This is a genomic window from Candidatus Pelagibacter sp. HIMB1509, assembly GCF_052047855.1.
GTDB lineage: Bacteria > Pseudomonadota > Alphaproteobacteria > Pelagibacterales > Pelagibacteraceae > Pelagibacter.
Window position 1 is genome coordinate 1145161 of record NZ_JBNAIU010000001.1, and the last position, 230686, is coordinate 1375846.

General features: G+C 30.9%; 234 protein-coding genes and 1 other RNA gene (1 of these 235 cut by a window edge). 80 read left to right on the plus strand and 155 right to left on the minus strand.

Annotation, left to right across the window (positions count from 1 at the left end):
* The first annotated feature begins 55 nt into the window (after window positions 1-55).
* A complete protein-coding gene (locus ACTTBO_RS06215) occupies window positions 56-1012 on the plus strand; it encodes a MarR family transcriptional regulator (RefSeq protein ID WP_440656852.1) in 957 nt (318 codons plus the stop codon).
* Here ACTTBO_RS06215 and ACTTBO_RS06220 read toward each other — a convergent pair.
* Complete coding sequence (locus ACTTBO_RS06220) at window positions 1005-1853, minus strand: bile acid:sodium symporter family protein (protein ID WP_440656853.1); 849 nt, start codon at window positions 1851-1853, stop codon at window positions 1005-1007. The two genes, ACTTBO_RS06215 and ACTTBO_RS06220, sit on opposite strands and share 8 nt — an antisense overlap.
* Before the next feature lie 81 nt (window positions 1854-1934).
* On the opposite strand from ACTTBO_RS06220, the gene ACTTBO_RS06225 reads away from it, so the two are divergent.
* From ACTTBO_RS06225 to ACTTBO_RS06235, 3 genes are all read left to right on the plus strand, one after another.
* Window positions 1935-2846 carry a bifunctional enoyl-CoA hydratase/phosphate acetyltransferase gene (locus ACTTBO_RS06225; RefSeq protein ID WP_440634450.1) on the plus strand — a complete coding sequence of 304 codons (912 nt, stop codon included), beginning with the start codon at window positions 1935-1937 and terminating at the stop codon, window positions 2844-2846.
* 61 nt (window positions 2847-2907) lie between these two features.
* Window positions 2908-4188, plus strand: coding sequence for a histidinol dehydrogenase (gene hisD, locus ACTTBO_RS06230; RefSeq protein ID WP_440614200.1), 1281 nt, complete (start codon window positions 2908-2910; stop codon window positions 4186-4188).
* A 24-nt stretch (window positions 4189-4212) separates the two neighbouring features.
* Window positions 4213-4578 carry a rhodanese-like domain-containing protein gene (locus tag ACTTBO_RS06235; protein ID WP_440656854.1) on the plus strand — a complete coding sequence of 122 codons (366 nt, stop codon included), beginning with the start codon at window positions 4213-4215 and terminating at the stop codon, window positions 4576-4578.
* Here the strand turns inward: ACTTBO_RS06235 and ACTTBO_RS06240 are convergent.
* Complete coding sequence (locus tag ACTTBO_RS06240) at window positions 4575-5660, minus strand: ester cyclase (RefSeq protein ID WP_440656855.1); 1086 nt, start codon at window positions 5658-5660, stop codon at window positions 4575-4577. The two genes, ACTTBO_RS06235 and ACTTBO_RS06240, sit on opposite strands and share 4 nt — an antisense overlap.
* A 49-nt stretch (window positions 5661-5709) precedes the next feature.
* Here ACTTBO_RS06240 and ACTTBO_RS06245 point away from each other — a divergent pair, with 49 nt between their 5' ends.
* The 6 genes from ACTTBO_RS06245 (at window position 5710) to ACTTBO_RS06270 (ending at window position 12015) form a co-directional block, all read left to right on the plus strand.
* Complete coding sequence (locus tag ACTTBO_RS06245; protein WP_440656856.1) at window positions 5710-6654, plus strand: cupin domain-containing protein; 945 nt, start codon at window positions 5710-5712, stop codon at window positions 6652-6654.
* A complete protein-coding gene (locus ACTTBO_RS06250) occupies window positions 6624-7616 on the plus strand; it encodes an ester cyclase (protein WP_440656857.1) in 993 nt (330 codons plus the stop codon). The genes ACTTBO_RS06245 and ACTTBO_RS06250 overlap by 31 nt, the downstream gene beginning before the upstream one ends.
* A 3-nt stretch (window positions 7617-7619) precedes the next feature.
* Window positions 7620-8747, plus strand: coding sequence for a cobalamin-independent methionine synthase II family protein (locus ACTTBO_RS06255; protein ID WP_440656858.1), 1128 nt, complete (start codon window positions 7620-7622; stop codon window positions 8745-8747).
* A gap of 85 nt (window positions 8748-8832) precedes the next feature.
* A complete protein-coding gene (locus ACTTBO_RS06260) occupies window positions 8833-10053 on the plus strand; it encodes an ABC transporter substrate-binding protein (RefSeq protein WP_440656859.1) in 1221 nt (406 codons plus the stop codon).
* 49 nt (window positions 10054-10102) lie between these two features.
* Window positions 10103-11131 (plus strand): carbohydrate ABC transporter permease, encoded by a 1029-nt coding sequence (locus tag ACTTBO_RS06265; RefSeq protein WP_075505888.1) that lies wholly within the window; start codon window positions 10103-10105, stop codon window positions 11129-11131.
* A 2-nt stretch (window positions 11132-11133) separates the two neighbouring features.
* On the plus strand, window positions 11134-12015 hold the full coding sequence (locus tag ACTTBO_RS06270) for a carbohydrate ABC transporter permease (protein ID WP_440618252.1): 882 nt from the start codon (window positions 11134-11136) through the stop codon (window positions 12013-12015).
* On the opposite strand, the gene ACTTBO_RS06275 is transcribed toward ACTTBO_RS06270, so the two are convergent.
* From ACTTBO_RS06275 to ACTTBO_RS06300, 6 genes are all read right to left on the minus strand, one after another.
* The gene (locus ACTTBO_RS06275; RefSeq protein WP_440656860.1) at window positions 12012-12764 is read right to left on the minus strand and encodes an alpha/beta fold hydrolase; all 753 of its coding nucleotides are present in this window, start codon (window positions 12762-12764) and stop codon (window positions 12012-12014) included. The genes ACTTBO_RS06270 and ACTTBO_RS06275 overlap by 4 nt on opposite strands.
* Entirely contained in the window at window positions 12761-13378 is a 618-nt protein-coding gene (locus ACTTBO_RS06280; protein WP_440656861.1) for a LysE/ArgO family amino acid transporter, read from the minus strand. Before ACTTBO_RS06280 ends, ACTTBO_RS06275 begins: the two co-directional genes overlap by 4 nt.
* Window positions 13379-13387: 9 nt before the next feature.
* Entirely contained in the window at window positions 13388-14893 is a 1506-nt protein-coding gene (locus tag ACTTBO_RS06285) for an ABC transporter permease (RefSeq protein ID WP_440656862.1), read from the minus strand.
* On the minus strand, window positions 14883-15944 hold the full coding sequence (locus tag ACTTBO_RS06290; protein WP_440656863.1) for a quaternary amine ABC transporter ATP-binding protein: 1062 nt from the start codon (window positions 15942-15944) through the stop codon (window positions 14883-14885). The genes ACTTBO_RS06285 and ACTTBO_RS06290 overlap by 11 nt, the downstream gene beginning before the upstream one ends.
* Window positions 15945-16012: 68 nt before the next feature.
* Complete coding sequence (locus ACTTBO_RS06295) at window positions 16013-16975, minus strand: ABC transporter substrate-binding protein (protein ID WP_075505881.1); 963 nt, start codon at window positions 16973-16975, stop codon at window positions 16013-16015.
* Window positions 16976-17067: 92 nt separating this feature from the next.
* Window positions 17068-17478 (minus strand): VOC family protein, encoded by a 411-nt coding sequence (locus ACTTBO_RS06300; protein WP_145595791.1) that lies wholly within the window; start codon window positions 17476-17478, stop codon window positions 17068-17070.
* A gap of 73 nt (window positions 17479-17551) precedes the next feature.
* On the opposite strand from ACTTBO_RS06300, the gene epsC reads away from it, so the two are divergent.
* Window positions 17552-18136, plus strand: a complete 585-nt coding sequence (gene epsC / locus ACTTBO_RS06305) for a serine O-acetyltransferase EpsC (RefSeq protein ID WP_440656864.1) — start codon at window positions 17552-17554, stop codon at window positions 18134-18136.
* Window positions 18129-19130 carry a cysteine synthase A gene (locus tag ACTTBO_RS06310; RefSeq protein ID WP_440656865.1) on the plus strand — a complete coding sequence of 334 codons (1002 nt, stop codon included), beginning with the start codon at window positions 18129-18131 and terminating at the stop codon, window positions 19128-19130. Before epsC ends, ACTTBO_RS06310 begins: the two co-directional genes overlap by 8 nt.
* Here the strand turns inward: ACTTBO_RS06310 and ACTTBO_RS06315 are convergent.
* Window positions 19127-19543 carry a hypothetical protein gene (locus ACTTBO_RS06315; RefSeq protein WP_440656866.1) on the minus strand — a complete coding sequence of 139 codons (417 nt, stop codon included), beginning with the start codon at window positions 19541-19543 and terminating at the stop codon, window positions 19127-19129. The genes ACTTBO_RS06310 and ACTTBO_RS06315 overlap by 4 nt on opposite strands.
* Window positions 19544-19706: 163 nt before the next feature.
* Between ACTTBO_RS06315 and ACTTBO_RS06320 the strand changes: the two genes are divergently transcribed.
* The 7 genes from ACTTBO_RS06320 (at window position 19707) to ACTTBO_RS06350 (ending at window position 22220) form a co-directional block, all read left to right on the plus strand.
* Window positions 19707-20135, plus strand: coding sequence for a hypothetical protein (locus ACTTBO_RS06320; RefSeq protein WP_075505876.1), 429 nt, complete (start codon window positions 19707-19709; stop codon window positions 20133-20135).
* A gap of 73 nt (window positions 20136-20208) precedes the next feature.
* Window positions 20209-20523 (plus strand): hypothetical protein, encoded by a 315-nt coding sequence (locus ACTTBO_RS06325; protein WP_440656867.1) that lies wholly within the window; start codon window positions 20209-20211, stop codon window positions 20521-20523.
* A gap of 14 nt (window positions 20524-20537) precedes the next feature.
* Complete coding sequence (locus ACTTBO_RS06330; protein WP_262590490.1) at window positions 20538-20828, plus strand: hypothetical protein; 291 nt, start codon at window positions 20538-20540, stop codon at window positions 20826-20828.
* 26 nt (window positions 20829-20854) lie between these two features.
* A complete protein-coding gene (locus tag ACTTBO_RS06335) occupies window positions 20855-21178 on the plus strand; it encodes a GYD domain-containing protein (RefSeq protein WP_075505873.1) in 324 nt (107 codons plus the stop codon).
* A gap of 13 nt (window positions 21179-21191) precedes the next feature.
* Window positions 21192-21512, plus strand: a complete 321-nt coding sequence (locus ACTTBO_RS06340; protein ID WP_023854077.1) for a nuclear transport factor 2 family protein — start codon at window positions 21192-21194, stop codon at window positions 21510-21512.
* A 38-nt stretch (window positions 21513-21550) separates the two neighbouring features.
* On the plus strand, window positions 21551-21883 hold the full coding sequence (locus ACTTBO_RS06345) for a DMT family transporter (protein WP_440656868.1): 333 nt from the start codon (window positions 21551-21553) through the stop codon (window positions 21881-21883).
* A 1-nt stretch (window position 21884) separates the two neighbouring features.
* On the plus strand, window positions 21885-22220 hold the full coding sequence (locus tag ACTTBO_RS06350; protein WP_440656869.1) for a DMT family transporter: 336 nt from the start codon (window positions 21885-21887) through the stop codon (window positions 22218-22220).
* Here ACTTBO_RS06350 and ACTTBO_RS06355 read toward each other — a convergent pair.
* The 3 genes from ACTTBO_RS06355 to ACTTBO_RS06365 are packed head-to-tail and all read right to left on the minus strand — an operon-like array spanning window position 22199 to window position 23938.
* Window positions 22199-22570 carry a DUF952 domain-containing protein gene (locus tag ACTTBO_RS06355; RefSeq protein WP_440656870.1) on the minus strand — a complete coding sequence of 124 codons (372 nt, stop codon included), beginning with the start codon at window positions 22568-22570 and terminating at the stop codon, window positions 22199-22201. The genes ACTTBO_RS06350 and ACTTBO_RS06355 overlap by 22 nt on opposite strands.
* Before the next feature lies 1 nt (window position 22571).
* The gene (locus tag ACTTBO_RS06360; protein WP_440656871.1) at window positions 22572-23135 is read right to left on the minus strand and encodes a DUF924 family protein; all 564 of its coding nucleotides are present in this window, start codon (window positions 23133-23135) and stop codon (window positions 22572-22574) included.
* Window positions 23135-23938 carry an inositol monophosphatase family protein gene (locus tag ACTTBO_RS06365; RefSeq protein WP_440656872.1) on the minus strand — a complete coding sequence of 268 codons (804 nt, stop codon included), beginning with the start codon at window positions 23936-23938 and terminating at the stop codon, window positions 23135-23137. Before ACTTBO_RS06365 ends, ACTTBO_RS06360 begins: the two co-directional genes overlap by 1 nt.
* 67 nt (window positions 23939-24005) lie before the next feature.
* Here ACTTBO_RS06365 and ACTTBO_RS06370 point away from each other — a divergent pair, with 67 nt between their 5' ends.
* The gene (locus tag ACTTBO_RS06370) at window positions 24006-25109 is read left to right on the plus strand and encodes a TauD/TfdA family dioxygenase (RefSeq protein ID WP_440656873.1); all 1104 of its coding nucleotides are present in this window, start codon (window positions 24006-24008) and stop codon (window positions 25107-25109) included.
* Here the strand turns inward: ACTTBO_RS06370 and ACTTBO_RS06375 are convergent.
* From ACTTBO_RS06375 to ACTTBO_RS06435, 13 genes are all read right to left on the minus strand, one after another.
* Complete coding sequence (locus ACTTBO_RS06375; protein ID WP_262590481.1) at window positions 25099-25686, minus strand: FMN-dependent NADH-azoreductase; 588 nt, start codon at window positions 25684-25686, stop codon at window positions 25099-25101. The two genes, ACTTBO_RS06370 and ACTTBO_RS06375, sit on opposite strands and share 11 nt — an antisense overlap.
* Window positions 25687-25694: 8 nt before the next feature.
* Window positions 25695-26402, minus strand: a complete 708-nt coding sequence (locus ACTTBO_RS06380; RefSeq protein WP_440656874.1) for a cytochrome c biogenesis CcdA family protein — start codon at window positions 26400-26402, stop codon at window positions 25695-25697.
* A complete protein-coding gene (gene ppc, locus ACTTBO_RS06385; RefSeq protein WP_440656875.1) occupies window positions 26403-29093 on the minus strand; it encodes a phosphoenolpyruvate carboxylase in 2691 nt (896 codons plus the stop codon).
* Window positions 29068-29979 carry an SMP-30/gluconolactonase/LRE family protein gene (locus ACTTBO_RS06390; RefSeq protein ID WP_440656876.1) on the minus strand — a complete coding sequence of 304 codons (912 nt, stop codon included), beginning with the start codon at window positions 29977-29979 and terminating at the stop codon, window positions 29068-29070. Before ACTTBO_RS06390 ends, ppc begins: the two co-directional genes overlap by 26 nt.
* Window positions 29972-31144, minus strand: coding sequence for a mandelate racemase/muconate lactonizing enzyme family protein (locus ACTTBO_RS06395; RefSeq protein ID WP_440656877.1), 1173 nt, complete (start codon window positions 31142-31144; stop codon window positions 29972-29974). The genes ACTTBO_RS06390 and ACTTBO_RS06395 overlap by 8 nt, the downstream gene beginning before the upstream one ends.
* A gap of 6 nt (window positions 31145-31150) precedes the next feature.
* Complete coding sequence (locus tag ACTTBO_RS06400; RefSeq protein WP_440656878.1) at window positions 31151-31993, minus strand: fumarylacetoacetate hydrolase family protein; 843 nt, start codon at window positions 31991-31993, stop codon at window positions 31151-31153.
* Window positions 31994-32014: 21 nt separating this feature from the next.
* The gene (locus ACTTBO_RS06405; RefSeq protein WP_440656879.1) at window positions 32015-32758 is read right to left on the minus strand and encodes an SDR family oxidoreductase; all 744 of its coding nucleotides are present in this window, start codon (window positions 32756-32758) and stop codon (window positions 32015-32017) included.
* Window positions 32755-33624, minus strand: a complete 870-nt coding sequence (locus ACTTBO_RS06410) for an NAD(P)-dependent oxidoreductase (protein ID WP_440656880.1) — start codon at window positions 33622-33624, stop codon at window positions 32755-32757. Before ACTTBO_RS06410 ends, ACTTBO_RS06405 begins: the two co-directional genes overlap by 4 nt.
* Window positions 33621-34937 carry a TRAP transporter large permease gene (locus tag ACTTBO_RS06415; protein WP_023854093.1) on the minus strand — a complete coding sequence of 439 codons (1317 nt, stop codon included), beginning with the start codon at window positions 34935-34937 and terminating at the stop codon, window positions 33621-33623. The genes ACTTBO_RS06410 and ACTTBO_RS06415 overlap by 4 nt, the downstream gene beginning before the upstream one ends.
* 1 nt (window position 34938) lies before the next feature.
* On the minus strand, window positions 34939-35508 hold the full coding sequence (locus ACTTBO_RS06420) for a TRAP transporter small permease subunit (RefSeq protein ID WP_440656881.1): 570 nt from the start codon (window positions 35506-35508) through the stop codon (window positions 34939-34941).
* Window positions 35509-35567: 59 nt separating this feature from the next.
* A complete protein-coding gene (dctP, locus tag ACTTBO_RS06425) occupies window positions 35568-36584 on the minus strand; it encodes a TRAP transporter substrate-binding protein DctP (protein WP_440656882.1) in 1017 nt (338 codons plus the stop codon).
* A 124-nt stretch (window positions 36585-36708) separates the two neighbouring features.
* Complete coding sequence (locus tag ACTTBO_RS06430) at window positions 36709-37677, minus strand: 2-hydroxyacid dehydrogenase (protein WP_440656883.1); 969 nt, start codon at window positions 37675-37677, stop codon at window positions 36709-36711.
* Complete coding sequence (locus tag ACTTBO_RS06435) at window positions 37678-39462, minus strand: IlvD/Edd family dehydratase (protein ID WP_440656884.1); 1785 nt, start codon at window positions 39460-39462, stop codon at window positions 37678-37680. It lies immediately after the preceding gene.
* Window positions 39463-39509: 47 nt separating this feature from the next.
* Here ACTTBO_RS06435 and ACTTBO_RS06440 point away from each other — a divergent pair, with 47 nt between their 5' ends.
* From ACTTBO_RS06440 to ACTTBO_RS06450, 3 genes are read left to right on the plus strand one after another with little or no spacing between them, the layout of a single operon-like run.
* Window positions 39510-41015 carry a UxaA family hydrolase gene (locus tag ACTTBO_RS06440; protein ID WP_440656885.1) on the plus strand — a complete coding sequence of 502 codons (1506 nt, stop codon included), beginning with the start codon at window positions 39510-39512 and terminating at the stop codon, window positions 41013-41015.
* Between the two features lie 13 nt (window positions 41016-41028).
* Window positions 41029-41898: a DMT family transporter gene (locus ACTTBO_RS06445; protein ID WP_440656886.1), complete on the plus strand. Its 870-nt coding sequence runs from the start codon at window positions 41029-41031 to the stop codon at window positions 41896-41898.
* 10 nt (window positions 41899-41908) lie between these two features.
* The gene (locus ACTTBO_RS06450) at window positions 41909-42766 is read left to right on the plus strand and encodes an NAD(P)-dependent oxidoreductase (RefSeq protein ID WP_440656887.1); all 858 of its coding nucleotides are present in this window, start codon (window positions 41909-41911) and stop codon (window positions 42764-42766) included.
* A gap of 283 nt (window positions 42767-43049) precedes the next feature.
* On the opposite strand, the gene ACTTBO_RS06455 is transcribed toward ACTTBO_RS06450, so the two are convergent.
* The 3 genes from ACTTBO_RS06455 to ACTTBO_RS06465 form a co-directional block, all read right to left on the minus strand.
* Window positions 43050-43571, minus strand: a complete 522-nt coding sequence (locus ACTTBO_RS06455; RefSeq protein ID WP_440656888.1) for a hypothetical protein — start codon at window positions 43569-43571, stop codon at window positions 43050-43052.
* Between the two features lie 8 nt (window positions 43572-43579).
* Window positions 43580-46009, minus strand: a complete 2430-nt coding sequence (locus ACTTBO_RS06460) for an FAD-dependent oxidoreductase (protein WP_440656889.1) — start codon at window positions 46007-46009, stop codon at window positions 43580-43582.
* A gap of 77 nt (window positions 46010-46086) precedes the next feature.
* Entirely contained in the window at window positions 46087-46554 is a 468-nt protein-coding gene (locus tag ACTTBO_RS06465; RefSeq protein ID WP_440656890.1) for a c-type cytochrome, read from the minus strand.
* Here ACTTBO_RS06465 and ACTTBO_RS06470 point away from each other — a divergent pair.
* Window positions 46549-47076, plus strand: coding sequence for a cytochrome b (locus ACTTBO_RS06470; RefSeq protein ID WP_440656891.1), 528 nt, complete (start codon window positions 46549-46551; stop codon window positions 47074-47076). The genes ACTTBO_RS06465 and ACTTBO_RS06470 overlap by 6 nt on opposite strands.
* 16 nt (window positions 47077-47092) lie before the next feature.
* Entirely contained in the window at window positions 47093-48409 is a 1317-nt protein-coding gene (locus ACTTBO_RS06475; protein ID WP_440656892.1) for an MATE family efflux transporter, read from the plus strand.
* On the opposite strand, the gene ACTTBO_RS06480 is transcribed toward ACTTBO_RS06475, so the two are convergent.
* The 11 genes from ACTTBO_RS06480 to folE form a co-directional block, all read right to left on the minus strand.
* Window positions 48396-48836 (minus strand): DUF4396 domain-containing protein, encoded by a 441-nt coding sequence (locus ACTTBO_RS06480; protein WP_440656893.1) that lies wholly within the window; start codon window positions 48834-48836, stop codon window positions 48396-48398. The two genes, ACTTBO_RS06475 and ACTTBO_RS06480, sit on opposite strands and share 14 nt — an antisense overlap.
* Complete coding sequence (locus ACTTBO_RS06485; RefSeq protein ID WP_440656894.1) at window positions 48833-49261, minus strand: c-type cytochrome; 429 nt, start codon at window positions 49259-49261, stop codon at window positions 48833-48835. Before ACTTBO_RS06485 ends, ACTTBO_RS06480 begins: the two co-directional genes overlap by 4 nt.
* Before the next feature lie 19 nt (window positions 49262-49280).
* Entirely contained in the window at window positions 49281-50297 is a 1017-nt protein-coding gene (locus tag ACTTBO_RS06490; RefSeq protein ID WP_440656895.1) for an MBL fold metallo-hydrolase, read from the minus strand.
* A 1-nt stretch (window position 50298) separates the two neighbouring features.
* Entirely contained in the window at window positions 50299-50607 is a 309-nt protein-coding gene (locus tag ACTTBO_RS06495) for an AzlD domain-containing protein (protein ID WP_440656896.1), read from the minus strand.
* Window position 50608: 1 nt separating this feature from the next.
* Entirely contained in the window at window positions 50609-51295 is a 687-nt protein-coding gene (locus ACTTBO_RS06500) for an AzlC family ABC transporter permease (RefSeq protein ID WP_440656897.1), read from the minus strand.
* A 14-nt stretch (window positions 51296-51309) separates the two neighbouring features.
* Window positions 51310-52368, minus strand: coding sequence for an ABC transporter ATP-binding protein (locus tag ACTTBO_RS06505; RefSeq protein WP_428079810.1), 1059 nt, complete (start codon window positions 52366-52368; stop codon window positions 51310-51312).
* 2 nt (window positions 52369-52370) lie between these two features.
* Window positions 52371-53981, minus strand: a complete 1611-nt coding sequence (locus tag ACTTBO_RS06510; protein ID WP_440656898.1) for an ABC transporter permease — start codon at window positions 53979-53981, stop codon at window positions 52371-52373.
* Entirely contained in the window at window positions 53982-55004 is a 1023-nt protein-coding gene (locus ACTTBO_RS06515) for an extracellular solute-binding protein (RefSeq protein WP_440656899.1), read from the minus strand. It abuts the gene before it with no gap.
* Window positions 55005-55107: 103 nt separating this feature from the next.
* Window positions 55108-55995 carry a LysR family transcriptional regulator gene (locus ACTTBO_RS06520; protein ID WP_440656900.1) on the minus strand — a complete coding sequence of 296 codons (888 nt, stop codon included), beginning with the start codon at window positions 55993-55995 and terminating at the stop codon, window positions 55108-55110.
* On the minus strand, window positions 55995-56996 hold the full coding sequence (locus ACTTBO_RS06525; protein WP_440656901.1) for an MDR family oxidoreductase: 1002 nt from the start codon (window positions 56994-56996) through the stop codon (window positions 55995-55997). The genes ACTTBO_RS06520 and ACTTBO_RS06525 overlap by 1 nt, the downstream gene beginning before the upstream one ends.
* A 1-nt stretch (window position 56997) precedes the next feature.
* Window positions 56998-57618, minus strand: a complete 621-nt coding sequence (folE, locus tag ACTTBO_RS06530; RefSeq protein ID WP_440614151.1) for a GTP cyclohydrolase I FolE — start codon at window positions 57616-57618, stop codon at window positions 56998-57000.
* Between the two features lie 76 nt (window positions 57619-57694).
* Here folE and hisI point away from each other — a divergent pair, with 76 nt between their 5' ends.
* Both hisI and ACTTBO_RS06540 read left to right on the plus strand, forming a co-directional pair.
* Window positions 57695-58162 (plus strand): phosphoribosyl-AMP cyclohydrolase, encoded by a 468-nt coding sequence (gene hisI, locus ACTTBO_RS06535; RefSeq protein WP_075506137.1) that lies wholly within the window; start codon window positions 57695-57697, stop codon window positions 58160-58162.
* Entirely contained in the window at window positions 58162-58536 is a 375-nt protein-coding gene (locus tag ACTTBO_RS06540) for a DUF2237 family protein (protein ID WP_440656902.1), read from the plus strand. The genes hisI and ACTTBO_RS06540 overlap by 1 nt, the downstream gene beginning before the upstream one ends.
* A gap of 1 nt (window position 58537) precedes the next feature.
* On the opposite strand, the gene ACTTBO_RS06545 is transcribed toward ACTTBO_RS06540, so the two are convergent.
* Genes ACTTBO_RS06545 through ACTTBO_RS06640 form a run of 20 tightly spaced genes read right to left on the minus strand, consistent with a single transcriptional unit; the run spans window position 58538 to window position 77503 of the window.
* Window positions 58538-60157, minus strand: coding sequence for an electron transfer flavoprotein-ubiquinone oxidoreductase (locus tag ACTTBO_RS06545; protein WP_440656903.1), 1620 nt, complete (start codon window positions 60155-60157; stop codon window positions 58538-58540).
* Window positions 60158-60180: 23 nt separating this feature from the next.
* Window positions 60181-61134 carry an electron transfer flavoprotein subunit alpha/FixB family protein gene (locus ACTTBO_RS06550; protein WP_440656904.1) on the minus strand — a complete coding sequence of 318 codons (954 nt, stop codon included), beginning with the start codon at window positions 61132-61134 and terminating at the stop codon, window positions 60181-60183.
* The gene (locus ACTTBO_RS06555) at window positions 61134-61883 is read right to left on the minus strand and encodes an electron transfer flavoprotein subunit beta/FixA family protein (RefSeq protein WP_440656905.1); all 750 of its coding nucleotides are present in this window, start codon (window positions 61881-61883) and stop codon (window positions 61134-61136) included. The genes ACTTBO_RS06550 and ACTTBO_RS06555 overlap by 1 nt, the downstream gene beginning before the upstream one ends.
* Window positions 61883-64315, minus strand: coding sequence for a GcvT family protein (locus tag ACTTBO_RS06560; RefSeq protein ID WP_440656906.1), 2433 nt, complete (start codon window positions 64313-64315; stop codon window positions 61883-61885). Before ACTTBO_RS06560 ends, ACTTBO_RS06555 begins: the two co-directional genes overlap by 1 nt.
* 57 nt (window positions 64316-64372) lie before the next feature.
* Entirely contained in the window at window positions 64373-64846 is a 474-nt protein-coding gene (locus tag ACTTBO_RS06565) for a hypothetical protein (protein WP_440656907.1), read from the minus strand.
* On the minus strand, window positions 64818-65387 hold the full coding sequence (locus tag ACTTBO_RS06570; RefSeq protein WP_440656908.1) for an NAD(P)H-dependent oxidoreductase: 570 nt from the start codon (window positions 65385-65387) through the stop codon (window positions 64818-64820). The genes ACTTBO_RS06565 and ACTTBO_RS06570 overlap by 29 nt, the downstream gene beginning before the upstream one ends.
* A 46-nt stretch (window positions 65388-65433) precedes the next feature.
* Window positions 65434-67044 (minus strand): hypothetical protein, encoded by a 1611-nt coding sequence (locus ACTTBO_RS06575; protein WP_440656909.1) that lies wholly within the window; start codon window positions 67042-67044, stop codon window positions 65434-65436.
* Window positions 67045-67090: 46 nt separating this feature from the next.
* Window positions 67091-67510 (minus strand): DUF6691 family protein, encoded by a 420-nt coding sequence (locus tag ACTTBO_RS06580; protein WP_440656910.1) that lies wholly within the window; start codon window positions 67508-67510, stop codon window positions 67091-67093.
* Window positions 67507-67926, minus strand: a complete 420-nt coding sequence (locus ACTTBO_RS06585) for a YeeE/YedE family protein (RefSeq protein WP_440656911.1) — start codon at window positions 67924-67926, stop codon at window positions 67507-67509. The genes ACTTBO_RS06580 and ACTTBO_RS06585 overlap by 4 nt, the downstream gene beginning before the upstream one ends.
* A 4-nt stretch (window positions 67927-67930) precedes the next feature.
* Window positions 67931-68365, minus strand: coding sequence for a CoA-binding protein (locus ACTTBO_RS06590; protein WP_440651635.1), 435 nt, complete (start codon window positions 68363-68365; stop codon window positions 67931-67933).
* Between the two features lie 4 nt (window positions 68366-68369).
* Window positions 68370-68570 (minus strand): hypothetical protein, encoded by a 201-nt coding sequence (locus ACTTBO_RS06595; protein WP_440618199.1) that lies wholly within the window; start codon window positions 68568-68570, stop codon window positions 68370-68372.
* Between the two features lie 2 nt (window positions 68571-68572).
* Entirely contained in the window at window positions 68573-69352 is a 780-nt protein-coding gene (locus ACTTBO_RS06600; protein WP_440656912.1) for an enoyl-CoA hydratase, read from the minus strand.
* Window positions 69353-70204, minus strand: coding sequence for a HalD/BesD family halogenase (locus tag ACTTBO_RS06605; protein WP_440656913.1), 852 nt, complete (start codon window positions 70202-70204; stop codon window positions 69353-69355).
* A gap of 6 nt (window positions 70205-70210) precedes the next feature.
* Entirely contained in the window at window positions 70211-70585 is a 375-nt protein-coding gene (locus tag ACTTBO_RS06610) for a cytidyltransferase (RefSeq protein WP_440656914.1), read from the minus strand.
* Complete coding sequence (locus ACTTBO_RS06615; protein WP_440634391.1) at window positions 70582-70992, minus strand: AAA family ATPase; 411 nt, start codon at window positions 70990-70992, stop codon at window positions 70582-70584. The genes ACTTBO_RS06610 and ACTTBO_RS06615 overlap by 4 nt, the downstream gene beginning before the upstream one ends.
* The gene (locus ACTTBO_RS06620) at window positions 70992-72227 is read right to left on the minus strand and encodes a M24 family metallopeptidase (RefSeq protein WP_440656915.1); all 1236 of its coding nucleotides are present in this window, start codon (window positions 72225-72227) and stop codon (window positions 70992-70994) included. The genes ACTTBO_RS06615 and ACTTBO_RS06620 overlap by 1 nt, the downstream gene beginning before the upstream one ends.
* Window positions 72224-72859 (minus strand): class I SAM-dependent DNA methyltransferase, encoded by a 636-nt coding sequence (locus ACTTBO_RS06625; RefSeq protein ID WP_440614132.1) that lies wholly within the window; start codon window positions 72857-72859, stop codon window positions 72224-72226. Before ACTTBO_RS06625 ends, ACTTBO_RS06620 begins: the two co-directional genes overlap by 4 nt.
* Window positions 72859-75264 carry a GcvT family protein gene (locus ACTTBO_RS06630; protein WP_440656916.1) on the minus strand — a complete coding sequence of 802 codons (2406 nt, stop codon included), beginning with the start codon at window positions 75262-75264 and terminating at the stop codon, window positions 72859-72861. The genes ACTTBO_RS06625 and ACTTBO_RS06630 overlap by 1 nt, the downstream gene beginning before the upstream one ends.
* On the minus strand, window positions 75264-76304 hold the full coding sequence (locus tag ACTTBO_RS06635) for a homocysteine S-methyltransferase family protein (protein ID WP_440634387.1): 1041 nt from the start codon (window positions 76302-76304) through the stop codon (window positions 75264-75266). The genes ACTTBO_RS06630 and ACTTBO_RS06635 overlap by 1 nt, the downstream gene beginning before the upstream one ends.
* Window positions 76305-76315: 11 nt before the next feature.
* A complete protein-coding gene (locus tag ACTTBO_RS06640) occupies window positions 76316-77503 on the minus strand; it encodes an aromatic ring-hydroxylating oxygenase subunit alpha (protein ID WP_440656917.1) in 1188 nt (395 codons plus the stop codon).
* Window positions 77504-77771: 268 nt separating this feature from the next.
* Between ACTTBO_RS06640 and ACTTBO_RS06645 the strand changes: the two genes are divergently transcribed.
* The 5 genes from ACTTBO_RS06645 to ACTTBO_RS06665 all read left to right on the plus strand — a co-directional run bounded on the left by ACTTBO_RS06645 (window position 77772) and on the right by ACTTBO_RS06665 (window position 82557).
* A complete protein-coding gene (locus ACTTBO_RS06645; RefSeq protein WP_440656918.1) occupies window positions 77772-78782 on the plus strand; it encodes a glycine betaine ABC transporter substrate-binding protein in 1011 nt (336 codons plus the stop codon).
* 54 nt (window positions 78783-78836) lie between these two features.
* Window positions 78837-79724, plus strand: coding sequence for an ABC transporter permease (locus ACTTBO_RS06650; protein ID WP_440614127.1), 888 nt, complete (start codon window positions 78837-78839; stop codon window positions 79722-79724).
* A 57-nt stretch (window positions 79725-79781) separates the two neighbouring features.
* Window positions 79782-80510 carry a methylenetetrahydrofolate reductase gene (locus tag ACTTBO_RS06655; RefSeq protein ID WP_440656919.1) on the plus strand — a complete coding sequence of 243 codons (729 nt, stop codon included), beginning with the start codon at window positions 79782-79784 and terminating at the stop codon, window positions 80508-80510.
* A complete protein-coding gene (locus tag ACTTBO_RS06660) occupies window positions 80503-81861 on the plus strand; it encodes an aminomethyl transferase family protein (protein ID WP_440656920.1) in 1359 nt (452 codons plus the stop codon). Before ACTTBO_RS06655 ends, ACTTBO_RS06660 begins: the two co-directional genes overlap by 8 nt.
* 150 nt (window positions 81862-82011) lie before the next feature.
* The gene (locus ACTTBO_RS06665; protein ID WP_440614125.1) at window positions 82012-82557 is read left to right on the plus strand and encodes a hypothetical protein; all 546 of its coding nucleotides are present in this window, start codon (window positions 82012-82014) and stop codon (window positions 82555-82557) included.
* On the opposite strand, the gene ACTTBO_RS06670 is transcribed toward ACTTBO_RS06665, so the two are convergent.
* Genes ACTTBO_RS06670 through ACTTBO_RS06685 form a run of 4 tightly spaced genes read right to left on the minus strand, consistent with a single transcriptional unit; the run spans window position 82554 to window position 85957 of the window.
* Window positions 82554-82721: a hypothetical protein gene (locus ACTTBO_RS06670; RefSeq protein ID WP_440656921.1), complete on the minus strand. Its 168-nt coding sequence runs from the start codon at window positions 82719-82721 to the stop codon at window positions 82554-82556. The genes ACTTBO_RS06665 and ACTTBO_RS06670 overlap by 4 nt on opposite strands.
* Window positions 82714-83325 carry a DUF3726 domain-containing protein gene (locus ACTTBO_RS06675; RefSeq protein ID WP_440656922.1) on the minus strand — a complete coding sequence of 204 codons (612 nt, stop codon included), beginning with the start codon at window positions 83323-83325 and terminating at the stop codon, window positions 82714-82716. Before ACTTBO_RS06675 ends, ACTTBO_RS06670 begins: the two co-directional genes overlap by 8 nt.
* A gap of 1 nt (window position 83326) precedes the next feature.
* Window positions 83327-84988 (minus strand): hypothetical protein, encoded by a 1662-nt coding sequence (locus ACTTBO_RS06680; RefSeq protein ID WP_440656923.1) that lies wholly within the window; start codon window positions 84986-84988, stop codon window positions 83327-83329.
* Between the two features lie 3 nt (window positions 84989-84991).
* Window positions 84992-85957 (minus strand): membrane dipeptidase, encoded by a 966-nt coding sequence (locus tag ACTTBO_RS06685; RefSeq protein WP_440656924.1) that lies wholly within the window; start codon window positions 85955-85957, stop codon window positions 84992-84994.
* A gap of 91 nt (window positions 85958-86048) precedes the next feature.
* On the opposite strand from ACTTBO_RS06685, the gene purE reads away from it, so the two are divergent.
* The 7 genes from purE to ACTTBO_RS06720 all read left to right on the plus strand — a co-directional run bounded on the left by purE (window position 86049) and on the right by ACTTBO_RS06720 (window position 90587).
* Window positions 86049-86540 carry a 5-(carboxyamino)imidazole ribonucleotide mutase gene (gene purE, locus ACTTBO_RS06690; protein ID WP_440656925.1) on the plus strand — a complete coding sequence of 164 codons (492 nt, stop codon included), beginning with the start codon at window positions 86049-86051 and terminating at the stop codon, window positions 86538-86540.
* A 2-nt stretch (window positions 86541-86542) separates the two neighbouring features.
* Window positions 86543-87589 carry a 5-(carboxyamino)imidazole ribonucleotide synthase gene (locus tag ACTTBO_RS06695; RefSeq protein WP_440656926.1) on the plus strand — a complete coding sequence of 349 codons (1047 nt, stop codon included), beginning with the start codon at window positions 86543-86545 and terminating at the stop codon, window positions 87587-87589.
* 1 nt (window position 87590) lies between these two features.
* Complete coding sequence (locus ACTTBO_RS06700; RefSeq protein WP_440656927.1) at window positions 87591-88058, plus strand: GNAT family N-acetyltransferase; 468 nt, start codon at window positions 87591-87593, stop codon at window positions 88056-88058.
* A gap of 123 nt (window positions 88059-88181) precedes the next feature.
* Complete coding sequence (locus tag ACTTBO_RS06705) at window positions 88182-88388, plus strand: cold-shock protein (protein ID WP_075506166.1); 207 nt, start codon at window positions 88182-88184, stop codon at window positions 88386-88388.
* 136 nt (window positions 88389-88524) lie between these two features.
* Window positions 88525-89271 (plus strand): aspartate/glutamate racemase family protein, encoded by a 747-nt coding sequence (locus tag ACTTBO_RS06710; protein WP_075506167.1) that lies wholly within the window; start codon window positions 88525-88527, stop codon window positions 89269-89271.
* A 3-nt stretch (window positions 89272-89274) separates the two neighbouring features.
* A complete protein-coding gene (locus tag ACTTBO_RS06715) occupies window positions 89275-89715 on the plus strand; it encodes a hypothetical protein (RefSeq protein ID WP_440656928.1) in 441 nt (146 codons plus the stop codon).
* Window positions 89716-89735: 20 nt separating this feature from the next.
* Window positions 89736-90587, plus strand: a complete 852-nt coding sequence (locus ACTTBO_RS06720) for a DMT family transporter (protein WP_440656929.1) — start codon at window positions 89736-89738, stop codon at window positions 90585-90587.
* Here the strand turns inward: ACTTBO_RS06720 and ACTTBO_RS06725 are convergent, their stop codons facing one another.
* Genes ACTTBO_RS06725 through ACTTBO_RS06740 form a run of 4 tightly spaced genes read right to left on the minus strand, consistent with a single transcriptional unit; the run spans window position 90588 to window position 95694 of the window.
* The gene (locus tag ACTTBO_RS06725; RefSeq protein ID WP_440656930.1) at window positions 90588-91175 is read right to left on the minus strand and encodes a sarcosine oxidase; all 588 of its coding nucleotides are present in this window, start codon (window positions 91173-91175) and stop codon (window positions 90588-90590) included.
* On the minus strand, window positions 91172-94168 hold the full coding sequence (locus tag ACTTBO_RS06730; protein WP_440656931.1) for a sarcosine oxidase subunit alpha family protein: 2997 nt from the start codon (window positions 94166-94168) through the stop codon (window positions 91172-91174). Before ACTTBO_RS06730 ends, ACTTBO_RS06725 begins: the two co-directional genes overlap by 4 nt.
* Window positions 94168-94437, minus strand: a complete 270-nt coding sequence (locus ACTTBO_RS06735) for a sarcosine oxidase subunit delta (protein ID WP_075506172.1) — start codon at window positions 94435-94437, stop codon at window positions 94168-94170. Before ACTTBO_RS06735 ends, ACTTBO_RS06730 begins: the two co-directional genes overlap by 1 nt.
* The gene (locus ACTTBO_RS06740; protein ID WP_440614112.1) at window positions 94438-95694 is read right to left on the minus strand and encodes a sarcosine oxidase subunit beta family protein; all 1257 of its coding nucleotides are present in this window, start codon (window positions 95692-95694) and stop codon (window positions 94438-94440) included.
* 124 nt (window positions 95695-95818) lie between these two features.
* On the opposite strand from ACTTBO_RS06740, the gene ACTTBO_RS06745 reads away from it, so the two are divergent.
* The gene (locus ACTTBO_RS06745; RefSeq protein ID WP_440656932.1) at window positions 95819-97504 is read left to right on the plus strand and encodes a formate--tetrahydrofolate ligase; all 1686 of its coding nucleotides are present in this window, start codon (window positions 95819-95821) and stop codon (window positions 97502-97504) included.
* On the opposite strand, the gene ACTTBO_RS06750 is transcribed toward ACTTBO_RS06745, so the two are convergent.
* The 7 genes from ACTTBO_RS06750 to ACTTBO_RS06780 all read right to left on the minus strand — a co-directional run bounded on the left by ACTTBO_RS06750 (window position 97496) and on the right by ACTTBO_RS06780 (window position 105750).
* Entirely contained in the window at window positions 97496-98284 is a 789-nt protein-coding gene (locus ACTTBO_RS06750) for a type 1 glutamine amidotransferase (RefSeq protein ID WP_440656933.1), read from the minus strand. The two genes, ACTTBO_RS06745 and ACTTBO_RS06750, sit on opposite strands and share 9 nt — an antisense overlap.
* Entirely contained in the window at window positions 98284-99444 is a 1161-nt protein-coding gene (locus ACTTBO_RS06755) for an iron-containing alcohol dehydrogenase (RefSeq protein ID WP_440657130.1), read from the minus strand. Before ACTTBO_RS06755 ends, ACTTBO_RS06750 begins: the two co-directional genes overlap by 1 nt.
* A gap of 38 nt (window positions 99445-99482) precedes the next feature.
* Window positions 99483-100739 (minus strand): MGH1-like glycoside hydrolase domain-containing protein, encoded by a 1257-nt coding sequence (locus ACTTBO_RS06760; RefSeq protein WP_440656934.1) that lies wholly within the window; start codon window positions 100737-100739, stop codon window positions 99483-99485.
* The gene (locus ACTTBO_RS06765; RefSeq protein WP_440656935.1) at window positions 100739-101932 is read right to left on the minus strand and encodes a carbohydrate ABC transporter permease; all 1194 of its coding nucleotides are present in this window, start codon (window positions 101930-101932) and stop codon (window positions 100739-100741) included. The genes ACTTBO_RS06760 and ACTTBO_RS06765 overlap by 1 nt, the downstream gene beginning before the upstream one ends.
* A complete protein-coding gene (locus ACTTBO_RS06770) occupies window positions 101922-103181 on the minus strand; it encodes a carbohydrate ABC transporter permease (RefSeq protein ID WP_440656936.1) in 1260 nt (419 codons plus the stop codon). The genes ACTTBO_RS06765 and ACTTBO_RS06770 overlap by 11 nt, the downstream gene beginning before the upstream one ends.
* Window positions 103182-103228: 47 nt before the next feature.
* The gene (locus ACTTBO_RS06775) at window positions 103229-104560 is read right to left on the minus strand and encodes an ABC transporter substrate-binding protein (RefSeq protein ID WP_262590406.1); all 1332 of its coding nucleotides are present in this window, start codon (window positions 104558-104560) and stop codon (window positions 103229-103231) included.
* 113 nt (window positions 104561-104673) lie between these two features.
* Window positions 104674-105750 (minus strand): ABC transporter ATP-binding protein, encoded by a 1077-nt coding sequence (locus ACTTBO_RS06780; RefSeq protein ID WP_440656937.1) that lies wholly within the window; start codon window positions 105748-105750, stop codon window positions 104674-104676.
* Between the two features lie 81 nt (window positions 105751-105831).
* Here ACTTBO_RS06780 and ACTTBO_RS06785 point away from each other — a divergent pair, with 81 nt between their 5' ends.
* Window positions 105832-107163 carry an NAD(P)-binding domain-containing protein gene (locus ACTTBO_RS06785; RefSeq protein ID WP_440656938.1) on the plus strand — a complete coding sequence of 444 codons (1332 nt, stop codon included), beginning with the start codon at window positions 105832-105834 and terminating at the stop codon, window positions 107161-107163.
* On the opposite strand, the gene ACTTBO_RS06790 is transcribed toward ACTTBO_RS06785, so the two are convergent.
* From ACTTBO_RS06790 to ACTTBO_RS06820, 7 genes are all read right to left on the minus strand, one after another.
* Complete coding sequence (locus tag ACTTBO_RS06790) at window positions 107164-108126, minus strand: 2-dehydropantoate 2-reductase N-terminal domain-containing protein (RefSeq protein ID WP_440656940.1); 963 nt, start codon at window positions 108124-108126, stop codon at window positions 107164-107166.
* 8 nt (window positions 108127-108134) lie between these two features.
* Entirely contained in the window at window positions 108135-109613 is a 1479-nt protein-coding gene (gene glpK, locus ACTTBO_RS06795; RefSeq protein ID WP_440656941.1) for a glycerol kinase GlpK, read from the minus strand.
* Window positions 109614-109617: 4 nt separating this feature from the next.
* Entirely contained in the window at window positions 109618-111771 is a 2154-nt protein-coding gene (locus tag ACTTBO_RS06800; protein ID WP_440656943.1) for an ABC transporter permease, read from the minus strand.
* A gap of 3 nt (window positions 111772-111774) precedes the next feature.
* Window positions 111775-112806, minus strand: a complete 1032-nt coding sequence (locus ACTTBO_RS06805; protein ID WP_440656944.1) for a quaternary amine ABC transporter ATP-binding protein — start codon at window positions 112804-112806, stop codon at window positions 111775-111777.
* Window positions 112807-112871: 65 nt separating this feature from the next.
* Window positions 112872-113423 (minus strand): hypothetical protein, encoded by a 552-nt coding sequence (locus tag ACTTBO_RS06810; protein ID WP_440656945.1) that lies wholly within the window; start codon window positions 113421-113423, stop codon window positions 112872-112874.
* Entirely contained in the window at window positions 113423-113800 is a 378-nt protein-coding gene (locus ACTTBO_RS06815; protein WP_440656946.1) for a hypothetical protein, read from the minus strand. Before ACTTBO_RS06815 ends, ACTTBO_RS06810 begins: the two co-directional genes overlap by 1 nt.
* Window positions 113801-113885: 85 nt before the next feature.
* A complete protein-coding gene (locus ACTTBO_RS06820; protein ID WP_440656948.1) occupies window positions 113886-114833 on the minus strand; it encodes an ABC transporter substrate-binding protein in 948 nt (315 codons plus the stop codon).
* Between the two features lie 99 nt (window positions 114834-114932).
* Between ACTTBO_RS06820 and gcvT the strand changes: the two genes are divergently transcribed.
* The 17 genes from gcvT (at window position 114933) to ACTTBO_RS06905 (ending at window position 133036) form a co-directional block, all read left to right on the plus strand.
* Window positions 114933-117272 (plus strand): glycine cleavage system aminomethyltransferase GcvT, encoded by a 2340-nt coding sequence (gene gcvT, locus ACTTBO_RS06825; protein ID WP_440656949.1) that lies wholly within the window; start codon window positions 114933-114935, stop codon window positions 117270-117272.
* Between the two features lie 4 nt (window positions 117273-117276).
* Complete coding sequence (locus ACTTBO_RS06830; protein ID WP_440656951.1) at window positions 117277-117627, plus strand: hypothetical protein; 351 nt, start codon at window positions 117277-117279, stop codon at window positions 117625-117627.
* Between the two features lie 102 nt (window positions 117628-117729).
* Window positions 117730-119058: an NAD(P)/FAD-dependent oxidoreductase gene (locus ACTTBO_RS06835; RefSeq protein ID WP_440652229.1), complete on the plus strand. Its 1329-nt coding sequence runs from the start codon at window positions 117730-117732 to the stop codon at window positions 119056-119058.
* Between the two features lie 70 nt (window positions 119059-119128).
* Complete coding sequence (locus ACTTBO_RS06840) at window positions 119129-120598, plus strand: glutamine synthetase family protein (RefSeq protein ID WP_440656953.1); 1470 nt, start codon at window positions 119129-119131, stop codon at window positions 120596-120598.
* 38 nt (window positions 120599-120636) lie between these two features.
* Window positions 120637-121581, plus strand: a complete 945-nt coding sequence (locus ACTTBO_RS06845; RefSeq protein ID WP_440656954.1) for a glutamine amidotransferase — start codon at window positions 120637-120639, stop codon at window positions 121579-121581.
* The gene (locus tag ACTTBO_RS06850; protein WP_428079748.1) at window positions 121569-122423 is read left to right on the plus strand and encodes a GXGXG motif-containing protein; all 855 of its coding nucleotides are present in this window, start codon (window positions 121569-121571) and stop codon (window positions 122421-122423) included. Before ACTTBO_RS06845 ends, ACTTBO_RS06850 begins: the two co-directional genes overlap by 13 nt.
* On the plus strand, window positions 122423-123826 hold the full coding sequence (locus tag ACTTBO_RS06855) for an FMN-binding glutamate synthase family protein (protein ID WP_440656956.1): 1404 nt from the start codon (window positions 122423-122425) through the stop codon (window positions 123824-123826). The genes ACTTBO_RS06850 and ACTTBO_RS06855 overlap by 1 nt, the downstream gene beginning before the upstream one ends.
* A 9-nt stretch (window positions 123827-123835) precedes the next feature.
* Window positions 123836-124249, plus strand: a complete 414-nt coding sequence (locus ACTTBO_RS06860) for a hypothetical protein (protein WP_440618158.1) — start codon at window positions 123836-123838, stop codon at window positions 124247-124249.
* 128 nt (window positions 124250-124377) lie between these two features.
* Window positions 124378-125778 (plus strand): ammonium transporter, encoded by a 1401-nt coding sequence (locus ACTTBO_RS06865; protein WP_440634357.1) that lies wholly within the window; start codon window positions 124378-124380, stop codon window positions 125776-125778.
* A gap of 11 nt (window positions 125779-125789) precedes the next feature.
* Window positions 125790-126020, plus strand: coding sequence for a hypothetical protein (locus tag ACTTBO_RS06870; protein ID WP_440656957.1), 231 nt, complete (start codon window positions 125790-125792; stop codon window positions 126018-126020).
* Window positions 126021-126077: 57 nt separating this feature from the next.
* Entirely contained in the window at window positions 126078-126230 is a 153-nt protein-coding gene (locus ACTTBO_RS06875) for a hypothetical protein (protein ID WP_440653861.1), read from the plus strand.
* 13 nt (window positions 126231-126243) lie between these two features.
* On the plus strand, window positions 126244-127122 hold the full coding sequence (locus ACTTBO_RS06880) for a class II glutamine amidotransferase (RefSeq protein ID WP_440656959.1): 879 nt from the start codon (window positions 126244-126246) through the stop codon (window positions 127120-127122).
* 3 nt (window positions 127123-127125) lie between these two features.
* Window positions 127126-127806: a protein glxC gene (locus tag ACTTBO_RS06885; RefSeq protein WP_440656961.1), complete on the plus strand. Its 681-nt coding sequence runs from the start codon at window positions 127126-127128 to the stop codon at window positions 127804-127806.
* Window positions 127807-129114, plus strand: a complete 1308-nt coding sequence (locus tag ACTTBO_RS06890; RefSeq protein ID WP_440618152.1) for an FMN-binding glutamate synthase family protein — start codon at window positions 127807-127809, stop codon at window positions 129112-129114.
* Window positions 129115-129148: 34 nt separating this feature from the next.
* Complete coding sequence (glnT, locus tag ACTTBO_RS06895) at window positions 129149-130474, plus strand: type III glutamate--ammonia ligase (protein ID WP_440656962.1); 1326 nt, start codon at window positions 129149-129151, stop codon at window positions 130472-130474.
* A 4-nt stretch (window positions 130475-130478) separates the two neighbouring features.
* On the plus strand, window positions 130479-131609 hold the full coding sequence (locus ACTTBO_RS06900; RefSeq protein WP_440656964.1) for a diaminopropionate ammonia-lyase: 1131 nt from the start codon (window positions 130479-130481) through the stop codon (window positions 131607-131609).
* A 5-nt stretch (window positions 131610-131614) separates the two neighbouring features.
* Window positions 131615-133036: a cryptochrome/photolyase family protein gene (locus ACTTBO_RS06905; RefSeq protein WP_440656965.1), complete on the plus strand. Its 1422-nt coding sequence runs from the start codon at window positions 131615-131617 to the stop codon at window positions 133034-133036.
* 1 nt (window position 133037) lies between these two features.
* Here the strand turns inward: ACTTBO_RS06905 and ACTTBO_RS06910 are convergent, their stop codons facing one another.
* The 8 genes from ACTTBO_RS06910 to ACTTBO_RS06945 are packed head-to-tail and all read right to left on the minus strand — an operon-like array spanning window position 133038 to window position 140489.
* A complete protein-coding gene (locus ACTTBO_RS06910) occupies window positions 133038-133457 on the minus strand; it encodes a secondary thiamine-phosphate synthase enzyme YjbQ (RefSeq protein WP_440656967.1) in 420 nt (139 codons plus the stop codon).
* A complete protein-coding gene (zapE, locus tag ACTTBO_RS06915) occupies window positions 133438-134508 on the minus strand; it encodes a cell division protein ZapE (protein WP_440656969.1) in 1071 nt (356 codons plus the stop codon). The genes ACTTBO_RS06910 and zapE overlap by 20 nt, the downstream gene beginning before the upstream one ends.
* The gene (locus ACTTBO_RS06920; RefSeq protein WP_440656972.1) at window positions 134508-134939 is read right to left on the minus strand and encodes a hypothetical protein; all 432 of its coding nucleotides are present in this window, start codon (window positions 134937-134939) and stop codon (window positions 134508-134510) included. The genes zapE and ACTTBO_RS06920 overlap by 1 nt, the downstream gene beginning before the upstream one ends.
* A gap of 2 nt (window positions 134940-134941) precedes the next feature.
* Entirely contained in the window at window positions 134942-136240 is a 1299-nt protein-coding gene (locus tag ACTTBO_RS06925; RefSeq protein WP_440656973.1) for an outer membrane protein assembly factor BamB family protein, read from the minus strand.
* Window positions 136233-136877: a tetratricopeptide repeat protein gene (locus tag ACTTBO_RS06930; protein ID WP_440656975.1), complete on the minus strand. Its 645-nt coding sequence runs from the start codon at window positions 136875-136877 to the stop codon at window positions 136233-136235. The genes ACTTBO_RS06925 and ACTTBO_RS06930 overlap by 8 nt, the downstream gene beginning before the upstream one ends.
* A 1-nt stretch (window position 136878) precedes the next feature.
* The gene (gene acnA, locus ACTTBO_RS06935) at window positions 136879-139548 is read right to left on the minus strand and encodes an aconitate hydratase AcnA (RefSeq protein ID WP_440656977.1); all 2670 of its coding nucleotides are present in this window, start codon (window positions 139546-139548) and stop codon (window positions 136879-136881) included.
* Between the two features lie 3 nt (window positions 139549-139551).
* Window positions 139552-140145 carry a LysE family translocator gene (locus ACTTBO_RS06940; RefSeq protein ID WP_262590378.1) on the minus strand — a complete coding sequence of 198 codons (594 nt, stop codon included), beginning with the start codon at window positions 140143-140145 and terminating at the stop codon, window positions 139552-139554.
* Window positions 140146-140147: 2 nt separating this feature from the next.
* Complete coding sequence (locus ACTTBO_RS06945; protein WP_440652760.1) at window positions 140148-140489, minus strand: tRNA-binding protein; 342 nt, start codon at window positions 140487-140489, stop codon at window positions 140148-140150.
* A gap of 27 nt (window positions 140490-140516) precedes the next feature.
* Between ACTTBO_RS06945 and argE the strand changes: the two genes are divergently transcribed.
* A complete protein-coding gene (gene argE, locus ACTTBO_RS06950; RefSeq protein WP_440656978.1) occupies window positions 140517-141695 on the plus strand; it encodes an acetylornithine deacetylase in 1179 nt (392 codons plus the stop codon).
* On the opposite strand, the gene ACTTBO_RS06955 is transcribed toward argE, so the two are convergent.
* Both ACTTBO_RS06955 and speB read right to left on the minus strand, forming a co-directional pair.
* A complete protein-coding gene (locus tag ACTTBO_RS06955; protein ID WP_440656980.1) occupies window positions 141692-143125 on the minus strand; it encodes an aldehyde dehydrogenase family protein in 1434 nt (477 codons plus the stop codon). The two genes, argE and ACTTBO_RS06955, sit on opposite strands and share 4 nt — an antisense overlap.
* A gap of 20 nt (window positions 143126-143145) precedes the next feature.
* Window positions 143146-144105 carry an agmatinase gene (gene speB, locus ACTTBO_RS06960; protein ID WP_440614075.1) on the minus strand — a complete coding sequence of 320 codons (960 nt, stop codon included), beginning with the start codon at window positions 144103-144105 and terminating at the stop codon, window positions 143146-143148.
* 53 nt (window positions 144106-144158) lie between these two features.
* Between speB and ACTTBO_RS06965 the strand changes: the two genes are divergently transcribed.
* Window positions 144159-144887 (plus strand): putative zinc-binding metallopeptidase, encoded by a 729-nt coding sequence (locus ACTTBO_RS06965; protein WP_440656982.1) that lies wholly within the window; start codon window positions 144159-144161, stop codon window positions 144885-144887.
* Window positions 144884-145534 (plus strand): peptidylprolyl isomerase, encoded by a 651-nt coding sequence (locus ACTTBO_RS06970; protein WP_440656983.1) that lies wholly within the window; start codon window positions 144884-144886, stop codon window positions 145532-145534. The genes ACTTBO_RS06965 and ACTTBO_RS06970 overlap by 4 nt, the downstream gene beginning before the upstream one ends.
* Here the strand turns inward: ACTTBO_RS06970 and ACTTBO_RS06975 are convergent.
* Window positions 145527-147749, minus strand: coding sequence for a 3-hydroxyacyl-CoA dehydrogenase NAD-binding domain-containing protein (locus ACTTBO_RS06975; protein ID WP_440656985.1), 2223 nt, complete (start codon window positions 147747-147749; stop codon window positions 145527-145529). The two genes, ACTTBO_RS06970 and ACTTBO_RS06975, sit on opposite strands and share 8 nt — an antisense overlap.
* A 105-nt stretch (window positions 147750-147854) precedes the next feature.
* Between ACTTBO_RS06975 and ACTTBO_RS06980 the strand changes: the two genes are divergently transcribed.
* The gene (locus ACTTBO_RS06980) at window positions 147855-148982 is read left to right on the plus strand and encodes a thiolase family protein (RefSeq protein WP_440656987.1); all 1128 of its coding nucleotides are present in this window, start codon (window positions 147855-147857) and stop codon (window positions 148980-148982) included.
* On the opposite strand, the gene ACTTBO_RS06985 is transcribed toward ACTTBO_RS06980, so the two are convergent.
* The 6 genes from ACTTBO_RS06985 to ACTTBO_RS07010 all read right to left on the minus strand — a co-directional run bounded on the left by ACTTBO_RS06985 (window position 148983) and on the right by ACTTBO_RS07010 (window position 155454).
* Window positions 148983-149837, minus strand: coding sequence for an ABC transporter permease (locus ACTTBO_RS06985; protein ID WP_440656988.1), 855 nt, complete (start codon window positions 149835-149837; stop codon window positions 148983-148985).
* A 2-nt stretch (window positions 149838-149839) separates the two neighbouring features.
* The gene (locus ACTTBO_RS06990) at window positions 149840-151102 is read right to left on the minus strand and encodes an ABC transporter permease (protein ID WP_440656991.1); all 1263 of its coding nucleotides are present in this window, start codon (window positions 151100-151102) and stop codon (window positions 149840-149842) included.
* 69 nt (window positions 151103-151171) lie between these two features.
* Window positions 151172-152290: an extracellular solute-binding protein gene (locus ACTTBO_RS06995; RefSeq protein WP_440656992.1), complete on the minus strand. Its 1119-nt coding sequence runs from the start codon at window positions 152288-152290 to the stop codon at window positions 151172-151174.
* Window positions 152291-152407: 117 nt separating this feature from the next.
* Window positions 152408-153493 (minus strand): ABC transporter ATP-binding protein, encoded by a 1086-nt coding sequence (locus ACTTBO_RS07000; protein WP_440656994.1) that lies wholly within the window; start codon window positions 153491-153493, stop codon window positions 152408-152410.
* Window positions 153494-153538: 45 nt separating this feature from the next.
* Window positions 153539-154708: a M24 family metallopeptidase gene (locus tag ACTTBO_RS07005; protein ID WP_440656996.1), complete on the minus strand. Its 1170-nt coding sequence runs from the start codon at window positions 154706-154708 to the stop codon at window positions 153539-153541.
* A complete protein-coding gene (locus tag ACTTBO_RS07010) occupies window positions 154708-155454 on the minus strand; it encodes a maleate cis-trans isomerase family protein (protein ID WP_440634335.1) in 747 nt (248 codons plus the stop codon). The genes ACTTBO_RS07005 and ACTTBO_RS07010 overlap by 1 nt, the downstream gene beginning before the upstream one ends.
* A gap of 59 nt (window positions 155455-155513) precedes the next feature.
* On the opposite strand from ACTTBO_RS07010, the gene ACTTBO_RS07015 reads away from it, so the two are divergent.
* The 3 genes from ACTTBO_RS07015 to ACTTBO_RS07025 are packed head-to-tail and all read left to right on the plus strand — an operon-like array spanning window position 155514 to window position 158776.
* Complete coding sequence (locus ACTTBO_RS07015) at window positions 155514-156383, plus strand: DMT family transporter (RefSeq protein WP_440656998.1); 870 nt, start codon at window positions 155514-155516, stop codon at window positions 156381-156383.
* The gene (locus ACTTBO_RS07020) at window positions 156383-157324 is read left to right on the plus strand and encodes an NAD(P)-dependent oxidoreductase (RefSeq protein WP_440657000.1); all 942 of its coding nucleotides are present in this window, start codon (window positions 156383-156385) and stop codon (window positions 157322-157324) included. The genes ACTTBO_RS07015 and ACTTBO_RS07020 overlap by 1 nt, the downstream gene beginning before the upstream one ends.
* 21 nt (window positions 157325-157345) lie before the next feature.
* Window positions 157346-158776 (plus strand): aldehyde dehydrogenase family protein, encoded by a 1431-nt coding sequence (locus tag ACTTBO_RS07025; RefSeq protein WP_440657002.1) that lies wholly within the window; start codon window positions 157346-157348, stop codon window positions 158774-158776.
* 3 nt (window positions 158777-158779) lie between these two features.
* Here ACTTBO_RS07025 and ACTTBO_RS07030 read toward each other — a convergent pair whose 3' ends face one another.
* The 7 genes from ACTTBO_RS07030 to ACTTBO_RS07060 form a co-directional block, all read right to left on the minus strand.
* Window positions 158780-159700, minus strand: a complete 921-nt coding sequence (locus ACTTBO_RS07030) for a glycerophosphodiester phosphodiesterase family protein (protein WP_440657004.1) — start codon at window positions 159698-159700, stop codon at window positions 158780-158782.
* Between the two features lies 1 nt (window position 159701).
* On the minus strand, window positions 159702-160754 hold the full coding sequence (locus tag ACTTBO_RS07035; RefSeq protein WP_440657006.1) for an ABC transporter ATP-binding protein: 1053 nt from the start codon (window positions 160752-160754) through the stop codon (window positions 159702-159704).
* Window positions 160755-160759: 5 nt separating this feature from the next.
* Window positions 160760-161614 carry a sn-glycerol-3-phosphate ABC transporter permease UgpE gene (gene ugpE, locus ACTTBO_RS07040; RefSeq protein WP_440657008.1) on the minus strand — a complete coding sequence of 285 codons (855 nt, stop codon included), beginning with the start codon at window positions 161612-161614 and terminating at the stop codon, window positions 160760-160762.
* On the minus strand, window positions 161614-162495 hold the full coding sequence (ugpA, locus tag ACTTBO_RS07045; protein ID WP_440657010.1) for a sn-glycerol-3-phosphate ABC transporter permease UgpA: 882 nt from the start codon (window positions 162493-162495) through the stop codon (window positions 161614-161616). Before ugpA ends, ugpE begins: the two co-directional genes overlap by 1 nt.
* Before the next feature lie 44 nt (window positions 162496-162539).
* Window positions 162540-163850, minus strand: a complete 1311-nt coding sequence (ugpB, locus tag ACTTBO_RS07050; protein WP_440657011.1) for a sn-glycerol-3-phosphate ABC transporter substrate-binding protein UgpB — start codon at window positions 163848-163850, stop codon at window positions 162540-162542.
* A gap of 115 nt (window positions 163851-163965) precedes the next feature.
* Window positions 163966-165102: a TauD/TfdA family dioxygenase gene (locus ACTTBO_RS07055; RefSeq protein ID WP_440657013.1), complete on the minus strand. Its 1137-nt coding sequence runs from the start codon at window positions 165100-165102 to the stop codon at window positions 163966-163968.
* A complete protein-coding gene (locus tag ACTTBO_RS07060) occupies window positions 165102-165833 on the minus strand; it encodes a class II aldolase/adducin family protein (RefSeq protein WP_440657015.1) in 732 nt (243 codons plus the stop codon). The genes ACTTBO_RS07055 and ACTTBO_RS07060 overlap by 1 nt, the downstream gene beginning before the upstream one ends.
* 120 nt (window positions 165834-165953) lie before the next feature.
* Here ACTTBO_RS07060 and ACTTBO_RS07065 point away from each other — a divergent pair, with 120 nt between their 5' ends.
* The gene (locus tag ACTTBO_RS07065) at window positions 165954-166979 is read left to right on the plus strand and encodes a quaternary amine ABC transporter ATP-binding protein (protein WP_440633659.1); all 1026 of its coding nucleotides are present in this window, start codon (window positions 165954-165956) and stop codon (window positions 166977-166979) included.
* Window positions 166980-166986: 7 nt separating this feature from the next.
* On the opposite strand, the gene ACTTBO_RS07070 is transcribed toward ACTTBO_RS07065, so the two are convergent.
* A complete protein-coding gene (locus ACTTBO_RS07070; RefSeq protein ID WP_440618122.1) occupies window positions 166987-167385 on the minus strand; it encodes a GFA family protein in 399 nt (132 codons plus the stop codon).
* A 43-nt stretch (window positions 167386-167428) separates the two neighbouring features.
* Here ACTTBO_RS07070 and ACTTBO_RS07075 point away from each other — a divergent pair, with 43 nt between their 5' ends.
* The 9 genes from ACTTBO_RS07075 to ACTTBO_RS07115 all read left to right on the plus strand — a co-directional run bounded on the left by ACTTBO_RS07075 (window position 167429) and on the right by ACTTBO_RS07115 (window position 176485).
* A complete protein-coding gene (locus tag ACTTBO_RS07075; protein ID WP_440657017.1) occupies window positions 167429-167896 on the plus strand; it encodes a thioesterase family protein in 468 nt (155 codons plus the stop codon).
* Between the two features lie 40 nt (window positions 167897-167936).
* Entirely contained in the window at window positions 167937-168890 is a 954-nt protein-coding gene (locus ACTTBO_RS07080) for a DMT family transporter (protein ID WP_440657019.1), read from the plus strand.
* Complete coding sequence (locus tag ACTTBO_RS07085; protein WP_440657021.1) at window positions 168887-169855, plus strand: 2OG-Fe(II) oxygenase family protein; 969 nt, start codon at window positions 168887-168889, stop codon at window positions 169853-169855. The genes ACTTBO_RS07080 and ACTTBO_RS07085 overlap by 4 nt, the downstream gene beginning before the upstream one ends.
* Window positions 169856-169909: 54 nt before the next feature.
* Window positions 169910-171061 (plus strand): glycerol-3-phosphate dehydrogenase, encoded by a 1152-nt coding sequence (glpD, locus tag ACTTBO_RS07090; RefSeq protein ID WP_440633663.1) that lies wholly within the window; start codon window positions 169910-169912, stop codon window positions 171059-171061.
* 123 nt (window positions 171062-171184) lie between these two features.
* Window positions 171185-172351 (plus strand): LLM class flavin-dependent oxidoreductase, encoded by a 1167-nt coding sequence (locus ACTTBO_RS07095; RefSeq protein ID WP_262590344.1) that lies wholly within the window; start codon window positions 171185-171187, stop codon window positions 172349-172351.
* 3 nt (window positions 172352-172354) lie between these two features.
* The gene (locus ACTTBO_RS07100; protein WP_440657024.1) at window positions 172355-172939 is read left to right on the plus strand and encodes an amino acid synthesis family protein; all 585 of its coding nucleotides are present in this window, start codon (window positions 172355-172357) and stop codon (window positions 172937-172939) included.
* 3 nt (window positions 172940-172942) lie between these two features.
* Window positions 172943-173728 (plus strand): alpha/beta fold hydrolase, encoded by a 786-nt coding sequence (locus tag ACTTBO_RS07105; protein ID WP_440657026.1) that lies wholly within the window; start codon window positions 172943-172945, stop codon window positions 173726-173728.
* The gene (locus ACTTBO_RS07110) at window positions 173721-175202 is read left to right on the plus strand and encodes an aldehyde dehydrogenase (protein WP_440657028.1); all 1482 of its coding nucleotides are present in this window, start codon (window positions 173721-173723) and stop codon (window positions 175200-175202) included. The genes ACTTBO_RS07105 and ACTTBO_RS07110 overlap by 8 nt, the downstream gene beginning before the upstream one ends.
* 92 nt (window positions 175203-175294) lie before the next feature.
* Window positions 175295-176485: an ABC transporter substrate-binding protein gene (locus tag ACTTBO_RS07115; protein ID WP_075506235.1), complete on the plus strand. Its 1191-nt coding sequence runs from the start codon at window positions 175295-175297 to the stop codon at window positions 176483-176485.
* A gap of 50 nt (window positions 176486-176535) precedes the next feature.
* Here the strand turns inward: ACTTBO_RS07115 and ACTTBO_RS07120 are convergent, their stop codons facing one another.
* From ACTTBO_RS07120 to ACTTBO_RS07200, 17 genes are all read right to left on the minus strand, one after another.
* Window positions 176536-177297, minus strand: coding sequence for a sulfite exporter TauE/SafE family protein (locus ACTTBO_RS07120; RefSeq protein WP_440657030.1), 762 nt, complete (start codon window positions 177295-177297; stop codon window positions 176536-176538).
* Window positions 177297-178466 (minus strand): MFS transporter, encoded by a 1170-nt coding sequence (locus ACTTBO_RS07125; protein WP_440657032.1) that lies wholly within the window; start codon window positions 178464-178466, stop codon window positions 177297-177299. Before ACTTBO_RS07125 ends, ACTTBO_RS07120 begins: the two co-directional genes overlap by 1 nt.
* A gap of 74 nt (window positions 178467-178540) precedes the next feature.
* Entirely contained in the window at window positions 178541-179872 is a 1332-nt protein-coding gene (locus tag ACTTBO_RS07130) for a branched-chain amino acid ABC transporter permease (protein WP_440657131.1), read from the minus strand.
* Window positions 179873-179907: 35 nt separating this feature from the next.
* Window positions 179908-180918, minus strand: coding sequence for a branched-chain amino acid ABC transporter permease (locus ACTTBO_RS07135; protein ID WP_440657034.1), 1011 nt, complete (start codon window positions 180916-180918; stop codon window positions 179908-179910).
* A gap of 1 nt (window position 180919) precedes the next feature.
* Window positions 180920-181627 (minus strand): ABC transporter ATP-binding protein, encoded by a 708-nt coding sequence (locus tag ACTTBO_RS07140; RefSeq protein ID WP_262590337.1) that lies wholly within the window; start codon window positions 181625-181627, stop codon window positions 180920-180922.
* The gene (locus ACTTBO_RS07145) at window positions 181627-182415 is read right to left on the minus strand and encodes an ABC transporter ATP-binding protein (RefSeq protein WP_262590336.1); all 789 of its coding nucleotides are present in this window, start codon (window positions 182413-182415) and stop codon (window positions 181627-181629) included. Before ACTTBO_RS07145 ends, ACTTBO_RS07140 begins: the two co-directional genes overlap by 1 nt.
* Window positions 182416-183183, minus strand: a complete 768-nt coding sequence (locus tag ACTTBO_RS07150) for a pyrroline-5-carboxylate reductase (RefSeq protein WP_440657035.1) — start codon at window positions 183181-183183, stop codon at window positions 182416-182418.
* A gap of 34 nt (window positions 183184-183217) precedes the next feature.
* Entirely contained in the window at window positions 183218-184129 is a 912-nt protein-coding gene (glaH, locus tag ACTTBO_RS07155) for a glutarate dioxygenase GlaH (RefSeq protein WP_440657036.1), read from the minus strand.
* 40 nt (window positions 184130-184169) lie between these two features.
* Window positions 184170-184493 (minus strand): AzlD domain-containing protein, encoded by a 324-nt coding sequence (locus tag ACTTBO_RS07160; protein WP_440657037.1) that lies wholly within the window; start codon window positions 184491-184493, stop codon window positions 184170-184172.
* The gene (locus tag ACTTBO_RS07165; RefSeq protein WP_440657038.1) at window positions 184483-185187 is read right to left on the minus strand and encodes an AzlC family ABC transporter permease; all 705 of its coding nucleotides are present in this window, start codon (window positions 185185-185187) and stop codon (window positions 184483-184485) included. The genes ACTTBO_RS07160 and ACTTBO_RS07165 overlap by 11 nt, the downstream gene beginning before the upstream one ends.
* Window positions 185187-185972 carry an ABC transporter ATP-binding protein gene (locus ACTTBO_RS07170; protein ID WP_440657039.1) on the minus strand — a complete coding sequence of 262 codons (786 nt, stop codon included), beginning with the start codon at window positions 185970-185972 and terminating at the stop codon, window positions 185187-185189. The genes ACTTBO_RS07165 and ACTTBO_RS07170 overlap by 1 nt, the downstream gene beginning before the upstream one ends.
* Entirely contained in the window at window positions 185972-186712 is a 741-nt protein-coding gene (locus ACTTBO_RS07175) for an ABC transporter ATP-binding protein (RefSeq protein ID WP_440657040.1), read from the minus strand. Before ACTTBO_RS07175 ends, ACTTBO_RS07170 begins: the two co-directional genes overlap by 1 nt.
* Entirely contained in the window at window positions 186709-187761 is a 1053-nt protein-coding gene (locus ACTTBO_RS07180) for a branched-chain amino acid ABC transporter permease (RefSeq protein ID WP_440657041.1), read from the minus strand. The genes ACTTBO_RS07175 and ACTTBO_RS07180 overlap by 4 nt, the downstream gene beginning before the upstream one ends.
* Window positions 187748-187930 carry a hypothetical protein gene (locus ACTTBO_RS07185; RefSeq protein WP_262590330.1) on the minus strand — a complete coding sequence of 61 codons (183 nt, stop codon included), beginning with the start codon at window positions 187928-187930 and terminating at the stop codon, window positions 187748-187750. Before ACTTBO_RS07185 ends, ACTTBO_RS07180 begins: the two co-directional genes overlap by 14 nt.
* Complete coding sequence (locus ACTTBO_RS07190) at window positions 187927-188820, minus strand: branched-chain amino acid ABC transporter permease (protein ID WP_440657042.1); 894 nt, start codon at window positions 188818-188820, stop codon at window positions 187927-187929. The genes ACTTBO_RS07185 and ACTTBO_RS07190 overlap by 4 nt, the downstream gene beginning before the upstream one ends.
* A gap of 64 nt (window positions 188821-188884) precedes the next feature.
* Complete coding sequence (locus tag ACTTBO_RS07195) at window positions 188885-190123, minus strand: amino acid ABC transporter substrate-binding protein (RefSeq protein WP_440657043.1); 1239 nt, start codon at window positions 190121-190123, stop codon at window positions 188885-188887.
* 84 nt (window positions 190124-190207) lie between these two features.
* Entirely contained in the window at window positions 190208-190822 is a 615-nt protein-coding gene (locus tag ACTTBO_RS07200) for a LysE family translocator (protein WP_440634279.1), read from the minus strand.
* Window positions 190823-190946: 124 nt separating this feature from the next.
* Here ACTTBO_RS07200 and ACTTBO_RS07205 point away from each other — a divergent pair, with 124 nt between their 5' ends.
* Both ACTTBO_RS07205 and grxC read left to right on the plus strand, forming a co-directional pair.
* Complete coding sequence (locus tag ACTTBO_RS07205) at window positions 190947-191243, plus strand: TIGR03643 family protein (protein ID WP_440657044.1); 297 nt, start codon at window positions 190947-190949, stop codon at window positions 191241-191243.
* A 3-nt stretch (window positions 191244-191246) separates the two neighbouring features.
* Window positions 191247-191504 carry a glutaredoxin 3 gene (grxC, locus tag ACTTBO_RS07210; RefSeq protein ID WP_440653768.1) on the plus strand — a complete coding sequence of 86 codons (258 nt, stop codon included), beginning with the start codon at window positions 191247-191249 and terminating at the stop codon, window positions 191502-191504.
* A gap of 8 nt (window positions 191505-191512) precedes the next feature.
* Here the strand turns inward: grxC and msrB are convergent, their stop codons facing one another.
* The 23 genes from msrB to hflK form a co-directional block, all read right to left on the minus strand.
* Window positions 191513-191887: a peptide-methionine (R)-S-oxide reductase MsrB gene (msrB, locus tag ACTTBO_RS07215; RefSeq protein WP_440657045.1), complete on the minus strand. Its 375-nt coding sequence runs from the start codon at window positions 191885-191887 to the stop codon at window positions 191513-191515.
* Window positions 191888-192781, minus strand: a complete 894-nt coding sequence (locus tag ACTTBO_RS07220; RefSeq protein WP_440657046.1) for a histone deacetylase family protein — start codon at window positions 192779-192781, stop codon at window positions 191888-191890.
* Between the two features lie 2 nt (window positions 192782-192783).
* Entirely contained in the window at window positions 192784-193734 is a 951-nt protein-coding gene (locus ACTTBO_RS07225; protein ID WP_440618103.1) for a D-2-hydroxyacid dehydrogenase family protein, read from the minus strand.
* Window positions 193727-194623, minus strand: a complete 897-nt coding sequence (locus tag ACTTBO_RS07230) for a DMT family transporter (RefSeq protein WP_440657047.1) — start codon at window positions 194621-194623, stop codon at window positions 193727-193729. The genes ACTTBO_RS07225 and ACTTBO_RS07230 overlap by 8 nt, the downstream gene beginning before the upstream one ends.
* Entirely contained in the window at window positions 194624-195865 is a 1242-nt protein-coding gene (locus ACTTBO_RS07235; RefSeq protein WP_440657048.1) for an NAD(P)/FAD-dependent oxidoreductase, read from the minus strand. It abuts the gene before it with no gap.
* 68 nt (window positions 195866-195933) lie between these two features.
* Window positions 195934-197058, minus strand: coding sequence for a rod shape-determining protein RodA (rodA, locus tag ACTTBO_RS07240; protein ID WP_440657049.1), 1125 nt, complete (start codon window positions 197056-197058; stop codon window positions 195934-195936).
* Entirely contained in the window at window positions 197058-198962 is a 1905-nt protein-coding gene (gene mrdA / locus ACTTBO_RS07245; protein WP_440657050.1) for a penicillin-binding protein 2, read from the minus strand. The genes rodA and mrdA overlap by 1 nt, the downstream gene beginning before the upstream one ends.
* The gene (mreD, locus tag ACTTBO_RS07250; protein WP_440657051.1) at window positions 198955-199473 is read right to left on the minus strand and encodes a rod shape-determining protein MreD; all 519 of its coding nucleotides are present in this window, start codon (window positions 199471-199473) and stop codon (window positions 198955-198957) included. The genes mrdA and mreD overlap by 8 nt, the downstream gene beginning before the upstream one ends.
* Window positions 199473-200318, minus strand: a complete 846-nt coding sequence (gene mreC, locus ACTTBO_RS07255; protein WP_440657052.1) for a rod shape-determining protein MreC — start codon at window positions 200316-200318, stop codon at window positions 199473-199475. The genes mreD and mreC overlap by 1 nt, the downstream gene beginning before the upstream one ends.
* A 3-nt stretch (window positions 200319-200321) precedes the next feature.
* Window positions 200322-201356 carry a rod shape-determining protein gene (locus ACTTBO_RS07260; RefSeq protein ID WP_440657053.1) on the minus strand — a complete coding sequence of 345 codons (1035 nt, stop codon included), beginning with the start codon at window positions 201354-201356 and terminating at the stop codon, window positions 200322-200324.
* Window positions 201356-202927, minus strand: a complete 1572-nt coding sequence (locus tag ACTTBO_RS07265) for a 2-isopropylmalate synthase (RefSeq protein ID WP_440657054.1) — start codon at window positions 202925-202927, stop codon at window positions 201356-201358. The genes ACTTBO_RS07260 and ACTTBO_RS07265 overlap by 1 nt, the downstream gene beginning before the upstream one ends.
* Before the next feature lie 103 nt (window positions 202928-203030).
* On the minus strand, window positions 203031-204710 hold the full coding sequence (locus ACTTBO_RS07270) for a dipeptide ABC transporter ATP-binding protein (RefSeq protein ID WP_440657055.1): 1680 nt from the start codon (window positions 204708-204710) through the stop codon (window positions 203031-203033).
* Entirely contained in the window at window positions 204707-205639 is a 933-nt protein-coding gene (locus ACTTBO_RS07275; RefSeq protein ID WP_440657056.1) for an ABC transporter permease, read from the minus strand. Before ACTTBO_RS07275 ends, ACTTBO_RS07270 begins: the two co-directional genes overlap by 4 nt.
* Window positions 205632-206615 (minus strand): ABC transporter permease, encoded by a 984-nt coding sequence (locus ACTTBO_RS07280; protein WP_440652176.1) that lies wholly within the window; start codon window positions 206613-206615, stop codon window positions 205632-205634. Before ACTTBO_RS07280 ends, ACTTBO_RS07275 begins: the two co-directional genes overlap by 8 nt.
* Before the next feature lie 62 nt (window positions 206616-206677).
* Window positions 206678-208240 carry an ABC transporter substrate-binding protein gene (locus ACTTBO_RS07285; RefSeq protein WP_440657057.1) on the minus strand — a complete coding sequence of 521 codons (1563 nt, stop codon included), beginning with the start codon at window positions 208238-208240 and terminating at the stop codon, window positions 206678-206680.
* 80 nt (window positions 208241-208320) lie between these two features.
* Entirely contained in the window at window positions 208321-209343 is a 1023-nt protein-coding gene (gene ilvC / locus ACTTBO_RS07290; RefSeq protein WP_075506263.1) for a ketol-acid reductoisomerase, read from the minus strand.
* A gap of 17 nt (window positions 209344-209360) precedes the next feature.
* Window positions 209361-209909, minus strand: coding sequence for an acetolactate synthase small subunit (gene ilvN / locus ACTTBO_RS07295; protein ID WP_440657058.1), 549 nt, complete (start codon window positions 209907-209909; stop codon window positions 209361-209363).
* 5 nt (window positions 209910-209914) lie between these two features.
* Complete coding sequence (locus tag ACTTBO_RS07300; protein ID WP_440657059.1) at window positions 209915-211681, minus strand: acetolactate synthase 3 large subunit; 1767 nt, start codon at window positions 211679-211681, stop codon at window positions 209915-209917.
* Window positions 211682-211733: 52 nt separating this feature from the next.
* A complete protein-coding gene (miaA, locus tag ACTTBO_RS07305) occupies window positions 211734-212642 on the minus strand; it encodes a tRNA (adenosine(37)-N6)-dimethylallyltransferase MiaA (protein ID WP_440657060.1) in 909 nt (302 codons plus the stop codon).
* A 2-nt stretch (window positions 212643-212644) separates the two neighbouring features.
* Window positions 212645-214060, minus strand: coding sequence for a Do family serine endopeptidase (locus ACTTBO_RS07310; RefSeq protein WP_440657061.1), 1416 nt, complete (start codon window positions 214058-214060; stop codon window positions 212645-212647).
* 1 nt (window position 214061) lies between these two features.
* Window positions 214062-214247: a DUF2065 domain-containing protein gene (locus ACTTBO_RS07315; protein WP_440657062.1), complete on the minus strand. Its 186-nt coding sequence runs from the start codon at window positions 214245-214247 to the stop codon at window positions 214062-214064.
* A gap of 7 nt (window positions 214248-214254) precedes the next feature.
* On the minus strand, window positions 214255-215127 hold the full coding sequence (gene hflC, locus ACTTBO_RS07320; RefSeq protein ID WP_440657063.1) for a protease modulator HflC: 873 nt from the start codon (window positions 215125-215127) through the stop codon (window positions 214255-214257).
* The gene (hflK, locus tag ACTTBO_RS07325; RefSeq protein WP_440657064.1) at window positions 215128-216234 is read right to left on the minus strand and encodes an FtsH protease activity modulator HflK; all 1107 of its coding nucleotides are present in this window, start codon (window positions 216232-216234) and stop codon (window positions 215128-215130) included.
* Between the two features lie 51 nt (window positions 216235-216285).
* Here hflK and ACTTBO_RS07330 point away from each other — a divergent pair, with 51 nt between their 5' ends.
* Complete coding sequence (locus tag ACTTBO_RS07330; protein WP_440657065.1) at window positions 216286-217110, plus strand: Mrp/NBP35 family ATP-binding protein; 825 nt, start codon at window positions 216286-216288, stop codon at window positions 217108-217110.
* Here the strand turns inward: ACTTBO_RS07330 and thyX are convergent.
* On the minus strand, window positions 217091-218038 hold the full coding sequence (thyX, locus tag ACTTBO_RS07335) for an FAD-dependent thymidylate synthase (protein WP_440657066.1): 948 nt from the start codon (window positions 218036-218038) through the stop codon (window positions 217091-217093). The genes ACTTBO_RS07330 and thyX overlap by 20 nt on opposite strands.
* Window positions 218039-218042: 4 nt before the next feature.
* On the opposite strand from thyX, the gene ssrA reads away from it, so the two are divergent.
* Window positions 218043-218342: a transfer-messenger RNA gene (gene ssrA, locus ACTTBO_RS07340) on the plus strand.
* Window positions 218343-218481: 139 nt separating this feature from the next.
* Here the strand turns inward: ssrA and ACTTBO_RS07345 are convergent.
* From ACTTBO_RS07345 to ACTTBO_RS07355, 3 genes are all read right to left on the minus strand, one after another.
* Window positions 218482-219108, minus strand: coding sequence for a hypothetical protein (locus ACTTBO_RS07345; RefSeq protein WP_440657067.1), 627 nt, complete (start codon window positions 219106-219108; stop codon window positions 218482-218484).
* Window positions 219109-219110: 2 nt separating this feature from the next.
* Complete coding sequence (locus ACTTBO_RS07350) at window positions 219111-221159, minus strand: acyltransferase family protein (RefSeq protein WP_440657068.1); 2049 nt, start codon at window positions 221157-221159, stop codon at window positions 219111-219113.
* A 360-nt stretch (window positions 221160-221519) separates the two neighbouring features.
* Window positions 221520-221735: a hypothetical protein gene (locus tag ACTTBO_RS07355; protein ID WP_440657069.1), complete on the minus strand. Its 216-nt coding sequence runs from the start codon at window positions 221733-221735 to the stop codon at window positions 221520-221522.
* Window positions 221736-222108: 373 nt separating this feature from the next.
* Here ACTTBO_RS07355 and ACTTBO_RS07360 point away from each other — a divergent pair, with 373 nt between their 5' ends.
* Window positions 222109-223419, plus strand: a complete 1311-nt coding sequence (locus ACTTBO_RS07360; protein ID WP_440657070.1) for a hypothetical protein — start codon at window positions 222109-222111, stop codon at window positions 223417-223419.
* Here the strand turns inward: ACTTBO_RS07360 and ACTTBO_RS07365 are convergent.
* The 5 genes from ACTTBO_RS07365 to ACTTBO_RS07385 form a co-directional block, all read right to left on the minus strand.
* Window positions 223416-224411, minus strand: coding sequence for an NAD-dependent epimerase/dehydratase family protein (locus ACTTBO_RS07365; protein ID WP_440657071.1), 996 nt, complete (start codon window positions 224409-224411; stop codon window positions 223416-223418). The genes ACTTBO_RS07360 and ACTTBO_RS07365 overlap by 4 nt on opposite strands.
* Entirely contained in the window at window positions 224408-225106 is a 699-nt protein-coding gene (locus ACTTBO_RS07370) for a glycosyltransferase family 2 protein (RefSeq protein ID WP_440657072.1), read from the minus strand. The genes ACTTBO_RS07365 and ACTTBO_RS07370 overlap by 4 nt, the downstream gene beginning before the upstream one ends.
* Window positions 225107-225172: 66 nt before the next feature.
* Window positions 225173-227845: a pyruvate, phosphate dikinase gene (gene ppdK, locus ACTTBO_RS07375; RefSeq protein WP_440657073.1), complete on the minus strand. Its 2673-nt coding sequence runs from the start codon at window positions 227843-227845 to the stop codon at window positions 225173-225175.
* Window positions 227845-229911 (minus strand): glycine--tRNA ligase subunit beta, encoded by a 2067-nt coding sequence (glyS, locus tag ACTTBO_RS07380; RefSeq protein WP_440657074.1) that lies wholly within the window; start codon window positions 229909-229911, stop codon window positions 227845-227847. The genes ppdK and glyS overlap by 1 nt, the downstream gene beginning before the upstream one ends.
* Window positions 229911-230686, minus strand: the 3' portion of a protein-coding gene (locus tag ACTTBO_RS07385; RefSeq protein WP_440657075.1) for a glycine--tRNA ligase subunit alpha. 121 nt of this gene lie beyond the right edge of the window; the window shows 776 of its 897 coding nt (coding positions 122-897); its start codon lies off the right edge, out of view; it ends in the stop codon at window positions 229911-229913. The genes glyS and ACTTBO_RS07385 overlap by 1 nt, the downstream gene beginning before the upstream one ends.

Below are 230686 nucleotides of genomic sequence, written 5' to 3' on the forward strand. Positions count from 1 at the left end.
CAAAATGGGTTGACACTAATTGTTGTGTTGTCCATATTGGGTTTTTTAAAATATCATGAGCATATTACCAAGCATATCTGACGCACTTGATGAAAAGAGAGTAACATCGGTAATTAATAAAAAATTTAATAATTTCGTTCCTGCTTTTTATAAATTTGTATCTGAATGGATAATCAATGCCTATTCAAATTTTAAAGACATAGAAATGTATATGATCTTGATCTATTTGGTTAATAACGATTTTAAATTTTATAGAAAAAATGGAATTCATGTCGATTACAATACTTTTTATAAAGATAATACTTTAGAAATCGAAGAAATTAAAATTATTGAAATTTCTAGAGATCTTCATATCCCTAAAGAAAGTGTAAGAAGAAAGATTATTTATCTAGAAAAAAAAGGCGTAATTAAACGATCAAGAAAAAAAATTTTTATTGATAGATCTGCTTATGAAACAGTACAGCCAAAAAGTGCATTAAAAAATTTATCGTATTTAACTTCTATTTCCTCAAAAATTTTGAAACAAGAAAATGAAATTACAAATTCTCTTTCTTCAACTGAAATATTAGATGTTATTAAGCAACATTTTTCTTTTTGTTGGTACGAATTTTATAAATTTATTTTTTCTTACTATTTCAGATGGAGGAAAGAATTAGGTGATTTAGAAACATTGTGTATAGCCTTACTTTTAATATCTAATGCATCATCAAATAAAGATTTAATTTTACATGATATAGATATTGTAAAGTGGAGAAAAAGAATATCTTTTGCAGACAAAGTTGGTTTGAATTCTATGTCTATATCAGACATTACAGGTATCCCAAGACCAACTGTTGTTAGAAAAGTAAATTCTTTAATTAAAAAAGGTTATGCTAAAATGGATCAAAAAAAATTAATTTCGGTTAGCATTGAAAAAAAAGTTTTTTCAAAAACCCAAAAAATGCAAGAACAAACAGTTAAAGAGATTTCAGAACTTATTTATAAAATTTTAAATAAAACTACAATTAACTAGATCTTCTTAAGATATAAATAAAAATAAATCCTGTAATATACATGACTAAAGCATAAGCGGCTGTTGGTATCATGTAAGCAACATCATTAAAAATTTGGGTTGCAACAAATACTGCTAAAGTTCCATTTTGAAGGCCGCACTCTAAAGAAATACATTTTCTCTGAGCAACTCCAGTTGCAAAAGCTTTAGCTATATAAAAAGCTAAAATCATCATCACTATATTTAAAATTAAAACCGCTATTCCAGCTTGAGCTAAATAATTAAAAATATTTTCTCTTTCCTCAATCCATATTGCGGCAAATACAATAACAAATAATAAACTAGTAGTTCTATTGACGATGTTAATATTTGAAGAAATAAAATTTTCTGCAAATCCTCTTATAACCATTCCTATAATTACCGGAACTGTTACAACTAAAGCCATTTTTAATGCAATCCCGGTCATAGTAATCTCTGTAGACATTTCGGTAACCCCTAGCATTCCAGCTGATGTAAAAACTATAAATGGAACTGAAATAATACTAATTAAACTTCCAACAGCTGTTAAAGAAATTGATAAAGCTACATCCCCATCTGCAAACTTAGTAAGAACATTTGATGTAACACCTCCTGGTGCTGCAGCTATAATCATTAAACCTAAAGCGATTTCAATTGGTAATCTTAAAATTAAAACCAATATGTATGCAACAATTGGTAACAGAATTAATTGGCAAGTTATTCCAATTAAAAAATCTTTTGGATTTCTAATTACTCTTGTAAAATCTTTAACTGACAAACCAAGTCCTAAGCCAAGCATTATCAATGCTAAAGCCAATGGTGCTATTTTAGTTACTATTTCCATAATTTAAAAAATGAAATAAACTATAACTTTTTAGTAAATAATTTCTATATACATATTGAAATTATAATATATTTGTAAAAAATGCTCTCAAACAAAGAAATTGTCTGTCCAAATAAACTACTAGATATAGCTCATAGTAAAAAAGGAGTTAAGGTTGCAGTAGTAAATGCTGGTAAACCCTTACCCATGTTATCTGTTCAAGACGCTGTAAATGAAAATCTAATTGAACCAGTTTTTATCGGTCATGAAGTTGAAATACAAAAATGTGCTGAGGATCTTGGTTGGGATATATCAAAATACGAACTTATTCATGAGCCAGTTGAAAATAATACTGCAAAAATTGCAGCTAAACTTGCAAGTGAAGATAAAGTTAAAATAATTGTTAAAGGACATATTCATACTGATGTTCTAATGAAAGAAGTTTTAAAGAGAGAGTACAACTTATTAGGCAAAACTAGATTAAGTCATATCTGGCATATGACAGTTGAAAAAGAGGATAAGCCATTAATAATTACAGACGGTGCTTTAAATGTTTTGCCAAATGTAAAAACTAAAATGCATATTCTGAAAAATGTAATAAATTTTTCAAACCGTATTGGAATTGAAAGACCAAAAGTTTCTGTATTATCTGCAACTGAAGAAGTTTTAGAGAGTGTACCAAGTTCAATTGAAGCTGCTGAAATAACAAAACTTGCAAAAGAAGAAAATTTGAACGCAGATGTGTTTGGACCCTTAGCTTTTGATAATAGTATTTCTAAAAAATCTGCTGGTATTAAAGGTATAAAAAATTTAGTTGCTGGAGAAGCTGATGTACTATTAGTACCAAGTGTTGAAACCGGAAATGCCCTAGTTAAAATGATGATTTATTTTATGGGTGCCTGTGCTGCAGGAGTTGTGGTGGGAGGAAAAGTCCCGGTTGTAATAACTAGTAGATCAGATGAAGCGCAAGCAAGATTAGCATCAATAGCTGCGGCAGTAGTAGCTTTGGACTAAATGATTAATTGAATTTTATTAGAAATTAACCTAAAAAACTTTAAATTTTAAAAGGAGAGAAATGGCAATTACATACTTAAAAAAATCACCGAAAACTTCATCAACTGACGATACAAAAACAAGAGAAATTGTTGAAAATATTCTTAAAGATATTGAGACAAGTAAAGAAGAAGGTTGCAAAGAACTTTCTAAAAAATTTGATAAGTATGAAGGTGAAGTAGTTATCTCTAAAGAAAAAATTGAAGATATTAAAAAAAATTTAGATCAAAAAACTAAAGATGATGTTCAGTTCGCTCATGAAAGAGTGAGAAAATTTGCGGAAGCTCAATTAAAAAATTATGGTCAAGATTTTGAAGTTGAATTGTCTGAAGGTTTATATGCAGGTCAAAGATTAATTCCTGTTAATACAGCTGGATGTTATGTACCTGCTGGAAGATATGCTCACATCGCATCTGCGGTAATGAGTGTAACAACTGCAAAAGTTGCTGGGGTTAAAAATATTTTAGTATGTAGCTCTCCAAAACCTGGTGTTGGGGTTCATCCGACTATTGTTTACACAGCTGATCTTTGTGGTGCAGATGTAATTATGAATTTAGGTGGTGTTCAAGCAATTGCTGCAATGACAAATGGTTTATTTGGAAATGCTCCAGCTGATATATTGGTAGGTCCAGGTAACCAATTTGTTGCTGAAGCTAAAAGAATTTTATTTGGTAAAGTTGGTATTGATTTATTTGCAGGTCCAACAGAAATTGGAATTATTGCTGATGAAAACGCAGATCCAGAAATCGTTGCAGTAGATTTAGTGGGTCAAGCAGAGCACGGATATAATTCACCAGCTTGGCTTTGGACAACAAGTAAAGAATTAGCAGAAAAGGTAATTAAAAGGGTACCCGAACTTATTGCTGATCTTCCTGAGTTACCAAGAACTAATGCAGAAGCTGCTTGGAGAGATTACGGAGAAGTTGTTCTTTGTGATACAGACGAGGAAATGGCTACAATTAGTGATGAGTACGCACCAGAACACTTGGAAGTTCAAACTAAAAACTTAGAGTGGTTCCACAAAAGATTAAAAAATTACGGTTCTTTATTTATCGGTGAAGAAACAACTGTTGCTTATGGTGATAAATGTTCAGGAACAAACCATATTCTTCCAACTAAAGGTGCTGGAAGATATACGGGTGGTTTGTTTGTTGGTAAATTTATCAAAACTTTAAGTTTCCAAAGAATGACTAAAGAATCTACTGAACTTGTTGGAGCAGCTGCTGCTAGACTTTCACGATATGAAGGGATGGAAGCTCATGCAAGAACTGGTGATGTTAGATTGAAAAAATACGGTTACTAAACAATTTATTAAATAGGATTTAACATGAAAAAATTTGAAGAAGTAATGAGCGTCAGCAATGAAATTGAAAACATCACTGCTGAAGAAGCTAAAAAGAAATTAAATGATCCTAATGTTCAATTTATTGATGTTAGAGATAAAGAAAGCTTTTCTAAAGGGACTATTGGAAATGCAATGCATTTAGATAGAGGTTTGCTAGAATTTTATTTAGCTGAAGGTAGTCCTATTGAAAATGATACTTTTAAAAATAATCCTGACAAAGAATATGTTGTATTTTGTGGACTTGGTGGTCAAGGAACTCTTGCTACAAAAACAATGAAAGAAATGGGAATTAAGAACGTTAAAAATATTACAGGCGATATGTCTGAGTGGGATAAGTTAAAAGATTAGTCCTTAATTAAATCTAAAACATCAACACCTATTTGCTTAAGTATATGTATTAAATCTATAGGTACCCAGTTTTCTCTAATTTTACCTTCATGGTGATGGTAAAAATCCATCACTCTCATAGTTACGTTTTGATTATTAGATTTGTATCCTAACCAATCATCTGACCCGTAAACTGCTTGTATGCTATGCCAACCAGCAGTCATTGAAAAGTTTCCATCGCCAAGTTCACAGTAATGTCCTAGCTTCCAGTAATTTCTTTCTTTAAAAGTTTTTCTAAATGGTAACTGATGGTTATCAACAAATCCCTCTAAGTTTCTTCCAGTACCTATTCCACTTGGTCCATACCATATCATTTTATCATGCCAGAATTCACTTTGTGGATGATTAATTAATTTATCTTTTAATTCTTCGTCTGAATTAGTTTCCAACTCTGGCTTTATGTTCAAGCTTCTTTGCATCGTTAAAGATTGGTCTAAACTTTCTTCAGAAACCTTCATATCTTTTTCAAAATAATTTACACCATCAGTATTAATTGGATTTAGCCAATTTCCCTCTGAACCTCTTGAAGGTTTGATTGGATTTTTACCTGTTTGAAATATCAAATCTAATAAATCAATTAAGATATAACTTTCTACAATTTTATCATTTTTCAATTCATGGACTTCACAGCATTTAAGATTTACCATTTTATTAATTGGCTTTATTCCAAAAATAGGTTTTTTGAATGTGCCTGAAAGCATAGATACTGATCCAACTTGAACTTTATCTCTAAATGTACCTCCAATAACTATCTGTTCTCTCCTCTCAATGTCTGGGAAAGCTTCAAATAGAGGTAGCCAAAATTTTTCTTTAAATGTATTTGCTCCCTCAAATTCATTAACAGGGTGAAAACAATTAACTTTTACATCTTTATCAAAATAATTTTCTATATTTTGATCTAAGTTAGATATTCCACCTTCTATAATTGTTTTTAAGTAGCCTCTTACTTTTGTTTTATTATTGAAATTTTCTTCAGGTGTAATTTCTAATTTTTTTACACCCTGCTGTTCTTTTAAACCTGTATCAAATTGTTGTATTGGCATTTATTTTAATTTAAGTAGGGTTAATATCATAATTCAATTAGAAAAACATATGGAAAATAGATTAGCAAAATTTAATGAACTAGTTCCAAGCACCCTGCCCTTTGTAGAAGGAAAACTTGAAGGTCACAAAGAAAGAAAAAATTATTCTATAGTTGGACCTGGTGTAGCTGAAGATAGCAAACAATTTATAAAAATTGCTATGCCTCATAGTTTTAATTTAGGCGCTGTGTCAGCACTTCCACAAAATGGTTCGGGCCTACATAGTCACACAACTGCAGAAGTATTTGTTATTTATTCTGGTAGATGGAGATTTTATTGGGGAGCAGAAGGTAAAGATGAAACAATTTTGAATGCTGGCGACATTATTTCAATGCCAACTAATATGTTTAGAGCATTTGAAAATGCAGGTGACGAAGAAGGATTAATTTTTGTTGTTTTAGGTGGAGATGATCCTGGAATAATAACTTGGGTTCCAAGTGTTTTAGAAAAAGCAAAAAAAACTGGTATGGCACTATTAAATGATAATTCATTAATTGATTTATCTGTTAATCAAATTCCAGACGGAAAAACAATTCTCGAGCCTATTTCTCAAGAGGAAATAAAAAAATTTGATAACTATAAATTGGATCAACTAGAAAAGTTTATATATAAAAGTAATGAAAATTCAAAACATGAAAACAAACTCAATGAGAATGTTAATTTAATTCAAATTCTTGGAAACAAATTTGAAAAAAAAGAGTTCTCTCCAGTAATAAACCAAGATACAGGATTTAATCTTTCAATTTTAAAATCCAGCAAAGGTCATATAACTAATTTAAAATTTGAAAAACCTACAATAATGTTCTCAAGAACTGGAAAATGGGAAATAATGATTGATGATTTTCAATGTGTTTTAAATGCCAAAGATACAATTTCTATTCCAATTAATTCAAAAGTTAATATTAAAATAGATGAAAATGAGGAATGTTACTTAAATTGTGTAACACAAATCTAATGAAAGGTTTTGATCCAAAATATAAAAACTTTCCTGATTACATACTAAAAATAACTAAACAAATTTGGGAAAATAAAGATGTTGAGTCTATTGGTCAATTTTATAGCGACAATATTCCAGTTAGATCACCCTTTGGTGTCACGTATGGAAATAAACCTGTAATTGATGCTACTTATGCAACCTTGAAAGAATTTCCTAACAGACAATTGCTTGGAGAAGATGTGATTTGGAATGGAAATGATGATATCGGTTATCATTCATCACATAGAATTTTAAGTAAAGGAACACATCTTGGTGATGGTTCATACGGCAAACCAACTGGTAAAGATATTTATTACAGAGTAATTGCTGATTGTGCATGCAAAAATAATCAAGTCTATGATGAATGGATTGTTCGTGATCAAGGTGCAATGGTAAGACAAATAGGATTTACACCAAAAGATTTTGCTCAAATGCTTCTAGATAAAGAAGGCGGCGTTGAAAAAGCAAAACAATTATTTAATTCAAATTCTGAGATGAATTCAGATTACAAGCAAGGCGTTGTACCTAATGATTCTGCTGGAGGCAAATACTCCAAAATATTAAAAAATATCTTCAAAGATGATTATGATTTTTCCGATTATGCAAGAGCTGCAACTATTTATTGGCCCGGAAACAAAATCGGACATGGGAGAGAGGATATAATTAAATTTTGGAATGCTTTAAAAAATACTTTGAGTGATATGAAGTTTTCTGTTGAGCACATTGGTTATTTAGAAGAAGCAGATAAAAATCCTAGAGCATCAATAAGATGGTTTCTTGAAGGTAAACATTCTAAAGACACTGAAGAATTTGGAGAAAAAACAAATAAAAATATTTTTATAATGGGTATAAACCATGCAGAAATAATTGATGGAAATGTTATAAGAGAATGGGTTTTGTTTGATGAGGTTGCAATTTGGAAACAAATTTTAATGAATTAAATTATGAGTAAAATTAAAACAACACATGTAGGAAGTTTACCAAGATCAAATGAATTATCTGATCTTTTATTTAAGAAAGATCAAAAAGAAAAAATAGATTTAAATCAATTTGATGAAATTGTTCAAAGAGATGTAGATAATATTGTTAAAAAACAATTAGAAGTTGGAATTGACTATATTAGTGACGGTGAAATGTCTAAGATTAGTTATGCAACTTATGTTAAAGATAGAATTGATGGCTTTTCAGGAGAGAGTGAAAGGAAAGCACCAAAAGATTTAGATGACTTTCCATCTTTTAAAGAAAGAATTGCAAGAACAGGTGGTACTCCTACTTACACAAGACCTTGCTGTACAAGTGAATTAAAAATTAAAGACAAAACTTCTCTAACAAAAGATATAAATAATTTTAAACAAGCTTTAGATAAAAATAATCATAAAGATGCATTTATGAATGCTGCTTCTCCAGGAGTTATTTCAGCATTCTTACCAAATAAATTTTATAAAAATGATGATGAATATTTAGAAAATTTATCTAACCTGATGAAAGATGAATATGAAGAAATTACATCAAATGGATTAAAACTTCAGTTAGATTGTCCAGATTTAGCTCTTGCAAGACACATGACTTTTAAAGATTTATCAGAAGAAGAATTTTTAATCAGAGCAGAAAAACAAATAGAATGTTTAAATAACGCTATTAGTAATATAGATAGCTCCAAAATAAGAATGCACATTTGCTGGGGTAATTATGAAGGACCCCATTTACATGACATTGCGCTAGAAAAAATTATGCCTATAGCTTTAAAGGCTAATATACAAACATACTTAATTGAGTCGTCAAATCCAAGACATTCTCATGAATGGCAAATTTTTGAAAATTTAAAAATCCCAAATGATAAAATAATTGCTCCTGGAGTAATCGACTCAACCACAAACTTTGTCGAACATCCCGAGGTTGTAAAAAACAGAATTGTAACTTATTCAAAAGTTATTGAGAAAGATCAACTGGTTGCTGGAACAGATTGTGGTTTTAGTACTTTTGCCGGCTTTGGAAATGTTGATGAAAATATTGTTTATAAGAAGTTAGAGACTTTGGTGCATGGTACAGAACTTGCGTCAAAAGTGATTTAATTTCCTCTTTAATTTAAACTTCGTAATAGATATAGTTTTTGTACTTAAATTATAATTTAACAATAAATATAAAGAGAGAAAACATATGAGAAAAATACTAGTTACTTTATTGTTTTTGCTTTTTGGAACTTCTGCTTATGCAGATTGTAACATTAAAAGTGGTTCAATAAATATTTTGGCTAATGATTTTCCTGCATTAAGAACTTTCGTTGAAACTTCTAAACAATGTAAAGGAAGTGCAGATTTTAAAGTGACTCATTCATCTGAGCACAATAAAATCGCAGTGCCAGCTCTTACTGCAAATCCATCTGAATTTTCAGCTAGAATTGCAGCAAACAGTTCAATCGTTCCTTTAATGAACCAAGACTTAATAAGACCTTTAGATGATCTTGTTAAAAAATATGGAAAAGGAATTCAAGACTCTCAATTGATCACAATTGATGGAAAAGTAATGGCTGTAGCATTTATGGCTAACACTCAACACTTATACTACAGAGAAGATGTTTTAAAAGATCTTGGTATAGCTGTCCCGAAAACATATGAAGAGGTGGTTGCTGCTTCTGAAAAAATTAGAGCTTCAGGAAAAATGCAATATCCATATGCCGCTGCTTACAAAGCAGGTTGGAACTTAGCAGAAGAGTTTGTGAACATGTACATTGGTCATGGTGGTGAATTCTTTAAGTCTGGAAGTGCAGAACCAAATGTAAATAATGCAAAAGGTGTTGCTACTTTAAACATGCTTAAAAAATTATCTGAATTAAGTAACCCAGATTATTTAACACATGATAGTGAAGCTATTAAAGTTGAATGGGAAGCAGGAAATGTTGCATTAATGACATTATGGGCTTCTAGATCAGGTACACTTTTAGATGATGAAGGTGATGCTAATATAACTAAAGCTACAAAACTAACAGGTCCAGCTACTGTTGCTGGTGGAAATATCCCAGCTGCAACTTTATGGTGGGATGGTTTCACACTTGCAAAAAATAGATCTGATGCTGATGCTGAAGCAACATTTAGAGCTTTAGCGCACGCTGCATCTAACAAGAAAATGGTTGCTGATGCTGCTGACCAAGCCGTTTGGTTAGTAGAAGGATTTGTTCCAGGACCAAAATCTATTGGTGTAATTGAAGCTGTAAAAATGGGTGCAAAACCTTATCCAATGTTACCACAAATGGGTTTAATGCATGGAGCATTAGGAAGTGAGATTGTTGAGTTTTTACAAGGTAAAGAGTCAGCTGAACAAGCATTGAAAGATGTTGAAGCTGCTTACACTAGTAAAGCTAAAGAACAAGGCTTTCTATAAAATCTAATATTTAAGTGGGGACTTGATCCCCACTTAACAAAAATTTTCAATGCCTAATAAAACTTTTTTTTGGTTTTTTTTACCAACAGGATTAGCAATGATCCTTTTTATTGGGCTTCCTATCATTTCTACTGGAGTTCAATCTTTTTACGCCCAGCATGATCAAGTAGTTAAAGAGGTAAAAAAATGTGATCCATTTGGCTGCACTGTTTCAATTGTAGTCGATAATGAAGCAACTACTAAAATAAGAGAAGCAAAACCTCTTGGAAAATTTAATGGTTTTGGGACGTATATAGATAGAAACCATTTAGCTACAGAAGAAATAAAAAAATTTTGGAATGAAACAGAAACTTTTGGTGAATTTGTTGATCAAGTAACTAATCTACCATTTTATAAAGCGCTAATATTCACATTAACTTATTGTATATTTGTGACCCCAAATGTTTTGTTATTGGGTTTTATTATTGCTTTGAGTTTAAACGCAATCTCAAGAAAAATTAGAGGTCCTTTAATCTTTGGTACTATTTTGCCAATGATTGTAACTCCATTAGTTGGGTCTTTAGTATTATTCTGGATGATAGACTCTCAAGGAATAATAGGAGCCAACATTCAAAATTTAATGAATGATCCATATTTATCTTTGAAATCCTCTAAAACTCTCACATGGATAACAATTATAATTTATGGAATTTGGCATCACTCCCCTTTTGCATTTGTAGTTTTTTATGCTGCACTTCAAACTGTACCTCAAGAACCTATTGAGGCTGCAATAATTGATGGTGCTTCAAGATTTCAAAGAATAAAACATATTGTGCTGCCTCATATCTACCCGGTAGTAACATTTGTTGCATTAATATCATTGATGGATAATTTTAGAGTTTTTGAACCAATTATAGGTTTTAGTGCTGAAGGTAGTGCGCAATCTCTTTCATGGTTAATTTACGATAACCTAGTAAATGAAGAAGTGATTTTGTTTGGTTCTGCTGCAGCGACATCAATGATGACGATCATCGGCATAGCAATTTTGCTTGCCCCTGTATTAGTTAGAACATGGAAAGAATTTAAAACTGCGAGATAAATATGGATTACGGTTTAGATAAAAAATCAAATACTTTGAAAACATTTAATACCATATTTATTATTTCTTGGTTGTTAGTTGCATGTTTTCCATTCATCTGGACTTTTTGGGGATCATTTAAAGTAAGAGCAGATTTTTTCTCAAGATCAGATTGGTGGTATGCAATTTCAGCTTTCAATACATTAATTGAAACTGGTGAAAAGTTTACAACAAATGCTTATCATGAAGCTTGGTTTGAGGGTGAATTTTGGAAAGCGTCCAAAAATACGATTATTGTTACTGTGTTTGTTGTTAGTATTTCATTGTTTTTGGGAACTTTAGGAGCTTACGCTCTTTCAAGATCAACTGAGAAATATGCATTTTGGATTTTAATGGCAGCTTTAATCTTTAGAGCTATGCCACATATAACTCTAGTCTCTGGTTATCTATTTCCATTTTTTGAATTACAAATATGGGGAATACTGCCAACAACTATTGTTGTTTTAGTTGCTATTAATCAACCATTTACTTTATGGTTACTCTATTCATTCTTTAAAACAATTCCAAAAGAGCTTGATGAAAGTGCGTTGATAGATGGATGTTCATATTTTCAAGCATTTAGACATATTATAATGCCAGTGATGTGGCCTGGAGTTATTACCGCTGGATTATTTAGTTTAATGCTTGCTTATAATGACTTTACGGTAACAGCTTTACTACTTAATCAAGAAAATCATACAATGGTTCCAAAGATACAAAGTTATTTAGGAACTAACCAACATGAGGGTAATCTTATGTGGGCAGTTTCAGCAGTAGTTTCTGCAACGGCACCTTTGTTTATGTTGGTAATGTTTTTCCAAAGACAGGTTATAAGTGGATTAACTACTGGAGCAGTAAAAGGTTAATTTAAAAAATTACTTACTAAAATATTAAATTCGTCAGGCTTTTCTAAATGAACGTTGTGGCTGCAATTTTTAAATATTTCTAAACGACTATTCTTTATGTTTTTATTTAACGTATCAACTTGATCAAAATTATATGAAACATCTTTATCTCCCCATACAATTAAAGTTTCATTTTTAATATTTTTTAAATTTTCTATACCTCTCCAATTTTTCATAGCTAGTAGTGCATTATCAGCTGTTTCTAATGAAACATTTTTTACAGCATTTGCACATAAATAATAGTTTTTGTCCTTATTGCCTTTTACAAACCATTTAGGAGGAACTCTAGAAAATGAAGCCTCAGCACCTTCTTTCTTAAGTTTCTCTCTTGTTTCATCCATAGATTCAAATCTACCCGGAATATCTCCAATAGATCCTGTTGCAAAACAGATTAATTTATTAACTCTATCACCAATTAATTTTGTTATTTCTTGAACAATCATTCCACCCATTGAATGTCCAATTAAATTAAATTTTTCGATTTTTTTTTCATCTAGTATTTCAATTATTTTTTTTGCCATCGCATTAATAGAATTTAATGATTGTGCATTATGACTTTCACCAAAACCAGGGAGCGCTGGTGCAATAACTCTAAAATTTTTTGAAAAGTAATCTTTTTGAAAGCACCACATCTCTGAGGAGCCTAAATATCCATGTACTAAAACAAATGGAAAACCTTCACCTTTATCATCTACAAAAAGATTACTCATAAAAGCTTAATTATCATTTCCTTTAAAATAAACAAAACTAAAAAACTCATAAAAACTATGATGAATATATTTATTACCTGCCATATTTTTTTGTCATTAGCATACTTAGAAAGGTAATTTGATAAATATCCTAGAATAAAAAAAAATAAAAAAGAAGCTAAAGATGCGCCTATCGCAAATGAAAATTTTTGATTTAATAAGTAGTTCTTAGAGAAATTTCCAAGAATAAAAACCGTATCAGAGTAAACATGTGGATTTAAATATGTGAACCCCAATGTTTTTAAGAAAATATTTAACCTTGATACTGCACTAACATTACTTTGAAAATTAACTTTTTTGTAATGAGTTTTAATTTTTGAATAGATAAAATGAATTAAAAAAACCACTAAAAGAAGGTTAAAAATAAATTCTACAATTGGGTTAAAATATTGATTAAAGAAATGAAATAAAAAAATTCCAAAAAAAATTAATATTAAATCAGAAACTGAGCAAATAAAACAAACTAGAAATACATGCTGTTTTTTTAAACCTTGTTCAATTACAAAAATGTTTTGAGCACCAATTGCTAAAATTAAACTTAGGCCAGTAAAAAAACCTAACAGTGCGTATTCCATTGATTTTTCTTAAACTCGTTTTCTACCCTGAACAACTCTATCAAGAATAAGAGCTACAAATAATATGGCAACACCAGCTAAAATACCTTGTCCTACGTTTGCGTATTGAAGTGCTTCTAATACATCTTGACCTAAACCTTTGGCACCAATTAATGATGCTACAACTACCATTGCTAGACTTAACATTACTGTTTGATTAACACCTGCTAATATAGATGGGGTTGCTAATGGCAGATCTACTTTTCTAAGCAAATACCATTTAGATGCACCATAAGCGATTGCAGCTTCTCTAATTGTTTCAGGTACTCCTCTTAAGCCAAGAACTGTTAGTCTAACTACAGGTGTTCCACCAAATATCATTGTAATAATAACTGCTGCGACTTTTCCAGTTCCAAAAAATGCTATTACGGGAATCATGAATACGAAAGCGGGCATTGTTTGCATGAAATCCATAATCGGTCTTATCATTGAATAAAATCTTTGTCGCCTTGCACAAAAAATTCCAAGAGGAATACCAATTACAATACTTAATACTGCTGCTGTTCCTAAAAGAGCTAATGTTGTCATAGCTTTAACCCAAAAACCTAAAAATCCCATGTAACATAAAAATCCTGCTGAATAAATTGCAGCTCTAGGTCCTGCCGCTAATCCAGTTAAAGTTACAATGGTTGTAATAATTACTATCCAAGGAGTTTTTACAAATAGTAACTCTAAGAAATCTAGTACTGATCTAATACCTATGGTAATTGCTGTAAATAACGCATCTCCTTTCAATACTGCATAATCAAAGATTGTTTCTACCCATTTTATTGATGTTAACCTGATATCTGGATGAGTTGGGAAATCATCCATTAATGCAATGACACCTGGAAAACTATAATGCACTACAGAAAAAAACATAATAACTGCAGCAAACATTGTACTCGAGACAAAATTCTTAACTTGCATCCCAGGTCTTAGAGTTTTGTCTGATAACCATTCTGAATATCTTTTTTCTAATATCGAGTTAGCTAGTATTCCTTGAACAACTTTAACGGTAATTAATAATCCAATACCAAAAATTGTAATCCAAATAGCTGATGCCTCAATCCTTGCTACTTCATCTATGTAGCCTTGCATTGCATCCTCTAGTGATTTGATATTTCTTTTATAAACCTCAACTTTGTCTGGATTATTTGTAATAGCTGCTTCTAACTGTTTGTTTCTAAAAGCTATAGTTGACTCAACTTGTTTAATTTTTTCTACAGCTTCTTTGGTAATATTACCGAACAAACCTCTTATTATTTGAACAACAGAAAAGGTTTCAATAATTAGAAAGGCTAAAGCCCAATTCCAAATATTTCTCATTCCAAACCAAATAGGTCCTAGAACTCCAGCATACAAATTAAATGAAAATGAAAAAGAAGGCTTGCTTCCAATTTTTTGAAATTCTTTAATATAATATTCAGGATTAGATTTTACAAAATCTGTAATTAATTCTGATCTGGTTGGATTATGAATTTGTTTATTCTCCATCTCCACCCTCTATAACCGCTTTTAAAAGATCTGATTGTGTTAACACACCAACATTATTTTGATTATTATCTTTAACTACCAATGGTCCTTCGCTAGATTTTGATAACTCTATGAGCTTACTTAATAATTCATTTTCTCCAACACTTTTGCTGCTTTCATTTAATTTTTCATTAGCACTTTCGTAACTCTCAATAGATTGCATAATTGTTTTTGCTTGAACAACTTTAAGTCTTGAAATTCCTTTTACAAAGTCAGCAACATATTCGTCTGCAGGACTTACAACTATTTCTTCAGGTGTACCTATTTGGATTACTTTTCCATCTCTCATAATTGCAATTCTGTGTCCTACTCTTACTGCTTCATCTAAATCATGAGTAATAAATACTGTGGTTTTTTTCATTTGTTTAGAAAGTTTGATGAACTCAGCTTGAAGCTGTCTTCTTATCAGTGGATCTAATGCGCTAAAAGGCTCGTCCATCAAAAGAAACTCTGGATCAGCTGCAAGTGCTCTTGCAAGACCTACTCTTTGTTGCATTCCTCCAGATAGCTCGTGAGCAAACTTATTGCCCCAACCTTGTAGCTCTACAATTTCTAAAATTTTATTTGCAGCATCTAATCTATCATTTTTACTCACACCTCTTATTTCAAGCGGCATTGCAATATTATCTACAACTGATCTATGAGGCATAAGTGCAAAGTTTTGAAAAACCATCCCTATTTTTTTATTTCTTAATTCTTGAAGGTTTTCTCTATTTAAGGCCATTACATCCTGACCATTAATTAAAATTTTTCCTGATGTTGGTTCTAAAAGTCTATTAATATGCCTTACTAATGTAGACTTTCCACTCCCTGAAAGCCCCATAACACAGAATATTTCACCTTGTTTAACATCAAATGAAACATCTGAAACTCCAATAACTGAGTTGTAATTTTCTAAAGCTTCTGTTTTTGAAATTTTTTTATTTTGGATTGCATCTAATGCTTCTTTAGAAGTATTACCAAATACTTTCCAAACATTTTGAATTTGTATTGCTGAACTCGATGGATCCATTTTTGTCTTTTATTATAGGAAAATATACTCGGCAATCTTAAATTGCCGAGTATAGATTTTGATTTAGATTATAGTCCTAACCAACCGTCTACAGTTGATTTATTTGCTTCCATCCAAGCTCTTGCTACATCAGCTGGATCTTTTTTCTCAACTGAAACTGCATAAGCCATTGCAGAAACATCATCAGCTGTTAATTGAAAATTCTTAAAGAATTCTACAATTGCTGGTGACTGACTCTCTAAAGAAGTAGCCCAACCGATTTGGATTTGCTTAAGAGCATCTTTTGATGCAACATAAGATTTCTTGTACCAGTCAGCATCTGCTTTAGGTTGAATCATTTTATATTTTGCAGGATCATATTTTGGTTCTGTTAACATTACTACGTCAGCCATTCCCCAAATTGCATGAGGCTTGTAACAATAGAATGCATAACCCTCACCTTTTTTGATTGAGTCTAGTACTCTTGCATTTTTAACTGCTTCAGCAGCTCTAACTGCTTCGATACCAGCATCATATAAACCATAGTCTCTTAATTTAACTTGGTTAACATTAGCAGAAGCCCAACCATCAGCACCAATCCAAAACTCACCTTTACCATTTCCGTCGCTGTCCATTGCTTTAACAACTTCTGGTCTAGCTAAGTCTTCAATTGCTGTAATATTCATTTTTTTAGCAAACTGTTGAGAAACACAGTAACCTTGGTTTCCTTCATATGGTTTGCTACTTAATTTTAAAGTTCCTTTTGGAACTAAATCATTAGTGTAAGCTTCTTGGTTTGGTAACCAAATATCAGGGTGAACATCGATTTCACCTTTTCCTCTATCAATTGCTGCATATATTGCAGTATTGTTTCCAGGAACTAATTCTGCTTCACCACCCATTTTGTCTATAACTACTGCAGCAAGTAAATTTGCAATTGCAGTTGCACCTGTCCAGCCTGGATCTCCAATTTTAACTTTTTCTGCGTTTGCAGAGAAAATTGATAAAACTGAAATTAATCCAGCTACAAGTGTAGATTTGATTATTTTCATTATCTCTCCTTAATTATTTATAAATAAAGTCTAACGCGGATTGAGAGAAGGTGTCAAAGAAAATAAATATCTAAAAATTAGATGTATTTTTACTATTCTGGGTTAGATGTAAGAGTTTTAATCTCCAGTATATTTTCGTTAGGGTCTTTTACAAAGAATGTTTCTTGTTCATACTTAGTGCCTTTAAATCTTAAGTATGGTTCGTCATAATATTTTGTACCACTATCTTTTAATCTTTGTTTAAGTGCATCAAAATCTTTTCTCGATAAATGAACACCAAAATGGGGTACTGACACATTCCCCATATCCACATCATGTCTTTCATTATCTAATTTATGATCACTTTTATGAAGTGTTAATTCATTACCCCAAAAGTCAACATCAGCCCACTCTTGCGCAGAATTATCTAATCTACATCCTAAAGTCTCGCTGTAAAATTTTTTTGCGACCTCTAGATCACCACATGGTATAGCTAAATGAAAACAATTAGTGTTTTTGTACATAATTAATCTTTAATAACAGAATATAATGACTATATAAGCCACTTATTAAAATTTCAAGTGAGCATAAAATACAATGAATGATTATTTACAATCGATAATTGATAGAGATCCTGCGGCAAAATCAAAGCTAAGTTTGATTTTAACCTATCCCGGTGTCAAAGCAGTCTTCTTTCATAGAATAGCGAACTTTTTTAGTACTGCTAAATTTTATCTCGTTGCGAGAATCATTTCTCAATTTTCAAGATTCTTAACTGGAATTGAAATTCATCCTAATGCAAAAATTGGAAAAAATTTATTTATCGATCATGGTATGGGAGTTGTGATTGGTGAAACTTCAGAAATTGGTGATAATGTTACTATCTACCATATGGTTACATTGGGTGGAATTGCACCAAGTATAAATTCAAATGATCAAAGAAATATGAAAAGACATCCAACAATTAAAGATGAAGTGGTTATTGGATCAGGAGCACAGGTGTTAGGTCCAGTAACTGTTGGACGATGTGCAAAAATTGGAGCGAATGCTGTAATTACAAAAGATGTTCCTGAAAATGCAGTGATGGTTGGAATTCCTGCTAAGAATGTTGGAATAGCTGATAGCGAATTTAAACCTTACGGAATTACCCCTGATAGTGATAAAAAATCAGAAAATGAATAATACGCAAAACGATTTTATTTCTGGAATTGGAAATACTCCTCTCATTAAACTTAGAGCTGCATCAGAGATTACTGGTTGCAATATTTATGGTAAGGCAGAATTTTTAAATCCAGGTGGATCAGTAAAAGATAGAGCTGCACTAGCACTAATTAAAGACGCACAGGAAAAAAAATTAATCTCCAAAGGAGGAACTGTTGTTGAGGGAACTGCTGGTAACACTGGAATTGGTTTGGGTCTTTTAGGAAATTCTTTAGGTTACAAAACGATTATTGTAATGAACGACAATCAAACTCAGGAAAAAAAAGATTTACTTAGAAACCTTGGTGCTGAGTTAAGATTAGTTAAACCAAAGCCTTATAAAGATGACAATAACTTTGTAAAAGTTGCTGCAAGACTTGCAGATGAATTAAGACCTTCAAATAATAACGGAGTTATTTGGGCAAACCAATTTGATAATACTGCAAATGCAAAAGGTCATTATGAGGGAACAGGTCAAGAGATCTGGGAACAGACAGATGGTAAAGTAGATGGTTTTGTGTGTTCATCTGGAACTGGGGGCACCATTTCGGGTGTAAGTAACGCGTTAAAAGAAAAAAATAAAGATATCAAAATTTACCTTTCAGATCCTAAAGGTTCTGCTCTTTATAATTATATAAAGAATGGAGAGTTAAAATCTGAAGGAGGATCTATAACAGAAGGAATTGGCTCAAGCAGAGTTACAGCCAACTTTGGTGAGGCTAAAATTGATGACGCCTACTCTATTGATGATCATGAGGCTCTACCTATTCTTTATGATTTAATTCAAAATGAGGGTTTAAGTTTAGGGACTAGTTGTGGAATAAATATTGCTGGAGCTATTAGAATGGGAAAAGAATTAGGACCTGGTAAAACTATAGTAACCATTCTTTGTGACAGAAGCGATAAATATGCAACTAAAATGTTTAATAAAAAATTCTTAGAAGAAAAAGGTCTACCAATACCTAGTTGGTTTTAGATATAAATCTTATCTGCTAATCCGTAACAAAGTATTGCACTTAACAAAGTTAGAATACCTGGTTCAATAATTCCTTCGTTAGATGTTTGTGGTGTATGACCGAGCTTATTGATTTTAATATTATATATACCAACAATAAAAGCTGAAAGGTTTTGTAAAAACACTAAATTAAAAAATGCCCATGTTCCTTGAAGACCATCAGGTCTAATAAAGCCAACCCATATTGCCATCGCAACAGCACCTATAAACAAAGAACCAAAAAATCTGGTCATTCCAGCACCAGTATCATCAATACCGAACTTATCTAAAAATTTCTTTGTAGCGAAAACGGTTTGATATGCATAAACAGCAAAAACAATAAAATGCACTAAAAATACAATTAAATAAAAAATTCCATTAAATTTTTCGATCATATTAAAACCCTATCAAATTTTATCATCAGATAAAACAACATAATCAGCAATTTTTGTGCTCCTTAAATGCATAACTGACGCGCGTTATAAACACGAGAGACTTTGTCATGAATATGTAACAGTCTTCGATTACTTATAATTAATAATTAAAAAGAAAGATAAAATGAAAAAAATAATAATAGTTTTGGTGCTTAGTTTATTTACTACAATTGCTAACGCTGACGGCCATGCAAAAGCAAATGCGTTTGCTATTACTTTGAAAGTTCCAGCTAGTGATGTTGCTAAAGTTGAAGAAATGTTAAAAACACACCATAAATGGATGAAAGAAACTCATCCAATGACAGGTGAGAAAAAATTAAATTCATATTCAGTTATCAAAGGACCTGAATGGAATAATCCTGCAGATCCTTCACAAGGTATGACTGGAAATATGTATTTTATTTTAACTGAGTATTATGAAAATCCTGCTGGTTTTCAAAATCACCAAGAGCTTGGAAGCAAATGGCCAATGATACAAGAATTTCAACAAATGCTATTCAGTTATGTTGTGGGATATACATTTCCTGGAACAACTGTTGTCACGATAGAATAGAAAGGAGAAAATTTTGAGAAAAATAATAATAACTTTATTCAGTGTTTTATTTCTAACTTCTGTACACGCCGATATGTCTGATAGTGACAAGAGTAAAGCTTGGGAATGTAGTGGCATTTATATGGCTAACTATTTCTTGCCAATTGGCGAAACGTTTGAATATAGTATGAAAGAAAAATCTATGGCATCAGTTAAAGTTTTAAAAGCTTATGCTTTAGAAGTTGGAATCCCTGAAAAGCAATGGGATGAAGGAGTAAACAAAGCTGTTGATAAGTTTTATGGATCTAAATTTGATGAGGATAAAACTAATGCCTGTCATGAATTTGTAAACTCAACGGTGCCTAATGGAGAAGATAGAGTTAAGAAAGTAGTTCAAACTCTATATTAGAAAGGAATAAAAATATGATAGTAAAAATAGAAGGACCAATAGAAACTTTTGCTAAATGGAAAGCAATGGTTCACAATAATTCAGAGAAGGTAAAAAAATATGGAATGACCTTTTTATATGCTGGAACTGAAAAGAGTGATGATACTAAATTCATAACTATTGTAAAATTTGACACGATGGAAGGTATGCAAGGTTTCAAAAATGATGAGGAATTGCATAAAGAAAGAGCAGCAGCTGGTGTTGATTTAGAAAAAAATGTAACAACTCCAATGAGTGATGACTTTCTTGAACAGTATAAAGGTTAAATTAAACTATTAGGAAAGGAGAAAATATGTCTAAATTTTATATTATTGGAAAGATCAGTCGTGATCTTGCTTTAAGAATGCAGAGCGATCCAAATGCAGATAGAGGAGCAGCTATCAAAGCTATTTGTGATACTGTTGGAGTAAAGTTTCATAGTTATGAGTGGGTTCGAGGAAGATTTGATGTGATCAATGTTATTGAAGGAGATTACGAAAGTGTTCTTGGAATGAAAGTTGCAATTATGAATGCAGGTTTAATGGAAGATATTATGATTCATGAAGTATTTGATTATAATAAAACTTTCAATAAAGCTGCAGATGCTGGAAAAAACTTTAAAAAACCAGGCGAATAAAAGAAGGGAATAAATGTCTATCTTAGAAAAATATAGTGCTGCATTAAAAAATAAAGACGAAGCAGCTATGAATGAGCTTTTGCATGATGATTTTAAATTTACGATGCATAAATCAGGAAATGTTTTAACAAAAAGTGATGTTATCAAATGGGCAATGAGTGGTGACATCAATCAAGATAAAGTTAGAATTGTTTACGAGAATGATGAAGTTGGAATTCATCATGCTTTTGTTACATTTAACGATGGAAATGTTGAGGCTGTAATGGCGGTTTATAAATATGACAATGGAAAAATTGTTAGTTTAGAAACTGGTGCTACTCCAATGCCTAAATAATTATATATATTTAGCGGGATTTCATTTAATATTATTAAATGAGTCTCGCTACTTCATACTTATTCCTAGGTATTGCTGTATTCTTAGGAGTTACTTCAAATAGTTTTGCTAAAAGTGCTGAAGGATTTACTCTTCTCCTCCCGAGTATAGTTACTGCAATTACAATTGTATTGTGCATGTATGCACTTTCCTTAGTGATGAAAAATATACCAATGGGTATCACTTACGCTTCATTTGCAGGATTAACAATTATTGCAACGGTTATAGTAGGTGTAATTAAATATAATCAAGTTCCAAATCTTTACTCCATGATCGGACTAGCATTTATAATTATTGGAGTTTTAATGGTTAATTTGTTAGGTAGTAAATAATATGAAGCCTCTTATAGGATATTTGTTTTTAGCTAATGGTATAATTTTTGGAATAGCTTCAAATAGTTTTGCTAAAATCTCTGAAGGTTTTACAAAGCTAACTCCTTCAATTTTATGTATCCTTTTTATGTGTATTACAATGTTTTCAATTGCAAAAGCTATGCATGCAATACCTGTTGGGTTTGCTTATTCAATTTATAGTGGTTTGACAGTAACAGGAGTTGTCCTTTTTGCTGTATTAAAATTTAATCAAGTTCCTAATGCTTATGGAATAATTGGAATTGCTTTTATAATTATTGGCGTTGTGATGGTGAATTACTTAGGTCGATTAAATTGATATTTTTTTAAAATGTCTGGAAGTTGATAACTTCCATCTTCATTTAAAGATAATTCATATTCATTAACAACAGCACTTATATCTAATGGAGAATATAAATGTGGGTACATATCACCATTTGATGCTTGTTCCCAAAGTAAGTGTTCAAGTTTAAAAGCATTTACTCTCAACAAAACAAGGTTTTCTTTATTTGGAAAATATTTTTTTAAGGTTTCCTCGACCTGATCTTCCTCTGAGAAATGAATATAGCCATCTTTAATATCTTTTTCAGATCCACCATAAGTTCCTGATTGCTTAGCTTTTTGCCATTCTTCTTTATCTATGACTTTAAAAATAAATTCTAAATTCATTTTACCAAGAAGAGTTTGGTCCTTTTAAAAATTCTAGTTCTTCTTCAGTAGACTCTCTTCCTAAAATTTCATTTCTATGTGGATATCTATGAAACTGTCTAATTGCTTTGGTGTGGTCTTGCCAAAATTTTTTAATCTTATTGTATCCTTCATGTTCTCTTAAATATTTATTTAATAAGTAATAAGCCATTTCATGATCACTAATTTCTTCACTATGAATTAAAGGTAAAAGCATAAAAAATCTTTGATCAACATTCATAGCTTCTAAATATCCAGAATACACTGCATCATTTACTATCAATCTAGTTTTTTGATCTTGAGCAAATGCTTTTTTATCATCTCTAAACATATTTCTTGAAAATTGATCAAACAAAATTACCAAAGCTAAACAGCTCATGGGATTATCCTGCCAATCATCATATTCATTTTGACAAGCAAGTTCATAATCTTTTAAAAAATTATCCTTTATTTTTCGATCAAATTTATCATCCTTCTTAAATCTCATCTCAAAAGGAGTTTCTTTAAACCAAAAATCTAGGATTACTTGAGCTCTTTCTGGTATCATTAAATAGCTGGCTTTAACAATTTTAAAACTTTTTGATGGTTTATTTTATTGTTGGAAACAATAATATTTCCTCCTATTACAGGATTTTTATTTTCCCAAGTTGTAACAATTGCACCTGCTGCTCTCATAATTGGAATTAAGGGATGAATATCCCAAATTTTATTTGCACATTGAAAAACTATTTCGATCCTACCTTCTGCTAACTGACAATATGTAAGTGCATCAAAGCAAGGAAATTGCATACGGTCTATAAATTTTTTTATTTTCATCTGTTTTTTTAAAGGCAATTGATTATGGAAAGCTGCAGCTAATTTCGAATTTGCAAAATTTAATTTAGAATTAACTTTTAGTTTTCTTTTTTTATTATTTTCAAAAACGTATGCGGTGTTTTTATTTACATTTAAGTAATATTTTTTCATTTTAGGGAAATTTGCTAATCCTAAAATTGGCTCTCCATTATAATTTAATGAAATCAAATTACTCCAACTAGGATTACCAACAACATACGATCTAGTTCCATCAATTGGGTCTATTACCCATGAAAATTCACTTTTAGTATTTTTGTGACCGTACTCCTCACCTATAATTTGATGATCTGGAAATCTTTTAGAAATTTTAGACCTTATAAACTTTTCAAAAGCTTTGTCGGATGTAGTTACTGGATCGTAACCTTTACCTTTCATCTTATTGGTTATCTTGAATGGCTTATCCAACTTAGCATAATAAAATTTTGTTAGATCTTTTGCTAACTGGTTTAAAAATCTTGAAAATACTGGATATTTTTTTGTATCAAAATTATTCACAAAGAACTCATACTATTTAATTTATATTGATTAAAGTTAAATTTTAAATAATGCTCAAGTATTATTTATGAAAATTGAGCTTCACGAAAATAAAGTTTACTTCAATAATGGTACTGAAAAAAAAGAAATACATCCTTTTTGGTTAAGAGAAAGAGTGGATGGTGAAGAATTTGTTGATAAAGGAACTCAACAAAGACTTTTTGACCCAACTAGTTTGAGTAATGATATAATCATTAATAAAGCCTCTATTCATGAGGAATTTTTAGAAGTTAACTTTAATGATGGAATTAGCTCTAAACTTAATCTTAGTAAAATTGCTTTAGAATTCTCAAAAGAAGATACAGTTATAAAATCTATAGAAAAAACTAAATGGGATTCCAGTTTAAGCAATATCAAAAATTTTGAATACCAAGATAATTTTTATGAAAGTAAAGAAATGCATGACTTACTCGTTTCTTTCTATAAGTTTGGATTTGTTGTAATTAAAAATATACCAACAACTAAAAATTATATTGTTGAGTTTGCAAACTCAATAGGCAGTGTTAGACGAACAAACTTTGGAGAATATTTTGATGTTAAATCAAAACCTGACCCTAATGATCTTGCATATACTTCTTTAGCTCTTGCACCGCACACAGATAATCCATATCGAAACCCTGTCCCATGCATCCAACTTTTACATTGTATAGAGAGTAAAGTTTCAGGAGGATATTCTACATTGGTTGATGGATATACTGTCACTGAAGATTTAAAGAAAAGTTATCCTGATTATTATAAAATCTTAACAGAAGTAAAAGTAAGATTTAAATTTATTGATAAAGAAGTAATTTTAGAATCTTTATGTCCTTTAATTGAATTAGATGAGTATAAAAATTTTAAACAAGTAAGATTTAGTCCAAGATTAGATTTTGTTCCAATCTTAGATAAAGAAGAATTAGATTTATACTATCAAGCAAGAAAAAAACTGTCTGAAATGTACAATTCAGATAAATATAGAATAGAATTTAAACTTGCTCCAAAAGATTTAATGATGATGGATAATCATAGGTTACTTCATGGACGGACAGTTTATGATGCTAATGAAGGCGAAAGGTTTCTACAAGGTTGCTATATAGACTACGATAGTACCGAAGGAAAATTAAGACACTTAAAAAGAAAGTTTAATCTATAGAAATATTTTCTATTTGAGCTTCTGCATCCCTAATAGATTTTTCATAATCTAAAGCCATTTGATCAGCGCTTATAACTTCAACTTTTTCAATTCCAAAAAAATTTAAAATAAATTTTAACCAAGGCGTTAAAAAATCTTCTGAGCTATTTAGTTTTGTTCCACCAGAAGTAATTACAAGATATGCTTTTTTATTTTTTAATAACCCTTCTCTTCTACCATTAGGTTTAAATTTAAAGGTTTCCCCTATTCTTGCGGCTAAATCTGACCAAGCTTTAAGAGTTGCGGGTGGTCCGTAATTATATATTGGAGCTGAAATTATAATAATATCACTCTCTTTTAATTCTTTTACAAGCTTGTCAGAAAGTTCAAACATTTTCTTATGTTCTGCAGTTTGATCCTTCTCATCAATTTTCATTCCAGATTCTGTTAAGCCACTTACAAAAAGCATTTCATCATCTAAATCTCTATAAATTACTTCATCCTCTGGTTTTTTGATTTTTTCCAAAAGTTTTTTTGCTAATGCTCTTGATGTTGAGCCTTTTTTTCTAGCGCTTGAATCTATTTGATAAATTTTCATTAATTACTTTAACCAAAGTTTTGCATAAAAGGAAAGATCTCAATTAAATAAAACCCAATTGCTTGCAATTTATTTGTAATAATTAATATTCCAGTTACTAAAAGAATTGCACCACCTACTTTTGAGATAATATTTATATACTGACGCATATTTTTTGAAAAAATTAAAAACTTTTGAATTAAATATCCTGATAAAACAAAAGGTATAGCCAAACCTAAAGAGTAAAAACTTAATAAAATTATTGCTCTTGATAAAGTATCTTCAATTGAAGCTAAAGCTAAAATTGATCCTAGTATTGGACCGATACAAGGTGTCCATCCAAATCCAAAAGCAGCACCAATTATCACAGGAAAGAAAAAACTATCAATTTTTTTAAAATCAAATCTTCTATCAATGTTTAAAAATCCAAAATTAAAAACACCTAATAATTGTAGTGAAAAAAATATAACAATCAGTCCTGCAATTAATCTTAAGGATTGAGAATTCTCTAACAATACTTGTCCCAAAAAAGATGCTGAAGCTCCAAAAATTATAAATACTAATGAAAAACCAAAACAAAATTTAATCAAAGGAATAATATTAAAATTTTGTTTCTCTGTTATTTCTTTGAGAGATTGGCCTGATACAAAAGATATATATCCAGGTATCAAAGGTAAAACACAAGGAGATAAAAAACTTATTAACCCTGCCCCAAAAGCAATTAAATATTCAATCATCTATCCAGTGTTTTTCATTGCTGCAGAAATTCCTGCGATAGATGTCATTAAAGCATCGTCTAAATATTTCTTGTCTAAATTTTTGTATTTTTTATTTGTTAATTTATTCATTATATTTGCCTGAAGAATATTTAGCATCTCAGTGTAGTTGTTTCTGATAAATAAAGCTTTTCTAAACTCTTTCCTCTCTTTTATAACTTCTTTTGGAGTAATTTTATTGTGCAATTTGACCAATGCATCAAATTGAAACCTTAATCTTTTTCCAATTCTTATCAAAGATTTATCAGCTAAATTATTTTCATAAATCACTGATATTTCAGGATCAACCTTTGAAATCACCATATCCAAAATATCCATTGTTGATACAAAATAAGGCCAGTTCCTCTCCATATCTGTCATGGTTTTTTTAAATTTTTTAATTGATCCATATCTCAAAGCCTCAGTTGTACCAAGCCATGCAGGTAGCATTAATCTAATTTGTGTCCATGCAAATACCCAGGGAATTGCTCTTAAACTTTGAATATTATCAACATTTTTTCTTTTGGTAGGTCTTGAACCAATTGCAAGTTTTCCAAGAGATTTGTGCGGAGTAACAGTTTTAAAATATCTAATAAAATCTTCACTTTGATTTAAATACTTTCGGTAAGCAGACGTAGAAATCTCAGACATTTTTTGAATTAGCTCTCGCCAATTTGGTTTAGATCTAGGAGGTGGATTTAAAGTAGCCTCCATTACTGCACCGATATAACTACATAGGTTGTATTCAGCTAAAGGCTTATATCCATATTTTTGCTGTATCACCTCTCCTTGATCGGTAATTCTAATTTTTCCATTTACTGTTCCAGATGGTTGAGATTTAAGAGTTGCTTGAATAGGTCCTCCTCCTCTTCCCGGAGATCCACCTCTTCCATGAAAAAATACAAGATCTATTTTATATTTTTTAGCTAAATTTCTAAGTTCTTCTTGAAGCTTATATTGATGCCAACTTGCAGATAGTTTTCCGGCATCTTTACTAGAGTCTGAATATCCAATCATTACTTCTTGTTTTGAATTAATCATTTTTCTGTACCATGGAAGTTTAAATAAATTTTGCATAACACCTTTTGCATTCTTTAAATCATCTAAAGTTTCAAAAAGTGGTACTACTCTTAACAAATTCTTTGTTTCAGCCTGTAATTGCAATAAATAAACAGATAAAATATCAGATGCTTTTGAAGTCATTGAAATTACATAAGCACCCATACATTGCTCTGGCTCTTTAGATATTTGTTTAAATGTTTTCCAAACCTCTAAATTCTCTTTGTCTCTTAAATTAATTTTATTAACAAAAGATTTTTTTTGTTTTATTGATTTATTAAGTAATTCAATTTTCTTTTCTTCAGGTAATTGTGAATAATTTATTTTATTTTTCTTTTTAAATATTTCATTTAAAAGTTTTTCATGTCTATCAGACTCCTGTCTGATGTCTAATCTTGCTAAATTTATTCCAAAACATCTAACTCTTCTTATCAAATCCAACAAATCTGCATTTGCAATATGTTGACCTTTGTTCATGTTTAAGGATGTTCTAACTTCTCTTAATGGATTTATAATTTCATACTTATCTTTTAGTAATTTATTTTCATCTAATGGTTTATTATAATTTATATGTGCTTCAATTAACTGATGTGTTCTTCTTACTTTGTCTCTTAAAGGTCTTAAATAAACTCTATAAGGTTCAAAACTATTTCCAGTAACTTTTTTAATTTTATTAGAACATTCTTCCATTGATAAATCTTGAATTAATTTTGTAAGTTCTCTTTCATATAACTTTGCAGCTTGCCATCTTGAAAATAAAATTACTTTTTTTGTTACTTCAGATGTAACATTTGGATTTCCATCTCTATCTCCACCCATCCATGAACCAAATTGAATTGGATTAAAGTTTCTAGGAAGATCTTTATTTAAATTTTTTCTGAAAATATCATTCAATCTTTTATAAACTCTTGGAATTGTGTCCCATAAACTATCCTCTATTACAGCCAAGCCCCATCTAGCTTCATCTAGTGGTGATGGTTTGGTTCTTTTTAATTCATCAGTTTTCCAAATAATGGCTATCTCAGAATACAGTTTTCGATCTATTTCAATAATTTTTGCGGGGTATTTTTTATAAAGATGACGTTGCTCCATCAAGGAGGTCAAATTTGCGTATTTTTGAATTAGTGTTCTTCTCTTAACTTCTGTTGGATGTGCGGTGAGTACTATTCCAATATCAAGTTTTGTTGCCTGATCATAAATTTTTTTGTCAGAGATTTTTCTATTTTTAAAAAGATTGTTAATTATATCCTCAATAAATAGATTTTGTTTTTTGTTCTTAAAATATGGATTATCGTATTCATTAAGTTTTCTAGAAGCATCTAACGACTCAGCTAAATTCATTAAATTTAGAATATGTGAAAAAGCTCTAGTGACCTTAAAAGTAATTTCAGGTGAAAGCTTTCTTATATCTTTTGAAATTTTGGAAAATACCTTACTTTTATTTTTATCTAATAAGGTATTTTTAGATAATAATCTTAATCGCTCAACAATATTGAAAAATTTTGTACCTTCTTGATCTTTGATTACTTTTCCAAGAAAAGTTCCTAATAACCTTATATCCTCTCTTAAAAGCTTAGTAGGTATTCGTTCATAGTAAAGATCTCTCTGCTTCATTACTTAAAATAAATTTTTTTTGTAAAACTCCTTTTGCGTTTGTTTTTACACCAAAAAAGAATCCTGAATATCTAAATTTTCGCAAATCAGCCTTGTCCATTCCTTTTGTGGCTGTTGAAACGTACAGTTCTTTATTATTCTTTCCACCGAATGCACAATTAGTGATATTTTTGGCTGGAAACTTAATTCTGTGAATTAATTTTGCTCTACTATTAAATACTGAGACACAAGCTCCACGAAAATGTGCAACCCATAAATTTTTGTTTTTATCTACAGTCATTCCATCTGGTGAACCTTCTTTTGGAGATAATTTTTTAAATATTTTTTTACTAAGTATTTTGTTGTTTTTATTAATCTTAATTTTATAGATTGTTTTTTTAGGACTATCAGTGTGGTAAAAATTGTATTGATCAATAAATGCTGGGCCATTTGTAATTCTATAATTTTTATCAACTCTAGTTAATTTTAAATTTTTATCTAATTTATACAAAGATCCTTTTTCAATTTTTCTCTCTAAGTTATCCATAGTTCCAAACCAAAGATTTCCAGCAGGATCTGTTTTACCATCGTTTATTCTATTTAATTTTATTTTAGGTTCTATGGGTATCGATTTTAAAACTTTTTTTGATTTTAAATTTTGAATTCTTAATTCACCTTGTAATCCTAAAATAAATATATGATCTCTTACATGAGCAACGAAGCCTATCTCTTTATTAACTTTAAATATTTTCTTTTTTTTATTTTTAATATTTAACGAACAAATTTTCTTTTTCTTTATATCTACAAAATAAATTGAATTGTGTTCTTTAACCCAAAGTGTTCCTTCACCTAAAGTACATCTTATTTTCCAAATTGGTTTAGGCTCTGTTGTTTTAATTTTATTCATTTACTTCAAACTCCTTAATAAAATCCTCATTTGGGTTTATACCAATACCTACATTGTCTGTCACTGATGCAAATCCATTATTGTTTTTAACTTGATCTAAAATTGAAAAATTTTCTTTTGGTAAATCTGTAATAAAAATATTTTTCTCTGTTGTATCAAATTCTAGCATAGATTTTGTTGGGAATAATCCACCTGGCATGTCAGGTTGTGCTGTCAATAAATGTAGATTTACCGCTATGCTTACAGCAGATCCCCAAACATGATTAATTACTGGAACAAAATTAGCCTGCGCTAAGGCTGCAACTTTTAAATATTCTGTAATACCTCCTAATCCACATACTTCTGGTTGAGCTATATCAATGCAATCATTGGTAATTAATTTATTCCAACCATACTTTGTAAATTCTGCTTCACCTCCAGCAACACTGGTTGATATATTTTTTTTCAATTCTCGGTAACCATTGTAATCTTCGGGAGCGACAGGTTCTTCAAACCAGTAAATATCTAGTTCATCAAGTCCTTTTCCAACATAAAGAGCATCTTTCAAATTATAAGCATGGTTAGCATCCACCATTAATTTAAAATCTTTACCTATAGAATTTCTAACTGCTTGAACTAACTTTAAATCTTCTTTTGGACCTAATCCAACCTTCATTTTCATAGCTTTAAAGTTTTTTGATTTAATCCGTTTAGCTTCTTCTTCAAACAATGGAATTAGCTCATCAACTGATTTTTTTTGCAACATCATTCCATATCCATACACAGGAACTTCATTATTACATTTTCCACCAACAAGTTGGTAAAGAGGAGAGTTTGTTTTTTTTCCTAAGATATCCCATAGAGCTATGTCAACTCCTGACAAAGCTTGTATTGGCATTCCTTTTTGACCACTATCTCTTAAAAGATTGTAAACTTTTTGCCAAATATGTTCTTTATTCAAAGGGTTTTCACCTATTATTAAAGGCTGAATTACCTTTTCAACAATGAACTTGTTGGCTAAAGCAATATTACCTGGACCAAAACATTCACCCCATCCGGTAATACCTTCATCAGTTTGTACTTCGACTAGATGGGCTGTTCTATGTTTATAATATTGTTGTGAATAACCTAATTCTTTCTCTAACTCATATTTAAGTACATGACTTTTAATAGAAGTTATTTTCACAAAAGATTATAAAGCAACTACTTTAGAGTTTTGCTCTCCTAAATTTTCAATTGATAATTTCATTGTATCACCAGCTTTCAGGAATTGTTGTGGTTTCATTCCCATACCAACTCCTGGAGGTGTACCAGTTGTAATAATATCACCTGGCTGTAATGACATGAATTTACTTAAATAAGATACAATAACGTTAACATTAAAGATCATAGTATTAGTGTTTCCAGTCTGCATTCTTTGACCATTAACATCTAAACTCATTTTTAAATTATTGATGTCAGCAATTTCATCTTTGGTTACCAAGTAAGGTCCAATTGGTCCATATGTATCATGAGATTTTCCTTTAACCCATTGACCCATTTTTTCTATTTGCCATTCTCTTTCACTAATATCGTTTACTAAACAATATCCTAAAATATGATCTTGTGATTGAGCTTCTGAAATATGTTTTGTATGTTTTCCAATTACAATTCCTAATTCTACTTCCCAGTCTAATTTTTTTGAACCAGACACAATTTCGATATCATCGTTAGGACCATTGATACAACTTGTTGCTTTCATAAAAGTAATTGGCTCAGATGGAACTTCTGCTCCTGTTTCTGCAGCGTGATCTGAAAAGTTTAAACCAATTGCAATAAATTTTCCTGGTTTTGTAATACATGAACCAATTCTTTCACTTGAAGATATCTCTGGAAGACTTGCTAAATCAGCACTTTGTAATTTTGAAATAGTTTCAAAATTTAAATGATCAGGATTTAAATCTGAAATATGTGAACTGATATCTCTAATTTTACCATCATTGTCTAAAGCTGCTGGTTTTTCATGTCCTTTTTGACCTACTCTTAATAATTTCATATTTATCCTTTTGTTATTTAATTATATTGAAATTCCACCATCAACATGAATTGTACTTCCTGTTGTAAATGTTGCATCATCACTTGCTAGATAAACTGCAACTGCAGCAATCTCTTCTGCAGTTCCTAATCTTCCCATTGGTTGTCTTGCAATAAAATCTTTTTTTGCCTGAACTGGATCTGGACTTTGATTTACCCTATCTTGCCAAGAAGGTGAATAAACTGTGCCTGGCGCAATTGAATTGCATCTAATATTTTGTTTAACGAAATCTGCTGCAATCGCCTTTGTTAAACCAATCACCGCACCCTTTGTTGTTCCATAAACAAATCTATTTGGAAAACCTTTAAAGCTAGATGCACATGAAGATATATTGATAATACTTCCACCATTTTGTTTTACCATTAGTGGCAATATTGCCTTACACATAAAATACATTGATTTCACATTTACATTTGATGAGAAATCCCAATCTTTTTCATCACATTCAAGAATTGTTCCATGATGAACAAATCCAACTGCATTAAATAATACATCTACTTTATCAAGAGTTTTGGTAAATTCTAAGATAGCGTTGTTATCAGTTGAGTCTAATTTAGTAACTTTAATATCTGGATATTCTTTATTTAATTCTGCTAAAGTTTTATCGTTTAAATCTGTAGCTGTTACATGAGCTCCTTCTTTATGAAATGCTATTGCTGTTGCTTTTCCAATTCCTTGTCCTGCTGCTGTTACTACAATTTCTTTTCCCTCAAGTCTTCCGCTCATTTTTTATTTATCCTTTCAATCTCGTTATAAAGTGAACTGTGATCAGTGTTACCATGACCATTATCAACCAAAGTCTTATACATTTCTTTAACTAAATTTGAAATAGGTAAATGAGTATTGTAAGAATTTGCGCATTCTAAAATATTATTCATATCTTTTAAATGAGTTGAAGTTTTGCCTTTTGGACTGAAATCTTTATCTATCATTCTTTTTCCGTGTGTTTGAAGTATTTTACTATCTGCCCACCCACCAGAAAGAGCTTTGATTAATTTATTTGGATCTGCTCCAGCTTTTTCACACAATGTTATGGCTTCGGCAACAGCTCCTATTGTAACTCCAACAACAATTTGATTTGCTAGTTTTGATACTTGTCCACTTCCAATAGGTCCAACTAATGTTGGGTTTCCCATTGCTTTTAAAATTTTTTCAGAATTATCAAAAACACTTTGTTCACCACCAACCATGATAGCTAGTGAAGCTTCTTCTGCTCCGATAGTACCTCCTGAAACTGGTGCATCCAAATAATTTACGTTTTTCGATTTTAAATTATTTCCATGTTTTGTTGCCGTTGTGGGTTTAACAGAACTCATATCAATAACTGTTGAGCCTGATTTTAGGTTATCTAAAAATTCTGGACTAGAAGTTATTGCATCAACTGCACTATCATCAGTTAACATGGTAATGACAAAATCACTATCTTTAACTACATCACTTATTGTTTTTGAAATTTCTGCGCCAAACTCTTTTAAGGGTTCTGTTTTTTCTATTGATCGATTAAAGGCTTTTAATTTAAATCCAGATTTTAATATATTTTTAGCCATTGGAAGGCCCATTAGACCTGTTCCAATAAATCCAATTGTTATCATGGTTTTGGTTTAAACTCGTGGAAATTTTGTGTCATTGCTTCAGGGAAGAACATAACACATGCTAATACAATTAACTGAATTACTATAAACGGAGCAAAACCTCTAAAGATATCTGTTAAAGATATGTGTGGAGGAGCAACAGATTTTAAATAGAAAGCGGCGGGCCCAAATGGTGGACTTAAAAATGAAACCTGCATATTTACACAGAATAATATTCCAAACCAAATCGGATCAAAACCAAGTGCAATTACAATTGGTAAAAATACTGGCATTGCTAACAATACAATTCCAACCCAATCCATAAATGCTCCCATGATTAAGAACATAATCTGCATCATGAAAATTAAATACATTGGTTTCAAATCATAAGCTAAAATTGTTTCTGCTACATATTTTGGACCTCCAGCAAGTGAATAAGCTCCTGCTAAAACTGTTGCACCAAAAGTAATTGTCAAAATCGTTCCAGATGCTTTGAAAGTTCTTGTTAATGCATCTTTAAATAAAAACCATGTCAGTTCTTTTCTTGCAAAGATAATAATTAAAGTAGCAACAACACCCATTCCTGCAGCTTCAGTGATACCAGTCATTCCAGAATAAATTGAACCTAATACAATAATTACAATTCCAATTGGCGGAAGTAGACCTGGTAGGTAAGACATTTTTTCTTTTAAAGTTAAAGCCGGCTCATCACTCAATGGAGCTAAATGAGGCTGCAATCTTGTTCTAATAAGAATGTATGTAATAATTAAACCTGAGATCATTAAACCCGGAACAATTGCTTCTTGGAATAACATCGTAATAGAAGTCTCTGTTGTTAATCCATAAATAATTAAAACAATTGATGGAGGTATCATTGTTCCTAAAGATCCAGATGCACAAATAATACCAATAGACATGTCTTGATCATATTTAAGTCTTAACATTTGAGGTAATGCAATTAATCCTAATAAAACTATTTCTCCTCCAATAATTCCACTCATTGCAGCCATGATAGTTGCCATGATTGCAGTAACTACACCTACTCCACCTCTAGTTTTTCTTAACCACGCGTTTAAAGCATCATAAAGATCTCGTGCAATATTCGAGCGTTCGAGCAAGGAGGCCATAAAAATAAACAAAGGTACTGATAAAAATGAATAAGTAACAACCAGTGAGTAATACCTTGAAAGTAATATTCCTAAAGCATGCTCACCTATGTATAAAAATACTAGTACTGCACCCATGAAACCTGATGCAAATCCCATCGGAACACCAATAGAAATTAATAATAATAATCCTACTATTAGTATTATTGAAAGCGATCCTATATCCATATTATTTCAATTCTTTAGATGGGTCGTATTGTTTTTCTTTCGGATTTCTCCAATCAATAATTAGGTTGTTTACAGATTGAAGAGCTATAAGAAATACACATAAAAGTGTAAGTGGTTTCATTGTAGCAGGAATTGGAGGGTCCCAATAAGTAGCAAATCTCTCCCAAGTAGTAAAAGATCTGTAGGCATCTTCCCAGCCTCCATAAATTACAGCTGCTGCAAAAACTACAATAATTATAGTACTAATTAAGTCAAAAATTCTTTGCGTTGGTCTTTCAACCCAGTCATAAAGCAAAACTATTCTAATATGGCTTCTTAATCTTGTTGCATATATTCCGCCAACTAAATAACAAACACCAGCTAGCCATAAACATAATTCATTTGCCCACAAAGTAGGCTTAAATAAAACATACCTCATAAATATCTCGTACATCATCACAATTACAATTACAGGAATTAAATATTTTATTGTGTGACTTAAAAATAAGGAAACTCTATCAATCCAATTAATTGGAAAATCATCTTTACTCGCTACTTTTTCATTCTGTTCTTGTAACTCTTTATTTATCATTGAGTAAAAATTTTAGATTTTATTCGAAGGGCCTTTTCAGGCCCTTCAAAATTTATTTATTACATAATACCATTAGCTTTCATGTAAGCTTTGTGTATTTCGATTAAAGCCGCAGCTTCTGGAGATTTAGTCTTCCATTCTTCCCAAGCAGCTAAAGCAGCTTGTCTGAATTTAAGTCTATCTTCTCTAGACCAGTCGTGAAGAGTAACGCCCATTTCATTTAAAGCTTTAACAGCTTCAGCGTTTTTTCTTTCAACTAAGCTAGTGATAGTTCTTCCAGCAATTTCTATTGCAGCTTTCATAGCACCTTGCTCATGTGGCTTTAACTTGTTCCATACTTTTGTGTTACAAGCTAAGTGGTCAGCCGGCATAGAGTGGAAACCTGGGTATGTAGCATATTTGTTTTGCTCATAGTGTCCACCAGCATAGTTAGTTGCTAAAGATGAATAATCAGCACCATCGATTAGACCAGTTTGTAAAGCTGTAGGAACTTCACCAAAGTCCATAACGATTGGCTTCGCACCTAAAGTTGTAAAGATCATACTTTCCATTCCTGGAGGTGATCTAAATTTAAAGTCTTTCAATGAAGCAACATCTGGAATTGGTCTGCTAGATATTAAAGACTCATGTCCTGGTATCCACCAACCAATTAAAGTCATTCCATATTTGTTGTATAATGCATCAACAGCTTCTTGAGCACCTGGGTAGTTCAAGAATTCATATTGTTGGTATGGGTTATCGTATCCACCCATTACATCACCTGCGAATTGGAACGCTGCATTTTTACCAGTTTGGTAACCAGCACCAGTCATATCACAATCGATAATTCCAGTTTGTGCAGAGTTAAATACCTCAGCAGATTTACCTGTTACTGAAGATGAGTAGAACATTTCAATTTTCAAGCTTCCACCAGAAAACTTTTCTACATTTTTTGCGAACTGAGCCGCAACTTCACCATTTGGTGAGCTAGCAGTAAAGTGAGTTTCAATCTTTAAAGTCTTTGCATTTGCAGAGCCAAATAAAGCAACTGAAACCATAGCCACCGCTGCTAAAGTTTTAGATATTAATTTAAACATTATCTTCCTCTCGTTTATGTTTTTTGAAAGTTAATCATAAATGATTTTCTATTTCAATTAAATCAGTTTAGTTATTATATATAGAAATTATATATATTTTATAAACACATAGGTTAGAATTGTTCTAAACTACTTCTGAAATCAAAGGTTTTTCATTAAAAAAACAATAGATATTGTCTACTGCCATCATGCTCATTGCAAGACGTGTTTCATGTGTCGCACTACCTACATGAGGAAGTACAAAACAGTTATCTAATTTTAAATATCTATTATCTAAATTTGGTTCATTGTTAAAAACATCTAAACCAGCTGCATAAATTTTTTTATTTTCTAATGCATCAATCAAAGCATCGTCATCAATTGTTGATCCTCTTGATGTGTTTATAACAACAGCATGTTTTGGTAATAAGCTAATTGTATTTTTATTAAGAATGTATTTTGTTTCTGCGGTGGCTGGTGTGTGTATGCTTACAAAATCGCAATTTGGTAACATTGAATTTAAATCTGAATAATATTTTGCACCATCCTCTAAATCTGCAGACAACTTATTTCTATTATAATAAATTATTTTCATGCCAAATGCTTTTGCACTTTTAGCAGCCATTCGTCCTATTCGTCCCATACCAATAATACCTAACGTTTTGCCAGTAACTGAATTACCAATCATAAATTTAGTTAAGTCAGGTTTTTGATTTTTCCAATTATCAGTTCTAACTAAATTATAAGCTTCACCAATTCTTCTTGAGGCAGCTAATATTAAAAGAATAGTTAGCTCTGCAACAGCTTCGTTTAATACGTTAGGTGTATTGGTAACTTTTATTTTTTTTTCTAAAGCAGAGTTAACAGAAATATTATCGTACCCTACTCCTACCTGAGCAATGATTTTTAATTTACCATTTAGATTATTAAAAAAATTTTCTCCAATTTTATCAAATCCTGTAGAAATCATCCCATCATAGTCATTTATTATCTTAATTAATTCACTTTCTGGAATTGGCTCGTCTTTTGGATTTAATGTTACATCAAATTCTTTACTTAATTTTTCTTCTGCTAAATCTGAAATTTTTCTAGAAACTAATATCTTTGGTTTCATTTAATGAGAGTCTCTAGGTAAACCTTTTGTATGAGATACATCCAAATATTTTCCTCTAGAATTAATACAAGCACCATCATCTAATTGACCTACTGTATTTCTGAATATTTCTTGCCAAGGAGTTTGATTATTTGCTTTAAATTTCTTTTTATTTTTTCTTCGCTTCTTAAACTCAGCCTGAGAAATTAGTAAATCAACTCTTCTTTTATTTAGATCAATTTTAATTTTATCACCTGTTTTAACTATTCCAAGATCTCCTCCAACCGCAGACTCTGGTGATACATGAAGTATTGAAGGACTTTCAGATGTTCCACTTTGTCTTCCATCTCCTAAAGTAGGTAGATGTCTAATACCTTTCTTAAGTAACCTGTCAGGTGGTTGCATGTTAACAACTTCTGCAGAACCAGGATATCCTACTGGACCACATCCTCTAACAATTAATATTGAGTTCTCATCAATTTTTAATTTCTTATCATTAAGTCTTTTGTGATAATCTTCAGGACCTTCAAAAACAATTGCCTTACACTCAAAAGCATTAGGGTGTTTAGGATTTGACAGATATTGATCTCTAAATTCTTTACTAATTACTGATGTTTTCATTATTGCAGATGAGAAGAAATTACTTCTCATAACTAAGAAACCAGCTTTTTCAGTTAGAGCATTTTTAAATGTTTTGATTACTTTGCTATCTACATCAATTTTCTTTTTCAAATTTTCACCTACTGTTTTTCCAGTTACAGTTTTTATATTGGTGTGAATTTTTTTATTCTTAATTAATTCTTTCATAACTGCTGGTATTGCGCCCGCTCTGTGGAAGCTTTCCATTAAATATTCACCAGCTGGCTGACAATTGACTAGCAATGGAATATCGTGACCTAATTTTTGCCAATCAGATAAATCAAACTTAATTCCCATGTGTTTAGCTATTGCACTTAAATGTGTTGTGCAGTTACTTGATCCACCTATTGCACTTGCAACAACAACTGCGTTTTCAAATGCTTTACGTGTCATGATTTTTGATGGTGTTAAGTCTTCATGAACCATTCCAACAATTCTTTTTCCTGTTTCATATGAAATCTGTTGTCTTTCTCTGTAAGGTGCAGGAATTACAGCTCCTCCAGGTAAAGACATGCCTAAAGCTTCTGCAACTGAATTCATTGAAGATGCTGTTCCCATAGTATTACAATGCCCAGCACTTGGTGCAGAGGATGCAACCATGTCCATAAATTCTTCGTATTTAATTTCTCCTTTAGCTAACATCTTTCTAGCTTCCCAAACCACTAATCCAGATCCGGCAAGTTTTCCTTTGTAAACTCCATCTAACATTGGACCACCTGAAAGAACTATTGCAGGAATATTAACTGTGGCTGCTGCCATTAAGGCTGCTGGAGTAGTTTTATCGCATCCTGTAGTTAAAATAACTCCGTCGATTGGATAGCCATATAAAACTTCTACTAAAGATAAATAAGATAAATTTCTATCCAACATTGCTGTTGGTCTTTTTCCAGTTTCTTGAATAGGGTGAGTTGGAAATTCCATTGGAATTCCTCCAGCTCTTCTGATCCCATCTTTAATTCTTTTAGTCAAAGACATAAAATGTCTGTTACATGGAGAAAGATCACTGCCCGATTGAGCAATACCTATAATTGGATTTCCTGATTGTAATTCTTTTCTCGTAAGACCATAGTTTAAATATCTTTCCAAATATAATGCGGTCATATCTGGATTTTTTGGGTTATTGAACCACTGCTGACTTCTAAAGGCTTTTTTTCTTTTTTTAGGCATAAATTTTATTAATGGTTTGCAAGAGATAATAGTTATATAATATTTTAATGAATAATCTAATAGTTTTAAATGGCAATGACAATGTTGGCGTAAGTCAATTTATCATACCAGAAAAAACTAAAATTGAAGGTCACGATATAAGTACTTTAGATCCAATCCCTTTTGGTCATAAAGTATGTTTAAAAGAGATTAAAAAAGGTGATCCTATTATTAAATATGATCAAATTATTGGATTTGCTTTAAATGATATTAAACCAGGAGAGCATGTTCACTCTCATAATTTAGAATTTAGAGAATTTAAAAGAGATTTCAAAGTAACTGATAAATCAAACAATGTTGACGAAAAAGCAGATACTTTTTTCAATGGAATTTTAAGAGACAACGGCCAAGTAGCTACAAGAAATTATATTGGAATAGTTAGTACCGTTAATTGCTCTGCAACAGTTACAAAAATGATTGTTGAGAAAATAAAGTATTCAGAAATTTTAAAAGATTATCCAAATATAGATGGAATTGTGCCTATTACTCATTCAACAGGATGTGGAATGAATACTGAAAGTGAAGGAATGCAAATTTTCCAAAGAACAATTGATGGTTTTAAAAATCATCCAAATTTTTCTCATGTTTTTGTTATAGGTTTAGGTTGTGAATGTGCTCAGGTAAGTTTATTTGACGAGTCATTAAAGAAACATAACCGAATTCATTTTCTAACAATCCAAGATGAGGGTGGAACTAAAAAAATTGTTGATAAAGTATTATCTCAAATAAAAAATCTTTTATCTGAAGCAAATAATGTTCAAAGAACATCTCAGCCTGTTAGTCATTTAACTTTAGCCTTACAGTGTGGAGGATCTGATGGTTATTCAGGAATTACAGCAAATCCTGCATTGGGAGTGGCTGCAGATCTTTTAGTTAAAAAAGGTGGAAGTTCAATTTTATCTGAAACTCCAGAAATTTATGGGGCAGAACATTTATTAATTAATAGAGCTAATTCACAACAAACTGCAGATAAATTAATAAAAAGAATAGAGTGGTGGAGGCATTATACATCGATAAATAATAGTTCTATGGATAATAACCCTGCCCCAGGAAACAAAAAAGGTGGTCTTACAACTATTTTAGAAAAATCTTTAGGAGCAGTTGCTAAAGGTGGAAACTCAATTTTACAAGATGTATTGAATTATGCTGAACCTCTAAAAAACAAAGGCTTTAATTTTATGGACTCACCTGGATATGATCCGGTTTCAGTTACAGGGCAAGTTGCATCAGGCGCAAATGTAATTTGTTTTACAACTGGAAGAGGATCTTGTTTTGGATGTAAACCAGTACCAAGTTTAAAGCTCTCAACAAATTCAGCAATGTTTGAAAGAATGTCAGAAGATATGGATATTAATTGCGGAACAATAGCTGAAGGAAAAGAAAAAGTTGAAGAAGTTGGTCAAAAAATATTTGAATTAGTAGTAAATACTGCATCAGGAAATAAATCTAAGAGTGAAATCAATGGCTACGGTGACGAGGAGTTTAATCCTTGGCAAGTAGGCGTTGTAATGTAAAAAATTTCCTAAAGTGCAAAATCAAACATCTTTATTAAAGGTAATTATATTAGCTGCAGGTGGTTTCTTTATGTTTGTTTGTATGGATTCTACTGCAAAATATCTAGGAACAGTCATGCCCATTCCACAGGCTATATGGGGAAGATTTTTTTTCCATTTAGTTTCCTTGATAATATTTTTTTTAATATTGAAACCCAAAGTAAATTTAAAAAAAAATTTTAAAGTTCAAATTATTCGATCTACATTAATGGTGACGGCTACCTCTTTTATGTTTTTTTCCCTACAAAAATTTGACTTGGTTGATATATATGTTGTTTTCTTTAGCGCACCTTTAATAGTTTCATTACTTTCTGCTTATTTTTTAAAAGATATTTTATCTTTTAAAGGAATTCTTCTAATGCTCCTTAGTTTTGGTTCTATTATTTATTCTTTAGGACCAACCATGAAAATATTTAGTTTGGATTTAATTTTTCCAATTGTCCCACCTATTTGTTGGGCATTATATCAATTTTTTACAAAAATTGTTTCAGGGGACAATGATCCATTTTCAGCAATATTTTATACTTCGATTTTAGGAGCAATCATATTTAGTATTTATATATTTTTTAATTGGGTCCCATTAGAAAAAAATATCTTTTGGCTTTATTTGTTCCTACTTGGTTTTGCAGGATTTGTTAGTCATTCTCTAGTAATTTACGCAATACAACTTTCTAATTTATCATTTATAACTAACTTTCAATATTCTCAATTAGTCTGGTCTACAATTATAAATTTCCTAATTTTTGGTGTTCCATTAGATGTAAACAAAATTATTGGAGTAGTTGGAATTATAGTTTTTGGTATACTATTTATAAGAACAGAAGGATCAAAAAAAACAACTTAAAGAGGAATTAATGAAAAATATTGGTTTTATTGGTGTGGGTTATATGGGTTATGGAATAGCCAAAAATGTTTTAAAGCAAAAAAATAATCTTTTTGTAATTGCTAACAAAAATCGTAAACCTATTGAAAAGATAGTAAGTGAGGGAGCTAAAGAAGTTAAATCTTTTGAAGATTTTGCATCTAAAAATTTAGATGCTTTGTTTATGTGTGTTACCAATACACCCATTGCGAAATCTATTTCAGAAAAATTATCAAATATCTTGAGTGATAAAACAATTGTAATTGATATTACTACTCACAATAAAACAGGCTCTATTGAAACTGAGGCAATTTTTAAATCAAATAATATCAACTACGTTGAATGTCCAGTAATGGGAGGACCTGTTCAAGCAGAAGAAGGTGTTTTAGGTGGTATTGTTGGGGCATCAGATGAGAACTTTAAAATAGCAGAGCCTTATTTTAATATATTTTGTAAGGATTATTTTCATTTTGGTCCAGTTGGCATGGGTGCAAAATCAAAACTTTTAAATAACTTTTTATCTTTAGGAAATGGAGCATTGGTAAATCATTTAGCAAAATGCGCTACAGGATTAGGATTAGATCTAAAGAAAGTATTTGATGTTGCAAAGCTAGGATCTGGAAACTCTGCGGCTCTAAACAGAGTTTTTGATAACTTACTTAAAGGTGATTACACAGGATTTAAATTTACCGCAAGTAACTCTGTTAAAGATTTAACTTACATTCAGGATCTTTTAAAAGATTTTCCTGAAGCTGAAAAAGTTGCTGAACTAAATAAAAATTATTTTCAAAAAGCTGTTGATGATGGTTATGGAGAAAATTTTATTAGTGAATTAATTAATAAAAAATAATTGAAGGAAGTTAAATAAGATATCGGGAATCTACTAAAGCAGTAGGTTGTATTCAACTTATTTATTTGCATTAAATGCAAATAAATTTATTGAAAATAATTTTGATATAATTATCTTTTTATATGAAGGAGGTTTATGTTAAAATTGCTACCACCTGATACTTAGCTGAAGATCTTTAGATATAAAAAAACTTAAAATAATAAAATCCGTTTGGATTTAATGCCAAAGAGGCGATAAAAAGGGAGCTCTTTAGGTATCAACTAAAGAGCGAACCCTTTAAAAATTAATTTTTAGACTTTAATATTTCTAGCGGAAGTGGTGCTTCTGGATATTTTTTTTCACACAACTTTTCATAAATTTCACAAAAGTTAAAAATTGTTTTTACAACTTCGTTTTCGTCTTTTGAGTTTAATTTTGTAATTAGTTTATCTCGATCTTTTTCTAACTCTTTAATTTGCTCACCTGAAAAAAATTCTCCAGTTTCTATTTCCCAGTAAGTATCCTCTAATTCTACTTCACTTAATTCATTTAATTTTTTTTGTAACATTATAATTGTTTCATCATCAGTTTCTGTATTTCTCATAGGAGAATTTTTTAATTTGCCCAAACATTTGTCTCTTAAACCATCAATAAAATGATCATAGGGTTTTCCTAAACTTAATTCTTTAAAATGATTACTAATAAAATATTTTTTTATTGCTGAATCTGTAGAAATTTTTTCTTTACCCTTAATTATTGCAACTTGAACATATATCTCTTGAGAAACGTATTCCTCTATATGATCTGTTACTGATACTGGAAGCATTGTTTATTTTAAGATTTTAGCCTATCGTTATTTGAGTCAAAAGCAGGTTCATCAATAACTTTTGATTTAACATCTTTTCCTTGAATTTTAATCAAAAACTCATTGCCAACTTTTGCTAATTCAGTTTTGACATATCCAAAAGCTAAACTTTTGTTTACTCTATACCCATAAGCACCTGATGTTGTAAGACCAACTATATTACCATTAGAGTAAATTGGTTCATTTCCATGAGCATCCGCATCTACAGCATCAACTTCCATATAAACTAATTTAATTTTTGGACCATTTTTTATTAAATTCGATACAATTTTGGATCCTTTAAATTCAGATTTTTTTTCAATATTAAAAAATCTTTCCAACCCTGCTTCAACTACACTAATTTCTGGCGTTAATTCTGACCCCCAACCTCTGTATCCCTTCTCAATTCTCATAGAATTCATTGCATGAGCTCCAAAATCTATAATATCAAATTCCTTACCAGCCTCAGTTAATAAATCATATAGTTTTTCCATATCTTTAAAGTCATGATGCAGTTCCCAACCTAGTTCGCCCATATAGTTTACTCTTAAGGCTGTTACAGCAATGTTACCTAAACTTATTTTCTTACTTTTTAACCAAGGGAAATTTTCATTTCCTAAATCTGTATCTGTTAATTTTTGTAAAACCATTCTTGATTTTGGTCCTATAATACCAATTACACCTTTGTCTAAAGTTATATTTTTAATTTTAACTTTTTCGTTTTCTTTTTTATTCTGATTTAGCCAATCCAAATCTCTAATTTCTGATACTGCACCTGATAATGCGTAATAATGGTTATCTTTTAATTTAGTTAAAGTTAGTTCAGTTTGAATTCTTCCAATATCATTTAAAAGATGAGTTAAAACAATACTTCCATCTTTTTTTGGAACTCTATTAACACAAAGTCTTTCTAAAAAATTATAACTATCTTCTCCAGTAATTTCATATTTTGAAAAAGTTGATAAATCTATCAAGCCTACATTGTTGTGAACATGTAGACATTCTTTTTGAATTATAGGAAATAAATTATTTCTTTTATAACTTAATTCTTCTTTAGTATTATCTTTATTAAACCAAGCTGGTTTTTCCCATCCATATAAATCAAAATATTCAGCACCTTTTTCTTTCAACTTTTGGTAAATTGGTGTTGTTTTCATTGGTCTTCCAACCTCTACAACATCATTAGGCATTGGAGTTACATACATTCTTCGATATTGCTCTTTTGATTTTTCAACTGAATAATTTTTATCAACCCAACTCATGTATCTTCTTGGTTCGAATTCCATCATATTTATTTCTGAGTCACCATGTACAATCCACTGAGCCATATATTTCCCAGCTCCCCCTCCATGAGCAATTCCAATACTTGCTGCACAAAACATCCAAAAGTTTTTAAGTCCGGGTGCAGGACCGGCTAAAAAATTATCATCAGGAGTGTGTGTAATAGGACCACATATAATTCTTTTAATACCTACATCTTTAAACTGTGGAATACGATCCATTCCTTTTTCTAAGTGTTCTGCAATTCTATCAAGATCTGGATCTAACAACTCCATATCAAATTTCCAATCCATTCCATCTAAAGCCCAAGCTGCTACATCTTTTTCATAAGGACCAATTAAAAGTCCTTTACCCTCTTGTCTTAGATAAGAAGAAGAGTCTGGATCTCTTACAACTGGTAATTCTTTACTTAATTTTTCTATTTCAGGATGTGCTTCTGTAACTAAGTATTGATGGATCATATTTATACTTGGAACATTTTTTAAACCAACCATCTGTGCTACTTCTGGACAAAAACTTCCTGCAGCATTAACAACATGCTCACAAACAATATCACCCTTTTCAGTAATTACTTTCCACTCTCCTGAAGGCAATTGTTCAATATCAGTTACTCTATTTTTTCTATAAATTTTGGCTCCACCATTTCTTGCTCCTTTAGCCATTGCATTTGTTGTGCTTGTTGGATCTGTGTAGCCATCTTCTGGAGTTAAAAAAGCACCTTTAATTCCATCTAATTTTATAAAAGGATGATATTGATGAATTTCTTCTGTTGATATAATTGAACATGGAGAACCAGCTATATCTAAAATTCCTTTAGTATAATCAAACCACTCAAGATCCTCTTTGGTATAAGCTAACCTTAAACTTCCTGTTTCATGAAATCCTGTTGGTTGCTTAGTTTCTTTTTCTAGTGACTTATAAAGGTTAGTTGAATGAAGATGAATTTTTGCAAGATTTAAACTCGTTAACATATGAGGACATTGACCTGCAGCATGCCAAGTTGATCCAGAAGTAAGTTCACTTTTTTCAATTAATACGACATCACTCCATCCTTCTTTTGTAAGATGATAGAGTAAACTAACTCCCATTATACCACCGCCAACAATTACAAGCTTTGCATGAGATTGAATTTTATCCATAAAAAAAGAAACTACTTAGATTTTAAATTAATTAAACAAAATTAATTTTAATTAACCAAAATGGGTGTGTGAATTTATTAATGCGGTTTTCTATATTTGGAATGACAGGCCTTACAATTCGCCCACATTAATTTTCCTAGAGTTCCTCTAATATCATCTGCATCTTCAATAATAGAAGTGAGTTTAATCATATCATCAGCAGATTTTTGCATTAATGCGTTGAAAGCATCTTTTTCTTCCCAGATTATAGGCAATGCCTCTGTTTTAAATCCTTCTTTAGAATTTTCTGGAAATAGATCTAACAAAGTAATGTAATTTTCATTCATTTCTTTCATTAGTTCTATCGCTTCATCAAAATCCCCATTTGAAGAAAAAGATTGTACCCTTTTAGCAGTACTATAATTCTTGCTAAATAGTGCTTTTCTACTTTTAATAATATCTTCTACTGACAACTCTGCATTAGCTAAAGAGCCAGAAAACATCATTATAAAAGACAATATTGTTGTACCAAAGATCTTCTTTGTATGTTTTAATATGATATGCATGTTAAGAACACCTTAACAGAATATGGAGTAATATCAAAGTTATTGCACTGGCTAAGCGCAATTTTACTTTTAATTCAAATTCCTCTTGGATTTTATTTAGTTGATTTAGATTTTGGGGAAGAAAGAATAACTATTGAAAATATTCATGTGTTGGTTGGGCTTGGAATATTTTATGTTGTAATTTTTAGATTACTAAATAATTTAATTAATCCTATACCAAAGTTAGGTCCTGCCACTTTTTTAGGACAAAGGTTTATTGCTAAACTAAATCATTTGTTTTTATACATAGCTATCTTATCAATAACTATATCTGGAATATTAAAAAAACTATTTAATGGTGAGTCCTTAGTGATTTTTTTTAAAAAAATAAAAATAAAAGATAATTTTGAACTTGCTGACCAATTTTACAATATTCATATCTTATCAAACTATGCTCTGATCGGTCTAGTTGTTCTACATATAAGTGCCGTTATAATTCACAAATTATTCTTTAAAGAAAATTTATTAAAGAAAATATTGTAAATAATTACTGATACATATGGAAAAATCTTCTATTGGATATATTTTAAAATTATCTATTCCAATTTTTTTTGCTAATTTAGCTATTCCACTAGTAGCTATAATTGATACTTTTTTAATGGGTAATTTGGGAAATGTTTCCTATTTATCCGCAACTTCTGTTGCAGCAAATTTATTTTCAATGATTTTTTGGAGCTTTGGATTTTTAAGAATGGGAACAGTCGGTATGGTTTCTCAAGCAAATGGAGCTGACAACTACAAAGAAATAATTAATATTATTTTAAGAAATTTGTTATTTGTAATTATCCTTTCTATTGTCTTATTTTTTACTCAGAATTTAATTCTTAAGATAAGTCTACAAATATTTGATCTAAATTCACAAACTACTATTTTTTATGAAGAATATTTTAAAATTAGAATTTATTCAGCTCCAGGTGAACTTACTCTTTATATTATAACAGGTCTTTTTGTTGGATTACAAAAAACTAAAATTTCAAGTATTGCTGTAGGATTTTTCTCAATATTAAATATTATATTGAGCATAATTCTCGTAACTCAATACAATTTAAATATTAAAGGTGTTGCATATGGAACTCTTTTTTCTGGAATAATTACCTCTACTGTTTTTTTAATTTATACTTTTTTTTATTTAAACAAGCTTACAAAGATTAATTTTATAATAAGGGAAATTGTTGATCTAAATAAATTAAAAAATATTTTTAATATTAATTTTAATATTTTTATTCGAACTATATTACTTACTTTTTCTTTTTTGTGGTTCACGTACCTTGGATCAAAAATTGGAGAAGAGTATATTGCTGCTAATGCAATATTAATTAATCTTGTTTTTCTATCTGCATTTATTTTAGATGCTTACGCATTTTCAACAGAAGGAATTATCGGTTATTCTTTGGGTAAAAAAGATAAAAATTTATTCAGCTCAATAGTTAAAAATTCTTTTATTTTAAGTTCGATAACAGGCTCAGGTATCTCTATTATTTATTATTTTGTTCACAAGAATGTGATTTATATGATGTCCGATATTGATTTAATAAGATCTTTAAGTTTAGATTATTCAATATGGATGATTATTTTGCCTTTTTTTGCATCTTTTTGTTATCAATTTGATGGTATTTTTATCGGAGCATCTCAAACAAAAGAAATTAGAAACGCTATGTTTTTTTCAGTTTCTATATATTTGTCAATTTCTTTAATTCTCACAAATTATATTTCAAATGACGGGATATGGATATCGCTAACGATTTTTATGATCCTAAGAGCTTTGTCTTTATACTATTATTTAAATAGGATTTATTTAAGATTTAATGGCAACTAATACCAAATTTCTTTAATCTCCAATAATTATAAGGCCATGGAGTTAAAAAACCAACAATAAGCATTATAGGTACTACCCACCATGTTAACATGGCTCCTCCTGTTAGAAGATAATCTGTTAAATTCATTGCAGCTTCCATGCTTACCATAGAAATAAAACTCATTCCAAAGGCTGTTTTTAATGCATCTTTAAAAGTAAAGTTTTGTTTCAATAAAATAATTGTCTCTAAAATTATACTGGTGATTAGTCCATTTATAATTGCTAAAGTCATGATTGCAAAAACTGGCCACGGAATTCCAGTTAATTGAAAATATAAAATTGTACCAAAGTCTCCAATAGCACAACCCAATAAACACCATGCAGTATTTTTTGCACTTCTTCTCCAAGTGTGCTTACATGACCAATTCAATGTTGCAACTGTGCTCATTTCTTGCTCATATTAATTTGAAATTCATACAGATCAAGTGGCCAGTAAGATTTAATATAAGCTAAGACGCTATCTATCTCTTTATCTGACAATTTATCTTCGAAACCCATCATTTTTCCTTCATAATTTTTAACCAATTTAGCTAACCCATACTTTATTATAGCATGCAACGTTTTATCATCATGATGCCAAGTATGACCAGTGCCATTTAATGGAGGTGCTTTTCTATGTCCATCATCATCTAAATCTTTCCAATTTTTTGCTCCTGATAAATCTATCATGTGACATGAAACACAGTTTTGATTATATACTAGTTCTCCTCTTTTGATCATCAATGAAGAGTCTGTTGTAATTGGAAAATGATTATGAGCAAGTGAAACGTTATTAAAAAACAATAATAAGAAAATTATTTTTATAAGATTCATAATATTTAATTTCATCTTATTAATTAATTTTTAAGCCTTTTTTTTTCCATTTTTCTAAACCACCAATTAAGTGAAAGCAATTACCAAAATTATATGATTTAGAAATCTGAACTGCCAAAGTAGATCTGTGTCCATGAGCACAGTAAAAAAGAATTTTTTTATTTTTTAAACTATCTTTATTTTTTTCAATGTAATCATGCATAGAAGGAAATGGAACTATATTGCTGTTATCCAGTTTTCCTTCTTTATCTATTTCATTTTGCTCTCTTAAATCTATTAAAACTGTATTTTCCTCTTTTTTAATTTTGTTAAATTCTTCTGGCTCAATACCATTGTTTACTTTTTGACGGTTTAAATCGATACCTAATTTAAGATTACTAGGAACTGCAACATCCATCATTTTGGGATCTGGTAAATTTAAATTATTCATAATATCTACATACTCTTGAACTGATTTTACCTGTAATCTTGGATTAAATTGTCTCTCTTCTAGGATGGTACTTACCATTTCTCCTTTATAATCATGTGCTGGATAAACTAGAGTTTGATCAGGTAGTTTTAATAATTTGTTAAATATTGAGTTATAAGAGTCTTTAGGATCACCGTTTTGAAAGTCTGTTCTACCTGTACCTCTAATTAATAATGTATCTCCTGTAAAAACTCTATCACCCATCAAAAAACTAAAGCTCTCAGAAGTATGACCGGGAGTGTATAAAGCTTGTAAATCAATTCCATCTATTTTGATTATCTCTTCATCTGATACTCTCATTGCCACTACATCAGCAGGTGTTTTATTGCCCATAACAGTTACACAATTAGTTTTATCTCTTAGTTCAGCAATTCCAGAGATATGATCTGCATGAATATGGGTATCTATCACCTTTACTAATTTTAAATCTAATTGATTTAACAAATTAATATACTGATCAACTTTTTCTAATACTGGATCAATTATTAAAGCTTCGCGTCCTCTTCCGGATGCAATTAAATATGTATAAGTGCTAGAAACAGTATCGAATATCTGTCTAAAAATCATTTTATATAAATATCAAAAACCAATAAGAAATTAAACCAGACAAAATAGTTGCGATTATATTTCTTGAAAAATAACCAACAATTACAGCAACAATTGCAGCAAATATTTTAGGGTTATCCATTTCAATGAATTCACCATAATCATTAATAAAAATTCCTGGAAATATTATTGCAGGAAACACTGCCGATGGAACATAAGCTAATACAGCTTTTATTTTATCTCCCAACATGTCTCTACTCACTAAAGCTACCATCGTCATTCTAGTAAAGTAAGTTAATATTCCTGCAACAATAATTGACAACCAAGTCATTTTATTTTTTTAACCTCAATATTAAAGCTGCAACAAACAAAGCAAGTATAGGTGAAATAATTATATAGGATCTAAATGGAGCATCATAAAACAATAACGAACTCAATCCACATACAATCATCACAATTAAGTGATCAATTTTTTTTAAATCTTGTATTACAATTGCTATAAACGTAAGTGGTATTGCAAATTTTAAACCAAGTTCTTCTGGAACAAATGAACCTAAAATTATTCCTGATAATGTAGAAATTTGCCAACAAACCCACATTGTGCAACCTGTACCAATTAAATGATAATGTAAGTATTGCTCTGATTTATTTTTTTTAAAAAATTTATTAGACTCTGCAAAACCTTGATCAACAATGATATATGAGATTAATAATTTTTTTATTAATGATAATTTTTCTAAGTACTCTGATAAGACTGCGCCATATAAAAGATGTCTTGAATTAATAACTCCTACAGATGTTGCTGCTATCAATCCAGATGCACCTCCTGATAATAATTGCAAAAAAACAATTTGTGATGCGCCCCCAAAAATAATAATGGACATTGCATAAACCAATAGAGGATCAAATCCTAATTCAACACCGATAGCTCCACAAATTATTCCAAATGGAACCACAGACAACATATGAGGAGAAATATCTATCATTCCTCGGGTAAATAATTGTTTTTTAGTAAGCATTTAATTTGGTTCTATTAAAAACAAACTATGTGATCAATGTTAATTGGACGTTTAATTCCAAATTTTTCATCAATTTCATGTTGATGAACATGATGTGAGTGAACAAAAACAGGGATTAATAAATCACTATTTGTCTTTAAAGTATAAATAAAATTAGTTCCTCTAAATTTTCTATCTACCACTTCTAATTTTAAATTACTTTTATCATCATGTTCAAGGTCTTCTGGCTGTAACAATAATTGAACTTTAGAACCCTTTGGGTAATGTTTAGTAAAATTGCCTTTAATCGTTCCTAAATCTTCATTTTCTAAAGTATTTTCATCTGTAACTTTTGCTGGAATCAGAATACCTCTATTTAAAAAGTTGACTACATCAATGGAGCTTGGGAAGTGATATACATTATAAGGATCATCAAATTGTTTGAGTTCACCATCTAAAATAATTCCACATTTATTACCCAGATAAAAAGCTTCATAAGAATCGTGCGTAACAATTATTGTTGTAATTTTTAAATCTTTTAAAATTTGCTTTAATTTTACTTGTATTTCCTCCTTAAAACTTTGATCAATATTCGATAATGGTTCATCTAATAACAATAAGTCTGGATTTGAAAGCAAAGATCTGGCTAAAGAGGCTCTTTGTGCTTCACCAGAACTAATTTCATGAGGATATTTATCTAAAATTTTTTCTAAATGAAGAAATTTAACAATTTCTTTTAAATTTAAACCTTTTTTCTTCTTTTTATTTCTCTCAGCACCAAAATTAATATTTTCCAATACATTATAATGAGGAAATAGAGAGTTATCTTGAAACGCTAAAGATATATTTCTATCTTCAGGTTCAGTGTGGTAATCCTTGGATGAAATAATTTTATTTTTTAAAATAATTTTACCTGATTGAATCTTTTCAAGTCCAGCAATAGTTCTTAAAATTGTAGTTTTCCCAATTCCTGAAGGACCAAGTAGACAAACTACGTCACCTTCATTTTCAATATTAAATGAAACATTGGTTACTTTATTTTTAGAGCTTGCAGCAAAAGTAACGTTTTCAATTTCTAAAAAATTATTCTTCATAATTAATTATCCTTAACCATATACTTTGATGTAATTAAAATAAAAACGCTTGCAATAACAATTAAAATTATAGAAGGTGCTGCAGCAGCTTCTAATAGATCTTGAGATGCAAATATATGCGCTTGAGTAGCAAATGTTTCAAAATTAAATGGTCTCATAATCAGTGTCATTGGTAATTCTTTTATTATTTCTATAGATAACAATATGCCAACTAATAATACAGAATTTTTAAGATAAGGAACATGAATATTTAAAAATGTTTTTAATTTTGAATAACCTAATAAATATGCACTTTCATCTATTGAATAATTTATCTTTAAATATCCAGATTTAATTCCATTATTAGCTAAAGAATAAAATCTTACAAAATAAACAATGACTAATCCTAATATTGATCCAATAAAAATAGGTTTTATTTCAAAAAAATAAATTATATTTTTATCAAACCAAGATATGAATGTAATGAAAGCTACAGCTAAAATTATACCCGGTACAGCATAACCAGTAATTGAAAATGTTGTTAGAGCATTTAAAAACTTATTTTTGCTAATTCTATTTCCATAATTTGAAACAAAAGATAGAAAAATTAAAAGAAATCCAGATAAAAAAACTAGTATTAGGGTGTTTGAAAGTAATTCAGCAATATTTAAATCTATAAAATGTTTTGGAAATTTTATTGTCCAATAAAACATTTGTAACACTGGAAATAAAAAGCTTAAAATAAATATTAATGAGCAAAAAATTATTGCCATTAAAGATTTATTTCCATTTAATTTTTTTAAAGTTTTTCTTTTAAAATTTCCTTTAGCTGGGGAATGATATTGTGCTTTTTTTCTAGAAAAATTTTCTAAAAAAAATAATCCAAAAATAAATATTAAAAGAAAAAATGATATTCTATTCGCTAGAGCCAGATCATCAAAAGAAATCCATGCATCATAAATACCCGTGGTTAAAGTTGATATTCCAAAAAATGATACAGCTCCAAAATCAGATAGAGTTTCCATTGCAACTAAAGACAAACCTGCAATAATTGCTGGTCTTGCTGAAGGTAAAATAATATTAAAAAACGTTTTTTTGTCTGAAAATCCAAGGTTTTTACCTAATTCAATTAAATTTTGAGATTGATGCTGAAATGAAGCTCTTGTTAAAACATAAACATAGCCAAATAAAGAGAAGGAAATTGAAATTATAGCACCCAACATTCCATCAAATTTAGGAATAATTTCGTTAAAATTACCATCTCCAAATAAATTTTCTAAAATTGAAAAAGCTGTTCCATAATTTTCAAAAAAAGCAGTGAGTGAATACGCATATATATAAGCTGGAACAGCAAATGATAATATTAATGCCCATTTAAAGAAACTTACCCCTGGAAAATCATAAAATGAAACTAAGTATGCACAACCAACTCCAATTACCAATGTAACCAAGATTACTCCCAATAAAAGAAATAATGAATTAAAAATATATTCAAATAAGAAAGTGTCTTTTATTATTGAAAAATATTCTCCCGTTGGTTTAAAAAAACTACTAAATACAGTTACGATTGGTATAGCAACAATTATAGAAATAAATAAGGAAGTTAAAAACCAAATATTAATTTTATGACTCATTTATTTCCAGCCAGCTTTCAACATTATCTCTAAGGCATCAGCTTGGTTTTTTTGATAATCATCTACTTTAGTTGTTAAATCTTGTTTAAAATTCATTCCCATTTTTTGAACTATTGGATGAGGCTTAACACTTTCTAGCATTGGATATTCAAATGTATTATTTACAATGTGCTCTTGTGCTTCTTTTGTTAAAAGAAACTCTAATAATTTTTTGGCATTCTGAGGGTTGGGAGAATTTTTTAGGATGCCACCACCACTGACATTCATGTGTGCTCCTCTATCATTTTGATTTGGGAAAAAAGGTAATACTTTTAAAGCAGCTTTTTTTTGATCCTCTCCTTTTTGGCCTGATAACATTAATGCATAATAATATGTGTTTGCTATAGCTAGTTCAGCCTCTCCTGCTGCAACAGCTAAAATTTGCGCCCTATCATTACCTTTAGGTTTTCTTGCAAAATTTGAAACTAAATTTTTAGCCCATTGTTGTGTTTGATCTTTTCCATTATTTTTAATTAATGATGCTACGAGGGATTGGTTGTATATATTGTTTGATTTTCTTATAACAATTTTTGCTTTCCATTTTTTATCAGCTAAATCTTCATATTTAATTCCATTTAAATCTTCCAAACTGATTTTATTTGGATCGTAATAGAAAATTCTTGCTCTCTTTGAAATCCCTGTCCAATTTTGCGACCTAAAGTTTGAAGGAACTGCTAATTCAATAGCTGGTGTTATTGAGTTTTGAAAAAAACCTTTAGAATCTAAATCACCCAATCTTCCCGCATCTGACGTTATATATAAATCAGCTTTAGAGCTCTCTGCTTCTTCAATTATCCTTTTTTCAAGTGCTTTGTCTTTTCCAGAAACAACATTTACTCTAATTCCAGTTTTAGCAGTAAACTTCTCATATAATTGTAAGTCAGAATCATAATGCCTTGCGCTAAAAACATTTACCTCAGCCGCATAAGAGAATTTTGCAAGAAATATAAAAATTATTGTAAATAAATTAAATTTTTTAATCATAATTTTGCGAATGAGAATTATTCTCAATGAGAATGATTATCAATCGCATATTTTATAAAATTATGCAAGAAAATTAGTTAAATATTGAAAAATAAGGGAAATTTTATTTCCAATCACCGATTTTGCTGAATAAGAAATTTCTAAATGCTTGAACTCTAGCAGTATTTTTTAATGATTGAGGATAAACAAAGTGAGCTTCTGTTATAGGCCCTTCTACTTTCGGGAGTACTTTAATTACATTGTTTGAGTTTGTTACTAGATATTCAGGAAGTGCAGCCAATCCTACTCCAGACTCTACTGCTAACAATAGCCCCATTACACTATTTACCTTCATGACTGATTTTCTTTTTTTACCATCATGCATTCCAATTTTTAATGCCCAATCTGGATTATAAACTGGAGAAGGTGCTCCTTTTCCAAACGAAATAAATTTATGTTTATTTAGATCATTTATTGTCTTTGGCATTCCATTTTTTTCTAAGTACTTATTTGATCCATATATATAATATTTAATATCAACTAGCTTTTTTTGAATATAATTAAGCTGTTTTGGCCTTCTCATGAAAATTCCAATATCAGCCTGTCTTGTACTTAAATCTAATTCTTTATCATCAAAGACTAATTCAATCTCAATCTCTGGATTAAGTCTCATAAATTCTTGAATTCTAGGCGTTAACCAGTGAGTACCAAAACTTCTTACTGTTGTTATAGTTAATTTTCCTGTTGGTTTATTTTTTTGATCACCTAGAGATGTTTCGACTTCTTTTAATTTACTTATTACTTCATGTGCAGTTTTAAAAACATATTCACCGTTTTCTGTAAGTGTTAATCCTCTTGCATGTCTTTCAAATAGTTGTACTTTCAAATCTTGTTCTAGGGACTGTATCTGTCTACTGATTGCAGATTGGCTAAGGTTTAAATTTACAGTAGCATTTGTAAAACTTCCAGCTTCTGCGACTGCATGAAAAATTTTTAATTTATCCCAATCCATTATTTATTCACATCCACTAATACTCTTCCAGAAATTTCACCTTTTAAAATTTTAGGATAAGTTTCAATTAGCTCCTCTAAACCTACTGTTAAAACTGATTTTTCAAGCAATTCAAAATCAATTAATTTTGATGCTTCACCCCACATAAATTCTCTTCTTTTTATACTGCAATTTGCAGAATCCATTCCCCAAACCTTAATACCTCGTAACATAAAAGGAAGTAAATTGGTGTTAAGTTCATTACTATTTGCATTTCCACATACAGCTATAATTCCATTAGGCTTTGTTTGTGCAATTGCGTTTGCTAAAATTTTTCCTCCAACGGTATCTACTACTCCATCCCATAAACCTTTATCTATTGGTCTTGGGTCTTTATCAAATTCAGCTCTATTTATAATGTTTTTTGCACCTAAAGATTTTAAATAATCTGACTTACTATCTTTTCCAGAAACTGCAGTAACATTGTAACCTAATTTTGTTAAAACCATTATTGCAACACTGCCAACGCCTCCTGTTGCCCCTGTTACTAAAACATCATTAACTTTTTCACCAAGCAAAATACTTTCTCTTGCTTGAATTGCAAAAGCACTCATTAAAGAAGTTAAGCCTGCTGTCCCTAAAATCATTGCCTGCTTGCTGCTTAAGTTATCAGGTTTTTTTACTAGGAAATCTGCATTGACTTTTGCTATCTGAGAATAACCACCAAAAAATACTTCACCGACTCTAAAACCAGTTAATATTACTTCGTCACCTGATTTAAATTTTGAATTTTCACTTTCTATTACTTTTCCTGAAAAATCTATTCCTGGTATATGCGGATACTCTTTTACTAGTCTTCCACCATTCTTTAGAATCATTCCATCTTTAAAATTTAAATCTGAATATTCTACCTGAATAGTTACATCTCCATGTTTTAAAAAACTTCTATCTAAAGATTTTACTTCTTTAGAAAAATTTTCACCATCTTGATTAAGAACTATTGCTTTGAATTGATCAGACACTTTAATCTTTTAGCGTAGTGCTAATAAATCGTAAATATCTATTTTGAAAACTTAAATCTTCTTTGAATTGACCTAAATAATAATTTGTTACCGTAGTTGCTTGTTCTTTTTTAATTCCTCTCATAGTCATACACTGATGAGTTGAATCTATTGTAACTGCAACACCTTTGGCATCTAATGATTCCATTAAAGTATTTGCAATTTGCATTGTAAGTCTCTCTTGAGTTTGAAGTCTTTTAGAAAATACTTCAACTACTCTTGCAAGTTTACTTAAACCTACAACTCTTTCTTTTGGAATATAGGCAACATGAGCTTTTCCAATAATTGGTGCCATGTGATGTTCGCAATGACTTTGCACAGAAATATTTTTTTGAACAACCATGTCATCATATCCCTCTACATCACCAAAAGTTTTATCCAAAATTTTATCTGGATCTTCTTTGTAACCTTTAAAATATTCTTTAAATGCTTTAACAACTCTTTTTGGAGTTTCTAATAAACCTTCTCTATTTGGGTCTTCGCCCATCCATGTTAAAATTGTTTTAAAAGCTTCTTCAGCATCTTTGTCTGAAATTTGCTTATTTTCATTTAACTTGTTGTCAGTGTCTTTTACTAATTTCATAGCGCCTTTTTATACAGTAATTACCTAATTTTAAAATATTTATTATATCTAGATATGTGCTACATAATCACATTCTATGTTCAAAAAAAGAGAAAATATCTACGATATCGAAGAAGGAAATCTTCTTTCACCAAAATTTGATAATGATGGCTTAATACCTGTAATTACAATGTGTTCAAAAACCAAAGACATTTTAATGCACGGCTATATGAATGTTGAAGCATTAAAAAAAACAATTGAAACCAAAGAAGCTCACTACTTTAGTAGATCTAGAAAAGCAATCTGGCACAAAGGTAAAACAAGTGGGTTCACTCAAAAAGTGACTGAGATCAGAATTGATGATGATCAAGACTCAATTTGGTTAACAGTTGATATAGGTGACGGCGCTAGTTGCCATGTTGGATACAGATCATGCTTTTATAGATCTATTCCTATGGGACCAATTGATAACGGACGTAAAGTAGAAATGGAATTTCTTGAAAAAGAAAAAAAATTTGATCCTGAAGAAGTTTATAAGGGACAACCAAATCCTACTAAAATTTAATGAGTGAAAAACAAAAAAATGTTCTAGGCGAAGATCTAGAAGAATGCTCCAATGATCCATTAACAGGTTGGTTTCGTGATGGTTGTTGTAACACTGACGAGAATGATCATGGACTTCATACAGTTTGTGCTAAAGTTACTAACGAATGCTTAGAGTGGATGAAAGAAGCAGGTAACGATTTAATTACTCCACATCCTGAATTTGGGTTTCCAGGTTTAAAAGATGGAGATGGATGGTGTTTGTGTGCTAGTTGGTATGCAAGAGCAGTTGAAGCTGGTAAAGGATGCCCAATATTTTTGAAAAGAACTCACGAAAACACTCTTAAATATGTACCTATTGAAACTTTAAAAAAGTTTGCAATAGATTTATCTTAATTTACATATTTCCATATCTTGGTCCACCACCACCTTCTGGTGTCACCCAAGTTATATTTTGTGAAGGTTCTTTAATATCGCAAGTTTTACAGTGAATACAATTTTGCGAATTAATTACAAACTTATTAACATCATTTTCTCTCTGCACTTCGTATACTCCAGCAGGACAATATCTTTGTGCAGGTTCATCAAATTTTTCTAAAGTATATTTGATTGGTAAATCAGAATCTTTAAGTTGTAAGTGGACAGGTTGATTGTCAGCATGGTTAGTTCCTGTAAGATAAACTGAACTAGTTTTATCAAAAGTTATTACATTATCGTACTTTGGATAATCAATTTTGGGCATTTGACTAGCAGGTTTTAATGTTTCATGATCTGCATGTTTATGTTTAAGAGTGAAAGGAAGCTTTCCTCTAAACAATATTTGATCAATACCCGTAAAGATAATCCCCAAAATTAATCCCCAACTAAAACTAGGTTTTACATTTCGGGCCTCAAATAATTCTTTATATAACCAACTCTTTTTAAATTTATCTTCATAATTAGATAAATCTTTATTTTCTTTTAAGTGTTCATTAATAGTTTCAGCTGCAATCATTCCACTTTTCATTGCAGTATGGGAGCCTTTTATTTTAGGCATATTTAATGTACCAGCATCACATCCTACTAGTAAGGCACCTGGCATAAACATTTTAGGTAAACTTTGAAATCCTCCCTCGATTAATGCTCTTGCGCCATATGAAATTCTTTTTCCTCCCTCTATTATTTTTTTAATTGCTGGATGAGTTTTAAATCTTTGAAACTCATCATATGGAGATAAATGCGGATTTTTGTAATCCAATCCTATTACATAGCCTAAAAACACTTGTTTATTTTCAGCATGATACATGAAGCTTCCACCATAAGTGTTGTTATCAAGTGGCCATCCAGCCGTATGCATAACTAATCCTTCTTCATGATTTTTTTCATCTATTTCCCAAATTTCTTTAAAACCAATTCCATATTGCTGGGGATCTTTTCCTTTACTCAGTTCAAATTTTTGAATTAATTGTTTTCCTAGATGACCTCTACAACCTTCAGCAAAAACTGTTACTTTTCCTAAAAGCTCAATTCCTGGTTCAAAGCTATCTTTTTTATTGCCCTCTTTATCTATACCCATATCTTGGGTAGCTACTCCTTTAACAGACCCGTCATCGTTATATAAAATTTCACTTGCTGGGAAACCTGGAAAAATTTCTACACCCAAAGCTTCTGCTTGTTCAGCTAACCATCTGCATAAATTAGCTAAACTAATAATATAATTTTTATGATTTTGTTGAACTGCTGGCAAAAGCCAAGTTGGCCAACTTAAAGATTTTGTTTTTCCTAAAAATAAAAATTTTTCTTTTGTTACTTTTGTTTTAATTGGCGAGTTAAGTTCTCTCCAATTAGGCAATAACTCGTCTAGAGCTCTAGTTTCAAAAACATTCCCGCTCAAAATATGCGCTCCTATCTCTGAAGCTTTTTCAAGCAAACAAACATTTAAATTTGAATCTAATTGTTTTAATTTAATTGCAGTCGCTAATCCTGATGGGCCACCACCAATGATTACAACATCATATTCCATAGATTCTCTAGACATAATCTAGTTTTTAACTGTAAGGATTATTTTTGTATAGTGTTTAATTTGTTCAGCTCTTCCATGAACTGAGGTAATGCTTCAAAGAGATCTGCTTCAAGTCCGTAATCTGCAACACTGAAAATCGGAGCTTCACCATCTTTATTAATTGCAACAATAACTTTACTTTCTTTCATGCCCGCTAAATGCTGAATTGCTCCTGATATTCCAACAGCTATGTATAAATCTGGCACAACAACTTTTCCAGTTTGCCCAACTTGATGATCATTGCTTATATAACCTGCATCAACTGCAGCTCTTGATGCTCCAATAGCTGCCCCAAGCTTATCAGCAATTTCTGTAATTAATTTAAAGTTATCTCCACTTTGCATTCCTCTTCCACCTGATACAACAATTCTAGCTGTACCAAGTTCAGGTCTATCAGATTTAATTTCTTCTCTTTTTACAAATTTAGTATTTGAAAATTCTTCACTAGCATCAACTTTCTCAATTGGTGCTGAGCCTCCTGAGCTTTCACAAGGTTCAAATGAAGTTGGTCTAATAGTTACACATTTTTTTGCATCATTACTTTTAACTGTTGCAAAAGCATTTCCGGCATAAATTGGTCTAACAAAAGTATCAGATGATATTACTTTGATAATGTCACTAACTTGTGAAGTATCAAGATGAGCTGCAATCCTAGGCATTAAATTTTTACCAAATGTATTTGCTGAACAAATAATATGAGAATAATTTTCTGCTAGTTTAACCACAACCGGAGCAAAATTTTCTGCAGTGAAATTTTCATAGTGTGGTGCTTCAACACTTAACACTTTTTTAATTAATGGAAGTTCTGATAATTGTTTTGATGCCTCTGCACTATTATTTCCAATTATCACAGCATGAACTTCACTATCAATTTGTGAAGCAGCTGTAGCTGCATTTAATGTAAATGGTCTTAACTCTTTATTATTATGTTCTGCTATAAGTAAAACAGCCATTATATTACCTTTGCCTCATTTTTTAATTTTTGAACTAATTCTGCTACATTAGCCACTTTTATACCCGCTTTTCTTTTTGGTGGCTCTTCTACTTTAATTTGCTCTACTCTTGGAGAAGTATCAATACCTAGATCAGATGCAGAAATTTCTTCAATTGGTTTTTTCTTCGCCTTCATAATGTTTGGAAGAGAAGCGTATCTTGGTTCATTTAGTCTTAAATCACAAGTTACAATAGCAGGAACATTTATTTCAATTGTTTCAAGTCCCTCATCAATTTCTCTAGTAACTTCTAGTTTATTTTCTTTTACATCAATCTTTGATGCAAAAGTTGCTTGTGGCCAATTTAATAATGCGCTCAACATTTGACCTGTTTGATTACAATCATCATCAATTGCTTGTTTTCCCATAAAAACTAAATCTGGTTTTTCTTTTTCAACAACTTTTTGTAAAATTTTTGAAACAGCTAAAGGTTCTAGTATTCCATCTGCTTTGACATGAATTCCTCTATCTGCTCCAACCGCTAAAGCCTTTCTAACAGTTTCTTGAGCTTTTTCTTCACCTACAGTTATTGCAACCACTTCCGTTGCCTTTCCTGCTTCTTTAATTTTTACTGCCTCTTCGATTGCATTATCATCTGGTGGATTAGTTGACATTTTTACATTGTCTGTAACTACACCAGTGCCATCCTCTTTAACTCTTATTTGAACGTTGTAATCAATAACTCTTTTTACTGCTACTAAGATTTTCATTAAGCTCTCAACAAATTATTTTCTGAATCGTATGGACTTTCATCTAAAACGGTAGCGTCATACATTTCACCTAATATATCAACTTGTAATTTGTCACCCACATTAGAACAATCAGGCTTTACCATTGCAAGAGCTATTGATTTATCTAATCTAAATCCAAACTCACCGCCTGTTGCTCTTCCAACAACTTTACCGTCTTTAAATATAGGATTATTTCCTAGAACATCTGCATCTTTAGTATTGTGAACTTCTAAAGTTACTAATTTATTGTCAAAACCTTTTTCTCTCCATTTATTAAGTGCTTCTAAACCAATAAAGTTTCCTTTATTTGGATGAATAAATCTGTCTAGTCCAGACTCATAAGGAGAATATTCAATCGATAATTCTGTTCCAACCAACTTGTAAGATTTTTCTACTCTTAAACTATTCATTGCTCTAATACCGAATGGTTTAATTCCTAAATCTTTACCAGCTTCCATTAATTTATCAAAAATATGATTTTGATACTCGATTGGATGATGAAGTTCCCATCCAAGTTCACCAACAAAATTTACTCTCATGGCATTAACTGGCGCATATCCTACATTCACATTTTTTGCTGTAAGCCATTTAAAGTTTTCATTAGAAAAATCATCTGTTGAAACTTTTTGCATTAGTTGTCTTGCTTTAGGGCCAGCAACTACCAATACGCCTGTACTATTTGTTAAATCTTCAAAAATTACAGATCCATCATCTGGCATCCATTTTTGAATCCAGTCATGATCTAATCTTAAATTAGCTCCAGCTGATACTAAATAGTAACTATTCTCTGCTTCTTTCATGATTGTAAATTCAGAATGCACACCACCTTTGGTATTTAATGCATGACATAGATTTATTCTTCCAATCTTTTTTGGAAGTTTGTTTGCAACTAAATAGTCTAAAAACTCTTCAGCTTTAGGTCCTCTTATCCTGCATTTTGCAAAAGCAGTCATGTCTAAAAGACCAACATTTTCTTTTACATTTTGACACTCTTTTTTAATTGCATCAAACCATTTTGATCTTCTAAACGACCAATCATCTTTTTGTTCCATTCCATCTGTTGCAAAAAAGTTGGGTCTTTCCCATCCAAATTTTTGTCCAAAAACTGCTCCTAAATTTTTCATTCTTTCGTAACATGGAGCTGTTCTTAAAGGTCTTGCTGCAGGTCTTTCTTCATCCGGATAGTGAACTATAAAAACATGACTGTAAGCCTCTTCATTTTTAGCTTTTAAATAAGATTTTGTTGCATAGTTTCCATATCGTCTTGGTTCAACACCCAGCATATCAATTGTTGGTTCACCATCTACAATCCATTCAGCAAGTTGCCAACCAGCACCACCTGCTGCAGTTATTCCAAAACTATGACCTTCATTAATCCAAAAATTCTTTAATCCCCAGGCAGGTCCAACAATTGGATTTCCATCAGGTGTATAACAAATTGCTCCATTATAAACTTTCTTAACTCCAACTTCTCCGAAAGCTGGAACTCTATGTATTGCTCCTTCAATATGTGGTGCTAATCTATCTAAATCTTCTTGAAATAATTCGTATTCAGAATTCTTTGATGGTCCTTCTACATAACATGCTGGTGCACCATCTTCATAAGGTCCTAAAATTAATCCACCCGCTTCTTCTCTCATATACCATCTACTATCGCTATCTCTTAAAACTCCCATTTCTGGTAAACCGTCTTTTTTTCTTTGTTGAATTAAAGGATGTGGTTCGGTTACGATGTATTGATGTTCAACAGGAATAACTGGGATATCTAATCCAACCATTTCACCAGTTTGTCTTGCAAAATTTCCAGAGCAAGAAATTACATGTTCACACTCTATTGATCCTTTATCTGTTTCAACAATCCATCCATCTTTTGTTTGTCTCATTGATAGAACAGTTGTGTTTCTATAAATCTCTGCTCCCCTATTTCTTGCACCAGTAGCTAAGGCTTGTGTTAAATCTGCTGGTTGGATGTATCCATCTTCTGGGTGTTGAATTGCTCCAACTAAATCATCTGTATGACATAGAGGCCAAATTTCTTTTACTTGTTGTGGAGTTAAAAATTTTACATCTACTCCAATCGTTCGAGCAACACCTGCGTACTGATGATACTCATCCATTCTATCTTTTGTACTTGCTAAACGAATATTTGAAACAACACTAAAGCCAACATTTTTTCCAGTTTCTTCTTCTAAAGTTTTATAAAGATTTACTGCATACTTGTGGAGTTGTCCTACAGAGTAACTCATATTAAATAACGGCAATAAACCTGCAGCATGCCAAGTTGAACCTGAGGTTAATTCTTTTCTCTCAACAAGCACTACATCAGACCAACCTTTTTTTGCTAAATGATAAAGAGCACTGACACCAACTACACCACCACCAACTACTACGACTTTAGTTTTTGTTTTCATTTCGTGATTCCTACTAAATTTTTATTAGTAACGAAACAAAAATGTATCTGTGGATAATCAAATTGAGCTGCCGAGTGGAATTGGACTTGAGACCATTGTGGTCAACCAGCAATCTTTTAAAACTCCTTCGTCTGTATATTTTTCAACCTGCCAATTGAACTTGTGATAAATTTTGTCTTTATCTAAAATAATGACCTCAAATTGGGCCCATTTGTCACTACTGCCAAGCTCTGTGATGGTGTGACGTAGATGATTAATCATCATTTTATAGGAGGCTCCTTTGATCATTCGCTTAAAATTATCTAGAGGTCCTGTAACTCTTTTATTATTTGGGTGAGCAAAGGTCCAAGTTTGCTCTATCCCTCTATCTTTATATTCTAAATCATTTTGTTTAAGACCATTAAGTTGAATTTCAACAACTTCTTTTGGAGTAATATTTTTGTTTGGATTTACCAGTTCTGAAAATGAATAAACAGTAGTTAATAATAGGATTAATAAAGTACTAAATATTATTCGCAGTTTTTCTAACATCTTCTAAGAACTCTTGTCTTTTTGAGTCGCTTACAAAAGGTACTGCAAAATATCTTCTGTAGGTAATGTTATATATGCCACACATATGAAATACCCCTCTTTTAAGTCTTCTAATCGGTAAATTTAAAAAAAATGTAGTGATAGCTAGTCTTGGTGAACCATATGTACAAAAAATTACCGCTTTCTTTTTTCTTAAATTACCAATTGGATAACCATAGTTTCCAACTAGTTGTTTAAATCTAAATGCCCATGGTGGCGCCAATACTTTATCAATCCACCCTTCAACAATTGCTGGCATTCTAAAATTCCATATTGGTGCAACTAATACAATTGTATCACACTCTTCTATTCTCTTACGATGGTCTAAAACTTCAGCACTTGGATCTTCTCCAGCAAATACAGGATCAAATTTTTCTTTGTATAAGTCTACAACGTCTACTTTGTTACCTTTTAATTCAGAATGTTTTATGAATTCATTTTTAATTGCTGCGTTAAATGAATTGTCATTATAGTGACCATAAACTAGGAAAATTTTTTTCATGATTTTTAATTAACAAAAAAAATCAAAAAAACTATAAAATTATTGTTTATTCTGAGGTTTTGTACTTACTATTGTTAATTATATAGACAAATAAAATAGGCAAAATAAGTGTAAGTAAAGTTACTACAATTAACAATATCCCAAGTTCTGAATAATCAGCAGTTGTTTGAATTTCACCTGAAACTTTATCTTTTACTTCTCTAGTAACTGTAAAAATTTGATTTAAATATTTTGTTCCTAAAGCACTTGCTGAAAGAGCCAAATTTGTAAAAGAAGCAAATACTGCAAAAAAAGTTGCTTTAAGATGTGAAGGGGCATTTTTAGCAATCCATGCCAATAAAGGAATCATTGATACCTGTCCCAATGGAGACTCTAAAGCTGTGTTAAGTATAGCTATAAATTTAGCATCAACTACACCACCTGTTATTGAAGCAGTCCAATTATGAAATCCATAATACATTCCAACACTTGGTAAAAATAAAATTGCACCAGCTATACTTAATACAACAATAATTTTTGCAATTGAGTTATTAGCCATAAATGGTCTCAATAAAACAATTCCAGCCAATGTTAAAATTGATGCCAGTAAAGACAAAATTGAAAAAAATTGTTCGTTAAAACCAAGTTCATCAATTTCAAACCACGTTAGACCAGGACCAGGACCAGGCATTGCTCTAAATATAAATATAATTACTGCAGTACCAACAATTGTTAACCTTAAATTCTCTGGCAACTCTTTTATGAGTTTAAACATCAAAAATAAAATTATAATAACTGAACCAATGAAAACAATTTCTTGTGCAAAGGGAACTTTGAAGGATCCAATTGATAAAGTAAAAATAACAAAAATTAAGCTTCCGCCAAGGATCCACCAGTTAATTTTAGTTTTTTCAGATCCTCTTTCCTCTTTAAATTCAAGTCCTTTAGATTTTAAATTTTGAATTTTCTTATTCCTCAAATATTTTGCTAAAAATACTCCTAAGATTGAAACAACAGGAATAACTAACGCATACAAATAAATTTTACCGTATAGAGTAATTTTAGCAGCCTGTTCTAGGCTGTCTACATCTCTAAATAAAATTACATTCACCAACGCAACTAAAACAGTGCCTCCAATAATTGCAAAACGACCAAGGGTTTGCATTGTTGTATGCATAATTTTAACTTGATCTTTGCTGTAATCATTTCCACTCTCATCAGTTAATGGTACAGCTTCAACAGTCATGGCATCAGCAACGACATCTTGAATTACATAACCAACAGGTGCTAAAATTACGCTAATCACAAACCAAGTCTCAACTGTGAAAATTTCAGACATGTCCTCTGTATGAATTATAAGTCCATACATAATCAGCAAACTTAAAGCGATTAAAGAAGCGCCAAAGTAAACCATATAATTTTTTCTATCCCATATAAGATCAACCAAGTGTCCTAAAGGCATTTTTAATGCCCATGGAATTCCAGCCCAGAACCCAAGCCCCGCTAAAAATGCTGCAGATAAATTTAAGTAGTCTTTAACAAAAAAAGTTCCAACTATTCCAGTTAATCCAGAAATACCAGCCGCAACATAAACCATTAAAGGAGGCAAATAAGTCCATTTAAATTGTCGACCTAAATCTAAAAAAGTGCTGTCTAAAAATTTTAAAACTTTACTCATAAGAATTATTGCTACTCATTATAGACAATTAAGAAAAATTATAAATTTATCTTAAAGAGCTTAAATTGAATGATTTAACTAAGTAAAATCCTACAAACATTGAAATAACAAAAGTTATTGAGTAAATATTCAATAAAGCAACAGAAGTTATAGCAGGACCAGGACATAATCCACCTAATCCCCATCCAGCACCAAATAAAGCTGAACCTAATATTAATTGATTATTAATTGTTTTGTTATTTGAATAATTAAATTTCTCTGCAAGTAATGGTTTTTCTTTTTTCTTAATTATATGAAACAAAGGAGACGAAACAACTAAAGCTCCCATCATCACAAATGCAAGAGAAGGATCCCAATTTCCAAATAAATCTAAAAAGCCTAATACTTTTGCTGGATTAACCATTTCAGATATCACTAAACCGATACCAAATATTATACCTGAAAGAAGGGAAGCTAATTTGTTCATAATAAATTTTTTACAAATACAGTTAATATTCCAACAATCATAAATGTAATTGTTGCAACAATTGATCTTAAAGAAAATCTTCCAATACCACTTATACCGTGGCCACTTGTACAACCACCACTGATCCGTGTTCCGATTCCAACCAACAAACCAGCTGCTATCATCAAGACATAAGAATTAGAAATACTAATGTTTATTCCTCCATTAGAAAATAAGGAGTAAATAAATGGTGCAATAATTAAACCTAACAAGAATAATAAATTATCAAATTTATTTTCTTTCTCTGTTAACGCATTACTTGCAATACCACTTATTCCTACTAAACGACCGTTCAGTAAAAAAAATACCACTACTGCTAATCCAATTATCAATCCACCAGTAAAAGCCGGTATTGGTGCAAAATTTACTATGTTCATAAAATTAATTACTCAAAACAGGAAAAGCCTGTCTTACTTTTAAAAAAAATTTTTGATATTCCATTTTGGTACATTTGTTTTCTATATATTCTATATTATTTTTTTCTACAAGTGACTTGGCATTTTCATCTCTTATTCCAAGTTGTAACCATAATACCTTAGCACCAATTTTCACTGTATCTTCAGCTATACCAAAGGCTTCTTTAGAAGGTCTAAAAACATCTACAATGTCTATAGGATCTTTAATCTCTGTTATCGAAGCATACACTTCCTCACCTAAAATTTTTTTACCCTTAGCTGATGGGTTAACTGGATAAACTTTATAACCATATTCTTGCATATATTTCATTACAATAGTTGAGGGTTTTTTTAAATCATTACTGACACCAATCATTGCTATAGACTTAGAATTTTCTAAAATCCTCTTTATGTCGCTCATTTTATTATTTGTTTTCTTTTTTAATTTGTTCCTCGCAGAATTTTCTTGCTTCTTCCAAATCAGTAATTTTAGTCTCAGATAATTTTTGACTTCCTGCAATACAAGCATCCACTGCTCTTTTTAAATTATGATCTTTAAAATTTAATACAAAGTACATTCCAAAAATAACAAACAAAATAATGAGTATATTTTTTTTGTTCTTCATTATTATTTATCTTTCCAATTTGGTTGTCTTTTTTCTAAAAAGGCCGAAATACCCTCTTTGGCATCCATTGCCATCATATTAATAGTCATCATTTTGCTAGTGTACGCATAGGCTTTTCTTAAAGGCATTTCTAATTGCTTATAAAAAGCCTGTTTTCCAATTTTAATGGTCAAATTAGATTTGGATGCAATTTTTTTTGCTACTTTTAAAACTTCATCGTTTAATTTTGATTTAGAAAAATGATCATTTATTAAACCAATTTCTTTTGCATAAGTTGCTTTGATAGGTTCTCCTGTTAAAAGCATCTCCATCATTGGTTTACGATTAATTTTTCTACTAACCGCCACCATTGGTGTACTACAAAATAATCCAATATTTACACCTGGTGTTGCAAATAATGAGTCTTTAGTACTATATGCAAGATCACAACTTGCAACTAACTGACAACCTGCTGCAAAAGCTGCACCATGAACCTTAGCAATAACTGGTTTTTTTCCCTCAACAATTTGCAACATAACCTTGGAGCAAAGATTAAATAACTTTTGATATTTATCTTTATTCTTAAGACTTCTAACTTCTTTTAGATTGTGACCAGCGCTAAATCCTTTACCTGCACCCTCTATGATTATTACTTTAGTTTTTTTATCAGCATCTAATTTTTTTAATGATTTTAATAAATTGGAAAGATTTTTAAATGAAAGAGAATTATATGTTTTTGGTTCATTAATTATTATTGATGAAATCTCAGAATTAATTCTCTTTATTTTAATATTACTAGTCATTTAATCAGTTAATCCATCGGATCTAGCTTGATTTCTTTCTATATGAATTGGTAAAACTTTACCATAAATTGCTTTTGAGTGTTCTGGGGTATTTACTCTATAAGGATCTAAGACATAAGCAGGAATACACATATATCTAGATTTTTGACCTTCTACTTTTGTTACTCTATGCAAAGTAAATCTTCCTTTAAAAATTTGAAGATCCCCTGGTTCTAATTTAAGCTGTCTTACTCTTGATCGATCTCCTTCTAAAACTTTTTTAACCTCATCAAAATTTTCGTTTCCTGGCGCTCTAATATTTGGACAATATTCAAAAACACCTCCTTTTTCAGGTTTCTGTATCATCAAACTTAGAGTGAATTCACAACTATCAAAATGCCAAGGAAGAATTCCATCAGGTTTCATAACATTATACGCATGACAAGCCAAAGGGTCTGCCCATCTATAAATAGGGGAAATACCTAAGCATGCAGAAACAAATTTTAAAAGTTCTTCAGTTTCATAAAGATATTTCATTTCTGAATTTTTTGGAAAGCAATCTGAATTTAAATATCCATTATACCTTTCCATAAAATTTCTCTTTGGATGTTTTTCAGGTAAACTTGGATCATCTTTAGCATAAAGATATGCATTAATGCTTTCTTTAGACATATAAACTTCATCAAGTTGTTTTTCTAATTCCAAATTCATTACCTCTAAAGATTTAGGTAAAATAAAATTTGGAATAGTTGAACAACTATATTGGTCTAATTCTTCCTTACATTTTTTTACTAAATTTTTAATGATTGGAGAATTTAAATCATGAATAGGATATTTTTTTAAATCGACAATAGTGTTTAATCTATCGTTCATTAAAGGTTATTTTAATTTACCCTCTTCTCTCATTTGAGCTCTAATTTTAGTAGCTGAAATTTTTTGAGTTTCTTCATCTAAAACTATTTCCTCAATTTTGTAACCAACACCTCTTCCGTAACAAATATTTGTAATATTAGGAACCAACATAATTTTAAATTGACCTTCAAATTCAGGATTTAATCTTTCTTCAATATTTTTTTTTACAGTTTCAAAATCAAATGGATTGTCATCCACTCCTTGTACATCCCTTATTTGAATACTAACTTGTCCTGTTTTTTTAATTATTTCTTTAAACAGTTTATAGTGCCCATCATGAAAGGGTTGCCATCTTCCTAACATTTGTGCTGTAGGTTTTTTATTATCCCATTGATATGTCATTTTTTAATCTCCTCAATTATTAAAGGTGCCCATTTCTTAGCATCCTGAGTTGTTACATGATAGTCAAAGTTTTTTGGATTAACGAACATTTGATTGGTATCTTCAAATCTACCTTTCTTTATCGTATCTACCCAAATTCTAAAATCTGCTGGAAACAAACTTCTTGCCTCCGGTGTAGGAGCAACAAAATCTGCAATTACATAATGACCCTCAGCTTTTAATTTAAGAGCAAATTCAGCCATTCTTTTAGCTTGTCTTACTCTACCTTCCTCTGAAAAATCCCAATCATCAGCTGCTTTTCTAACTTCATCAGCATTTAATCTTTTTGCATTTAAATGAGGCGCCATTTCATTTGCTAAAGTTGTTTTACCTGCACCAGGTAATCCCATTACTAAAATTATTTTCATTAAATATCTTCTAACGGATGATGGGACATTAATTCAAGTCCATTTTCACCAATTAAGTATTGTTGCTCAAGCTTGACACCTTCTTTACCACCTACTTTACCTATATAGCTTTCAACTGTTATAGTCATATTTTTTTGAAACATTCCACTTCGTTCACCACCATCTGTTGGATATCTAATCGCAGGCCACTCATCGCAAAGACCTATTCCATGTACCATTACAGAGTATCTATTTGGGTAGTAATCTTCAGGTAAAACCCATGATTTATCTGTGAATTCTTTAAAAGATAAACCATCTTTAATTAGTCTTGAATTGTAATCTATTTGTTCAACAGCCATTGAATATAGCTTTTTTTGTTCTTCATTAAATTTGTTGCCAACTACAAATGCTCTAGAAATATCTGCACAGTATCCATAGGGTCCTACCATGTCAGTATCAAAAGCAACTAATTCACCATCTTGAATAACTTTGTTTCCACATTCTTGCATCCAAGGATTTGTTCTTTCTCCTGATGCTAACAATCTACACTCAATCCATTCGCCATAATTTTCTATATTTGTTTGATGAAGAATTGACCATAATTCATTTTCTGTCATTCCTGGTTTTAATTGTTCTCTCATTTTAACTATGCCCATTTCAGCAACATCTATTGCTGATCTCATACATTTAATTTCTTCAGATGATTTAATTACCCTTGCTTGTTCTAAAATTAATTTAGCATCAACCACTTGAATTTGTTCTTTATTTAACGCTGAAACTGCAGGACCATTTAAAACATCAATGGCAATTTTTTTTGATTTAAAATATGATTTAGATAAATCTTTAACTTCATTAATCCATTTTTTTAATTGTACTTCAGATTGATCACCGTTACTAAAATAATCCCAAGTTATTGCAGGTCTCAATTCGTCTATAAGATTAAGATGTTCAGATAACTTTTCGCAATTAAAATATTCATAAAGAATTACAGGGCCATTAACTGGAACAAAGCAGTATCGAGTTAAATTATGCATATTATAAACACTCATGTTTACTGTGTCTAATGCATAACGAACATTTACCGGATCAAATAAAAAGCATGCTTCTAAATTATTTTTTTCTAACTCTTTCCTGACTCTATCTAAACGATATGATCTTAGTTTATCAAAATCTATTTCGTCTTCTCTTAATCTTTTTTTGGTAATAAAATTCTGTTTTGGTTTAAATTCTGGAGCTATTTTTCTACTAAATCTCATTTTGTAACTTTATAAATTCCTAACCATGCATTTACATTTTTACTAGCAATGTAATCTGATTTGAAGAAATCTTTTTCTTCCCACAATTTGTTCTGTTTAAATTGATCTATTTTAGTATCAAAACTATATTTCTTAAAAATACCCTCATTTATAGTGAAACCTATATAACCACCTGACTTAGTGATTCTTAAAAACTCATCTAAAGCATTATTTTTGACATGACCAAATGTGAAGGTTCCAACGCATAACACACTATCATAAGTATTATCTGCTTCAGGAATTTCTTTATTTAAATCTAATTTACTTAATTTTTTGTAAAGATTTTTTGGAACTGAATTTAAAAGATCTTGCGATAAATCTATTCCATGAAAATTATTAAACCCAAATTTCTCTAATTCTTGCGCAACTAGCCCTGTACCACAACCTGCATCGAGTATTAATGCATCTTTATTTTGCTGATGTTTTTTAAAAGCTGCAGCTGTTTCTTTTGGACCTGTATAATTCCAATCAATCATGTCCTTATTATATTTGTTATTTTCAGCCCAATCTGCGTAATAATTCATCACGTCTTCTGTTTTGTCCAACTTATAAATGTTTAAATTTTTAGATACGTCTTTTTCTTGATCAGGCATTAACTTCTCATTTTTTGACCACTTGGATCATAAAGTGGTTCTTTAATAATTGAGCAATTAAATAAATCTCCATTTATCTCTACTTGCACTTTATTTTCAGATTTAAATTTATCCTGATCTACAAAAGTAAAGGCAACACTCGTGTTTACAAAATGTGCAAAACCACCTGAAGTAACGTAACCTATACTTTGATCTCCATTCATAACAGCTTCATTATTTGTTACATCAATATCATTAGTTTCAACAATTAAAGGTATAAGTTTGTTTGAAGAGTTTTCCTTTTGTGCATTTTCTTTACCTATAAATTCTTTATCCCAATTGATAAAAACATCTAATCCTGTTTCTTTAGCAGTAAAATCTGGTCTATAATCTAATGTCCAAGCTCCCCAATTTTTCTCAAGCCTCATCGACATTAATGCTCTTCCACCAAAGGGTTTAATATTAAATTCTTTTCCAGCTTCAACTAGTTCTTCGTATAATTTTAATTGATAATGAGGTGCTACATATATTTCGTAACCAAGTTCTCCGGTAAATGAAATTCTATTTACTAGTGCTGGAACTCCACCAACAAACATTCTTCTCGAGTCTCTAAACTTAAATTTTTCATTTGAAACATCATCTCTTACTATTTTTTCTAAAACCTTTCTTGAATTAGGTCCTGCAATTGATAATCCATGAAACTCATCAGACCTATTTTTATAATTTAAATTAAATTTATCTAAGTGACTTTCAAACCAACGTCTGTGCATTTCTTGAGCAGCACCAGATCCAAATACCATAAATTCATTTTCATCCAAACAAGCAACTGTTAAATCTCCACACAATTTTCCTCTATAAGATAACATTGGTGATAAAGATATTCTTCCAGGTTTTGGAAGTTTTCCAGCCATGATGTAATCTAAAAATTTTCTAGCGTCAGGTCCTTTGAATTCATGTTTTGAAAAATTCGCAACTTCAATCAAGCCAACATTCTCTCTTACATTAATAACTTCTTTTGAAACATAATCATGTGATCTTGATCTTTTTATTGTTGGTTCTTCATGAGCGTCTTCTTTGTTGTTTGCAAACCACAAAACATTTTCTAATCCAAAACTATCTCCCATCACAGCACCTTGATTAACAAAACGATCATAAAGAGCTGTTGTTTTTTGTTTTCTTCCTTTTGGTAAAGTTTCATTGGGAAAAGTCATAATAAATCTTCGTTCATAATTTTCTGAGGATTTTATTGTTCCGTATTGTGGTGATGCATAATCTCCAAAACGAGCAACATCCATTGCCCAAACATCAATGGAAGGCTCACCATCAATAATCCATTCAGCAATACATTTTCCAACTCCACCCCCTTGGCAAAAGCCAGCCATCACACCAACTGCAACCCAATAATTTTTCATTCCAGGTACAGGACCAATCAAAGGACTACCATCTGGACCAAAAGTAAAAGGTCCATTAACTATATTTTTTATTCCTGCACGCTCTAAGGCAGGCATTCTCTCAAACCCAATTGCTAATCGATCTTCAATATTATCTAATTTCGGTTCCAATAATTCATGACCAAAATTCATTGGTGTCCCTTGTACTTTCCAGGGAGTAGATTTTGGTTCATAAGTTCCAAGCAACATTCCTTTTCCTTCTTGTCTAAAATAAATATTTCCCTCAAAATCTGTTCCGATAGGCAATCTTTGGTCACCCATTGCTTCAATTTCTGGAATAGGTTCTGTAATCAAATAATGATGCTCCATTGGTTGAACTGGAAGATTTAATCCTGCTAATTGGCCAACTTCTCTTGCCCACAAACCACCTGCATTAATTACTATTTCAGCATTAATGTTTCCTTTTTCAGTAAAGACATCCCAGGTTCCATCTTCTTTTTGTTTGGTGTCTTTAACAACTGTATGAGTGTAATATTTTCCACCATGAACTTTTGCAGCTTTTGCAAAAGCATAAGTAACACCTGATGGATCAACTTCACCATCAATAGGATCCCATAAAGCTAGCAGATATCTTGAAGGATCAATTAAAGGATGTTTCTTTTTCACTTCTTCTAAAGAAATAAATTCTTGGTCAAGTCCCATGTATCTTGCTTTTGATCTTTCTCTCTTTAAATAATCAGCCCATACTTCATTTGATGCTAAGTAAAAACCTCCACTAGGTTTAAATCCTGTTGAATGACCGGACTCTTTTTCAATCTCTTTATATAAACCAATTGTGTAAGCCATCATCCGAGAGATATTTGGGTCAGAAGAAATTACATGAACATTTCCAGCAGCATGCCACGAAGAACCTGATGTTAATTCATTTCTTTCAAGTAAAATACAATCTTTTAATCCAAATTTAGATAAATGGTAAAGAATAGAACACCCAACTACACCGCCACCTATGATTACAACTTTGGCATGCTTTTCCATTAATATTTAATTTCTTTATTTACTTTTTTTAAAGATTTATCAGTACCATGATGAAAATGTTTGCTCATGTCCGGCATGTATTTCATTGAAATTGGTTTTTTACCAATTGCAACAGACATTTCTCTGACATGATGAGCTTCAGCACCACAACATATACCAATAAAATTTATTTTATTCTGAACACAATCTTTTGCAAATTCTGCCATTTCAAATCTGTTGCAAAATAAATTATCTAAAGCTACAGGAAATGCATTTCCACCAGGAATACAATCGCAACCATGATCAGTAATATTTAAAAAACCAGGTTCTTCCTCAGTAGTTCTGTAAGGAACTGGAAGACCTGACACATGACAAGAAACTTTGTCTCTAACTTTTTTTAAAAGTTTCATTGTCATCTCTGGTCCTCTGTAACAATTTAATCCAACTACATCAGCACCTAGATCTTCCATCATCTTACATGCATCTTCAGCACTGTGTCCTTCTCTAGTTTTATCACCTCGTGGAATTGCAAAATTACAAACTGCAATTAGCCCAGCGTCCTTAATTGCTTTCAAAGCAATTTTCATTTCATCAGTCCAACTAATTGTTTCAGCAATAACAAAATCAACTCCAGCTTCTTTTGCCCAAGCAACTTGTTCTTCATACATTTGTTGACATTGTTTGTGAGTATTTGCATCACCAGGATCAAATACGTTTGTGTTTGCAACATCTCCACAAACCATCAAATCTAAATCTTTAAACTCTGCAGCAGCATCTTTTGCAATTTTAAGAGCACCTTTTTGCATAGGTTCTAACAAATGTTCTTTGCCAATTATTCTTAGCTTTTCTCTATGACCATAATAAGTAAATGCCTGAACTACATCTGAACCAGCTCTGATAAATTCTCTATGTAATTGGGTTACTACCTCTGGATGCTCTAAAACAACTTCAGGAACAAATGGACCTGCTGAAAGATAACCTCTTCTTTCCATTGCAAAAAGGTATCCTTCTGCACACATGATAGGACCCTCATTTAACCTTGTAATTAAATCTTTTTTCATAATTTATCCTTTCATTTTGTTAAATTTGTTGCAACCCATTTGTGAAACATCAAAGTAGGTGTATCCATTACAGGTGAAAAATTTCCACCATTATAAGCAGGTGAGCTTCGCCCTTTTTGCATTCCTTCAATTGCAGTTACATCTTCGTTCATAACCTCTTGCCAAAATGCAAAATTTTTTTCTCTAATTCCTTTAAACTCATCGCTCGAAGCGCTTTCATCTCCGATATAATATAATTCAAAGTGTTCTTTTGTCTGATTGTTTGAAATTGGTTCTAACCAAAATGCATAAAAATGATCTATGTGAATTCCCAACATTACATTTGGGTATAATGATACGTATTCAGATTTTTCAGATACTTCGCTTGGCCAATTAGGAAAACATTTAAATTTTATATTCCCATCGAACTGTTGTGAATATTTATCACTTCCTTGTCCAGAGAAATTAAAATTTTCATCTTCTATATGATAATGATCTGCAATATTTGAAACTCTATTCAGCTCTGGATGTATCCATGGCAAATGATAGCTTTCGCAATAATTCTCTATAGCAAATTTCCAATTACTATTTACGGTCATATTAAAGTAACCATTGTCAGAAGCATGTCTTATTAGTTGTTGATCTTTTTTAGAAATAAACTTAGACCATCTATCTTCTAAAGGTTTAATAAATTCCTCAAATGGTTTTGCGTTAGAATTTATGTTGATGAAAATTAAATCCATCCAAACTTTTGATCTTATTTCTTTAAGGTTGCTATTATTTTTATCAAATCCTTCTACATTATGTTTTCCTAATCCTCCTATATGAGGAGTAACAGTTAATTTACCATTAAAATCATAAGACCAGGAATGATAAGTACATCTTATTACATTTTTTAATTTACATTCTTGGTCAACTAATTTGAAACCTCTGTGACTACAAACGTTATGAAAAACTTTTATCTCATTATCTTTGTTTCTGACTATTAATATTGGAATATCTAAAAGATTAAATGGCTTTGCATCACCAGGATTTGGAACCGAGCTTGCAACACCAACCATCGTCCAATTATTTTTAAAAACTTTTTCTTTTTCAAATTCTAAATAATCGTCATTCAAATAACACTCATTAGGTAATCCATGAGCTTTCTCTATAGGATTTTTAACGACTTCAATTTTTTTAGGATCTAAGATGTCTGATAATTTTTTATTTAAATTCATAAACCTCCTTTAATTAATTAAAAAATTAATTTAGGTTTAAAAATTACGACTCTCTAATAATGATTTGCTGAAAAACTGTTTTACAATTTAAAATATAAACAAACTCTTTGAAAAAAAAATTTGCTGAAAATTTCATTTAAAAACCATAACTAAATTTAATGAATATTTAAAGACAATTTGACTTCAACTTATAATTGAATTTAATTTGCAATATTTCTCTCAATATGTTCAATTTGATTTTTAAATGAATCAAATATTGGGAGATATAATGAAAATTAAAAGAATACTTCTTTCCCTAGCAGTTGTTTTTGGTCTTACTTCTTTTGGAAGTGTAGCTAATGCTGCTTGTGGAAATATAACTATCGCTAATATGAACTGGGCCTCAGCAAACTTTATGGCTGAAGTTGATAAAATTATATTAGAAGAAGGTTATGGATGTTCTGTAGAATTGGTTCCAGGTGCAACAATGCCTACATTTACATCTATGCAAGAAAAAGGTGAGCCAGATGTTGCTCCAGAATTTTGGGCTAACGCTGCAATAGTTGCTTTGAATAAAGCTGTTGATGAAGGCAAAATGCATTCAATTAATACAGCTCCAATAACTGGTTTAGGTGAAGGTTGGTGGGTATTACCTGCTACTCTAGAAAAGCATCCTGAACTAACAACTGCTGCTGCAATTTTAGAAAGACCAGATCTATTCCCTCACCCTGAGGATCCTTCAAAAGGTGGTTTCCACATTTGCCCTCCTGGATGGAACTGTGAATTAAGTAACAGGAATCATTTTAGAGCTTGGGGCATGGAAGAAAAAGGTTGGGCAATTGTTGAAACTGGTTCTGCTGCAGGACTTGATGGTTCAATTGCTAAAGCTGCTGAAAGAGGAGAAAATTGGTTTGGTTACTATTGGTCACCAACAGCTTTAATCGGAAAATATGATATGAGAGCTGTAGACATGGGTGAATGGGGCGGTAAAGATAACTGGGACAACTGTATAGTTTTACCAGAACAAGAATGTGCTGACCCTAAAAAAACTTCATGGGTTAAATCAGAAGTTTTCACTATCGTAACAGATAATTTCAAAAACACAGCTGGAAGTTCTGGTATGGATTATTTCAAGAAAAGAACTTATCCTGGTCCAGTAATGAACGGTATGTTAGTTTGGATGGGTGAAAACCAAGCAGAAGGTGCTGATGCTGCAATTGAATTCCTAAAAACACAAGAGGGTGTTTGGTCTAAGTGGGTTTCAAGTGACGCTGCTGCAAAAATTAAAAAAGCACTTTAATAAATAAAATTATCGAACCCGTTGAAAAACGGGTTCGAAATTAAAATAAAATTTATGGATTTCTTTACTAAAATTCCAGTAATGGATAGGACAGCCTTAAGAGAGTTAAAAAAAGGTATTGATTTTAGCTTTAAAGAATTTTCACGAGCGTATGGAGATGGGATTGAAGGTTTTTTTGATCCCCTATTATATTTTTTAATTTGGCTAGAAAAACTTTTAGTAAATAGTCCTTGGCCTATTGTTATTGCAGTCTTTGCAATATTAGCGTGGATAGGTTCAAGAAGTATAAAATTAACTATTGGAACGATTGTTTGCTTTTTGATAATTGGCTATTTTGGTATGTGGAAAAACTGTATGGCTACTGTTGCCATTATATCAGTTTCTACTTTAGTTTGTATTGTAGTTGGAATTCCAATTGGAATTTTAATGTCTAAATCTTCAAGAGCTGAAAAAGCAATTTTACCCATATTAGATATGATGCAAACTATTCCAAGTTTTGTTTATTTAATTCCTATAATAATGCTACTCGGTATAGGAAAAGTTCCAGGGCTTTTAGCTGTTTGTATTTATGCCTTACCTCCAATTGTAAGGCTAACCAATCTGGGGATTAGAGAAGTAGATAAAGAAACTCTTGAAGCAAGTGAGGCATTTGGAGCAACTCCAATGCAGAAACTTAAATCTGTTCAAATTCCATTGTCACTTCCAACAATTTTTGCTGGAATTAACCAAACAATTATGATGGCTTTAGCAATGGTAGTGATTGCATCTATGATAGGTGTAAAAGGTCTTGGAGTGCCTATTTTGCAAGCAATTTCTAACCAATATTTAGCATTAGGAATGATGAATGGTTTAGCAATTGTGGCCTTAGCTATTATCTTCGACAGGGTCACTCAGCAGTACGGACAAAGAATTCAAAAGCACAGAGGTCAGCTGAAGAAGTAACTTTGGCTAAAACGAATTTTCTAGACTCATATTTCAAAATCAATAAAGATCCAAAATATGAATTTTTCTTTGGAGATAGGTCCTAAAACAGATCTTGAAACTGTGCCTCCATTAAGTGATGTCTATATCACTATGCTTCCAGGAGGAGATTATAAAGAAACTGCAGATAAAGCAGCAGAGCTTGTAAAAAAAGGATTTAATCCAGTTCCACATTTTCCAGCAAGATCTATGGGAAATGAAAATGAGCTTAAGGACTATGTTACACGATGTAAAGATGCAGGAGTTAAACAAGCTTTAATTATTGGAGGAGGAAGAGAGCCTCTTGGAAAATTTGATAGTTCATTTCAACTTTTAGAAACAGGTTATTTTGAAAAAATGAAAATAGGAATAGCTGGACATCCTGAAGGGAGTCCTGATATATCCGACACAGATTTAGAAAAAGCAATGATAGATAAAAAGCCTTACGCTGATTATATAGTAACTCAATGGTTATTAGATCCTCAGCCTATTATTGATTTTATTTCTAAACAAAGCGTACCAGTGCATGTTGGAATCACTGGGCCCTTAAAAATATCAAGCTTAATTAAATTTGCTAATATTGTTGGGGCAAAAAATTCCTTAAACTTTCTTAAATCTAATTTTAGTAAGGCGTTAGATTTATTGAAACCTAAAGACCCTAATGATTTAATTGGGAAAGTTAAATCGCACACTGATAACTTCCACATTTATACATTCGGCGGCTTGAAGGAAACTAACAAGTGGTTGAGGGAGAATAGTTATGTCTAATGAATTTGACTATACTAAATTAAAACATGTTACTTCTGTTGATCAATCAGACAGAGAAGTACCATATAACTTAAGACAAAGTGGACCAACAAAAGTTGAAATGTTAATTTCGACAAGGGTAAGAAAATCACCTTATTGGCATTTATCAATGCAGGCAGGTTGTTGGAGAGCAACTGTATACAATCGTATTTATCACCCAAGAGGTTATGTTAAACCTGAAGATGGTGGAGCTATGGTTGAATACGATGCTATCGTAAACCATGTAACAATGTGGAACGTTGCTGTTGAAAGACAAATAAGAGTTAAGGGTCCAGATGCAGAAAAATTTACTGATTATGTGATCACTAGAGATGCAACTAAAATTTCACCAATGAGAGCAAGATATGTAATCCTATGTAATGCTTATGGTGGAGTTTTAAATGATCCAATTCTTTTAAGAATTTCTGAAGATGAATTTTGGTTTTCATTATCAGATTCTGATATTGGTTTATATCTTCAAGGTGTAAATGCAGATGGAAGATTTGATTGTAAAATTGAAGAAATTGATGTGAGCCCAGTTCAAATTCAAGGTCCTAAATCAAAAGCATTAATGAAAGATTTATGTGGAGATCAAGTAGATTTCGATAATATGCCTTTCTACGGGTTAGCTGAAGCAAAAGTTGGTGGTAGAGATGTTGTGATTTCACAATCTGGTTTCTCAGGAGAAGCTGGTTATGAAATTTATCTAAGAAACTCTACTTTATATGCTGAAGATATGTGGAATGCTGTACTTGAAGCTGGAAAAAAACACAGCTTAATGGTTATTGCTCCTGCTCACCACAGAAGAATTCAAGCGGGAATTCTTTCATGGGGACAAGACATGGATCAACAACACAATCCGTTCCAATGTAATTTAGGTTATCAAGTTTCTTTGTCTGGAAAAGGAGAATGGAACAAAACCGCTGATTATGTTGGTAAGGCTGCACTAGAGAAGATGAAAGAGGAATTAAAAGCAGGTAAAAAACCATACAAACTCCAACTAGTTGGTATGGAATTAGGTGGTAAACCTATTGATAATTATGCACCTGACTTTTGGTTAGTTTCTCCTGAAAGTGGTGGAGATCCAGTAGGATTTTTAACATCACCATGGTGGCACCCTGAAAAGAAAACAAACATTGCAATGGGATACGTTCCTTTTGATGGAACATTGAATGCAAATGGTTTTCCAAAAGGAAAAGTAGGAACTAAATTTAAAGTTCATCTACCTGCAGAATATTCAGAAACTCCAGGGACACCTGTTGATGCTGTGGTAGTGGATATTCCATTCAAAGAGTCTTTCAACGCAAACACAAGAGAAGTTGTAAAAGGCTAAATTTATTTAGGGGGAGTTATTTAAACTCCCCCAAATTTCAATGACAAAAGGGTTTTTAATAGCAATTTGCATTATTATTGCGATTGCTTTAATAGTATTTCCATTAATTGTTTCTTATAAAGCTCAAAAAAATAAAAGAGATAAAAATTAATGTTTGGTGAATTTTTAAATATAGTTTTCAAATCAATAAAATTAGATAAGACACTTTATTCTGACAACAGAAATTTTGGTGAAGCTTCCATATATTTTGCAGGCTTAATAATGATTTTAGATGGAGTTGCTGGCGCAGTAGCAGCTAACACTGTCATTAAAACTGCAATAGGAATGTCAGGCCTAACAGCAATAGTTACTTGGTTAATATGGGCGATCTTCATTTTTGTAATAGGTGTTAAACTTTTTCCAGATAAACAAACTAAAGTATCATTTAAAAAAGTTCTAACCGCAGTTGGTTTTGCTCATGCTCCTGGTTTACTAAGATTTTTTGCAGTAACTCCAGATTTAATGATACCTATAATTTTTCTTACTCAATTTTGGATTTTTGCAGGTTTAATCATTTCAACGAAAGAAATTTTAAATTTAAAATCTAATTTTAAATCTTTTGGTATAGTGTTGTTATCTTTTTTGATAATAGCTTTTCTGTCAATTACTTTCGTAATGAGTAGAATGAACATGCTTCCAACTAATCAGATTAGCTAGATTGGAAAAATAGTTTTAGAAACTCTACAAGATTTACAAATTTTAAAGCCAGTTAAAATTAAATTTTGAGATACACTCTTATCCTCTTCTCTACACTCATCACAAATATTATTTAAATCTTCAATGTTAACTTGATCCTTAATTTCATCAAAATTATCAGTCATTATCTGTCAGACCTGCGCCTGCCCCACTTTGTTTTAAACTCTCAGTCTCTTCGACAAAAGTATCTTCAGATAATTTGTACAAATTCTTCCACTCTTCCTCTGAAAAATTATCAATATTTTCCAGAAAACTGATCTCTAAATGATTTGCAACAGACGGAAATTCGTTATTAGCAATATTAGAATAGATATTTAAATTTAAATTTAAAATAATTTCTTTTTTATCAAGATTTATGTGAATTTTTTTACCAATAATTTCTGATGCTCTGCTTACAAAAGCTAAAAATATTGAAGGGTGAGCAACGTTATTTAGTTCAATTTTTTTAAAAGATTCTAAAGATTTTGATTGATCCAAAAAACTAACTCCAAGGATTATTGGACAATAAGATTTTGCTGGAGGTTGATTTTTTTCTAATATTAGATTTAAATTTTGAAAACTATTTTCTTTTCTTTCAGAAAAATATTTATTTATGTGCTTTATACCTGGAAGACCAAAGGACTCTAATAGTCTTACGCACTTTGCTGTTTCTTCAGCAACTCCCCATGAATATCCAATAGCTTTTGTTGCTCTTTTAACAGTAGTTTCAATTTCACTTAATGATTTCATGTTAAATATTAGTTTTATAAACCCACTGCTCATCGTAATTTTTTAATTCATGAGGTAAGGGTGCTCCTTGAAACATACAAATTCTCAACCACTTGTCAGATCTTGGGTCAAATTTTAAAGCCCCAAAGAAAGATAGCTTCAATCTCAACATATCAATGGGCATTATATTTTTTCCAATTGTATTATCTTGAATTTCTGAATAAGGAAATTTTTCAACTATAAAAACTCTTCTAACAACATGTCTTAAATCAGAGTTTTTTATTAAAAAGTCAGATACAGTTTGACTATTTTTAGAAACCAATAATATTTCATAAAGTTTTTTTATATCCCTAGCTATCGCTAAAGGTTGTTCTAATTCTGAACCATATTCTTCAAATCTATCAGCTAATCTTGGTTCTTCTTTATTTTTTGAGATAAACCAAAAATTTTGATTATTTTCTTTTTTTTCAAAATTAATTTCTAAAATATTTGGATATTTTTTCTCAATTATATTTCTTAAATCTTCAACAGTTCGATGAGCTGGTATGTTAAAATGTTTTTCTTCATCAGAGCTCATTTCTTTTACTAAAGGCTCAGTTATTTCACTATATGGTTCCATCATAATGGATACAACATATTCAATACATTCTTCACATGTTTCTTGCTCAAGCCACTCATAAATACTATTGAAAGGATGTTCCCTTGTAAAATCAAAATCATTCTCAATGAATTTCAAAAATTTTTGAACATCTTTTAGTAGATTATTAATTTTATTTTTTTGATACTCACTATCAGTGTTCCAGCTTGTGATATTTGTTAATGATTTTTTTACACAATCAACAAACAGTTCACTATCTTTTTTATTTACATCTTTAATTTCTCTAATTTTTTTTAATGCTATTTCTCTACTTAAGATCCAGTTATTTAAAAGTGTTGGATGATTAACAATAAAGGGGGCCATTCCTAATCCAGTAGAATTTCCAATACCTAGATTTTTAGAGATTTGCTCGTCTAGTTTGACTGCTTTTTTTGGGTTCTTGTGATAAGCAACATGATTTACTTGGTCAAAAGTGAACTGTCTTACAAGATAAACCAGCATCATTTCTAATCTAAATGGTCCGTTTATTTCCTCACGATTTTTTATTCTAAACCTATCTGCTAAACCAAATTTACCAGATCCATAAACAGCAGTAGTTCTGTATAAATAACCAACTTTTGATAATAAATTTAAATCTGGTTGCAATCCTTGACTTAAACTCTCTGTTACATGATTAAATAAACGTACAGATTTATTCGCTCTTGATAATGTAAGTTCTTTATACGAAAGTCTTCCGACTTCTTGTTTGGGAACTTCATTTTTTAATCTTTCAATATCTTTTTTGCCTGGTACACCATCATGAAGTGTAAAAGCTGCATCCCACTTAGTAGCTATAACCCTGTCTGATCTTTCTTCATCTTCTATATGATTTGCAAAACAAACTAATGAATAAACTCTTTTGTCCTTTTTAAATGAATAAACTGCCTCACCATAACCATTTTCATCTAAATTAAACAAATCTTGTTTATATTGCCAGTCTTTAAATTCATTCAAAAAACTTCTTAAAAAAGATAATTTTGATTGATGAAATGATCCTAAACGAGATAATTTCATAATTGTATTTGGGTCTCTTAGTTCTACTTGCATAACTTAAATTGATTTATAAAAATTGTACCAATTATTTCCTAGTATTCCATGTGTCTCATCATCTGAAAATCCAATCTTTTTGAGACCTTTTTCTATATTTGTAAATCCTCTTGTGTCTTCAAACCAATCAGGTTGTTTTGGAAAGCCTGGTTTATTTTTTGATCCTTCTCCATAATTTTTAGTTTTGGTCCAAGTACCATTTCTCATCCACTCAACTACGCTGTCAGGTTGATCAAGACAAAGATCAGACCCTATACCAATTTTACTTGCTCCCATAATTTCTGCAGTCTTTGCCACCATTTCACAAAAACTATCAAGAGTACAATTAGTATTTTCTTTCAAGTGATGTGGATATAAAGATAAACCTAACATTCCTCCACTATCACTTAGCATCTTAAGCAAATCTGAAGATTTGTTTCTTTTTGCAGCATGCCAAAAAGAAGGGTTTGCATGTGTAATTGCAATTGGTTTTTCACTTATTTCAATTGCATCCATTGTGCTTTTTTCTGCAGAGTGAGACATATCAACAACGATGCCTACTCTATTCATTTCTTTTATTGCTTCTCTTCCAAAATTAGTTACTCCGCTATCAATTTTTTCATAGCAACCGGTAGCAAGTAGAGATTGATTGTTGTAAGTTAGTTGCATAAATCTGCATCCAAGTTCATGAACTTTTTCAACCAAACCTATGTCATCCTCAATTGGTGAACAGTTTTGAAAACCAAAAAATATTGCAGTTTTGTTTTCAAGCTTTGCTTTTTCAATATCTTTAAAATCTTTTCCCAGAAATATAAGATCAGAATTTGATTCAAAAATTTTTTCCCACTTATTTAATTCTATTAGTAGTTCATCATAATCTTCATGATAAACTATTGTTACATGCACTGCATCTAAACCTGCGGCTCTGTTTATTTCAAAAATTTTTCTAGACCAATTGCAATATTGCAAATTATCAATTTTAAAATTCATTACTGATTAAGATTAATCAATCTAAAATGAAATACTATTAATTTTATTGAAATTTTTGATGAATTTTGAAATAAACATGAAAACCATTTTCATGAAAAAAAATACTAATAAAAAAGTTTCAATAGTTATGGGTAGTCAATCAGATTACAAAACTATGCAATTAGCAGAAAAAACTCTTAAACAATTAGGTGTTTCGTTTGAAACTAAAATTGTTTCAGCTCATCGTACTCCAAAAAGAATGTATGATTTTGCATTAATGGCAGAAAAAAATAACATTGGGGTTATTATTGCTGGTGCTGGCGGATCGGCACATTTACCAGGAATGATTTCTGCATTAACTCAAATTCCAGTTCTAGGAGTGCCAATTGAAAGCAAAAAACTAAAAGGTTTAGATAGTTTACTGTCTATTGCTCAAATGCCAAAAGGAATTCCTGTCGGTACTTTAGCAATTGGAGAAGATGGTGCTATTAATGCTGCTCTACTTGCAGCTGAAATAATGGCGATTAATAATTCATCGGTCAAAAAAAAGTTAAAAAATTGGAGATCAAAGCAAACTCAATCTGTTAAAAGAACTCCAAAATAGAAATGTCTAATATTACTCTTGGAATTATTGGAGGCGGTCAATTAGGAAGTATGCTTGCAATTGCTGCAAAAAAATTAGGGATAAAGATAATAATCTTTTGTGATGATTTAGAAGCTCCAGCTCAAAATTTTTGTGATGAATTTATTGGTGCAAAATACAACGATAAAGAAAAAATAAATGAATTTGTAAACAAAGTTGATATCGTAACTTTTGAATTCGAAAACATACCATATGAAACATTAAGTGATATCAACAAGTTCAAACCAGTTTTACCAAAACCCTCAGTAAATAGATTAATTCAACATAGGTTAGCAGAAAAAGATTTTGTAAATAAATTAAATATAAGAACGACTAGATACGTCTCTGTTGAAAATGAATCCGAGTTTGGTGTACTTGAAGATTTTTTACCAGGTATAATAAAAACTACTACATTGGGCTACGATGGCAAAGGACAACATCCTGTATCATCAATAGAAGAATTAAGAAATCTTAAATTAGATTTATCAAAAGGATACATTTTAGAAAAGTTAGTTAAGCTTAAAAAAGAGATATCGGTAATTATAACTAGGTTTGGTAATAATAAATTTGAAATTTACGAACCTATAGAAAATACCCATGAAGATCAGATCTTAAAACATTCTAAAATACCTGCAGATATAAATGAAAAAATATTTAATCAATCTAAAGATTGGGCAATACTTATTGCTGAAGAACTTAAATATGTTGGTACTCTATGTGTAGAATTTTTTATAGATAGAAATGATAATCTTTATGTAAATGAAATTGCTCCAAGGGTTCATAATTCTGGACATTTAACAATTAATGCTTTTAATGTAAGTCAATTTGAAAATCACATCAGAGCTGTTTGTGGACTTGAACAGATACCTTTAAAAAAATTATCAAATGCAAAAATGATAAATTTACTAGGAGATCAAATATCTCACTATAGAAATTCTCCAAAACTTAAAGATAATGAATTCTTTTTTGATTATTTAAAAAAAGAAATTAAAGATAAAAGAAAAATGGGTCATATCACTATTCTGGAATAATATGTTAAAATCAATTGAGGGAAATTTTGATGATCCAGAAGTTCACAAGCTTTTAACCAAGCACTTTGTAGAACTTAGAGCTGCCTCACCTGAGGGAAGTGCTCATGTTTTAGACATTCCTGGTCTTAAAGTTCCATCAATTAAATTCTGGAGTTTATATAACAATGATCAATTAATGGGATGTGGTGCATTAAAATTTTTAGATACAGGTCACGGAGAATTTAAATCAATCAGAATTCATGACAATTTTAGAAAAAAAGGACACGGTGTTATTGTTATTAATCATCTAATAAGTGAGGCAAAAAAATTAGATATTAAAAAATTAAGTATTGAAACAGGTGCTGGAGACTTTTTTATTCCAGCTAGAAAACTCTTTAAATCTTGTGGTTTTGAGCCTTGTGAACCTTTTGCTCATTATAAAGAAGATGTTAATTCTGTTTATTTGACTAAATTGATTGCTACAGATTGACAATAAGATCGAATAATTTCTCTATTTTGTTGACAAAACTCTTTAAAATCTAAAGAAAGCCAGAATTACTTAATTATAAATTTTAAGTAATAATTAATATAACAAAAAGTAAGAAGAAATAATATGAGTCTAACAGGTAAAGTAAAATGGTTCAATCCAACCAAAGGTTTTGGTTTTATTGAAAGAGAAGACAAAGAAAAAGATGTGTTTGTACATGTTTCGGCAGTAAGAGATGCTGGTATGAACGGTTTAGATGAGGGTCAAGCTTTGACTTTCGATGTTGAAGATGGTCCTAAAGGTCCTTCAGCAGTTAACTTAAAAACTGCATAATTTCACACTTCCTATTGGCTGAAAAAATTTTTTTTTTAATAAACAATTTTATTCAGCCAGTACCAAATCTTATAAAAAACAACTTTTAGTCAAAAAATTTAATTATATAAGTTGTATTTAAAATAATAAAAAATTTATGATCGGAATTTTAGGTGGAATGGGTACTCAAGCTGGTCTTGATTTTTGCAATAAGCTTGCAGTGCTAAATAGAGGTAAAATTGATCAAGAGTATCCTTTGTTTGTTTTATACAACAAATCAAATATTCCAGGAAGACCAGAGTCTATAGGTACTCAAACAAAAAACTTATCAAATCTAAATACAAATAAATCCAATAAAACAAAATATAATAAAGTTTTAAAAAGTCTTCTTGAAGGTTGTAAGTTATTAGAAAAGAATAAATGCAAATTTATTGTTATCCCTTGTAATACAGCACATTATTGGTTTGATGATCTACAAAAAAAAATCAATATCCCAATTATAAATATGCCAAAAGAAGTTTTTAAATTTACAAAAAAGAATTGTAAAAAAAATTCAAAAGTTGGTTTATTGGCCACTGAAGGTACTTTAAAAACTGGAGTGTATAATAAATTTTTTGATCAGAGCTATCAATTGGTTAATCCATCTGAAAATCTTCAAAAAAATTCAGTAAATAAGGCAATCAAGTTTGTAAAAATGGGCAATGTTAGAGCTGCCGAAAAAGCTATCAAACCAGCTATAAAATATTTGCTTAAAATGAAATGTAAAAAAATAATTTTAGGTTGTACTGAGTTGCCAATTGCAATATTTGCCTTTAAATCATTCAAGAATATTAAATCTTCAAAAATATTTTTGGATCCAAATTTAATTCTTGCTCACTCTGCAATGCAGAAACACAAAAGATAAAGAGTGACATCTAAAATTGATAAACCCTATGTTTTAAGAGTTGCTGAACTAATATATTCAAAAATAATTGAGATAAAAAACAAAAATCCTGAAGTTAATAACATCCAAGCATTCGAGATTTTCATGACAACAAAAGATTATGATTTTATTAGCTCAGGAGAATTTCATGAAAATTGGATATCTGAATTAAAAGATAACAATTTTATTGATAAAATTACTGGTAAGAAAATTAATGAAGAAACATTAAGACTTTTAGACATTCAAAAAGATTCTATGGTTAAATTTTTGCTTAAAATACCAAAATTGTATTATACAAAAACTCATTTCCCTTTGGAATTGTCTCAAAGAGCCTTTAATCATCTTTGGAGAGTTTGTGAAAGTTACGAAATGTGGTGTAAAGAAACTAAGCAAAAAAATTTGATTAAATTAAATTTAATTGATTAAATTTAAATTTATTAATTACAGTGATTAAGGTATTCCCATTTATATTTATTTTACTTTGGTCATCCGCATTTATAACTACAAAACCAATCATTGATTACAGCGATCCTTTTGCTGCATTAGCCTTTCGATTTGCACTCGTAGCATTTGGTTTTTTAATTTTTTCTATCTACTCAAGGCAGAAAATAATTGTAAGTAAGAAAAATTTTTTACAATCTTTTTTTAGTGGAGTTCTTTTTCATGGATTTTATTTAGGAGGTGTTTTTTATTCAATTTCTATTGGAATGCCTACTGGCCTTGCTGCTTTAATTGTAACTCTTCAGCCAATACTAACTAACGCATTAAGTGGACCAATTCTTAAAGAGAAGGTTTCTATTAAACAATGGATAGGTGTTTTATTGGGATTTGTTGGAGCATCATTGGTTCTCGGTTTTGAAATTGGGTCAAAAATTCCAACTGCTGGATTAATTGCAACCATTATTGCTTTGATAGCAATAACAAGTTCAACTCTTTGGCAAAAAACAATAAGCAACAACCTACCCTTATCAGTAAGTAATATGAACCAAGCACTTGGAGGTTTTTCATTTCATATATTAATTATAATTTTCTTTGCTGATCCTTACATTGAATTTTCAAAAACATTTATAATTGCAATGAGTCATCAAATTTTTTTAGTGTCCTTTGGAGCATTCACAATACTGATGTTTCTAATTAAAAAAAATTCTGCAAGTAAAACTGTTTCGATATTTTTTTTAATTCCGCCAACCTCTGCGTTCATGGCATGGTTATTTTTAAATGAGAAATTATCTAATTTAGATCTTTTAGGATTTTTTATAGCTACTATTGGTGTTTATATTGCTACTAGAGATAAATAATTACTTTGCAATATATCCAAATTCTAAAGATGCGTCTGTTATTGAGTGATAAAGAGACTCACCAAAACTTCTTAATCCAAATATTCTAAATTTATCTGGATTATCATCAAGCATATCAATAGTGACTGACATTCCATTATAACTAGAATTCAAACATTGATTTTTTTCTAGCTCACCAAAATTAAATGGGCATCCTTTTTTTAAAACTTCCTTAGCCTCCTTACCTTCAATTTCAATTATTGCTTTTGAGTGAGATATGTCTGTTATTGCAAATTCATTGTCATTAAATTTCTGCTCTATTTCATTTAAAATATCTTTTTTGTTGGAAACTAAAAGCCAATTTCTTGGACCGTTCCAAAGTATTCTTGTGTTATCATTAGAGCTAACTAAAGATGGATTGTCTCTTAAATTTAGGCCGTCTACCTGCATGTTGTCTAATGATGAATTTGAACTTTTATACTGAACTATCTGTACAATTAATAAATTAGTAGTTTCAGATATTGAAAGTAAATTTTTATCATCTTTACCCTCAAAATCTCCAAATTGACCTTTTGCATGCACATTATTTAAAGCTGAAATTAAACTCATGATCTAACTCTTTCTCCTTTTGGATCAACATAATGTGATGAAACTATTTCTACTGGAATAACTTTGTTTTTTAATGGAGACATTACAAATAATTTTTCTCCAATCATATTTTTTCCATCTTTTAATATTGCTAATGAAAATGGATTATCATGCTCAACACTCCAACAAGAAGCTGAGATATGACCTAATTTTTTATTCGGCAAAGGTGCATTAGCGTCTTTAACTAAGTGTGAACCTTCTGGAATACTAGTTTTTTTATCCAATGGAACAACGCCTACAATTCGTTGTCTATCTTCAGCTACAAAAGCTGCTCTCTGTAGAGATCTTTTTCCAATAAAATCTTTCTTTTTGCTCAATAACCCTTCTAAAGCATTGTCGTAAGGAATTGTTCTTCCATCTAATTCAGAACCTGCAACATGTCCCATTTCAATTCTAAGTGTAGACAATGCTTCAGTTCCATATGGTTGAATTTGAAACTCTTCTCCAAGTTCAATTATTTTTTCCCACATAAATCTTCCGTTATCAGACTCCACATTAACTTCGTAAGCTAATTCACCTGAGAATGAAATTCTGAATATTCTTGCTTTAACACCAAATAAATCACCCTCGACATATCCCATAAACGGAAGACCTTCATTAGATACATCTGTTTTAGGGAACAATTTCTGTAATAAGTCTCTTGATTTAGGACCAGCTATGGCAGCTCCTGCCCATTGCTCAGTTGTTGAAACTACATTTACATTAAGTTCAGGCCAAACAAGTTGCAAATAATACTCTAAATGCGAAAGCACATTCGCTGCTTGAGCAGTAGTTGTTGTCATGTGATAGTGGTTTTCTGAAATTCTAGTAGTTGTACCATCATCCATCACTATCCCATCTTCTCTTAACATCACTCCATATCTTGCTTTTCCAACAGGTAACTTCAACCATGCATTTGTGTATACTCTGTTTAAAAATTCAGCAGCATCAGGACCTTTAACGTCGATCTTACCAAGTGTCGTTACATCACAAACACCAACATTTGTTCTTACATTTTTCGCTTCTCTTTTTGAAGCTTCGAACAAAGTTTCGTTTCCTCTTTTATAGTATCTTGGTCTTAACCAAACTCCTGCATCAACAAAAACAGCGTTATGCTCTTCATGCCAATTGTGAATTGGAGATTTTCTTGTTGGTTTTGAATGCTTTCCTACTTCTCTACCAACAATAGCACCTATGGAAATAGGTGTATAAGGAGGTCTAAAAGTTGTGTGGCCAACGGACGGAACAACTTTATTTTCAATCTCAGATACTAATTGTAATCCATTTAAATTACTTGTTTTTCCTTGGTCTGTTGCCATACCTAAAGTGGTATATCTTTTTACATGTTCGATTGATCTATAACCTTCTCTTAATGCAATCTCTACATCAGAAACAGCAACATCATTTTGAAAATCTAAAAATCTTTTATAACTTTTACCTTTTGGTAATGGAACACACCAAAACTTATCATGTTTAGAATATTTTTTTTCAACTACATTTGGAATAGATATTTCGTTATCTTTCTCAGTAATTTTTTTTGATAATTCTTTTCCTTTTTCAAATGATGTTTTTAAAGTTTCTTCTAGTGTAAATACACCATTAGCAGCTCCTAAAGTTGTTTCATTTTGTTTTGAAACTCCTGGAACAAACGCGTCTATCTCTTCATTAAATTTAGTTTTATTTCCTGATTGTGATGCCAAATGAATTGTAGGTGTCCAAAATCCAGAAACACATATACAGTCACAATTTATATTCTCTATTTTGCCAAGTGTTTTCTTGTCTTCAGAAATAGTTGCCACATCAGCTGATTTTACTTTTTTATAGCCTTGTGCTGCAACTACCACATATGAATTTTTAATATTAATTCCTAAATTTTTTGCTTCATCAATAATTTCTGATTGTGGATTTGATCTTGAATCTAAAACTATAGGCTCAACTCCATGTTTTTTAAATTCAATTGCAGCTTCATAGCCACTATCATTATTTGTAAATACCAAAGGTTTTTTTCCAACCAAGACACCATAAACTTTTAAATATTCTTTAGCTGCAGATGAAAGCATTACTCCAGGAGTATCATTGTTTCCAAAAACAATTGGTCTTTCAATTGATCCAGATGAAATTAAAACTTCTTTTGCTCTAATGTACCAAAGTCTTTTGTTTGGATGATATTTTTTAGTTTTAGGTAAATGATCACTAACTTTTTCAGACATTACCAACATATTGTGATCATAGTATCCAAAAACTTGAGATCTATTTTTTACTGTTACATTCGGCATCTCTTTTAACTCTGAGATGATACCGTCTGCCCAATCTTTTCCCGATTGGTTACCGATATTCACATCACTCGTTAATAATGAACCACCGTATCTTGGTTTGTCCTCAGCCAAAATTACTTTGGCTCCATTTTTGGCTGCAGAATAAGCGCTCGCTAAACCTGATGGTCCAGATCCAACAATTAAAAGGTCACAGTACTCATATTTATGTTCATATCTCTCTTTATCGTGTTTTGTTGAAGCTACACCTAATCCAGCTGCTTTTCTAATAAATGGCTCATAAATTTTGTACCAAAAGCTTTTTGGCCACATAAAAGTTTTATAATAAAATCCTGCAGGTAAAAATATTTTTAAAAAATTGTTTATTGCTCCAATATCAAAATTGACACTTGGCCAACAATTAACACTGCTTGCCTCTAATCCTTCAAATAATTCTTGTTCAGTTGCTTTAATATTTGGCTCCGTTTCACCATTTCTATAAAGTTGAACAACTGCATAAGGTTCATCAACTCCTGCACCAAAAAACCCTCTAGGTCTATGATATTTGAAACTTCTACCAACTAAATGAACTCCATTTGCAAGTAAAGCTGAAGCTAATGTATCGCCTTCATATCCAAAATAAGATGTACCGTTGAACTTAAAAGAAATTTTTTTATTTCTATTAATTAAGCCACCTGTTTCTATTCGATAACTCTGAGTCATTAAGCAATTTCTTCGTTAGCTTTATAAGTTTTAAAAATTTCGTGTGTTGCAGTATCTCTTTCAACTTTTATCCACTGTCTGCAACCAGATAAATGCTGCCAAAGTTCTAAATGTTTTCCTCTGGGACTAACTCTATTGTATACGAAATTATCCCATTCTTGATCTGTAACTTCTTTATTTAGTTCTGGTCTTTTAACAGTAGCATCTCCACCATAAGAAAATTCATTTTGAGATCTCATTCCACAATGTGGGCATTTAATATGTAACATTTATGAAATCCAAGTTTTTGTACCAAGACCTTTTTCATCAATAAGATGACCAGTACTAAATCTGTTCAAACTGTATCCTGCATTTAATTCATGAACTCTATCTTGAGCAATAGTATGTGCAAATGTCCATCCTGATGCTGGAGTTGCTTTAAAGCCTCCGTAACACCATCCGCAATTTAAATACAAACCATCAATATGAGTTTTATCAATTATTGGTGAACCATCCATTGACATGTCCATAATCCCACCCCAAGTTCTTAGCATTTTTAATTTACTTAAAAATGGCATCATCGCAATTCCTTCAGTTAAAACATGTTGTAATGTTGGAAGATTACCTCTTTGAGCGTAACTATTGTAACCATCGAGGTCTCCACCCATTACCATTTCACCTTTGTCTGATTGACTAATATAAAAGTGACCTGCACCAAAAGTTACAACTTTATCTAAAACTGGTTTCACTGGTTCAGAAACACAAGCTTGTAAAAGATGTGTCTCAATTGGCAAAGTCATATTTAATTTTTCAGCTAAAATATTTGTGCTACCTGCAACGCATAGACCAACTTTTTTTGCCTTAATATTTCCTCTAGATGTTCTGATCCCTTTTATTTTTCCTGCAGAAACATCAAAACCTGTGACTTCACAATTTTGAATTATATCTACCCCCATCGAGTCTGCTTGACGCGCGTACCCCCAAGCAACCGCATCATGACGAGCAGTTCCAGCACTTGGTTGCATCAATCCACCAAAGATTGGAAACCTTACGTTATCTGAAAAATCAGCCATTGGAATTAATTCTTTTACTTCTTCTCTATTTAAAAGAACTGCATCAATTCCGTTTAATCTCATCGAATTTCCTCTTCTTGCGTATGCATTCATTTGTGCATCTGAGTGTGCAAGATTAATAATTCCTCTTGGAGAAAACATTACGTTGTAATTTAAGTCCTGACTCATCTTTCTCCATAGATCCATTCCGAACTCACTGAAAAGACCATTTTCATCATGCATGTAGTTTGATCTGATAATTGTAGTGTTACGTCCAACGTTTCCACCGCCAATCCATCCTTTTTCAATGATAGCTACTTTTGTAATTTGATGTTCTTTAGCTAGATAATATGCGGTAGCTAGACCATGACCACCACCCCCGATGATAACAACATCATACTCTTCTTTAGGATTTGGATCTTTCCAAGCTAAATCCCAATTTTGATGGCCAGTTAATGCATTTTTAACTAAGCTAAAAATAGAATACTTTTGCATAACAGAATTTTATATTAATGAATTTAAATAGTTCTTATTTTTTTTATATATATATTTTAGAAGTTTCGAAAAATCTCAAATAAGATAATTATTATGCAAAAAAATTTACAATAAAGGATAACGAATGAGCGAAGTAAAATCAGATATACAGATAGCTAGAGAAGCTAAAATGCAACCAATAAATGATATTTTAGCAAAGATAAATGTACCTGATGAAAGCTCTGCGTTTAGTCCTATGGGCAGACATATTGCAAAAATAAATTTAGAATATTTAGAGCAGCTAAAAGATAAGCCAGATGGAAAATTAATTTTAGTAACTGCTATAACTCCAACTCCAGCAGGTGAAGGGAAAACTACAACTTCAGTTGGATTAAATGATGGTTTAAATAAAATTGGAAAAAAATCTATCGTATGTCTTAGAGAACCAAGCTTAGGTCCTTCTTTTGGTATGAAAGGTGGGGCAGCTGGTGGAGGTTATGCACAAGTCGTTCCAATGGAACAAATCAATTTACATTTTACAGGTGACTTTCATGCAATTACATCGGCTCATAATTTATTATCAGCATTAATCGATAATCATATTTATTGGGGAAATAAATTGGATATCGATGTTAGAAGAATTGTTTGGAAAAGAGTTATGGACATGAATGATAGATCGTTAAGATCAATAAATATAAATTTAGGTGGTGTAGCAAATGGTTTTCCAAGAGAAGATGGTTTTGATATCACAGTTGCATCAGAGATAATGGCAATCTTTTGCCTATCAAATGATTTGGAAGATTTAGAAAAAAGAATTGGAAATATCACTATTGGGTACACTAGAGATAAAAAACCAGTTTACGCAAAAGACTTAAATGCTCAAGGTCCTATGACAGTTCTTTTAAAAGAAGCTATCAGACCTAATGTTACACAAACTTTGGAAAACAATCCTGCAATTATTCATGGTGGTCCGTTTGCGAATATTGCTCATGGTTGTAACTCCGTTATCGCAACTAAGACTGGTTTAAAATTAGCAGACTATGTTGTAACTGAAGCGGGATTTGGTGCTGACCTTGGTGCAGAAAAATTTTTAGATATTAAATGTAGAAAATCAAATTTAAAACCAAGCTGTGTTGTAATTGTTGCAACTATAAGAGCTTTAAAAATGCACGGTGGTGTCGCTAAAGATGATTTAAAAAATGAAAATGTTGAAGCTTTAAAAAAAGGGTTAGTAAATTTAGAAAGACATATTCAAAATGTTAAAAAATTTGGTTTACCTGTAGCTGTAGCAGTTAATCATTTTATAAAAGATACTGATAATGAAGTGAAAGCACTTATAAATTTTTGTGATAATTTAGGTGTTAAAGCTAGTCTATGTACTCATTGGGCAAATGGTGGTGAAGGTACAAAAGAATTAGCAGCTCATGTTTCAGAATTATGTGGAAAAGATGAAGCTAAATTTCAATTTTTATACGAAAGCAAAACACCTTTGTTTAAAAAAATAGAGACTATTGCAAAAGAAATATATAGAGCAGATGAGGTAATCGCTGATACAAAAATTAGAGATCAACTTAAAAACTTTGAAGAAGCTGGATATGGTGATTTACCAATTTGTGTTGCTAAAACTCAATACAGCTTTTCAACAGATCCAAATCTTAAAGGAGCGCCCACAGGTCATGCTTTACCGGTAAGAGAGATAAGGTTATCATCAGGAGCAGAGTTTATTGTGGTTATTTGCGGTGCAATCATGACTATGCCTGGATTACCAAGGGTTCCTGCAGCAGATTCAATTAAACTAAATGAAAAAGGTGAGATTGAAGGATTATTCTAAATTAAGATAATCTAACCAATTCTCTAATTCTCTCATTCTGGAAATTTTATCTAATTTTTTGTTTTCTATTTCTATATTTTTAATGTGATCATCAATATGATTTTGGTCTTTAAAAGCACCACGTTCTATAAGTCTATCTTTTCTAAAAATAATTAAGTTAATCATTTTATTGTATGTAATTTCTGGATGATACTGAAGGCCCCACACATCACAATTTCCAATTTTAAAATTTAAACCTTGAACTTTATTAATTGGGTTCGAAGCTAGCAGTGTTGAATTTTCTGGAAGAGTTACAACTTCATCAAAATTAAATGCTGGAGTATTAAACTTTTTATTTTTGTTTTTATATAATGGATGATTTAAACCATTTTCATTAATTTCAATATCTCTTGCAATCCCTCTATGTGACCCCTTCTCAGCTTTTTTTACTTCACCACCAGCAGCAGTTACTGCAACTTGCATTCCCCAACAAATCGCTAAAACTTTTTTAATTTTTTTCTGACATTCCTTCATAAATTCTATTTGTCTTAAAATTTCAGATGTCTTGTTATAAATATTTAAACTACTTCCACCCCAAATAAGACCATCATAACTGTCTAATGGGTCAATATTCTCGCTTATATTCTCATCTGAAGATGGATTAACTACATCTATATTTAGTTGATCAGTAAAATGAGAAAGACTATGTTTTAAGCTTTCTGTATGAGTTTGAATACCAGCTTCTGTAAAACTTTGATTTTCCTCTTGTAAATTACCTTCTACTACCAAAATTTTCTTCATTAAAATAACTCTCCTGAAATACTTTTTTTATACATTTCTTTTAAATCATCTTTTGTTATTTTTTTTGGATTGCCTCCTGTAGATGGATCTTCAAATGCCATTAAAGAGAGTTTTTCTAAATCAATTTCATTACAGTCCATAACATCTGAAAGTTTATGAGGGATCTTTAATTCTTTACGTAAATCTAATATCCATTCTAAAAAGCTTTCAAATGTACTATTTAGATTAAGAAAATTACAAATAGATATAATTCTTCTTTCAATAACTGATTTATTGAAAGTTAAAACATAAGGCATAAATATCGCGTTACTTAAACCATGATGTACATCAAACTGTGCATTTATTGGATGACTTAGAGAATGTATTGCACCAAGACCCTTTTGAAAAGCAGTAGAGCCCATGCTGGATGCTGCTAACATTTCAGATCTAGCTTCTATGTTTGTACCATTTTTATAAACCTCTATTAAAGAATTTTTAATTAACCTCATACCCTCAAGCGCGATACCATCTGCCATTGGGTGAAATCCAGGTGCACAAAAAGCCTCGAGATTGTGAGCAAGTGCATCCATTCCTGTTGCAGCTGTTATTCTTGGTGGAAGATCTTTGGTTAAATTTGGATCTAAAATTACAATAGAAGGTAAAATTTTTGGATGAAAAATTATTTTTTTTATTCCTGTTTCTTCATTGATGATGGCTGAAGCTCTTCCTGTTTCTGAGCCTGTTCCTGCGGTAGTTGGAACCGCTATAATTGGAGAAATTTTATTTCCATCAGCTCTTGTCCAATAATCACCTATATCTTCAAAATCCCATATAGGTCTTTTTTGACCACACATAAAAGCTATTCCCTTTCCGACATCTAATGCACTACCTCCCCCAAAGGCAATTACTCCATCACATTTTCTTTCTACATATAAAGAGACCCCATCCATTACGTTTTTTCCAGTTGGGTTTCCTGAAAATTGTGAAAATACTTGTAAATGATCAAAGTCTTTTTTTAATTTTTCAATTACTTTTGAAGTCATTGGTAGATTTAAAAGATCCTTGTCAGTTACAAAAAGTGGACTTTTAATTTTTAAGTTTAAACAAGCGTTTGCAAGATCTTCTATTTTATCTGCTCCAAACCAAATAGTAGTAGGATAATTCCAATTCATATTATTTATAAAGGATATATTTATTTGATTAATTAATCACTTAAAAATTAATTATTTATTAAATCTAAATATAATGCAGCAGACCAAGAAAAATTATTAGCTCCATAAGGAGTTCCCGATTTACAACTATAGTATTCATGAAAATCCTTTTCATGTATTATATTTAAAGTGTGTAATTTTATTTTATTGGCAAATTCAGGATCTTTTTCTAATAATCCTTTGTATAAAATCCAATTACAATTAATCCAAACAGGTCCTCTCCAATATCTTATCTCCTCAAAATATTTACTATCAGGTTTTATCGAAGAAAAAAAATATTTTTCATTCAAATTATATTCTTTTAAACTTTGAATTACCGAGTTATTTATTTCTTCATTTTGCAAATCTGCAAACAATATGAAATAATTTGTAATTGAAGGGATTTCTAATGATTGCTTATTTAAAACATCGTATGAATAAAACGAATTATCATTTTGATTATACAGACTAATCAATTTACTTTCAGTTTTTGTTATTTTTTTTTTAATTGAAGTACATTCAATATTATTTTTTGATGCAATATAGACTAGATCTTTACAAGCTTTCAGAAACAATGAATTAAAACCTATATCAGCGACATTAAACATTGAAATATCATAGAGTTTTTCAGGATTATATTTTTCATTTCTGAACTGATTTAAAAGAGTAATGTAACAATCATAATCTCTTTTAAGTGGTCGTACGTCACTGCTTGAAACATCTAAATCTCTTCTTTTGTATTCTAGATTGTCTTCAATTAAAATTTTACTTAAAGGAAAATCCCATAAAGGTGAATTATCTGTTCCACTTTCCCACGGATGCAATATAGAAACTAAACCAATATCATTTGGGTCTCTAAATTTAAAAAACCATTCTAAATAGTTTTTTGTTTTTTTTATTAAGTTCAAAATTCTTTCCATTTCACTAGAACTAAATTCATGCTTATCCAACATTAATTTTAAAATACTTGATACTATAGGTGGTTGAGTTATTCCAGATGATGGAATTTTATCGCCACACTGCCAAGTATTATGATTGGGAAAATAATTTTCATCCTTTTGATGAAACAAAATATGAGGAACCATACCGTCTGACCATTGTCCTTCAAACAACTTCTCTAACTCAACTATTGCGTATTCTTTATTAAAATATGAATAACCAAGAGCAATATAAGCTGAGTCCCAATTCCATTGTGCTGGGTATAACTTATTATTTGTAGGCAGAGTATATCCCTCACGCCTATTATTTAATAAAATATTTTCAGCTTCTCTTTTTAACAAACTCATTAACCCTTAACGCTCCCTGATGTTAATCCACTAACTAAATATTTTTCAAAATAAACAAAAATAAATAAAATTGGTAAGGTTACAACAACTGAACCAGCCATCAAATATTGTCTAGGCGTTTCAGCCCCTACATTTAAAAACTGTATTGCTCTTGATAATGTAAATGAGCTAGGACTATCTAAAAACATTAGTGAAAATAAAAACTCATTCCAGGCAATCATAAATACATATAATGCTACAGAGGCAATTGCTGGTAAACTTAAAGGTAAAATAATTTTAACTATTATTCCAAACCAATTTTGTCCATCCATTATACCTGCTTCTTCAAGTTCTTTTGGTATACTTTTGAAATATCCTTGGAGCATATAAATTGCAACTGGCAGTGTTGTAGCTGTATAAATAATCAATAATCCAAATACAGAATTTCTTAAACCTAACTGGCTAAAAACAGTGTAGAGAGGAATTACAAGCACTATCGCAGGAAACATATATATAATTAAAATAGAGGTAGATAAAAAGTGTTTTCCAAAAAAGTTCAATCTTGCAACTGCATAAGCTGCTGGGATCCCAAGTAATAAAGTAATTATAACCGTGCCTACTGAGACAATTGAACTATTAAGCATGTACCTGCCAAAATTATATTCGGTAAAAACTATAATATAGGATTTGAATAAGGTTTTTATATCTTGTGTTAAATCAACACTGAAATCTAAAGGATTAATTAATAAAAGAGCTTGAGTTTTGAAACTTGTTACTAACATCAAGTAAAATGGGAATAAAATTACAAAAGAAAAAAAGATTATTCCAAACAAAGTTAAAAAATCAAAAAATATAATTTGTGCTGAAAAATCGTAACTAAAATGTTTCTTGTTATAATTAAATAACTTATTAACAAAAAATAATAGGATCAAAAATGTACCTATATAATGCCAAATAGGTAAAGAACTATTATTAAAATAATCAATCAATACAAACACAGATGCTAATAAAATTACTTTAAATAACCTATTTAATTTTTCACTTAAGAAAATTGAAATAATAGAAATTATAATTCCACTTAAAAAATAAAAATTGAAATTTAAAGTTTTAAGTTCAATTCCTTGTAAAGTAGAAAGAATTTTCCAAATAGATATTAAAGAAAATAAAAAAAATGAAGAAATTAAACTGAAAGTAATAATTGATTTAACTCTCATTGGCTCTTTTTCCTATCAGTTTAAAATAAATTAACATGAAAAATAAAAGTAATAGTACAATCACCATTGATACAGCAGATCCCATACCAATATTTCCTATTGAAAATCCCTGTTCATAAACATTTATTGGGAGTGTTCTGGTACCTGATGCACCACCTGTTAATAGAAAAATATCTTCAAACTTGTTAAAATTCCAAATAAATCTAATCATAAATAAAATTGAAATTACTGCTGTAATCTGCGGCAATGTTATATTCATAAATTTGGTGTAAGGACCTGCTCCATCAATATCTGCTGCCTCATAAAGTTCTTTAGGAACTGCTTGAAGTCTTGCTAAAATAAAAAGGAAAGCTAAAGGAAAATATCTCCAGATTTCAAAGATAATAACAGTTGTTAGCGCTAATCTTAATTTAAATTCAAAACCGAAAACAAAAATAGATACATACTTTTGACCTAACAAATTTATTGGCTTATCTATAATATTATAATTCAGCAGCAGGTTGTTTAAAGTACCGCTATTAGGATCTAATAAAAGCTCCCAAGTAAATGCCAAAGCCACAACTGGAGCTACATAGGGAAACAATAACGTACTTCTAACAAAGCTTCGACCTCTAAACTTTTGATTTACCATTTGGGCTGACAAAATTCCAAAAACAATTGCACCCACAGTTCCAAAAAAAGTATAATAAAATGTTGTTAATAATAAATCTTTAAATTCATAGTTTGTGATTACTTTTTTAAAATTTGACAAAGTAAAATCACTTGTCAAAAGAATGTTATCTGCTTTTCCTTTTAAATAAGGTTTATTTAATTTAAATTGTTTTTTATCAATTTTTTCACCATTTTTTGTTTCAAAAAAAATTACAAATTGCTCTCTGTATTTTTTTGACCAATTACCAAAATCACACTGAACTTTATTTGAAAGAAACTTACATCTCTGATCTAAATCAATTGGGTTAACATTGCTTGGGAATTTATCCTGGAATTTAACATCTCTAATATCTTGAATTAAGGAACTATTTCTTAATTTATAAATAATCTCAATTTTTGTATCTTCGTTTTTAATAGATTTGACTATTTTTTTTGCTCTTGGCTCTGGAATTCTTATATCTTTTAATTGAACTTCTTTAAAACTAATCCAAACGTTTGAAAATATTGGAAATAATACTATTGCAAATACAATTAGAACTGCTGGCAAAGTTAAAGCATAAGCAGTTCTTTTTTCTATTTTTGAAAGTGAATTACTCATAAAAAAAGCGGATAATTAATATTATCCGCTTTTTTATAAAATTAAAATTAATTGAACTGTGCTAATGCAGTATTGATCATATCAACTGCTTCATCAACATCAATTTGATCATCAATATATAGTCTTGTTATTCTATTAATGAATTGAGAATTGATAACTTTAGAAGCTCTAGAAAGTTCACCTTCTTTAACTCCCCATCTGCTAGCAGTATCTAAACCAGCTACAATATTATCGATAACATCTGCTGAATAAAGATCAGTTAATGGAGCTTTTCTATCCACTCCAACTGGAAGTTTTGACCAAGCTTTAGTATATGCAGCTGGATCACTTGCATTACCTCTTCTTACAGGAAATTTCCCTTCAGGAGCAATTGCTAAAGTTGAAGTATATCCTTCATCCATAGAATAAAGAATAAACTGTTTGGCCTCATCCGTATCTGCATCTGCTGTTATACCAAAGTATCTTACGTCTGCCCAAGCAGCACCTTTTTTATTGTTCGGTCCACTAAAGTTTGTGATGAAACCAGTTTTTGATGCTAACTCACTTGATGTTGGATCATCATTTATTGTCGGAGGAGCAGAATCTCTTAACCCTGCTAACTCATCCATAATAAATGGAGACCAAATAATCATTGGAGTTTTACCTGCAAAATAAAGTTCTCTAGATTGTTTCCAGTATAATTCGCCTTCTGGACTAGCTTTTGCAATTGTTTTGTAAAACTCTAAAGCTTTTTTAAGTTTGTTTCCTTGTTTTTTAATACCACCTTTTTTAACTACGTTAACTCCATTAGCCAATAATACATGTTCTAAAACCTGACTCATAAAGTTTTCGTCTGTTTTTGTAGCAGCAACAAATCCAAACATATCATTTGATGACAGCGTTTCTATTGCTTTAGTGATATTTGCATAACTAGTTGGTGGCTCTAAACCAGCTTTCTCAAAAAGATCTTTTCTATAAACGATCATTTGAGTCCAACCATCAACTGGAACAGCAGCAATTTTTGATCCTTGCTTAGCCATATTTAAAGCACCAGGTGCAAAAGTTTTCTTACCTAATTCTTTAACAACATCATTGTTAGCATCAACATCTAAAATTCCTGCTTCAGCCCATGGCAATACATATTGTAGTGTATGATAAATTACATCAGGTAAATCACCTGCTGCAGCTGCAGCTGTTGCTCTTTTACCTAATTCTTTTTCATCAATTGGAATAACTTCAACTGCAATACCAGTTTTTGCTTCAAAGGCTTTAGCCATATCTTCTTGCTTCGCCATTCTTGCTGGTTGAGTTTCAGTTGTCCAAAACTTGATATCTGCAAAAGCAACATTGTTTATAAAAAATGTTACAGCAGATAATAATATTAAAGTTTTTTTAAACATAATTACCTCTTGTTAATTATTTTTTTTAAACCTTAATATTTTTTAGAAAAAATTTCTTATGCAATAGTGTCATCCCTGTTATGAGGTAATTTTAAAAACTATAAAAAAAACCTTTATTTAAAGGCTAAATTATTGCTGTCGAATAAATGGCATTTGCTTAGATCAAATCCCAAACTAAGACTATCTCCAACGTTGACTTTACTGGCACCATCAGTTTGGACTACTAATGGCTCTCCCTCTTTTTCTAGATATAAAAAAGTAGATGAACCTAATTTTTCAATCACGAATACCTTACTCTCCCAACATTTTTCACCACTATTTATTAAGATATGCTCAGGTCTGATACCAATCTTTACATTATCTCCAGGTGAAACTTTATCTGAAGTTTTTGGAACGATAATTTTTCCTTGTTCTGAAATTTCAACTTCAGTTCCAGAATTATTAGAACTTATAACTTTAGAATTAATAAAGTTCATCTTTGGTGAACCAATAAACCCACCTACAAATAAATTTTCAGGTTCATTGTAAAGTTTTAAAGGTGATCCTTTTTGAGAAACAATACCTTGATCTAATACAACTATATCATCTGCAAGTGTCATTGCTTCTGTTTGGTCGTGTGTAACATAAATCATTGTTGCATTTAATTGATCATGCAATTTAGCTAATTCTACTCTCATCTGAACTCTTAAAGCTGCATCTAAATTAGATAAAGGTTCATCAAACAAAAATACTTTTGGTTTTCTTGTAATGGCTCTTCCTATTGCAACTCTTTGTCTTTGTCCACCTGACAATTGTTTTGGTTTTCTCTCTAAGTATTCTTCAATTTGAAGAATTTTAGCAGCCTCCATAACTCTTTCTGTAATTTCTTCTTTAGATTTTTTTTCAATCTTTAATCCAAAAGCCATGTTATCAAAAACAGTCATGTGTGGATACAATGCATAAGATTGAAATACCATTGCGATATTTCTTTCTTTAGGAGGAAGATCATTCACAACTTGTCCATCTATTGAAATTGTTCCTGAGTTGATCTCCTCTAAGCCTGCAATCATTCTTAACATTGTTGATTTACCACATCCGCTTGGTCCAACTAATACAGTGAAAGATTCACTCTTAATATCTAGAGACACATCTTTGATCACATGTGTAGATCCAAAAGATTTATTTATGTTCGAAATATTTATCTCAGCCATCTTAAATTAATATTTATATTGTATTTTCAGTTTATATTTGATTATATTTATTTAGCATATTTATAAACTGGAGAAAACACAATGAGCAAAATTGCAATTATTGGAGCAGGACCTTGCGGTCTATCAATGTTAAGAGCATTCGAACACTTAGAAAATAGAGGTGAAAAAATTCCTGAAATAGTTTGTTTTGAAAAACAAGAAGATTGGGGAGGTTTGTGGAACTATAATTGGAGAACAGGTAGTGATCAATATGGAGACCCAGTTCACAATAGTATGTATAGATATTTATGGTCAAATGGTCCAAAAGAATGTTTGGAGTTTGCAGATTATTCTTTTGATGAACATTTTGGGCAACCAATTCCTTCTTTTCCTCCAAGAGAAGTTTTGCAAGATTATATTCTTGGAAGAGTAAGCAAAGGCAAAATTAAAAATAAAATAAAACTAAACACAAAAGTAACCAATGTAACTTTCAACAATGAAAAATTTGAAATAACTTATCAAGACAAAGTTAAGGATGAAATTTCAAAAGATACATTTGATTATTTAGTTGTTTCTACTGGTCATTTCTCAGTTCCTTTTATTCCTGAATATAAAGGAATGAATTCTTTTCCAGGAAGAATAATGCACTCACATGATTTTAGAGATGCAGAAGAATTTAGAGGAAAAGATGTGATAGTTTTAGGAAGCAGTTATTCAGCTGAAGATGTTGCTTTACAGTGTAATAAATATGGAGCTAATAGTGTAACTATTGGATATCGAAATGCACCTATGGGATTTAAATGGCCTAAAGGCATGAAAGAAGTTCACTATCTAGATAGATTAGAAGGAAAAAAAGCAATCTTTAAAGATGGTACTGAACAAGATGCAGATGCAATAATACTGTGTACTGGTTACCTGCATCATTTTCCATTTCTAGATGAAAGCATAAAGTTAAAAACACATAACAGATTGTATCCACCAAAATTATATAAAGGAGTTGTTTGGCAAGATAATCACAAACTTTTATATCTTGGTATGCAAGACCAATTCCATACTTTTAATATGTTTGATTGCCAAGCTTGGTTTGCAAGAGATGTGATCATGGGAAAAATTAAAATGCCAAGTGCTGATGAAATTAATAAAGATATCAATAAATGGGTTGCTATGGAGGAAAAATTAGAAAACCCAGATCAAATGATTGATTTTCAAACTGAGTACACAAAAGAACTTCATGATATGTCTGATTATCCAAAAATAGATTTTGAATTAATTAGAAAACATTTCAAAGAATGGGAACATCACAAAGTAGAAGATATCTTAACTTACAGAAATAAATCGTTTTCATCACCTGTCACAGGTTCTGTTGCACCTATACACCATACTCCATGGGAAACTGCAATGGATGACTCGATGAAAACTTTTTTAAATAAATAATTAATAGTTAACTTTTAATTTTTTATTTTTTGTGATTGCACTTAATAGTGCATACATAAGTGGTATTTTATTTTTATTAATTTTTTTCAATATGTAGGGTGCAATCTCTCTAGCCAGATCTGCGCCCTCAACTGTATCATTTTTCATAAACTTATTTTTTGCAATTTTAAAAGTATAGCCTTTTCCTAAATATTCGCCCATTTTGCTATTTCTTCCTCCAACTGCACTAACATATAAGTCACCCACTCCAGCTAACCCATGAACTGTTTCTTTTTTACCTCTGAAATATTTTATTAAATATTCCATTTCATCTAATGATTTTCTAAATAAAGCTGAAGCAGTATTTTCACCTTCACCTGATCCAATAATCATTGAATATATGTTTTTAATTGCAGATGAAAATTCAACACCTTTTACATCACTTGAATATTCTGTTTTGTAATATTTAGTTGAGATTAATTTTCCTATATTTTTTGCAATATTAATATTCTTGTTTGCTATCACGGTGTAACTTTTGATTTTTTTTGCTAACTCTTTTGCCAAACAAGGTCCTTTTAAAACTGAAATATTTAAATTTTGATTTCCTTTGTTTATCTGCTCAGACATAGTAATAATTTTTTTATTATTTCGATCATATTTAAGACCTTTGGTCAAAACTAGAATAGAAACTTTTCTCTTTATATTTTTTAAATACTGTCTAACCATTTCAATTCCAATAGAACTTACTCCAACAACAACTAAGTCCCATTTTTCATTAAGTAAGTCTGATGAAAATTTTTTGACAGTAACTCTTTTAGATAACTTAAGTTTTAATGCTGGATGAAATTTGTTTTTGGTTATTAATTTATTTAATAGATCTTTACTGTAAGGCTCAGTTAAAGTTACTTTATGATTATTGTCAGCGAGGGGAAAGGTAAATGCAGCACCCATTGCTCCCGCTCCTATTATTAAAACTTTTTTCATAAGACTAGTTAAGCTAAAGTTTTTTTAATTGCTAGTTTCCATCCTGCTAAAAGATCATTTCTTAATGTTTTTTTAATATTTGGTGAGAAAACACGATCTTTTTTCCACATATTTTTGATTTGATTTAAAGATTTATATTCTCCTATTTGATATCCAGCTAATAAAGCTACACCTAAAGCAGTTGTTTCTAGTATTTTTGGTCTAACTACTTTTAAATTAATAATATTGGCTAAAAATTGTGTGAACCAATTGTTTGCAACCATTCCACCATCTACTTTAACTATTCTTGGTTTCAAACCATCCTTGTTCATTGAGTCAAACAAATCAAAACTTTGATAACCAACAGATTCTACTGTTGCTCTCACAATACTTTTCCAATCACTGTCTCTTGTTAGTCCTGTGATTACTCCTCTAGCATCTGGCCTCCAATAAGGTGCTCCCATTCCACTAAAAGCTGGCACAACAAAAACACCATCATTAATTTTAGAGGATTTTGAAATCTTTTCAGTTTCGGGTGCTTTTTTAATCAATTTTACTTTATCTCTTAGCCATTGTACTCCTGCCCCCGCTATAAAAATTGAACCTTCTAAGGCGTAAGTATTTTTGTTATTTAATCGATAGCAGATAGTAGTCAGTAATTTATTTTTTGAATTAATTTTTTTTGTACCGGTATTCATAATAACAAATGCACCAGTACCATATGTACTTTTTATAGATCCTTTTTCAAAACAAGTTTGTCCAAATGCTGCAGCCTGCTGATCACCAAGAACTGCAGAAATTGAAATTTCAACTCCTGTAATTTTTTTATCTGTTTTTCCAAAATTATCTGCTGAGTTTTTGACTTCTGGTAAAATCTTTTGTGGAATATTTAGTTTTTGTAAAATTTCTTTGTCCCATTTACTATTATTAATATTATATAGCATTGTTCTGCTTGCATTAGATGCTTCAGTTAAATGCTGCTTACCTTTTGTTAATTTCCAAATTAAAAATGTATCTACAGTACCAAACAATAAATTATTTGAACTAAGAAGTTTTTTTGAAATTTTAACATTGTCTAAAATCCATTTAATTTTTGTTGCTGAAAAATATGGATCTATAAATAATCCAGTTTTATTTCTAAATGAATTTTCATAATTTTTTTTCTTAAGCAGTTTACAGTAATCTTGGGTTCTTCTATCTTGCCATACAATTGCATTATAAATTGGCTTTCCTGTTTTTTTATTCCATAAAATTGTGGTTTCCCTTTGATTTGTAATTCCGATTGTAAGTATGTGGCCTTTTAATTTTTTGGCTTTATTTAGTACTTGTTTTAAAGCTTTAAGTGTTGTGGACCAGATCTCATTTGGATTATGTTCAACCCACCCATTTTTTGGAAAATATTGTTTAAATTCATATTGTGAAACAAAAACAATATTACCTTTTGTATCAAATAAAATTACTCTTGAAGATGTCGTTCCTTGATCGATGGAAATGATAAATTTTTTCAATGGACTAAGCTATACCTAAGTGTTTTTTTCTTTTCTCAACCCAAGTTCTTATTAAATTATCAAAAATCAAACCTATGAAAGCAACACAGATACCTAAAGTTAAGCCTATTCCAGCTCCATTTTTATCTGATAATGCCTTCAAAATGTACTGGCCCAGATCTTCTGTACCAATAAAAGCTCCAATAATGACCATAAATAAAGCAAATACGATTGTTTGATTTATCCCAAGCATCATATGTGGGAAAGCTAATGGAAATTCAATCTTAGTTAATCTTTGAAATTTATTTACACCAGACATTGTTGCTGCCTCATGCAAACCAGCAGGCACACTTCTTAATCCTTCAATAGTATATCTAGTTGCTGGAATTGTTGCATAAACAATTACTGCAATTAAAACTGAAGTATCTGTAATTCCAAAAAGCATCATTACAGGAATTAAGTATACAAAAGATGGGAACGTCTGAAAAATATCACAAACCCCTAACATAAATGCTGCAGACTTTTTATTCTGGAAACATAAAGTTCCAACTGTAAAACCTATTAAACAAGAAACAACTACTCCAAAAGTTGCCATGTACAATGTAACCAATGCTCTATCCCACCATGGACTTAACGCTATAAACAAAGTTAAAGCAGCAACAACTAATGCTGATCTAATTCCTCCAATTAAATAACCAGCGCCTACAGCCAATACTAAAGTGGCAACTGCTGGCATTCTTAAATACAAAGCTCTCATTGGTTGAAGCACATCTACAATTAACCAGGTATTGAATGCTTTGATATAAACAAAGAAAGTATCAAAAATCCAATCAACACCTTTGTTCCAAAAATCAGCTGTTGAAATTCCTTTATTATGTGGAACTTCAAATAAATAATTAAATGTATCTTTAAAAATAAATGTTCCAACATAAGCAAGAATAATTCCAAGAATTATTGAGCCACCAAAAAATATAATATTTTTATTTCTTTGGAAAAATGTAAGATTGCCAAAATAATCTTGTTGTTGGTTTGCCCAAGCCAATGACATTTTATCTAATAGAATTGCAATCAAACTAATACATAAACCTGCCTCAAGAGCGAGACCAATGTTAAGCTGGTTTAGAGCTAACAACAAATTAAATCCTAAACCTTTTGCACCGATAAATGCTGATATAACAGCCATTGAGAAGCAAACCATTATCACTTGGTTAACTCCAATTAAAATATCTCTTCTTGCAGTTGGAATAAGTACTTTGGTCATTAACTGCCAATTTGTGCAACCACTCATTCTTCCTGCTTCGATGACTTCTGGAGGAACTGCTCTTAGTCCAAGAATAGTTAATAAAATCATTGGAGGTACTGCTACTACCATTGTAATTATTACAGCTGCATGATCACCAACACCGAACAAAACAAGGGCAGGAACTAATACTGCGTATTGAGGCATTGTTTGCATCACTAAAAGAATTGGGTACAAAGCATTTTCTACTCGTTTACTTTTATAAGCAGCAATACCTAAACTAATACCAAATACAAATGACAATGGAACTGCAACCAATATGAAAGAAAGTGTTTGCATAGAAGGTTTCCACTGACCAAATATTGAAATATAAACCATTGTTAAACCTGCAAATATAGCAAGTCCTTTACCACTTAATTTATATGCAAGTATTGTTGCTCCAGCAGCAACGATAGTCCAAGGTAATCCAGGTAATTCCAACCAAGGATGAGCATCAATAAAATCCCAGCTAGTGAATGCAACTATAGTTTCTAAACCTCCAAGCAAAATTTCTCTAATCAACTCAATCAAAAACGTCATAAAAGACGTCAAATTTCTACTAATCTCTAATAACAATGGTCTAGTTTTGAACTCTTGAGTATCTTCATTCCAAAATTCCATTGGCATCCACTCGTTCATTAAGAAAAATAAAGAGTCGTTTATCCAGATAGGCAACCAACCAAGTAAAGGAGGCAATCTCCAAAATACATCGAAAGCATAATATCGGACTTCTTTACCTAGAAAAAAATAAACACTTTGGTTAGGATCTTTTACAAATTCTGCTTGGCCTCTTATAAATTTATAAGTTTCAGGAACTTCAATTGCAAAACATAGAGCAAAAAACACAACCAACAAAAATATCCATTGAAACAACTTTGGGTATTTTTTTAAATATTCCATGTTTTAGCTACTATTTTTTCTTCCTCCAAAAACTGTATCAATAATTGTTGAAGGTTTTATTGAACCAATAATATTGTTATTAGAGTCAACTACTCCTACAATTTTTTCTTGGGTAAGAATTTTTTCTGCAACATTTTCAATAATGTCATCTTTTGAAACTTTTAAATCTCCTATATTATCTTTATTTGAACTATCCATTACATCTTCAATGACTAAAACTTTTTCTCTTGGAACTTCTTCAGTAAATTTTCTTACATATTCTGTAGCTGGATTTAAAACAATGTTAGCGGGTGTATCTAACTGTTCTATAATACCATCTTTCATGATCGCAATTCGGTCCGCTAATTTTAAAGCCTCATCAAAATCATGGGTAATAAACATAATTGTTTTTTGTAATTTTTCTTGCAGTCTTAAAAACTCGTCTTGCATTTCTTTTCTTATTAGTGGGTCTAATGCTGAAAACGGTTCATCTAAAAACCAAATATCAGGTTCCACTGCCAAAGATCGAGCAATCCCAACTCTTTGTTGTTGACCTCCTGAAAGCTCTCTTGGAAAATAATTTTCTCTTCCATCAAGTCCAACTAGTTTAACCATTTCCATTGCTCTACTAATACTATCTTCAGTCTTAATACCCTTTATCTGAAGTGGGAAAGCAATATTTTCTACAACTGTTTTATGAGGCAACAATGCAAAGCTTTGGAAAACCATTCCCATTTTATTTCTTCTAAGCTCAATTAATTCCTTATTATTTAATTGAAGCAGGTCTTGGCCTTCAATGAAAATTTTTCCTCCAGTTGCGTCTGTTAATCTTGAAATACATCTTAGCAATGTTGATTTACCTGAACCAGATAAACCCATTACTACCAGCATTTCTCCTTTTGCAACTTCAAACGAAGCGTTGTTAACTCCAACTATGCAGCCGTTTTCTTGAAATGTTTTTGCATCTACATTACCGTAAGATTCTTCAAGCATTTTTTTGGCATTCTCACCAAAAATTTTATAAACTGACTCACACTTAATAACGGTCTCAGACATAAATCTTCACAAAGTTATATGATATTCAATAAAATTTAAATGTTAAATATTGTAACCTTTCATACTTAAAAATTCTTAATATAGTAAACTCTTGTATCAATTCCCGTACTTAAAAAACTCAAAGCTTCACCACTAACAGTTATACTTTCATCTACTCCTACATTGTTACCGCTTACAGTAAAACCAGCATAACACTTGCCTTTTTCTTGATCCCATTTGACAAAAGTTTCATCAATTTTATTTCCGTTAATCGTATAAAGTTCATGAGCTCTAAAATTTAAAAAATTAGCGCCCATTATTGCTCTTTGTGGAATTAATTTTGTAGCTTTGCATACTTGCTCATACACCTCATCAGTTAATCTATAATGGTCAGTTCCATCGAAAGATACAAGTATTCCTGAAGGTAATTTAGATATTAATTCACTAAGTTTTTTTTCTTCGGCAATTCTTTGTTCTTCTAATTTCATTTTTTTGACAAGTTCATCTCCTTGACCAAATATTCCATTTAAAATGCCAAAAAAAGCTATCACTATTACTGTAACTACAATTAAACCAACAAATTGTTTTGTAGCGTTTGTGGTTTCTTCTGTTTTATTTAAATTATTTTCTTTTGACATTATTCTTGTAACTTTCCGTTTATCCAAGTGCCTGATACTTGTTTACCGTCTGCCCAAGTAAATGTTCCTTGTCCATTCATGAAACCCTTGGACCATTCACCGTCATACGTAGATCCATCTGGAAATGTTAAAACTCCCTGTCCACTCCATTCACTATTTTTAAATTCACCTTTGTAAATATATCCGTTAGGCCATGTCTCAACTCCTTGACCTTGTTTTTTAGTTGCAACCCATTCCCCTTCATAGGTTGTCTTATCAGTGTAAACCCATTTACCATAACCATTCTCACAATTTCCTTCTTTGCATCCGGTGCTTCGTGCAAATACGGAAGAAGTAATTAAAAAAGTAAAAAATATAAATAGAAGAAGTTTTTTCATAAGGTTATTTTACATAAATTCAGATAAAAAAAAATCCCCCCCAAACAAGTTGGGGGAGATTTAAATTTTTTACTTTTATCTATCCCTAGTTAGTAAAAGCTTTCCAAACTGACTCGTTATCAGCTAACCATTTTTTAGCTGCATCTTCGTGAGTCATTTTGTCAACGTCAACTAAAGCTGCCATTGCACCAATTTGACTTGTAGAGAATGACATTTTTTTGAACGCTGCTGCTGCTGCAGGATGAGTTTTTGGAAAATCTTCATGCACAGCTTTTTTTAAGTAACCATCTGGAGAACCACATTTTCCATCTCCTCCATCTTCTGGTCTACAACCAGCAGTATATGGTGGAAAGTCGATGAAAGTAAAACCAGCACCATCAGTAAAGTTAGGTGTCCAGTTAAAGATAATAGTTCCTCTTCCTTCTTTTTCAGCTGCTGCTAACTCAGCCCAAAGTGCATCTGCACTTCCAGCAAATTTAACCCACCAAAGATCACCTAAACCTAATGCATCAACCCTTTGCGGAATTAAATCACCGTGCCAAGTTTGAGGACCTTCCAACATTCTTCCTTTTCCATCTGGTGAGTCAGGTGTTGTAAAGTTTTTAGCACAGTCTGGATTTTTTAAAGCTGTCCAATCTGGTAGACCTGGGCATAGACCTTTGTCAGCAACCCAGTTAGGGTAACCCATATCTTCTAGAGTTCTAGCCTCATGATCACCCCAATCAAGTAAACCACCTTTATCTAAAGCAGTAGTAAATGACTTACCGAATGCAGACTCCCATACTTCATGAGAAATTGTTACGTCTCCAATTCTAATTGATTCATAAACTGCTTGTGAGTCAGCGTTTACATATTTTACATTGTTGCCCATGCTTTCAAATATTCCACCAATAACATATGCCATAACAATTTGTGATGACCAGTTATGAGTTGGAATTACGATGGGCTTTTTGCTATCTGCAGCGTTAGATATTCCTGTAAAACTTACTAAAGAAATAACTAGAGCAGAAAGTAATGAAACGATTTTTTTCATTTTTCCCCCTATTGTTAAAAATTATAACTTCAACTATCTATAAATTTATTAGTATAGTCAACTGATTTTGAATGTAATAAAGTCTCACCAAAAATTTATATGCTAGGAACTAGTAAAGATATTAAAAACCCAGGTTTAAATATACTTCCACCCGGGGTTGAACGTCATATTGTTAACGGAGGAGGTCTTACTGCTTTTCAAATTTTTCCAGATGATGAAATAGAGATAATTAACAATGAAGGAAATCAAATTTGTGAAATAATTTGCTTTAATAAAGACGGAAAGTCAGAATTAAGTATTTTAAATTTAAAAGAAAATAGTCAAAAAAATTTCATAAGAGATATTTTAAATAGAAAAGATGAAACAATCTTAGCAACAAATTACCAGTTAAAAAAGAGAAACCTAAATATAAAAGAATCTAAATCGTCCATAATTTTTGATCTTGATACAAAAGCTGAAGAAAAGATTAAACTTAAATCAAAAGATAAATGTTATGCAATCTTTGCTGCACCTGGTGAAGATATGGTTGTTACCAAACAAAATCCACCGACAGATTTAACAATATTTATTAAAAGAGCAAAAATTATAAATGATAAAGAGCTAAGTGTTATACCTGATCCAGTTTTTGAACCACTTTATGAAAAAAACATAGATAAAGAAACTTCAACATCTTACCAAGTTAAAGAAGGAGATTACATTCAAGTAATAAGTCCAACTGGAAGACAATGTTCAGACTTTGTAGCATTTGATACAAAAAAATTAGAAAAAGGGATTGAAAAAGGATTAGATTGGCAAACAACTAGAACTTTTATGGGAAACACTTTTCCTGGTCCTGGATTGCATTCAAAATTTTATGATACTGATCATGAACCCTTAGTAGAAGTAATAAGAGATACCGTTGGTAAACATGATACTTTTAATCTTGCATGTACTTCAAAATATTATGAAGATGCAGGTTACTTTGGTCACCCTAATTGCTCAGATAATTTAACTGAAAGCATGTCAAAATATGGAGTGCAAAAACAAAAAGGATGGCATGCAATTAATCTATTTTTTAATACATCTGCTGCTGGATTAAATTCTGTAATATCAGATGAATCTTATTCTAGACCAGGTGACTATGTCATGTTTAGAGCATTAAAAGATTTAACAATTGGTACCACAGCTTGTCCTAGCGATATTGATGCTTGTAATTCATGGAATCCTACTGAAATTTTTGTTAGAACTTATGACAAAAATAAAGAATTTAGAAAGTCATTTGCTTTTCGAATGAAAACAGATTCAGAAAAAAAATTAACTAGAAATTCAGGTTTCCACGAACGTACATCTCAACTTACTAGAAATTTTGTTGATGCAAGAGGTTTTTGGCTTCCAAATGATTATACAAAACACGGAATAGTAAATGAATATAATGCCTGTAGAAACGATGCGGTATTAATTGATTTATCTTCACTTAGAAAATTTGAAATAATAGGTCCAGATGCTGAGGAATTATTAAACTACACACTTACAAGAAACATCAAAAAATTATCAGTTGGCCAAGTTGTCTATTCTGCAATGTGTTATGAAAATGGAATGATGTTTGATGATGGAACGTTGTTAAGATTAAGCGAAACAGGATTTAGATGGATATGTGGTGATGAGTATGCTGGAGAATGGTTAAAAGAAATAGTGAAGAAAAAAAATTTTAATGCAAATGTTAAAAATTCAACAGACCAAATCAGTAATGTTTCTATACAAGGTCCAAAAAGTAGAGAAATTTTAAAAAAGATAATTTTTACACCACCCACTCAACCATCTATTGATGAACTTGGTTGGTTTAGATTTACAATTTGTAGAATTGAAGAATTACAAGGTATTCCGCTAATCGTTTCTAGAACAGGTTATACAGGTGAACTTGGTTATGAAGTATGGTGTCATCCAAATCATGCTCCTGAAGTTTGGGATAAATTAATGGAAGCAGGAAAAGATGATGGTTTAATTCCTGCTGGTTTTGCAGCTTTAGATAAACTTAGAATAGAAGCTGGATTAATTTTATTTGGAAATGAATTTGATGGTCAACAAGATCCCTTTGAAGCAGGAATTGGATTTGCGGTTCCTTTGAAAACTAAAGAAGAAGACTTCATAGGTAAAGAAGAATTAATTAAAAGAAAAAATAATCCACAAAAAAAATTAGTTGGCTTAGAATTAATTGGAAAAGAAATTGCTGGGCACGGTGATTGTGTTCATATTGGAAGAGCTCAAGTAGGTGTTGTTACAAGTGGATGTCTATCATCAACTCTAAATAAAAATGTAGCTCTTTGTAGAATTGATGCTCAATATTCAGAAATTGGAACTGAAGTTGAAGTTGGAAAAATTGATGGTCACCAAAAAAGAATTGGTGCAAAAGTTGTTGGCTTTCCATTCTACGATCCAACTAAGTCTAGAGTAAGATCTTAAAAAAATGCCAAAAGAAAAAAAGACCCTTTTAGATTTTTGGGAAGAACAAATGAAACAATCTCATACTTCTAGTAATTATTTTTTTAGAAAGTCTCCTTCTCACTATCACATGATGTTATTAGTTATGTCTGCATTTAAAGAGGGCTCGAAATTATCTGTCGAGGAATTAAAAACAAAATTATTTAAAACATCTAGACCAAAATCTGCACTAATAATTACTGAAGCTTGTGAAAAAGGATTCTTTAAACTAGAAAAAACTTCAACTGATCAGCGAATTAAAAACATAGTCCCAAGTGAGTCATTTATTAAAGAATTTAATGACTACTTAGAAACATTAAAAAACATCAGTTATTAATTAATTTTTTGATTGATATAAAAAGTATCTAATTTTTATATATAATTTTTACTTCTATAAATAATCATATTAATTACCATTATCAAAAAATAATGTTTTGATATGACGACATTACCTTCAAAAGCAAAAGTAGTGATAATCGGTGGTGGTATACACGGTTTAAGTACTGCATGGAAACTTTCAGAAACTTACAAAAATCCTGGTGACATAGTTGTATTAGAAAAAAAAGATACAGCTGCTGGTGCAAGTGGAATTGCATGTGGAGTTGTCAGAAATAATTATTTTCAGCCAGCAATGAGAGAATTAATGGCTCATTCAGTTTCAGTGTGGGAAAGTGATCCTAAAGCATTCAAATATAATCCAGTTGGATACTTGCAAATATCTCCAGAGGTAATGCATGAAGATGTTGCAAGTATTTATGAGCAACAAAAAGCAATTGGATACGAGTCAGTTTTTATTGAAGGAGAAAAAGATTGCACAAATTACATGAAGGGAATTTTTGATGATTGGCAAGCTCAAGGTATCACTTCTGTACTTCATGAGAAAAAAGGTGGATACGCTTTTAATAAAGATTCAATTAAAGCCCTAGAGAACAAATCTACATCTAATGGTGTCCAAGTTATGAAAGGTGTAAGAGTGACTGGTTTTAAAAAAGGAAGTAACAGTCAAGCAGTAACTGGTGTTGAAACTGACAAAGGAACTATTGAGTGTGAACAAGTAGTTGTTGGTGCAGGACCATGGGCAAGAGATTTTTGGAATATGCTAGAGTTACCAAAGACAGCTCACATAAAAGGTAAAGATGGTAAGATGCATGAAACTGATATGTGGACTTACTGGATGCTTCAAGAAGGAGTTATCGGTGTTGAACCAGATTTCTTAAAAACAAATGACGGTAAACAACCGCCTGTAGTTCACGTTGACTCAACAGCACCTTTATACTCTGACAAAACAAAAAAATTATTAACAGATAAAATTTGGGGAATTTATTATAAACCTGATATTGAAGGTTTAGGTGTACAAGGTGGAACTTCTCCTTACATTGTTAAAAAACATTTTGATGAAGTAAACGTTGATCCTTATGGAATTGAGTCTCCAGAGTATCAAACAACAGACGCTTTTAGTGAAATGTGGTGTTCAGCACTTGCGCACTGCCAAAAAAGATTTGAAGGAAAATCAGATTTATACAGAAAAGGACCATCGGGTGGTTTGGGATGTATGACACCTGACTCATTTCCTATCTTCGATAGATTTTTTGAAAACGTTTACATGATTGCTGATGCTAATCACGGATATAAAATGATTGGTGTTGGTGAACTTGTTGCAAAAGAAATTCTTGGTACTGAAAGTGATTTATTGAAGCCGTTTAGATTCAACCGTTACGAGAAGGGTGAACTTCATCCGACTTCTAACAGTCCGTTCCCTTGGAGTTAAACTCTAAGCCTAGACACAAATAAAGTTTTCAGCTACGCTTGAATAATTAATAATTCATTGAGGGGTGAAAATGACGGATCTAGAAAAACATGTTAACCAGCCAGGTAGAGCTAAACTAGTAAAAAAAGTTCGAGAAAAAATTAACGAACTTGGAATAACTTATATTTATTATCAATTTATTTCTGTAACAGGAAGAGTTGTAGGTAAAGGTATACCTGCAGATCACTGGGAAAGAACAGCAGAAAAAGGTTTTCAATTAGTTTACGGAGCAACTGCAAACTTATTTTTAGATCGTCACAACAACTACATTGGTTATGGTCCAGAAGCTATGGAGCTTGTTGGAATACCTGATCCAGATACTTTTGTACAATTACCTTGGGACAAAAGAGTTGGAAGAGTTTTTGTAACATGTTTTAGAAATAGGGAAGAAAGACAAAATCCAGGCGGTCACTTAACTTCAGACTGCAGAGGAAATCTAAGAATTTTCATGGATGAATTTAAGAAAAAACATGGTCTAGAATTAAGAGTTGGTACTGAGCCTGAAATGATGTGGTTAACAAAAAATGAAGATGGAACCCCTACTGGTAAAGGTTTTTCTAAGCCATTCTGTTATCACATTGATCAATTTGAGTCGTTGAGACCTGTATTTATGAAGGTAATTGAATACGCAAAAGCGATGGGACTTGATATGATTCAAGGAGACCACGAAGATGCACCAGGTCAATTAGAATTAAACTGGACTTATGATAACGTTTTAAGAAACGCAGATAGATTATCAACATACAGACAAATTTGTGCTCAAGTTGCAAGAGAACATAACTTGATAGCTTGCTTTATGACTAAACCTTTCATGGGAGTTTCTGCAAGTGGATGTCATACAAATATGTCTCTATGGAAAGGTGGAAAAGTTAAAGTAAACAAACTTGGAAACAAAAAACTTCCAGGTGTTGAAGAAGTATTTAGTTACGTTGAAGGTGGAACAAATACTTTTATGCCTGATACTAAAGATATGCAGTTACCAGGTAAAATTGGTTTACAATCAATTGCAGGTATCATGGAACACTTACCAGCACTAACAGCATTAGGATCTTCTACAGTTAACTCTTATAGAAGATTATGGGATCAAGGTTTCTGGGCACCGGTTTATGCTGACTGGGGATACCAAAATAGAACATGTGGATTAAGAGTTTCTGCACCAGGTAGATTTGAATACCGATCAGTAGACTCTATGCACAATCCATACTTATTAGGTGCAGCGTTACTAAAAGCATGTGATCATGGAATTAGTAAAAAATTAAAACCAGCTGCTCCTGAATCTAGAAATATTTACGAAGCTCAAAAGGCTGGTAAAGATGTTAAAAAACTTCCATTAAGTCTTGGTGAAGCTTTGGCTAGACTTGCAGAGGATGAAGTAATTAAATCTGCAATGCCAGATGAAATGTATAAAGTTTTCCATTGGTACAAAAATGATGAGTGGGAAAGATTCTTGGGTGCTACAACTCAATGGGATCTAGATACTTATCTTGATTGCTTACCGTAGGTCGTTAATTAATAGAAAGATAGAAAGGTATAAAGGATATGTGTGGGATAGCAGGATTAATTCATAGAGGAAAATCCTCAAATGTTGGAAGCGAATTACAAGGAATGCTTCAAGCGTTAAAACATAGAGGTGAAGACTCAACTGGATATGCTTTGTATGGAGATACAGATGGCAAAAATTTCATCATGCGTTTTAAAGTTGGTGAGAACGTAGGAGAAGGAAGTTCATCAATTATGGAAGATGTTTCTGTATATGATGAAAGAAAAAAAGTTGTAGATCAAACTTTAGCTGAAATGGGAGCTAAAGTTGTTAAAGAAGAAAGAACACTTCCCTACTCTTTAAGATATGAAATTGACTACAATGCAAAAGATTTGTTAGATTTTTCTCAAAGAATAGAAAGCATTCCAGGTGTAGAGATTTTATCTATGGGTAAATCATTAGAAGTTATTAAAGATTTAGGTAACGCGAAAATGGTTTGTGATAGATATAGTCTAGATAAAGTTGTTGGAACTCATGCAATAGGTCATGCTAGAATGGCAACTGAGTCTGGTGTTGATATCAAATCTGCCCACCCTTTCTGGGGTTATCCTTTCAGTGACGTTTCTGTAGTTCACAATGGTCAGTTGACAAACTATTGGAACAACAGAAGAGTGTTGGAAAATAAAGGCATGAGATTTATGTCTGAGTGTGACTCAGAATTAATCGCAGTTTATCTTGCAGAAAAAATGAGAGATGGTGCAACTTTAGAAGAAGGCATGAAAGAAAGCTTAACTGGTTTAGATGGAGTGTTTACTTACTTTGTAGCGACAAAAGACTCTTTAGGTATGGCAAAAGATACTATGGCTGCAAAACCTTTAGTTCTATATGAGTCAGATGATTTAGTTGCAATGGGATCAGAAGAAATAGCTATTAGATCTGTGTTACCACAAGAAATAGACACATATGATCCATTTGATGGGGAGGTAAAAGTATGGCAAATCTAAAAACTGTATCAAAAAAATCTAAAGCCCAATCAATGGGTATGCATACTGAGGTTTTAACAGGAAGAACTCAACAAAAATTCTTTAATCCTGATGAGGCTGAAAACTTTTATTATTTTGGAACATACGATGTAGATTTTAATAAAAGAACTGAGCTTGATGTAAAAGATATGACGGCTCCAGAAGCTAATAAGGAAATTGATAATTTAATGAGCCAAGGTTACGGAACAATTGTAATCAAAAACCCTCAGGGAAAACATAGCTTAGGTGTTGGTATTTTAAATAAACTTAATTTAATTTTTGAAGGAAGTTTAGGATACTTTGGAATGGGTTCATGCGATGGTCCAATCGTTAGAATTAACGGAAGAGTTGGATGGTCATGCGCTGAAAACTTAATGGCTGGTAAAGTTGTAATTGAAAAAAATGCTGGATCTTGTTTTGGTGCGGCTATCAGAGGTGGAGATTTAATCTGCAAAGGTAGCGTTGGTGCTAGAACTGGTATTGATATGAAAGGTGGAACTATCATTATTGGTGGAGATGCTGGTGCATTTACTGGTTTTATGATGCAGAGAGGAAGAATAATAATTCTTGGTAATGTTGGAATTAATTTAGGAGACTCTATGTACGATGGAACTATTTTTGTTGGTGGTGAAATTGGATCTTACGGAAGTGATGCAGTAGACGCTGAACTAACAGATAGTGACCAAGATTGGTTAAAAAGAAAATTAAAAGTTGCAGAAATTGGTGAAAATTTTGATGTAAGTAAAATGAAAAAAATTGTAGCTGGTAAAAAACTTTGGAATTACGATAATTTAGAACCTACAGAGAAGAAGGGAGCAATTTAATGCCTAAGAAAAAAAGTAAAAAGAATAGTAAAGGCGTTGGTGGAAAAGCTGATGTCCATGTACATGAAGAAGGAAAAAGAAATAAAAGTCTACTAGGACATAATGCTATTTTTACTCCTGAAGTTATAGACGACATTCATATTAAATCTCAACTAGGAAGATACAGAATGCGTGGAATGGCATTAATGAAAAAAATTCCAACATTCGATGATTTGGTATTTTTACCTGGAACACTTACAAGATTTGTAATTGAAGGTTATAGAGAAAAGTGTGAAACTAAAACTGTAATTGGTCCAAGATGTGAAAACCCAATTGAATTAGATATACCTGTTTACATTACAGGAATGAGTTTTGGTGCACTTTCATATGAAGCAAAAACAGCTTTAGCAAGAGGAGCTACTATGGCAGGAAGCGCTACTTGTTCAGGTGAAGGTGGAATGATTCCAGATGAAAGAAGATATTCAGAGAAATGGTATTACCAATGTATTCAATCAAGATATGGTTTCAATCCACATCATGCTCAATTAGCAGATGGAATTGAAGTATTTATTGGACAAGGGCAAAAAGTTGGTATGGGTGGACACTTAATGGGTCAAAAAGTAACTGACCAAGTTGCTGAGATGAGATCACTACCATCAGGTATTGACCAAAGATCACCTGCAAGACACCCTGACTGGTTAGGTCCAGATGATTTAGCTCTAAAAGTTGAAGAGTTAAGACAATTAACTAAAAATAAAGTTCCAATTCAGTTAAAACTTGGCGCATCTAAAGTTTATGATGATGTGCGTATGGCTGCAAAATGTGATCCAGACTCTATTTATCTAGATGGCATGGAAGGATCTACTGGAGCAGGACCTCACATTGCTGCTGCAAACACTGGAATTCCAGGAATTGCTGCTATTAGAGAAGCAAGAAGAGCAATTGATGATGTGGGTAAAACTGGAAAAGTAACATTAATTTATGCAGGTGGAATAAGAGATGGTGCTGATATGGCTAAAGCTTTAGCACTTGGTGCTGATGCAATTGCAATTGGTACTGGTTCAATGATTGCACTTAATTGTAATAAAGATATTCCAGAAGCTGATTTCGAAAAAGAAATGGGTGTAAAAGCTGGAGAGTGTTATCACTGCCATACTGGAAGATGTCCAGTTGGTGTTGCTACACAAGATCCTAAATTAAGAGCAAGATTAAATCCTGATGATGCTGCTTTGAGAGTATATAACTATCTGCACTCAATGACTTTAGAAGCTCAATTATTAGCTAGAGCTTGTGGTAAGACGAATATTCATTCGTTAGAACCAGAAGATTTGGCTGCATTAACAACAGAAGCTTCTGCATTAGCGAAAGTTCCACTAGCAGGTACAAACTACACTGTTGGTGTTGATAACTATCATAAAATATAAGAGGTAACGATGGCTAAAAAGAAAACTAAAAAAACTAAATCAAAAGCTAAAGTTTCAAAAGTTAAGTTTGGAGAAAAAAAACAAACTGCTAGAGAAAAAATGATAGGCCAGTCGATTGGTTATAGATATGACGTTAACCTGTTGCCTGATTATAAAAAAATAACTCCATTCTTAAAAAAATATATTGAGGCAATGGGATGGGATGATTTAAATTGGTTGGAAGATGTACACATGGGTTACGAAGAAGGAAGACCTGCTGTGTTTTGTAGAAACGCAAATGGATGGGTAACAATTCCAAAATCAATTAAACTTCCTAACAATCAACAAGACAGAGACATGATTGCAAGAGAGCTTTTAGTTAAGTTTCAAATGTCTCCAAAACACCCTCTTGTTGATTTGAAAAAAGCTTATTTAAAGTTTTAATACTACAATCAAAAGTTGATTTATTATAAAAAAACCTAGTTTAATAACTAGGTTTTTTTATGCTCTTTATATTTGTATCGAAACATAAAATTTTATATGATTCTTAAAACTAATATGGGGAGAGAATAATGACTGATCAGTTAGCTGCTCTTACAACCATATTTACAGAATTCTACTACTGGGTGACAGTAGTGCTGATGTTTTTAATTCACGTCGGATTCTGTATGTATGAAGTTGGAGCTTCTCGATACAAACACCATCAACATACTCTTATGAAAAACACAATGCTGATACCTTTGGTGACAGTAACTTGGTTTTTATTTGGTTGGTGGATTTACTGGGCTTTTCCAACAGGACCTGGATTAGCACCTTCAATAATGAATGAGAGTACTGCACTAATCACAGACGAGTCTGCGTTTAGTGCTACTTGGTATACAGCTACAAGTGAACTTATGGCAATCAATCTAGGAGATCACATTTCTGGTGTCTTCTGGGCTGCATTCCTACTTTTCTCTTGGACAGCTGCTTCTATCGTTTCGGGAGCAATCATTGAAAGAATTACAACATTTGCATTTGGTATTTTAGCAATTGCAATTGGATCTGTATTTTGGACAATTGATGCTGCTTGGGGATGGCACTTTGATGGATGGATGTTAAAACTTTTAGGATACCATGATGCATATGCATCAGGAGTAATTCACGCAATAGCAGGTGGATTTGCTTTAGGTGTTCTTATGGTTTTGGGTCCTAGAATTGGAAAATTCTCATCAAGTGGTGAGCCAAGAAACATTGGGCCTAGAAATCCTTGGCTAGTAACAGTTGGATTATTTTTAATTTATACTGGTTTCTGGGGATTTTATGCTGCATGTAACATTCCAATTTTTGACTTAGGTCCAGAATATGGAATGGAAGGTATATCTTATTGGACAGCTACAAACATATATGTAACTCCTACAACACTTAGTGGTATTACCTTTAACTTCTTGATGTCGTTATCAGGAGGATTATTGGCTGGTTATTGGATTGCTAAAGGTGATCCTTTCTGGACATACTCTAGTGGACTAGCAGGTGTTATCTGTGCTTCAGCTGGAAATGACTTATATCATCCAATTCAATCAATGATCATTGGTATGATCGGTGTTGTGATTGCATACAAACTACATTACTGGGTTGAACGTAAGTTCAAAATCGATGATGCAGTTGGTGCAGTAGCAGTTCACGGTTATGCAGGAGTTGTTGGTCTAATAATTTGTGGTTTTGTTTTATGGGGTTACCCTTCATCTGGTTACAGTGTGGGTGCTATGTGGGATGGAACTACTTATGCAACAATCAATCCTGTAGGACAGTTCATCGGAGCAATAATTATGTTTGTTGTTCTTGGACTGATACCAGGCTATGTCATAGCTAAAGTACTTCACGGTATGGGTAAATTAAGAATCCCTCGTGAGGTAGAAATAGCTGGACTAGATTATGAAATGATGGAGGCTGCTAAAGAAGACGAAAAAGCAGTTTCATCTGCAACCAGGTAAAGGAGAAATATATGGCTACAGTAACAAACTGGATAGATCACCTTAACAAGCCAGCTGAAGAAGTGGTTGGTGCTGTTTACCCTGGTGCTGGATCTAGTGAAGGAATACTAGTAATCATTGCTGTAATCTTATGGATTGGTTGGCACATTTTAACAGCTAAATCTGAGAGTGATGAACTTTCAAGATTAGCTAAAAAGAAACATGGTGCTAACGACCATAAAAGCAATATTACTGATTGGTAATTAAAATTAAAAGAAGGCGTCACATAATTTGTGGCGCCTTTTTTTTTGGAAAAAATTATGACAGATCAAAATAATGAAGAATTAAGACCCTCTAAAATGAGAGGGGTAGCTTTTCCTAAGGCGAAATACGGAGTTATAGCTGCTGTGATAATTATTGTAGTGGTTAATCTAATCTACTATAAGGATTTTTTAATATCTTTATTTAAATAATCTTAAGAAAATTATGTGTGGAATAGTTGGAATTTATTTAAAAACAAAAAAATACGAAAAACATTTAGGTAAATTTTTATCTGGAATGCTAGATGGTATGGCAACAAGAGGACCTGACAGTGCAGGATTTGCAATTTACACCAAAGAAAATAATAAAAATTATAAATATTCAATTTGTCTTAACAAATTAGAATTCAGCGAATTTAAAAAAAAAATATCCAAATATCTAAAAGGAATAAAATTAAATAACTACTCAGATCATGTAGTTTTAGAAACAAGAGAGAAACCCTCTAAAACTCTAAATTTACTAAAAGAAAAAATACCTGAAATTTCTTTGGTTGGTTACGGAAAAAGTATTAATATTTTTAAGCAAACTGGAAATCCTAAAGATGTAGTTAAAAAATTTAAACTTTCCTCTTTTTCTGGAACACATGGAATTGGACATACAAGAATGGCAACTGAAAGTGCAATCACGACTGAAGGGTCTCATCCCTACTCTACATCAGAAGATGAATGTTTAGTGCACAATGGTTCTTTATCAAACCATAACAATGTAAGAAGATCACTAATCAAAGAGGGTCAAAATTTTAATTCAGAAAATGATACTGAGGTCGCAGCAGGATATATTTCAAATCAAATATCAAAAGGAAAAGATTTAGAAAAAACTTTAAAAAATAGCTTAAAAGATCTTGATGGTTTTTATACATTTATAGCAGGAACTAAAAATGGCTTTGCATTGTTAAGAGATGAAATCGCTTGCAAGCCAGCAGTTGTTGCTGAAACAAAAGATTATGTTGCGGTGGCATCAGAATTTCAAGCAATGGCTCATCTTCCAAATGTAAACTCAGCTAAAATTTTTGAACCAAAACCTGGTGTGGTTTATCACTGGTAAAATATGAAGTTTGATTTAAATAAAAAAACACTTAGAGAAGTTAATAATCATCTACAAAATATTGATCGAAAAAAAAATAATAGAAAATTTGAAATTTTAAATCCTCAAGGGCAACATGCTATATGTGCAGGATTAAAAGATGAAATAGATATTAAAATTAAAGGACATACTGGATATTACTGTGCTGGTATGAATCAAAAAGCAAATATTACAGTTGAGGGAAATGTAGGAACTGGCGTTGCTGAAAACATGATGTCAGGTCAAGTTGTTGTAAAAGGAAATGCATCTCAATCTGCAGGTGCAACAGGTCATGGAGGAGTATTGGTTATTGAAGGTGATGCAAGCTCTAGATGTGGAATATCAATGAAAGGTATTGATATTGTTGTGAAGGGTTCTGTTGGTCATATGTCAGCATTTATGGCGCAAAAAGGAAATCTTGTGGTCATGGGGGATGCAGATTCTGATCTGGGGGACTCTATTTATGAAGCTAAAATATTTGTAAAAGGTAAAGTTAAAAGCCTAGGTGCAGATTGTGTTGAAAAGAAAATGGATAAAAAAAATATAGATGAATTAAGTAAACTATTTAAAAAACTTAATATTTCAGAAGATCCTAAAACTTTTAAAAGATACGGATCAGCTAGAAAATTATATAATTTTAAAATTGATAATGTTGGATCTTATTAAATGAAAAAAAATCTTAAAGAATTTAAAACATTTCCAAGCTCAACCATTAAAGAGATACAAAGAGCTGCTAATGAAGGAATTTATCAAATAAGAGGTTTGGGAGCTAAACGTAAAGTTCCAGATTTTGATGATTTAGTTTTTTTAGGAGCATCAATGTCAAGATATCCATTAGAAGGTTACAGAGAAACTTGCAATACCTCAGTAGTCTTAGGAGATAGATTTGCCAAAAAACCAATTGAATTAAACATTCCAATTACAATTGCTGGAATGAGTTTTGGGGCCTTAGGAGCAAATGCGAAGGAAGCTCTTGGAAGAGGTGCTTCTGCAATGGGAACTTCTACAACAACAGGTGATGGTGGTATGACTAAAGAAGAAAGAGGTTCATCAAAATATTTGGTTTATCAGTTATTACCATCAAGATACGGAATGAATCCAGACGATCTAAGAAAAGCTGATGCTATTGAAGTTGTTGTTGGTCAAGGTGCTAAACCAGGAGGTGGTGGAATGCTTCTTGGACAAAAGATTAACAAAAGAGTAGCAGGTATGAGAACTTTACCTGAGGGAATAGATCAAAGAAGTGCATGTAGGCACCCTGATTGGACAGGTCCTGATGATCTTGAAATTAAAATTCAAGAATTAAGAGAAATAACTAATTGGGAAAAACCAATTTATATTAAAGTAGGTGCTGCTAGACCTTATTACGATACAACATTGGCAGTAAAAGCTGGTGCAGATGTAGTGGTGTTAGATGGAATGCAAGGAGGAACTGCAGCTACTCAAGATGTATTTATAGAACACGTTGGAATTCCAACTTTAGGAGCTTTAAGAGAAGCAGTTGATGCACTTAAAGAATTAAATATGCATAGAAAGGTTCAATTAATTGTATCTGGAGGAATAAGAACTGGGGCCGACGTCGCAAAAGCAATGGCATTGGGTGCTGACGCTGTATCTATAGGATCAGCAGCAATGATGGCTCTAAATTGTAATGCAGAATTGTACGTTGATGATTATAAAAAACTAGGAACTGAACCTGGATATTGTCACCATTGTCATACAGGTAAGTGTCCGGTTGGAGTTGCAACACAAGATCCTAAATTAGAAAAAAGATTAGACCCAGTAGAAGGTGGAAAAAGAATTAAGAATTATTTAACAACTTTAACTTTAGAATTGCAAACATTGGCAAGAGCTAATGGAAAATCAGACGTAAGAAACCTAGAACCTGAGGATTTGGCGGCCCTAACTGTTGAGGCTGCAGCAATGGCAAGAGTTCCATTAGCTGGTACAGATTGGATACCAGGAAAAAAATAATTGAATTCAACTTTTTAAACAAGTAGGATTAATTATGCCAAAAAATTTATCTCAAATTGCAAAGCAAAAAAAAATAAAATATTTTTTAATTAGTTTTGTAGATCTATTTGGAGTTCTGAGATCAAAATTAGTCCCTGCCCAAGCAATTGGTGAAATGCAAAAAAATGGTGCAGGATTTGCTGGATTTGCAACATGGCTAGATATGACACCAGCTGATAGTGACATGTTCGGTGTGCCTGATCCAGACAGTTTAATTCAATTGCCATGGAATAAAGAAGTTGGTTGGTTAGCATCAGATTTATATATGGATGGTAAACCAGTAAAGGCGTCACCAAGAGTAATGCTTAAAGAGCAAATTAAAAAAATGTCTCATAAAAAATTACAAATGAAATCAGGTGTTGAGTGTGAATACTTTTTAATATCAGAAGATGGAAATTCAATAGCTGATAGAAGAGATATCCAGTCTAAACCTTGCTATGACCAGTCAGCGTTAATGAGAAGATATGAATTAATCAAAGAGATTTGTGATTGTATGCTTACTATGGGATGGAAGCCATATCAAAATGACCATGAAGATGCAAACGGTCAATTCGAAATGAATTGGGATTATTCAGATTCACTTGTCACAGCAGATAGGCATGTATTCTTTAAGTATATGGTTAAAAGTTTAGCCGAAAAACATGGTTTAAGAGCAACATTCATGCCAAAACCTTTTCATAATCTAACAGGTAATGGTTGTCATGCGCATGTATCAGTATGGAATGGAAAAAATAATAAATTCTTAGATAAAAAAGATGATCTTGGGCTTAGTAAATTAGCCTACAATTTTTTAGGTGGTATAATGAATAACACTCAAGCGTTGTCTGCTTTTTTTAATCCAACAATAAATAGCTACAGAAGAATTAATGCACCACCAACAAAATCTGGTGCAACTTGGTCACCAAGCAGTATTTCTTATACAGGTAATAACAGAACTCACATGATTAGAATACCGGATCAAGGAAGATTTGAATTAAGATTAATGGATGGGTCTGCTAACCCTTATTTATTACAAGCAGGAATAATTGCTGCTGGTCTAGAAGGTATAAATAAAAAGCTAAATCCAGGAAAACCACTTCACTGCAACATGTACGAAGATTTTAAAAAATATCCTAATTTAAAAAAATTACCTAATGATATTGAACAAGCCATAAAAATGCTTGAAAAGAGCAAATCCTTATCAAATGCTTTTGGTAAAGATGTTATTGCTAGCTATATAAAATTAAAAAGATCTGAAATTAAAAATTTCAAAAGCTCATCAACTTTTAATAAGAGAAAACCTGTAACTAAGTGGGAAAAAGACAACACCCTAGATTGTTAAAACAATGACTGTTTTATCTAATGGTCATCAATGGAAATTAACTGAATTTGTAGATAATAAAAAATATTCATTTGATAAAGATCGAATTTTAAACTCATTAACTTCAAAAGACCTGGATGATGCGTACAATTCTATCTCGAAATGGGAAGGATACTCCCCTACACCCTTAATTAAATTAAACAAATTAACAAAAGAATTAAATTTAAAAAATATTTTTTATAAAGACGAAAATAAAAGATTTAGTTTAAAATCCTTCAAAGCTCTAGGAGGAGCTTATGCAGTTGAAAAAGTTACTAAAGGAAATAAAGAAATAGTCGTAGCGACTGCTACAGCTGGAAACCATGGTAGGTCTGTTGCTTGGGGTGCAAAAAGATTAGGTTTAAAATGTAAAATTTTTATAAGTGAATTTGTAAGTGATGCAAGAGGCAAAGCTATGGAAGCACTTGGTGCAGAAGTTATAAAAGTTAAAGGTAATTACGAAAATTCTTTGATTGAATGTATAAAACAATCTACAGAAAATAATTGGCAAATTGTTCAGGATGTTGCTTGGAAAGATTATATGCTGGTACCCAAGTATACAATGGCTGGTTATTCAGTCATGATGAAAGAAATAGCTGAACAAATTAATAATGAAAAAATTTCTCATATTATTTTACAAGCAGGAGTTGGTGGCATGGCTGGTGCAATGGTGGCTGGAATAGCAAGATATCTGAATAATATTCCAAAAATAATTGTTGTGGAACCTGATAGTGCGGCTTGCGTTATGGAAAGCATTAAAACTGGAAAGATAGAAAAAATTGATATTAAAAGAGAAAGTTTAATGGGAGGAATGTCATGTGGAGAAGTGTCACTTGTGCCATGGGAAATTTTAAAAAACTCAGTTAAACACTGTATAAGTTTACCTGATGATGATATTGCAAAAACTATGAAATTACTTGGAAATGCGAGCTTTAGTGAAGAGAGTATAGTAGCAGGTGAAAATGCTGTACCAGGTGTAATTAGTTTAATTGCAAGCTGCGAAGATGAAACAATTAAGACAAAAATTGATCTTAATGAAAATTCTAATGTATTAATTTTTGGTTGTGAGGGCGATACCGATCAAGAAATGTATCAAAAATTAGTAAATCAAAAATAATTATAATGAAAAGCACAGGTATATTTTGGATTAGAGAAGATTTTAGAATTGATAATAATCCAGCTCTTTCCTTTGCAACAAATAATCATGAGAATGTTATTGCGTTATATATTTATAACAATAATGAATTTGATAATAAAAGAGAAGCTCAGAAATGGTGGTTATTTAAATCATTAGAATCAATAAAAACAGAACTTTCAAAATTTAAAATCAATCTAGAAATTTTAAAAGGTGATGAATTGGATATTTTTTCAAAACTAAAAAAAAAAGATAATGTATGTATCTATTGGAATAAAATTTATGAACCTGATGTCATATCTAAAGGAAAGAAAATAAGAGATATATTTATAAAAAATGAAATAGAATACAAATATTTTAAAGGAAATATTTTAAATGAATTTCAAGAAGTAACTAAAAATGATGGTACACCATTTAAAGTATTTACACCTTTCTGGAGAACAGCTGAACAAATTTATCTAAATCAACCTCCAAGTAAAAATTATATTGTAAAAAAGAAAACTAAAGCCATCAATTTTTTTAAAAATTCTATAGATCTCAAAAATATTTTACCCAATAAAAAATGGTATGAAAAATTTGATAAATATTGGAAAGTTTCAGAAAATGATTCTCAAAAAATTTTAAAAGATTTGTTAGAAAATAAAATTAAAGATTATGGGACTAATAGAGATATCCCTTCTATAAATGGTACTTCTAGGTTATCCCCATATTTAAAATTTGGTCAAATTCATGTGAATAAAATTTGGAAAAAGTGTAGTGAGCTAAAATCAAAAGGAATAGGATATAGAAAATATATAAATGAACTTGGTTGGAGAGAATTTTCCCATAGTCTAATTAATTACTTTCCTGAATTCTTAAAAGGAAACTTTCGAAAAGAATTTGACAAATTCCCATGGGCTAAAAATGAAAAGTTTTTAAAAGCATGGAAAAAAGGTATGACAGGTTATCCGATAGTTGATGCTGGTATGAGAGAATTATACGAGACTGGATGGATGCATAATAGAATAAGAATGGTCGTTGGATCCTTTTTAGTAAAACATTTGAGAATTAATTGGGTAGAGGGAGAGAAGCATTTTAGAAACTGCTTACTTGATTTTAATAAAGCTAATAATGTAGCACAATGGCAATGGGTGGCAGGTTGTGGAGCTGATGCTGCACCATACTTTAGAATTTTTAATCCTATTCTTCAGGGTGAAAAATTTGATAAGGAAGGAATTTATGTAAAAAAATGGGTTCCTGAATTAAATAAAGTTCCTGCAAAATTTATCCACAAACCTTGGGAAATGGAAATCAAATATCAAGAGGCGATTAAAACAATTATAGGTAAAGACTATCCACAACCAATAGTTATTCATGAAAAAGCAAGAGCTGCTGCATTGGATGCATTTCAATCTCTGAAGAAAAAATAACTTATTCTCCAAAAAAATGATGAATTATAGATCTTTTTTGAGACTCTAACCTATGTTCAAACAGATAGAGACCTTGCCAAGTTCCCAGTAGTAATTCTTTATTTTTAATACTAAGAGAAATTTGATTATTCGTTAATGCAGATTTTATATGAGCTGGCATATCATCTTTACCCTCAGTTGTATGAACATAAAGGGAATTATCCATTGGTGCTAACTTATCAAAATATTTAATCAAATCAGTTTGTACATCTGGGTCGGCATTCTCCTGTACAATTAAAGACGCACTTGTATGCTGAATACTTAAATTTAAAATTCCATTCTTAAAATTATTTTCATTTATCCAATTAAGAGTTTGATCTGTAAATTCATATAGCTTTTGACCATTTGTGTTTATTTGAAGATTAAAAAATTCTTGTTTCATGATTCATCACTTTAGATGTTAATTCGTATAATCTACTGATTGTTCTTTCAAATGGTTTTTCTAATAGTTTTGATGATGTAAATTTATCCAAACTTTGATTAGATGTTACTGCAATTGGAACACTATTATCATAAATTATATCTAATAAAGTTATAAATCTTTGCTGTTGGTTAGAATTAAAATTATTAAACTGTGGTATTTGATCGATTACTATAAAAACACAATTTTTAATAATTTCTAAATAATCTTCTGCACCTAAATTCTGATCACATAATGTTTTAAAATCAAATCTAGCTACCCCTTCATAAAAATTTTCTATTTTAAAATTTCTTCCTTTTACATTAATTATTTTCTCAGTTTTAACTTTATCTTTCGTAATAGTTCTAAAAAATTTATTTATTTTAAAATTAGTTTCTTCATCAAGTGGAAAAAAGTATCTATCTTGAGAATTATTAGATTTTCTATAGTCATCTTCAATTACAAGTTCATATTGAAAAGATTGATCCTCCATTATTTTTATAAATGGTTTGAACTGATCTCTTTGAAGACCATCTTTGTAAAGCTCAGAGATTTGAGTATTTGAGGTTACGATTATTTTTATATTTTCTTTGAAGATTTGATCAAATAATTTTCCTAAAATCATAGCATCAACAATGTTAGTTACTTGAAACTCATCAAAGTAAATTATCATTGCTTTTGATTTTAAGTCTTTAACAAATTCATTAATAATATTTTCTTGATTGCTACCTTTTCTTTCATGAACAAAATCATGGAAACTCAACATAAACTCATTAAAATGTAATCTTAATTTCTTATGATCTAATTGATCAAAAAAGAAATCTAAAATCATTGTTTTGCCTACACCAACATCACCATATAAATAAAATCCTTTTTTAGAGGATTGGCTTTGAAAAATTTTTGATATTAACGATTGGAAATTACCTTCGTAGTATTCTTGTAATTTTTTTACTAAATCTATCTGACTAGGATTAATTTCTAAATTTTGTTTTTTACAGTGTGATATAAATTTTTTTTCAAAAGATAAAGCCATTAACTTCTTTTAGTTTTAAAATCGATACCATATTCTGATCGTGGTCCTTTTCTTAAACCAAATGGTCCTGGAATGAATATAGTCATTGGTTTTGTGCCTGGTTCTAAATCAACTCTATGAAAAGCATTTGCAGATCTGAAACCAATATATCCAGGCTTTCTCCAAAACCTTCCATTTTTTGTTGTTTCCCAGTACCCTCCTCTTAAAATTATTGTAATATATGGGCATAAATGGTTATGAACCCCATTACCATGATCATCATCTAACATTTCATGAATTAATATATTAAATGGAAACCATTTAGGTCTATTTCTGAATATCACATAATATCTATTCATCCACGGTTTCGCTTCTTCAAATTTTGGGTGTGATGGTCCTCTATCTAGAACTACTTTTTTTCTTCCGATCTTTTCTAAAAGTTTCAAGATCATATTTAATTGTATTGTATGATAGAACCGTTTCTAACTACATACAAATTATTATTAAATATAAATGGTTCTGAAACAATTTCTCCAGAAACTTTTTCTACCTTTAAAACTTTTCCTTCACTTAAATCAGCAATTATTATTTTTCCATCAGTATTTGTTAAATACAAATTAGTATTACCTATCACAAAACCAACTGGTTTAATTTCTTTTCTTTTTTTGATTTTATAATTATTAAAAAGATCTGTAATTCTAAGTATGTTGCCTTTGTTTTTTTCAACTACATACAAATATCCATCGTTAGAAACTGTAAAAATCAAATTGCCAGTAATTATTGGAGTAATATTTGAATTTAAATCATTTATCCAGTTAACTACTCCTGTTTTAACATCTACTGAATAAAATTCATTTTTATTATTAGAAAAAAAGATGGAATTTCCATCTGATACTAGTTTTGATATTTTGAAATTATAAGTTTCATTTATGATGCTACTGCTTTGAGTTGGTAATTGCCAAGTGATTAATCCAGTTTCAATATCAACTGCTGTGATATCTCCGATTGAGTTACTAAATATCACCATTTCATCAATTATAATTAATGAATATTTTGCATTTGATATAGTAAAAGAATCTTCTGTTTGTAAATTCCAACATTCAGATCCATCTTCAATTTTATAGCATCTCAAAGTATTTTTATAATCAACAACAAAAATTTTGTTTTTATAACTTTTGATATCTGAATTAAATGGATAGGTATTATTTTTTGACCATTTCAATTCACCAGTTTCAAGATTAATCGAATAATATTTAGCAATACTGTCTGTAATGAATATATTATTTTCTTTAATTGCAAAATTTAACTTTGGTCTTATTTTTTTTTCTGACTTGGTGTAATGATTTTTTTTCCATAACACTTTTTTATTATTATCGTATCTAATAATTGTCCCCTTTTTATCAAAGAAAATTAATCCATCTGATAAGAAAATTGGTTTGTAATTAAGATTATTTATTTCATCTAACTTAGAAAATTTAAAATTACCTATTTTTTCTAATTGCCCTTTATAGCTTTGAGCGCCGTAGTTATTGGTATTATTTATTATTTTATTGGTTGTTTTTAATCCAGATAAATCAAGTTTAACTTCTTGATTAAATTCAGAGGCTTTTACTTCTTCCTCTACAAATATTTTTTTTACATTTTCTTTTTCTGATAAATCTTTTTCCTTGTCTTTCCAAATTCTTGAATTTTCATTGAAAGAACAATTATTTAGAAGAAAAAATGTAATAAATAATGCTAATAGTCTAATCACTCAAATCTCTGTTTAATCTTTTCTCTGATTCTATTCTTATATCTGGATTTGGATTTTCTAAAGTCGTTATTTGTTGAAAAAATTCTTTTGCTTTTTGTTTTTGATCTTGTGCATAAAAATATTCGGCCATTAAATATAATGCGTGTGATTTCCATACACTTTCTGTATTAATTAATGGATTTAGCATATTTAGCAAATCAGCTTCATTTGCCTGATCTGCATTAAATAGTGCCTTTTTATAGATAACTAAATTTTTAATTTCTTTATCTAGTGATGTTTCGTTGATTATGACATCAAATAATTTATTAACCTCGCTTTGATCAGAAAGGAGATTGTTATCAATTATAAAATAAAGAGAGAGTGGAGAATAAGTTGGATCTTTTTGATTAATTATCTCTAATAATTTATTTAAAGTTGTCTCTTTAGCACTTTCAGAATGATCAATGGTAATTGCATTAAAATTATCAGATATCTGTCTTTTTTTATCAGTTGTATATTTATCATAACTATAAACACCTATTACAACCAAAACTAAAACAATAACTGAAGAAATTAGAACTTTTTTGTTATTAACAAAAAAGTTCTTAATTTTTTCGTTTCTAGTATTTGCATTTATTATTGATAAATCTTCGTCCATATCAAATCATGTTCCTTAGCACATATTGGAGAATTCCTCCATTTTTATAATATTCCAACTCATTTTTAGTATCTATTCTAGATAAAGTCTTCACTTTTTTAATTTCTCCAGAGATATATTTGATTTCTATAGTAACTTCATCAGAAGGATTTATGCCTTTTTCAATATCAACTACACTTATTAGTTCTGAACCAACTAAGTTTAAGCTTTTTCTGTTTTCTCCATCTTTAAATTGCAGTGGTAAAATTCCCATTCCAATTAAATTTGATCTATGAATTCTTTCAAAGCTTTCAGCTATAACTGCTTTTACTCCTAAAAGTTTAGTTCCTTTCGCAGCCCAATCTCTCGAAGAGCCTGTTCCATATTCTTTACCACCTATTACTACTAAATCAGTTCCTCTTTTTTTATACTCAACAACTGCATCATAAACGGGCATTATTTTTTCTTCAGGATATAACTTCGTAAATCCACCTTCAGTTCCTGGTGCCATTTCATTTCTAATTCTAATATTTGCAAAAGTTCCTCTCATCATAACTTCATGGTTCCCTCTTCTTGAGCCATAAGAATTATAATCTTTAGGTAAAATTTGATGCTCCATAAAATATTCTCCAGTTGGACTATCTTTTTGTATACTTCCGGCTGGTGAAATGTGATCTGTTGTTATCATGTCACCTAAGATTAATAACGGTCTTGCATCTTTAATTTCTTTAAATCCTTCTGGTTCATCAGACAAACCTTCAAAGAATGGAGGTTTTTTTACATAAGTTGAACCTTCATCCCACTTATAAATACTGCTTTTTTCAGTTTTAATTTGTTGCCATTGAGTAGGACCATCAGAAACATTTGAGTATCTTTTAATAAACATATCAGCATTCAAAGATTGTTTTAAAGTATCCTCTATTTCTTGATTTGATGGCCAAATATCTTTTAAAAATATATCTTTTCCATCTTTACTTTTTCCAAGAGGGTCTTTGTATAAATCAAACTCCATATGTCCAGCTATTGCGTAAGCAACCACCAATGGTGGAGAAGCTAAATAGTTTGCTTTAATATGTGGAGAAATTCTTCCTTCAAAATTTCTATTTCCTGATAGTACAGAAACTGCATGAATATTCTCTTTTTGAATCGCTTCTACTATATTTTCAGGTAATGGTCCTGAGTTTCCAATACAAGTAGTGCATCCGTATCCAACTAAATTAAAACCTAATTGATCTAAATAAGTATTTAAACCAGCTTTTTCTAAATAGTCAGTCACTACTTGAGATCCAGGTGCTAATGATGTTTTAACCCATGGTTTAACTTCCAATCCATACTCAACAGCTTTTTTTGCAAGCAAACCTGCTCCAATTAAAACATTTGGATTTGAAGTATTAGTACATGAAGTTATTGCAGCAATTAAAATTGAACCATCTTGAATTTCATAATCAGTATTAGAAACTTTCGATATTGATTTTTGATCTTTGTTTGTTGCTTCAGATAAAACTTTTTTAAATGAAGTTGGTGCATCAGTTAACAAAACTTTATCTTGAGGTCTTTTTGGCCCAGAAATAGTTGGTACAACTGTAGACATGTCTAATGAAATTACATCAGTAAATTCTAAATCATTACTTGCCCATAACCCTTGTTCTTTCGCATATTTTTCAACTATTTCGACAGTGTGCTGATCTCTTCCTGAAAATTTTAGATATTTTAAAGTTTCATCATCTATTGGAAAAAAACCACAAGTAGCACCGTATTCTGGAGCCATATTTGCAATAGTTGCTCTATCTGCAAGAGTTAGATTTTTTAATCCATCTCCATAAAATTCTACAAATTTTCCAACAACACCTTTATCTCTTAACATTTTAACCACTGTTAAAACAAGATCTGTTGCCGTTGTACCTTCGGGCATTTTATTTTTAACCTCAAAACCAATCACTTCAGGTATCAACATAGATATAGGTTGACCTAACATTCCTGCTTCTGCTTCAATACCACCCACTCCCCAGCCTAAAACAGAAAGTCCGTTTACCATCGTTGTATGGCTGTCTGTGCCAACAAGTGTATCTGGAAATATATAGTTCTCACCATTAAATTCTTCAGACCAAACCACTTTAGATAAGTATTCTAAATTTACCTGATGACAAATTCCTGTTCCTGGAGGGACAATTCTAAAATTATCAAAAGCTTGTTGTCCCCATTTTAAAAATGAATATCTCTCACCATTTCTATTGAATTCTATATCTACGTTTTTTTCAAATGAATCTGCTTTTGCAGATTGATCAACTTGAACAGAATGATCAATTACAAGATCAACTGCTGATAATGGATTGATTGTATTGGGATCTTTATTTTTTTCTTTAACAGCCTCTCTCATTGCAGCTAGATCTGCAACAGCAGGAATTCCTGTATAATCTTGGAGTAAAACTCTAGCAGGTCTATATGCAATTTCAGTTTTTGATTTTTTTGTTTCCATCCAATTTTTAATTGCTTGTATTTGAGATTTTGTAACACTCAAATCATCTTCGTATCTTAATAAATTTTCTAATAAAACTTTTAGAGATTTTGGAAGTTTATTAATTCCATCTAGCCCATTTTTTTCTGCTTCGCTTAATGAATAATAATTATACTCTTTGTTATTGATGTTAATTTTTTTAAGAGAATTATAAGAATTTTTGTTTCCTGGTGTCATATTTTATAAATAAAAAGTTATTATGCTTGTTAAAAGAAGCAGTGACATAGCATAATTAAAATAATTAATAAATTTCTGATTTGTCGCAAATTTCCTAAAGAATTTACCCAAAAATGTCCATAGAGTTATGCTCGTTACTGAAACTAGTAAAGCCATAACAAGAATTTGAGTCGTATAACTCATAAATGTTTCTCCTGGATTTATATAGGTTGATACAAGAATAATAGATGCAATTACACCTTTTGGATTTAGAAATTGAAAGATAAAAGTTTCATGAAATTTAATCGGATTTTTATTTTTATTTTCTTGGTTTGATGGACCTGAAAAAGAAATTTTATAAGCTAAATAAATCAAAAATAGAGTTCCTAAATATTTTAATATTTCTTGAATTAAAGGATAAAGCTTAAATATATTTATCAAACCTAAAGCAAGGCATAATAATAAAAACGGAAAACCAAGAGTGACCCCGATTATATGTGGAAGTGTTCTAACTATACCAAAGTTAAAACCAGAATAAAAAGCAACAAAGTTGTTAGGACCAGGTGTAAATGCTGCAACAATTCCAAATAAAGTTATCGAAAGAATTTCAGGATGCATTGCTAAGCAATTGGTAAACCATTCTCAGCTTTTTGTGATGGGTGTACTAGTGTAACTTTTCCTTCAGCATCAATTGCCCCTAAAACTAATACTTGTGAAACTACACCTGCAATATTTTTCTCAGGAAAATTACAAACTGCAATGACTTGCTTTCCTTTTAAATTCTCCTCATTATAGTAATGAGTAATTTGAGCTGATGATTGTTTGATACCAATTTCACTTCCAAAATCAACTTCAACGACTAAAGATGGCTTTCTTGCCTTTTCATTTTTTTTAACTGAAATAACAGTGCCAACTCTAATATCTACTTTGTCAAAAGTGTCATAGGTAATTTGCTCTTTAATCATAATATAATATAGTGTTTTAAGTTTATGAGTATAGATAACAATTTATATGAAAAATCAATCAAGATTTTAACTGACTTAATTGCATTTAAAACTGTCTCAGGCCAAGATAATAGTAGTTTAATAGATTATTGTGAAAACATTTTAAATAGCATTGGAATAGATACTTTCAAAGTTTACGATGATGATAAAAAAAGAGTTAATCTCTTTGGGACTTTAAAAGCAAAAAATCAAAGCTCAAAAAAACCGATCATATTATCTGGACATACAGATGTGGTCCCAGTTTCTAAAGGTTGGAGCAGTGATCCATTTGTTGCAACAATTAAAAATGATAAACTTTATGGAAGAGGATCATGTGACATGAAAGGTTTTATTGCATGTACTCTTGCTTATGCACCAATCTTTAAAGAAAGTAATTTAGATAGAGACTTACATTTCTGTTACACATTTGATGAAGAGACTGCATGTATTGGTGCTCCTCTGTTGATAGAGGAATTGAAAAAAAGAGATATCAAAAATGGAATTTGTATAATTGGTGAACCAACTAAAATGAAAATTATAGATGCCCACAAAGGTATGAATGAATATACGGTTCACTTTGGAGGACTTGCAGGACATAGTTCAAAACCACATTTAGGAGTAAATGCTGCAGAATATGCAACAAGGTATGTTGGAAAACTTTTAGAAATAAGAGAACAGTTAAAAAAACGAGTTAAAGAAAATAGTATTTTTGATCCTCCACATTCAACATTATCAATTGGAGGCATTAAAGGTGGTATTGCTCATAATGTCATTGCAGACAAATGTAGTGTTGAATGGGAAACAAGACCAGTTGTCAAAGAAGATGGAGAATTTGTAACAAATGAAATTGATAAATATGCAAATGAAGTACTTCTACCAGAAATGAAAAAAGTATTTCCAGATTCTTATATTAAAAAAGAAACAATTGGTGAAGTGGTTGGTTTTAATAGATTAGATGAATCTGAAGCATGCGAATTTGTATCAAATATAACTGGTGATAATTCCAGAGAGGTAGTTTCTTTTGGAACGGAGGCTGGTTTATTTCAAGAACTAGGAATTAGTACAGTTGTTTGTGGACCTGGATCTATAGAACAAGCTCACAAAATTGATGAGTTCATAGAATTAAATGAAATGAAAAAATGCCTTAAATTTTTAGAAGGTGTAAAAGATAAATCGGTAAATTAACTCCAACCACCTACAGCTTTTACCTCTAAAAATTCTTCTAAGCCGTGTTCACCTGCTTCTCTACCAATACCAGAGTGTTTAAAACCTCCAAAGGGTGCATCAACTGCAATACCGGCTCCATTAACATCCACCATTCCAGATCTTAATTTTCTAGCAACTCTTTGAACTTTTTCAGAGTCTTGAGTTTGAATATAGTTTGTTAATCCATAAGAAGTATCATTTGCAATTTTAATTGCCTCTTCCTCTGTTTCAAATGGAATAACAGATAAGACAGGTCCAAAAATTTCAGTTCTTGCAACATCCATATTGTTATTTACATCTGCAAAAACAGTTGGTTTAACAAAGTAACCTTTGTCTAATCCATCAGGTTTACCTGTTCCTCCAGCAACTAATTTTGCTCCTTCATCAATACCTTTTTGGATTAAAGTTTGAATTTTATTGTATTGAGTTTCTGAAATAACTGGACCTATGTGCTCTCCCTCTTTTTTAGGATCACCAACTTCAAAGTTTTCAGTATATTTTTTTAATCTCTCAATAGCTTCATCATACATTGATTTTTCAACCAACATTCTTGTTGGGGCATTACAAGATTGTCCTGAATTTCTAAAGCATCTTAAAGCGCCTCTTTCAATTGCCTCTGGATCAGCATCTTTAAAAATTATATTTGCCCCTTTTCCACCCAACTCTAAGCTTACTCTTTTAAAATCTTTAGCGGCATTTTGAGAAATCAAAGCTCCAGCTCTTGTTGAACCTGTAAAAGAAATCATATTAATATCAGGATGGCTTGTAAGAGCATCACCTGTTGTTGCTCCATCACCATTAACTAAATTAAACACACCTTTTGGAAATTTTACTTCATCAATAATTTCAGCAAGTATCATTGATGAAAGTGGTGCTAATTCTGAAGGTTTTAAAACCATTGTGCAACCTGCAGCAATTGCTGGCATTACTTTTAAACAAACTTGGTTCATTGGCCAATTCCATGGTGTTATTAATGCACAAACACCTTTAGGTTCATAAATTAATCTTTGGTTAGGAGCATGTTCTCCTAAAGGTTTTTCAAATTCGAAATTTTTTAAATATCTTATGAATGATTTAATATGACTTGCTCCTGTTCCTGCCTGTAATTTTGTAGCAAAATCTTTTGGTGCTCCCATTTCAAGAGTTATAGCCTCTGCAATATCTGCCCATCTTTTTTTATAATTTTCATAAAGTTTTTCCAATAGTGCAATCCTTTCTTCTTTAGATGAAAAAGCCCAAGACTCGTAAGCATCTTTTGCTGCACTAACTGCTGAATCAACATCTGCTTTATTTCCTAAAGTAATTACAGCACAGTTTTCTTCTGTAGCTGGATCAATCACTTTAATTTCCTCAGCACTATTTGGCTTAACCCAAGCACCATTAATATAAAAATTTTTTTTATCTAACATGATTTAAAATTATCCTTTCCTTATGATTTTGCAAATAAATTTGTTAATTCGTAAACTATTGTTGCAGCTGCAAGAGATGTAACTTCAGCATGATCATATGCTGGTGAAACTTCTACTACATCAGCTGAAACTAAATTTAATCCAGACAACCCCCTTAAAACATTTACCATTTCTCGTGTGGTCATACCCGCTATCTCTGGTGTTCCTGTACCAGGTGCAAAAGCTGGGTCCAAAACATCAATATCTATAGATAGATAAAGTGGATTATCTCCTACTCTTTTTCTAATCCTTTCTGCAATTTTATCTGTTCCTTCAGTTTGAAATTCATCACAGTGTATTATTTTGAAACCAAAGCTTTCATCATTTTTTATATCATCTCTACTGTAAAGAGGCCCCCTTATACCAACATGCATTGAAGCATCATCTAAAAATAAACCTTCTTCTCTTGCTCTTCTAAAAGGGGTTCCATGTGTATATGGAGCGCCGAAATAAGTATCCCAAGTATCTAAATGAGCATCAAAATGAACTAAAGAAACTGGTCCTTTATTTTTTTTATTAATTGCTCTTAACAATGGAACTGCAATTGTATGATCACCACCTAAACTAATTATTCCACCTACTTTATTTAATAGATCAGTTGCTCCCTCTTCTATTTGTTTAATAGCTTCATCAATACTAAATGGATTGCATGAAATATCTCCAGCATCAGCAACTTGTTGAATTTTAAAAGGCTCCACATCATAACTTGGATGATAATTTGTTCTTAAATGTCTAGATGCTTGTCTTATACTCTGAGGACCAAATCTCGCTCCTGGTCTATAACTGGTTCCAGCATCAAACGGGACACCAACAATCGCTACATCACAGCTCTCGACATCTCTTAATTCTGGTAATCTTGCAAAAGTACTTGGACCAGCATATCGAGGTACTTTTGTTCCACTTACCGGTTGAATAGGGTTTTTGTTTCTTTCTTTTGTCATTTTTTAATAATCTAAGATAATATTATCTAATCTAATTCGTCTATAATAAATTAATGAAAATTATTATTTTATTCATCTTAATATTTCAGTTTTCACATGTAAATGCTGATGAAATATACAATCTAATCAAAATTCCGAACTTACAAATCTATAAACTGAAAAATGAGAACAATATCCGTTATTTAAATGCAAAAGGAGATTTTAAAATAGGAGTAGATGACAACATTGCTTGCAATAAGACAAATCAAGAAAATCTTAATACAAAATTTCCAATCATTGAAAGAAATATTAAAAGATATAATTCTAAATTTCTTAAAAAAATAGATTTAAAATATGTTGTATTTTGTGAAGGTTTATTTATTTCGAACATCAATACTGGTGGAATACCAGATAACAAAAATAGAACTTTAATATTAGATATAAACTTTAACGAAAAATATTTTGAAAGAATGATTCATCATGAAATTTTTCACATGATTCAAAATAGTTATGAGAATGATTTTAATGATAAAAAATTTTCTTTATTTAATAATTCTGATTTTAAATACGCTGAATGCTCCACTTGCTCAGATAGATTAAATTTAGATTTATATAAAAATACCAATGGTTTTTTAACAGAATATTCCAAATCAATTCCATCAGAAGATATGGCTGAAATCTTTTCTTTTTTAATGGTTAATAAAAATTTGATTGAAGAGAAAATAAAAAACGACCCTATATTAAATAATAAGGTAAATTTTATTAAATTAAATATATCTAAAATAGATGAAAATATTTTATGATTAAAACAATTAAGGCATCAAAATCAGAAAAAATTTTATTAATTTTTTTAATAGTCTTAGCCGTTTCTGCTTTTTCATCTTTTTTTTTATTAAAAAATAAATGTCTATTTATAGACAACAATGATTTAAAAAAATTAAACTTTAAGAACCCAAATAATATCGCTGTAATGAATTTAGAATGTGGAAACGTTATTATTGAGTTATATCCTGACATTTCTCCAAAAGCTGTCGAAAGATTTAAAACGCTAATTGAAAAAAAAATGTATGATGGTTCGGCATTCTATAAAGTTGTTGAAAATACTTTAGTTCAAGCTGGTGATATTGAATTTGGGAATATTAAATATTTAGATTACTCAAAAATTGGAAGTGGAAAATCAGGATTGGGATTATTGAAATCAGAACTTAGTGACGATTTTGAATTTACTGAAGGTAGTGTTGGATTTGCAAGATCAACAGAATTTGACTCTGAAGATAGTGAATTTTTTATTACCTTGAAAGATATCCCAATTTATCAAGGAGAATACACTCCACTTGGAAAAGTAAAGTTTGGTCTAGATATTCTTAAGAAAATTAAAACAGGTAATAAAGCAATTTATGTACTTAGACCTGATTATATAAACACTTTTAGAATGTTAGAGACTAATTAACTAAAGGTTTTCCGGTTGAAAGAGTATGTTTAATTCTATCTTGGGTTTGTTTGGTTTCAATCAATCTCATAAAAGAATCTAACTCTAACTTATAAAGATCATCTTCTGATAAAGTTTTATCTAAATTTGTATCACCACCACTTAAAACATTTGCAAGTTCAGTTCCAACATGCATTCCATGATCTAATATTATTTTATCATTATATAATTTCTCTAAAACTTTAATCATCTTTTCTTTCAAAGGTTTTCCAGATAAATTAAATTTACACTCTTCTGGAGGAACAAAATCGTTATTTTGATGAATAAGTTTTCTCGCCTCTTCAAAAAGACTATTTCTATTCATGATTTTTTTATCCTCAGGTTTTAAGTATTTTAAAGGCTCAGCTTCTATAGGAGAAGTTGCAGTTTTTGCGTATCCAATAATATCAAATACTTTTAAAGGAGCATAATCAGGATCAGATTTTGCTTCTTCCGTTTGTGACCACCTCCATAGCATTTCTTTACATCCGCCTCCAGCTGGCACTAATCCAACAATTGTTTCTACAAGACCAACCACAATATTTGTGTGTGATGCAACAAAGTTGCTTTGAACCAAAACTTCAAAACCACCACCTAAAGTAAGACCGGAAGGTGCAGACACTACCGGGTACTTAGAATATTTTAATGTTTTGCAAGTATCTTGGAAGTATTTAATAAATTTTTCTATAGATTTGAAATCATTCTTATCTGCAAAATTCATCGTATAACTCAAATTCACACCTGCAGAAAATTGCATGCTTTCATTCATAACAATAAGTGGTTTGTCAGTTGCATTTTTTAATGCATCCATCGAATCATAATCTAATGCACAAGCTTTTGTAGTAAATTCGACTATATTAAAATCTTTAAAACGATGAATTTCAGCAGAGTTATTTTTATCTACTTTTATTGCTGTTGGTCTAATTTTTCCTAGTGTTTCAATATCTGTATATAATTGTCTTTCTCCATAAAAGTTTTCATCTTTTGACTTAGATAAATTTTCTAAAAACTTATTTTTTTCAAAATTATCTATCCTTGAAAAAAAGTTTTCTACTCCAATTGATTTTAACATTTCAAAAGGACCCATTGCCCAATTGAAACCAAGTCTCATTGCTTCATCTATATCGTTGAATTTGTCTGTAATTCCTGGAACTAGAGAAGACGCGTATTTAATTATTTTAGAAATTACTTCCCAAGCATATTCTCCATATTTATCTTTTCGATTAATTAAATTATTAATATCTACAGTCTCTACACCTAAATCTATTTTTTTTGAGGTTGTGTATTCACCTGTTTCTAAATTGATAGCTTCTAATACTTTTTGGTTTCCACTTTTATTCATTCTATAAAAACCACCTTTTCCTTTTCGTCCTGTGTAACCAGTATCAATCAATTTTTTTACTAACGGAATTTCTTTTGCAACAATTTGAAATTCATCATTTTCAGAAAGTTCTTTAATAAAGCTTTTTAAAACATCGGCCATTAAATCAATTCCAATTAGGTCATATAAACCAAAAATTCCTGTTTTAGGTATACCCATTGGTCTTCCAAAAACTGCATCTGCTTCTTCTATTGATAATTTCATTCTAAATGCTTCAGTCATTGCTACCTGCATTGCATAAACACCTATTCGATTTCCTAAGAAACCAGGTGTATCATTACAAACGATAGCACCTTTACCTAATTCAATTTCACAAAATTTTTTAAGAGAATTAATTTTATTCAAATCATTATTTTCATTTTTTACAATTTCAAGTAAACCCATGTATCTAACTGGATTAAAGAAATGAGTAATGCAAAAATCTTTTTTTTCTTCTTCAGTTAATTTTTCTGATAAAACTTTTATTGGGATAGATGATGTGTTTGATGAAACAATTGCTCCCTGTTTTCTATTCTTAAATATTTTTTCATAAATATTGTGCTTTATATCAATTCTTTCAACAACAGCCTCAACAACCCAATCAGCTTCTTTCACTACATCAAAATTATCATTAATATTTCCAACTTTAATATTTTTAATTTTGGTTTTATCTAAAAGTAATGGAGGTCTTGATTTATGAATTCTGTCTCTAGCTTTTTCAGATATTTCTGTTGTTAAATCTAAAAGAGTTACAGGTACATTTGCGTTACACAGGTGCGCTGCAATTCCACTACCCATCGTACCGGATCCAATAACAACTACTTTTTTTATATCCATAAATAAAAAACTTTTATTGAATTAATCAAAAACTTGAAATAAGACAAATTTCCTGATTAATTAAATTGGTAAGCTATATAAATTAATACAATATTAAAGAGAAAAATGTACAATTCAGTAATAGCTGGTTACTCCAGATCACCTTTTGCAATGGCAAATAAAGGGAAATTAATAGATGTAAAACCAGTTAATCTACTAGCTGAAGTAATTAAAAATCTTGTTTCACAATCAAAAATTAATCCAAAAGAAATTGATGATGTTGTTGTTGGCTGCGCTTTTCAGGTTGGTGAACAATGTTTTAATATTGGAAGATTAGTAACTTTTTTATCAGATCTAGATATGAGAGTTCCTGGCATGTCTGTAGATAGATGGTGTGGATCTTCAATGGAGGCAATTCATATAGCAGCAGGAAAAATAGCAATGGGATCAGGTAAGATATTTATTTGTGGAGGTGTTGAAAGCATGACAAGAGTTAGAACTGGCTTTGATCCTTTACCCTACCCATATTCTGATGAAGCAAAACAAAATCCACATTTATATTTATCAATGGGAATTACTGCTGAGAATGTTGCAAAAAAATACAATATTTCAAGAACAGAGCAACAAGAGTTCTCATTAGAAAGTCATAGAAAAGCAAATGAATCCCAACAAAAAAATAAATTTAAAAGTGAAATTACTAAGATAGGTGATTGTGAAACTGACGAAAATATTAGACCCAATAGTACAATGGAAAAACTAGATAGTTTAAAGTTAGTATTTGATCAAAATGGAACTGTCACAGCTGCAACTTCATCTCCCCTAACTGATGGAGCTGCTGCAACTCTAATATGTGAAGAAAACTTTGCTAAGGAAAATGGTTTAGAAATTCTTGGTAGAATAAAATCTACTGCTGTTGAAGGATGTGATCCAAACTATATGGGGTTAGGACCAATTTCGGCGACTAAAAAAGCTTTGGAAAGAGCTAAACTTTCAATAAAAGACATTGATATTGTGGAGTTAAATGAAGCTTTTGCATCTCAATCACTAGCTTGTATCAAAGATTTAGGAATAGATATTAATAAAGTAAATTTAGATGGGGGTGCAATTGCCTTAGGACATCCTTTGGGAGCGACAGGTGCAAGGATTACAGGAAAAGCTGCACAACTTTTAAATAGAGAAAATAAAAAGTACGCTCTTGCTACTCAATGTATTGGTTTAGGAATGGGGATTGCAACAATAATAGAAGCAGTTTAATTATCTATTAATTCCTCTTAATCTTTCAGATCTTCTTCTTAATAGTTCTGCACTAATTAGTATTAAAGTCGAAAGAATAATTAAACATGTTGCAACAGCTAAAATTGTTGGACTAAGCTGCTCTCTTAAACCAGTCCACATTTGTACTGGAATTGTAGTGTTTTCTAAACCAGCAAGAAATAAAACTACAACTACTTCATCAAATGAAGTTACAAATGCAAATAAACCTCCTGAAATTACACCTGGTAAAATTAAAGGAAGAGTAATTTTCATGAAAGTGTTTACGGGGTTGCTTCCTAAACTAGCAGCCGCTCTTGTTACACTATGATCAAATCCTGATAATGTTGCTGTTACAGTGATTACAACAAATGGAGTTCCTAGAATTATATGAGCAAAAACTATTCCTGTATGTGTTGCTGCTAAACCAACTTTTGCCATGAAAAAAAATATTGCAACACCTGATATAATTAAAGGAACAATCATTGGTGAAATTAAAGTAGCCATTATAATTCCCTTATAAGGCATGTGCCTACTGCTTAGACCTAACGCAGCCAGTGTCCCAAGTATTATCGATCCTATTGTTGCAAATACTGCTATTATAAAACTATTTTTTGCAGCTAGTCCCCATGGGTTTTTAGTTCCATAGACCATATCTTTATACCATCTTAGAGAAAAGGCATCAGGATCAAGATTTTTCATTCCTTCAGAAAAAACTAAAAATTCTTCAGCATTAAAAGATAATGGAAATATTACAAATAAAGGCGCAACTAAAAAGAAAAATACAAAAGCACAAATAGCTAAGTAAACATAATGCCAAATTCTATAACGAGTTTCTGTATAACTTGGTAATGCCATATTTATCCTAATTTAATATTATCTACTCCAACTAGTTTATTATAAATCCAATACACAACTAAAACTCCAGTTAACAACATCAATCCCATTGCAGATGCAAAGCTCCAATCTAAAGTTGTTTTCATATGATATGCGATCTGGTTACTTATCAAAGTACCTGAGGCACCTCCTACTAATGCCGGGGTAATGTAATATCCAATTGCCAAGATAAATACTAATAAACATCCAGCTCCTATGCCTGGGATAGTTAATGGGAAATAAACTTTCCAAAAAGCAACAAAAGGTGTTCCTCCTAAAGATTTTCCAGCTCTCATTAAACTTGGAGAGATTGTTTTCATGACACTGTAAAGTGGAAGAACCATGAAAGGTAATAATATTTGTGTCATTGCCACATAAGTTCCAACTTTATTATACATCATCTCTGGTCTGTTATCGTCAGCAACCAACCCTATCATGACAAAAAAATCATTAACGACTCCTTGTTGCTGTAACAAAATCATCCAACTTGCAGTTCGAACTAGCAGTGAAGTCCAGAATGGAAGAAGAACACAAATCATCAAAAGATTTGAATACTTCATTGGCAATGTTGCTAATAAATGAGCAATGGGATAACCCATTAAAAAACAGAATAGAGTTACAAAAAAGGCAATTTCTAAAGTTCTTAACCATAAGATCCTATGAATTCTTCTATCTTCATCAACCTGAGCAATACTTCCATCAGCAGCAAAATACATATCCATACCCTTTAGATATTTAGCTAATGTATAAGGTGGAGCTGTTCTTTTTATTGCCTGCCAATACTCAACGTTACCCCAGTTCTTATGAACCTTTATCATTTGTTCTTTGAAACTAGCGGTTTCGTCTATTTTTTTTCTTTTAATATTTCTGAAAAGTCTTTTCGTTGTTGAGTTAAAACCATTTTTCTCTTTATTTAATCTTTGCCCAAGTTTTCCATGCTGCTGGTTTTCAACTAAAACCTTATAATCATAATAAAAACTCTCAAACACTTCCTCTGATGGTAATTCTTTTCCATCCCATGATTCCATAGATTTAAATGTCTTTGGAAGCATATTTGTGATCATTTTGTCATCAATACTTCTGGTAAACATTTCACCAATTGGAAAAATGTAAGTAATTACTAAAAATAAAAGTAGAGGAGCTACTAGAAGAAAAGCTTTAATCTTATTCTTCCGTTCAGCTTTTTTTAAACTGACTTCAAGTGGAATTCCATCAGTTGTTAAAATTTGTTTATTTTCAGAGCTCATAAAAAAATAGGGCGGTTAGTTAATAACCGCCCTAAATATATTATATAAATTCAGTGATTAAAACTGAAATTATAGGCCTGCTTTGAAAGCTTCCCACTTCTCACCAATCTCTGTTCCATAGTCAGCCCAGAAGAATGGGTCTACTAAGAAATAGTTTTTAGTATTTTGTGGAGCAGTTGGCATTTGAGGCATCATTTCTGTTTTACCATCTTTGTACCATGGCTCACCAGCAGAGATTACATCAAGAGAAGATTTTCTCCATGGAGCGTATGCAATGTACTTCGCGCTACCAGCTAACATCTCAGTGTTAGTCATCATAGCTAAAGCTTTCATAGCATTCTCTTGATCTGGACCACCATCAACAAGCGCGAAATACTCATAGTCAAGACCTTGAGCGTCCCATACTTGTTTAATTGGAGCACCTTCACCAACTTCAGCATTGAAGAATCTTCCGTTCCAACCAGTTGCCATTACAACTTCACCAGCAACTAATAATTCAGGTGGTTGAGCACCTGCAGACCAGAATACACATCCACCATTTGGATCTGTACATAGTTTTTTAATTTTATTTAACGCTCTGTCGATTCCACCGTCTTCTAGAAGTTTTCTGTAAACTCTAGTTCCTCCGTCACCTAACTTCACGCCATCCGCAGCTAAAGCAATTTCTAAATTAGTTAAAGCACTAGTGTAGATTGCTCTTTTTCCTGGGAATTTTTTAGTGTTAAAGAAATCTTTAATTGATTTAGGCTCTTTACCACCAAATGCTCTTGTATCAAAAGCATAGTTCCAAGAATATAAGATGTTTCCTACAGCACATTCACTTGGCATTCCTGTGAAGAAATCTTCACTTGCAGGAGTTCCATCTGGTGCAGCTGGGAAGTCTTTGTCAAAATCAAATTTAACAAATAAACCTTCATCACATCCGTTAATTGTATCGAATGCAAACAAGTCTATGATATCCCAAGTAATAGCACCTGCTTCTTTTTGTGCTTTAATTTCTGATAAACCACCAGAGTAGTCAACCCAGTTGATATCTACTCCAAGTGCCTTAGCAGTTGGATCACCATACCCTAGCTTTTGAGACTCAGTATAAGCTCCACCCCAAGATGCAATAGTAACTGCAAATGCTGATGAAGTTATTGAAAGAGCAAAAGAAAGAGCAAGTAATAATTTACTTAATTTTTTCATTTTTCCTCCGTTTAAACGTTAATATAAATTAATTTATATATAGAAAGTACACCAAAATGAGTAAGTGAAGTCAACAGCTCATTTTATCTTATAATGATTTGGGTTTTTTAATTGATGCTATTTTGGATCTAAAGCTCTAGCATCGACACTATTCCAGCCAATATTGATATCCTCTTTTACTTTTAGCTCAAGGTTGGAAGTGCTGTTTGGCACTTTTAAAATAAACTCAGAACTACCAAGTAAGTCTAGTCTAACTCTTGTGTGATCACCATGGTAAATAACTTCTTCAATTTTTCCAGTGAACATATTATCCATTTTATCAGTTGGATTAATTAATGCTCTTTCTGGTCTTAAAGATACTGTAGTTTTTTCACCTTTTGATTTTACCGAAATAGGGTTAGCTAAAATTTCTGCATTACCTAATTTAACTTTACATGTGTCTTTATCTATATCAGAGACCTCACCATTAAATGTATTATTTTCACCAATAAATTCAGCAACAAAAGAGTTTACTGGTTTCTCATATAGTTCTGCTGGATCAGATAACTGTTGAACTTTGCCATCATTAAATACAGCTATTCTATTTGACATAGTAAGAGCTTCACTTTGATCATGTGTAACATAAACAACTGTTACACCAATGCTTTCATGAATGTGTTTAATTTCATACTGCATGCTCTCTCTTAAATTTTTATCTAAAGCACCAAGTGGCTCATCCATTAAAACAACAGCAGGATCAAACACAAGTGCTCTTGCAACAGCAACCCTTTGTTGTTGTCCTCCAGAAAGTTGTGCTGGCATTCTAGATTCAAATCCATTTAAAGAAACCATTGATAGAGCTTTGTCTACTTTTTTATCAATTTCATCTTTTTCAACTTTTCTTACTCTTAAAGGAAAGGCTAAATTTTCATAAACTGTCATGTGAGGAAACAGTGCATAATTTTGGAACACCATTCCAATTCCTCTTTTGTGAGGTGGAATGTTTGAAATAATATTTCCGTCTAATAAAATTTCTCCATTAGTTGGAGTTTCAAATCCAGCTAACATCATTAGACAAGTAGTTTTACCTGAACCAGATGGTCCAAGCATCGTTATAAATTCACCTTCAGCAATATCTAATTGAAGATCTTTAACGACTAGTACTTTACCGTCATAACTTTTGTCTACTTTATCAAATTTTACGAATTCTGGATTTTTAGACATAAAATTGATTATTAAACATTTGTGAAAGTAGATTTCAATAGTAAATTAACTCTTAATATGAAGCTCTTTTGGAAAATTACAAAATAACTCTGAACCGTTTTCTGTAACCCTGATAGCCTCAGACGCTTCAACACCCCAGTCACCAAATTGCATTACAGCAATCATATGAAAACAAACATTAGGTTCAAGAACTGTCTTATCACCTTTATATATATTAAGAGTATGTTCTCCCCAATCAGGAGGGTAACCAATTCCTATTGAATAACCAGTTCTTGATCTTTTTTCGATACCGTATTTGTCAAGTATTTTCCAAAAAGCTTGAGCAACTTCATCTACCGTATTTCCTGCTTTAATTGCACTAATAGCAGAGTTTAAGGCCTCAATAGTTTTATTCATCGTATCAATTTTTAATTGATTAGGTTTTCCAAGTAACACTGTTCTAGCCATAGGAGCGTGATATCTTTTATAAACTCCAGAAAGCTCAATAATTGTCGCTTCTCCTTCAACAAACTTATCTTGAGTAGCAGTCAAATGCGAAGCAGAAGTGCCTTTTCCTGTTGGAAGAAGAGTTGCAATACTTGAATATTCACCACCAAATTCCTCTGTTCCATAAAAAAGTGCTTTTTGAATTTCACCAACTGCATCACACTGCCTTACACCAGGTTTAATAACTTCCATTGCAGTTTTCATTCCTTGTTCTGAAATTTTTGCAGCAGATTTCATGTAATTTATTTCTGCATCAGATTTTGTAAATCTTGCCCAATTCACCAATCGATCACTGTCTTTGATTTTGGCATTTGGCAAACCTTGTTTTATTTTTTCATAACAAAAAGCTGTAAAATAGTGAGCATCCATTTCTAAGCCGATTGATAGATTGTCCCATTTTCTCTCTTTGATAATTTCGACTAGTCTATCGTAAGGATGTTTTGGCCAAGTGTGAATGTACTCTTCATCATAAACTAAAATATTTTCATCTTTTAAATAAGTTTTTATGTAAGCTCCTCCTGCATCTTGAGCTCTAACAAAACATAATGGCTCATCAGCATTTACATGAACAATAGCGCATTGAGCATAATAAAAAGACCAAGCGTCATAACCAGTTAGATAATATAAATTATTTGTGTCATGAGAAATTAAAAGTTCGATGCCTTTTTCTTGCATCATTTTTTGAACTTTTTTTAATCTTTGTTTATATTCTTCTTTAGTAAATGACATTAGTTTGCCTCAAATAGTTTTCCAAATCCCTCAACAGAGTTATTTTTATTTATTTTTACAAGTGTATCCCAAATTAATGCTTGATTACTAGATAAAACTACTGTGTTTAATTTTTTTTCAAGCTTATCAATAATTGGCAACACAGGTAGTGCTGTACATGAAACAAATAAAGCCTCTGCCCCATTTAAATCAATTTTAGATAATACTTCATATAAGTAATCTTGATCTACTTTACCAATGTCATAATCAGCTTCGATATCAAAGTAAGAATTAGAGGTAATTTCAAATCCCTCTGTTTTAAAATAATCTAAAACCTCATCATTTAGTTTTTTACTATAAGGTGTGAACAAAGAAATTTTATTTATATTTAATTTTTTTAAAGCTTTAATTGCTGCAGTGCTAGGCGTTGTAACATCAGCCATTGGTTTTGCTGCTTTTACTTTTTGTTCAATAGAATTATATCCAGCTGCAATGGTCCCAGAGGTACAACCATAAACAACGCAATCTATATCTTGATCTGGTAAAATATCTTTTGCAACCTCAGTTACTTTATTAGACATTTTAATCAGATTTTCTCGAGTTAATGGATTGTAACACTCGATACGATTAACAAAAAAATCAATTTCTCTGTCTTTTATGACATTAATGAAATCTCTCTCAATCATAAAATCACTTGCAAGAGCTATTAAGCCGACTCTTGGATTTGATTTACTAATGTATTTCGGATCTATTTTTGTTGAATTCATATTTTAAAAGATGAATATATCAGAAGTTCTTTAATAATCATTAATATTAAATTAACGAGATGAATTTAAAAGATACCTTCATTGCATCACTGGTTCCAATTTTTTTAGGCTTTGGTTTTGTCATTGCAAAACCAGCATTCGAGTCTTTTCCACCAATTTTATTAATGGGTTTAAGATTTATATTTGCAGCATCAATTTTAGTCTGGTGGTTTCCAATACCAAGAGGATATTTATTAAAAATATTCATAGCATCTTTAATAGCTAATACTTTGCAATACAGTATTACTTACTCTGGTTTAGACTTGATAGATGCATCTTCTGCAGTTTTATTGGTTCAAATGGAGGTACCATTTGGAGTTATTTTTGCTTACTTTATGCTTAAAGAGAAACCAACAGTTAGAGCTTTAATTGGTATTGGTATAGCGTTTATCGGTGTTTATGTTTTAACTGGCTCACCAAATTTAGATGGAAAAATTATTGGTATTGGATTGACGATACTAGGCTCTGCCATTTGGGCTCTTGGGCAAGTAATGGTGAAACCTTTAAGTAAAGAAATTAATCCTTTGGCATTGGTTGCTTGGATGGCATTATTTTCTGGTCCAATTTTAATATTACTATCAGCAATCATTGATGGAAATACTATAAATTATATAACTAATGCAAAAATTGATCATTGGATAATTGCAATCTACATTGGTTTTATAATGCAGCCTGTAACATATGGTTGCTTTTATTATGTCATAAAAAATAATCCTATTTATAAAGTTCTGCCTATTGTAACCATGGGAATACCTCCAACAGGATTGTTGGCTGCGATCTTTCTTTTAGGAGAAAAGCCGACAAAAGAACTATTTATTGGTGGAGTAATAATAATAGTTGGTGTGATATTAATAGTTTTTACAAAAAATAAAAAAGAAGAGGTAAAATAATGAAGATAGGTTTTATTGGTCTAGGAAATGTAGGTGCTAAACTTGCAGGAAGTTTACAAAGAAATGGATTTGACTTAACAGTAAGAGACGTAGACCAAAATTTAACAGATCAATTCAAAAATTTAGGTGCAAAAGTTGCAAACTCTGGAAAAGAACTTGCAGAACAAGTTGATCTTGTAATTACCTCTTTGCCATCTCTAAAAGTAAGTGCAGAAGTTATGGAAGCTGAAGATGGAGTACTTCAAGGCCTTTCTGAAAATAAAATCTGGCTTGAAATGAGTACTACTGATGAAGCTGAGGTAAAGAGAATTGGAGAAAAAGTTCTTGCAAAAAATGCTATAGCTTTAGATGGCCCAGTAAGTGGTGGTTGTCATAGAGCTGCAACAGGAAATATTGCAATTTTTGTAGGTGGTGAGAGAAAAGCATTTGAAAAAATTTTACCTGTCTTAACAGTCATGGGTAGAAAGGTGTTACATACTGGTGAATTAGGTACAGCAAGTACTCTTAAAGTAATTACAAATTATTTAGCTTCAGTACATTTAGTTGCTTTAGGAGAAGCTTGGACAGTTGCAAAAAAATCTAACCTAGATCTTGAAAAAACATTCAAAGGAATTGCTGCATCATCAGGAAATTCATTTGTTCACGAAACAGAAAGTCAGGTAATTTTAAATGGATCTTATAATATAAATTTTACAATGGATTTAGTTTTAAAAGACACAGGCTTATTTGATGATCTGGCCAAAAAATTAAATGCTCCACTAGAGATATCTCCAAAAGTTGTTGAAATATTTAAAGATGGACAAAAAAAATATGGGTCTAGGGCGTGGTCTTCTATGATTGTAAAAAGGATGGAAGATTTAAATAATATTGATTTTAGAGCTAAAGGTTTTCCAGAAGAATTAGTTGATAATGAGCCTGAGGAAAAAGGATATGAAATCTAAATAGTATGCTAAAATAATATCATGTTAGATAAAAGAAAATTTTATATTGATGGTGAATGGGTAGATCCAATTAAAAAAAATGACTTTGATGTTATCAATCCATGCAATGAAGATCCTTGTGCAGTAATTTCTCTAGGGTCTACAAAAGATACAAATAGAGCAGTAAAAGCTGCAAAAACAGCATTTGAAACTTGGAAAGAAACCTCAAAAGAGGAACGAATTAAATTATTAGAAAAATTATTAACTATTTATAAAAAAAGATTTAATGAAATGGCAGAAGCTATTTCATTGGAAATGGGTGCTCCAATGGATTGGTCGACTGGTGTTCAAACCGCATCAGGAAGAGATCATTTAGAGGATTTTATATTAAGACTTAAAAATTTTAACTTCGAAGAACATTTTGATGAAAAATCAAATAACCATATTTGTTATGAACCAATTGGTGTTTGTGGATTAATAACTCCATGGAATTGGCCAATAAATCAAATCACCCTTAAAGTTGCTCCAGCATTTGCAACTGGTTGTACAATGATTTTAAAACCCTCAGAAATTGCTCCGTTATCAGGAATGTTGTTTGCTGAAATGATCCATGAAGCTGGTTTTCCTAAAGGAGTTTTTAATTTAGTAAATGGTGATGGTGCTGGAGTTGGATCAGACATTTCAAGCCATCCTGATATTGATATGGTTTCTTTTACTGGTTCAACAAAAGCTGGAAAGTTAATTTCTAAAAATGCCGCTGATACAATTAAAAGAGTTTGTCTTGAACTAGGTGGTAAAGGAGGAAATATTGTTTTTGCTGACAGTTATAAAGATGCAGTGAGAGATGGTATCAGAAATGTAATGAGTAATTCAGGACAATCTTGTGATGCGCCTACAAGAATGTTGGTTGAAAAATCTATTTATGAAAGAGCAGTAAAAGAAGCTGTTGATGAAGCAAATAAACTTAAAGTTGATCAAGCAACTAAAAAAGGGAATCACATTGGTCCTGTAATTTCAAAAGTTCAGTACGATAAAATTATAAATCTTATTGAAAGTGGAATTTCTGAGGGAGCAACTTTGGCTGCTGGAGGACCAGAATTGCCAAGTGGTTTAAATAAAGGATATTTTATTAAACCAACTATTTTTACAGATGTTACGAATGAGATGAGAATTGCAAAGGAAGAAATCTTTGGGCCTGTTTTATCAATTATTCCGTTTGATACTGAAGATGAAGCAGTGAAAATTGTAAACGATACTTCTTATGGTTTAGGAAATTATCTTCAAACTGATGATAAAGAAAAAGCACATAGAGTTGCAAAAAAATTAAGATCAGGATGTGTCTATATAAACGGTAATGCAGCTGATGTTGGAACTCCTTTTGGTGGTTACAGGCAATCTGGAAATGGTAGAGAAGGAGGAGTTTGGGGATTGGAAGAATTTTTAGAAGTAAAAAATGTTACAGGTTGGAAATAAATTTTAGAACCATTGAACTTTATTGTTTTCACATACCCTTTTTAATTTGTTTGGAAAATCAGTTATTATACCATCAACTCCATACTTGATCATTCTTAACATTTCTCTCTCACTGTTTACTGTCCAAACATTTACACCCAGGCCTAAATCATGAGCCATTTCTACATTCTGTTTAGTGACATCTCTATAAAATGGACACCAAACATGGCCTCCTTGTTTTTTTACTATTTTGGGTATCTCAAAAACATTAAATTCTTGTTTAGTATTAAGCCATGGAGAGTTTGGAAATACAGTCTTGGGTTTTGTTTTTAAATTAGTATGCAAACTAATATGACCTCTTAAAACATCTGGCATTTGTAGTTTACATTCTTTTAAAATTCTCCAGTCAAATGAGGATATTAAAATTTTTTCAAAATAATCATATTTTGACAATGCTTTCTTAATAATACTGATCATATCTTTTGGACTTGGAGTTAAATTTTTCTCTTCAGGTGTTGATTTTATTTCTAAATTTATGAACATATTTTCTTTAGGATATTTTTTTATAAGATCAAATAACTCATCTAATTTGATGATCTTTTGATTTTTAATTGATTTCTGATCTTTAAATCTTTTTCCATAAGATGTTGTTTTATCTAATGTACCAATATCGTAGTCTAATATTTCCTGGAAATTTAAATCATATATTTTAATTTTTTTATTTTTTATCCAGTCTCCATTTTGATCTTTAGTGAAGTAAGGATTGAGATAAAAATCATGAGCAATTAATGGTATTTTATCTCTTGATATCAGCACATCTGTTTCAAACGCAAAAAAATTATTATCAAAAATATATTTAAAACCTGATAAGGAATTTTCAGGCATATCACCTCTCGCTCCTCTATGACCATATATTTTAATGTAGTTTGGTTTTGAGAGTATCAATTCAATCAATCCTATTTTGATTTGTCGAGCTGAATAAATGTATTTTAGACTCTTCTATGTCTAATCCTATCTCCTCACCAGAAACATCTTTATCAAGAATGCCAGGCACACTAACAACAACTACTTCATTAGAGGATTTAATTCTGCAATGTACAAGAGTGTTGGAACCTATCAATTCTATAAATTCTACGTTTACTTTAAGTTTTCCATTAGTATTTATAATTAAGTGCTCTGGCCTTATTCCAAAAAAAACTTCTCCTTGATGTGAAGAGTTTATATTTAATTTAAAGTCAGCAATTTTTACTTCACCGTTCTTAACTGTACCATTCAATATATTCATTGCTGGGCTTCCAATAAATTGTGCAGTAAATAATGTTTGTGGTTTTTGATAAACATCTAACGGTGTTCCAATATGTTCAACATTTCCTTCATTCATCACGATCATCTTGTCTGCTAGTGTCATTGCCTCTACCTGATCATGAGTAACATATAAAGAGGTTACATTTAATTTTCTTTGAAGTTTTTTAATTTCCAATCTCATTTGAACTCTCAATTTAGCATCTAAGTTTGATAAAGGCTCATCAAAGAGAAAGACATCTGGTTTTCTTACTATTGCTCTTCCCATAGCAACTCTTTGCCTTTGACCACCTGATAATTGATTTGGTTTTCTTTCTAGTAGATCACTTAATTCTAAAATTTCAGCAGCTTCATTTACTCTTGAAATAATCTCATCTTTGGGTGTTTTTTGAATTTTTAAACCATATGACATATTTTCAAAAACCGTCATATGTGGATAGAGAGCATAATTTTGAAATACCATTGCGATGTTTCTTTCCATTGGCTCAAGATCATTCATTCTTTTTTCATTAATTATTATTTCCCCACTGTTGATCTCCTCTAGACCAGCAATCATTCTTAATAGAGTTGATTTCCCGCATCCTGATGGCCCAACTATAACTATCAATTCTCCATTTTTGATATCAGCACTTAAATCATGTATGACGTTGTTCTTCCCATATGATTTTTTTATATTTTGTAAATTTATCTTAGCCATATCTTTTATTTTTCACTTTCTAACAAACCTCTAACAAAGAATCTTTGCATAGTTATAACTATTAAAACTGGAGGTACCATTGCCAGAATTGAGGTGGCCATTATTGTAGGCCAATGACCAAAGTCGTCACCACCTGGTATCATTTGATTAATACCCATCACAATCGTATTCATATTTGGATCAGTTGTCATTAATAGAGGCCATAAATACTGGTTCCATCCATATATAAATAAAATAACAAATAAAGCTGCAATATTTGTTCTACTTATAGGTACTAAGATATCTATGAAAAACTTCATAGGTTTCGCTCCATCCATTCTAGCAGCTTCAACCATCTCGTTTGGTATGGTCATGAAAAATTGTCTAAATAAAAAAGTCGCTGTAGCTGATGCTATTAATGGAAATATTAATCCTGCATAACTATTTAATAGATTCAATTTCGCTGCAATCTCATACGTAGGCACGATCCTTACTTCTACAGGTAGCATCAATGTTAAAAAAATTAACCAAAAGAAAAATTTTCTCCCGGGAAATCTAAAATAAACTATTGCAAATGCTGAGAGTAAAGAAATTGTAATTTTTCCTATAGTAATTCCAAGTGCCATTACCGCTGAATTAAACAACATTCTTAAAACTGGAATATTTTTTTCATATCCTTCTGCTGATTTCTCAGTTAAAGCATAGGTATAATTTTCAATAAAATTAGAACCAGGTAAAAGTGGGAGTGGTGGTTGAATGATATCTTGTTGTGTAACTGTCGAAGCAACAAAAGTTAGCCAAACTGGAAAGAAAATAAAAGCAATTCCTATAATCAAACCTAGGTGAGACATGAAATATCCTTTTTTATTTCTTTCAATCATCAGTAATGAACTTTTCTTTCTATGTATTTAAACTGAATAACAGTTAACAAACCAACAACTACTAATAAGATAACAGATTGTGCTGCACTAGATCCTAAATCTTGACCAACAAAACCATCTGAATAGACTTTATAAACTAAAGTTGTGGTTGATTGTTCAGGCCCCCCAGATGTAATAGTGTGAATTACACCAAATGTTTCAAAAAAGGCATAAACGATGTTAACAACTAATAAAAAAAACGTAATTGGTGATAACAAAGGAAACACAATTGTTCTAAATCTTTTCCAAAAACTTGCTCCATCAATTGCTGCTGCTTCTATGATTGATTTTGGAATTGCCTGTAATCCTGCAAGAAAGAACAGAAAATTATAGCTTATTCTTCCCCATGTCGAAGCTAATACAACTAATCCCATTGCCTCTTCACTATTTAAAGCATGGTTCCAATCGTAACCTAATAAACCTAAATACCAAGAGACAACACCAACTCTACTTGAAAATAAAAACATCCACAACACACCTGCAACAGCAGGAGCTACTGCGTATGGCCAAATTAAAAGTGTTTTATAAACCCCAGCACCTTTAAAAATTCTATCAGCTAATAATGCAAAATATAAACCAAGTCCCATTGATAGAACAGAGACACTTGTGGAAAAGAAAATTGTAGTTACAAAACTTGATAAATAATAACTGTCACCAAATAAAAATAAAAAATTTTCTAACCCAACAAATTCTGAACTTAATCCAAATGGATCAGGTAGATATAATGAATTTGAAATAGCCTGCCCTGCAGGATAGAAAAAAAATATTATAGAAATTATTAATTGTGGTGAAATTAATAATAAAGGTAACAACCATCCTCTAAAAAAAACTTTTTTTTCCATATGAAAAATCTGGGGGTGGATAACCCCCAGATAGATTAAACTAATTACTTATTAGCTTTTTCAAATCTTCTTAGAAGAGCATCTCCTCTTTTAACAGCACTATCCATAGCTACTTGAGCTGATTTGCTACCAGTCCAAATTGCTTCTAACTCTTCATCGATAATACCTCTGATTTGATCAAAAGAACCAAGTCTCAAACCTTTTGAGTTATCTGTTGGTGCTTTTGCCATCATTTGTTTTCCAGCAATATCCGTACCAGGATTTGCATTGTAAAAACCATCTGCAGCTGTCTTTTCACTTGCTGCAATTGTGATTGGCAAATAACCAGTATCTTGGTGCCATTTAGCTTGGATATCAGTTCCTGATAGGAAATTAATAAAAGCTGCTACACCTTTATACTCGTCTGCAGAGTGACCAGACATTACCCATAATGATGATCCTCCAATGATAGTATTCTGAGGAGCTTTTGTTCCTGCATGATAAGGCAAAGGTCTGATTTCAAAATCAAATTGAGCTTCTTTTTTTATACCAGCATATCCAGCAGAACTTTCTGTAAAGAACATACACTCACCTGCTCTAAAGTTTGCTCCACCTTCGTTTCTTCTTCCAGCATAAAAGAATTTACCCTCTTTAGCCCAGTTACCCATCATTTCTAAATGCTTAACGTGTAATGCACTATTGAAAGATAGAGATGTGTCTAAACCTGCAAATCCATTTGCTTTACTTGCAAAAGCAACATTATGGTAAGCAGAAAAGTTTTCTAAATGTATCCAACTTTGCCAAGCAGTAGTAAGACCACAAGAAGTTCCTGCTGACTTTGCTTTATCAAGTGCCATACCAACATCTGACCAAGTAGCAAGACTCATGTTTGGATCTAATCCTGCTTTTTTCATCAAATCTCTGTTAACCCATAAAACTGGAGTTGAAGAGTTGTACGGTAATGAAAGCATTTTACCATCTGTTGTAGTGTAATAACCTTTAACAGGTGGAATGTATGCATCAGGATTAAAATCTAAGCCAGACTCAGCCATTACTTCGTAAACTGGTTTGATTGCACCTTTTGCAGCCATCATAGTTGCAGTTCCAACTTCAAAAACCATAAGTAAATGTGGTTGTTGCTTTGCTCTGAATGCAGCAATACCAGCATTTAAAGTCTCTGAGTAATTACCTTTTCTAGTATGAATTACTTCATAATTATTTTGACTTGCATTAAATTTTTGAACTTGCTCGTCCAAAAGTTCTCCTAGTCTTCCACCAAATGCATGCCACCACTCAATTTGAGTTTTTGCAAACACAGAGGTAGTAGAAAGCATTAGGAAAATACTAAATTGAATAAATATTTTTTTGATATTCATTTTTTCCCTCTCGTTGTTTTTTTATAAAGACTACAAAAAAATTTTAAAGAATTCCAAAATTTATTTAGAGTTATCCAGTGTGTGGCAAATTTTAATTTTAATTTCTACTTCAGGTTTAATTGCTCTTTAAATATTTTAATCTTCCTATAATTTCATCACGATCCATGTAATATCCTTGGAGATGTCTGTGACCAGAATTTGGATCAAATTCAGTTCTCCCATGAAGCAATCTTCTATTGTTGAAAGTAAATATATCTCCTGGCCCTAATCTAAATTTAATTTGAAATTTATCATCGTGTAATAAATTTCCAAATCGATGATGAGCTTTATAAACTTTGTCCATTAAATCAGGATGGCAATCTAAGGCATCCATAGTTGCAACACTAAATCTAATGTCGTGATAATCATTATCTTTAGTTAAAGAAATTGCTGGCGCATAATAACTTCTTACTGACTCTTGTGTATAATCCATATCTCGAAATTTGAGGTGAACATTAACTAGTGTATCAAAGATTTCCTTTTCATTTTTTCTTAAATAATCTGCAACTGCAAATCCATCTACAGCTGAAGAATCTCCACCATTTGCAGAATTAACCAGGCAGTGAAGGAATTGATAACCTGGAGGTGTTTCAAACCAAGGTAAATCCATATGATTTCTCAAAGCATGTGCTGTATAAGCAGAATTGTTTGGTTTTGGAATATTAATTACCTCAAATGGAGTTTTAAAAAAAGTTTCTCTAGTATGACTAATTCTATTTAAAACTTTAAATCCAGAGTTCTTATCTGTCGGTGCATTTTTTACAATTGCAATTCCAGTATGATGCAAAAGTTCCAACCATTTAATTAAGCCTTCATCTGAATTAACGATTTCATCATGATCAATTTCTACAGATTTTAAATGATCTTGAAGAGAATTATCCCAAAGCTTGTAGGGTGATTTGTATTCCAAATTGTTTTTAATTGTATAACAATTATCTCTCAGCCATTTTTGATCATAATAACTAACATGATCTCCCTCACTCCACTCAATTTGGAGTTTACCATCATTGTTTAAAGAAAATTTTTTAGGATTTATATCTTTAGATACTTTGAGAATGTTAAACATTCTATGACGAGAAATTTTATCGTGTGCTGTAGGACAATTATCTCTTAACCACAAATAATTAAACTTACTTTTTTTTCCATCACTCCAATCAACTTCTAAATTAGTAGAATTTTTAGTTATATTTTCAATTTTATAATTTTGTTCCATCAACTTTTATAATTTGAATTTTCACGATCTAATTTTCTTAATAATGCAGCCCACTCTGTTTTTCCATCATAATTATAATCATCTGAACTACTCATATTATCCCAAAAATAAGCAGCTTTTTGTTTGTCTATTTCATGTTTATTTAATCCCATAGATAAGTTTTTAACTTGAACAGTACATGCTTGTTCTAAATAATATGCTCTAAAAAAAGCTTCTGCAGCAGTTTTACCTACAGTGTAGTATCCATGATTTCTTGTAATTAAAATATCATGCTTCCCTATAAGGTTTTCAAATTTTTTTCCAAAATCTTTATCCTCAACAAATTCGTAATCGATATATCCAATTAAATGATTTAAATAGACTGCTGCTTGTGAAAGATGCATCAAACCTTCTTTAGTTCCTCCAACTGCCATAACATCATTAGCATGTCCGTGAACATAAAAGTTAACATCAGAACGTGAATTAAAAATCCATTGTGCAAGATTGATACAACCATCATTTAACCATGGTCCATCTGAATTTATTTTTCTACCATCTTTATCAATCTTTACTAAAGATGATGCTGTAATCTCTTCATAAAACATTCCATAAGGATGAACAAAAGAACAATCTTTATCTTCAGCTGATCTAGCTCCAGCACATTGATTAGCTAAATCTGTCATCCCATACATGTGTAAAATTCTATAAAGAGCAGATAGTTCGCATCGAATATCTTGATCTGATTTGGTCATAAATTAAATGATTATTTAAATGACTAACAAAATCAAACAAAATCGAATTTATAAAAATCAATTATCAGTTGTATAGAAATTGTTTTACATTATGCTCTATGAACTGTTAGAACTTAATTGATGTCAAAAATTGAAATCAACAACGTATATAAAATCTTTGGTAATAATCCAAAATCAGTGCTTCCAATGGTCAAGGAAGGTTCAACTAAAGATGAAATATTAGAAAAAACTGGGCACACAGTTGGATTAGATAATGTTTCTCTTAAAATTGAAGAAGGTGAAACGTTTGTTTGCATGGGTCTTTCGGGCTCAGGAAAATCTACATTAATTAGACATTTAAATAGACTTATAGATCCAACTGATGGTGAAATTTTGGTTGAGGGCACAAATGTGATGTCGCTTGATAAAGAAAAGCTAATTGAGTTTAGAAGACACAAAATGAGTATGGTCTTCCAAAGGTTTGGTTTATTCCCGCACAAAACAGTCTTGCAAAATGTTGGATATGGTTTGGAAATGCAAGGTAAGTCCGAAGATGAGAGAAATAAAATCTCAATGGAAAAAATTGATGCTGTTGGATTAAATGGATTTGAAAATCAATATCCAAATCAATTATCTGGAGGAATGCAACAGCGAGTTGGTTTGGCAAGAGCATTAGCAACAGATACGGATATAATGTTGATGGATGAAGCTTTTAGTGCTCTAGATCCACTAATAAGAAGTGATATGCAAAAACAACTTATTGATCTTCAATCAGAATTAAAAAAAACAATTGTATTTATTACTCATGATCTTGATGAGTCATTGAGATTAGGTGACCATATTGGAATTTTAAATTCAGGAAAATTAGTACAGGTTGGAACACCAGAAGAAATTATAATGAATCCTGCAGATGATTACGTAAAAGCTTTTGTTAAAGATGTGAATAGAGCAAAAGTAATCAAAGCAAAAATAATTATGAAAAATTTAAATGATTCTGAAAATATAGATAAATCAAACGTTATTAAAGTAAATGAAGATCAATTTATTGAAGAATTTTTACCTCAAATAGTTTGTTCAGACTCAAATTGTGAAGTAGTTGATAAGAACGGTAATATTAAGGGTTATATTACTAATCAAGAATTACAGTCTTCTTTAACTAAATCTTAAAATAATATTATTTAGCAAATCTTTTATATTTTGGAAGTTTGTCATTGATTTGATAAAAATCTGACTTTGAACCTACAAATATATTTCTAAAAGTTTTTAGTTTTGTTTTACCATCAAACATTCCTGCGGAAATTGAAACATTGTCAGATTTATCAACTTTAAAAAATATACTTGCCCCACATTTATTGCAAAAACCTCTCTTGGAATTCTTAGATGACTTAAACCACTTTAAAGTAGTTTTGTTTAAAAATTTTAGTTCTTTGTCTTTAATATTTGTATAGGCTCCAAATACACCATGAGTTTTTCTGCATTGCACACAATGGCAATTAGATACACTTCTTAGTTTATTAAGTGTTTTAAACTTTACACCTTTGCATAAACAACTGGCTGTTAATACTTTTTTCATAAAAATCTTATTATATGATATTAATATTAAATTAAAAAATTAAATGTCAGTTTTTCTTAAAAGCTTCAATATCAAAAAGAACTGGGTCGATTATAACAATCATATGAACATGGCTTATTATGTTTTGATATTTGATGAAGCATGGGAAGTAGCACTTGAAAAATTTAAAATGGGAGCAAGTGCAGCAAAAAATCTAAATAGAAGCACTATGGTTGTCGAGACAAACACTAAATATCTTAATGAGGTCAAAGAAGGAGAATCCGTCGATATAAACCTTACTTATTTTGACCATGATAAAAAACGATTACATTTAAAAATGGAAATGATTGCAAAAGAGACAAAAAAAATCTCGGCATCAATGGAATGGATATCTCTATATATTGATCTAAGCAAAAGAAAGGTAACAGAATTCGAAGAAGAAAAGTTGAAGTTGATGGCTGCTTTTGTAAAGGAAAATGAAGCTGAATTTTCAAGTGAAAATCTTTTGTTCTATTCAAAACTGAAGAAATAATTAAATATTATTCATTATCTTATTTTGGTATAGGTGCGAAATGAGTACCGATAATAACTCTAAAGGAATAGTTCTTATTATTATTGCAATGACTTTATTTGCAATGCAGGACTCACTAATCAAATTTATATTTGAAAAAGCAGCATTATATGAAATTTTTTTTGGCAGATACTTTGTCGCTGCAATTTTACTGTTATGCTACATCAAATTTAAAAAGCAAAAGGTTAGTTTAAAAACCCACTATCCAATATTAACTTTGGTAAGGGTAGTTTTACACTTTTTGGCTTTTTCAGCGTTTTTTATTTCTCTTACTTACATGCCATTAGCAACAGCTAATGCACTTTTTTTCTCCTGCCCTTTTTTTGTATCAATCTTTGCCAAATTTTTTTTAAAGGAATTTATTGGTATTAGAAGATGGTCTGCAATTGTATTTGGTTTTATAGGGGTGTTTATAGTTTTAGATCCAAATTTTTCAGACTTTGAATACAAAAGTCTACTTCCAGTTGGATGTGCATTTTTTTATGCAGCCTCTATGACAATTACAAAATATACCTCTGACAAAGATGATGTAAACACTCAACTATTTTATTTCTATTTAATTGCGCTCATATTATGTGGAGCTATTTATCTCTTTATGGGCAATGGTCAGTTTAACAATTCTAATTTTGATCCAACAACTCAATTTATTTTTAGAGAATGGTTTTCTAACTTTGATTACACATGGAAATTTATATTATTTTTTGGTGTAGCAGCATCAATTGCTTTTCTTTGTATATTTTCTGCATACATAGTTGCATCTCCATCGGTTGTTTCTTTATTTGAATACTCTTTAATTATAATGTCGATGATACCAGGGTATTTCCTATTTAACGAGATTCCATCTGGAAGAACATTTCTAGGTGTTGCGTGTATAATAGCAGCTGGAATATACATATATTTAAGAGAGAAAGTCAGAGAGCAATACATTGCAACAGAAACACCTGTTAGAAGATGACCAAAAATTATATACCCACAATTAACATATCATCACTTATCAAAAATGATTTTGAGAATCTGAGTGCGTTAAAAACAATTAAAGAAATTGAGAAAGCTTGTGTAAATATAGGTTTTTTTCAAGTGACGGGACATGGTCTTAATTTGAAAGAAATTAATAAAATATGTGAAATAGGAAATAAGTTCTTCAATTTGTCAGACAGTAAAAAAAGGAAATTATCACCAAAAAAATGGAATAAAAAAAATAACAATCTTTACAGAGGTTATTTTCCAAATGATGTAAATGGAAAAGAGGGTTTGGATATAGGAGATTTAAAAATTACTAAGAAATATTCTTCAAAAACCAGAAACCAATACATTGAATATTTAGATCTTAATAAATGTTTTAACAAAACTTCTATTGAGGCCTTGAATAAATATTTTGAAAATATTTACAATTTAAGTGAAACTTTGTTTAAAAGTGTAATAAAATTAAATAAACTTGATCCAAATATTTCAAACAAAGCTTTTTCAAGGTTAAAAACTTTAAGTACTTTAAGATTTAATTATTATCCAAATCAAACAAGGCCAGTGGAGATATCAAAACAAGATGGAGTTGCACTTGGATGTGAAACGCATGTAGATAGTGGAATATTTACAGTTCTATACCAAGATAAAAAAGGTGGTCTTCAAGTACAGAATAGAAAAACGAAAAAATGGTATGATGTACCATTTAATAAAAAAGCTTTAGTAGTAAATACAGGAAGGGCTTTAGAGTTTTTAAGTCAAGGTAAATTTAAAGCTACAAATCACAGAGTACTATGGAATAAAAGCAAGAGACTTTCCGTTCCATTCTTCTTTGAGCCCTCTTATGACTTTAAAATGAATAAATCTTTCCTTAATTCAAAAAAATATTCTAACACAGGTCAGATTTACGAAAAATTTCTAAATCAATCTTTAAAAAAATTTATCGAATACCAGCGTTAAAATAATTTAAGTCGTTGAAAATTTATTATTACATTTTATAAACAATTTAGCTTGATGTCTAAAGTATTTGATTTATTTATTATAGGTGGTGGTATAAATGGAGCTGGTATTGCAAGAGATGCTTCTGGAAGAGGTTTGTCTGTATGTTTAGCAGATAAAGGAGAAATAGGAGGTGCAACTTCTTCTTGGTCAACAAAATTAATTCATGGTGGTCTTCGTTATCTAGAAAATTACGAATTTAAATTAGTAAGAGAGTCTCTTAAAGAAAGAGAAATTGTTTATAAAATTGCAAAACATATTTCAAAGCCAATTCCATTTATTATCCCTCATACTGATAAAATTAGACCAGCATGGTTAATTAAATTTGGTTTGCTTTTGTATGATAATTTGGGTGGGAAAACTAGCATTCCAAAATCAAGAACATTAGATCTTAATAAAAAATTTCCTTATATTCTTAAAGAGAAATACAAAACTGGTTTTCAATATTACGATATTCAAATTGATGATAAAAAATTAACAAAACTAAATGCTAAAGATGCAAAAAGAAATAAAGCCAAAATACTAGAATACAACAAAGTTAAAAAAGCTGAAATTATTAATAATGAATGGGTCATTAGTCTTCAAAATAGAAAAAAAATAAAATCTAAAGTTTTAATCAATGCATCTGGACCATGGATAAATGAAACTTTGCATAAAAATATAAAAATAAAATCTAAAAATAAAATAAGATTAGTTAAAGGTAGTCACATCATTACTAAGAAATTATACAAAGAAGATGTTGCATTTACATTTCAAAATACAGATAAAAGAATAATTTTTGTAATTCCCTATAAAAAGAAATTTTCATTAATTGGAACAACTGAGGTGGAAGTTAAATCGCCAGAAAATACTGTAATATCAAAACAAGAAACTCAATACTTAATTCGGTCCGTGAATAATTATTTAAAAAAACAAATTAGCAAAAAAGATATAGTTGATACTTATTCAGGAATAAGACCTCTAATAGAGGATTTTAAAGAGGCCTCAAAAGTTACAAGAGATTATGTTTTTGATTTACAAATTGTAAAAAAATTGCCACTTTTAAACATTTATGGAGGAAAACTTACTACATACAGAAAGTTATCTGAGAAAGTCCTATTAGATCTTAAAAAGTTTTTACCCAAAACAAAAAAAGGTCCATGGACAGATAAAAAGAAGCTTTTTTAGATTTCCACTGCTATTAAAAAGTGATATCGTTATTTTATAAAGCGATACATAACTCGTCGTTAAAATCAAAGATTTACGAAAGTGGGATCGGTCGTCTTTAAATTAATTTTTAAAGGAGACTTTATGAACTTTGGATATTTTTGTAATACTACCAACTGGGACAAGAAACCTTATACTCAGCTTTTAGACGAAGCTAGAGAAATCACAGAATATTGCGACCAAAATAATTGGAATTCTATTTGGTACACAGAACATCATTTTAATCATGAGGGGATGGAGTCCTGCACTAATCCTTTAATGATGTGTACAGATGCTGCGGCCAGAACTAAAAATATTCGTTTAGGGCAAGCATGTAACGTAATCACATTTCATAATCCAATAAGACTTGCTGAAGATATCGCTACACTAGACCAAATGTCTAAAGGTAGAGTTGAGGTCGGTATTGGTAGAGGTGTTTACGGTAGAGAAGCAATCAACATGAATAAAGAAGCTGACCTAAAAGATCAGGCAAAAAATTTTAGACTTTTTTCGGAAACATTAGAAATAATGAAAAAAGCATGGTCTGAAGACTTTTTCTCTCATCAAGGAGAATTTTATACTTATCCATCTCCTAATTTTATTTGGCAACACGACATGAGTCCTCCCAAAGAAAATGTTGTGGATTTAAAAACAAACGAATTAAAACAAATATCAGTATTACCAAAACCTTATCAGAAACCATTTCCACCAATATCACAAGTAGTTGATGGAGAAAGATCAATTCAGTGGGCAGCAGAAAATGGACTTAATACAATTATGTGGATCCCAACTGTAAAAGCTTTGAAAAAAAGATTTGAAATTTTTAAAGAAGCAAAATCTAAAGCTGAAAATAGAGATGTTCCTTTAGGTGAAGGTATAAGTTTGGTTAGAGACATGTTTGTTGCAGAAACTATGGAAGAAGCAGAAAAAATGGCTGGAGAACATATTGTAAATTATATGAGATGGGTCTGCCATTGGAGGGGGTTAGGAAACCACATGGACCCAGATGAAAAATTGCCTGAGACTAAAAATAAATTAGATTTATTAAATTATGAATTTCTTCATAAAAGAAATCTTTTATTTGGAACACCTGAGTTTGTAATAGAAAAAATAAACGAACTTCAGCAAGAATTAAATCTTCAAAATTTACAAGTTTGGTCTAACTTTCCTGGTATCAAACATGAAGACTGTATGAGAAGCATCAAATTATTTACAGAAGAGGTAATTCCAAATATAAAACCTATTAATTCTAATATACAAAAGGCGAGTTAACACATGGAGCTAAAACTTAGAAAATTTGCAAAGTTTGTAGATAAAACTTTTATTGAAGGTGGAAAAAAAGCAAATGAACCTGTTTTGTTAGTTTCTGTTGCAGCTGTTATAGAAAATCCTTGGGCTGGAAAAGGTTTTGTAGAAGATTTAAAACCAGAAATATTAGATCTTGCACCTCAATTAGGAGACCTATTAGTACCAGAATTAACTAAAGAAATTGGATCAGGTGAAAAAATTTTAGCCTACGGTAAGGCGGCGATGGTAGGATTAAATGGTGAAATAGAACACGCCTCTGCATTTATTCATACTCTTAGATTTGGAAATAAATTTAGAGACGCTGTCGGTGGAACTTCTTATTTAAGCTTTACAAATACTAGAGGTCCTGCAGGAGCAAAAATTTCAATTCCAATGATGCATAAAACTGATGCTGGATTAAGACCTTTTTATTTAACCCATGAATTTACTATTCATGATGCGCCTAATGAAGATGAAATAGTTGTTGCTATAGGTGGAGCTCCAACGGGAAGAGCTCATGCAAGAACTGGTGATCGATATCAAGATATGAAAGAGATGGGCATTGATAATTAATTGATGTCTTATAATTTTGATACTAATCAAAATCATTATTATTTTAATAATAAAAATTCTTTACCTTTGATCTTTATTCATGGTGTTGGTTTAAATCAACAAATGTGGAAACCACAAATTGAATTTTTCAAGGACAATTCATTTATAACTTACGATCTGTTAGGACATGGGAAAACACCTTTTAAAGAGCCAAATTTATCAATGCAAAATTTTACTGACCAATTGTCAAATCTAGTAAATAACTTAAACATAGAGAAATTTAATTTAATCGGATTTTCTATTGGATCGCTAATAGCGATAGAATTTGCATCAAAATTTGAAAATTATTTAAATTCCTTAACATTGATTTCCACTACATACAAAAGGACAGATTTGGAAAGACAAAATGTTGTTGATAGGGTCAATTTAGCAAAAAAAAATATGCCTATTTCTCAAATGGCAATGAAGAGATGGTTTTCAGATAAGTACCTTGAACAAAATCCTGAATTATATGATGAGTTTATGAAAATTCTTAACAAAAAGGGAAAAGACCAAGAAAATTTTATAAAAGCTTATGAGTTATTTGCGAATTACAAAGATAATCTTGAAAATGTAAAAAATATTAAAACTAATACATTAATAATTACAGGCTCAGATGATCCAGGATCTACACCTGATATGTCTAAAAATTTAAATAAAGATATTCAAAACTCAACATATATTGAAATTAAAAATGGAAAGCATTTGTGTACTATTGAATATGCAGACGAAGTAAATAATGCAATAATGAAACATATAAATAATGTCTAAATTAAAAAAATATCAAATGTTTATAGATGGTGAGTGGGTAGACTCTGACACAAAAAAAACTTTTGAAACTTTAAATCCAGAAGATAATAAACCATGGGCTGTAGTTCCAGAAGCTAGTGCAAACGATGTAGACAGAGCTGTAAAAGCTGCGCAAAAAGCTTTTGAAGGTGAATGGCCAAAAATGCTTGCAAGAGATAGAGCAAAATTTTTAAGAGCTATTGGAAACAAGCTTAGAGAGAATTCTGAATTACTAGGTAAGATTGAAACAATTGATACAGGAAAATTGTACAGAGAAACTTATCAACAAGCAAAATACATTGCTGAATATTATGATTATTACGCAGGATTAGCTGACAAAGTTGAGGGAACAGTTCTTCCAATAGATAAACCAAATATTCAAGCAATCACAACTAGAATTCCAATAGGAGTTATTGCAGCTATCATTCCTTGGAATTCTCAAATGTTTTTAACTGCAACAAAAGTTGCTCCTGCTTTGGCTATGGGTAATACAGTAGTGATCAAATGTTCTGAATTAGCTCCAGCAACAATGTTTGAATTTGCAAAACTTGTTGAGGAAACTGGAATACCTAAAGGTGTAATTAATGTAGTTTCTGGTTTTGGAGATCCATGTGGTAAAGCATTGACTACTCATAACTTAGTTGAGAAAGTTGCTTTTACTGGAGGACCTGAAACAGCAAGACATATAATTAGAAATTCTGCTGAGAATTTATCTGAAGTAAGTTTAGAGTTAGGAGGAAAAAGTCCTGTAGCAGTATTTGATGATGCTAAACAAGAAAATGCAATTAATGGAATTACCGCTGGAATATTTGGAGCTAGCGGTCAAAGTTGTATCGCAGGTTCAAGATTATATTTACAAAAAGGAATTTATAACGAATTTTTAGATAAGTTAGCAGCTAGAGCAGAAAAAATTAAAATTGGCACACCAATGGACTCTAATACTGAGATGGGTCCATTAAGTAACTTTAAACAATTAGAGGTAATAGAAAAAAATATTAAATTAACTGTTGAACAAGGTGGCAAAATTAAATGTGGAGGTAAAAGACATTCTTTTTCAAATGAAGGTTATTATTTTCCTCCAACAATTATTGAATGTGAAAATCATAACTTACCAGTAGCTGAAAATGAATTATTTGGTCCAGTATTATCCGTTATGAAATTTGATACTGAAGAGGAAGTGATAAAATTAATGAATGATAATCAATATGGTCTTTCTTCAGGTGTGTACACCAGTGATCTTGCAAGAGGCATGAGAGTATCGAATGCTATCAGAGCAGGAATTACTTTTGTAAACACTTACAGATTAATTTCACCGTCAGCTCCATTTGGAGGTATCAAGGATAGTGGATACGGTAAAGAGGCAGGAATTGACTCAATTAAAGATTACACAAGAGTAAAAACAACTTGGTTCTACACATCAGATGAACCATCTTTAGACCCATTCTCTATTAGATAATAGTTTAAAATAAGCCAATTTTGTCATTGAATATTCAGATTATTCATACTTAAATTAGATTTTATAAATTGTTAACAATAAAGAGGAAGATAATGAGAAAACTATTTATCGCTGCATTTATGTTTGTATCAAGCTTTGGTTCAAACGTTATGGCAGACGGACATTCGATCAAAATGGGAATCATTTTAGGATTTACAGGTCCTATTGAATCTCTTACTCCAGCTATGGCTGCATCTGCAGAGCTTGCATTTAAAGAAGCTTCAGATTCAGGTTCATTACTTGGTGGAAAAAAAATTGAAGCAATGAGAGCAGACTCAACTTGTGTTGACTCAGCAGCAGCAACAGCAGCAGCTGAAGGTTTAATTTCAGGTGGTGTAGCTGCAATTATGGGAGCTGACTGTTCAGGTGTAACAGGTGCTATTGCAACAAATGTTGCTGTACCAAACGGTGTAGTAATGATTTCACCTTCAGCAACTTCTCCAGGATTAACTACTCTAGATGATAATGGATATTTCTTTAGAACTGCTCCTTCAGATGCTAGAGGTGGTCAAATCTTAGCTGACATTACTAAAGATAGAAAAGTAAAAAGTGTTGCAATTACTTATACTAACAATGACTATGGAAAAGGTTTAGCTGATGTTTATAAAGCAGCAGTTGAAGCTCATGGTATTAAAGTTACAACTGTAACTGCTCATGAAGATGGTAAAGCAGATTACTCATCAGAAGTAGCAACTCTTGCTTCTGCTGGTGGTGATGCTGTAGCAGTTATTGGTTATCTTGACCAAGGAGGAAAAGGAATTATTCAGGCTTCTTTAGACTCTGGTGCATTTGATACTTTCGTTTTATCAGATGGTATGATTGGTCAATCATTAGTTGATGCATTTGGTAAAGACTTGAGCAAATCATTTGGATCTCTTCCAGGTTCTACTGGCAAAGGTGCTGGTGTATTTGCAGAAGTTGCAAAAGCTGGTGGTATAGATTCATCTGGTCCTTACACTGGAGAATCTTACGATGCAGCTGCTTTAATCGTTCTTGCAATGCAAGCGGGTAATTCTGCTGACAGAGCATCTATTGCAAAAAATGTAATGGATGTTGCTAACGCTCCTGGTACTAAAATCTACCCAGGTGAATTAAAGAAAGGTCTAGACTTACTAGCAAAAGGTAAAAAGATAAATTACGAAGGTGCTACTGGAGTATCTTTTACTGAAGTTGGTGAAGCTGAAGGTTCTTTCTTAGAACAAGAAGTTAAAGGCGGAAAATTTAAAACAAAAAAACAAAGATAATTTTTTTATCTTATTAAAAACCCCAGTAATTTTTTATTACTGGGGTTTTTTTATAAACCACTTATAATTCTAAAAATTCCAATTATTGAGATAATTATTAGAAAGTAAAAGACTACTTTTCTATATAGCGCTTCCTTGCTTTTAACAAAAAATTTATCACCTATAAAAACTCCTATTGGCAAAACAATTATTAAAGGAATTGTTCTGTAAATTGTTGTCATGTCGACAATATCTGCAAAAAAACTCAACACAAACGCATAAATATCTGTAAAAAAGAATAACGCTGTTAAAGTTCCTCTAATTACTGCAGGCTCAATACAAGTGACTAATAAAAATAAAGCAGCAGGCATACCGCCCAGTGTCGTTAATCCATTAAGGGTACCAGATACAATTCCAGTAAAAACTTTTGTTTTATCCTTATTAAGTCCTTTGTTTGTATACCCCCTCATTAATAAGATTGAGAAAAAAATAATAATTATACAAATCGATAAATGAGTAATTTCTGCAGAAAGATATTTAAGTAAAAATAATCCAAACGGTGAACCTATTGCCATACCAATTAAAATTTTAAAAACCATATTCCAGTCAATTTTTTTCCAAACATATAAGGCCATAAAGATACTAATTAAAACTTCGAGGATTAAAATGATTGGAACAATTTCAATGGCAGGAATTACAAAAGAAAAACCAGAAATACAGGTTGCTGAAAAACCAAATCCATTGAAGCCTCTTATAATAGAAGCAAGAAAGACAGTAAAAATAATGAAAGAAAATTGAAAAAAAGTTAAATCAAAATAAGATAACCAATTCATTATATATTTTTTATATAGTCAGCTCTAATTATTGAATACAAAATTAAAATTAAAAAAGGGATACACATAAAATTTACAATTTTCCAACTCAACAATGAAATTAAAATTCCAGCTGAAAGACTACCGATAGCTGTTGCAGAAAAAACTATTAGATCATTAAATCCTTGAGCTTTAAATTTTTCTTGCTCATTGTAAGTGGTTACTAATAAGCTAGTTCCTGAGATATATAGAAAATTCCAACCTATTCCCAAAAATATCAATGATGCAAAATAATTTATGAATGTTTGCTCAAATAAGCTTAATGATATTGTCAAAGCATAAAAAAAAACTCCTATGTACATTATATTTGAAAAACCAAATCTCTTTATTAGGTTACCCGTGAACAATGATGGAAGAAACATTCCAAGTACGTGAAATTGGATAACCAGTCCAACTTTGTCTATACTTAATTTATGGACATAATGCATACTAATTGGAGTAGCTGTCATTAAAAATGCCATAACCACATAACCAAAAGTAGCAGCTACCATTGCTTGTAAAAATTTTGGATCTAAGACAAGTTCTCTATAAGTCCTCACTTTATTATTTGTTGAAGTATTTTTGTTAGTGATTTTTGAATTTTTATAAAAACTTAAAAAAATTGCAGGCATAATAGTAAGACATGCTAATGCGATATAAGATCCAACATAAACATGATCACTAATTAAATCTTTTGTTTTATTTGCTAAAGTAATTCCTATAAATGCAGAGACAATTCCTGCCAACAAAAGCATAGAAACTGCCTTGGGTGCTTTATCTTTTTCAACTGTTTCAGCTGCTGCAAATCTATACTGATGAATGAAAGCCATTCCAGTACCAAGTAAAAAACAAGAAAATGAAAATATTATGAAGCTATTAATAAAGATTGAGTAAGCAGCAAGTAAACAAGCTAAAGAACTACCTAAAGATGCTAAAACAAAACCTAAACGTCTGCCAATAATTGACATAACTTTTGCAGCAAAAATAGTAGAGATTGCTATACCAACTACATAAATTGAAGGAGGAAAAGTAGCTAGTGATTTAATAGTTGAAAGCTGACTTCCGATTATTCCACTTAAAAAAACTGTTACATTGGCTGCAGTGAAACCAAAAACCTGACTTGAAATAAGTAGCGAAAGATTTCTGTTCATTAAAACATATACTTGTCAGCCATATACATAGCCCAAGCAATTGCAGCACCTAAAATAATATATTTCATGTTTAATTATTTTATTTCTATTTTTTCTGGAAGTATACCTTTAGGTCGGTATCGCATTATGAATAACAAACCTAAACCCATCAATAAAAATCTAAAATAAGGAACACTTTCAATAAGATGAGCTTTGATAGCATTTGTTTCAGGAATACCTGCTGTAAAGAAGTTAATTAAAAACATTGAAATTGGTGCTGCTTCAATCCATAAAAACCATACAACAAAACCACCTAAAATTGCACCAAAGTTGTTTCCACTTCCTCCAACTATGACCATTACCCAAATTAAGAATGTATATCTCATTGGTCTATAACTTCCTGGTGTAAATAACCCATCCTGAGTTACCAGCATTGCTCCTGCAATACCAACAATTGCTGAACCTAAAATAAATATTAGCAAGTGTTGTTTCACAACATTTTTACCCATAGCATTTGCTGCTTCTTCATTATCTCTTATTGCTCTCATCATTCTTCCCCATGGAGAATAAAGAGCTTTCTGCGTAAGAATTAAAAGTATTATAACGACAACTAAAAATAAACCTGAGTAACAAAGTTTAACAAATATTGAAGAGCCTTCTATTACGAATTGATTTAAAGCTGCTTGTCTTTCGGATAAATCAGTAATTAGATCTAACTTACTAGATTTAAACTTTTCTACTAAATTTATAAACCAATCTGTAGTCTGTAGATCGACTTCATATGGAGCAGGTCTCTTTAAGCCGATTACATTTTTAACACCTCTAGTTAACCAGTCTTCATGCTTAATTATTGCTATTACAATTTCTGAAATCAATAGTGTTGCAATTGCTAGATAATCAGCTCTTAAACCTAAAGCAACTTTTCCAACTATAAAGGCTAATCCTCCAGCAAATAATGCACCTACGATCCAGGAGAAAATGATAGGTAAACCAAACCCGCCGAGAAAACCAGTAGTTGCAGGATTTACAGCTTCAATTTTTTCAATACCTGGTTCCGCTGTGACTCTGATAATTATGATAGCTGCAATAATTAGAGCTGCAATACTATAAGTTCTTAATTTTGATTTTTCAAAATTTTTCAAAATAAATCTTATAACTAAAACTGTTACAATGATGAGCCATAAGCACATTAAAATATCAAATCCACCAGCTCTCCATGCTTCTTGAACGGGATCGACTGAAATTATTACTGCAGCAAGACCTCCTAAAGCTGTGTATCCCATTATTCCAAAATTTATTAAACCCGCATAACCCCATTGTATGTTTGCACCCATGGTCATGACTGCTGAAATTAAGCAAAGATTAAATATTGATAATGCAATATTCCATGATTGAAAAATTCCAACTAATAGAATTAGAACCATCATGATACTGTATGCTGCAATAACGTTTAGATTTTTTCTCACAATACTTTCCCTTTGAATATCCCTGATGGTCTATAAAGTAATACAATCACCAAGATTGAAAATGAAACTGCAAATTTGTAATCGGTCGAAAGTAATTGAATTAGGCTTTCTGGTTCCATACTTTCAGGTAATATGTACATAAAAAATTTCTTATACGCATATGTTAATAAAATTTCTGAAAAAGCAATCACATAGCCACCCAAAAATGCACCAAAAGGATTTCCAATTCCTCCAACAATTGCTGCAGCAAAAATAGGAAGCATATTATTAAAGTAAGTGAAAGGTTTAAAACTTTTATCTAAACCATACAAAGCTCCTCCAATAGTAGCTAAAATTCCTGCAATTACCCAGGTTACCAATACTATTTTCTTAGGATCTATTCCTGAAAGCAAAGCAAGATCTTCATTATCAGAGTAAGCTTTCATGCTTTTTCCTGTTTTAGTTTTATTTAAAAACCAGAACAATAAAGAGACTAAAACTATTGTAACAAAAATAGTAATGACCTGAGTAGATTTAAGGGCAAGTCCTTCGTTTAAACCTGTCATTTCTTTAAATTCTCTAGCCTTGATAATGAATTTTTCTCCATCAAAAAACCTTCTATCTCCTGGACCTATTATAATTCTAACAACTGCTTGGGTCACAAACATCACACCAATACTAACCATAGCAAATTGAACTGGAGGACTTTTTTGAGTTCTGTAATACTTAAAAACAAATTTATCGATTGTAAGCATGTATAAAATCATAAAAAAAATACCAAATGGAAGTGCAATTAAAGCTGTAGGCAGAACTCCAAGAGAAATACCTAAAGATTGAAAATACCAAGTGAATAAAATTGTCATCATGGTTCCAAATGACATCATGTCTCCAGTTGCAAAATTAGCAAATCTCAGAATTCCATAGATTAAAGTAACAAAAATTGCACCCAAAGCTAATTGAGAACCGTAAGTAAGTCCTGGAATAAAAATATAATTTAGTAAAAGAATTATTGCATTAATAAAATCCATACTATCCTCCTAAGAAAGAGCTTCTTACTCTTGGATCGTTCAATAATTCTTTACCTGTTCCTGAATAACGATTTTCTCCAGTAACTAATACATAGCCTCGATCAGAAATATTTAATGCTTGTTTAGCATTTTGTTCTACCATTAAAATAGCAACATTAGTTCTTTTTACTTTAACGATATGATCAAACAATTCATCCATAACAATTGGTGATACCCCTGCAGTTGGTTCATCTAACATTAGTACTGTGGGTTTAATCATTAACGCTCTTCCAAGTGCAACTTGTTGTCTTTGACCACCAGATAATTCACCTACCATTTGGTTTCTTTTTTCTCTAAGGATCGGAAATAGTTCGTAAATTTCCTCAATAATATTTTTTATCTCAGAGTTTACTAAAAAGGCGCCCATTTCTAAATTTTCCTCAACGGTCATTCCCGCAAAAACATTTTTGGTTTGAGGAACAAATGAAATTCCTTGTTTAACTCGATCTTGTGGAGAAAGTTTTGAAATATCTTTACCATCAATTTTAACCGAACCAGATTTTAAATTTAATAAGCCTAACATTGCTTTCATAGCTGTAGATTTTCCAGCACCATTAGGTCCTAGGATAGAAACAATTTCTCCTTTGTTTACTTCGACAGAACAAGAATTAATTATATCTGGTCCATTTCCATATCCACCAGTCATCTCTATTCCTTCAAAATATGCCATTAAACTTCATCCTTTAATTTTGATCCTCTGCCAAGATAGCTTTCTATTACCTTTTCATCTTTTTTAGCTTCCTCAACAGAACCCTCAAATAAAACTGAGCCTTCAGCCATAACAATTACAGGATCACATAATCTTCCTATAAAATCCATATCATGCTCAATCATACAAAAAGTATAACCTTTTTCTTTATTTAGCTTTTCGATTGCAGTGCCGAGATCTTTTAACAAAGTTCTATTTACTCCTGCTCCCACTTCATCCAATAACACTAATTTTGCATCAACCATCATGGTTCTTCCAAGTTCTAACAATTTTTTTTGTCCTCCAGAAAGATTACCTGCAAGCTCATTTGACAGATGTCCTAAATTTAAAAATTCAACTACTTCTTTTGCTTTTTCTTTAACTTCTGCTTCCTCTTTTGCAACTAACCCTGGCTTAAATAATGCTGTCATTAGCTTTTCACCTGATTGATTTCCTGGAACCATCATTAAGTTTTCTAGAACAGACAAATTTGAAAACTCATGTGCTATTTGAAAAGTTCTAAGCAATCCTTTTGAGAATAGCTCATAAGATGGAACATCTGTGATATTTTCTTCATCAAAGGTTACACTCCCACCTGAAGATTTTAAATTTCCAGCAATTAAATTAAATAAAGTTGTTTTACCAGATCCATTTGGACCAATTATACCTGTTATAGTTCCTCTTTTAACTTTAATAGAACAATCAGAAACTGCAGCAAGTCCTCCAAAATACTTTGATAAATTATTTATCTCTAAAATATTTTCAGACATTTATTTATCTAATCTTTTGTAAATACTATCTAAAATTTTCTCTAATGATTTATAAAAACCAGCTTTTGTCAATTCATTGACACCCTGCTCGTTTAATCCCTTAGGTGTTTGCGATTCTTTAACTAACTCTCTTAAGTTTTCTTTAGAATGTATAACAGCATCTTCTGACAAAGCTAAAAACAAAGAAGTTATATATTTTTGTGCATTATTTCTTTTTATCCCTTTTTTAATTAACCAATCAGACATTACTCTTTGCATTTCATAAAAAGGTGCCATCATTCCAGAAGTAGACCAAAAATTTATTGAAGATTTTTCATTTTTGATTTCTACAGTAGTTCCTAAATGATTAAAAAAAGCTTTCACTTTTGAATTCGGAGGACATATTGGAACTGGTCCTTTCTTTAATGATATTGGTGGCAAAGGAATTGCTCTTACTATTTTTGCTTTTACTTTAATGGCTTTTTTTAACTGTGATAGAGTAATTGTAGATATAAAGCTAACAATTGTTTGATTAGACTTAAATTTTAAATCTTTAATTATCTTCTCCCCAACCGTAGGTGTAATAGATAAAAATACCCAATTAGATTGATCAACAATTTGTTGATTATCTTTAGCAATAATTATTTTTTTGAACTTTTTTTTTAAACTTTTGGCAATCTGTTTATTCCTTGGAGAAATTATTATTTTTTTATATTTAAGACTGGATTTACATATTCCAGTTATTACTGAAGATGCAATCTTACCCGTACCAATAAAACCTAAAATCATAATATTTTGGTTACTTTATATTGATTATATTGAATTAATTAACAAAAAAAGATCCTCTAATTCTCAACAATTCTCTGCTTAATTCTTTATTTTCTTTGAAAGGTTTTCTTCCATGAAGCCAAAAATAATTATTTGCAATTATAGAGCAACCAACCGGTAACTTTGTAATTATTTTATTTTCACTTCCTTCCAGAGCATCAGATAATCTCTGTAAAAAATTGCCTTGTTCCATGTTTTTTGGTTCAGGAAATTGGTCAATATATGAAATATGTGGTCTTCCTTTATCATCTGAAGAAAAAACTGGATGCTCAACTTTATAATCTACATTTTTACTCTTAGGTGAGCTCCAAAGAAAATCTTGTTTGCCCACAGGATCATTTGATAGTTCTTTACAATGTTCCCAATCATCTAAATGCAACATCGCAGTCTCTCCACCCTCTACATTTTCTTCTTCTAACTTTGTCATAATTAACCAATCAGTAATTTCTTTAACATAAGTTCCATCTGTATGAAGATCCATATTACGGTAAGCTTTTCTTAAATAAGAGTCGCTTGCATCTTCGTGTTTTACATGGAAACGAGCATAGTATTTTCCTGCCATTGAATCATGATTGGGATTTCCAATTAAATAGGCAATAGCAGTTGATAATTTTACTAAAAATTTATCATTAATTTTTGGTGAAATATTTTTTGGCCCAATTATAAAACAACCAGTTGAACGATCTCTAATTATTGAGTTCATTAGTTTACTAAGTTTATTTTCTGTTAAATCGTCTAAACTTTTTGCTATTGTAAACCTTGTAAAAGGCTTTAGTTCTAAAGCTGTTAAATCGTATTTATTAAATGGAAAAACTAATTTCTTAATAATCTCATCAGTAATTTTAATATTCAAAATTCTTTTTGATTTATCATGTTCTTGAATTTCTAAACCAGGTATTTTTTCCATAAGAAACCTTAAGTTAAGTTTTTTAATAAATCAATTTTATTTAGAAATAATTAACTAGTATTGCCATACTTATGGCAGAGAAAATTGTGGGATAAACATAATTTTTTTTAGAAATAAAAAAAACAGTTAAGGATAGTACAACAACAACAAATCTTACTAAGTAGCTTGAGTCATCCATTACACCAACCGGAAAAACAATTGTTCTTGCAATTAGAGCTGCCAAAGTTGCATAAGCTAAACAGTTGAACCATTTAAATATCTTGGAAGTTTCTTTTATACCCTCTGAGCTTACTGCCCCAAGAAATCTTGATAAAAAAGTTGCAAGGGACGTCACCAAAATTGCTAAAACGATACTAGTTGACATTCTTTTCTCCTATTAAATAAGCGATAGTACCACCAACTACTCCACCTAATAGAATAGACCATTCAGGTGAAAAAAAATAAAAAACAGGTCCTAAAATAATTCCAAGTAAAACTGATAAAGCGACTTGTCTTGTCTTTGAAGCTCCTACCATCATGCATAAAAAATAAACAGGATTTAAAATAGCTAAACCCATCATCATTTCCTTGTTTAAATATTCTGAAAAATAGAAACCTATTAAAGTACCAATTACAGCAACACTCCAAGTGGCGCTTCCAATGCCTATCCAGTAATCAATTCTATATTTTTCTGGAATAGTCTTGTAATTACTCTTCATAATCAACCAAGCCGATACAGCTATGAAATGGCATGAAAAATAATATTTCCATTTTGGTTGATCTTTATGCATCATTAATGGAAACAAAGAAACAGCCATTGGATATAAACGAGCATTAACAAACCAAACTGCTAAAAAAATATTTAATAAAGAAGCACCAACCAACAAAGACTCTGCCATAACGAGAGATCCTGGCAAAGCGTAAGTCAGCATTGTAGAAAAAACGCTTTCTTGAATATTAAATCCAAGATTTTTTAAAAGAGCTCCTATAGCAATAAAGCAACAACCTAATGCTATTGCCGGACTGTCAGGTGCTAATATTGATTTATATCCTTTAAAAAAGAAATCTTTATTTATCATTAGCCACCAAGGAATAGTCTACCAACATCAGGGTTTTGCAATAACTCGTCCCCTTTGCCAGCAATTGCAGTTTGTCCAGATACCAATACATATCCAATGTCTGCAAATTCTAAACCTTTTTTGGCATTTTGTTCTACTAAGATTATAGTTTTCTTTTCATTTTGTTGAAGATCTTTAAGTATCTCAAAAACCATATCGATATATCTTGGTTCTAAGCCAATTGATGGTTCGTCAACCAACAACACTGATGGTTTCATAACTAATGCTCTAGAAATTTCTAACAATCTTCTTTCGCCGCCAGATAAAACTTTAGCAGGTTGATTTCTTCTATTTCTTAATCTTTCATATTTTTCTAAAATTTTTTCAGCTTCCTCAAAAGACTCTTCGGTTTTATCTTTAATATATCCACCCATTAATAAATTTTCTTCAACTGTCATATCTGGGAATACTGAGTTATCTTGTAAAATATATGCAATTCCAACTGATTTTAATTTTTCAGCTGGTGTAAGATTTGTAATTTCCTTGCCTTCTATTTCAATTTGACCAGAGAAAATGTTTGTAAATCCATAAATTGAATGAAGAATTGTAGATTTACCAGCTCCATTTGGTCCAATCAAACATAATGATTGTGCTTTATTCACAAATAGATCAAAATTATGTAAAATTTCCATTTTACCATATCCGGCATTTAATTTTTTTATCGTTAAATGTATTTCATCTGGAGATAATTTTTTTAAATCTTCTGGCGTTGGAGCTTTTCCTAAAACTTCGTATTGATTAGACATTATTGAGCTCCTAAATATGCGTCGACAACTCTTTTGTCATTTTTAATTTCATCTGGTGAGCCATTCGCCAACATTTTACCATGTGCCAAACAAAATATATTTTCAGCTAATTGCATGATTACTCTCATATTATGTTCTATAACTAGAAGCGTAATTCCAAAATCTTGATTTACTTTTATTAATCTATCTATAATTCCATTAATTAATGTTGGGTTTATACCAGCTGTAGGTTCGTCTAATAATAACATTTCTGGTTCATTCATTAATGCCATAGCAAGCTCTAAAAGTTTTTGTTGTCCAAATGATAAATCTCCTGCTCTTAGTTTTCTCTTTTGATATAAACCTACGAAATTTAATAAATTTTCTGCTTTTTCTGTGAGCTCTTGAGGTATTTTAGAAAACAGTTTTAATAAACTTTCATCACTTCCTTTATGGCTAATAAGCATATTATCAATGCAGTTTAGTTTTCCATAAATTCTTGTTTGTTGAAATGTTCTTAACAATCCTAGCTTTGCTATTACGGGAACAGGAAGCTCAGAAACTTCTTTTCCATTAAATTTAATTGAACCTTGGTCAATTGGATAAGTGCCTACAATAGAATTGAACAAAGTGGTTTTTCCTGATCCATTAGGGCCGATCAATCCTACAATTTTACCTTTTTCAACTGACATTGAGATATCAACATTAGCTTTTACTCCCCCAAAAGATTTACTAACGTTACTAACTTCTAAAATACTCATTTTATCTCTACCTGAGCCTTTCGATCAGCTTCATCAACTACTTCTCCAAATCTGTGAGGATATTTTTCTCTCAACCAACCCATTAATCCTTCAGGGAAATAAATCACAATCACCACAATTAAAACTCCCAAGGCTACATACTGCCAGCCTAGGAAGAACGTCCAAAATCCTTCTTTAAAAATATGGAATATTGTTGCACCAATAACTGGTCCCCAAAGAGTTCCTTTACCACCTAATATTGCCATCAAAACCATGAACACTCCCATTTCTCTTCCGTCAAAAGCAACATCTGTAGAATCAATATATCCAACTAGTCCACCCATTATTCCTCCTGCAAGACCACAGAAAAATGCAGAAATCATCCAACCGATAATTTTATATTTCATTGTTGCAATTCCCATAGCTTCAGCCTTGTCTTCATTATCTCTGATTGCATTAAGGATTAACTTAAATCTAGTAGAGTAAATTGCTTTGACTGTAACGAATGTAAGTATCAAAACTAAGAAACTTAAAAAATAGAAGAACTCTCCTCTAGCTTCTAAGCCTCCTACATTAGGAAAAGGTGGAGTGGTAAAACCTTGCCCTGCTCCAATAATTTCAATTCCTCCAGAAATTTCACCAGCAGCTACTCCTAATCCTAGAGTGCAAATAGCAAAGTAGTGACCTCTCAATCCTAAAATTGCATAACCAATTAAACCAGCAACAATAGTTGGAACTACTGCAGCAACAACAAGTCCCATCGCCATACCTTGGAAAAATTGAGTAGGAGTATGTACAAATGTTTTTTCACCACCACTTTCTGTCCATTCTGCTAATGGAAAAAACATTCCAACCTGAACTGAAGCACACAAATACATACCCAGTCCATAAAACAAAATATTTCCAAATGTATTGTAGCCCATTTCTCCTCCTTGAATATTCCAAGTAGTTGCAAGAACAATTAGAATGCAAAGAATTGATAATTGTACTTTAAATGCTGGAAATATAAATGGTGCTGCTAAACCAAATATTAAAATTCCTATATAAAGTATTAAATTATTTTTGTTCATATAGACTATTAATTTTTTCTCTGAAATTTTGATCAACTGTAAAATAATGACCATCTTCATCATGTACACTTGAGCCTGATGAATGATATTCATCTAAGTGTTTTTTAAATTTATCTATATCAACCTCAACTGATTGACCTTGATTATCATTAATTTTAACTTTCCTCATTTTAAGTACTCTCTTTTTCTTGAAAGTTTAAATCTTCGATAAACTAAAATTAAAACTAGTAATAAAAATACTGATCCAATTCTAAATTCTGTTCCTAAAATATAATCTGCAAATTCCTCAAAAACTCCTAATCCCATTCCTGACATAGCAACACCTGGTAAATTTCCTAAACCAGCAACAATTACAATCATAAAAGATCTAATCGTATAAGGTAAACCCATATAGGGGTGAATAGTGAATGTTATAGAGATTAAAGCTCCAGCTACACCACATAAAGCAGCATTAATTCCAAAAGTTGCTGCGTATACTTTTTCAGTGTCTACACCTAAAATTTTTGCAGCACGTGCATTTTGAGCGGTTGCTCTAATTGCCCGTCCAAGTTTAGATTTTTTCATATAAATTACTAAGCAAACTGCAAATAAAATACTGATAAATGCTGAAAATATTTTTGAATTAGGAAGAACAACATTATTATCAAACAACATTGTTGTACCATAATCTGAGTTTGCAAGTACAACATCTGCACCAAATGCAAAGTTCATTAATTGCATGAATAAAATACTTATTCCAAAGGTAGCTAAAATTGAGATGAATAAGTCTCTATCAACTACTTTATTTATAACCAGTTTATAGATCGCAATACCTACGAAATACATTATGATTGGAGCAACAATTACTCCCCATGCTGGATGAATACCGTAAAGATACATAAAGTATGCAATGTATCCTCCTAAAATAACAAGATCTCCTTGAGCAATATTAATTATATTCATAACACCCCACTGAAGTGCCATTCCATAAGCAATTAACGCGAACAATACTCCTAAAAGAATACCATCCAAGCAAGCTTGAACAGTTATCATTGGGTATTGAAATACAAGAAAATCCATAAATTCTTTTTTTGGTTTATATAAAAAAAAGCCCCCTATTACTAGGGGGCTCAATTTTTAATTATTATCTTTCAGACCACTTTGGCATTGGGTGAACCAATTTAGCTGAAGCCCATTTTAAAGGAGCAACAACTTTGTTTTCACATTTTCCAGAGTCATCACAAATAACTTGGAAAAGTACCATAGGTTTATCTACATTCTGACCACCCTCTGCAAATTTTATGTTTCCATAAAAAGTTTGCATATTAGTTGCCGCGAGTGCATCTCTAACTTTCTTTTTATCAAAAGATCCTGCTCGTTCAAATGCATCTTTGAAAACCAATAAAGCAGCAGATGATTCTGCGGCTTGATATGGCGGATCATAACCAAATTCCTTTTCAAAGTCTGCAGCATAAGTCATTCCATCTTTAAAGAAGTCATCTTTATATGTTAGAGACTTGTGCCATTGAGAAGCACATAATGCGTATTGAGAATTAGCACCATGTTGATCTGATAACTTCGCAGCATCACAATGTGTCATAGCTAACATTGGAACATCAACTTTCATTTCAGAAATCTGTCTAACTGCAGTCAATGCTCCTTTAGTGTGACCTGATACAACTAGAACATCTGGTTTCATTTGTTTAACTTTAACCAAAGTTGCAGCCATATCATTTAGCTCTTTTGGTAATTTGTCATCAATGATAATTTCAGATCCAGTTCTTTTTGCTGCATCTAAAATACCTAATCTAACGTCCTGTGAAAAAGCATCTTGTTCAAAAGCTTGGGCAATTCTAACTGGTTTTCCACCATTTAACTCAACTGCTGTTTCAATTGCTACATCAAGATATAAGTTTGCTGGAGCTAGTACTGCAAATAGATATTTGTAACCTTTAGTAAACAAAGATCTAGATGCACCATTTGCCTCAACCATTGGAACACCATATTTTTCAGTTACAGGTGCAATCGCTTTTGTCAAACCTGAACTGTATGGGCCAAGCATAAACTCAACACCGTCTTGTGAAATTAATCTTTCTGCAAGCTGTGCAGCTCTCTTAGGGTTTGACTCATCATCATAGTAGATAATGTCAAACATGTAAGTTTTTCCACCAACTTTTACACCACCCATGCTGTTAATTCTGTCAACGGCCATGTTATAACCATTTTGAGTATGAACACCATTTGATGAGTACTTACCAGTTAAGGAAATCGCAGCACCTAAAATAATTTTGTCACCAACTACCTTTGCAAAAGATGCAACAGAAGTTGAAAATAAAATTACTAATGCAGAAACAAAACTTAAAATTATTTTATTTAACTTCATTTTATTTCCCCTTTAATTAATTAATGATTAATTAAATAAATAAATTGCATAAAATGCAAGTAGCAATAAAGACTTAGTTTAGGTTTAATATTGCTGTGTAATAACAATAATTCCAGCGATAATAACTAAAACACTCGCTGAAATTGTATTAATTGTTTTAGGATTTGCTGTAATCCATTTAATCAATTTTTGTGCAAGTATTGCATAACCAATCAAGGATAAAAAATCTAATACAATGTAAGTTGTAATTAAAATTATAAATTGACTTAAAAGATTAGAACTAAAATCAATAAATTGTGGAAATATAAAAGGAAAAAACATCCATGCCTTAGGGCTAGTTCCTGCAACTAAAAACCCATCTCTAAAAAAAGATAAATTACTTTTTGTAATTTCTTCCTTATCTTTTAAGTTTTTTGGGCGAGACTTATAAATATCATAAGCAAGATACAAAATGTAAAGAACTCCAATCCATTTGAAAATATTAAGAATTAATGAATTTTCTGAAAAAAAAGAACCTATTACAAAAATTACCAAAGTCGCTTGAATTAAATTTGCAGTAACATCACCAAGTGCTGACCAAACACATTTCCCTACACCATAATTCATTGAATAAGAAATTATAACTATTCTTGGAGTACCAGGGGTAATGAACAAAAAAATGATGATTTGTAAGTAGAGTATAAATTCTAAAGGAAGCATATTTTTAAAGAGAAGATAGTCCTTAAAAACCGGGAGCTAAAGATGGCTAAGAAGGACTATCTAGGTAATAATATCAGAGGGTAAAAAAAATGCATTAAATTTTTTTTTCAAATATAAAGGGTTTATGAAAAAAAAAGGGTTCACCCCGGTTACCAAAGTTAAAAATCCTGAACCCAACATTGACGACCCAGACTGGGTAATTTGGGCAGCTTGGGCAGACCGGATTACTTTTGAGGAAATTGAAAAAAAAACAGGTAAGCGAGAATCTGATGTAATTAAAATTATGAGAAGATCTCTAAAACCTTCTTCATTTAGATTATGGAGAAAAAGAGTAAATCAAAAAAGCATTAAGCATAGGAAAAAATTTGAATATTCTAGAAAAGAAATCACTAGTAAAATTAAAAAAGGTGACTATTTATAGGTCATGAAAAAAATTACTATGTATACAGGTCCACTATGTAACTATTGCGAAGCTGCGAAAAGATTATTAACAAGAAACAACGCTCCATATACCGAAATTGACATTTCAAAAGTTGAAGGCGCAATGGATGAAATGATAAAAAAAGCAAATGGAAAAAGAACAATTCCACAAATTTTTTTTGATGAGCAGCATATAGGTGGCTATGACGAAGTAAGAGCTCTAGAAAAAGAAAATAAACTTCAAGATTTGTTAAAAAATTAAAATTATTTTTAAACTTTTGGTTTAAAAACTAAACAGACACCATTATTACAATATCTTTTCCCTGTTGGTTCTGGACCATCATCGAATATATGCCCATGGTGACCACCACATTTTTTACAATGATATTCTGTTCTTCCATAACCTAAATGATAATCTGTTTTTGTTTCAAATACATCTGGCAAAGATTCATAAAAGGATGGCCAACCAGATCCACTTTCATATTTAGAATTTGAATCAAATAATTTCTCACCACAATTTGCGCAATGAAAACTTCCTTCTCTTTTTTCATGATTAAGTTCACTTGATCCAGCAAGTTCTGTGCCTTCCTCAAACAAAATTAATTTTTGTTCTGCTGTCAGGTTTGGATTAATTTTTTTTGTCATTTAAATATATTTAGCACAAGTTTGATGCAGTATAGAGTGCAATTCTACTAATTTTTCAAAATCTTTATTGTATCCTCCTCCTAAAACTCCACAAAAAGGTATTCTTTTTGAATAAAAATTTTCTATTACAAGCTCATCTCTTAATTTTACACCTTGATCGGAAATTTTTAATTTACCTAATCGATCATTAAAATGAATATCTACTCCTGCAATATAAAAAACAAAATCAAAATTTTCTTGATTTAACTCTGTTAAATAGTGCTTTAACGTTTTGATGTAAGTATCATCCTCTGTGTTATCTTCTAGTTCTACGTCTAAATCACTAATAGATTTTTTTGCAGGATAATTAGTTTTTGAATGCATACTAAACGTAAAAACATTTCTATTTTCTTTAAAAATATCTGAATTTCCATTTCCTTGATGAACATCAAGATCTACAATTAAAATTTTATTTGCTAGGCCCCTGTTTAGCAAATAATGAGCTGCAACTGCTACATCATTAAATACACAGTAACCGGCACCACCATTGTAATTAGCGTGGTGGCTCCCTCCAGCCGTATTACAAGAAATTCCATAATTTATAGCAAGTTTTGATGCCAACACAGTCCCCCCTGTTCCAACCAAAGATCTCTTAACAACACTGTCTACCAAAGGAAAACCTATTTTTTTAACACCATCTATGTCTAAAGTTTTATTTGTGATGTCTCTTATATATTTTTCAGAATGAGCAAATTTTAATGTTTCAGATGAGCATGGATAAGGTTTATGAAACTTTTTGACTACATTTTTTTTAATTAAATAATTTGCAAGTTCACTAAATTTATTTATTGGAAATTTATGATTATCTCCAATTTTTGCAAAATAATCTTCGTGATTTACAACTGGTAACTCCATGGTTACTCTAAAACTCTGATTGGCTTTCCATTAACACAAGCCTCTAATCCCTCGATCATTTGATTGTAAAAAATACTGTAATTTTCTGCTGTTACATATCCTATATGCGGAGTTAACAAAGCGTTAGGTAAAAATCTTAATTTATTATTTTCAGGCAGAGGTTCTTTTTCATAAACATCGATTCCAGCTCCAGCAATTACATTAGTTGATAATGCTATAATCAAATCATCTTCATTAACTATTGGACCTCTTGAGGTATTAATTAAAAAAGCTGTCTTCTTCATATTGTCTAACTCTTTTAATGTTATGCAATCTTTGTATCTCTCTCCACCTTGCACATGAATGGATAAAACATCTGAGTTCTTAATTAAATCATCTTTACTACATGGTAAGACATCTAGCTCTTTGCATTTATCTAAACTTAAATTTTCACTCCAAGCCATAACTTGCATTCCAAAAGCTTTTCCAATTTTTGCAACTTCACTTCCTACTCTTCCTAATCCAATTAATCCTAATATTTTTCCTTTTAACTCAACACCAATAGTAGTTTGCCAGTATCCTTGATACATATTATCAAACTCTTCTTTAAAATTTCTAGCTAAGCCAAGAATTAATGCCCAAGTTAATTCTGGTGTTGGATTGATATTAATATCTGTTCCACAAACTATAATTTTTCTTTTTTTAGCAGCTTCTAGGTCTATAGATCTGTTTCTTAATCCACTCGTGATAACAAATTTTAAATCACTTAAATTATCAATAAGATTTTTTGTAATTGGTGTTCTTTCCCTCATTATCAAAAGAGCCTCAAAATCAGCTAATTGTTCAATAGCGTCCGCCTCGTCTACAAAAGGCTCACTGAAAATTTTAAATTCATATTTTCCAGATAATTTTTCTAAATCAACAAATTGTTGAGCAACATTTTGGTAATCATCTAATATAGCTACTTTAAGCATTTTTAATTTTTTTGTTTGATAAAAATAGACCTAATATAATTAAAATAGACCCAATTAAATGAAAAAATAAAAATTTTTCATTAAAAAGTATGATTGCAAAAATTGTACTGAATAAAGGAATTAATGATAAAAAAATTCCTGCCCGATTAGCTCCAATAATCGCAACAGCACCTGCCCAACAATAGTAAGAGCCAATACTTGGAAACAAAGCAATATAAAATAAAATATAAAAAAAGTTACTATTTATCTCTACAACTTTATCTTGAATTATATCAATAAAAAATAGAGGCAAAAGAAATATTAAGCCAAAAGTGCATATGATTTGCACAAGGGCAAGTAGAGAAACATCAAAATTTCTTTTTCTTAAATATGCTGAATAAACTCCCCATGCAATTATCGCACCTATCATAAATAAATCTCCTTTATTAAAATTTAAAGAAAGCAAAATATTAAGATCCAATCTTGTGATAATAGCTAAAATACCTAATACAGAAATAAACAGGCCTGATAATTGAAAAATATTTGTTTTTTCAATTTTTAACAAAAAACAAACTAAAATTATTGTAACTGGTATTGCAGTATTAAAAAGAGATGCATTGATTACTTGGGTATGGTTTAAAGCATTATAAGTAAATGAAGTAAATATACAAACACTGGTAAAACCAAGGATAAAAAATAAAGATAAATTTTCTTTAATTTTATACTTTAATTTAAATATCTCCTGATAGGTAAAGGGAAATAAAATTATCCATACAAGACACCATCTTAAAAATGAAAGAGTATTTGGTGGTATGTTTTGCAAGTATGCAAATTTTGCAATTGTAAAATTGCCTGCCCAAAATAATGTTGCACAAACCAACATTAAATATGCTTTGGTGTTCTGACCCACTTAGCTAAATCTTAACGAACTATAAGGTTTTAAATCTAAGTTTGTATTTTCGTTCGCTATCATTCCTGAAACAATCTTTCCAGAAATTGGACCTAAAGTCCATCCTAAATGATGATGTCCAAAACAATAATAAACATTTTTATAATTTTTTGATGGCCCCATGACAGGTAAAAAGTCTGGTAAAGTTGGTCTAAATCCTAACCACTCATCCTCATGCTCAGGTAAATCACCAAGCATATATTTTGCATTATTAATTAAATTTTTAACTCTAGATTTTGACAAAGGATTTTCCAATCCACCAAATTCAACTGTACCAACTACTCTTAATCCTTGTTCCATTGGTGTAATACCAAAACCACGGTTTGAAAATATTACTGGTCGGCTTAATAAATGATCACAGTTTTTAAAATGAACATGATATCCTCTTTCAGTATCTAGAGGAATTTGTTCATCTAAATTATCAGTCAATTTTTTAGAAAAAGCGCCACAAGCAATTACTGCTTTATCAAAAATATAACTTTGTGTTTCAGTTTTAAAAATAGGTTTTTCATCATCAAATTTTATATCTTTAATATTTACTTTGTTAAACTTTCCACCTTTTTGTAAAAATAGATCAAATAATTTTAAAAGAATTCTTTTTGGATTTCGAGCATGTCTTGCATAAGGATAGTAAACTCCAGCATGATAGAAAGGTTTAATATGGGGTTCTAAATCATGAATTTCAGCTTTATTAACTAGTTGCTGCTTTACTCCCAATTCATCTCTAACTCTAATTTCTAATTCCCTACTTTTTAAATCTTGATCATTCCAGATATAAAGTATTCCTTTGTTTTCCACTAATCCTTCAAGATCTATTTCATCAAATAATTCATCATAAGCTGGTAAAGCTAAATCTAAAATTTGATGCATATTTTTTGCAGTATGCATCATCTTAGTTTTTGAGGTGTTCATGATAAATTTCATGAACCATGGAATCATTTTTGGAACATAATTCCATTTTAAAGCTAGAGGGCCAGTTGAACTTAACAACATAGCTGGAACATCTGCTAAGACATCAGTTCTATTTAAAGAAAGAGAAGCATAAGGCGAGAAATGTCCTGCATTTCCATATGATGCTGCTTGGCTTCCTGGATTGTCTCTATCAAATATTGTTACATTAAATCCCTTTTTTTGAAGGAACAATGCATTTGATACACCTTGGATACCTGCGCCAACTATACCAACCTTAATGTTCTTGTTCATGAGAATGTTATACAATTAAAAAATTAAATTTTCATAGTGACAAATTATGCTTAATTAAATTATATGATTTAAGCAATCATCTGTTTATGATTTATCTTAGCACTAAGAACAATACCGAACCCGATCATAGTTGCTAACATAGAGGAACCTCCATAGGACATTATTGGTAACGGGGAACCAACAATTGGCAATAAACCTAAGACCATTGAAAGATTTACAACAATATAAATAAATATTGCAAAAGCAAATCCAAAGCAAAACAATCTTGAAAAATTGCTTCTTGAGATGGCACCTATTCTCAAAATTCTAATAATAATAATTGAATACAAAACCAACAATCCTACTGATCCTATAAATCCAAACTCTTCAGAAAATAAAGTGAATATAAAATCAGTATGTTTTTCAGGTAAAAAATCCAAATAACTTTGTGTGCCTTTTAAAAAACCTTTGCCCTCTAAGCCACCAGAACCTATTGCTATTTTTGACTGAATTATTTGATAACCAGCGCCCAATGGATCTCTATCAGGGTCTAAAAAAGTCAATATTCTCAATTTTTGATAAGGCTTTAAGAAAGAAATTACAAAAGGTAATGATATTAAAAAAACTATAAAAGAATAAATAAAATATTTTATCTTAACGCCTCCCAGCCATAAAACAATTAATCCACTTGATGCAATGAGAATTGAAGTTCCTAAATCTGGTTGTGAGAGCACCATAATAATTGGTATTAAAATAATAGTTATAACTGTCATAATACTTGTAACTGAGTTTACATTTTCAATTTTAACTCTGTGATAATATTTTGCTAAGCAAAGAATAATTGCTATCTTCATTAACTCTGAAGGCTGTAAATTAAATAAATATAAATCCATCCATCTTCTTGAACCTGAAGACTTTATTCCAAAAAAAGAAACATAAATTAATAAAAGAATTACAACAACATAAAACAAGTATGATAAATTATGCCACCATTTGATGTTAAAAAAAGCAATGAAAATCATTATAGGAAAAAAAATTATAATTTTGCTAAAATGACTTTTTGTATGAAAAAGAATTTCACCACCATCTGTTGAATACATCACAAATAAACTCAATATTGATAGTAAAAATATACTTATCAACAAAACATAATCTAACTCTTTAACTTTTTGCCAAAAAGTAAGTTCATTATTAAATCTATCGTGTTGAAACATTAAATTTTTATTTCCTCAAAATTTTTTTGTTTATTTCTTAAATCGTTTCTATCTATAATTAATTTGAACAATTCTTTTGCTATTGGCGCTGCAGTTCTGCTTCCTGAACCACCATGCTCAACTATAATACTTAATGCATATCTAGGATTAATATACGGACCATAGGCAACAAATAATGCATGATCTCTATCTTTGTAAGGGATTTGTTCAATTTTCAAATCAAGTTCTCTTTCTCGCATGCTAATTCTCTTGACCTGTGCGGTTCCAGTTTTGCCTGCAAATTGGTATTTTGGATCATCTATTCTAGATTTATAGGAAGTTCCGTATAATTCATTAGTTGAACTAAACATTGCTTCTTGAACAATTTTTATATTTCTAGGATCATTAAATAATTTTTTTTCTTGAGTATGCAAAGTTTCTTCTTTTAATTTTCTTTTTATTTCTTCAAGTGGCATAGGATTATTATCAACAATTATTCTTGGTTTTATTGAATAGCCTCCATTAGCAATCTGGGCTGTCATAAGGCATAATTGAAGTGGAGTTGCTTGAGTATAACCTTGACCTATTCCAGTTATTAATGTTTCACCAAGAACCCAGCCTTTTCCAAGATTATTTTTTTTCCATTTAGTGTTTGGAAATAAACCTGATTTCTCAAAATCAAAATAATCTCCTAATACTTTTTTACCTAGACCAAATTTTTCAGCTGTAACATTTAGTCGATCTACCCCTAGTAATCTTGCAACTTCATAAAAATAGGTATCACATGATTGTTTCATTGCATTTTTTAAACTTACAAATCCATGACCTTTTTCTTTCCAACAGTGAAAAGTCTGTCCATAGAGCTCCATCTTACCAGTGCATTTAACTTTAAAACTTGGACTAACAATTTTATTTTCTAAGGCAGATAAAGCTACAATTGGTTTTATTGTAGATCCTGGAGAATAAAGTCCTGCAAGTGTCTTATTTACTAGTGGTTTTAATGGATTATTTCTAATTAATGCCCAATCATCATTGCTAATACCAAATAAAAATTTGTTTGGGTCATAAGAAGGAGAAGAGTACATTGCGATGATATCGCCCGTATAAATATCCATTACACTTATAGATCCAGCACGATCATTTAAAAGTTTACCACAAGCTTTTTGAACCTCAGTATCAACGGTTAATCTTACTCTTAAACCTTGTTTTCCTTTTTGATGTTCAAGTTGATTAATTCTTTTGCCATAAGCGTTTACTTCATATCTTTGAATTGCGTTTGTACCAATTAAGTAGTTCTCTAAAGTTTTTTCTAAACCTAATTTTCCAATTTTCATTCCTGGAACAAACCTTTCTTGAACTGTTTCATTAGCAAGAATTTCTTCTTCATTAGGTTGACTGACATATCCTAAAATATGTGTATAAGTTTCACTAAAAGGATAATTTCTTGAAATAGTCATAACTGGTTTAACACCAACTAAATCATATAAATAATTATTTATTTTTAAAAAATCACTCCAGGATAAATTTTCAGAAACAATAATACTTTCCCAAGGTTTTAATTTATTTTTTAATTTTAAAATTTTTTCTATTTTTTTATCACTTAAATTGAGTAGGGTTTTTAAACGTGTTAACAAATAATTAAAGTTTTCAACTTGTTCAGGAATAATATGAAGTTGGTATACTTTTAAATTTCCAGCTATCACATTACCAAAATAATCTACAATATCACCTCTCACAGGTGGTAACTTCCACTCTCTAATTCTATTTTTATCTGAAAGAGTAAGATATTTTTTATTTTCATTAACTTGTAGAGAAAAAAGTCTAGCTACAATTCCTGTAAAAATTATTATTTTTGCAGCACCAATAATGAACATCCGTCTATTAATTACGTCTGTTTTTCTAATTCCTGAATTTCCTTTAATCATTCTTTTTAAGTAAAATTTTGCTGTTTAAAATGTTAAATAAAATGAAAAATAATGGATAAAATAAAAAAGTAAAACCAGAGTTTATCAAGTAGCTCATATAATCTACTTGATATAAAAATATTAAATCCAAAATTATTACTTGAATTGAATTTATAAGCAAAACAGCAATAATAAATGAAAGCCAATCGTTTATAAATTTAGGGCTTAATGTAATTTGTCTTATATACGACGTAATAGTACAGATTAATAAGTAACAAAAACTGCTTATTCCAATTGGAATACCAATTACTACATCATTAATAATTCCTGCTAAAAAAATTGCAAAGTATCCTAGCTGGTCTGGATTTCTTAAAGTCCAAAAAAAAATTAAAATGAAAATAAAGTTAAATGAAAAATAATCTAATTTTAAATAATTAAAATCAAATTCATTAAACACTGAAAAAAACAAAAGAATAATTGGCAAATATGAGAGGAGTGACCTAAGAAATGTACTTTTATTTAATGAAGCCATTATTTCTCCTCACCTATTTTAAATTCTACAATCTTTACAAAACTTAATTGTCCAAAATCAGAATAAAAACTTAATTGCTCTAAATTGTTTGTTATTTTACCAACTGGAATACCTGGTTTAAAAATTCCACCAAGACCAGAGGTATACACAATAGCATCATTTTCTATCTGATTTTCTTTATACTCATCTTTGGTATATTCAATTATTCCATGATCCTTACCAGTTCCAGAAGCCACAGCTTGTAGAAATGGAGGTTGAATTACTACTGGTATTTTACTATTTAAATCTGACAACAGTAGAGCTCTAGAATTTGAGTAATTTACCTCAATAATCTGACCCACAAGATAGTTTCGATCCATTACTGCCATTCCCATTTTTACATTGTCTTTAGTACCTCTATTCAAGACTATTGATTTTAAATAAGGGCTTTCTCTATCAATTAAAACTCTTGCAAATATATCTTCTGAATTTATGCTTTCATCAATCAACTCTCTAAGTTTTTTATTTTCAGCACTTAAAATATTATTTAATACTTTTATCTCATCTGTATTTTCTATTTTAATTAATCGGCTTTGGTGATTTTTATAAAAATCAAGGTGTGATTTAAATTCAGATATTAACTCTTTAATTTTATTTTCTGGAACTGATACAATGTAAGAAGATCTATATATTACTTCGTTAATTCCTAATTTAACAAGTTGAATTGGTTTAAAATTAAAATTACTTAAAATTATTATAACAACAGATAATATAATTAAGGTTATAAGTGAAAACTTTTGTTGATCTTTCTTTTTTAAAAAAACTGATCTTAAGGCAATAACAAAGTCGTCTCTGCCTTTTACCATCTTTTAATATTCAGATAACATAGTAGAAAAAGTTTCTTCTTGATCCAAAGCTTTACCTGTTCCAACTGCAACACAAGATAATGGATCATCAGCAACATGTACTGGTAAACCTGTTTCTTTTGAAAATCTTTTGTCAATATTTTTTAATAAGGCTCCACCACCTGTTAAAGTAAGACCCATATCTACCAGGTCAGCAGACAATTCAGGGGGAGTATTTTCCAAAGCATCTTTGATTGCATTAACCATTTCTTTCAAAATATCATTAAGTGCTTCAGCAGTATCTTCCTCTGTAATGTTTACTTCTTTTGGAGTACCTGATCTTAAATCTCTACCTTTTACTGGGTAAGTATTAGTTCCTGTTGGAATAGCTGTACCCATTTCTTTCTTAATTTTTTCAGCAGTAGTGTCTCCAATCAGTAAATTGTATTCTTTTCTCATGTAATTTACTATTGCTGTATCCATAGCATCACCAGCAACCCTTAGGGATTTAGAATAAACCAATCCTCCTAGTGACATGACTGCTATCTCACTGGTACCACCACCTATATCAACAATCATTGACCCTGTGGCTTCAGAAATTGGAAGTCCGGCTCCAATAGCTGCAGCAATTGGTTCTTCAATTAATTGAACTCTTCTTGCTCCCGCAGCTAATGCACTGTCTTGAATTGCTTTTCTTTCAACCGGTGTTGAACCAGTTGGTACACAAATTAAAATTCTAGGATTGGCAAAAGTACTACCTTTGTGAACTTTTTTTATAAAGTGTTTGATCATCTCTTCTGTAACTATAAAGTCTGCTATAACACCATCTCTTAAAGGTCTGATAGCACTAATATTCCCAGGTGTTCTTCCAAGCATTGTTTTGGCTTCATCACCAACAGCTAAAACATTTTTCTTTCCGCCTTGATCAACAATTGCAACAACAGATGGTTCATTAAGAACAACACCTTTTCCTTTTAATACCACTAATGTATTTGCCGTTCCAAGATCAATTGCCATATCTTGGCTCCAAACTTTTTTAATGCTATCGAATAATCCCATTATATTCCCCTTACCTTTTGACTTTCTTGCTCCATTGGAGCTGTTTTATCTCGTTTAATTATCATTTTATTTAATGCATTTATATAAGCATTTGCAGAAGCAACTAAAGTATCAGTATCTGCTGCTTGACCCACAGTTGTTTTTCCATTCTCCTCAATTTTTACACTTACGGTAGCTTGAGCATCAGTACCTTCGGTTACAGCATGCACTTGATAAAGCTGTAAATTTACATCATGAGGATAAAGAGTTTTTATACATTTAAATATTGCATCAACTGGTCCATCCCCAGTTTCTGTAGCTTGTTTTACATCTCCATATACATCTAAAGTCATTTCTGCTTTTTGAGGCTCTCCTGTACCAGCAAACACTTTTAATGATTTTAAGTTAATTGCGCTAACTTTATTATCAACTATTAAACTATCATCGACTAATGCAATAATATCTTCATCATAAACATGTTTTTTCTTGTCTGCTAAAACCTTAAACTTTGCAAATGCATTTCCTACTACATCGTCTGTTAAATCTGGATAACCCAAACTGTTTAATTTATCTTTAAAAGCATGACGACCAGAATGTTTACCCATTACTAGTGAGGTTTGTTTAACTCCAACACTCTCTGGGGTCATAATTTCATAAGTCTGTCTATTTTTTAACATTCCATCTTGATGAATGCCTGCCTCATGGGCAAATGCATTTTTTCCAACAATTGCTTTATTATATTGGACTGGAAATCCAGTTGCATTTGAAACTATCTTTGATGCTTTACTTAATAAAGTTGTGTTAATTCCAGTTTCGTAAGGCATCAAGTCTGGTCTTGTTTTAATTGCCATAACAACTTCCTCTAATGCAGCATTTCCTGCTCTCTCACCTAAACCATTTATAGTACATTCAATTTGTCTTGCTCCTGCTTGAACACCAGCTAAAGAATTAGCTACTGCTAATCCTAAATCATTGTGGCAATGAGTAGATAAAATTGCTTTATCAATGTTAGGAACTTTATTTAAAAGTGTTTCAATGATTTTTGTGAACTCAGATGGTATTGTATAACCAACAGTATCAGGGATATTAATTGTTTTTGCTCCATTTTTTATTGCAAGCTCAACTGTTTTACACATATAATCCATATCAGTTCTTGTCCCATCTTCACATGACCACTCAACATCATCAGTAAATTTTCTTGCATAAGAAACATGTTTACCAATTGATTCATAAACATCTTCGGGTGACATATTTAATTTATGTTTCATATGTAGAGGACTTGTTGAAATAAAAGTATGTATTCTAAATCTAGGAGCATGTTTTAATGCTTCGTAAGCTCTATCAATATCTTTCACTGAATGTCTAGATAATCCTGCTGGAATAGAATTTTTTAAAATCTTACTGACTTCAGAAACTGCCTCAAAATCTCCAGGTGATGCTATAGGAAAACCTGCTTCGATAATATCAATTCCCAATTCATCAAATACTCGAGCAATCTGAATTTTTTCCTCCAAACTCATAGATGCACCAGGTGATTGTTCACCATCACGCATAGTTGTATCAAATATAAAAACTCTATCTTTGTCGCTCATAATAAAAATTTTTGGATAATCTATAATACAATCTATAAGAGAGATTGCAAAATAATTAGTATAAATAGCTAAATTTTTTCGTCCATTTTAGGTGATACAAAAATTAATTATAAATAGACTCAATTTTAGGCATCAAGTGTAAAAGTTCCTTTGTGTATTCATGGGTAGGGTTCAAAAATAAGTCCTCAGTATTTGAAACTTCACATAACTTGCCATCTTTTAGAACTCCAATTCTATCACACATTTGTCTTACAACAGGTAAGTCATGGCTAATGAATAAAATAGTTAGATTTAATTGCTCTTGAAGATCTTTTAACAAATTTAATATTTGAGCTTGAATACTAACATCTAGTGCAGATGTGGGCTCATCACAAACCAAAAGCCTTGGCTGAGTTGCCAAAGCTCTTGCAATTGAAATTCTTTGTCTTTGACCACCAGAAAATTCATGTGGATATCTATCTGCTGATTTTTGAGACATTTCAACAGAGTCTAATAAATCGTAGACATAATTATTTAGATCAGAATTAGATATCGAAGGATTGTGAAGCGTAATAGGCTCAGCAATAATATCTTTTACTTTCAATCTACCATTTAGTGATGAATAGGGATCTTGAAAAATCATTTGTATTTGTTTTCTAAATTTCATTAGTTCTGATCTATTTTTTATTTTTGTAATACAAGTATTATCAAAAAATATATCTCCTGATGAAGGTTTAAATAAATTTACTATCATTTTTGCAATAGTTGATTTTCCACTACCACTTTCTCCTACCAATCCAAATGACTCCCCTTCTTTTATTTCAAATGTAACATTGTTTACAGCCAACACAGAATTTTTAGAATTTTCTGTAAAAAAATTGTCATCAAAACTTTTATTAAGATTTTTAACTTGAACTAAATCTTGGTTGATAATTTCTTTTTTAGTCCATCTATTCAAAATTTTGATGTTATTTTCTTTATTTTTATTTTCTTTTTCTACTATTACAAATCTTGAAATTTTCTTGTTGGTAGGTGGAACCGAGCTTACAAGACTTTTAGTATAACTTTGTTGAGGAGTTGTTAATATTTTTTTTGTTTCACCAATTTCGACTAAATTTCCACTTTTCATCACAGCTACACGATTGGCTGTTTCAGCAATAACACCCATATCATGAGTGATTAAAATCACAGCTAAGTTTCTTTCTTTTGTTAGTTTTTTAATTAAATCTAAAATCTGTGATTGAATAGAAACATCTAGAGCAGTAGTGGGTTCATCAGCAATCAGTAATTCTGGTTCGCAACATAAAGCTAAAGAAATAACCACTCTTTGTCTCATTCCTCCTGAAAACTGATGAGGATAATCATTAAATCTTTTTTCAGCATCCTTAATTCCAACTTCTTTTAATAAATTAATAGATTTATTTTTTGCTTCCATTTTGTTTAAATTTAGATGAGTTTGTATAGTTTCGATTAATTGTTCACCAACAGTTAATATTGGATTTAAAGATGTTTGTGGATCTTGAAATATTAATCCAATTTTATTACCCCGATATTTAATTATACTCTCTGGGTTTTCATGAATATTTAAGTCTCCCAAAATTACTGAGCCTTTCGAAACTTTTCCTGGCTCATCAATTAAATTAATTATAGCGTTTCCAACAGTACTTTTTCCAGAACCAGACTCTCCAACTAATCCTAAAATTTCACCTTTATTTACCTCAATATTTATGTTTTTAGCTGCATAAACAGTTTCTTTACGCATTTTATAATCAACACTTAAATTATTTATTTTTAAAAAACTCATTTTTTTAATTTTGGATTTAAAGTATCCCTCATCCAGTCTCCTAATAAATTAATTGAAAAAGCTAATATCACCAAAAAAATTGCTGGAAAAAAAGTAATCCACCATTCTCCCGAAAATAAAAAATCATTACCTAACCTTATTAAAGTCCCTAAAGAAGGAGTAGTTGGAGGAACTCCAACTCCTAAAAAACTTAAAGTCGACTCAGCCAAAATAGCAAGAGCCAAACCTATAGTACCAATGACTAAGACTGGTCTCAAAATATTTGGCAAAATATGCTTAAACATAATAACTAAATTAGAAACTCCTATTATTGTTGATGCAGAGACATAATCTTTATTTTTTTCTACCAATGTGGCTGCTCTTGATACTCTTGCAAATTGTGGCCACTCAGAAATTCCAATAGCAAATATTAAAACGTATATTGCCATCTCATCATGCATCTCTCTTGAGATTAATCCTCTTGCTATTCCATCAACCAAAAGTGCCATCAATATACTGGGTACAGTCAACTGAACATCTGTAAGTCTCATTACAATCATTTCATATTTGCCTCCAAAATAACCAGCTGTTAATCCCAACCCAACTCCAAGAATTAAACTAAATATGATAGCAGCAAATCCAACAATAAGTGAAATTCTACATCCGTATAATATGGTTGATAACATATCTCTCCCTTGACCATCTGTTCCTAAAATAAATTGTGCTAAACCATCCTCTGTCCAAGATGGAGGTGTAAATGCATCCATCAAAGATAACGATGATGGATCAAAAGGCGTGTAGGGTGTTAAAAATTCAATAAAAAAAGAACAAAAAAAAATAATAAATAAAATTACTGAAGATATAATTGCAGTCGGAGATTTTATGAAACTATGATAGATATCACTATCTTTAATTCTTTCCCATCTTGTTAATTTTAAATTATTATCCACTTGCGGCATCTCCTTTAACTCTAATCCTTGGATCAATAAAATAATATAGAATATCAACTATAAAATTTATCATCACAAAAACAAACGCGATGAAAACTAAATAAGCTGACATAATTGGTATATCTACAAATTGAACAGCTTGTATAAACAAGAAGCCCATTCCAGGCCATTGAAAAACTGTTTCAGTTATAATTGAAAACGCAATTAGAGTTCCTATGTTAATTCCAGCAATTGTTATTACAGGTATCAATCCATTTTTAAGTGCATGTTTGTATTTAATACTGTCTTCACTAATTCCACGTGCTCGGGCAAATTTTATATAATCAGTTTGTAAAATTTCCATCATTTCAGCTCTTACTAGCCTTATGATATATGTCATTTGAAAAAGACTTAATGTGACTGATGGAAGAATTATCGCTTTAAGACCTGAAACTGTTAAAAAACCTGTTGTCCAAAATCCTATATCAACAACTTCTCCCCTTCCAAACGAGGGGAGCACTCCAAGAATTACAGCAAATAAGTAAATAAATAATATTCCAATTACAAATGTGGGGAGTGACACTCCGAGCAATGATATTGCTAAAACAAAGTCACTTAAAAAACCCTTTCTATTTATACCTGTATAAACTCCTAAAAGAGTTCCTGTCACTAATGCTATCAAAGCAGAAATTACGACAAGTTCAATAGTAGCTGGTAATCTCTCAACAATCAGTTCAGACACAGGTCTTCTTAATTGATAAGAAATACCAAACTCTCCTTTAGACGCATTGATTACAAATCTTGAAAATTGAACATGAATTGGGTCCATTAAACCCAATGTTTCTCTTAATTCAGCTCTTTCTTCATCTGAAGTTTCTTCTCCTACCATGTTGTTTATTGGGTCTCCAACAAAATTGAACAAGGAAAAAGAGACAAAGGCAACAACTAGCATTACCAAAGCTGATTGAAATAATCTTTTAAAAAAATACTTTATCAATTTATGAGGATTTTAAATTTATAAGCCCCTTATAAACTTAAGGGGCTTATAATAATTTTAATTTAATTTACGCTAGCAGCTCTAAATAACGGTTCGTTATTAGGCCTGATAGGAACGTTCACGTTACTTTTAGATGCCCAAGAAATTACTTGGTGGTGTAAAGGAAGATAAGCAATATCATCTTTTACAATTTTCCACGCATTCGCAATTGCAGCGTTTCTTTTATCTAAATCAACTTCACCTTCCATAACTCTAATTGCAGCATCTACATCAGGGTTACTGAAGTTAACTTTGTTCCAACTAGCACCTGTTTCATATAAATAATGAAATACGTAATGACTATCTAAAGTTGGTACACCCCATCCAAGCATATAAAAATCACCTTGGTCATCTTTTAGCTCTTTGAAGTGTTTACTTTTTGTTTGAGCAAACAAGTTAACGTTAACTCCAATTTTACCCAACATACCAACAACAGCTGTACAAATTGCTTCATCATTTACATATCTATCGTTAGGACATCTAAGCTCAACATCAAACCCATTAGGATAACCTGCGCTAGCTAAAAGTTTTTTTGCTGCATCAACATCATAAGGTAATCTTTTATCAAGTTCTGCTGTGTAACCATTTACTCCTGGGAATGTAATTATTCCAGCTGGCTCACTTAGACCTCTCATTACTTTTTTCTTGATAGCCTCAATGTCAATTGCTTGATAAAGTGCTTGTCTAACTTCTTTTTTCTTGAAAGGATTATCACCAGTGTTTCCAGTTCTTAATTTATCTGCTGCTTGATCCATTCCTAAAAAGATTGTTCTCATCTGCGGTGTGCTTACAACTTGATGTCCTGAAGAAGAACCAATTCTTTTTAAATCTTGAACAGGTGCATCAGTCACTAAATCAATCTCACCAGACAGTAAGGCAGCTACTCTTGTTGCAGCATTTTTAATTGGAAGTAACTCAATTTGCTTTATGCCATCATCTTCCATATCACCCCACCAATGCTTATTTCTTTTAAAGACTGTTTTTGTATTTGGTTCTCTCAAAGTAATTTTAAAAGGACCAGTTCCTAAAGCATTAGTTGCTGAAAAGGTTTCTTGTCCTGCATCCCAATTCTGAGGAGACATTGCAAAGTTTGCCTCTGACCAAGCTCTAGACATTATAAATATGTTTGATAATTGATTTAAAAGTATAGGATTAGGTTTGCTTGTTGTAATTTTAACAGCATACTCCCCAACAGCTTTAACATCAGATATTGTGCTAATATATTCTTTAAAATCAGATGTTCTTTGTTTAGCTCTTAATATACTAAATACAACGTCAGCTGATGTCATTTTAGAACCATCAGAAAATTTTACATCTTCTCTTAAATTAAAGATCCAAGTATTAGGATCTGTAGCTGTCCATTTTCTTGCTAACGCTGGTTCAATTTTCATATCTACTGCTCTTTGAACAAGAGCTTCATAAACTTGTCTAGATACTTGAGTAGTTGGACCTTCGTTTTGTGCGTGTGGATCTAGTGTAAGACTGTCTCCTTGCATTGACCATTTGATAGTTTTTGCCCATGCTGAAGAAAATCCAAATGCTAGAACTAATGATAGTAATATTTTTACTAAATTTTTAGCCTTCATAATTAACCTCTTTTTTAAATTTATAAAAAAATTATAAGTGAAAAAAAAAGATTATTACAGATATAAAAATCTCTTAATAATTAACTTTTATCGCTATCTACTAATTTTTTCTTACTTATCCAAGGCATCATAGCTCTTAATTCTGCTCCAACTTTTTCTACAGAATGTTCAGCCAATTTCGCTCTAGTTGCTAAGAAGTTTTTTTGACCAGTTTTGCACTCATCCATCCACTCTTTGGTAAATTTACCTGATTGAATATCTGCTAAAACTTCTTTCATTCTTTTCTTTGTTTCTTCCTTATTGATAATTCTTGGACCAGATTGATACTCACCATATTCAGCAGTATTTGAAATTGAATAATTCATATTTGCAATTCCACCTTCATAGATCAAATCAACAATTAATTTAACTTCATGAACTGTTTCGAAATATGCCATCTCTGGTTCATACCCAGCTTCAACTAAAGTTTCATATCCATTTTTAATTAGTTCAACTAAACCACCACATAAAACAGTTTGTTCACCAAATAAATCTGTTTCAACTTCGTCTTTAAAAGTAGTTTCAATAATACCTGATCTTCCTCCACCTACTGCTGAAGCGTAGGAAAGAGCTAAATCTCTTGCTTTACCAGATCCATCCTGATGAACTGCAAACAAACATGGAACTCCACCACCTTTTTCATATTCACTTCTTACTAAATGACCAGGTCCTTTTGGAGCAACCATAAATACATCTAAATCTTTTCTTGCTTTAATTAAATCATAGTGAACATTTAAACCATGAGCAAAAGCAATACTTGTTCCTTCTCTTACTCTTTGTTCAATATGGTTTTTATAAATTTCAGCTTGTAATTCGTCTGGAGTTAATATCATAACAACATCTGCCCAAGCAGCTGCATCGGATAAATTCATCACTTTCAAACCTTTTGATTCAGCTTTAGCAACACTTGATGATCCTTCTCTTAATGCAACAACAATCTCTTTAACTCCACTATCTTTTAGGTTAAGTGCGTGAGCGTGACCTTGGCTTCCATAACCAAAAATAGCAATTTTTTTATTCTTAATTAAATCTACATCTGCATCTTTTTCATAAAACATTTTCATAATTTATCTCCTTTTAATTAGTTAAAAATTTTTGCACCTCTTGTCATTGCAACAGCTCCAGTTCTTGAAGTGCTTATAAGTCCCAAGGGTTTTAATTTTTTGTTCATTTTATCAATCTCTCTTCTAAGTGCTGTTATTTGAATAACCGCAGATGATTTTGTTTCATCCAATACTACTGGGTTAAATTTTTTACAAGCATTTAAACATTTTTCAATTTTATTTTTTTTACCTAAAATTTTAAATAGAGCCATCTCTTTAAAAATCACGTCTTTATCATCTCTTTTAAATTCAGCAACTTTATGTACAGGAACTAATTTGGTTAATTGTAGTCTGATCTGGTCAATAACCTGTGGTGTTCCAGTTGTTACAATTGTTATTCTTGATATGTTTTTGATAGCATCAATTTCGGCTACCGCTAAAGACTCAATATTATAACCTCTTCCAGAAAACAGGCCAACCACTCTTGCAAGAACCCCCGCCTCATTATCTACCCAAACAACAAAAATATAAGTATCTGATTTTTGTTTTATAGATGGAGTGCTATAAGCTGACTTTGATTTTGGCATTTTGATTAAACTAAGGCTTTGCCTTTTCCTTTAATTTTATTTTCTTCTTGATCGTTTGGTCCAAGTATCATTTGATTATGAGGTTTGCCTGAAGGTATCATTGGAAAACAGTTTTCATTTGGATCAACATGGCAATCAAAAATAACAGGGCCATTATAATCAACCATTTCTTGAATTTTTTCATCAAGCTCTAATGGATTATCAGCCTTAATTCCTTTACAGCCATAAGCATCAGCCATTTTCATAAAATCTGGTAATGCTTCTGAATAACTTTCAGAATAATTCTTTTCATGAAGCAGCTCTTGCCACTGTCTTACCATTCCCATGTACTGATTGTTCAAAATAAATATCTTTATTGGTAAATTGTATTGAACAGCCGTAGACATCTCTTGCATTGTCATTAAAACTGATGCTTCTCCTGCAATATCAATAACTAATTTTTCTGGATGAGCTACTTGAACTCCAACAGCTGCAGGTAATCCATAACCCATGGTTCCTAATCCGCCTGAAGTCATCCATCTATTGGGTTTATTAAATTTATAATGTTGAGCAGCCCACATTTGATGCTGACCCACTTCTGTTGTTACATAAGTATCTTTATTTTTTGTTAACTCATAAAGCCTTTGAACAGCATGCTGAGGTTTTATGCTATCTTCACTGTTAATAAAATTTAAAGAGTCTTTACTTCTCCATTTTTGGATTTGTTCCCACCATTTTGCAATATTTGGTTTATTTGATTTACCATTACCATTTTTCTTTTTAACAATTGTTTTGTTTACTTTATCAATTACTTTCGTTACATCACCTACGATTGCAAGATCTACTTTAATAATTTTATTAATTGATGATGGATCAATATCAATATGAACTTTTTTTGAATTAGGAGAGAACTCATCAATTTTTCCAGTAATACGGTCATCAAATCTTGCGCCAATGTTTATTAATAAATCACAGTCATGCATTGCATTGTTTGCTTCATACGTTCCGTGCATTCCTAGCATTCCTAAAAACTGATTATCGTCTCCAGGATAAGCACCTAGACCTTGCAAAGTTGAAGTAATTGGAAATCCTGTTAGCTCAACAAATTTTCTAAGAGCTTCACTTGCTTTTGGTCCTGAATTAATTACGCCTCCGCCACTATAAATTATTGGCTTCTTTGCTTTACTAATTAAATTAATTAATTGGTCAATTTCATCAGCTGAAAACTTATTGTGAGATTTGCCATTTAAACTTTTTTCTTTTTTTGGTTTTTTATATTTTGCTTTTGCAAATTGAATATCTTTTGGAATATCAATTAATACAGGACCTGGTCTTCCAGTTGTTGCAACTTTAAATGCTTCATGCATAACATCTGAAAGGTCGTTGATATCTTTTACTAACCAGTTATGCTTTGTGCATGGTCTTGTAATTCCTGTTGTATCACATTCTTGAAATGCATCCGTACCAATAAGGTGTGTTGGAACTTGACCCGAAATACAAACCATTGGAACTGAGTCCATGTATGCATCAGTTAAAGCTGTAACGACGTTAGTGGCACCAGGGCCTGAAGTAACTAAAACAACACCAGGTTTTCCAGATGATCTTGCATAACCTTCAGCTGCATGACCTGCACCTTGCTCGTGTCTTACAAGAATATGTTTAATTGAAGGATGATTTTTTAACTCATCATATATTGGTAGTACAGCACCACCAGGATAGCCAAAGATATGATTTACCTTTTGGTCTTCAAGACACTTAAATACGATTTCAGCTCCGGTTAATAATTTTGGCATTTCGCAATCTAGCTGAAGTTGTACTGATTGGTCAAGGTTAACTATGGAAAAATTAAATTTTTTTTAAAAAATTATTAATCTCAGATGGCTTAAGCTTAACCCAATCACTCATGTTTCCTCGAGCCCATGTGCTTTGTCTTTTAGCGTATTGTCTAGTTTTTATTGATATTTTTTCTTTGATTTCATCAATTTTTTTTTCTTTTGCTAAATATTCATGAATTTCATTTATTCCAATTGCTTTACATGCAGTCATTTGTTCATTAATTTTTAGTTTTAAAAATCTTTTAACCTCATTCACGGCACCCATTTTAATCATTTTTCTAGTTCTTTGATGAATTCTTTCAACCAACTCATCACGTGGATAATCAATATAAATTTTTAAAAAATCTTCTTCTAAATAGTTTGATTTAGTATTTTTAAACCATTCATGAAGAGATTTCTTTGTAAACTTTTTAACTTCAAAAGCTCTTATTGATCTTTGGGTATCCGTTGAATTAATTTTATTTTTTGAAAGAGGATCCAGTTTTAATAATTGCTTGTAAAATTTATTTTGGCCAATTTTTTTATTTAGATTTCTAATTTTATTTCTAAACTTAATTGGAATGTTTGGAATTTGAACCAAACCATCAGTTAATGCTTTGAAGTAAAGCCCAGTTCCTCCTACAAGAATTGGAACTTTTTTTCTATTTTTAACTTCAATTATTTTTTTATTTGCAATTTTAAGCCAATCACCGGTTGAAAAACTTTTCTTTGCATCTTGGAAACCATATAAATGATGTTTTATTGACTGATAATTTTTTGGGCTAGGTCTTGCTGACAAAATTTTAAGTTGCTTATAAACTTGCATACTATCTGCATTAATAATTTCTCCTTTAATTTTTTTTGCAAGTTTAATTGCAAAACTAGATTTTCCAGATGCTGTGGGTCCTGAAATTAAAATTATCTTGGATTTCAAATCCATTACTAATCTAATTTAACACCAATATATCTTCGTTGATTTTGATTGTTATAAATTGCAATTAAAATAGTTTTTTGATTTGAGTTTATTGCTTTTTGAGTGATATCTCTTAAATCATCTGCTGATTTAATTTTTTTCTTCTGAGCTTCAATAATAATACTATTGATCTCAATTGAGTTTACTAAAGGACTGTTATTAGCCATATTGGTAATTACTAATCCTGTAGTTTGATTTGGTAATTTACGGTTTTTTATATCCTCTTTAGTTAAAGGTCTTACTGATATTCTTAAACTCTCCACAATTTCATCTAAATTATTTTCATCTTGTTTTGGATTTTCACTTACTTTGAAGTCATCAGAGGTTTCTAATCTTCCCAACAAAACCTTTTTAGTTATTTCTTTTTTATTTCTCCAAATTTTTACATCTACATTTTTTCCAACTTCTGTTCTTGCAACAATTGCTGGCAACTCTTTCATTTGCTTAATCTCAACTCCATTAAACTCTAAAATAATATCTCCAGCCTGAATTCCTGCTTTTTCAGAAGGACTATTTTCAGCAACACTCGCAACTAAAGCACCTCTTGGTTTATCTAGTTCTTCAACCTCAGCAATTTCTTTTGTTACATCTTGAATTCTTACACCTAGCCAACCTCTTTTTGTTTCACCAAACTCAATTAATTGTTTAATTACTTGTTGAGCACTATTGGATGGAATTGAAAATCCTATACCAATAGAACCATTTCTTCCTAAAATTGCTGTATTAATTCCAATTACATTTCCTTCCATATCAAATAAAGGTCCACCTGAATTTCCCGAATTTATTGATGCATCTGTTTGAATAAAATCTTCATATCTTGATAACCCAATAGATCTGTTCCTTGCTGAAATAATTCCAGCAGTTACTGTCCCACCAAGACCAAATGGATTTCCAATTGCTAAAACCCAATCACCAATTCTTGCTTTATCAGAGTCTCCAAAGCCAACTGGTTTAAATTTATCTTCTGTATCTAATTGTAACACTGCTATATCCATCAAAGGATCAGCGCCAAGCACTTTGGCTTTATATTCTTGGTCTCCGTTAACTCTAACAATAATATCATCAGCATCCTGAATTACGTGATTATTTGTAACCACTACTCCCTTCTCATCTATAATAAATCCAGACCCCAAAGCTGCTGATTTTCTCTCTTGAGGGGTTCCAAATTCTTTAAACATATCTTCAAATGGAGAACCTGGAGGGAATTGAAATGGAAAAGAGTTATTGTTTGTAACTACAGTAGTTGATGTAGAAATATTTACCACAGAAGGCATTAATTTTTCCGCAAGGTCTGCAAATGATTCTGGAACAGGCCTAGAGTTTGATTGTAATGAAAAACTTAAAAAAAATATAATTGTTAAAATAATAAATTTTAATTTTTTCATATTAACTTTTAATAAAATAAATTATCACAAAACCTATAACTGCAAAAATAAGTCCACCTGATCTTAATTGACTATCTTTAACAAGTTCAAGTTTTCTAATCATACTTTTCATTTTTGCTGGAAATAAGGCATATAAAATTCCCTCTATAAATAAAAAAAGACCAAAAGCTATGACTAGCTCATTCATCTAAATATTATTGTTTAATATCGAGAGTTGTATTTCCAAAAAATTTAAAAAATTCACTATCTGGAGACAAGATCATTGAGGTTTCGCCTGCAGTAAACGCTTTACTATAAGATTGCATTGATCTGTAGAAAGAAAAGAATTCAGGGTCTTGTCCGAAAGCATCTGCAAAGATTTTATTTCTTTCACCGTCACCTTCTCCCTTCATTATTTCTGATTGTTTTTGTGCATCTGCTAATATCACGGTTACTTCTTTGTCAGCAGTCGAAGTAATTGTTACTGCCATCTCAGCTCCTTTTGCTCTAAATTCTTTCGCTTCTCTTTCCCTCTCAGTCTGCATTCTTCTGTAAATTGCATCACTGTTTGCTGTAGGAAGGTCAGCTCTTTTAATTCTTACATCTACAATATTTATTCCAAAATTTTGCGCTTCGTTATTAACTCCATCTTTAATCAAAGACATTTGTTTTGATCTATCTTGTGATAGCAAAGTTTGTAATTCTTCTTGACCCAAAACATTTCTAATTCTTGAGTTTATAATCGTAGATAATCTTGATCTTGCAACCCTTTCGTCTCCAACAGAAATATAAAATTTTAAAGGATCAACTATTTGAAATCTCGCAAAAGCATCAACGATTAATCTTTTTTGGTCAGATGCAATTACTTCCTCTGGCGGGGTATCTAAATTTAAAATTCTTTTATCTAGGTAAACAACGTTTTGGATGAACGGAATTTTAAAGTTTAAGCCTGGTTTCATTATAATTCTTTTTGGATCACCAAATTGAAGAATTATCGCTTGATTAACTTCTTTGACTATAATTACTGATAGGAACGCTACAACACCAATTAAAACTAATATTCCAGCTACTATTTTTCCAGCTTTCATTTAATTTGTCTCTTTCTTTTTAAGCTCTGGTAATGGTAGATATGGCACCACACCTGAACCAGATTCTTTATCTATAATAATTTTATTAATATCTGCCAAAACTGTTTCCATTGTCTCAAGAAACATTCTTTCTTGAGTCACTTGTTTTGCTTTAGCATACTCATTGTAAATTGCTAAAAATCTACTAGCTTCACCTTCAGCTTTAGCAACAACTTCTTTTTTATAAGCTTCTGCTGCTTGTAAAATTTTTTGTGCTTCCCCTCTTGCTCTTGGGATCACATCGTTTGCATAAGCTTCGGCTTCGTTTTTAGACCTTTCCATATCCGCTCTTGCAGCCTGAACATCTCTAAATGCATCAATTACTTGATCAGGTGGATCAGCTTTTTGAGTTTGTACCTGAGTAATTTGTACTCCACTTTCATAATCATCTAAAATTGACTGAATGATTTCCTGCGTTTCAATTTCAATTTTTGATCTACCTTCGGTTAAAATTGGTTGAATATCACTTTTTGCAATCACTTCTCTCATTGCTGTTTCTGCAGCTGCTTTAACAGTTCCTACAGGATCCTGAATTTTAAACAAAAAATTTCCAGCATCTTTGATAACCCAAAATACTGAAAAATCGATATTTACAATGTTTTCATCACCAGTAAGCATTAAACTTTCTTGAGGAACATCTGCAACCCCTCCACCTGTAGAAAAACCACTATCTCTTTCAGACCTAAATCCAATATCAATTCTATTTACTTTTGTTACTTTTGGAGTTTGAACAGTCTCAACTGGAAAAGGAATATGATAGTTCAATCCGGGTTGAGTAGTTTTCACAAATTTTCCAAATCTAAGAACAACCCCTTGTTCATCAGGTAAAACTCTATATAGCCCACTTGCAAGCCATACAAAGGCTAAGACTAATAAAATTAATCCAATAGACTTTCCACCTGAAGATTTTCCGCCAGGTAAAAACTTTTTTATTTTATCTTGAAACTCTCTTATGATTTCATCTACGTTTGGTGGTGTTGGTCCTCTTCCTGAACCATTGCCTCCGCTACCTCCTCCTGGAGGTGTTCCCCATGGGCTTCCGCCTTTGCCTCTGAAATCATCTGACATATGTCAAAGTATATAGTGTCTTTATCGCAAAAAACAAGTAAGGATAGTTTTATGTCAGATAAAAAGACAGAACTAAGTGACGCAATGAAAAAGAAGGTGGAGCCTAAAGTTTTTACAAAAAATCCAATTCTAGGAACTAAGTTTACTATTGCAATCTCGAGTGCAAAAGGTGGTGTGGGTAAATCTACATTTGCAACGAATCTTGCTTTGGCTTTAAAAAGAGTTGGATGCAAAGTTGGATTGTTAGATGCTGATATTTATGGCCCTTCCATTCCAAAAATGTTTGATATTAATGAAAAACCAAAAAGCGACGGTCAAAAATTAGATCCCATAACAAAATATGACATTCAATGTATGTCAATTGGATTTTTAGCAGATCAACAAACTCCGATGATTTGGCGTGGTCCAATGGTAACCAGTGCAATTAAAACTTTTACTCAGAAAGTTAATTGGAAAAACTTAGATTTTATAATTGTTGATATGCCTCCAGGAACTGGTGACACTCAATTAACTTTTTCACAAGAAATTAAAATGGATGGTGCAATAATTGTATCAACTCCACAAGAAGTTGCTCTTTTGGACGTAAAAAGAGGAATTAAAATGTTTGATAAGCTCGGTGTTAAAATTTTAGGTTTAGTAGACAACATGAGTTTTTTTGTAGGAGATGATGGAAAAAAATACAAAATATTTGGAGAAGGTGGAGTAAAAAAAACTGCTGAAGAATTCCAAAAAGATTTTTTAGGAGAAATACCAATTAACCCTGAAGTTGGAAATTCTGGTGATCAAGGAAAACCAATAGTTGAGTTAAACCCAGACCATGAGATTTCAAAAATATATTTAGATTTTGCCGAAAAGATTAAATCAACTTATCTTTAAGATCAAAAGCAGTCATTAATTCATTCCATTCTCTTTTAGATAGACCTGAACTCTCAACATCTACATTTTCACCTTTAATAAGTTTTTGAATTATAACTTTTCCTTTAGCAGAAACCTCTGTTCCTCCTACTCTGTAATCCATAAATGCATCGTAAGTTATTGGTACCCATTTTTTAACTGTATCCAACATTATATCTGCATAAACTCTAATTTCATACTGAGCATGACTATCAGCTCTCAACCTTAAAAAATTCATTAAATTTAATAAATCAGTTTTCCAATACCACTGGGTATAAGTATTTAATGTTAGGTTCATTCTTGCAAGTTCTCTTGCTAATCCTTTTTTATTTTCATCAATTGTTGAACCATCATATCTTTCATTAAGCATTGTTTCATAATTTTCATAAGTTCTATCTGCATCATTTTTTAAAAGTTCTAAAACTTCTTCTGCTTGTTTTCCTTCAAGGACGTCTCCTCTTCCTTGTCTGTTGCTAGTCGATTGCGCTGCTAAATTTTCTTTAGTTGGTAAATAAAATTCTTTATCTAAAATTGAATATCTTGCAGAGTATTCATTTACATTGGCAGTTCTATGTCTGATCCACTGCCTTGCAATAAATATTGGAAGTTTAATATGATATTTTATTTCACACATTTCAAATGGCGTGCTGTGCCAATGTCTCATCAAGTATTTTATTAAACCTCTATCTGTTGAAACTTGCTTTGTCCCTTTTCCATAAGATACTCTTGCGGACTGAACTATAGAGGTGTCATCACCCATATAATCAACTACTCTTACAAATCCATGATCTAATGCCGGTAGCGCTTCATAGAGTATTTTTTCAAGCTCAGGAGCGGTAACTCTTTTAGTTTGATTACTTTGGGATTGCTGGTTTTTTATTTCTTCTGATTGTTCTTTTGTTAATTTCATGATTGTTATTGAATCTATTACAATTACTTTTATATTATTAATGTTGGATTTCCAACTACGACGATAAACGAATTTCGTAATAACCATTGCGGACGTGGGGGCAGTACCCACCACCTCCACCATTTCAACTTATGGGGGTGAACTAGAATCGACGAGTGACTAAAGGCTATTCTTTCGTTCGGGATTGTTCCACCGTAACGGGCTAATTTATAATTGCTAACGAAAGTTACGCACTTGCTGCCTAATTAACATAGTTAATTAAGCAAACGGGGTCCGGGGCACCTGGCAACAGAACGCCCCTTATTAACAAATATACAATTGATAGATTTAAAATAATTGCTGATAAAGATATGAGAAAAATGTTAAATATAGTTGAAAAGTTAATTAAACTATTTGTGGAGACACGATTTTAAAAAATGTTTAATTTTTGAAAAAAATTTTGTTTAAAGCAAATGTTTATTAAATGAATTATGTTCAAAATCAAATCTTAAAACTTTTCTTGTAAATTTAGGTGACACTAATCCAGCATGGTGTGGTTCGTTTGTATCAAACAATATTAAATCACCCTTTTTACCGATTAAAGGTTTTGGTCTCACTACTAAATCAATTTGTTTTATATCATTTAAATTAAAGTCTTTATAATTTTTTGGCAATTTTTTTCTAATTTCATTTATTTTAATGTCCTCTCTAATTTTGCCAAAATGGATTGGTCCATGATCTAAAGAGACATCATGTAAGTATAACATTGCTTTTAAATATCTTTGTTGATCAAAATGTAATTTATACGGTAATTTTTTCATGTCTGAGTTTTGATGTCCAGTTTCTACAAACCAAATTTTGTTAAAAACTAAGTTGCTTACCTTAAAATTAGTTTCAATTAAAGACTTTGTCGTTAACATCAAATTTTTAAAAAAATTAAATTTTGAAATTGTACTTTTGGAAATCTCATAAATATTATTGTGTCGAGTATAACATTCGGTGTATGTTTTAATTCTATTTGCAAAATCTATTATTTCATCAATATTACTTATCTTGTTTTTTAATATTGTATGAGAATAAAAATCTTTCATCTTTAGTTTCTTAAATCTTTGTTTATGCTCTCTAATATTTTTTTGTTAATAATATTTGAAGCGTACTTAGAAGTATGAACTTTATCAAATAATAATATGTTTTCATTATTATAAAAATAACATTTTGACAAAGAGCAAAAATCATTTTCAATTTTAACTTTCAAAACATTTTTATTATTAATATTATTAAAAGCTCTAATTATTCTATCATTAAATTTTAAATAATGAATTTTATTATAATTTACAGGATCATCTTCAGGTCTTATAACTTTTTTACTTAAAAATATTGAATTTACTCTTTTTAAAATATTATCTGGAGATTGAGGTAGAGGATAAACTAGTACAACTTTATTTGTTACAGCAATCTCTTCAATGGTTTGAATGAAGTCATTGAGTTTTTGAACAGATCTCTCCTCATAGTTTAATTTATGATATTCTTCTCCGGTATATACACTATTAACTTCATAATTAATTATATTTTCGTCTTTATCAAAAGTATGTCTTCTTTCAAATAATATGTGTTTATAATCAGCGAAAATTATAAAATAATTTTTTTCGGCACTTAAATTTTTCATTAGTTTTTTTCTATTTTCATGAAGTTTTTTACTCCATTTTTTTTTTTTATTTTTTTTATTAAATCTCTCTATTTCTGGTAAATATAAATAACCAGGGTAAGATGTATGAATTAGTCTGAGGTTATAATTTTTCAACTTTAAAATTAAATCACCTAAAAGGGCATCTAATAATGAGTCCCCTAGTGTTATGATATTAGCATCATAATTTATACTATTCCCAAAAATACAAAATCCATCATTTCCAGTTCTTCCATGACATCTTTTTCCATTTTGATAAATCTTTCTGTAGTCAAGATCTTTATTTGCATTAATAATTAATTGTGGAAAATGTTTTCTATCTTTGAATCCATCTAAGTAAATTGATAATATAGTTGAACTGAAAATTATTGAGAAAAAAAATATTAATACAATTAAAATTTTATTAATTTTATTCTTTTTATTTCTAAATGATTTTTCAACAAAGAAATAACTAATCAAAGATAGTATGATTGATAAAACTATCCATTCGAATTTATCGTACTCTGATGGAGTGTTATCTTTTATTCTAGCAAAAGCAAAAATGGGATAATGCCAAAGATACAAGGAGTAAGAAATTATTCCAATTCCTACCAACAATTTTGTAGAAAGTACTTTTGTGATTAGTTCATTTTTATTAGAAAACCAAATAATAAAACAAACTCCAATAATTGGAGACAATGTATAAAAGGATGGATGAAACATTTCATCATTAAAAAACAAAATTGAATGTCCAATTAATATCAATCCAACAACAGGTAATATTAGATTGAGTGTTTTAATTTTGCTTCTATGACCTCTAATAATTTCAAAATACGCTAAAATTGAACCTGCTAATAATTCCCATCCTCTAGTTGGTAAAATATAAAAATTTAATGACGGATGATTTCTACTACCCCACTCTGCTAGTCCCAGACTAATAACTAATCCTAGAATTAAAATGTGAATTAAATATTTTCTAAAAAATTTAAATGTAATCAGCAAAACTATTGGAAATAAAATGTAATATTGTTCTTCAACAGATAGTGACCATGTATGAAGAAATGGTTTTAATAATCCACTTTCAGCGCCATATTGTTGTCCTGAGTAGTGAAAATAAAAGTTAGAACTAAATCCAAGTGAATAAAGAATAGATTTTGAAAAATCTATTAAACTTGATGGCCACAAATACATCCAAGCAAATGGAAGCGATACCAACATTACAAATAATAATGCTGGCAGTATTCGTCTTACTCGCCTTTCATAAAAATGTTTAAATGAAAATTTACCAGTAGTTATTAATTCTTTTAAAATAATAGAGGTAATTAGATAACCAGAGATTACAAAAAATATATCAACACCAATAAAACCACCTTTAAAAGGTTGATGACCAAAAATAGTAATTTTAGCGTGATAGAGAATAACGGCACCAACAGCAATTGCTCTTAAACCATCTATTTCTGGACGGTATGTAAGTTTCATTTGCTAATTACATACCACAGAAAAATCCCAAAAAAAAAAAATAAATAAACATCACAAATATTAGGTTGAAGTTATACATTTAATCAAATTTACAATGAAGTGTAAGATCAAAAACCAACTAAGTAGTACCAATTTTATGTATCCCTATATGAAGATATAATAAATTTTTAATAATCCATAAATTATTTTTTCGCATAAAACAGTGACGTTGTTTCTCTTGTTACAAACCAATTCACATCATAATTGTAAACTTTAAAAGTTAAAAACCTGATTCTAATAAATCTTTTTCAACTTCCTTTTTATTATTACGTTACCAATATAATTGCCCCTATCTAACCTTATAGAATTCATCTTTTGCAATTATTCTATTTTTATCAATTCTTTTAAGATTTTTTGAATGTGACTATCAAATCTAGTAAATGTTCCCAGAAAATAACCACCATTTTTCAGAATACCATAAATATGTTTAATGTTTTTTAATGTTTGATTTTTTATTTTTTTAAATCCTGTATCCTCACTATAACCTATTGATAAATTAACTTTAAAACCTAATTCTTTAAATTTTTCTTTTTGCATGTGCTACGACCTATTTACTTACTTCAATGCAAAAAAACATTAAAAACAAGTTTACAGAATAAATACAAATCTCTCCCATCCCCAGAACCAACATTTAAAATTTGATTTACCTGAAAATTTCGTATTATCGTATGAAAAATTTAAATCTAGATTTCTTTGAAGAAACATTTTTAAACTAATTACAGAAGGATAAATTTTATTAATTTTTAAATAATGATTAATGTAGTTTTTTGGTATGGAGATTTGGTTATTTTAATTGTCATAATTAATTATATAGAGTAACAGTAATGAAATAGTATCTAATTTTATTTTTACAAATATTTGTTTAAAGTTCTATATTAAAGATATTGTACTAATAATTCTAAGTTTAATTATGGAATTAAAATATTTTAAAAGCAATAACGTAAGAAAAAATATCACAATAATTCTAACAATATTCACTATTATTCTATATTTCTTAGGTTTTTATTTTAGAGAAATTTCTAATGGTGCAGCACATACAGATTTTAAGGAACATATTTGGCCACTAATAAATGATTTTAGTGAAAGTTATATCGATACTTTAAAAAATTATCTAAGTTATCAGGAAGCAACATTTCCATTTTATCACACATTTCAATCTCTATTTAATCCATTTAAAACTAATTATATTTATTTCACATTTTCAAATACAATTTTAAACTTATTTATTCTATTTATTTTCTTTTATTATTTAAAAAAAAAAGATTTATTCAATAAACCAAACTTGCCAATTATAATTCTTCCACTTATTTTTTTACTAAGTCCTTGGTTTAGATCCACATCCTATTGGAGTACTACAGAAAACTTTGCACTTTTTTTTTTAATACCTTCTTGTTACTACTTATCGCTTTTAATTGAGAACAAAGATAGCAATAAAACAAATTTTTATTTAACGTTATTTATAGCTTTAGCAATTTACTCTAGACAACAATTTTTATTTTTAGCATTAACACATATTTCAATTCTATTATTTCTTAATAATTATAAAAAATTTTTTTATACTTGCGCATATTACACAATTTTTAGTATACCAGGCTTGTATACGTACTATATTTGGGACGTTTTTAACAATATTAGTAATGCAACATCAGCATCTGATTATATTTCTATTAATAATATTTTTCTAAATATTCCCAAAATTTCTATTCTAGTTTTATTCTATTTAATACCAATATTATTTCTTAATTTTAACACTCTTATCAAACATATTAATTTTAAAAATTTTATAATTAAATTTGTCGTATTAATAATTATTGAGAGTATTTTATTCAAAGAAGTCAATTATACTAGATTTGGAGGTGGATACATAATTAAATTTAATCAAATATTTTTTAACAATACAATTTATTTTATAATTGTATTATCTAGTCTATTTTTTTCTATTATTCTTTCATTGAGAAAACTTATTAATTTTAAATATTTTATTTTATTATTTTTTATTTTCTTAGTGATTGGATTGCCAAAATATGTTTACCAAGAATGGTTTGATCCAATATATCTAATTTTTTATTATATGTTGGTACCAAAAGAAAAATTGTCTTTATTGAAATTAGACAAAGGAAAATCTATATATTTTTTATATTTCTGGGAATTAAGTATATTGATAATAGCTATATTTTATTATCACCTATACTTAAAAATTCCTTTTTTTTACAGCTTCTAAAATAAATAGTATGCTAATCTTAAAATACCCATTTTAATTGGAGAAGTAATTTCAGTTGTATTTTTAAAGTTTCCTTTTTTATTTTTGTAGGCTTTTAATGTTGAAATCATCATTGAAGATGTTTTAATCACTGGCTTCATTTTATATTTTTTTTTAATTTTACTTGTATCCATTACTAATGAATATTTAAGCATTTTTAAGTGATAAATATTTAAAGGTGAAAGTCTTATCTTATTTAAAAATGACAAAATATTTGTAAAACCTAAGTCATTAAATGAGATTATTTTTGAACTTGACTTTACAGAATTGATTAAAATTAAAAAAAGACCCTTTAAAGTTAAATACTCATCACTAGCTAAATTATAGATCTGTTTTTCATTAATCGAAAAACTTTTCAATATAAATTTAATTAAATCCTTTATATGAATAAATTGAATTAAATTTTTTCCATTATTTAATACTGGAATTTTTTTATTGTTTATAATAAATTCAAATAATAGACTTAACACACCTAAACGTTCTTCAGAGACAATCATTGGCACCCTAAAAATTGTCCAATTATTTAATTTTGACTTAATGATATCTTTTTCGGCCAAAACTTTTGATAAACCATAAGTTTCTACGGGACAAACTTTTGTTTTTTCACTAACAGCTTTTTTATAGTCTCTGACCCAAATTGCTGATGTTGAAAAAAAAATAAATTTTTTTACCTTATATTTTACTGATAAATCTATTAAATTCTTATTTCCACCTACATTAGTTTTAATAATATTACCTTTTTCTTTTGATGTTGCGGGCTCACAAGCACAATTAATTACAATTTTAATTTTATTTCTTTTAAATATATTCTCTAATTCTGGATATATATTAATATCAACTTTTTCTTTATTACAAAGATTTTGATCTAACTTAATATATGATAATTTTTTTCTTTTTAATGTTTGTGATAATTTAGAGCCTAAAAAGCCATTGGCACCTACTACAAGTATCATTTTTTAAGAAAACGTAATTTTAGAAGACCTATACCATTTGTGTATGCAATTCTTGGTAAATTTTTTAATGTATAAATTTTTGTATCACCTGATGATCTTTTTCTATGATTTATTTTAATTTCATTAAATGTAAAGTTTAATGATTTTGCTCTAGCATTAAATTCCCAAAAGAACCCATCTGGCATCAAAGGTTCAAAGTTATTTAGACTTGAATATACTTTTTTATTCATAAAAACATATGCAAAGCTTGGATCTCTTAAAGGCACGTTAAACAAAATTTTATACATGATAAAAAAAGCTTTTGATATGTAACGTCTATATGCAAAATCATATCTGGGATATCTGTAACCATTTACTAAATCAGAGTTCTCTTTTAAATTCCAGAAATTAAGAATATCATTTGGATCGCATTGACCATCAGAGTCTTTTATCAAAAGATAATCTGCATCAGCTTGTTTTATTCCATCAATTACTGCCTTTGAGTAAAATTTTCTAGTACTATCACTTATCAATATCATTGGATATAATTCTTTTAATTTTTTTAAAATTTCTTTTGTTCCATCTGTACTGCCATCCTCAGAAATAATAAATTGAAAATCAATTTTACCATTTAATGTGTCAAAAATTTCTTTTAATGTATTTTCAATTGATAAAGCTTCGTTGTAAACAGGTAGCAGTATTTGTAATTTACTCATTAAAAATATTATTTAGATTAAAATTAATTTATGAATGTTTATAGCATTTCTAAAATAAATAAATAACTATTTAGATTCAGTTTTTTTTAAAATTTCTGATTGTGCTGCTGAAAGTCTTGCTACTGGAACTCTATACGGAGAACAAGAAACATAATTCAATCCTACTTTTGAGCAAAATAAAATACTATTTGGATCACCACCGTGTTCACCACATATTCCAAGTTTTATATTTTTATTTTGACTTTTTCCTTTTTCAACAGCTATTTTTATTAAATCTCCAACTCCATCATCTATCGAAATAAACGGATCAATTGAAAAAATTTTATTATCTAAATAATCATTTAAAAATTTTCCACTGTCATCTCTGCTTATTCCAAAAGTAGTTTGAGTTAAGTCGTTTGTTCCAAAACTAAAAAATTCAGCATGTTTTGCAATATCGTTTGCTTTAATAGCAGCTCTCGGAAGCTCAATCATTGTTCCAACCATAAAATCAATCTTTATTTTATGCTCTTTTTGAACTTCACTTGCAATTCTAATTACTAAATCTTTCATAATTTTTATTTCAGCTTCAGTAGATACTAATGGAATCATTATTTCTGGAAAAGCAGATTTAATTTTTTCTTTTTTAAGAGCGATTAAAGCTTCAAATATTGCTTTACATTGCATTTCATATATTTCGGGAAAAGATATTCCCAGTCTACATCCTCTATGACCTAACATAGGATTTTGTTCATATAATTCATCAATTCTAGATTCTACTTCTTTTACTGGAAGATTAACAATATTTGCTACTTCATTAATCTCTTTATCTGTTCGAGGCAAAAACTCATGAAGAGGTGGATCTAGCAATCTTACTGTAACTGGTAATCCACTCATAATTTTAAATATTTCAACAAAATCCTTTTTTTGATGAGGTAATAGTTTATTTAATGCAATTGATCTATCCTCTTTAGTCTTTGATAAAATCATTTCTCTTACTGATAAAATTCTTTCTTCATCAAAAAACATGTGTTCTGTTCTGCAAAGACCAATTCCTTCAGCTCCAAAATCTTTTGCTGTTTTAGTATCCTTGGGTGTTTCAGAATTTGTTCTAATATTTAATTTTCTAAAACTATCTGCCCAAGTCATTATCTTAGAAAAATCTCCAGATATCTCTGGTTTAACTGTTGCCACACTTCCTGATATAATTCTGCCAGTTGATCCATCTATAGTAATGACGTCCCCTTCTTTAATTTCCATTGAAGGTGTTTTAAATGTCTTCATCTCATAATTTATATCAATTTCACTTGAACCAGATACGCATGGTCTTCCCATGCCCCTAGCAACTACTGCAGCATGACTCGTCATTCCTCCTCTAGCCGTCAAAATTCCTTTTGCAGCATGCATTCCTTGTATATCTTCAGGTGACGTTTCTACTCTTACTAAGATAGTGTCTTGCATCATCGAAGTTAATCTTTCGGCTTCTTCTGAAGTAAATACCACCTTCCCACTTGCTGCACCTGGTGAAGCAGGTAAACCATGTGCTATTACATTGATTGTACTCTTTTCATCAAGTGTAGGGTGCAAAAGTGTATCTAAAGAATTTGGATCAATTCTTAATACTGCTTCTTTTTTTGATATTAATTTTTCCTTAACCATATCAACTGCAATCTTTACTGCAGATTTTGCAGTTCGTTTTCCTGATCTAGTTTGAAGCATCCACAGTTTATTATTCTCAACTGTAAATTCTACATCTTGCATATCTTTGTAATGTTTTTCCAATTTTTTTAAAATTTTTTTTAATTCTTTGAAAACTTTTGGCAAAGACTCTTCCATTGAAGGTTCATCAACTTTAGCATTCTTTCTTGCCTTCTTAGTTATATATTGAGGTGTTCTTGTACCAGCAACAACGTCCTCACCTTGTGCATTAATTAAATACTCACCATATATTTCATTTGATCCATCTGAAGGATTTCTAGTAAATACAACTCCAGTTGCACAATCATCACCCATATTCCCAAAAACCATTGATTGAACATTGACCGCTGTTCCCCATTCTGCTGGTATTTGATTTAACTTTCTATAGACTTTTGCTCTATTACTTTCCCATGACAAAAATACAGCGCTAATTGCTCCAAATAATTGTTGAAATACATCTTGAGGAAATTCTTTTTTTGTTTTTTCTTTTACTGTTCTTTTGAAATCTTCAATTAAACCATCCCAATCACTTTCATCTAAGTCCGTGTCTAACAAAACGCCTTTTGTTAATTTATAATTTTCAATTAGCTCTTCAAAATGATAACTCTCTACACCCATTACAACGTTTCCATACATTTGAATAAATCGTCTGTAACTGTCTTTAGCAAATCGCCCATTGGAAGTTTTCAAAGCTAACGCTTTTACTGTTTTATCATTTAAACCTAAATTGAGAATTGTATCCATCATCCCTGGCATAGATACTCTAGCACCCGATCTAACAGATAATAACAAAGGATTTTTTAAGTCTCCAAATTTTTTAGAAACATCTTTTTCTATATTTTTTAATTCTTTTTTAATTTGAGAAATTAAATTTTTATTCAATTTTTTCTTATCTTTATAAAAAATCTCACAAACTTTAGTAGATATTGTAAAACCAGGAGGAACTGGCAAACCCATTCTGCCCATTTCAGAAAGGTTGGCACCTTTTCCACCTAAAAAATTTTTTGGATTTTTAATACTTTTAGATTGTTTCGAATTGAAGTTTAATATGAGTTTCGTCATTAGCTAGACTCGATTAAAGAAAAATTAACATAATTGTCAAATGTTTTACACATGATTTGAATTAGTTCTAGCCTATTTTTCTTAATTGTCAGATCATCCTCATTCACAATTACATTATCAAAAAAATCAAATACCTCTCTTTTAATACTTGCTAAATTGTCCAATGTTTGAACAAAATTTTCATCATTATTAATACTTGAAAAATATTTCCTCAATTCATTAATTTTTTTAAATAAATTTTTTTCAAGCTCAGTTTTAAAAATACCAGGGTCGGTTGTATTAGATAATTCGATTTTATCTTTTTTTAACTCACTTTCTAAAATATTAGATGCTCTTTTATAGCTTGAAATAATATCTATTCCGTTTTGTTTATTTATTATTTTATTTAAATTTTTTGCTTTATTAAAAATAATTACAGATTGATCTAAGTTAAAAGAACTTATTGAAGCTTGTATTATATCGTTTCGGATATTTTCCTCCTTCATATAATATTTCAATCTCTCTAATAGAAAATCTAGTAATTCTTTTTGTAAAGATTTATTTTCAAATTCAAATCCTTGATCTTGATACAAACTTGAAGAATAATTTATTAAATCTCTAATTTTAAAATCTTTTTTATTTTCAATGATAATTCTAATTATCCCTAATGCTAATCTTCTTAAGGCAAAGGGATCCTTGGAACTTGTTGGTTTTTGGTTTACACCAAAAAATCCAACTAAAGTATCAATTTTGTCAGCTAAGGATAAAGCAATGCTATAAGGTTTTTTTGGAATTTTTGTTCCAGATCCAACAGGTAAATATTGCTCACTAACAGCAAGTGATATTTCTTTATCAAAACCTTGCACATTTGCAAAATAACCTCCCATAATACCTTGAAGTTCTGGAAATTCACCAACCAATTCAGATAACAAGTCTACTTTACTTATCGATGCTGATAATTCTACTTTTTCTTTGCTAATTAATAACTCGTCAGAAATAATAGCACCAAGCTTTCTCATTCTTTGAGCTTTATCAAAATAATTTCCAAGACCTTTGAAATAATTCATTAATTTTAAATCAGAAATTTTTTTGACCATATTTTGAGCTTTATCTTTCTGCCAGAAAAATTCCGCATCACTTAATCTTGCTTCAACTACTCTTTCATTTCCTAATTTAATTAATCCTTTTTTATCTTTATTATTTGCTACTACCAAAAATTGATTTGTAATGTTTCCTTTTTTATCAAAAGTAGGAAAATACTTTTGGTGGTGTTGCATGGTTAGTATTAAAATCTCTTTAGGTATATTTAAAAATTTTTTATCAAATTCACAAAGAATTACGTTTGGTTGGTCAGTTAAATCGACTACTTCCTGAAGAAGCTTGGGATTGCTTTCAATATTTATATTTCTTTTTTTTAAAATAATATCGAATTTTTTTTCTATTAAATCTTTTCTCTCAATGTGATCGATAAGTATATCCATTTTTTTAAAAAAATTTTTATAAGATTTAAAGTCTGAAAATAATTTTTTCTTTTCTTCAAATTCTTTATCTACAAATGTCGAATTAGATGAAATGAAATGATGAAATTTAAAATTTAGTTTTTTTCCATCAAAGATGGATAAGATAGATTTTAATGGCCTACCCCATAATAGTTCATAATTTGACCATTTCATTGACTTTTTCCATTGAATTTTATTCAGTATTTGAGGTATGGCTCCTTCCAATAATGTATGAGTATCTAATTTTTTTGATCTAGTTTTATAAAAATAGAACTCACCTTTATCTGTTTTTTTTGTAAACAATTCTTTTTTTGAAACACCATTTGATCTCACAAATCCCTCCAACGCAGCATCTGGAGACTTTGTACTCGGACCTTTTATTTCCTCAGATTTTAAAACTATCTTCTTTTCAACTCCCTCAAACAAAATTAATAACCTATTAGGTGTTGAGTAAGACAAACTTTTTTTAAATTTAATAGATTTTTCTAAAAAAAATTCATTAAAACTTTTTAGTAAATTTTCTCTTAAATTTTTTTGTAAATTTGAAGGTATTTCCTCACTAAACAATTCTAAGAAAAATTCAGACATTATTTTTGACTATCTAACCAGATACTAGCGGCTGATTTTGTGATATCTCTTATTCTTGCAATATATCCTGCTCTTTGAGCAACGCTAATTGCTCCACGTGCATCTAATATATTAAATACATGACTTGCTTTTAAACATTGATCGTAAGCTGGTAGTGAAATTTTTTTTTCGACTAATGACTTTGCTTCCAACTCGTGCATATCAAACATTTTAAAAAGTGACTCTACATTTGCATGTTCAAAATTATATGCCGAAAATTCTCTCTCGGCTTGATGAAATACTTCTTTATATTTTACACCATCATCATTCCATAACAGATCGTAGACATTTTTTTGCTGCTGAATAAACATACATATTCTTTCTAATCCATATGTAATTTCTACAGAAACAGGTTTGCACTCAAATCCTGCCATCTGTTGAAAATAAGTAAATTGAGTAATTTCCATGCCATCACACCATACCTCCCAACCAAGACCAGCAGCACCCAGTGTTGGACTTTCCCAGTCGTCTTCTACAAATCTAATATCATGATCTGAATGATTAATTCCTATAGATGATAAACTATTAAGGTAAAGTTTTTTAATATTTTCAGGTGAAGGTTTTATAAGAACTTGAAACTGATAATAATGTTGAAGTCTATTTGGATTATCTCCATACCTTCCATCTGTAGGTCTTCTTGATGGCTGCACATATGCTGTCTTCCAAGGTTTAGTCCCTAATGACCTCAATGTAGTTGCTGGATGAAATGTACCTGCTCCTACTTCCATGTCATAAG

Bases quoted from the DNA above. Each gene is read 5' to 3' on its own strand.
- ACTTBO_RS07350 (WP_440657068.1), bottom strand. From the start codon at position 221,159: ATGAAACTTACATACCGTCCAGAAATAGATGGTTTAAGAGCAATTGCT.
- ACTTBO_RS06455 (WP_440656888.1), bottom strand. From the start codon at position 43,571: ATGCTTCCAGTATCAGTAACAGATCATATAGAGGAATACGTTTCTCAA.
- ACTTBO_RS07225 (WP_440618103.1), bottom strand. From the start codon at position 193,734: ATGCTTAAAGTAGCTATATTAGATGATTACCAAAATGTTGCTCAACAA.
- ACTTBO_RS06705 (WP_075506166.1), top strand. From the start codon at position 88,182: ATGAGTCTAACAGGTAAAGTAAAATGGTTCAATCCAACCAAAGGTTTT.
- ACTTBO_RS06410 (WP_440656880.1), bottom strand. From the start codon at position 33,624: ATGATAACAATTGGATTTATTGGAACAGGTCTAATGGGCCTTCCAATG.
- ACTTBO_RS07330 (WP_440657065.1), top strand. From the start codon at position 216,286: ATGTCAGATAAAAAGACAGAACTAAGTGACGCAATGAAAAAGAAGGTG.
- ACTTBO_RS06270 (WP_440618252.1), top strand. From the start codon at position 11,134: ATGGATTACGGTTTAGATAAAAAATCAAATACTTTGAAAACATTTAAT.
- ACTTBO_RS06850 (WP_428079748.1), top strand. From the start codon at position 121,569: ATGGCAAATCTAAAAACTGTATCAAAAAAATCTAAAGCCCAATCAATG.
- ACTTBO_RS07175 (WP_440657040.1), bottom strand. From the start codon at position 186,712: ATGAGTATTTTAGAAGTTAGTAACGTTAGTAAATCTTTTGGGGGAGTA.
- ACTTBO_RS06770 (WP_440656936.1), bottom strand. From the start codon at position 103,181: ATGAGTAATTCACTTTCAAAAATAGAAAAAAGAACTGCTTATGCTTTA.
- ACTTBO_RS06990 (WP_440656991.1), bottom strand. From the start codon at position 151,102: ATGAGCTCTGAAAATAAACAAATTTTAACAACTGATGGAATTCCACTT.
- hisI (WP_075506137.1), top strand. From the start codon at position 57,695: ATGTTCAAAAAAAGAGAAAATATCTACGATATCGAAGAAGGAAATCTT.
- hflK (WP_440657064.1), bottom strand. From the start codon at position 216,234: ATGTCAGATGATTTCAGAGGCAAAGGCGGAAGCCCATGGGGAACACCT.
- ACTTBO_RS06920 (WP_440656972.1), bottom strand. From the start codon at position 134,939: ATGATCTTGAAACTTTTAGAAAAGATCGGAAGAAAAAAAGTAGTTCTA.
- ACTTBO_RS07315 (WP_440657062.1), bottom strand. From the start codon at position 214,247: ATGAATGAGCTAGTCATAGCTTTTGGTCTTTTTTTATTTATAGAGGGA.
- ACTTBO_RS06400 (WP_440656878.1), bottom strand. From the start codon at position 31,993: ATGAAATTATTAAGAGTAGGTCAAAAAGGACATGAAAAACCAGCAGCT.
- ACTTBO_RS06495 (WP_440656896.1), bottom strand. From the start codon at position 50,607: ATGACTTGGTTGTCAATTATTGTTGCAGGAATATTAACTTACTTTACT.
- ACTTBO_RS06750 (WP_440656933.1), bottom strand. From the start codon at position 98,284: ATGAAGAAAATTTTGGTAGTAGAAGGTAATTTACAAGAGGAAAATCAA.
- ACTTBO_RS06550 (WP_440656904.1), bottom strand. From the start codon at position 61,134: ATGGCTGTTTTACTTATAGCAGAACATAATAATAAAGAGTTAAGACCA.
- ACTTBO_RS06345 (WP_440656868.1), top strand. From the start codon at position 21,551: ATGAGTCTCGCTACTTCATACTTATTCCTAGGTATTGCTGTATTCTTA.
- ACTTBO_RS06875 (WP_440653861.1), top strand. From the start codon at position 126,078: ATGACAGATCAAAATAATGAAGAATTAAGACCCTCTAAAATGAGAGGG.
- mrdA (WP_440657050.1), bottom strand. From the start codon at position 198,962: ATGATTAAAGGAAATTCAGGAATTAGAAAAACAGACGTAATTAATAGA.
- ACTTBO_RS07220 (WP_440657046.1), bottom strand. From the start codon at position 192,781: ATGGAGTTACCAGTTGTAAATCACGAAGATTATTTTGCAAAAATTGGA.
- ACTTBO_RS06865 (WP_440634357.1), top strand. From the start codon at position 124,378: ATGACTGATCAGTTAGCTGCTCTTACAACCATATTTACAGAATTCTAC.
- ACTTBO_RS06695 (WP_440656926.1), top strand. From the start codon at position 86,543: ATGTCTAATATTACTCTTGGAATTATTGGAGGCGGTCAATTAGGAAGT.
- ACTTBO_RS07260 (WP_440657053.1), bottom strand. From the start codon at position 201,356: ATGGGATTATTCGATAGCATTAAAAAAGTTTGGAGCCAAGATATGGCA.
- ACTTBO_RS07005 (WP_440656996.1), bottom strand. From the start codon at position 154,708: ATGTCATTTACTAAAGAAGAATATAAACAAAGATTAAAAAAAGTTCAA.
- ACTTBO_RS07135 (WP_440657034.1), bottom strand. From the start codon at position 180,918: ATGGATTTTATTAATGCAATAATTCTTTTACTAAATTATATTTTTATT.
- ACTTBO_RS06315 (WP_440656866.1), bottom strand. From the start codon at position 19,543: ATGATCGAAAAATTTAATGGAATTTTTTATTTAATTGTATTTTTAGTG.
- ACTTBO_RS06745 (WP_440656932.1), top strand. From the start codon at position 95,819: ATGAGCGAAGTAAAATCAGATATACAGATAGCTAGAGAAGCTAAAATG.
- ACTTBO_RS06645 (WP_440656918.1), top strand. From the start codon at position 77,772: ATGAAAATTAAAAGAATACTTCTTTCCCTAGCAGTTGTTTTTGGTCTT.
- ACTTBO_RS06780 (WP_440656937.1), bottom strand. From the start codon at position 105,750: ATGGCTGAGATAAATATTTCGAACATAAATAAATCTTTTGGATCTACA.
- ACTTBO_RS06475 (WP_440656892.1), top strand. From the start codon at position 47,093: ATGGAAAAATCTTCTATTGGATATATTTTAAAATTATCTATTCCAATT.
- ACTTBO_RS07085 (WP_440657021.1), top strand. From the start codon at position 168,887: ATGACCAAAAATTATATACCCACAATTAACATATCATCACTTATCAAA.
- gcvT (WP_440656949.1), top strand. From the start codon at position 114,933: ATGCTAGGAACTAGTAAAGATATTAAAAACCCAGGTTTAAATATACTT.
- ugpA (WP_440657010.1), bottom strand. From the start codon at position 162,495: ATGGAAAAAAAAGTTTTTTTTAGAGGATGGTTGTTACCTTTATTATTA.
- ACTTBO_RS06670 (WP_440656921.1), bottom strand. From the start codon at position 82,721: ATGACTGATAATTTTGATGAAATTAAGGATCAAGTTAACATTGAAGAT.
- ACTTBO_RS06590 (WP_440651635.1), bottom strand. From the start codon at position 68,365: ATGAGCGACATAAAGAGGATTTTAGAAAATTCTAAGTCTATAGCAATG.
- ACTTBO_RS06630 (WP_440656916.1), bottom strand. From the start codon at position 75,264: ATGGAAAAGCATGCCAAAGTTGTAATCATAGGTGGCGGTGTAGTTGGG.
- ACTTBO_RS07285 (WP_440657057.1), bottom strand. From the start codon at position 208,240: ATGAAGGCTAAAAATTTAGTAAAAATATTACTATCATTAGTTCTAGCA.
- ACTTBO_RS06435 (WP_440656884.1), bottom strand. From the start codon at position 39,462: ATGCCTAAAAAAAGAAAAAAAGCCTTTAGAAGTCAGCAGTGGTTCAAT.
- ACTTBO_RS06725 (WP_440656930.1), bottom strand. From the start codon at position 91,175: ATGAGTTTAATTTCAGCTTTAAATAATGTGCATGCAAAAGGTCAATTT.
- ACTTBO_RS07235 (WP_440657048.1), bottom strand. From the start codon at position 195,865: ATGAACAAGAACATTAAGGTTGGTATAGTTGGCGCAGGTATCCAAGGT.
- ACTTBO_RS06880 (WP_440656959.1), top strand. From the start codon at position 126,244: ATGTGTGGAATAGTTGGAATTTATTTAAAAACAAAAAAATACGAAAAA.
- ACTTBO_RS06655 (WP_440656919.1), top strand. From the start codon at position 79,782: ATGAATTTTTCTTTGGAGATAGGTCCTAAAACAGATCTTGAAACTGTG.
- ACTTBO_RS06505 (WP_428079810.1), bottom strand. From the start codon at position 52,368: ATGAAGAATAATTTTTTAGAAATTGAAAACGTTACTTTTGCTGCAAGC.
- ACTTBO_RS07265 (WP_440657054.1), bottom strand. From the start codon at position 202,927: ATGAGCGACAAAGATAGAGTTTTTATATTTGATACAACTATGCGTGAT.
- ACTTBO_RS06275 (WP_440656860.1), bottom strand. From the start codon at position 12,764: ATGAGTAATCTTTTTGTAGATGATAAAGGTGAAGGTTTTCCATTTGTT.
- ppdK (WP_440657073.1), bottom strand. From the start codon at position 227,845: ATGACGAAACTCATATTAAACTTCAATTCGAAACAATCTAAAAGTATT.
- ACTTBO_RS06280 (WP_440656861.1), bottom strand. From the start codon at position 13,378: ATGGAATACGCACTGTTAGGTTTTTTTACTGGCCTAAGTTTAATTTTA.
- mreD (WP_440657051.1), bottom strand. From the start codon at position 199,473: ATGGCTTCATTAAATAAAAGTACATTTCTTAGGTCACTCCTCTCATAT.
- ACTTBO_RS06685 (WP_440656924.1), bottom strand. From the start codon at position 85,957: ATGAATTTTAAAATTGATAATTTGCAATATTGCAATTGGTCTAGAAAA.
- ACTTBO_RS07150 (WP_440657035.1), bottom strand. From the start codon at position 183,183: ATGATTTTAGGTTTTATTGGTACGGGTAAGATTGCATCTTCAGTAATA.
- msrB (WP_440657045.1), bottom strand. From the start codon at position 191,887: ATGACAAAAAAAATTAATCCAAACCTGACAGCAGAACAAAAATTAATT.
- ACTTBO_RS06985 (WP_440656988.1), bottom strand. From the start codon at position 149,837: ATGGCATTACCAAGTTATACAGAAACTCGTTATAGAATTTGGCATTAT.
- hflC (WP_440657063.1), bottom strand. From the start codon at position 215,127: ATGAAAGCTGGAAAAATAGTAGCTGGAATATTAGTTTTAATTGGTGTT.
- speB (WP_440614075.1), bottom strand. From the start codon at position 144,105: ATGACAAAAGAAAGAAACAAAAACCCTATTCAACCGGTAAGTGGAACA.
- ACTTBO_RS07055 (WP_440657013.1), bottom strand. From the start codon at position 165,102: ATGGAACAAAATTATAAAATTGAAAATATAACTAAAAATTCTACTAAT.
- ACTTBO_RS06965 (WP_440656982.1), top strand. From the start codon at position 144,159: ATGAAAATTATTATTTTATTCATCTTAATATTTCAGTTTTCACATGTA.
- grxC (WP_440653768.1), top strand. From the start codon at position 191,247: ATGAAAAAAATTACTATGTATACAGGTCCACTATGTAACTATTGCGAA.
- ACTTBO_RS06375 (WP_262590481.1), bottom strand. From the start codon at position 25,686: ATGAAAATTTATCAAATAGATTCAAGCGCTAGAAAAAAAGGCTCAACA.
- ACTTBO_RS06735 (WP_075506172.1), bottom strand. From the start codon at position 94,437: ATGTTACATATTAAATGCCCACATTGTGGAATGAGATCTCAAAATGAA.
- ACTTBO_RS06285 (WP_440656862.1), bottom strand. From the start codon at position 14,893: ATGGAGAATAAACAAATTCATAATCCAACCAGATCAGAATTAATTACA.
- dctP (WP_440656882.1), bottom strand. From the start codon at position 36,584: ATGTTTAAATTAATATCTAAAACTTTAGCAGCGGTGGCTATGGTTTCA.
- ACTTBO_RS06840 (WP_440656953.1), top strand. From the start codon at position 119,129: ATGACGGATCTAGAAAAACATGTTAACCAGCCAGGTAGAGCTAAACTA.
- folE (WP_440614151.1), bottom strand. From the start codon at position 57,618: ATGAAATTAGTAAAAGACACTGACAACAAGTTAAATGAAAATAAGCAA.
- ACTTBO_RS07025 (WP_440657002.1), top strand. From the start codon at position 157,346: ATGTTAGATAAAAGAAAATTTTATATTGATGGTGAATGGGTAGATCCA.
- ACTTBO_RS06465 (WP_440656890.1), bottom strand. From the start codon at position 46,554: ATGCATATCATATTAAAACATACAAAGAAGATCTTTGGTACAACAATA.
- ACTTBO_RS06250 (WP_440656857.1), top strand. From the start codon at position 6,624: ATGTTACTTAAATTGTGTAACACAAATCTAATGAAAGGTTTTGATCCA.
- ACTTBO_RS06905 (WP_440656965.1), top strand. From the start codon at position 131,615: ATGAAAAGCACAGGTATATTTTGGATTAGAGAAGATTTTAGAATTGAT.
- ACTTBO_RS07080 (WP_440657019.1), top strand. From the start codon at position 167,937: ATGAGTACCGATAATAACTCTAAAGGAATAGTTCTTATTATTATTGCA.
- ACTTBO_RS06450 (WP_440656887.1), top strand. From the start codon at position 41,909: ATGAAAAATATTGGTTTTATTGGTGTGGGTTATATGGGTTATGGAATA.
- ACTTBO_RS06485 (WP_440656894.1), bottom strand. From the start codon at position 49,261: ATGAATCTTATAAAAATAATTTTCTTATTATTGTTTTTTAATAACGTT.
- ACTTBO_RS06600 (WP_440656912.1), bottom strand. From the start codon at position 69,352: ATGACTAGTAATATTAAAATAAAGAGAATTAATTCTGAGATTTCATCA.
- ACTTBO_RS06930 (WP_440656975.1), bottom strand. From the start codon at position 136,877: ATGGACGAAGATTTATCAATAATAAATGCAAATACTAGAAACGAAAAA.
- ACTTBO_RS06460 (WP_440656889.1), bottom strand. From the start codon at position 46,009: ATGGATAAAATTCAATCTCATGCAAAGCTTGTAATTGTTGGCGGTGGT.
- ACTTBO_RS06610 (WP_440656914.1), bottom strand. From the start codon at position 70,585: ATGACATATCAATGGGATAATAAAAAACCTACAGCACAAATGTTAGGA.
- ACTTBO_RS06890 (WP_440618152.1), top strand. From the start codon at position 127,807: ATGAAAAAAAATCTTAAAGAATTTAAAACATTTCCAAGCTCAACCATT.
- ACTTBO_RS07355 (WP_440657069.1), bottom strand. From the start codon at position 221,735: ATGCAAAAAGAAAAATTTAAAGAATTAGGTTTTAAAGTTAATTTATCA.
- hisD (WP_440614200.1), top strand. From the start codon at position 2,908: ATGGCAATTACATACTTAAAAAAATCACCGAAAACTTCATCAACTGAC.
- ACTTBO_RS07095 (WP_262590344.1), top strand. From the start codon at position 171,185: ATGAACTTTGGATATTTTTGTAATACTACCAACTGGGACAAGAAACCT.
- ACTTBO_RS06575 (WP_440656909.1), bottom strand. From the start codon at position 67,044: ATGAGTAAAGTTTTAAAATTTTTAGACAGCACTTTTTTAGATTTAGGT.
- ACTTBO_RS06595 (WP_440618199.1), bottom strand. From the start codon at position 68,570: ATGAAGAACAAAAAAAATATACTCATTATTTTGTTTGTTATTTTTGGA.
- ACTTBO_RS06500 (WP_440656897.1), bottom strand. From the start codon at position 51,295: ATGCTTACTAAAAAACAATTATTTACCCGAGGAATGATAGATATTTCT.
- ACTTBO_RS07035 (WP_440657006.1), bottom strand. From the start codon at position 160,754: ATGGCTAAGATAAATTTACAAAATATAAAAAAATCATATGGGAAGAAC.
- ACTTBO_RS06650 (WP_440614127.1), top strand. From the start codon at position 78,837: ATGGATTTCTTTACTAAAATTCCAGTAATGGATAGGACAGCCTTAAGA.
- ACTTBO_RS06740 (WP_440614112.1), bottom strand. From the start codon at position 95,694: ATGCAAAAGTATTCTATTTTTAGCTTAGTTAAAAATGCATTAACTGGC.
- ACTTBO_RS06390 (WP_440656876.1), bottom strand. From the start codon at position 29,979: ATGAATAAAATTAAAACAACAGAGCCTAAACCAATTTGGAAAATAAGA.
- ACTTBO_RS06585 (WP_440656911.1), bottom strand. From the start codon at position 67,926: ATGAACATAGTAAATTTTGCACCAATACCGGCTTTTACTGGTGGATTG.
- ACTTBO_RS06820 (WP_440656948.1), bottom strand. From the start codon at position 114,833: ATGAAAAAAATCGTTTCATTACTTTCTGCTCTAGTTATTTCTTTAGTA.
- ACTTBO_RS06320 (WP_075505876.1), top strand. From the start codon at position 19,707: ATGAAAAAAATAATAATAGTTTTGGTGCTTAGTTTATTTACTACAATT.
- ACTTBO_RS06300 (WP_145595791.1), bottom strand. From the start codon at position 17,478: ATGTACAAAAACACTAATTGTTTTCATTTAGCTATACCATGTGGTGAT.
- ACTTBO_RS06975 (WP_440656985.1), bottom strand. From the start codon at position 147,749: ATGGATATAAAAAAAGTAGTTGTTATTGGATCCGGTACGATGGGTAGT.
- ACTTBO_RS06295 (WP_075505881.1), bottom strand. From the start codon at position 16,975: ATGAAAATAATCAAATCTACACTTGTAGCTGGATTAATTTCAGTTTTA.
- ACTTBO_RS06765 (WP_440656935.1), bottom strand. From the start codon at position 101,932: ATGAGAGTTAAATCAATTATTACTTTCAGTTTAATTTCTTCATTTTTT.
- ACTTBO_RS06900 (WP_440656964.1), top strand. From the start codon at position 130,479: ATGACTGTTTTATCTAATGGTCATCAATGGAAATTAACTGAATTTGTA.
- epsC (WP_440656864.1), top strand. From the start codon at position 17,552: ATGAATGATTATTTACAATCGATAATTGATAGAGATCCTGCGGCAAAA.
- ACTTBO_RS07205 (WP_440657044.1), top strand. From the start codon at position 190,947: ATGAAAAAAAAAGGGTTCACCCCGGTTACCAAAGTTAAAAATCCTGAA.
- ACTTBO_RS06555 (WP_440656905.1), bottom strand. From the start codon at position 61,883: ATGAAAATCTTAGTAGCAGTAAAAAGAGTTATTGATTACAACGTTCAA.
- rodA (WP_440657049.1), bottom strand. From the start codon at position 197,058: ATGTTTCAACACGATAGATTTAATAATGAACTTACTTTTTGGCAAAAA.
- ACTTBO_RS06540 (WP_440656902.1), top strand. From the start codon at position 58,162: ATGAGTGAAAAACAAAAAAATGTTCTAGGCGAAGATCTAGAAGAATGC.
- mreC (WP_440657052.1), bottom strand. From the start codon at position 200,318: ATGGTAAAAGGCAGAGACGACTTTGTTATTGCCTTAAGATCAGTTTTT.
- ACTTBO_RS06240 (WP_440656855.1), bottom strand. From the start codon at position 5,660: ATGCCAATACAACAATTTGATACAGGTTTAAAAGAACAGCAGGGTGTA.
- glaH (WP_440657036.1), bottom strand. From the start codon at position 184,129: ATGGAAAAAATACCTGGTTTAGAAATTCAAGAACATGATAAATCAAAA.
- ACTTBO_RS06910 (WP_440656967.1), bottom strand. From the start codon at position 133,457: ATGAAACAAGAATTTTTTAATCTTCAAATAAACACAAATGGTCAAAAG.
- ACTTBO_RS06405 (WP_440656879.1), bottom strand. From the start codon at position 32,758: ATGAGCGGAAGACTTGAGGGAAAAGAAATTGTAGTAACAGCAGCAGGA.
- glpD (WP_440633663.1), top strand. From the start codon at position 169,910: ATGTCTAAAGTATTTGATTTATTTATTATAGGTGGTGGTATAAATGGA.
- ilvC (WP_075506263.1), bottom strand. From the start codon at position 209,343: ATGAAAATGTTTTATGAAAAAGATGCAGATGTAGATTTAATTAAGAAT.
- ACTTBO_RS07070 (WP_440618122.1), bottom strand. From the start codon at position 167,385: ATGAAAAAAGTATTAACAGCCAGTTGTTTATGCAAAGGTGTAAAGTTT.
- ACTTBO_RS07370 (WP_440657072.1), bottom strand. From the start codon at position 225,106: ATGAGTAAATTACAAATACTGCTACCTGTTTACAACGAAGCTTTATCA.
- ACTTBO_RS06565 (WP_440656907.1), bottom strand. From the start codon at position 64,846: ATGTTAGAAAAACTGCGAATAATATTTAGTACTTTATTAATCCTATTA.
- ACTTBO_RS06330 (WP_262590490.1), top strand. From the start codon at position 20,538: ATGATAGTAAAAATAGAAGGACCAATAGAAACTTTTGCTAAATGGAAA.
- ACTTBO_RS07020 (WP_440657000.1), top strand. From the start codon at position 156,383: ATGAAGATAGGTTTTATTGGTCTAGGAAATGTAGGTGCTAAACTTGCA.
- ACTTBO_RS06860 (WP_440618158.1), top strand. From the start codon at position 123,836: ATGGCTAAAAAGAAAACTAAAAAAACTAAATCAAAAGCTAAAGTTTCA.
- ACTTBO_RS07130 (WP_440657131.1), bottom strand. From the start codon at position 179,872: ATGATGGTTCTAATTCTATTAGTTGGAATTTTTCAATCATGGAATATT.
- ACTTBO_RS06225 (WP_440634450.1), top strand. From the start codon at position 1,935: ATGCTCTCAAACAAAGAAATTGTCTGTCCAAATAAACTACTAGATATA.
- ACTTBO_RS07345 (WP_440657067.1), bottom strand. From the start codon at position 219,108: ATGAAAGATTTTTATTCTCATACAATATTAAAAAACAAGATAAGTAAT.
- glyS (WP_440657074.1), bottom strand. From the start codon at position 229,911: ATGTCTGAATTTTTCTTAGAATTGTTTAGTGAGGAAATACCTTCAAAT.
- ACTTBO_RS06520 (WP_440656900.1), bottom strand. From the start codon at position 55,995: ATGGATTGGGATAAATTAAAAATTTTTCATGCAGTCGCAGAAGCTGGA.
- ACTTBO_RS07015 (WP_440656998.1), top strand. From the start codon at position 155,514: ATGAATTTAAAAGATACCTTCATTGCATCACTGGTTCCAATTTTTTTA.
- ACTTBO_RS06560 (WP_440656906.1), bottom strand. From the start codon at position 64,315: ATGAAAACAAAAACTAAAGTCGTAGTAGTTGGTGGTGGTGTAGTTGGT.
- ACTTBO_RS07010 (WP_440634335.1), bottom strand. From the start codon at position 155,454: ATGAATTCAACAAAAATAGATCCGAAATACATTAGTAAATCAAATCCA.
- ACTTBO_RS07160 (WP_440657037.1), bottom strand. From the start codon at position 184,493: ATGTCAACTAGTATCGTTTTAGCAATTTTGGTGACGTCCCTTGCAACT.
- ACTTBO_RS07185 (WP_262590330.1), bottom strand. From the start codon at position 187,930: ATGAGGAAAGTTAAAATTAATGATAATCAAGGTCAATCAGTTGAGGTT.
- ACTTBO_RS06215 (WP_440656852.1), top strand. From the start codon at position 56: ATGAGCATATTACCAAGCATATCTGACGCACTTGATGAAAAGAGAGTA.
- ugpE (WP_440657008.1), bottom strand. From the start codon at position 161,614: ATGATTGAAAGAAATAAAAAAGGATATTTCATGTCTCACCTAGGTTTG.
- ACTTBO_RS07120 (WP_440657030.1), bottom strand. From the start codon at position 177,297: ATGAATTGGTTATCTTATTTTGATTTAACTTTTTTTCAATTTTCTTTC.
- ACTTBO_RS06760 (WP_440656934.1), bottom strand. From the start codon at position 100,739: ATGAGTTTGTTAAAAAGAGAAGCTGAAAATATTTTATTAAATAATAGG.
- ACTTBO_RS06730 (WP_440656931.1), bottom strand. From the start codon at position 94,168: ATGACTCAGAGTTATCGAATAGAAACAGGTGGCTTAATTAATAGAAAT.
- ACTTBO_RS06810 (WP_440656945.1), bottom strand. From the start codon at position 113,423: ATGTCAAAAGAAAATAATTTAAATAAAACAGAAGAAACCACAAACGCT.
- ACTTBO_RS07300 (WP_440657059.1), bottom strand. From the start codon at position 211,681: ATGCCAAAATTATTAACCGGAGCTGAAATCGTATTTAAGTGTCTTGAA.
- ACTTBO_RS06545 (WP_440656903.1), bottom strand. From the start codon at position 60,157: ATGTCTAGAGAATCTATGGAATATGATGTTGTAATCATTGGTGGTGGC.
- ACTTBO_RS06420 (WP_440656881.1), bottom strand. From the start codon at position 35,508: ATGATAAATAAAGAGTTACAAGAACAGAATGAAAAAGTAGCGAGTAAA.
- ACTTBO_RS06855 (WP_440656956.1), top strand. From the start codon at position 122,423: ATGCCTAAGAAAAAAAGTAAAAAGAATAGTAAAGGCGTTGGTGGAAAA.
- ACTTBO_RS07180 (WP_440657041.1), bottom strand. From the start codon at position 187,761: ATGAACAAAAATAATTTAATACTTTATATAGGAATTTTAATATTTGGT.
- ACTTBO_RS06480 (WP_440656893.1), bottom strand. From the start codon at position 48,836: ATGAGCACAGTTGCAACATTGAATTGGTCATGTAAGCACACTTGGAGA.
- ACTTBO_RS06625 (WP_440614132.1), bottom strand. From the start codon at position 72,859: ATGCCTGATCAAGAAAAAGACGTATCTAAAAATTTAAACATTTATAAG.
- ACTTBO_RS06440 (WP_440656885.1), top strand. From the start codon at position 39,510: ATGAATAATCTAATAGTTTTAAATGGCAATGACAATGTTGGCGTAAGT.
- ACTTBO_RS06245 (WP_440656856.1), top strand. From the start codon at position 5,710: ATGGAAAATAGATTAGCAAAATTTAATGAACTAGTTCCAAGCACCCTG.
- ACTTBO_RS07270 (WP_440657055.1), bottom strand. From the start codon at position 204,710: ATGAGTTTTTTAAAAATAAATAATTTAAGTGTTGATTATAAAATGCGT.
- ACTTBO_RS06580 (WP_440656910.1), bottom strand. From the start codon at position 67,510: ATGAACAAATTAGCTTCCCTTCTTTCAGGTATAATATTTGGTATCGGT.
- ACTTBO_RS06870 (WP_440656957.1), top strand. From the start codon at position 125,790: ATGGCTACAGTAACAAACTGGATAGATCACCTTAACAAGCCAGCTGAA.
- ACTTBO_RS06355 (WP_440656870.1), bottom strand. From the start codon at position 22,570: ATGAATTTAGAATTTATTTTTAAAGTCATAGATAAAGAAGAATGGCAA.
- ACTTBO_RS06325 (WP_440656867.1), top strand. From the start codon at position 20,209: ATGTCTGATAGTGACAAGAGTAAAGCTTGGGAATGTAGTGGCATTTAT.
- ACTTBO_RS06290 (WP_440656863.1), bottom strand. From the start codon at position 15,944: ATGGATCCATCGAGTTCAGCAATACAAATTCAAAATGTTTGGAAAGTA.
- ACTTBO_RS06470 (WP_440656891.1), top strand. From the start codon at position 46,549: ATGCATGTTAAGAACACCTTAACAGAATATGGAGTAATATCAAAGTTA.
- ACTTBO_RS06510 (WP_440656898.1), bottom strand. From the start codon at position 53,981: ATGAGTCATAAAATTAATATTTGGTTTTTAACTTCCTTATTTATTTCT.
- ACTTBO_RS06970 (WP_440656983.1), top strand. From the start codon at position 144,884: ATGATTAAAACAATTAAGGCATCAAAATCAGAAAAAATTTTATTAATT.
- ACTTBO_RS06265 (WP_075505888.1), top strand. From the start codon at position 10,103: ATGCCTAATAAAACTTTTTTTTGGTTTTTTTTACCAACAGGATTAGCA.
- ACTTBO_RS07360 (WP_440657070.1), top strand. From the start codon at position 222,109: ATGGAATTAAAATATTTTAAAAGCAATAACGTAAGAAAAAATATCACA.
- glnT (WP_440656962.1), top strand. From the start codon at position 129,149: ATGCCAAAAAATTTATCTCAAATTGCAAAGCAAAAAAAAATAAAATAT.
- thyX (WP_440657066.1), bottom strand. From the start codon at position 218,038: ATGAAATTAACAAAAGAACAATCAGAAGAAATAAAAAACCAGCAATCC.
- ilvN (WP_440657058.1), bottom strand. From the start codon at position 209,909: ATGCCAAAATCAAAGTCAGCTTATAGCACTCCATCTATAAAACAAAAA.
- ACTTBO_RS06835 (WP_440652229.1), top strand. From the start codon at position 117,730: ATGACGACATTACCTTCAAAAGCAAAAGTAGTGATAATCGGTGGTGGT.
- ACTTBO_RS06680 (WP_440656923.1), bottom strand. From the start codon at position 84,988: ATGCAAGTAGAACTAAGAGACCCAAATACAATTATGAAATTATCTCGT.
- ACTTBO_RS07165 (WP_440657038.1), bottom strand. From the start codon at position 185,187: ATGATAAATAAAGATTTCTTTTTTAAAGGATATAAATCAATATTAGCA.
- ACTTBO_RS06310 (WP_440656865.1), top strand. From the start codon at position 18,129: ATGAATAATACGCAAAACGATTTTATTTCTGGAATTGGAAATACTCCT.
- ACTTBO_RS07365 (WP_440657071.1), bottom strand. From the start codon at position 224,411: ATGATACTTGTAGTAGGTGCCAATGGCTTTTTAGGCTCTAAATTATCA.
- ppc (WP_440656875.1), bottom strand. From the start codon at position 29,093: ATGAAGCAGAGAGATCTTTACTATGAACGAATACCTACTAAGCTTTTA.
- ACTTBO_RS06415 (WP_023854093.1), bottom strand. From the start codon at position 34,937: ATGGATATAGGATCGCTTTCAATAATACTAATAGTAGGATTATTATTA.
- ACTTBO_RS07065 (WP_440633659.1), top strand. From the start codon at position 165,954: ATGTCAAAAATTGAAATCAACAACGTATATAAAATCTTTGGTAATAAT.
- ACTTBO_RS06980 (WP_440656987.1), top strand. From the start codon at position 147,855: ATGTACAATTCAGTAATAGCTGGTTACTCCAGATCACCTTTTGCAATG.
- ACTTBO_RS06620 (WP_440656915.1), bottom strand. From the start codon at position 72,227: ATGAGATTTAGTAGAAAAATAGCTCCAGAATTTAAACCAAAACAGAAT.
- ACTTBO_RS06490 (WP_440656895.1), bottom strand. From the start codon at position 50,297: ATGATTTTTAGACAGATATTCGATACTGTTTCTAGCACTTATACATAT.
- ACTTBO_RS07195 (WP_440657043.1), bottom strand. From the start codon at position 190,123: ATGAAGTTAAATAAAATAATTTTAAGTTTTGTTTCTGCATTAGTAATT.
- ACTTBO_RS06940 (WP_262590378.1), bottom strand. From the start codon at position 140,145: ATGCATCCTGAAATTCTTTCGATAACTTTATTTGGAATTGTTGCAGCA.
- ACTTBO_RS06350 (WP_440656869.1), top strand. From the start codon at position 21,885: ATGAAGCCTCTTATAGGATATTTGTTTTTAGCTAATGGTATAATTTTT.
- ACTTBO_RS07100 (WP_440657024.1), top strand. From the start codon at position 172,355: ATGGAGCTAAAACTTAGAAAATTTGCAAAGTTTGTAGATAAAACTTTT.
- ACTTBO_RS06710 (WP_075506167.1), top strand. From the start codon at position 88,525: ATGATCGGAATTTTAGGTGGAATGGGTACTCAAGCTGGTCTTGATTTT.
- ACTTBO_RS06340 (WP_023854077.1), top strand. From the start codon at position 21,192: ATGTCTATCTTAGAAAAATATAGTGCTGCATTAAAAAATAAAGACGAA.
- ACTTBO_RS07110 (WP_440657028.1), top strand. From the start codon at position 173,721: ATGTCTAAATTAAAAAAATATCAAATGTTTATAGATGGTGAGTGGGTA.
- ACTTBO_RS07075 (WP_440657017.1), top strand. From the start codon at position 167,429: ATGTCAGTTTTTCTTAAAAGCTTCAATATCAAAAAGAACTGGGTCGAT.
- ACTTBO_RS07125 (WP_440657032.1), bottom strand. From the start codon at position 178,466: ATGAACAGAAATCTTTCGCTACTTATTTCAAGTCAGGTTTTTGGTTTC.
- purE (WP_440656925.1), top strand. From the start codon at position 86,049: ATGAAAAAAAATACTAATAAAAAAGTTTCAATAGTTATGGGTAGTCAA.
- acnA (WP_440656977.1), bottom strand. From the start codon at position 139,548: ATGACACCAGGAAACAAAAATTCTTATAATTCTCTTAAAAAAATTAAC.
- ACTTBO_RS06700 (WP_440656927.1), top strand. From the start codon at position 87,591: ATGTTAAAATCAATTGAGGGAAATTTTGATGATCCAGAAGTTCACAAG.
- ugpB (WP_440657011.1), bottom strand. From the start codon at position 163,850: ATGAATATCAAAAAAATATTTATTCAATTTAGTATTTTCCTAATGCTT.
- ACTTBO_RS07145 (WP_262590336.1), bottom strand. From the start codon at position 182,415: ATGTCTGAAAATATTTTAGAGATAAATAATTTATCAAAGTATTTTGGA.
- ACTTBO_RS06885 (WP_440656961.1), top strand. From the start codon at position 127,126: ATGAAGTTTGATTTAAATAAAAAAACACTTAGAGAAGTTAATAATCAT.
- ACTTBO_RS06665 (WP_440614125.1), top strand. From the start codon at position 82,012: ATGTTTGGTGAATTTTTAAATATAGTTTTCAAATCAATAAAATTAGAT.
- ACTTBO_RS06675 (WP_440656922.1), bottom strand. From the start codon at position 83,325: ATGAAATCATTAAGTGAAATTGAAACTACTGTTAAAAGAGCAACAAAA.
- ACTTBO_RS06955 (WP_440656980.1), bottom strand. From the start codon at position 143,125: ATGTTAGATAAAAAAAATTTTTATATTAATGGTGCTTGGGTTAAGCCA.
- ACTTBO_RS07310 (WP_440657061.1), bottom strand. From the start codon at position 214,060: ATGAAAAAATTAAAATTTATTATTTTAACAATTATATTTTTTTTAAGT.
- ACTTBO_RS07140 (WP_262590337.1), bottom strand. From the start codon at position 181,627: ATGGCATATTTTGAAGGAATAGAGATGACTGGTGGATATGGAAATGGA.
- ACTTBO_RS06830 (WP_440656951.1), top strand. From the start codon at position 117,277: ATGCCAAAAGAAAAAAAGACCCTTTTAGATTTTTGGGAAGAACAAATG.
- ACTTBO_RS06430 (WP_440656883.1), bottom strand. From the start codon at position 37,677: ATGAAACCAAAGATATTAGTTTCTAGAAAAATTTCAGATTTAGCAGAA.
- ACTTBO_RS06605 (WP_440656913.1), bottom strand. From the start codon at position 70,204: ATGAACGATAGATTAAACACTATTGTCGATTTAAAAAAATATCCTATT.
- ACTTBO_RS06220 (WP_440656853.1), bottom strand. From the start codon at position 1,853: ATGGAAATAGTAACTAAAATAGCACCATTGGCTTTAGCATTGATAATG.
- ACTTBO_RS06805 (WP_440656944.1), bottom strand. From the start codon at position 112,806: ATGTCTGAGACCGTTATTAAGTGTGAGTCAGTTTATAAAATTTTTGGT.
- ACTTBO_RS07170 (WP_440657039.1), bottom strand. From the start codon at position 185,972: ATGTCTAATCAATACGAAGTTTTAGGAAAAGCTCCAACGCCAGAAGAT.
- ACTTBO_RS06815 (WP_440656946.1), bottom strand. From the start codon at position 113,800: ATGAAAAAACTTCTTCTATTTATATTTTTTACTTTTTTAATTACTTCT.
- ACTTBO_RS06845 (WP_440656954.1), top strand. From the start codon at position 120,637: ATGTGTGGGATAGCAGGATTAATTCATAGAGGAAAATCCTCAAATGTT.
- ACTTBO_RS07105 (WP_440657026.1), top strand. From the start codon at position 172,943: ATGTCTTATAATTTTGATACTAATCAAAATCATTATTATTTTAATAAT.
- ACTTBO_RS07060 (WP_440657015.1), bottom strand. From the start codon at position 165,833: ATGACCAAATCAGATCAAGATATTCGATGCGAACTATCTGCTCTTTAT.
- zapE (WP_440656969.1), bottom strand. From the start codon at position 134,508: ATGGCTTTATCTTTTGAAAAAAAATTTATATCACACTGTAAAAAACAA.
- ACTTBO_RS06260 (WP_440656859.1), top strand. From the start codon at position 8,833: ATGAGAAAAATACTAGTTACTTTATTGTTTTTGCTTTTTGGAACTTCT.
- argE (WP_440656978.1), top strand. From the start codon at position 140,517: ATGAGTATAGATAACAATTTATATGAAAAATCAATCAAGATTTTAACT.
- ACTTBO_RS06370 (WP_440656873.1), top strand. From the start codon at position 24,006: ATGAAAATTGAGCTTCACGAAAATAAAGTTTACTTCAATAATGGTACT.
- ACTTBO_RS06640 (WP_440656917.1), bottom strand. From the start codon at position 77,503: ATGAATTTAAATAAAAAATTATCAGACATCTTAGATCCTAAAAAAATT.
- ACTTBO_RS07000 (WP_440656994.1), bottom strand. From the start codon at position 153,493: ATGTCTAAAAATCCAGAATTCGTAAAATTTGATAAAGTAGACAAAAGT.
- ACTTBO_RS07115 (WP_075506235.1), top strand. From the start codon at position 175,295: ATGAGAAAACTATTTATCGCTGCATTTATGTTTGTATCAAGCTTTGGT.
- ACTTBO_RS06515 (WP_440656899.1), bottom strand. From the start codon at position 55,004: ATGATTAAAAAATTTAATTTATTTACAATAATTTTTATATTTCTTGCA.
- ACTTBO_RS06995 (WP_440656992.1), bottom strand. From the start codon at position 152,290: ATGAAAAAATTAAGTAAATTATTACTTGCTCTTTCTTTTGCTCTTTCA.
- ACTTBO_RS06570 (WP_440656908.1), bottom strand. From the start codon at position 65,387: ATGAAAAAAATTTTCCTAGTTTATGGTCACTATAATGACAATTCATTT.
- ACTTBO_RS06660 (WP_440656920.1), top strand. From the start codon at position 80,503: ATGTCTAATGAATTTGACTATACTAAATTAAAACATGTTACTTCTGTT.
- ACTTBO_RS06335 (WP_075505873.1), top strand. From the start codon at position 20,855: ATGTCTAAATTTTATATTATTGGAAAGATCAGTCGTGATCTTGCTTTA.
- miaA (WP_440657060.1), bottom strand. From the start codon at position 212,642: ATGGATTTGAAATCCAAGATAATTTTAATTTCAGGACCCACAGCATCT.
- ACTTBO_RS06775 (WP_262590406.1), bottom strand. From the start codon at position 104,560: ATGTTTAAAAAAACTTTAATATTATTATCTGCTGTAACATTTTTTATA.
- ACTTBO_RS06255 (WP_440656858.1), top strand. From the start codon at position 7,620: ATGAGTAAAATTAAAACAACACATGTAGGAAGTTTACCAAGATCAAAT.
- ACTTBO_RS06615 (WP_440634391.1), bottom strand. From the start codon at position 70,992: ATGAAAATAATTTTAGTAATGGGATTACCTGGTGCAGGTAAAACAACT.
- ACTTBO_RS06235 (WP_440656854.1), top strand. From the start codon at position 4,213: ATGAAAAAATTTGAAGAAGTAATGAGCGTCAGCAATGAAATTGAAAAC.
- ACTTBO_RS07190 (WP_440657042.1), bottom strand. From the start codon at position 188,820: ATGGATTTTCTTGTATTTCAATACCCAATGATAACTGTTCAAGCTTGC.
- ACTTBO_RS07200 (WP_440634279.1), bottom strand. From the start codon at position 190,822: ATGCTTCCTTTAGAATTTATACTCTACTTACAAATCATCATTTTTTTG.
- ACTTBO_RS06360 (WP_440656871.1), bottom strand. From the start codon at position 23,135: ATGATACCAGAAAGAGCTCAAGTAATCCTAGATTTTTGGTTTAAAGAA.
- ACTTBO_RS06380 (WP_440656874.1), bottom strand. From the start codon at position 26,402: ATGATTGAATATTTAATTGCTTTTGGGGCAGGGTTAATAAGTTTTTTA.
- ACTTBO_RS06785 (WP_440656938.1), top strand. From the start codon at position 105,832: ATGAGCAAAATTGCAATTATTGGAGCAGGACCTTGCGGTCTATCAATG.
- ACTTBO_RS06635 (WP_440634387.1), bottom strand. From the start codon at position 76,304: ATGAAAAAAGATTTAATTACAAGGTTAAATGAGGGTCCTATCATGTGT.
- ACTTBO_RS06800 (WP_440656943.1), bottom strand. From the start codon at position 111,771: ATGGAATATTTAAAAAAATACCCAAAGTTGTTTCAATGGATATTTTTG.
- ACTTBO_RS06790 (WP_440656940.1), bottom strand. From the start codon at position 108,126: ATGAAAAAAGTTTTAATAATAGGAGCGGGAGCAATGGGTGCTGCATTT.